The following is a 223,950-nucleotide window of genomic DNA, read 5'->3' as shown; positions in this document are numbered from 1 at the left end:
GGTGGCTTCCAGGTGGTGCAGCAGGCTGTTGAGGTCCACCGGCAGCAGCTGGCTGGTGCGGATGGTCTCCAACCGCATCGGATCGGCCAGCCAGCGGCTGGAATAGTCCCAGCCGCTCTCCGCCCCGGCGCGCAGTTCGCGGTAGACCTCGCGCGGTGGACGCGCGGAAGCGGCCGCGGTGCGCTCGTCCTGCAGGAACGATTCCGGACGCGGAGCATCACGGTCGTCCCAGTAGCGGTTGAGCAGGCTGCCGTCGGTCAGCCGCACCACCCGCCGGTGGGCGCCGCCGGGCGCCAGCCGGTCCGCGCCGTCCATCCAGAACGCATGCTCGCGCCGCAGCTGCGGCAGGTAGCGCACGGCCAGGTCCGGGTCGTGGCGCGATTCCAGCTCGACCATGTGCGAGAAGAACGGCGGCTGCGAGCGGCTGAGGTAATAGCTGCGGCTGCCATTGGGGACATGGCCCCAGGCGTCGATCAGATCGGCGAAGTCCTCCAGCATCTGCCGCGACAAGGCATCCTGGCCGCTCTCGACCAGACCCAGCATGGTGAACCAGGAGTCCCAGTAGTAGAGCTCGCGGAAGCGGCCGCCGGGCACCACGTAGGGCTGCGGCAGCGGCAGCAGGCTGTCGTGCGCGGCCGGCCGCGGGTTGCTTCGGGTCAGCAGCGGCCAGAGCGCGTCGATGTGGGCGCGCAGGCTGGAATGGACGTCGATCCGGGTCTGCGCAGGAGCTGCGGGCAGCACGAATTCGCTCTGGACGAAATGGCGCAGGTCGAACCTTGGGGTGGCGCGCCGGGCAAGGTAGTCCGCCTCGATCGCGGCCGGTGCGCGGCGCGGCACCGCGTCGGCGAAGAACTTCTGGTCCTCGAACAGCTGCGCGCGCTGCACGGCGGCGAACAACTCGGGGCAGGCTTCGTCGAGGGCGACGGGCCGGGCCACTGCCGGCGCCTGGAGCTGTGCCGCGCCGGCCGGAAGCATCGGTGCGCGCGCCGTCGTGCAGGCGCCGAGGGAGAGCAGGCCGCACAACAGCCAGGCCAGGCGCGGACGCAGGGAGAACATGGCGGCCTCCGGACGGTCGAGAGGGGCCCGACCTTAGCAACACCGCGTTCGCGTGCCGTGCAGAAGGTGGTGGGGGAAGGCGCAGTGGAAGCCTGAAGAGCAGAAGCACCGGAAGCGGTGACTCCACGTCCGCAGAGGCCGTCGTGCACCTCAGCCCCGAGGCACGGCCCAGGCCAAGCCCGCGCTTCTACGCCATCCCCTCCGCACGCAGCTCCACCACGTAAGCCTGCAGCTGCGGATAGAACGTATCGAAGCTGGCGGCGATCGCGTCCTCGTGCAGGCGCAGCTGCGGCAGGCAGGCCACCAGCCGCTCGCCGTTGCGCGACAGCCGGCTGGCGATCCGGGTCACCGCGCGGTCGACGCTGTCGCGATGGCGGTAGGAGCCGAGCCAATCATGCGCGGCCATCAGCGGCACAATCCGGCGCAGGCGCTCGGGCAGGGCCTCCGGATCCTGGAGCAGGGCCGCGTAGGCCGCGGCGCTGAATTCCGCAAGCGGTACCTCGCAGTAGCGCGGCCAGTCCCGCGCCAGGCAGTGGTCGTAGTACACATCCAGGGCGATGCCGGCATAGCGGCGCAGGCCGTCCGGGAACAGCGCGCGCGCCGCCTCCACCACCGGGTGGCTGTCGGTGTAGCGGTCCACCCGGCGATGGACCACGATCTCGGTGCGCACCGGCGGCGGCCAGTCCGCCAGCGCCGCCCGGCCGAACACGAAGTCGCCCAGCATCGCCCCGAGCATGGCCTGCGGGCTGTGGCGGGCGAGATGGAGATGGGCCAGATAGTTCATGGGGCGCGAGCGGTGCCGGCGGCCAGTGTGGCACGCCCCCTGCCAGACCGCTGTCGCTTGACGGCACGCTCACCGCCGCGGCCGATACTGCGGGCGTGCCCGAAGGACCTTCCATCGTCATCCTCAAGGAGGAAGCCTCGCGCTTCGTCGGGCGCACCGTGGCGCGCGTGCACGGCAACAGCCGCGAGCCGATCCAGCGCCTGGCCGGGCAGCGCCTGCGCGCCCTGCACAGCTGGGGCAAGCATTTCCTGCCGGAGTTCGACGGCTTCAGCCTGCGCATCCACCTGATGCTGTACGGCAGCTACCGGATCGACGCGCCCAATGAGACGCCGCCGCGCCTGGGGCTGGTGTTCGACGACGGCGGCGAACTGGACTTCTACGCCTGCTCGGCACGCTTCATCGAAGGCCCGCTGGACGCCGTCTACGACTGGAGCGCGGACGTGATGAACGACGCCTGGGATCCGGCCGCCGCCCGGCGCAAGCTGCGCCTGCGGCCGCAGGCCCTGGCCGCCGACGCCCTGCTCGACCAGGATGTGTTCGCCGGGGTCGGCAACATCATCAAGAACGAGGTCCTGCACCGGATCCGGGTGCATCCGGAGAGCCCGGTCGGCGCCCTGCCGCCGCGCAAGCGCGGCGAGCTGGTGAAGCAGGCGCGCGAGTACAGCTTCGACTTCCTGCGCTGGAAGAAGGCCTTCGTCCTGCGCCAGCACTTCCAGGTGCACACCCGCACCCACTGCCCGCGCGACGGCCAGCGCCTGAGCTACCGCAAGCACCTGGGCCGGGCGCAGAGGCGGGCGTTCTTCTGCGAGGCTTGCCAGCGGCTGTACGAATGACCTGGCGGGACGCTGCATGCCGGGTTCCGCGCTTTCCCGGCTTGCTGCATTGCAGCATAATGCCGTCATGTCCAGCGCCCCCCTTCCCGCCAGCCCGGCCGGCACGCCCGTGCCCGCGATCACCCGCGGCCGCTACGTCCTGATCCTGACCGCCCTGACCCTGGGCGGATTCGCCATCGGCACCAGCGAGTTCGCCGGCATGGGCCTGATGCCGAACATGGTCGCCTCGCTGGGGGTGAGCGAACCCCAGGTCGGCCACCTGATCAGCGCCTATGCCCTGGGCGTGGTGGTAGGCGCGCCGCTGCTGGCGATCCTCGGCGGGCGGCTGTCGCGCAAGGCGCTGCTGCTGGCGCTGATGACGTTCTACGCCGCCGGCAACCTGGCCAGCGCGCTGGGCCCGGACTACCACAGCCTGCTGCTGTTCCGATTCATCGCCGGGCTGCCGCACGGCGCCTACTTCGGCGTGGCCGCGCTGACCGCGGTGTCGATCAGCCCGCCGCAGGCCCGCGGCCGCGCGGTCAGCCTGGTGATGCTGGGCCTGACCCTGGCGATCCTGGTCGGCACCCCGCTGGCGACCTGGGCCGGGCAGCTGGCCAGCTGGCGCTGGACCTACGCGGCGGTCTCGCTGATCTCGCTGGTCACCGTGGCCCTGACCGCGCTGTACCTGCCCGCCACGGTCGACGGCCCGCGCGAGACCCCGCTGGCCGAGCTGCGCGCGTTCAACCGCCTGCCGGTGTGGCAGGCCCTGCTGATCGGCGCCATTGGCTTTGCCGGCATGTTCTGCGTCTTCAGCTACCTGGCCCCGACCATGGTCCAGGTCACCGGCGTGGCCCCGGCCTGGATCCCGATGGGCCTGGCCGGCTTCGGCCTGGGCGGGGTGATCGGCAACATCATCGGCGGCTGGCTGTACGACCGGCTCAAGTTCCGCGCCGTGCCGGTGGTGCTGGCCTGGGCGGTGGCGATGCTGCTGCTGTTCCCGCTGGCCGCGCACGCGCCGTGGAGCCTGCTGCTGGCCACGGTGTGCATCGGCATGATGGGCGCGCTCGGCCCGATCCTGCAGTCGCACCTGATGGACGTGGCCGACGGCGCCCAGACCCTGGCCGCCGCCTCCCACCACGCCGCGTTCAACACCGCCAACGCCCTGGGCCCCTGGCTGGGCGGCATGGCGATCGGCGCCGGCTGGGGCTGGACCTCCACCGGTCCGGTGGGCACGGTCACAGCGGTGGCCGGCATCGGCCTGTACGCCTGGGCGATGCGCACGCTGACCGCCCGCCAGGCCTGCGCCGCCATCTCCTGAGGCCATTCCTGCCGGGCCGCGGTCCATACGCCGCGGAAGGGCCGGTTCCACGCCGGACGACTTAGACTGTGCCGCTCCGCCGGCGCCTTCGCGTGCGCCCGCGCCTCCATCCGCTTCCGAGAGAGTCCGCGTGGTCATCCATCCCAAAGTCCGAGGCTTCATCTGCACCACCGCCCACCCCGTGGGCTGCGCGAAGAACGTGTTGGACCAGATCCGCCACGTGCAGGCGCTGGGCGTGCGCCAGGACGGACCCAAGCGGGTGCTGGTGCTGGGCGCGTCCACCGGCTACGGCCTGGCCGCGCGCATCACCGCCGCCTTCGGCTACGGCGCCGCGACCCTGGGCGTGTTCTTCGAGAAGCCCGGCACCGAGAAGAAGACCGGCAACGCCGGCTGGTACAACTCGGCCGCCTTCGACCGCTACGCCAAGGACGCTGGCCTGTGGAGCCGCTCGATCAACGGCGACGCCTTCTCCGACGAGGTCCGGGCCAAGGCCATCGAGATCATCCGCGAGGAGATGGGCGGGCCGATCGACCTGGTGGTCTATTCGCTGGCCTCGCCGGTGCGGCGCCTGCCCGATACCGGCGAACTGAAGCGCTCGGCGCTCAAGCCGATCGGCCAGCCCTACACCGCCACCGCGGTGGACACCAACCGCGACCAGATCATCCAGGCCACGGTCGAGCCGGCCACCGAAGAGGAGATCGCCGACACCGTCAAGGTGATGGGCGGCGAGGACTGGGAGCTGTGGATCGACGCCCTGGCCAAGGCCGGCGTGCTCGCCGCCGACGCCAAGACCGTGGCCTTCAGCTACATCGGCACCGAGATCACCTGGCCGATCTACTGGCACGGCGCCCTGGGCAAGGCCAAGGAGGACCTGGACCGCGCCGCCCACGCCCTCGACGCCAGGCTCAAGCCCGGCGGCGGCCAGGCGAACGTGGCGGTGCTCAAGTCGGTGGTCACCCAGGCCAGCGCCGCGATCCCGGTGATGCCGCTGTACATCGCCATCGTCTACCGGATCATGAAGGACAAGGGCCTGCACGAAGGCACCATCGAGCAGCTCGAGCGCACCTTCCACGAGCACCTGTACGCGGCCGCGCCGCCGCCGCAGGACGATTCCGGGCGCCTGCGCCTGGACGACCGCGAGCTGCGCGACGACGTCCAGCAGGCCTGCCGCGAGCTGTGGCCGCAGGTCACCGCCGAGAACCTGTTCGAGCGCACCGACTACGCCAGCTACAAGCGCGACTTCCTCAACCTGTTCGGGTTCGAGCGCAAGGACGTGGACTACGACGCCGAGGTCGATCCGGTGACCCCGTTCGACGTGGTCGACCTGACCGCGGAGTAGGGCGGACCGGCGCCGTGCGGGCCCTGCATCCGCCTACGCCCGCGCGGTGGCCGCCTCGACGCAGTCGCGCAGCTCCTTGAGCTTGAACGGCTTGCCCAGCAGCACCAGGCCCGGGTCGAGCTCGACGTTGCTGTAGCCGGAGACCACCACCACCGCCGCCTGCGGATGGCGCGCGACCACCGCGCGCGCCAGCTCCGAGCCGGACATGCCGGGCATCAGGTGGTCGGTGACCACCACCGCCGGCACCAGCCCGCCGTCCATGGCGCGCAGGGCGTCCTCGGCCGAACCGGCCTCGACCACCTCGTAGCCCATGTCCAGCAGCACGTCGGCGGTGCACATGCGCACCCCCGGCTCGTCGTCGACGACCAGGGCGATCCTGTTCTGCGGTGGGGCGGCGCTGGCCATGGCGACTCTCCTTCCTTCTTGTTCTTTTTGGTCATTTCCGCGCGCCTGCGGCCGGCAGCCACAGTTCGATCATGGTGCCAGCCCCGGGCGCGCTGTCGATGTGAAGCAGGCCGCCGAGCTGCGAGGCCAGGCCATGGGCCATCGACAGTCCCAGGCCGGTGCCCCGTCCCACGCCCTTGGTCGAGAAGAACGGCTCGATCGCGCGGCTGCGGGTATTGGCGTCCATGCCGGTGCCGGTGTCGGTGACCGCCACCACCAGGTAGCGCCCCGGCGCCAGCGGCGGGCCGATGCCCGCGTCCACCTCGGCCGCGCGCGCCGAGAGGGTCAGGGTGCCGCCCTCGGGCATGGCGTCGCGCGCGTTCACGCCCAGGTTGAGCAGGGCCATCTCCAGCTGGTTGAAGTCCGCGCGCGCCGGCGGCAGGTCCGGCTCGTTCCGGACCACGATCCGGATGCGCGGGTCGAAGCTGCTGCGCATCAGCTGGGCGATGCCCTCCACCAGCGCATCCACGTCCACTTCCACCGCCTGCAAGGGCTGCTTGCGGGCGAAGGCCAACAGCCTCTGCACCAGCACCGCGGCGCGGTCGGCCGACTGCTGCGCCACCGCGATCGTGCGGTCGCGGCGCTCGGGCTTGGTGTCCGGGTCGGCGGCCAGTTCCAGCGCGGCCATGATCGGCGCCAGCAGGTTGTTGAAGTCGTGGGCCACGCCGCCGGTGAGCTGGCCCATCGCCTCCAGCTTCTGCGACTGGCGCAGGGCGTCCTCGGCGATCCTGCGCTCGGTGATGTCGATCGCCTCGGCCACCACCGCGGTCATGCCGCCGCCGGCGTCGTACAGCGGGCGCAGCGCCAGGTCGCAGGTGCGCACGCCGCCGGGCAGCTGCAGGGTCACTTCCTCGCGCACCGCCTGGCCGTCCACCGCGCGGGCGAACGCGGCCCGCACCCGCGCCGGCATCCCCGGGGTGGCGGTGAACCAGGGCGTCTCCCAGAACGGCAGCCCGGCCACCGCGGCCAGCGGCACCCCGACCGCGTCCAGCGCGGTGCGGTTGGCGTCCTGCAGGGCGCCGTCCAGAGCGCACAGCACCTGCAGCTGGTAGCTGCTCTCGAACAGGCTGCGCAGCCGCGCCTGTGAGTCGGCCAGTTCCGCGGCCGCGGCGCGGATCCCGGTGACGTCGCGCGCGCTGCAGTAGAACTTGCCGCCTTCCGGGGTGGCCACCCAGGACAGGATGCGGTAGTCGCCGGCGCGCGTGCGCATCCGGCATTCGAAGCCCAGCAGGGGTTCGCCGGCGTGCAGGCGCCCGCGCGCGGCCGCGGCGGCCTCCACGTCGTCCGGGTGCAGCAGCTCGCGCGCCGGGCGCGCGGCCAGTTCCGCCGCGCTCCAGCCGAGCACGCGCTGCCAGGCCGGGTTGGTGCGCTCCAGCACGCCCTCGCGGTTGAGCACGCCGAGCATGTCCGGGGTCACCTGCCAGGTCAGCGAGCGCTCCTGCGCCTGCGCGTCCACCTGCCGCTCCAGGTCCTCGTTGAGCAGGCGCAGGGCCTGCTCGGCCTGGGTGCGGGTGGTCACGTCCGAGCCGACCACGAAGATCCCGCCGACCTGGCCGTCGGCCTCGACGATCGGCTGGTAGACGAAGTCCAGGTAGCGCAGGCTGACCGGCGCGCCGGGCCCGGGCTGCTCGTGGAACTCGGCGGCGTGGGCGATGAACGGGGTGCCGGAGCGGTAGACCCGGTCGAGCACCTCCACATAGCCCTGCGCGGCCGCGTCCGGCAGCGCCTCGGCCACGGTCCGCCCGACCACGTCGCGCTGGCCCACCACCCGGCGGTAGGCCGGATTGGCGAACTCGAAGCGGTGCTCGGGCCCGCGCAGCATCGCCATGAAGGTCGGCGCCTGCTCGAACATCCGCGCCAGGCGCCCGTTCTCGTCGGCCAGGCGGCGCTCGGACAGGACCCGGCGGGTGGTCTCGTGGGTGATGTTGAGCATCGCCACCACCCGGCCCTCGGGGTCGCGCACCGGGGCGTAGGAGAACGTCCACCAGGTGTCCTCGGGGAAGCCCAAGCGCTCCATCCGCAGGTACATGTCCTCGCGCCAGGTGGCGGTGCCGGACATGGCGGTCTCGGCCAGCGGGCGGATGTCCTCCCACAGCTCCGACCACACCAGCGGGATCGGCTCACCCAGGGCGCCGGCGTCCTTGATCCCCAGGATCGGGATGTAGGCGTCGTTGTAGAACAGCAGCAGGTCCGGTCCCCAGCCCACGCACATGGCGAAACGCGAGCCGAGCATGATCGACAGGGTGGTCTTCAGCTCCGGCGGCCAGTCCTGCGGCGATCCCAGTGGGTGCCGCGACCAGTCGTGGCGGGCGATCCGGCGGGCCATCGCGCCGCCGCCGCGCAGGAACTCGGTGCCGGGGGCGAGGATGTCGTCCATGCAGGCTCGTGCCGGGAGGTAGCCGCATGCTCGCACAACGGCAGGTGAAGGACCGCCGCGCATTCCGCCCGGGCCGGGAACCGCCGCCGCCGCGCGGCGGTCAGGCAGGGGTCGTCCACCGTGCCGGTCCCGCGCTTGAACCCTGCCGTCCGCGATGAAGCCCTGCCGCGCCTGGTCGCCACCACCGCGACCGTGGCCCTGCTGGTGCTGGGCGGGCGCCTGCTGCTGGCGCTGCCCGGCGCGCCGCTGCCCGAGGCGGAGGAGCCGCGGATCCAGCTGCGCTTCAGCAGCCGCCCGCGCACGGCCGGCGCCTTGCCGCCACCGCCGGATGCGACGGTGGCCGCGCCGCACACTGGCGTGCACGCAACGGCCCTCGCCGGGCCGGCCACCGCGGCGCCCGCAGCGTCCGCGTCATCCGCCGCGGCGCCTGCGGCGGCTGCACCACTGGCCCTGTACGACGGACAGGGCCGGATCCAGCTGCCGGTCGGCGCCGTGCCGGAGTCGCCGACCACCCGCCGGGAACGCGATCCGCTCGAGCGCGCCAATCCGGTCGACTACCGCGGCACCCGCTTCGAGGACGCCTGGATCAGCGACGGCGACGCGGCCGACGTCGCCCAGCAGGAGCTGCGGCGGGCGCAGCAGAAGGTGGCCGAGGTCCTGTTCGGCAAGGACGTGCAGCACGCCCGGGCGCGGCCGTCGCCGGAGGTGCGCTTCAATCCCGCCCGCCACGAGCGTCCCTCCGACCTGGGCAGCGAGGCCACCGGCGACGCCTGGCGCGCCGCGCCGATCAGCTACGAGCCGGCGCCGGGCCTGGGCGGCGAGGCCAGCCGCCGGATCCGCGAGCGGGTCGCCGCGCTGGAGCGCGAGTATGCCGGCTGCGACCGCCAGCGCCTGGCCACGCTGGTGGCGCCGGTGCGGCAATCGCTGGACGAACTGCAGCGGGTCGAATACGCCTACGCCCACGGTGCCGACCCGGTGCGCGCCCAGCACCAGCTGCCGGCCACCGCCAACGGCGCCTGGGACCAGGCGCGGCGCGCGCTGTGGTACGCGGAACGGCAGCTTGCGGACTGCCGCAGCTAGCCGTGCGCGGCGCTCAGGCCTGAGCGGCCGGATCGAGGTAGTACGGCTCGACCGTGCCCTTGACCTTGATCGTCATCGGATTGCCGCGGCGGTCACGCGAACGGCCGACCTGGACCCGGATCCAGCCCTCGCTGACCGAATACTCCTCGACGTTGTCGCGCTCCTGGCCGTTGAAGCGCACGCCGACGCCGCGGTCGAGAACGGCCTGGTCGTGGAAGGGGCTGCGCGGATCCAGGGCCAGACGGTCGGGAGGGATTTCGCTCATCGCAATGCATTCGGTCGGCTCGCCGGAGCCGCCGGCGCGGTCGCGCAAGGATACGGCCTGGCCTGCCGCAGCGCAGCCGGGCCGCGCCGCAGGGTGATGACGCGGTGCCGCGGCGCTCACGTCGCGTTCGCCTCCGGCTCACGGCCGTTTGACCGGCATCGCGGCACCATCCGTCGCACAGCAACGAGGCATTCCCCACACGTTGCGGGCGGCGGTCCCGACAGGACGAAGATCCTGGTGCCGCGTTGCCGGACCGCCCCGCCGGAGGACATCCCATGACCGATACCCAGAAGAAGACCGAGCACAGCCTCAACGACCTGATCGCGATCTCGCGCGACGGCCAGGAGTTCTACCAGGAGGCGGCGCAGAAGGTGGAAGACGCCGAACTGGCGACCCTGTTCCGGCGCATGGCCGCGGTGAAGGCCGAAGTGGTGACCGCGCTGGCCCAGGTGGTGCAGGCCAGCGGCGGCACCCCGGAGCAGGAGGGCACCCTGGCCGGCAGCATCCGCCAGGGCTACACCAAGGTGCGCGCCGCCCTGGGCGACCGCCGCTACGCCTACGTCGCCGAACTGGAGGAGACCGAGGACCGCCTTCTGCACGCGTTCGACGAGGTCGTCGCCGACCAGGACACGCCGGCGGTGGCGCGCGACGCCGCTTTGCGCCTGCTGCCGGAGGTGCGCGCCTGCCACGACGTGATGCGCACCCGCAAGCAGGCGCTGAAGTCGGCGGCCTGAGGCACGCGCTTCGGCGGAGCGGCGCCGCTCCGCCCCTGCGGGCTTGCCGGATCGATCCGGCAAGCCCGTTTCTGTTTCCGGCCCGGTAGAGGCCGCGTTCCAGGACGCCGTGTCCGCCGTGCCTGTGCCGCGCCCGGCGTATCATGCGCCTCCCCTCCGCGGCCGGCCTCCACTCGATGGCAGGACGGCCGCACGCACAGGAACGATCCCGGCATGGCGCTCAAGGCCACCGTGGTCCGCGCCGAGCTGCAGCTCAGCGACATGGACCGCCACCACTACGCCCACTATCCGCTGACCCTGGCCCAGCATCCCTCCGAGACCGAGGAGCGGCTGATGGTGCGCCTGCTGGCCTTCGCCCTGCATGCCGACGAACGCCTGGAATTCGGCCGCGGCCTGAGCACCGACGAGGATCCGGACCTGTGGCAGCGCGACTACGGCGGCGAGGTCGAGCGCTGGATCGAACTGGGCCAGCCGGACGAGTCGCGGATCCGCAAGGCCTGCGGCCGTTCCCGCCAGGTGACCGTGGTCAACTACGGCGGCCGCGCCGCCGACCTGTGGTGGGAGAAGAACGCCGGCGCGCTCGCCCGCCACGGCAACCTCACCGTGCTCGACCTGCCGCAGCCCGAGGTCGAGGCGCTGGCCGCGCTGTACGCGCGCGGGATGAAGCTGGACGTGCAGGTCCAGGACGGCGAGGTCCGGGTGCTGGACGAGGCCGGGCGCGAGGCGGTGCTGCAGCCGACGGTGCGCATGGCGCCGGCGGCCTGACCTCCGGCCGGAGGCGCCGGTGTCCACCCACCCGTTCGACGCGATCGTCGTCGGCGCCGGCGCGGCCGGGCTGATGTGCGCGCTGACCGCCGGCGGCCGCGGCCTGCGGGTGGCGGTGCTCGACCATGCCAACAAGGTCGGCAAGAAGATCCTGATGTCCGGCGGCGGCCGCTGCAACTTCACCAACACCGGCACCACTCCGGCCCACTACCTCTCGGCCAACCCGCACTTCTGCAAGTCGGCGCTGGCGCGCTACACCCCGTGGCACTTCATCGACCTGGTCGAGAAGCACCGCATCGCCTGGCACGAGAAAGCGCCAGGGCAGCTGTTCTGCGACGTCTCCTCCAAGCTGATCGTGAAGATGCTGCTGGACGAGTGCGCCGCGGCCGGGGTCGAGGTCCGCAGCCACTGCGCGATCGAACGGGTCGAGCAGGCCGACGGCGGCGGCTTCCGCCTGCGCACCGCGCAGGGCACGTTCGCCGCGCCGGCGCTGGTGGTGGCCAGCGGCGGGCTGTCGATCCCCAGCCTCGGCGCCAGCGGCTTCGGCTACGAGCTGGCGCGGCAGTTCGGCCACGGCGTGCTGCCCACCCGCGCCGGGCTGGTGCCGCTGACCCTCAGCGGCAAGCACCAGGAGCGGCTGGCCGACCTGTCCGGGGTGGCGCTGGAGGTGGAGGCGCGCTGCAACGGGCGCAGTTTCCGCGAGGCCTTGCTGTTCACCCACCGCGGGGTGAGCGGCCCGGCGATCCTGCAGATCTCCTCCTACTGGCAGTCCGGCGACGAGCTGCGCCTGGATCTGCTGCCCGGCCGCGACGCGCACGAGTGGCTGCACGCGCAGCAGAAGCAGCGCCCGGACGCGGAGCTGAAGACGGTGCTGGCCGAGGTACTGCCGCGGCGCTTCGCCCAGCGCCTGTGCGAGGTCTGGCTGCCGAACCGGCCGATGCGCCAATACGACCCGCCGCAGCTGCGCCAGGCCGCGGCCCTGCTGTCCAACTGGCCGCTGGTGGCCAGCGGCACTGAGGGCTACCGCACTGCCGAGGTGACTCTGGGCGGGGTAGACACCGACGGCATTTCTTCCAGCACGATGCAATCGCGCCGGGTGCCGGGCCTGTACTTCATCGGCGAGGTGCTGGACGTGACCGGCTGGCTGGGCGGCTACAACTTCCAGTGGGCCTGGGCGTCGGGCCACGCGGCGGGCGAGGCGCTGCTGGCGTAGCGATCGCCGGCCATCGCCCGCGGCTGAACCTTTCAGTCGCCGCCCGCCGCTTTCACCCGTGCGCGACGCCGCGACTGGGACGCTTGCTTCCACAGGGGTCAGCGCCGCGCAGGAACGCACGGCGGAAGCACGGGATACCGGAACATCATGGAGAATTCACCGCCGACGGCCCGGCCGTCGGTCCTGATCGACATCGAACGCGAGCGGCAGCACTGGAAGGACCAGTACCACGCATTGCCGCGCGCGCGCGCCATGCGCAGCTTCGTGCGCTACTGGCCCGTGCTGTGCGCGGCCTACGACGTCTACCTCAATCATCCGCGCGCGGACGAAGGAGAGGGCCGGCGGCTGTTCCTGGAACGGGACAGCGTGCAGGCCAGCCCGCTGAACGAGACCGAGGCGGGCGAAGTGTTCGAGCGGGGGTGGGGGCGGATCCGCGGCGGGCAGGGGCGGCGGCTGGCGGGGTAGGGCGGCGGGCAAACCGCGCAGGCGAGGCCTTCGCTCCTCTCCGGGCACGGATTCACGCCGTGTAGGCCGTGTTCCATCGCCTCCGGCCCGGTTCCGTCGCCGCGCGGTTGTGCGGGCGCGGCGGCCGGCTATCCTCCGCGGCAATCGAACATCCCGCGGTGCCCCACGTGTCCTCCAGCCTGTTCCTGATCCTGCGCATCCTCTTCGCCTGGGCGGTGGCGGTCCTGCTGGCCGCCTTCGTCTGGGGCGGCGTGTTCGGCGGCCCCGGCGGCTTCTTCGCCCTGCTGGCCGTGGGCGCGATGGTCATGGCCCTGCTCGGCGCGGTCACCCACCTGCGCCGGGTGCGTCTGGTCGCCGGCCGCCTGGACGCGGCGGTGCTGAGCAATCACCAGCAGCGCCGGATCGAGGTGCCGCTGGACACCGGGGCCGCGTTCAACCTGATCGCCGCGGCGATGCGCGAGCTGCCGCGGGTCGAGGACATCGAGCCTTCGCCCGGCAGCCTGCAGCTGCGCGCGCGGGTGCGCCGGATCGATCCGTTCGGCGGCAACCAGCCTTCGCGCTGGAACCTGCTGGCGCGGCTGGCGATCACCCACGACCGGATCCTGGCCACGGTCCAGCCCGGCGACGGCACCAGCGGCCTGACCCTGCTGTGCGAGCCGGACGCGCCGCACTGGGTGGACCTGTTCGCGCTGGACGAGGGCACCAGCTACGAGAACGCCGAGGCGCTGCTGCGCGCGGTCACCCGCCGGGTGGCCGAGCAGCGCCGCGACGAACAGGCCGCCGCCGAGCGCAGCGCCACCGACAACGCCCTGACCGTGGCCCGGCTGAACCTGCTCCAGGCCCAGGTCGAGCCGCACTTCCTCTACAACACCCTGGCCAACGCCCAGGTGCTGGCGCGCACCGATCCGGCGCGCGCCGAGGAGATGCTCGGCCACCTGATCCAGTACCTGCGCCGCTCGCTGCCGCGCGAGCACGACGCCCTGTCCACCCTGGGCGAGGAACTGGAACGCACCCGCGCCTATCTGGAGATCCTGAAGATCCGCATGGGCGCGCGGCTGGAGCTGAAGATCGAGGTGCCCGAGGAGCTGAAGTCCCTGCAGCTGCCGTCGATGATGCTGCAGACCCTGGTCGAGAACGCGATCAAGCACGGCCTGGAACCCAAGCCGGGCGGCGGCACGGTCTGGGTCCTGGCGCGGCGTTTCGACGACCAGGCCACCGTCACCGTGGCCGACGACGGCCAGGGCTTCGGCGGCGCGACCTCAGGCACCGGCATCGGCCTGAAGACCCTGCGCGAGCGCCTGCAGCTGACCTACGGCGAGCGCGCGTCGTTCTCGATCGTGTCCAACTTCCCCAGCGGCGTGGCCGCGCCCCTGACCCTGCCGCTGCCGGCTGCGGCAGGGGCCGCCCCTGCCGCGCCGCCGGCGCCGTCCGCGCCATACATCCCGGCCGAGCACCCGCCCGGCGCGGTGCCGCCGCCGCTGCCCGGAGCCGCCCGCCATGGTTGATTGCGTGATCGCCGAGGACGAGGAACTGCTGCGCACCTCCCTGCTGCTGCAGCTGGGCGAGGTCTGGCCGGGGCTGCGGATCGTGGCCGAGTGCGAGGACGGCGCCGACGCGCTGGAAGCCATCGCCGCGCACAAGCCGGACGTGGCTTTCCTCGACATCCGCATGCCCGGCCTGACCGGGATCGAGGTCGCCGCCGCCCTGGCCGAGGTCAGCCCGCGGACCCAGGTGGTGTTCGTCACCGCCTACGACCAGTATGCGATCGACGCCTTCGAGCAGGGCGCGGTCGACTACCTGCTCAAGCCGGTGGCGCGCGACCGGCTGCAGGCCACGGTGCAAAGGCTGCAGGCGCGCATGGCCGGCGGCCGCCCGGACCCGGCGGCGCTGGACGCCCTGCTGCGGCACCTGGCGCAGCGCCCGGCCGAGCCGCAGGCCGCGCCGCCGCTGGCCTGGCTGACCGCCAACAGCGGCCGCGAGACCCGGCTGATCATGCTCGAGGACGTGGCCTACTTCCGCGCCGACAGCAAGTACACCGTGGTGGTCACCGCCGAGGGCGAGTCGCTGCTGCGCACGCCGCTGAAGGACCTGTTGCCGGCGCTGGATCCGCACAGGTTCCGCCAGATCCACCGCTCCACCATCGTCAACCTGGCCGCGGTCGCCTCGGTGGTGCGCGACGACAGCGGCAAGGGCCAGCTGCGGCTGAAGCAGCGGCCGGAGACGCTGGCGGTGAGCGTGCCGTTCATGGCCCTGTTCCGCGGCATGTGAAGCAGGCGGGCGATCGCCTGCGACCGATCGCCCGCCTGCCGCATCCACAGGAGGTCGCCGCGCTCGCCTGCGCGCGGTCCCCCGCACCGCCGCCGGCCAACGCGCCCGGCCCAGCTAATGCAACGAGGTGTCCGATGAAGCTCCTGACCGGCCTGCTGTCCTGCCTGCTCGCGCTGTTCGGCTGCGATACCCGTCCCAGCGTGACCAGCATCACCCGCGCCAGCGAGAACGGGGTCGATGTCCTCTTCAGCAAGACCACCCTGGCGGAAGGCGCGGCCACTTTCGAGTGCTTCGCCAGCCGCAGCGGCGACTGCCATTACCGGGTCTACGAGGAGGTCTGCGACGCCGGCGCGGACGCGTGCCGGCAGCGCACCCTGGAGGCGTTCGCCCTGGCGCCGGGCAAACGCCATCGGCTCGAAGGCCTGCCCACGGACGTGCGCCACTGCGTGACCGCGAATGCCGACGGCGCCTGTGGCTGAGGAGGCACTCGGCCCCGAGGGCGCGCTGGTTCAGGCGCCCACGCGCACCCGTTCGGCATCCATGTCGGCCACCGGCCGCACCTCCATGCTGCCGTAGCGCGTCCACGGGAACTGCCTGGCCAGTTCCACCGCCTGCTCCAGCGAATCGGCCTCGATCAGGTTGTAGCCGGCCAGCATCTCCTTGGTCTCGGCGAAGGGGCCGTCGAACACCGAGGTGCGACCTTCGCGCGTGCGCACGGTGCGCGCCTGCGCCGGGGCCTCGAGCCGGTTGAAACCCAGCAGGGTGCCCTGCGCCTGCAAGGCGTCGGCCTGGCCGATGCAGTGGCGCATCTGCGCGTCGAATTCCTCGGCCGGCACGGCGTCGAGCAGTTCCTGGTCGATGTAGACCAGCAGCAGGTACTTCATCGCATGGCGTCCTGGCGCGGAGGAACACGCATGGTACGCAACTGCGCGCCGGCGCCAAGCCTCAGGCCGGGCCGGCTTCGGCGCCGCCGCGGCGCAGGGGATCGGGCAGCGCCTCGCCGGCGTCGACGAAGCCCAGCGAGACCGAGTTCAGGCAGTGGCGCTCGTGGGTCGGCGGCGGGCCGTCCGGAAACACGTGGCCGAGGTGGCTGCCGCAGCGGGCGCAGACGATCTCGGTGCGGACCATGCCGTGGCTGGTGTCGCGGATGCGGCCCAGGTGGGCCTCGTCGTAGGGCGCGAAGAAGCTCGGCCAGCCGGTGCCGGAATCGAACTTGGCGCTGGAGCGGAACAGCGGCAGCCCGCACAGCCGGCAGCAGTAGGTGCCTTCGCGCTTGTTGTCGAGGAACACGCCGCAGAACGGCGCCTCGGTGCCGTGCTGCAGCAGGACCCGGCGCTCGTCGGCCGAGAGGGTCGCGGCCAGCGCCTGGAACTGGGCCTCGGTGGGCGGGCTGAGGTCGAAACGGCTCATGCGGGACTCCCTGGGAACGAGGGGACAGGTGAGGGCGCGGCCATCATGCCGCAAGCGGCGGCGGCCGGCGGTGGAGGGCGCTGGTCCGGTGCGCGGACGGAATCCTGACATTCCGTGCGCGGAACGCTAACGCCGTGCCGCCTAGGCTCGGGGTCCATCCCGCAGACAGGAGTGCCCATGCGCAGGATCCCCCGCGAAGCCTTGGTCCTGGTGGCCGACGGCGGTTCGGCCCGGCTGTTCCGCAACCTCGGCGGCGAGAACGGCGCCGTCCGCCTGCATCAGGAGGAAGCGCTGCTCCTGGATCCGGCCGAGGGCGTGATGCCGGCGGTGCTGCCGGCCGACGTGCCCCTGCGCGAGGCCGAGGAGGCCTCGTTCGCCCGCCAGCTGGCGCAAAGGCTCAACCAGGACGCGCTGGAGGGACGCTACGAGCACCTGGTGCTGGCGGCCGATCCGCAGACCCTGGGCCAGATCCGCCCCCTGCTGCACGAGCAGGTGCGCGGCCGGCTGCTGGCCGAGGTGCCGAAGAACTACACCAACGTCCCGCGCGAGGACATCGAGCGGGCGCTGGCGCCGGAGTTCTGATGTGGGTGGGCCGGGTCGACGCCGATGCGGCGTCGACAGGCCTTACGGCGACGCCGCCAGGTTGCGCTGGGCCGGCAGTTCGCGCCGCAGCCAGTCGTCGATCATGCGCTTCTCGTAGCGCAGGGGATCGGTGTTGCTGAGCAGCGAGCTGTTCATCAGGTAGCTGGTGTCGGAGAGCTTGTGCTGGCCCTGCGCCAGCACCTGGCCGTCGGCGCCGGTGATGCGCACGTCCAGGGTCATCCGCGGCGGATAGACGTCGCGCATGATCCGCACGCTGTCCCAGCGGAAGCCCAGGCCCGGCTCGAAGCGGCCGGCGCGCTGGATGTCGGTGATGGTGACCTCCATGGACTGGCCCGGGGCCAGGCGTTCGCCGGCCTCCTTGCGCAGGTATTCGGCCAGCTGGGTCACCCAGTCGCCCTGGGCGGCCTCCCAGCGGTTGCCGCTGAAGCGCAGCTCGGAGAAGGCGGACGGATCGGTCCAGGCGACCGCGACCTGGCCCTCGGCGGGCAGGGCGCGCGGGCGCTCCGGGTCGGTGACGTTGCGGGCCGATGCCAATGCCGGCAGCGCCGCCAGGGCCAGCAACAGGGAAGTGGTACGCAGCAGTTTCATGGTCGGACACTCCAGCGTGACGTGGCCGGAATATGCGCCCGCGCCCGGGGAGCGGCAAGCCTGCAGGACGCGGCCGTTGCGATGGCTTCAGGCGGCGCCCCCGCGGGCGTTCAGCCCCGTGGCCGCAACGCTGCTTTTCGCCCGGCCCGCCGTGGCCGTGACCACCGGCCCGGTCCGCGATTGCGGCGCTGGACTAGAATCGGCGGCCGCACCCGTTGCCTTCGCCCCCATGACTTCCCCCGCACAGGCCCCGGCCCGCGCCGCCGGCCTGGCCGTCGCCTTCGCCCTGGCCATCGTCTACGTGGTCTGGGGCTCGACCTATCTCGGCATCCGCTTCGCCCTGGAGGGCGGTTGGCCGCCGCTGAGCGCGGTGTCCGGCGCGCGCTTCCTGCTGGCGGGCGGAGCGATGTACGCCTTCCTGCGCTGGCGCGGGGTGGCCGCGCCGACCCGGGCGCAGTGGAAGAACCTGTTGGCGATGGGCGCGTTGCTGCTGTTGCTGGGCAACGGCTGCGTGGTCCTGGCCGAGCAGAGCGTGTCCTCGGGCCTGGCCGCGGTGGCGGTGGCCTCGGTGCCTTTGTGGATGGGCCTGTTCGGGGCGATGTTCGGGCAGAAGCCGACCCGCGCCGAATGGCTGGGGATCGCCATCGGCTTCGCCGGCGTGGTCTGGCTCAATGCCGGCAGCAGCCTCAATGCCAGCCCGGCCGGGCTGGTGCTGTTGCTGGTGGCGCCGCTGGGCTGGGCGTTCGGCTCGGTGTGGTCGCGCGGGCGCGACCTGCCGTCGCCGTTCATGGCCGCCGCCGGGCAGATGCTGTGCGGCGGGGCGATGCTGCTGGCCGCCGGCCTGTTGCGCGGCGAGAGCCCGCTGGCGGCGTCGCCGACCCTGCACGGCACCCTGGCCCTGGCCTACCTGGCGGTGTTCGGTTCGGTGGTGGCCTTCAGCACCTACGTCTGGCTGCTGCACCACGTGCGCCCGGCGCTGGTCAGCAGCTACGCCTACGTCAACCCGGCGATCGCGGTGGCCCTGGGCGCGTGGCTGGCCGGCGAGCGCTTCAGCGCCCACGACCTGGGGGCGATGGCGGTGATCCTGGCCGGCGTGGTCATCATCACCCTGGCCCGGGTGTTGCGGCGATGAGCGCGGCCACGGCCATCGACCGTCGCGGGCTGGCGGTCACCGCCGGCACGTTCGTGATCTGGGGCGTGGTGCCGCTCTACTGGCATCTGCTCAAGACCGTGCCGGCGATCCAGATCATGGCCCACCGGGTGCTGTGGAGCGCGCTGCTGGTGGTCGGTTGGCTGGCCCTGCGCGACGGCCTGGGCTGGCTGCGGCGGCTGGCGGCGCAGCCGCGTGCGCTGGGCGCGCTGGCGCTGAGCAGCGTGCTGATCGCGTTCAACTGGGGCCTGTACATCTGGGCGGTGAACGCCGGGCACGTGGTCGAGACCAGCCTGGGCTACTTCATCAATCCGCTGGTCAACGTGGTCCTGGGCGTGCTGGTGCTGCACGAGCGGCTGCGGCGGCTGCAGTGGATCGCGGTCGGCTGCGCGGCGGCCGGCGTGGCCTGGCTGACCTTCAGTGCAGGCTCGCCGCCGTGGATCGCGCTGGGGCTGGCGGCCTCGTTCGGGCTGTACGGGCTGGTGCGCAAGCTGGTGGCGGTGGACCCGGTCGGCGGCCTGGCGCTGGAGAGCCTGTACCTGTTCGTGCCGTCTCTGGCGTGGGTGCTGTGGGCCGAATGGGGCCATGGCGGCGGCTTCGCCGGGGCGTGGCCGCTTGGGATCGACCTGCTGCTGGTGTTCGGCGGGGTGGTCACGGCGGTGCCGCTGATCGGCTTCGCCTACGGGGTGCGGCGGATCCCGCTGAGCGTGGTCGGGCTGCTGCAGTACATCGCGCCGACCCTGCAGCTGCTGCTGGGGGTGTGGTTCTTCCACGAGCCGTTCGACGCCTCGCGCGCGCTGGGCTTCGGCGCGATCTGGCTGGGCCTGGCGATCTACGCCGGCGAGGGCCTGTGGCGCAGCCGGCGCAGGCCGCTCCCCGCGTAGGCAGCCTCACGCCCGCCCCGGCGGCAGCGGCTGCGGACAGGCGCCGCCGCCGTTGCCGGGGGTGCGGGCGAACCAGTCCTCCACCACCGGCGCCAGCCGGTCCAGCCGCATCGGCAGGCTCAGGTGGTCCTCGCCCGGCAGTTCCAGGTAGCGGGCGCGCGGCGCGGCCGCGGCCAGGGCGCGGCCATGCGCCACCGGCACGTGCGCGTCGTCGCGCCCGTGGATCAGCAGCACGCAGGCAGGGGCCTGCGCCAGGGCGGCGCCGACGTCGACCCGGTCCAGGTCCAGCGCCAGCCGGCGGTCGGCATCGGCGATGGCCGCGTCCAGGGTGTGCGGGTCGTACCGCCAGCGCAGCCACTGTGCCGACGCCCATTCGCGCAGGCTGTCGGGTGCGCGCTGCAGCATGTGCGGGACCATGTCGCGGATCGCCCGGCCGGCGTTGTCGAACGATTCCATCGCCACGACCCCGCCAAGCTGCAGGTCGTCGACCTGCGCGCCGAGATCGCGCGCGGTGAAGATCGCGGTGGCCGCGCCGTAGGACACGCCCATCACGTGCAACGGACCGGTGACTTCGCCCTGCGCGCGCAGCTGGCGCAGCACGGCGACCACGTCGGCGGCCTCGCGCGTGCCATAGCCTGAAGGCCCGGCGCCGGAACGGCCGTGGTTGCGCAGGTCGACGGCGATGGTCCGGTAGCCGCGCTCGGCCAGCTCCACCGACCAGGGCAGCAGCGAGCCGCCGTCCATCATCCAGCCGTGCAGCAGGATCACCGTGCCGCGCGCCGCGATCGGGTAGGCCGGCGCTTGCAGGGACAGCGTGTAGTCCATGCGCTGGCGCTGGCCGCCTTGCGCGCCCTGCCACGCGTAGCGCATGCGGTAGTCGCCCGGGTCGAGCGCGCGCCAGAACACGGACACGCCGTCGGGGGTGAGCACGTGGCCGCTGCGGGTCGGAATGGTCGCCAGCAGCGCATCGATCTTCGCGCCGGGCAGCAGCGGCGACACGCCGCCGGGAGCGGCCAGGCGTTCACCGAGCGCGCTGGCCGGATCGGTCAGGCCGCGGGCGCGGGAATGGGTGAAGCCGGCCAGCAGCAGGCAGGCGCACGCCAGCAGGAGCAACCGCGCCGCGAGGCCGCGGGGCCGGGCGATGGCGGACAGGGGAACGACGGACATGGCGGCGCATCGACGACGGCGGCCCACCGTAGCGCGTGACCGCGCCGTGCTTCTACCGCATTACGGTGACAGCGCGATGACAGCGCCGGCTCCGTTCAGCGGAGCCGGCGCCGGTGCGCGTGGATCTCAGAGCGCGCGCAGTGCGGTGGTGATCGGCAGCCGCGCCGCGCGCAGCGCCGGGAACAGCCCGCCGACCAGGCCGATGCCGAGCGCCCACTTCAGCCCCGACCACAGCAGCTCCGGGGTGACCTTGAACTGGAACACCACCGCGCTGAAGTTGCTGCCCATGGTCGAGGCGCTGTAGCCGTTGAAGATCAGCCAGGCCAGCAGGCCGCCGAGCAGGCCGCCGAACAGGGCCAACAGCATCGTCTCCAGCATCACCCCCACGACCACTGGCAGGCCGCGGAAGCCGATCGCGCGCATCGTGGCGATCTCCCGCGCGCGCCCGGCCACCGCCGCGTACATGGTGTTGAGCGCGCCGAACACCGCGCCCACCGCCATGATCGCGCCGATCACGGTGCCGAGGATGGTCAGCAGCTGGTTGAGCTGGCCGCTCTGCTTGGCGAAGTAGGCCTTGGTGGTCTCGACATCGAGCTTGAGCCGCGGATCGGACGCCATCGCCGCCTTGAACTGGTCGAAGCCGGCCTTGCCCTCGGTGCGCGCGCTGACCGACTGCCAGGCGCCGCGGTTGTAGGTGGTGGCCAGGGTCTGCGCGTCGGTCCAGATCTCCGAGTCGTGGACGTCGCCGGAGGCGAACACGCCGACCACGGACCACTGCTGGTTACCGAGGTTGAGCGTGCAGCCGACATCCAGGTCGCGGAACTGCTTCCGCGCGCCCTGGCCGACCACGATCTCGCGCAGGCCAGTGCCGAATTTCCGGCCCTCGACGATCTTCACCTTGTCGTGCACCGCCCAGCCCATCTCGCCCACGCCGCGGAACTGGGCGTTGACGTCGGTGCCGTCCGCGCGCGAGACCAGGTTGACCACCTGCGACAGCTCCGGCGACACCAGCGGCCGGCCTTCGCCGTCGCGGGCGATGCCGGGCAGGCTGGAGATCAGCGGCACCTGGTCGCGCATGACCACCGAGTTGGTCTCGGCCTGCGAACCGCCCCGCAGCACGATCGCCGTGCTCTCGTCGCCGGTGCTGTTCATGGTCGACTGGAAGCCGCGGCCCATCGACAGCATCGCCACCAGCACCGCGACCACGCCGGCGATGCCGACCACGATCACCGAGGACGCGCCCCAGCGCTGCGGCAGGCTGGCGATGCCGATCCCGGTGGCGGCCAGCGCCAGCCGGCCGCTGCGGGTCAGGAACAACCACAGCGCCAGCACCGCCGCCACGGCGAGCACGCCCTGCCACGGCAGCATGATCCACACCCCAAGTCCCACGACGAGCGCCGCGATCGTGAGCAGGTTCCAAAGCCATTGCATCTTCATGATCGGGTCTCCTCAGCGTCCGGCCAGCGCATCGACGATCTTCAGCCGCTTGGCGCGCAGCGCCGGCAGCACGCCCACCACCAGGCCGATCAGCACGATCAGCACCAGCCCCACGATCCAGGTCTGCAGCGGGATGGTCGGGGGCAGCATGCCCTGCGCCCTGCTCGCCAGGCCCGGCAGGATCACCCGCGCCAGTCCCATCCCGACCAGGCCGCCCAGCCCCACCAGCAGCACCGATTCCACCAGCACCAGCCACAGCACCGTGCCGTCCTTGAAGCCCAGCGTCTTCAGGATCGCCAGCTCCGGGACGCGCTCGCGCACCGCCTGGGCCATGGTGTTGCCGGTCAGCAGCAGCAGGGTGAAGAACACCGCGCCCATGATCGAGGTGACGATCAGGCCGATGTCGGCGAACTGCTTGGCGAAGGACTGCTGGAACGCCGACTCGGTCTGGCTCTTGGTCTCGCGGTCGGAGTTGAGCGACAGCGCATCGATGGCCTGGGCCACGCGCGAGGCGTGGTCTGGGTTGTCCAGGGTCACCGTGTACCAGCTCACCTGGCCCTTGATGTAGTCGTTGGACTCGTCGAAGTACTTCCAGTTCATGACCAGCTGGCGCTCCTCGCCCGCGGCCGCGGCGCGGTCCTTGGAGCGGAAGATCCCGACCAGGGTCAGCGGCCAGTCGTTGCTGCCGCCGCGCGGGAAGATCGTGGCCTGCAGCGGGATGGTGTCGCCGATCTTCCAGCCGAATTCCTTGGCCAGGGTCTCGCCGACCACCGCGCCGGTGCGCGTCTCCTGGAACGCCTTGAGCTGCTCGGGGGGAAGTTCGTAGTTGCTGTAGACGTCGAAGAAATTCGGCGCCACCGAGAAGTTGGCGAAGAAGTTCTTCGGATCCTGGTAGATGCCGCCGAACCACATCGCGTAGGTCACGTCCTTGACCCCGGGCACGGTGCGGATCTGTTCCTGCAGGCGCACCGGCAGGCTCTGGGTGATCGACAGGCGCGAGGTCGTGACCAGGCGGTTGGCGCCGTCGACGCTGCCGCCGGAGTTGAACGCCACGCGCACCGAGTCGAGCATGCCGAACAGCAGGAAGGCGGTGACCACCGACAGCAGGGTCAGCAGCGTCCGCGTCCTGCTGCGGAACAGCTGCGCCCATACGAGCGAGAGGTATTTCATCGCGGTGTCCTCCGGTCAGTGCGCGGCGGGCGCGTCGGCCAGCTCGCCCTTGTCCAGGTGGATGGTATGGGTCGCGTACTCGGCCGCCTTCGGGTCGTGGGTGACCATGATGATGGTCTTGCCGTGCTCGCGGTTGAGCATGCGCAGCAGGTCGAGGATCTCCTCGGCCGAATGCCTGTCCAGGTCGCCGGTGGGCTCGTCGCAGATCAGGAAGGTCGGGTCGGACACGATCGCGCGGGCGATCGCCACGCGCTGCTGCTGGCCGCCGGACAGCTCGTTCGGGCGGTGGCTGCGGCGGTCGGCCAGGCCGACCAGGGTCAGCGCGATCTGCGCGCGGCGCGCGCGGTCGGCCGCGCCCAGCTTGGTCAGCAGCAGCGGCAGCTCGACGTTCTTCTGCGCGGTCAGCATCGGCATCAGGTTGTAGAACTGGAACACGAAGCCGACGTGGTGGCTGCGCCAGGCCGAAAGCTGGCCGGCGCTGAGCCGGTCGATGCGCTCGCCCTCGATCTCGATCTCGCCGTCGCTGGGCGTGTCCAGCCCGCCGATCAGGTTCAGCAGGGTGGTCTTGCCCGAGCCCGACGGGCCCATCAGCGCGACGAAGTCGCCGCGGGGGATGTCGAGGTCGATGCCGTGCAGCACCTGCACCTTCTCGGGGCCGCGCTGGTAGGTCTTGGTGATGTTGCGGAGGGTGACCAGGGTGGACATGCGCAATTCCTCGGGATGGCCGGCCGTGGGCCGGCGTGGCGTGTTGCGGGGCGTCGTCGAAAGGATCAGGGCTGGGCGCCGGCGATGCGGACGCGGTCGCCGTCGGCCAGGGTGTCGGGTGCGTCGAGGACGACCGTTTCGCCGGCGGTCAGGCCGGACAGCACCTGGCGGTCGCCACCCATGGCGATGCCGGTCTTGACCGTGCGCTGCTCGACGGCGTCCTCGTCGCCGACCACGAAGGCCACGTCGGCGCCGCCGCGTTGCGCGATCGCCGCGGCCGGCACGCGCACGCCCCGCGGCTTCTCCGTCTCGCCGGCCTTGGGCGCGGTCTCGAGGAAGCTGACCCGCACGCCCATGTCCGGGACGATGCGCGGGTCCTTCTCCTTCAGCGCCACGCGCACCTTGACCGTGGCCTTGCCGCGGTCGGCCGCCGGGATGATCGCGATCACCTCGCCGGGGATGCGCCAGTCGGGATAGGCGTTGAGCGTCGCTTCCAGCGGCATCTTCGGCTGCACCCGGCCGATGTAGGACTCGCCGACCTCGACCTCCACCTCCAGCGAATCCATGTCGACGATGGTGCCGATGCCGGTGCGGGTGTAGCCGCCGGTGGCCAGCGGCGAGACGATCTCGCCAGGCTGGGCGGCCTTGGAGATCACCACGCCGGCGAACGGCGCGCGGACCACGGTGTTGTCCACCCCGTGGTCGGCGATGCGCAGCGAATCGCCGGCGACCTGGGCCTGGCGGCGGGCGGTGACCAGCTGCGCGCGCAGCGAGTCGCGCTGGGCCACGGCCTGGTCGTACTGGGCGCGCGAGACCAGCTGCCGGCCGACCAGCTCGGACAGGCGCCTTGCATTGGCCTCGGCGTCGACCAGCTGCGCCTGCACGCTGTCGGCCTGGCTGCGCGCGGCGGCCACCTGCGAACTGGCCAGGGTGCGCTGGGCGTCGGCGTCGATCGGGTCCAGCCGCGCCAGCACCTGGCCTTCCTCGACCCGCATGCCTTCCTCGATCAGCACTTCCTTGACCCGGCCGGTGACCTTGGCCGAGACCGTGGCCATGCGCCGGGCGACCACATAACCGCTGGCGTCCAGCACCGACGCGCCGGCGCCGCCGCCGGTGGCCAGCGCGGCGGCGGTGGCGGTGCGCACCTCCGGCGCGCGCTCGCGGCCGAACAGGGCCCAGCCGCCGGCGGCGGCCAGCAGCACCGCCGCGGCCACTCCCAGGCCGATCCACAGCCCGCGCCGCGACGGCGGCGGGGCGGGGGTCTTGTTGCGCTCGATGCGCAGTTCCTTGAGCAGTTCGGCGGAGGCGTTCATTGCGTTCTCGGTTCGATCCCGTGCCAGTGTCCGGCGCAAGGGTACAGGCAGGCCAGTTGCCGGAAGTCACTTTGTGGCCGGTGGCCACGCCGGGGCGACGGAGCCCGCCCCGGCCGCGACGGACGGGGGAGGGACCGTCCGCCGCGCACGGCCGGGGCGGGCCGCGACCGTGGTGCATCCTGCTGGCCGCGGCGCCGGCGGCGTAGTGACAGCTGTCATGCGTCTGGCGTGCGGGTGGCGACTGCCGGCGGCGGCGGCGGGCGCGGACACTGGCGGCAGGTTTCCTCCGACGCCACCACTGGGGATGCCGCGCCCGCCGGGTGGTGCGCCACGTGGCCGGCGTAACATCCGCCATCGGCGGCGCCGTTCGGTTCCCGGCGGGGTATTGCCGCGGCCCGCGGTTGCAGCACAAGGAGATCGCGATGTCCCGTTCCTCCACCGGCGCCGTCCGCCGCTTCATGCCGGCATGGCTGCGCGCCGCGCCCGATTCGCTGCTGGTGCAGAGCCGGCGCCGCGGGCTGCCGCCGTGGGCCGAGTTCGTCCACTTGCTGTGGACGATGTGGGTGTTCGTGACCCCGACCTTCACCGCGCAGGGCTACGACCTGCGCTGGCTGTTGCTGACCCTGGTGTCCTATCCGGTGTTCGTTGCCCTGTACGTGGGTACCCTGGCGCTGCCGCAGCGCTGGGTGGCTTCGTGCGCGGCGGGCATGCTGGTGCTGTGCCTGGTGCTGCTGCCGTGGTACCCGAGCGGCATGAGCTATTTCGTGTTCGGCTGCGTGATGCTCGGCGCGCACCACTGGCGCACCGGCTGGCACTATGCGGCGGCGCTGCTGCTGGCCAATCTTGCGCTGATCGTTTCCGCGCGCCTGCTCGGCTACCCATGGTCGGCGCTGGCGTGGATGCCGGTGACGACGCTGGTGGTTGGCCTGGTCGTGCACATCGAGCGCCAGCGCCACCACAAGGACGCCGCGCTGCGCCTGTCGCAGGAGGAGGTTCGCCGCCTGGCTACCACCGCCGAGCGCGAGCGCATCGGCCGCGACCTGCACGACCTGCTTGGCCACACCCTGTCGCTGGTGGCGCTGAAGGCCGACCTGGCGGGCAAGCTGTTGCAGCGCGATCCGGCCGCGGCCGGGCGCGAGATCGGCGAGCTGGGCCAGGTCGCGCGCGACGCGCTGGCGCAGGTGCGGCGCGCGGTGACCGGGATCCGCGCCGCGGGGCTGGCGGCCGAGCTCGCCGCCGCGCGTCTGCTGCTGGAAAGCGATGGCGTGGCGGTGGAGGCCGAGCTGGAGGAGGCCGCGCTGGCGCCGGAGCACGAGACCGTGCTGGCGCTGTGCCTGCGCGAGGCGGCGACCAACATCCAGCGGCATGCGCGCGCGCGCCGGGTGCGGGTCGAGCTGGCGCGCGCCGGCGATCGCTGGCGGCTGGCGGTGGAGGACGACGGCCGCGGCGGTGCGATCCGTCCCGGCAACGGCCTGGACGGCATGCGCGAGCGCCTGCGCACGCTGGGCGGCAGCCTGCGGTTCGAGCCTGCTGGCGCCCGCGGCACCCGCCTGGTGGCCGAGCTGCCGCACTGGCACGCACCGGCGCCCGTCCTCCAGCCTGTGTAGGAGCCGGCACTCTGCTACCGTCCGCGCATGTCCAGGTACCTGCCCCGCATCCCGTGATCCGCGTCCTGCTGGCCGAAGACCAGGCCATGGTCCGCGGCGCGCTGGCCGCTCTGCTGGCGATGGAGCCGGACATCGAGGTCGCCGGGACCGCCGCCGACGGCGAGCAGGCCTGGCGCGAGGTCCAGCGGCTGCAGCCGGACGTGCTGGTCACCGACATCGAGATGCCCGGCCTGACCGGGCTGGAACTGGCCCAGCGGATCCAGCGCCACGCACTGCCGGTGAAGGTGGTGATCGTCACCACCTTCGCCCGCGCCGGTTTCCTGCGCCGAGCGCTGGAGGCCGGCGCCTGCGGCTACCTGCTCAAGGACGCGCCGGCCGAGCGCCTGGCCGAGGCCCTGCGCAAGGTCCGCCACGGCGGCCGCGCGATCGATCCGGAACTGGCGGTGGAGGCCTGGGGCGAGGCCGATCCGCTCAACGACCGCGAGCGCCAGGTGCTGCGCCTGGCCGGCGAAGGCCGTTCCTCCGGCGAGATCGCCGGCCAGCTCAACCTCTCCCAGGGCACGGTGCGCAACTACCTGTCCGAGGCGATCGGCAAGCTCGGCGCCGGCAACCGGATCGAGGCCCACCGCCTGGCGCGGCAGAAGGGCTGGCTGTAGCGGCGCCGGCCACCGCGCGGGACGGACATCCGTCCGCATCCGATGTATGTTCATGGCCCCGGGCCCGGCTCGTCCCGCCAACTCCATGCCGCGTCGTCTGCAACTCGCCAACCGCATCGGCCTGCCGGTCGCGGCCCTGATTTTCACCGCGGTCGGCGTCGGCGTGCTGTTCGGGGCCCAGCGCTTCATCGCCGATGCCAAGCAGGTGGCGCACACCAACGAGGTGATGGCCAGCGTCGACGGGGTGGAGGCGCGCCTGCGCGACGCCGAGGCCGCCCAGCGCGGCTACCTGCTGACGGGCCGGGCCGAGCACCTGGCCGGATACCAAGCCAGCCGCGACCAGACCGGTCCGCAGCTGGAGGCGCTGGCCCACCTGGTCAAGGACAATCCCCTGCAGAGCCGCCGGGTGCGCGATCTGGCCGAACTGTCCGCCCTGCGCCTGGCGCAGATGGAGCAGAACCTGGCCCGCTACCGCGAAGGCGGCCTGGAGTCCGCCCAGGCCGGCATCGACGCCGAGGTCGACCAGACGTCGCACCGGATCCGCGCCAGCGCCCGCCAGCTGCTGGACGAGGAGCGCCGGCTGCTGGCCGAGCGCGACCGCACCAGCCGCCGCAGCGCCGACATCCTGCGCGCGCTGGCCGGGCTCGGCATTCCGCTGGGGATCGCGGTGGTAGGCAGCGTGTACTGGCTGCTGCTGCGCGAGATCCGCCGCCGCGGCCGGGCCGAGCGCGACGGCAGCCAGGCCAACCTGCGCCTGCGCGAATCGGTCGCCCAGCTGGAGCGGCACAGCGCCGACCTGGGCGAGCTGACCCGTTATGGCAGCCTGCTGCAGAACTGCCTCAGCGCCGCCGAGGCGGTGGCGCTGACCACCCAGCTGCTGTCGCGGCTGCTGCCCGGTACCGGCGGCACCCTGTACCGGATCCGCGCATCCAACGACTACGCCGAGGAACTGGCGCACTGGGGCGAGCACGCCGCCGCCAGCGCCGTGCTGCTGACGCCCGACCAGTGCTGGGCCCTGCGCCGCGGCCAGCCGCACCTGCTGCGTGCGCAGGACGGGACCCTGCGCTGCGACCATGTGGAACCGTCCGCCGACGTGGGCGCCTGCAGCAGCGCCTGCCTGCCGCTGGCCGCGCAGGGCGCCCAGCTCGGCCTGCTCTACCTGTCGGCGCCGGATCCGGCCTTCCTCGCGCGCCTGGACCTGGTCCAGGCCGCGGTCGAGCAGCTGTCGATGGCGCTGCACAACCTGGCCCTGCAGGAGCGGCTGCGGATCCAGTCGATCCGCGATCCGCTCACCGGCCTGTTCAACCGCCGCTATCTCGAGGAATCGCTGACCCGCGAGCTGGCGCGCTGCGAGCGCCGCGGCCTGCCGCTGAGCCTGATGATGATCGACCTGGATCACTTCAAGGCGTTCAACGACCTGCACGGCCACGCCGGCGGCGACGCCCTGCTGGCCGCCTTCGGCCAGCTGCTCGGCTCGCTGGCGCGGACGGAGGACATCGCCTGCCGCTACGGCGGCGAGGAGTTCACCCTGATCCTGCCCGAGGCCGGCGCGCAGAGCGCCCTGGATTGCGCCGCGCGGGTGGGCGAGGCGGTGCGCGGGCTGCGCGTGCACCACCTCGGCCAGGAACTGCCGACGGTCACCGCCTCGATCGGACTGGCGGTGTTCCGCCCCGACGCGGACGATGCGTCGCGCCTTTTGCAGCGCGCGGACATGGCGCTGTACCGGGCCAAGCGCGAAGGCCGCGACCGGGTGGTGCAGGCGGAGTGAGCCGCGTATTCGCGGCACAGGCACATCTCCTTTGTAGGAGCCGGTCTTGCCGGCGACCGCCATGGTGGGACGTCTGCGTGAAACCGGCTGCCATTGAAGCGTCCGCCGCCACGGTCGCCGGCAAGACCGGCTCCTACAGGCCCGCGCGCGCCTTGAGCATCGCGTAGGCCGAGCGCAGGCCCATGGCCTCGCCGCCGGCCGGACGGCCGGGACGGCTGCCGTCGTTCCAGGCGTAGGTATCCAGGTGCGCCCAGGGCAGGCCCTCGGGCAGGAAGCGCTCCAGGTACAGGGCCGCGGTGACCGCGCCGGCCATGCGCGAGCCGGCGTTGGCCAGGTCGGCCACGTTCGAGGTCAGGTAGCGCAGGTAGGGCCGCCACAACGGCATCCGCCACAGGGGATCGCGGGTGTCGCGGCCGGCCGCCAGCCAGGCCTCGGCCAGGGCGTCGTCGTTGGCGAACAGCGCCGGCAGGTCCGGGCCGAGCGCGACCCGCGCCGCGCCGGTGAGGGTGGCGAAGTCCAGCACCAGGTCGGGCTTCTGCTCGGCGGCGTAGGCCAGCGCGTCGCACAGGATCACCCGGCCCTCGGCGTCGGTGTTGTCGATCTCCACGCTCACGCCCTTGCGGGTGGCGATCACCTCGCCCGGACGGAAGGCGTCGGGGCCGATCGCATTCTCCACCGCCGGCACCAGCAGGGTCAGGCGCAGCGGCAGCCTGCGCGCCATCACCAGCCCGGCCAGGGCCAGCGCGTGCGCGGCGCCGCCCATGTCCTTCTTCATGTTGCGCATGCCGTCGGCCGGCTTGATGTCCAGCCCGCCGGTGTCGAAGCACACGCCCTTGCCGACGATGGCCACGTGCGGGCGCGCGCCGGCCTCGCCGCCATCGAAGCCCCAGCGCAGGGCGATCAGCCGCGGCTCGCGGTGCGAGGCGCGGCCGACGGCGTGGATCGCCGGGAAGTTCCGGTCGAGCAGGGCCTGCCCGGCGAACACCTCCAGCTGCGCGCCGTGGGCGTCGGCCAGCTCGCGGGCGATCGCTTCCAGGTCCGCCGGACCCATGTCCTGGGTCGGGGTGTTGACCCAGTCGCGCACGCGCATGCAGGCGTCGAGCACGTCCAGCGCCTCGGCGTCGAGTTCGGCCAGGCGCAGCCGCGCCGGCGCCCGCCCGCCGCTCTTGTAGCGGTCGAAGCGGTAGCTGCCCAGGCCCCAGCCCAGCTGCAGGGCGGCCAGTTCGGCCGGCGGCAGGGCGTCGTCGGCCGGAATCCAGGCCGCGTCCGGCAGCATGCCCGGACCGTGGGCGTAGGCGCAGGGATCGAGCCGGTCGCCCACGCCCAGCGCCGCGCCGGCGATGCCGTCCGCGCCTGGCAGCAGCACCGCGGTACCCGGCGACGCGTCGAACGCCTGCGCGTCCAGCCAGGCCGCGACCGCGTCGGGCTGGGCCGCGCGCCAGGCGGCATAGCCGCCGCGGTCGAGCAGGTGCAGGGGCAGGGCGGTGGAGTCCTGGCGGGCGTAGGCGGCGTGGGTCATGCGGGGTTCCGGGGGGTACGGAGGTCGCCGTGCAGGGAGACGGTCGGATCGGAGAACGGGTCGTCGGCAGGCGGGAGGTCGCCCAGGTGCGCGTCCAGCCAGTCGGCCAGTCCGGCGAGGGTGTCGAACTGCAGGTCCGGCTGCAGCTCCGGGTGTTCCCAGGTCGCGCCGGTGCGGTTGATCCAGCAGCTGCGCAGCCCGGCGCGAGCGGCGCCGGCCACGTCCATTTCCGGATGGTCGCCCACGTGCAGCACCTCGCCATGGTCATGGCCGAGGCGGACGCAGGCGGCGTGGAAGATGCTGGCCTCGGGCTTGGCCGCGCCGTGCTCGCGCGAGCCGAGCTGGAAGGCGAAATGACTCATCAGCCCGATCCGTTCCAGGTCGGCGTTGCCGTTGCTGACCGCGGCCACCGGGACGCGGGCGGCGATCCGGGCCAGCGCGTCGATCGCGTCGGGGTAGCACTCGACCTGGTTGCGGGCGGCGTAGAAGGCCTCGTAGGCCGGCTCGAGCAGGTCCAGGCCGGCGCCGCTGGCCTCCAGGGCCTCGCGCAGGGTCAGCCGGCGCAGGGCGGACAGGTCGTGGTGCAGGTGCGGGTTGTCGCGGAAGGAGCGCTCGCGCAGTTCGCGCATCGCCGCCATCGGGTACATCGCGGCGGTGGCGGGACTGTGCTCGAGCATCCACTCGTGCAGCACCCGGTCGATGCGCGCGCCGATGGGCGCGAACGGCCACAGGGTGTCGTCGAGGTCGAGGGTAATGGCGCGGACGGTGAAGCTCACCGGGGCATTGTAGGCCTGTGCCTGCCGGGCTGCGCGGGCGCGGTGGAACAGGGCCGGAGCGGCATGCTCACTCCAGCAGCCGCGCCCAACCCTGCATGCCCTCCACCTGCGCCAGCACCAGCTTGATGCAGACCAGCAGGGGCACCGCCAGCAGCAGGCCGATCAGGCCCCACAGCCAGCCGAACAGCATCAGCGCCAGGATCAGCACCAGCGGCGACAGCGCCATCCGCCGGCCGAGGATGATCGGCGTCACCACCTGGCCCTCGATCGTGTGCAGCAGCAGGTACAGCGCCGCCGGCAGCAGCGAATGCAGGGTGTCGTCGAAGGCCACGAAGCCCACCAGCAGCATCGCGACCATCCCGATCAGCGGACCCACGTAGGGCGCGTAGTTGAGCAGCATCACCATCGTGCCCCACAGCAGGGCCTCCTGCGGCGGGAACTTGAGCAGGTACAGGATCCCGGCGAACACCAGTCCCACCACCGCGTTGATCACGCTGATCGTCAGCACGTAACGCGAGACCTCGCGCTCGATCGAATGCAGGATCTCCACCGTGAACTTCTTCTGCTGCCGCCCCGGCAGCAGGGCGATCGCGTTGCGCTGCAGGTTCTCGCCGTAGACCATGAAGAAGAAGGTCAGCAGCACCACCGCCAGCACCGAGGCGGCCAGCCGCGGCGTCCGGGTCAGCGCCGCGTAGGGATCGTCCACCCGCGTCCGCACCACCTCGACCTTGCGGTTGGCTTCGCCGGCCGCGGCGCGGGCCATGTCCTCGGCGATCCGGTTGGCCTCGTGCATCGGCTTGGTCAGGTCCTGCAGCTGGCGGCCGAGCTTGCGCGCCTCGCGCGGAGCCTGCTCGGCCCAGGCCGTGGCCGGTGCGGCCAGCTGCACCGCCAGCGCGCCGGTGCCGGCCAGGCCGGCGACCAGCACCAGCAGGGCGGCCAGGAAGCGCGGCACCCACAGCTTGCGCAGCAGCCGGATCATCGGGTTGCCGACCAGGGCGAAGAACATCGCCAGCAGGATCGGCAGGATCACTTCCTGCGCCGCCCACAGGGTATAGCCGACCGCCAGGGTCGCCAGCACCACCAGCGCGGCGGCCGAGCGCGGCCGTGGCCGCGGCAGGTTGGCGTCGACCGGGACCGGCAGCGGTGGTGCGGGCGCGCCCGGGAGGGAAGCGGGCTCGGGCGGGACGGGGGGCGTGGCGGACATGCGGCCTCGGGGCGGCAGGCAGGCCGCGGGGCCGGCCGGTCAGGATGGAAGGAAGGGGGTCAACGCTCGGAGACTTCGGTCGCCGCCTCGGCCGGTGCGGGCGCGCGCACCGGTGCCTCGGTGGCCGTGCCCGGTATCCCGTCGCGACGCGCGGCCGCGGCGGACCCGAAGGGATCGGGTCCGCCGGATACTGCACCCTCGCTCGCCGCCTCGGCGGCCACCGAAGCCTGCTGCGCGGCCACGTCGGCGGAATCGCCGGCGTCCTCCGAGGCCGCCGCCGCGCGCAGCGAGGCCAGCATCGAGGACACCGTGCCCAGCATCTGCAGCCAGCGGCTCCCACCAACCTTGGACAGGGGTTCGCTGCGGCCGACCAGGAAACCGGAGAGCAGGCCGGCCACCACGATCCGCGCCGGCGACCAGGCGCGGCGCCAGGCTTCGCCCAAGGCGGCCCGCTCGTCCGCGGCGCGGTCCACGCAGCCTTCCGCCCGGCGCTCGGCGCGGTCGACCCTCTGTCGCAGCAGTTCGAACCTCATGCCGGTGTCCCGCCGGTGGCTGGCACGCCGCTCGCCGCCGCTGTGGATGCAGGTGCCGGAGCCTTCGCATCACCCGTGCCGCGACCGCGATCGTCGCCGTCCTCCGGCCCGTCGCCGTCGTCATCGCCGCCGTGCTCGTCGAACAACCCCATCCGGCTCAACTGGCGCCGGGTCGCATGCAGGCCCATGTAGTCGAAGAAGCGCGACGTGCGCCATGCCGCCAGCCCGGTGATGGCCAGGTTGAACAGCGCGGCCACGCTCAGCGAGGCCAGCCAGGACAGCCCCAGCCGCTGCATCAGGGCGACGCCCGCGGCGGTGGCCAGCAGCCAGGCCGAGGCGCCGAACACCACCGCCACTCCGGCCCAGGCCAGCCCGCGCCCGAGCGCGCTGCGGGCCAGGGCCACGTCGGCCGAGAACAGCGCACGCAGGGCACGCAGGCTGTCACCGTGAGCCGACAGGGTCGCCCGACCAGCGGCGCCGATGGCGCGGATGCTTTCGTCCAGCGGCGGCGTGGCGCCCGTCGGTTCACGGGCGTCGTCGCTGCCGGGATGCTCCCCTTCGCTCACGGCCTGCGCGCGCCGGTCAGCGGTCGCGGCGGCTGAGCGCGGCCACCAGCCAGCCGGCGGCGAAGGCCACGCCGAAGGAGGCCAGCGGGCGCTCGCGGATCAGTTCGGCGGCGCTGTCGATCAGGTCGCGGCCTTTGTCCATGAGCGCGTCCATCTGCTCGCGCGCGGCGTCGCTGCCCAGTTCGGCCGCGGCCAGGCCCGCCAGGCCGCTGTCGGCCAGTTCGGCCTTGACGTTGGCCCGGCCCAGGCGCAGCTCGTCGCCGGCGGCCGAGGCCGCGCCGCGGATCGCCTCGCCGGCGGCGCCGGCGGCGGCCTTCAGGTGCGAGCCGGCTTCGCTCAGGTTGTCCTTCATGTTCTCGGTGGAGGTCGGGCTCATCGGAAGTCTCCTGTGGTGGTGCGAGGGGCGACGCCGTGCTGGCGTGACGCGGCCATGGAACCATGGCCGCGGTGTAGGCGCTGTTACGGGACGGCGGGCGATTGCAGCCGCGATCGGCTCACTGCATCGGCAGCCGGCCCTGCACGTTACCGCGGACGATCAGCAGCACCAACTGCCGCGGCGGCTGGGCCAGGCTGGCGCGCAGCCCCGGCAGATCCTCGACCGCACCGGCGGTGGTGGCGGTGATGATGTCGCCCGCGCGCAGGCCGTTGGCCGCCGCGCGGCTGCCGCTGGCCACGCTTTCCACCAGCACCCCGCGGCCCCTCTGCTGGCGCTGCGCTTCCGGAAGCTCGGCCAGCTTCGCGCCGGCCAGGCGCGGATCGACGCCGCCGCCGTCCAGGCTGCGCGGCTGTTCGCGCAGGGTCGCGGTCAGCGCCACCGTCCTGCCGTCGCGCAGCACCTGCAGTGGCACCTTCGCCCCCACCGGCTGCAGGCCTTCGTAGTTGTGCAGGGCCAGCGGGTTGCCGATGCGCTGGCCGCCGGCCTCGACGATCACGTCGCCGGCGCGCAGCCCGGCCGCGGCCGCGCCGGAGCCTTCGTACACCCGCGCCACCAGCGCGCCCTGCTGGCCTTCCTCCAGGCCCAGCGACCGCGCCAGGCGCGCGTCCAGGGCCTGGGTCTCCACGCCCAGGGTGCCGCGCCGGACCTCGCCGGTGGTCACCAGCTGCTGGACCACGTCGCGCGCCAGGTTGGTCGGGATCGCCAGGCCCAGGCCGATGTTGCCGGCCATGCTGCCCTGCGGGTTGAGCGAGGCGGTGTTGATCCCGACCAGCTCGCCGCGCAGGTTGACCAGGGCGCCGCCGGAGTTGCCCGGGTTGATCGAGGCGTCGGTCTGGATGAAGTTCTGGTAGCCCAGGCCGCGGATGCCGCTGCGGCCCACCGCCGAGACGATTCCGGAGGTCACCGTCTGGCTCAGGCCGAACGGGTTGCCGATCGCCACCACGTAGTCGCCCACCTGCAGCCGGCCGCTGTCGGCCAGCGGCAGCTCGGTCAGGTTCTCGGCCGGGATCCGGATCAGGGCCACGTCGGTGTCGCGGTCCGAGCCGAGGAACTCGGCCTTGAGCGTGCGCCCGTCGGCCAGCGACACCGAGACGTCGTCGGCGCCCTCGATCACGTGATGGTTGGTCAGCACGTAGCCGCGCTGCGCATCGATGATCACGCCCGAGCCCAGCGACTCGTTGATCCGCTCCTGCGGCACCTGCGGGAACATGCGCCGGAAGAACGGGTCGTCGAAGAACGGGTTGCGCACCCGCACCCGCTGCTGGGTGTGGACGCTGACCACCGCCGGCATCGCCCGCTGCAGCATCGGCGCCAGCGAGGGCAGCGGCTGGCCGTCCACCGCCGCGGGCAGGGCGCCGGCCACGGCGGCGGGCAGGGTGGTCGAAGCGGCGGGCGCCGGGGCCACGGCCGCTGACGCGGCCTGGGCGCGGTTGTCCAGCAGCTCGTTCACGGCGGTGGCGGCGAAACCGCCGAACGCGGCGGCGGCGGTCAGGGCGAGCAGGGTGGTCGCGGGGCGCATGCAGCTGGGTTCCTCGCAGGCGTGGGTTCGGGTCCGGTCGGGTCATCGCTTCCGTGCGCGTGGCACCTTTCGTCCATGGGGACGGATGCCATGCTCATCAAGCTGAACGAGTCTGCTGCGCCCGGATTTAACAGCCGGTGAAGTAGCTTTCCGGGGCGCCCGCGGCAACGGTGGCGGACGCCTCCGTCCGCCCGTCGCGGCCGCCCCGCGCGCATGCGGCGCCAAGGTTGACAGCCCCCCGGACCGGGTTTAGCGTGGCGGCCTGTTGTGCCACTAGATATAGCGGTTCGACGGAATCCAGGCCCAAGCGATGGTGTTGGCATGAATACGCATTGCGACGGCCGAATCGCCGGGGGTGGCGAGCGGATGAGGCAGGAAAACGCGGTCTGCAGCGGCTCCGGCCGCCACACACATACCGTCTGACGGCGAGCGGCGCGCACCTGCGCGACCCGCCGGCGTTCCTGTCTTCGCGCTCCCACCGCCCCGGCTTCCAGGAAGCAGACCCAGGTGCGGAAGGAGATCCCATCAGCATGAGCACGGTGCGCCTCGAAGTGGTCCAGGACAACACCAAAGCCGGCGGGGAGATTCCCCTGCAGCCCGCCTCCCAGGATATCTGGGACAAGAAGTACCGGCTGAAGACCAAGCAGGGCGTCGCCCTGGATGCCGACATCGACGGCACCTACCAGCGCGTGGCCCGCGCCCTGGCCGACGCCGAGCAGGCCGAGGACAAGAAGACCTACTGGTACGAGCGCTTCCTGTGGGCCCTGCGCCGCGGCGCGATCCCGGCGGGCCGGATCACCTCCAACGCCGGCGCCCTGGAGCACAAGCCGGCCACCAGCACGATCAACTGCACCGTCTCGGGCACGATCACCGACTCGATGGACGGGATCCTGGAGAAGGTCCACGAGGCCGGCCTGACCCTGAAGGCCGGCTGCGGCATCGGCTATGAGTTCAGCACCCTGCGCCCGCGCGGCGCGTTCGTCGCCGGCGCCGGCGCGTACACCTCCGGCCCGATGTCCTTCATGGATATCTTCGACAAGATGTGCTTCACCGTGTCCAGCGCCGGCGGCCGCCGCGGCGCGCAGATGGGCACCTTCGACGTCAGCCACCCGGACGTGAAGGACTTCATCCGCGCCAAGCGCGAGGACGGCCGCCTGCGCCAGTTCAACCTCTCGCTGCTGATCACCGATGGCTTCATGCAGGCGGTGGAGGACGACGGCGACTGGCCGCTGGTGTTCCCGGTCAACCGCAAGGAAGAGGGCGACATCGACCTGGCCGACGCCGACAAGGTGGTCTGGCGCGACTGGCCCACGCACGAGAACTACCTCGTGCGCGACGACGGCCTGGTGGCCTGCAAGGTGTACGGGCACATCCGCGCCCGCCACCTGTGGGACATGATCATGGTCTCCACCTACGACTACGCCGAGCCGGGCTTCATCCTGATCGACAAGGTCAACGAGATGAACAACAACTGGTGGTGCGAGAACATCCGCGCCACCAACCCCTGCGGCGAGCAGCCGCTGCCGCCCTACGGCGCCTGCCTGCTGGGTTCGGTCAACCTCACCACCTTCGTGCGCGACGCCTTCACCGACAAGGCGCGCTTCGACTGGGAGGAATACAAGGAAGTGGTGCGGGTGTTCACCCGCATGCTCGACAACGTGGTCGAGGTCAACGGCCTGCCCCTGCCGCAGCAGCAGGCCGAGATCATGCGCAAGCGCCGCCACGGCATGGGCTTCCTCGGCCTGGGCAGCACCCTGACCATGCTGCGGATGAAGTACGGCTCGGCCCAGAGCCTGGAGTTCACCGAGCGCGTGGCCCGCGACATGGCCGTGGCCGGCTGGGAAGTGGGCCTGTCGCTGGCCCGTGAGAAGGGCCCGGCGCCGATCATGGAGGAGCGCTTCACCGTCACCGCGCAGATGCTGCGCCAGCGCCCGGAGATGGCCAAGGACGGCTGGCGCGCGGGCCAGGAGATCGAGGGCAAGGTCCTGCACGCCCGCTACAGCCGCTACATGCAGCGGGTCGCCTCGGTGGCCCCGGAACTGGTCGAGGAACTGGCCGAGACCGGCGCCCGCTTCACCCACCACAGCTCGATCGCCCCGACCGGCACCATCTCCCTGTCGCTGGCCAACAACGCCTCCAACGGCATCGAGCCCTCGTTCGCGCACCACTACAGCCGTAATGTCATTCGCGAGGGCAAGAAGTCCAAGGAGAAGGTGGACGTCTACAGCTACGAGCTGCTGGCCTACCGCCACCTGGTCAACCCGAAGGCGATGCCGTTCGCCGAAAGCGCCGACGCCCGGCTGCCGGACTACTTCATCAGCGCCGACGACATCTCGCCCAAGGAGCACGTCGACGTCCAGGCCGCCGCCCAGAAGTGGGTGGACAGCTCCATCTCCAAGACCGCCAACGTGCCCACGGACTACCCCTACGAGGAGTTCAAGGACATCTACCGCTACGCCTACCAGCAGGGGCTGAAGGGCTGCACCACCTTCCGCTTCAATCCCGCCGCCTTCCAGGGCGTGCTGGTCAAGGAGAAGGACCTGGAGAACACCACCTACCGCTTCGAGCTGGAGGACGGCTCGGTGCTGGAGGTCAAGGGCAACGAGGAGATCGAGTACGACGGCGAGCTGCACACCGCCGCCAACCTCTTCGATGCGCTCAAGGAAGGCTACTACGGCAAGTTCTGACCGCCGGCCGGGAGTTTTCCTACCCGAAGCCGGGGCTGGCTCCGACCGATCGAAGGCCGCGGCGCGCGCTGTTTCCGGGCGCCCGCCGTGGCCGGTTCCACCGCAGCATGGCGCCCGGAAAGCAGTGATCGTCCCCGAGTACCACACGGAGAGCGCCCCCAGGAGGGCCCCATGAGCAATGGCAATGGTGTGACGGCGACCCTGTCCGAGGCCGCCGAGACCGTGAAGGAAACCGTCAGCGAAGTCGGCAGCAGTATTGCCGCTACCGCCAGCGGTGCCGTGGCCACCGCCGGCGAGGCGGTGACCCAGGCGAAGAAGGCGGCGACCAGGCGCGTGGCCACGGTGAAGAAGGCCGCGGCCAAGAAGGTCGCCGCGGCGAAGAAGACCGTGACGGCCGACGTGTCCAAGGCGAAGAAGGCGGTGAAGAAGGCCGTCTCCAAGGCGAAGAAGAAGCTGTCGGCCGCCAAGGAGAACGCCTCGGCCGAGGCGGCGGCGCTGCGCAGGAAGCTGGGCAAGAAAGCGCCTGCGAAGAAGGCCGTGGCGAAGAAGGCCGCGACCAAGAAGGTCGCCCCGAAGAAGGCTGCCAAGAAGACCGCCAGCAAGGCGGCGCCGAAGAAGACTGCAACGAAGAAGGCCGCAACGAAGAAAGTCGTCGCAAAGAAGGCGCCGGCCCGCAAGGCCGCCGCGAAGAAGGCAGTGAAGAAGGTCGCCAAGGCCGCGAAGAAGGCCGCACCGAAGAAGGTCGCGAAGAAGACCGCCCCGAAGACCGTCCGCAAGACCGCGAAGAAGAAGTAGGCGTCCGCAACACCGCCCCTCCCCCTATGGCGGGGGAGGGGTGTCGCGGTGGCATCGCCGCACCTCAGGCACAGACAAGAACAACCAAGGATCCGCCGCCATGGCCGTCAAGATCGAGCAGAAAATCAAGGGCTACGCCGTTGTCACCCCCGAGGACAAGGCGCGCGAGGCCGCCCCCCCGGTGCCGGCCGCCCCGGTCGATCGCGCCGTGGCCGAGCAGGCCGAGGCCAAGGACAACATCATCCAGATGCACGAGCGCATCGAGCGCCCGGACGTGCTGATCGGCAGCACCTACAAGATCAAGTCGCCGATGGTCGAGCACGCCATGTACGTGACCATCAACGACATCGTCCTCAACGCCGGCACCGAGCACGAGCTGCGCCGCCCGTTCGAGGTGTTCATCAACTCCAAGTCGATGGACCACTTCCAGTGGATCGTCGGCCTGACCCGGATCATGTCGGCGGTGTTCCGCAAGGGCGGCGACGTGACCTTCCTGGTGGAGGAGATGAAGGCCGTGTTCGACCCGCGCGGCGGCTACTTCAAGGCCGGCGGCGTCTACATGCCCTCCCTGGTCGCCGAGATCGGCGCCGTGGTCGAGGAGCACATGAAGTCCATCGGCCTGATCCACGACCCCGAGCTGAGCGCCCACCAGAAGGCCCTGATCGCCGAGAAGCGCAAGCAGTTCGAGGAGCGCTCAAAAAAAAACAGTGAGCTGACCGCGGCCCCGGCCGTGCCGGCCGCCCAGGCCCGCGACGAGGACGTCGCCGTCACCGGCGACGGCACCAGCTTCCCCCCCAGCGCCACCATGTGCCACAAGTGCAGCACCAAGGCGTTGGTGATCATGGATGGGTGTGCGACCTGCTTGAATTGCGGGTATAGCAAGTGCGGGTGATGCCAAGCGAATAAATCTGTGGAATATGGGCCAGGTCTAGAAGTGAATCTGACCCATTTCTTTTCATGGCAGGTCAAGAGCGCAGTCAAACCTTCGATGGAGGTGAGGCATGGATCGCTTGTATCTGAACGTATTTCTGGTCAAGCCGGGATTCAAGGCTCAAGGAGCCGTAAACGCAAAGGGTCTTAGTAAGTCGATGGATGTGCCCGTCAATGACGGGCAGACCGCAAAGCTCCACTACGGCCTCAGTAAAGGGACGCCTGACTGGTTCGCAGCCCTCGCCGCACAAGCGGTTGGAGGTGTGAGCAAGATGCCTGAAACAAGTTCGCTGTCAGGGTTTGTAATCGTCCCCCTTGGAAAGAGCCATTTCATCGTGACCTTCGGTCATGCTTGGCAGCGAGTCGATCGTGCGATGGTCGAGCCGAACTTCGGCGTCCGTTGCGTTCTCAACCTCGCGGAGCGTAACAAGTTAAAAAGCATAAAGCGCGACCGTATCGCGGATGACTTTATTCAAGCGATTGAGCAGATACCGGACGCGGATGACATTTACAGATTTGATATCGATACCGACAAAGATTTGCTGACGGGAGTCAAGGCGCGGGTCAAGGAGTCAGAGAACTTTGGTCTACAAGTCTCTGGTTCTGATTCATTCAAAGGGTCGATCGATTTATCGAAAGAGACAATTGGCGGATATCTGGCCAGATGCAGTGCGCTGCATAAGAAGACTTCGTATCAGAAGAATTTCCAGTGGGTCGACAATGTCGTTCCAGTTCGGGACGATTCATTGGTTGGGAAGCTTGAGATTGAACTAGCTGCATTGGTTGCCGCAAATAGCGCCGATATAAGCTTGTGTATCCCCGACCTTCTTTCTTGGGACGACTACGACCTCTTCAGCTATAAGACGAAGAGGGGCGGTCATTCGCCAGTCGCTTACGAGTTGTCGCCAAGCGCCTGGCGTGCATTTGCGATTTCAGAGGGCAAGATCATCGACGCGGATGCCCTGCGAGATAGCTCTGTCTATGCGTACCAGCAGGCAAGCAAAGATCTTAAGAAAAAGTGGTCTGTACTTCAGTGTCTGCATGGATCTGTGAGTTATAAGAAGAAAACCTATCTCGCGCATGGGGGTAGGTGGTTTCAAATTGAACAAAGCTTTGTTGCAGAGATTGATGTAAAAGTTGGTGCACTCACAATATCGAAGCTCGTGCTTCCTCAGCTGCAATCCCTCACGGAAACGGAGGGCGTCTACAACGCTCGGGTAGCTGGTGCGTCGAATGGAAAAATTATTCTTTTGGACAAGAAAAACATCCAGCACGGCGGGGGAAGGAGCCGTATTGAGGTGTGCGACCTTCTCACTGATTCTGGTGAACTTGTCTGCGTGAAGCCTTGGGGCGGTGGCTCAGCTTCGCTCAGTCATCTCTTCCAGCAGGCTCAGGTTGCTTGCAGGCTGATCAGTGAAGACGGCGGATTTAACGCCAAGGTCTTGGCTAAGTTGCCGACTTCTCATCATTCGGTATGGGCCAAAGCAAGTGCAAACACCGGCGGCGCTTCAGTTGTTCTTGCAGTCTTGAGGTCGCCGCATCCGACGAAGTTGCCATTCTTTGCTCGCCTTTCGCTTTCGATGTGCGTTACGGCCCTTGCCCGCATGCGATTTCAGCCCTCATATCTGATGGTGACCTAAGCGAAACTGGGGACAAGCGGAAACATGGGAAACAGCGGTCAGAGTGCACTTCTGAGAAGCAGGCAGAGGCAGGGGTTGGAGTGCAAATTAGCTAGGGGAAAGCGAGATCACCGAAACAGGGGTCAGAGTGCACTTTCACGTGCATAGGTGACACTGGGTGGGGCGACGGACTTCTTTGATGCCGCGTGATTGGTGGATTTCAGATCGCAGTGAACAGGGGGTTGTTCTGTGCGCAAGTGGATTCTTCTGTCCGTTCTTCTTCTGGCTGGGGCTGAGGCTTCAGCACATAAGCTTGCTACGCAATCGACGCCGGATGAGAGGCGCCTGGCCGGAATTACTTCTGGAACGCGCGCTTCGGCCGAGCGGCTGATGGCGCAATGGTCGCTGGAGGTCTTCACCGAACCGGTCCATGAGGAAATCACCAACCGCCTGTACGGCTGCAACGGTGATGCCTGCGCGGGCAGTGAGGCCACGACCGCCCCACCCTCGGTTTTGGCGGGCGTGCGCTGGAACGATGATCCGCCTTTCCGTCTTCTCGCCGGGCAGGCAAAGAGCTCCAGCTGCAAGACCCAAGAAACTGTACGTTTCGAGACCCAGCCATGGTGTTGGGTTAGCCTCTTTCGCGATGCAGAGGCGGGCGCGGCGAGCGGGAAGCGGTATGGCCCTGGGGACGCGATGCTCTACCGGTCGCATTTCGGCGACCTTCAGTACCTGCATGCGATGGCGGCTGCGGACGGCGAGCTCGCATCAAAGACCCGGGACAGTCTCTTCGGCTGGTTCGAGTTCGCTTGGCGCGCCTCGCGCGGCGAGTACACGCTGGAGACCCGGCTCAGGGATATCGAGATACCTGCGATCCAGGAGGCCTACGGTCGCACCGAGTGGCGTCTGATGGATCTCTATACGTTGGGTGCCAGCGGTGGCCTGCGGCGTTCGGTTGACGACGTCGCGTTCGGCTCTCTTCTGCATTCGGTACAGGACAGCTTCGCGGCGGGTCATGTACGACGCGAAGAGGCCAGTGGCATGCGGGAATGCACGCTCGCGGGAGATAGCGTGCCAGCGCCCGGCAACATCCTTGAATTCCACTCCTACGCCGGCCAAGACCACGGCCTGCATGCCGATGCAGATTCGCGCGCGGCCTTCATGCGCGGGTTCCAGGAAGAGGGCAACGTGGTGGATGTCGGCCGGCTTCTCGTGCGGGCTCGCAAGCAGTACCTGAATTGGGACGCGGTCCGGCCATATTTCGAGTGCATCTTTACCCTGCAACGGCCAGATGCTCCGGCGACGGCGGGCGATTTTGTTGCCGGAAAGTAACCGGAGAAAAGGGGAAACAGGGGTCAGACCGCACTTTCCCGACCTGCTGTAGTGGGGGCACTGGGCTCAGGCTCGCTTCCTGCAGTTGCCGAGCGAATCGTTGAGTTGAAGTGTGCAAGAGGGGTTTGCATGGATGTGGAGCACAGGCCGGCACTGACCTTTGCGCTGCTGGAAGCAAAGATCGCAGCGCTGCCCGAAGGACCCGTTTCGACGCTGGATACGCCCCGCTGGGCGCGACGCCTGGCGCTGCTCGGCATGGTCGGCATGATCGCCGCCTTCGTGCCGTCGCTGCTGGTGAAGTGGCTGGCGCCACAGACCTGGATGCTGTGGCTAGCGTGGGCAGGCCTCGCACTGGTGGTCGTCGGCTTCGTGCCCGGGTTCGTGCGAAACCTGTGGGTGCTCGTGCAGGACCTGCGCCACCATCGCGCGGGCATGGTCGCGCAGTTCGATCACGATGTGGCCCAGTTCATGGGGCTGGCTGCCTGGCTCTCCAGCTACCCGCGTGATTCACTGGAATCGAGTTTGCGCTATGCGCAGATGGGCCATGAGCGCCTGCAGTCGCGACTGGGCATGCTGATCGGCGGAATCGACCGGCTCGGGCTGCTTCCCGTCCTGGTCTCCCTGTTCGTGCTACTGCGCAACTGGCAGGACCTGCTGCACCTGCCGGGATGGCTGGCCATCCTGGGCCTGCTGGCCCCGTTCCTGTGGCTTATCGCCTGGCGGGGCGCGGAGTTCAGCCGCCGCCTCCAGCTGTATGCCTTCCTGCTCGACGAGGCGCTGCGGATGCGACGAAAGCATGCTGCCCCCGCCTGCGCCGACCCGGAGCCGGGTTCATCGGCGGGAGGCAGCGGGCCGGGCACCGGCTAGACTGGCGGCTCACGGCATTGCCACCCTGCAAGGAAACCCATCATGGCCTTCACCACCACCACTTCCGGCCTGCAGTTCGAAGACACCGTCGTCGGCGCCGGCCCCGAAGCCGCGCCCGGCCGCAACGTCACCGTGCACTACACCGGCTGGCTCTATCAGAACGGCGAGCAGGGCGCCAAGTTCGATTCCAGCAAGGACCGGGACGAGCCCTTCATCTTCCCGCTGGGCGCCGGCATGGTGATCAAGGGCTGGGACGAGGGCGTGCAGGGCATGAAGGTGGGCGGCACGCGCGTGCTGATCATCCCGGCCAGTCTCGGCTATGGCGCGCGCGGCGCCGGTGGCGTGATCCCGCCCAACGCCACGCTCAAGTTCGAGGTGGAGCTGCTGGGCACCTGAGGCCGTGTTCCCGTATCGGCAATCGGTGGTAATGGTGCTCCTGCTGGTCCCCGGTGGAGTCATGGGCTGCGATCCTTCGGGAGCCCACGGCATCGCCTTCGGCGACAAGCCGGGCCGCGATGCGCGCAAGCAGCCGGGCAGCGGCAAGGCATCGACCTGGTACGAGGTGACGCCGCCGCGACCCGACGCGCGCTTCGACCGCTACCTGGTCCGTACCGATACGGCCACGGGACGGATCTATGAGGTCAGTGCCGTCAAGACCATCATCCCCATCGAGCGTTCCGAGGGCCTCACCGCCGGGCAGCGGGAGGACGGCGTGCGACAGGCCACGGCGTTCGCGCGGGACTACGTGGCCACGCTTCCGGCCGATGTCCAGTCGCGCCTGGTCGACGAGTACGGTAATTCGCACTGGGAAGGCGCCATCGCCGACGGCACCTGGATGATGGTGGACGTCGACTTTTCCTGGGACGTCACCGTGGCGTGCCGCGATCTGCGCGGCGAGCGGGTGATGGGCGAGCGCGTCCTGCCGGAAATGTTCGATTCGAAATGAGGGCCGTTCGGGCCGGTGGCCCGACAGGCCTGGGCAAGGGAAGGAGGGAAGGTATGTCGATGAGACGGTGGGTGGGGGCCGCCTTGGTCATGCTGGCGTTGCTGACGCTGGCTCCAGCGGCGCCGGCACAGCAGGCGCTGGCCGCCGGCGAGCGTGTCGCGCTGCTGGAGCGGGAACATGCCCGGGTGCTGGAAGCCTATCGTTGCATGGAGACGTACTACGCTGCTCCGCCCGATCCGAAGGTGCTGGCCAAAATCGCCGCCTCGCGGACGATCTACGACCAGGTGTACGGGCGCGGTCGCAGTGACGACCTGGACGCCGCGGAATGGCGGGCCCTGACCCTGCGCAATGTCGAGGCGATTGCCTCGTTCCCGCCGACGCATGATCCGGCCATGGTCATCTGTGCGGTCGAGCTGGGCTTCCATTTCCAGGACTTGTCCATGCAGGCGGGCAATCCGCCGCAGTAGCGCGGAACAGATCGCCACCTGGCTCGATGATGATCCGGGCGCGCAAGCCGGCGGCCGGTCTGGCTCACTCCTCAGCCCAGGTCCTAAGATGATCCCGACCTTTCTGGTGGACATCGAGTGAGGCCTGCGATGAAGTCCGGATTTCTGCTTTCCTGCCTGCTCGCGTCCACTGCCGCCTGCAGCCAGCCGACGCCGCCCGCGGCCGCCGCGGGTGGCACCGAGACGGTGTCCATCGTGCCGCTGCCGCAGTCGGTGGAGGCCCGCCCTGGTGCGCTGCGCGTCGCCGGCGCCGTCGCGCTGGAAGCACCGGCCGCCGCGCCGAACGCTCGGCGTACGCTGGAGGACGCGCTGGCAAGCCTCGACCTGCGCACCGACGCGAAGGCGACCGCCCGCATCCGCCTGCAGCTGGCCGACGATGCCTCACTGGGCGAGGAGGGCTACCGGCTGGTGGTCGGCGACGGGATCGACCTGGTCGCACGCACCGATGCCGGCCTGCTCCACGCGGTGCAGAGCCTGCGCCAGCTGCTGCCCGCGCAGGCGCAGGCGGAATACCGGCTGCCGCATCTGGCGATCACCGACGTGCCGGCCTACGCCTGGCGCGGCAGTTCGCTGGACGTGGCCCGCAGCTTCCTGCCGGTCGAGTACCTGGAACGGCACATCGACCGGATGGCGTTCTTCAAGCTCAATCGGCTGCACTTGCACCTGAGCGACGATCAGGGTTGGCGCATGGAGATCAAGCGCTATCCAAAGCTGGTGGAGATCGGCGGCGCCAGCGCAGTCAGGGGCGGGCGCTCGGGCTGGTACACGCAGGAGCAGCTCAAGCACCTGGTCGCCTATGCGCAGGCGCGCGGGATCACCATCGTGCCGGAGATCGACATGCCGGGCCACGTGCAGGCGATGCTGGCCTCGTACAACGAGCTGGCCTGCGACGACGTGGAGAACCTGGCGCCCTACGACGGGCTGGAGGTGGGCTTCAGCGTGCTGTGCCTGTCCAAGCCGGAGGTGGTCTACCCCTTCGTCCGCCACGTGCTGGAGGAAGTTCTTGAGGTCTTCCCGTCGCAGGAGATCCACATCGGCGGCGACGAGATCAAGCATCCGCTGTACGCCGACTTCGTCGCCCGCACCGCGGCGGTCGTGCGGGAGATGGGGCGCACCCCCATCGCCTGGGAGGAGGGCTCGGTGGCCGACACCGGCCCGGACATGCTGCTGCAGCTGTGGAACGACGGCTACGCCATCGACGCGGCGGTGGCCAAGGGCCATCCGCTGATCCTGTCGCCGTGCACGTACTTCTACCTCGACCACGGCAACCATGCCGGCCAGCCGCAGACCTACGACTGGTGCCGCAAGGAAGGAGTACCGCTGGAGCGGGTCTACAGCTTCGATCCCACCGAGTTCAAGACCGCGGTCGGCATCGAGGCCGCGCTGTGGTCGGAGCTGGTGCACACCGATGCCGCCGCCGACGACCGCCTGTGGCCTCGGCTGGCGGCGGTGTCCGAAGTGGCCTGGAGCTCCGCCGGCCAGCGCGATTACGCCGGCTTCCTGGAACGCATGGGTGCGCTGCGCGCCCACCTGGACGCGCTGGGCATCCGCTACCACCCCGAGCCGGACCTGGGCTGGGATGGCGGGGAAGCAGAAAAGTAGGGAGCGGACCCGGCCCCGCCCGGTCAGCCCGCCGCGGCGGCGTCCACGATCTCGCACATGTAGCGCATGACCGACTTCTTGCTGGTCATCTGCCCGCCGGCGATGGTGAACTGCAGGGAGACGTTCACGCCGCCGCCGTCCTGCGGGGTGACGTAGACGCGCAACGGGGCGTTGGCGGTGCCGCCTTCCCCGCCGGTCACGGCGTTGGCGGCGCGGATGTAGCCGTTCTTCTCCTGCACGGCCAGTACCACCAGGCCCTGCTCCTGGATCTTGTCGCGGACCCGGTACAGCGCCGGCAGGTAGGTCACGTCCGGCACGCGGGCCTCGGTGGCGTAGGTGCGGCCGCTGCCGAAGGAGCCGTTGACGTTGAAGTTCTGCTCGCATTCGGATGCGGCGGCCAACGACGTCGCGGCGCCCAGGACGACTGCCGCCGCGGTGCGTGCGATCTGATGCTTCATGCGAATCCACTCCCTGGTCGGAAATCCCCGGATGACCGCCTGTGGCAGGCCGGCGCACGGGGATCCCCGGTTCCGCGCGCCTGAGGCGTGGATTCTAGCCGGGGACTCCGCGATGGGTCCGTGCCGTGCGCTGGGTCGCGGTGCGGTGGGAGCGGGTCGCAACGTACCTTCCGGCGTTGGCGGCTGCCGTGGTGCAGGCCCGGCGCCCGTGGTTCAATCGCGTCTCCGATCCGGAGCGGAGAATCCAGGATGGAACCAGGAAGAACCGCAAGCGCCACCAACGCGCGTCCGTGCGGGACGCGGATCGCGGTCGCGTTCGATGCCGCCGCAGGCCGGCTATCGCGTTCTTGGCCGCTCCTGCTCTGGGCGCTGCTGGCATGCGCGCCGTCCGCCGTGCAGGCGCAGGACCTGACCGGTCTGCGCGTCCTGCCCCATGCGGGCGCCGGCTCCACCTTCTCCGGTTGGCAGAGCGAAGGCGAGGTACCGTCCGCGCTCGACGTGCCGCTGGACCTGGGCGACGAGGTCTACGGCGCCACCCTGCAGCTGCAGCCGGCGCACGCGGGCGAAACCTGGCGCGTGCGGGTGCAGTACGAGACCAGCCTGGTCCTGAGCGCCGGGGGTCCGCACCTGGACCTGACCGACTGGAAGCATTGCGTGTCGGAATGGGAGCCGGCCGCGCGCACCGGCCCGGTGTCGTTCGTGCTGCCCACGCCGACTCCCGAGCAGCAGGCCTGCTTCCCGGACTACACCCCGGCCGAGCTCGAGCGTGCCGTGCGCGAAGCCGTGATGGACGATCCGGCGCAGGCCGACCGCTGGCTGCAGGGCCTGCGCGCAGGTCCGGCCGCGAAGGATTCGCCGGTATCGCCGTTCGCCGGCATCAGCGCAGTACGCGCGAGGATCGAGGTGCTGAGGAAGGGCGGGTGGGTGGCAGTGGCCACGCTGACGTTCCTGCCGCCGATGGGCTGCTGAGCCGGCGCAACGATCGAAGGCCGTCATTCCGCGGCACGGTCGAGGGGAGCGGGACCGGTCTTCTCCCTGCCATCGGCGCGCCGTAGACTCGGGACGGTTGCGGCCCGACAGGATCCTGCGATGAGGATCGGTGGGTGTCTTCCGATGGGGATCGGAGCGGGCGCGCGACCGGAAGCCGGACGCCGGCATGGGGACAACAGGGGAATGACATGACAGAACAGAACGTCAAGGAAGCTGCGCACGACCAGGGCGGAAAGGGCGGCGATGCCGCCCCGCAGGTCCGGAAGAAGGAAGGCGGTCTCGCCGGCAAGTTCAAGGAAGCGGCGAAATGGATCGTGCTCGGCGTGGCCGGCTTCTTCCTCAACGAAGGCCTGACCTGGGCCAAGGACAAGCAGCTCGGCGGCGACGACCAGCTGCAGAAGATCGCCGAGCAGCAGAAGACCGAGTTCGCGGCCCTGAAGGAGAGCCTGGGCAAGCTGGGGCAGGACCTGGCCGCCGGCGACCGCGACAACTTCAAGAAGGTGTCCAGTTCGATCGCCAGCATCCAGGCGCAGAACCGCGACCTGATCCGCATGATCGCGCTGGCCCGCGAGGAGAACGAGCGCACCCGCCAGCTGGCGCGCGCGAATTCGGGGATCAACGGCGGCTACGACTTCATCCTGACGGAAGGCAGGGGCCTGCAGCTGGATGCGTACAACGCCATCGGCCTGTACCACGTCACGGGCAGCAGCGTCACGGTGAACATGAGCCGGGCCGGGGAGGAGAACGACGTGCGCCAGAGCCTGAACCCGGGCCAGAGCGTGCGCTATCGCGCCGAGAGCGGCGAGGACTGCCGGATCTCGCTGCTGTCGCTGGCGGGTGACCGGGAGACGGCGAGCTTCTCGCGCCTGTGCACGCAGGCGGGCTAGCGCAGGGACCGGATTGATCGCTGGGGTCGGGCTCCACTTGGCCGGAGTGGACCTGGCCCCATTACCGGACCCACGGGCTCGATCAGGCCAACGTCCCGACCAGTGCGGACGTGCGGGCCATGGCTTCCCCATGTGGCACGGCGGAGCCGAAGACGATTCGGCGCGCCGGACAACGGCCGCCGATCCATCTCCACGCCTCGACGGCGAACCCCGCGGCACGCTGAACGCGTGTGCCGTCCCTGCAACCTCGTGTCGTCATGCGACGGCAGATTCACGCCGCGCGTTCCAACGTGGACGCACCTGCACCGCAGGCGCCCGCACGAGGGACGGGTCCCCATCCCGACGACGACAAGACGAGGAGTCCACGTGGACAAGAACGAGAACAACCAGACCCGCGACCTCAATCGCGATCCGCTCACCGGCACGCCCGGTTCGCACCCGGTCGGCGTGGGTGTCGGAGGCGTGGGCGGTGCAGCCGCCGGCGCGGCGATCGGCGCGATCGGCGGCCCGCTGGGCATGCTGATCGGCGGCGGCATCGGTACCCTGGTCGGCGCGGCCGCGGGCAAGGGCGTGGCCGAACGCATCGATCCGACCGGCGAGGAGCAGTTCTGGCGCGACACCTATGCCAGCCGCCCGTACCACGACGCCCGCTTCGACTACGAGAACGACTACGCCCCGGCCTACACCTACGGCGTCGATGCGCGCACGCGCATGCCCGAACGCGCCTGGGACGAGCGCCTGGAGCAGGAACTGGGCACCGGCTGGGGCCAGGTGCGCGGCCAGTCGAAGCTGGAATGGGACCATGCCCGCGACGCCGTGCGCGATGCCTGGGATCGCAGCGATCGCACCTACCGCGCCTACGGCGCCAGCGACCGCTACTACGCCGGGCAGTTCTCGGGCGTGGACTACCGCGAGCCCGACGCCGGTTTCGACGACTACCTCCCGGCCTATCGCTACGGCACCCAGGCGCGCGGTCGCTATTCCGACCGGCAGTGGGACGAGAGCCTGGAGACCGAGCTGGGCCAGGGCTGGGACAAGGTCAAGGGCAACTCGCGCCTGGGCTGGGAAAAGGCCAAGGCCGCGACCCGCGACGCCTGGCACGGCGTGGAACGCGTCCTGCCGGGCGATGCCGACGGCGACGGCCGCTGACCGGGCGGCTGTTTCGCGATGACTCTGGAAGGCGCCGCTCGCGGCGCCTTTCCTTTTTGCAGGTCGGTGTGGGGAGGCGGACCGGTCGCGGGCGGGTCGTGCAGAATGGGCCCGTCCGAAGAGGGATCGTCATGCTCGAGAACGCCTTGTTCCACATCGTGCGGCGGGCCGCGCCCGCCGCGCTTGCGCTCGCGCTGGCCGCCACCGTGCCGCTGGCCTGGGCGGGTGCGGGCGACGACGTCCACGCCGGTCACGGCACGCACGCCGCGTCCGCGCCTGTCTGGTCGCCGGCTGCCACCGCAGGCGGACCTCACGCCCGCCACGAGAACGCCTTCGTCGCGCTGGATGGCCGCCTGTACCTGCTCGGCGGCCGCGGCCAGCGGCCGCTCGACATCTTCGACCCGGCCAGCGGCCGCTGGCGGGAAGGCGCACCGCCGCCGCTGGAGATCCATCACGTGCAGGCGGTGGCGCATGCCGGGCGGCTGTACGTGGTCGGCGCCTTCACCGGCGATTTTCCCGAGGAATCGCCGCTGGACCACGTGCTGGTCTACGACCCGGCCAGCGACCGCTGGAGCCGGGGGGCGGAAGTGCCGGCGCAGCGGCGCCGCGGCGCGGCCGGTGCGGTGGTGCACGAGGGCCGCCTGTACCTGGTCGGCGGCAACACCCGCGGCCATCTCAGCGGCTACGTGCCGTGGCTGGACGAGCTCGACCTGGCCAGCGGCCAATGGCGCGCGCTGGCCAATGCGCCGCACGCGCGCGACCACTTCCACGCGGTGGTACTCGACGGACGGCTCTACGCCGCCGGCGGACGCCGGACCTCGCACGACACCGGCGACACCCTGGGCCTGACCATCCCGCAGGTGGACGTGTACGACTTCGCCAGCGGCCGCTGGCAGACGCTCGAAGCCCCGTTGCCGACGCCGCGCGCCGGTGCGGCCGCGGTGGCGATGGACGGCCGGCTGCTGGTGCTGGGCGGTGAGAGCGCGCGCCAGGTGCCGGGCCACGCCGAGGTGGAGGCCTACGATCCGGCGGCCGCGCGCTGGACCGCACTGTCGCCGCTGCCGCGGGGCCGCCACGGCACCCAGGCGACGATGCTCGGGGAGGCCCTGCACATCGCCGCCGGCAGCGGCGACCGCGGCGGCGGTCCGGAGCTGGCCGACCATCTGGTGTTCGCCCGGCCGCAGGCGGTGGCCGAATAGCGGCCGCCAGGAAGCGCGCCGCCGGGGTTCCCGGCGGTAACCATTCAAGCCTTCGCCGCGCGGGCCGATATCGAGCCCGATACCCGCACGTTGCGGGATGGCAAGAAGGTGAAGCAGTAATGGACATAGAGCGGTACCACCGCGACCACGCGGCGATCCTGGAGCAGATCGACGCATTGAGGAAATTGTCGCGGGCCGGCGTGCGCGAGAACGCGGAGAAGATCGGCGAGGCCATCGTCAGCACGGCCAGCCACATCAAGTTCCACCTGGCCGCCGAGGACCAGGTGCTGTACCCGATGCTGGCCCGGTCGGGCAGCCCGGACGTGGCCGCGCTGAGCGCGCGCTACCAGGCGGAGATGCAGGGCCTGGCCCAGGCGTTCGCCGGCTTCGTCGGCAAGTGGCGGGTGCCGGCGCGGCTGGCGGCCGATCCGGACGGCTTCCGCCACGATGCCAATACCGTGCTGCGTTCGCTGTTCGAGCGCCTGCAGCGCGAGAACGCCGAACTGTATCCGGCGGCAGAGCGGGTCTGAGCCGGTACCACTGCGCCGGGAAGCGGCAGGGAGCGCGCCGCAGGCGACGCCCGGGACGCCCGCGGACGTGGCACGATGGCGGCCGGTCCGCGCGTCGCGGCACCGGCTATGGTCCAGGGAGGGAAGCATGCAGATCGGATTCGTGGAGGATCCCGCCGCCATCGCCCGCAGCTTCGAGCTGATGTCGAAGCTGCGGCCGCGCCTGTCGCGCGAGGACTACCTGGCGGCGGTGCCGCGGCTCATGGCCGATGGCGGCTACCGGCTGGTGGCGCTGGAGGAAGACGGCATCCTGCGTGCCCTGGCCGGGATCCGCGTCGGCGAATGGCTGCACACAGGCCGCTACCTGGAAGTCGAGGATCTGGTGACCGCCGAGGCCGAGCGCTCGCGCGGCTACGGCGCCGCCCTCCTGCGCTGGATCGCCGAGCATGGCCGGCGGCAGGGCTGCCGGCAGCTGCGCCTGGTCTCCGGCGTGCAGCGCGCCGACGCGCACCGCTTCTACGAGCGCGAGGGCATGAAGCACGAGGCCAGGTATTTCTCGATGGACCTGGCATGAAGGCGCGGCGCGATGTGCTGATCGCCTGGCCCGTTGGCATGAATGGCGAAGCCATAATCCAAGGCATCAGTGGGGCATGCCCGAGTACCTGGGCCGAAGCCTGGCGAGCATCGGGGTTTCATCCTGTCGGCTCCTGCAGGCAGGCTCATACATCAGCGCAGGCTGCCCAGGATCACCGCCGGCCTATGCCGCCAGTCGCCGCTTGATCCGCGACAGCGCGATCGCAGTGATGCCCAGGTAGCGCGCGATGTCGGCCTGGGTGAGGCGCGCGGCCAGCGCCGCATCCCCGTCGAGGAAGCGGCGGTAGCGCTCCTCGGCCGAGCGGCACAGCAGATCGTATTCGCGCCGCTCCTTCTTCAGCCCCAGCCATTCGTTGAAGCGCAGGACCTGCGCCGCCAGCGCCGGATCGGCCAGTACCGTGCCCAAGAACAGCGGATAGGGAAGGGTGGCCAGCTCGCAGTCCTCCAGGCAGGTGGCGGAGAAGGCGCTGCCGGTTCCGGCCATCTGCGCGCTACGCGAGCCGAATACGCCACGGTCGGCGACGAAGCTCTTCACCCATTCCTTGCCCGCGGGCGTGGCGTAGTGCAGCTTCACCAGGCCGGCGCGCAACACGAATATGTCGGCGCACGCCTGGCCCTGGCGTATGACCGAAGTTCCCGCGGGCAGGGAGAACGTCCTGGTCTGCATGCGCAGCCGCGGATGGCTCAGGAGTGCGTCTTCCAGTGCATTGAGGTCGGGGCGGTCTGGCACGGCGGTCTCCTGGACGAGGCTGCGGCGATGAACCCGGGTTAATGCGGCGCACGCGGGCTGGCGCGATCCTGCGCGTCCCCATTCCGGAGTGCGGGCGAATGCTATCCGAAGCGCGGACGATCCTGGTCACCGGCGGCACCAGCGGCATTGGCCTGGAGCTGGTGTACCTGCTGCATGGCATGGGCCATCGCCTGCTGGTGGTGGCGCGTTCGCCGCAGCGGCTGGCGCAACTGCGGCTGCGACTGCCGGGCGTGGACACCTACGCCTGCGACCTGGCCGTGCCGGACGAGCTCGAACGCCTCTGGGGGCAGGTGACCGCGCACCACCCTGGAATTTCGATCGTGATCAACAACGCCGCCGTGCAGTCCACTGCGCGCTTCACCGACCCTGACTTCGACGACGATTCGATCACGCGCGAGATTGCCGTCAACTTCGTCGCGCCCGCCCGGATGGCGCGGCTGGCAATCGCGTTGTTCCAGGCCGACGGGCGGTCCTCGGCGATCGTCAACGTATCCTCGGGATTGGCCCTGTTTCCGAAATCGGACGCGGCGGTGTACTGCGCGACCAAGGCCGCACTGCATTCGCTGTCGCAGGGACTGCGCTACCAGCTCGAAGGCCGTTCCACGGCGGTGGTCGAGGCAATCCTGCCGATGGTCGACACGCCGATGACGGCCGGGCGGGGCACCGGCAAGATCGGTGCGGCGCAGGCGGCCGCCGAGATCGTCGCCGGGATCGCAGCCGGCAAGACGGAGGTCTACGTCGGCAAGGCGCGCTGGCTGCCTTGGCTGGCGCGCATCGCCCCGGCGATCCCGCGCGCGATCCTAAGGCGGGGATGAGCGCGCGCCTGGACCGGGCGTTGCCGCCATTCTTGACGACCCGGGGCGACCGCCATGCTGCAAGGCGGCATGCGTCCGGCCCGCAGCCGGGTATAAAGGACGGCCGGCGTCACTGCCGCAGCCATCCGCTACGAGGTTCCGCATGTCCCTGATGCCGCTGTTCGTGTTCCTGGCCATCGGCCTGGCCGTCGTGATCGGCCTGGGCACCTTCGCCCTGCGGCGCGAGCGCAAGTAACGGCATCCCGGCTCGGGCCGGCGGAGTTCCACGGGACCGCAGACAGGCGAAACGCGCAGTCGCAGCGACGGCGTGGGCCGCGTTATGGCGGCCCTGGCACACACGCTGCGAAGGCACGGACTACGATCGGGCCAGCGTTCACCTGGCCGCTGCCAAGATGAGCCATCGCTCCGACGGCTCCGGAATCCCGACCATGCGCCCGACATCCGTTTTCCCCGGCGTCCTCCTCGGCGCCTGGCTGTGCCTGGCCGCCGCTCCGGCGTTCGCCAGCGATGCCGATGCGCTGGACCTGTCGCTGCCGGATGAGCCGGCATCGACCTATCGCCAGGACCCGCCCGGTACCTGGTACGGCGACACCTCGGGCGTGCCCGTGGCTGCCGCCGGCCAGTCCGCGCCGCGGCGCCAAGCCTGCCCGACCACGCCGGACGGCGAGGAAAGCGCGATCACCGGCAGCGTCACCACCGGCATGGGCTATTCCTCGCGCATGGGCAACAGCACCTTCGACGCCGCCAGCGTGAACTACTGCAAGTCCTACGCGACCGAGGATGGCGGCGAGCGCACCATCAACGTGCAGTTGAACGTGGGCGGCTACGACGGCCCCGGCTACTACTACGAACCGGGCCTGCGCGGTCCGGGCCCGGGCTTCGGCCCCGGGCCGGCCGGCCGCGGCGGCGGCCGCCGCTGAGGCCTCCGCGCGGCGCCAGGCGCGCCGCGCTTCCTGCGACCCGCGAAGCGCTCAGTCGATCGCCAGCACCAGCTTGCCGCGGGTGCGGCCGCTGCGGCTGCGCTCCCAGGCCTGCGCGGCCTGTGCCAGCGGCAGGGTTTCCTCGACGTGGACCCGGTACTTGCCGGCATCGGCCAGCTCGCCGATGCGGGTGAGGATGGTGGCCGTGGACAGCCCGGGCTGGTTCGGCGCCGGGCGCTGCGGGGCGAGGTTGCGCACGCCCGCGGCCTCGGCCTTGGCCGCGTCGGCCGGACCGGTGATCGAGACCAGGGCGCCGTCGCGGCGCAGGGTGCGCAGTGCGCGGCTGGCGGTCTGGCCCTGGTCGTCGACGGTGTTGACCACCACGTCCAGGCCTTCGAGCTTCTCCTCGAACGGCCCGGCGGTGTAGTGCAGGGATGGGAGGGCGATGATCGGCTGGTCGCGGCCGGCCGGCCAATGCGCAAGCGGCATGTGCTCAGAAGCGCCGCGCTGATGCCGAACGGTGATCTGCGCCGCGGCCGGGGTTATTGGCCGCGCCTCCATGCGCGGCGGTATCGTGCCGGCTTTCCCCGTCGTGCGATGCCGATGCCGCTGCCGATCCGATCTTTCCTTCCCGCCGGTGCCCTGTTCCTGCTGGCCGCGTGCTCGCCCGCGCCCGAACCGGCTGCACCGCCTTCCGTCGTCGCGGCGGCCCCGGCTGCGTCGACCGCCGCCGATCCGGCCTACCTGGCCTCGATCGAGCAGTGGCGGCGCGAACGCGAGGACGCGCTGCGCAAGCCCAACGGCTGGCTCAGCTTCACCGGCTCGGGCCAGGTCGCCGTCGGCGCGCACAGAGTGGGCTCGGCGCCCGGCAACGACATCGTCGTGCCCGGCGGACCGGCCGAGTGGGGCGTGCTGCATCTGCAGTCCTCCGGCGCCCTGCGCTTCGAGGCCGCGCCCGGCGCGGGCCTGGAAGTGGACGGCAAACCGATCGGTTCGGTGCCGCTGAAGACCCAGCTCGAGCCGGGTGGACCGACCGGCATCTACGCCGGGCGCCAGCGCTTCTACGTGGTCAGGACCGGCGAGGTGCACGGCTGGCGCTTCCGCGATCCGGAGGCGCCGGCGCTGAAGGCGTTCGCCGGGGTGCCGCATTTCCCGGTGGATCCGTCGTGGCGGATCCGGGCGCAGTGGCAGCCGTTCCCCGAGCCGCGGCAGCTCGACCTGGTGACCAGCAACGGTACCCTGGAGCCGGCGCGGATCCCGGGCCAGGCGGTGTTCGAACGAGACGGCCGCCGCTTTGCCCTTTTGCCGGTCCAGGAGAAGGAGGGCGAGGACCTGTTCTTCATCCTCGCCGACCGCACCAGCGGCCGCGAGACCTACGGCGGCGCGCGCTTCCTGTACGCCGCGCCGGCCATGGACGGCACCGTGGAGCTGGACTTCAACAAGGCCCAGAACCCGCCCTGCGCGCTCAACGGCCACGTCGTCTGCCCGCTCGCGCCGCCGGAGAACCGCCTGGACCTGGTCGTGGCCGCGGGCGAGAAGACTTATCCGCGGGCGCACTGAGGATCGGCGCCGTCAGTCGTCCGCGCCGGGCGCCCAGCGGTAGGCCAGCAGCCGGTCCTCCAGCAGCAGGGGGATCAGCAAAAGCTGCTGCTGCGGCAGGTAGAGGTGGTCGGCGGTGCCCTTGACCAGCTGCAGCAGCACCCGGGTCCGGCCCTCGGCGTCCACGTGCAGCAGCCGGCCGGGGGTGAAGTCGGTGACGGTCCAGCCGCCGGCGCCGTCGGGCTCGATCCCGTCGATGTGCCCGATCGGTGTGGTACCGATGCGCCCGGGCGTGCCGTCGGCCAGGGCGAAGGTGCTCAGGTGGCCGGGCTGCTCGCCGCCGTCCGCGGCGGGCACCTGCCAGCTGCCGGCGAGCAGGCGGTCGCCGTCGGCGCGCAGGCCGTTGAAGCGGCCGCTGGCCTGCACGTCCACCTTCACCCACGGCGCGAAGGTGCCGGCGGACAGCCGGTACACGGTGTCCAGGCGGCGGCTGAAGACGTAGACGTTGCCGGTGGCGTCGGCGGTGGCGTCGTTGAACAGCGCTGGCCCGCCGTCCTCCGGCGCGTGGCGGGCGACGATGGCGCCGGCGTCCGGGTCGATCTCCACCAGCGCGTCGTCGTCGCCGGCGTACAGGCGGCCGTTGGCCAGGGCCAGGCCCTTGGGGTTCTGCAATCCGGTCACCCACTTCAGCTCGGCGATGTTGCCGTGCGCGTCGAGCCGGCTGATGAAGCCGTCGCCCGGGGTGGCGCCCTCACCGCGGCTGGCCATGTTCGAGACGTAGTACGCGTCGCGTGCGGCGTCGAACACCACCGATTCCGGCGCGGAGAAGCCGCGGGTCTGCCAGAGCAGTTGCGGGGCGTTCCCGGCCACGGCGGTGCCGGTGCATGCGGATGAGAGCAGGAGCAGGACGCGGGCGGACAGGCGGGTCATCGGCAATCTCCTGTGGAGGGTGGCGCGGTTCCGGTGGCCCGGATACTAGGCGAAGACGCCGGCTCCGGGTTCCGGGCGCCAGGAAGACCGGCGAGAATGCCGGCGACTCCGCTGCCGGCTTCCGCACTTCATGAATCCACTGCGCATCGCCATCGTCGGTTACGGCAGCGCCGGCCAGGCCGCCGCCGTACAGCTCGGCGAGGACGGCCATGCGGTGACGGTGTTCGAGCGGGTGCCGCGGCCCGGGCCGGTCGGCGCAGGCTTCCTGCTCCAGCCCAGCGGGCTGCAGGTGCTGTGGAAGATGGGCCTGCTGGAGCCGGTGCTGCGCCATGGCGCGCGGGTGGAGCGGCTGTTCGGCGACACGCCCTGCGGGCGGGCGGTGATGGACATGCGCTACGCCGGCCTGGACCGGCGGCTGTACGGCGTCGGCCTGCAGCGCGGGGCGCTGTTCTCGATCCTGGATGCGGCCTGGCGCGGGCGCGGCCACGGCCTGCGCGCCGGCTGCGAGATCGTCGAAGTGGACCACGCGCACGGGCTGCTGCGCGATGCCGAGGGCGAAACGCACGGCCCGTTCGATCTGGTGGTGGTGGCCGATGGCGCCGCCTCGCGGCTGCGCGCGCAGGTGGCGCCGCCGCGGGTGGACGCGCCCTATCCCTGGGGCGCCCTGTGGTGCCTGCTGCCGGCCGGCGACTGGGCCTTCGCCCATGAGCTGCGCCAGCGCTACGTCGCCGCGCGGCGGATGGTCGGCCTGCTGCCGGTGGGCGGCTGTCCCGGCGACCCGACGCCGCGCCTGAGCTTCTTCTGGAGCCTGCGCACCGACGCGTTCGAGGACTGGGAGGTGCAGGGCCTGGCGCCCTGGCGCGAGGAACTGGACCGGCTCTGGCCGGAGGCAGCCGCGGTGTTCGCCGGGATTACCGCCGCGCCGCAGCTGGCGCGGGCGCGCTACCGCGACACGATCATGCGCCGCTGGCATTGCGGGCGCACGGTGCTGGTCGGCGATGCGGCCCACGCGATGAGCCCGCAGCTGGGGCAGGGCGTGAACATGGCGCTGATGGACGCGCAGGCGCTGGCGCGCGCCCTGCGCGAGGGTGGCACCCTCGAAGCGGCGCTGCAGGCCTACCAGCGCGAGCGCCGCGCGCACGTGTGGATCTACCAGCTGTGGAGCCGCTGGCTGACCCCGCTGTTCCAGTCCGACCGCGATGCGGTGGCCCGGCTGCGCGATGCCGGCATGCTGCCGCTGGGGCGGATGCCCGGCGGCCGCGGGCAGATGCTGCGCGTGCTCCCCGGCACCCGCCGCGGCCTGTTCGGCACCCTGGCGCTGGAACCGGCGTTCGTCGAGGCCCTCGCCCGCGGCGCGGAGCTGCCGGCCGGCGCCGGCCTCCAGCTCCAGCAGGCGTCGCCGTAGCGCGGCTCCCGCGGGCAGGCGGGCGCTAGACTGCGGCCTTCATCGGACCAACGGAGGCGAAGGATGGCGCGACGCAAGGGCGGATTCCTGGGGTGCTGGGCGCTCGCGGGCATGGCCTGGTTGGCCTGCGGTGCGGCCGGGGCGGCGGACAAGGCCGGGTCCTTCGCCTGGCCGGATGGAAAGAAGGCCGCGGTCAGCCTGGGCTACGACGATGCCCTGGCCTCGCAGCTGGACAACGCCATCCCGGCGCTGGACCGGCACGGCTTCAAGGCCACCTTCTACGTCCCGCCGGGCATCGGCACACTGGAGTCGCGGATGGAGGAATGGCGCGCGGCCGCGCGCAACGGCCACGAGCTGGGCAACCACAGCCTGTTCCACCAGTGCGACGGCTCGCAGCCCGGCCGCGACTGGGTCCAGGCGCACCGCGACCTGCACACCACCACCGCCGCACAGATGCAGGACCAGGTGCGCGCCACCAACACCCTGCTGCAGGCGCTGGACGGACGCCGGGAGCGCACCTTCACCGCGCCCTGCGGCGACCGCGTCGCCGCCGACGGCGAATACGTCGACGGCCTGCGGGAGCTGTTCGTGGGCATGAAGGTCAGCGCCGGCGCGCACGAGGCGCGCACGATGGCCGACTTCGACCGCTACGCGGCGCCGATCCATGCGCCTTCGGACGTGACCGGGGCGCAGCTGATCGCGCAGGTGGAGGAGGCCGGGCGCCGCGGCACCGTGGCCAACTTCACCTTCCACGGCATCGGCGGCGATCACCTGAGCGTGTCGGTGCAGGCGCACGAGGAACTGCTGGCCTGGCTGGACGCGCACCGCGACCGCTACTGGGTCGCGCCGTTCGTGGACATCGCCCGCTGGGTCCGCGACCACCCGGCGAAGGAGTGAGGGCGACGCCGGGCGGTGGCCCGGCATCGCCTGTCCGGATCCGTTAGCGGGCCGGCTTGCGCGTGCGGGCCGCAGTGGCCTTGCGCGCGCCGGTCTTGCGCGCCGGGGCCGCCTTCTTCGCCGCGGTGCCGGCCGCCGCCTTGCGTGCGGGAGCCGGCTTCGCCGCCGGCCTGCCAGCGGTTGCCACGGTCGGTTTCTTCGCCGTCGGCGCGGCGCCGGCGAGCAGCGGTTCCCAGGCCGAGAACAGCCGCGACCAGTCCGGATCGCCGACCGGGAAGGCCAGGCCGGCGCCGTCCAGGGCTTCGGCGGTCTCGCGCTGCCAGTCCTGCACGGCGTCCTGCAGGCCGCGGGCGAAGGCGGTCTGCGCCGCCACCGCGATCTGGGCGGCGGCCTGCTGGTCGCCGAAGCGCTGCTGCAGCTGGCGCCAGAACGCCTCGGCCGGTAGCGTGGCCAGCTTCTGCCAGTCCTGGGTGCGCAGCAGTTCCTGCAGCTCGGCGCCGCTTTCGACGATGCCGTCGTTGAGCAGGCGCTGGCCGAACTCGAGCCAGTAGCGGCTGCCGTCCTGGATCAGGGCGCCGATCCGCGCCTGCAGCCCGGTGTTGGCGTGGTACAGCGCGAGGGGAAGTCCGGTCGGGTCTTTCATGCGGGAATCCTCGGGGGATGGAGGTAAGGCATGGCCGGACCGGTGGAACGTGTGGCGGGGCCGCGGTCCGGGAGCGGCGCGGCGGGCACGGGGCCGGCAGCGCCACGCTAGCCGCTGGCGTGGCCGCAGGCAACGGCATGGCGGCGAACGGCCGATGGCCACCGGCGGACAGGCGGAAGGCGGGATAGAAGTGCCCGGCGCCGGCCTGGTGCGCGCGGGGCGGCCGGCGCCGCGTGCGCCGCCGCGGTCAGTCGGCGAAGCTCACCCGCACCGAATCGGCGCTGCGCTCGGCCGGGCCGTGGTACACGGCCTCGATGTTGTTGCCGTCCGGATCGAGCACGAAGGCGGCGTAATAGCCGGGGTGGTAGGGCCGCTCGCCCGGCGCGCCGTTGTCCAGGCCGCCGGCGGCCAGGGCCGCGCGGTGGAAGGCCTCGACCGCGGCGCGGTCGCGGGCCTGGAACGCCAGGTGGTGGCGGCCGGTGGGCCGGCCCAGCGCGGCCTCGCTGCCGGTGCTGGAGACGAACAGCTCGTCGGCCCAGAACCAGTCCTCGCCTTCGCCGCCGATCGGCACGCCCAGCACGTCCAGTACGGCCTGGTAGAAGCGGCGGCTGGCGTCCAGGTCGCGGACCACCAACTGCAGGTGATCGATCAGGCGGCCGCGATGCAGTTCTTGGGTTTCCATGTCGGCGCGATTCCGGCGGGGAAGGGGATGCCGAAGCTATCACCGCCGCGGCGGCGGCGGGATCGGCCGCTCGTAGTCCTCCGGGACGGCGTGGTTGCGGTCGCGGTCGGCGTCGGGCATGTCGTGCTCCTTCCAGCGCGCGCGGTCGTTGCGGTAGCGGGCGGGCGTGGCCGGCGCGTCGCGGCCGGCGGGCGGGTTCAGGGTCGGTTCGTCGTGCTTGCGGGGCATCGGTTCGCTCCTGTGCGGTAGGGAGGCGCCATGCGGCGCGGCCGTCACCCGGCCGGCCGTCACCCGGCCAGGGCCAGCGGCAAGGGCTCGGCGCAGGCGTCCAGGCCGGCGCTGGTCGTCTCCTCGGTCCAGATGTGGAAGCGCTCCAGCGCATTGGGGCCGAAGGTGCTGCTGATGGCCACGTCGGCGGCGTCGCGGCCGCGCGCGATCAGTACCCGGCCGATCCGCGGGACGTTGTGGCGGGCATCGAAGGTGTGCCAGTCGCCGTCCAGCCAGACCTCGAACCAGGCCGAGAAATCCATCGGTGCGTCCACCGGCGGCACCCCGATGTCGCCGAGGTAGCCGGTGCAGTAGCGCGCCGGGATGTTCATGCAGCGGCACAGGGCGATCGCGGCGTGGGCGAAGTCGCGGCACACCCCGCGGCCTTCCTCCAGCGCGCGCACCGCGCCGCGGCTGGCGTCGGCGAACGGGTAGCCGAAGCGCAGGCGGGCGTGGACGTGGTCGCAGATCGCCTGCACCCGCGCCCAGCCCGGGGCGACGTGGCCGAACTGGTCCCAGGCGTACTGCATCAGCGCGTCGGTCTCGCAGTAGCGGCTGCCGCGCAGGAACAGCAGGGTGTCGTCCGGCAGCGCCTCCACCGGCAGCTGCATCGCGTCCGCCTGCTGGCGGTCGGGCAGGCCGCTGTCGCGGACGATGGCGTCGGCGCTCAGGGTCAGCAGGCCGGCCGGGGCCAGCAGCCGGGTGCAGGTGTTGCCGAAGCCGTCGCGGTACTGGCGCAAAGGCACGTCCGGCTGGCCGCGCAAGGGCTGCAGGGCGAGGATGTCGTGGTGGCGCGAGCCGTGGATGTCCAGCATCACCACCATCGGCGTGGGCTGGACGAAGCGGTAGGCGATCTCGAAACCGAGGCGGATCAGCATCGGCGTGCCTGCTGGTGGGCGGGGGGAGAACCGATTGAAGCGGGGGCGGGCGCAATCCGGCGTGAAAAATCCCGGTCCGGCTGTCGCCGACGCGACGGACCGCATCCATGCGCGGGCGTGCGTTCACCGCGCGGCGACGTGCGCGCGGCTCTGCTGGCTACGTTTTCCGGCAAGAACTGAGGAGATCCCGCATGCAGCATCGCCGCCTGCGCTTCGGCCGCGGTTTCCGCGTGCTGTGGGACTGCCGCGGGGTCCAGGCCGCGCAGATGGTGATCGCGCCCGGCGGCCGCGAGGGCGGGCCGGACAACCGCCACCGCGGCGCCGAGCAATGGCTGTACGTGGTCTCCGGCAGCGGCCTGGCGATCGTGGACGGCGCGCGCCGGCGGCTGGCGGCCGGCAGCCTGCTGCTGATCGAGCGCGGCGAGGCGCACGAGATCCGCAACACCGGGCGCACGCCCCTGCGGACCGTGAACTTCTATGCGCCGCCGGCCTACACGGACGGCGGGGAGGAACGGCCGGCCGGACGCGCCCCGCGCCGCGGCCGGCGAGCCGCGGCCGGTTCCGGCCAGGCGAGGTGACCGCCGCTCAGCGCGCGGCGACCACCCGGTTGCGGCCGGCGTCCTTGGCTTCGTACATCGCGCGGTCGGCGCGGCGGACCAGGTTCTCACGGTCCTCGCCCAGGTTGCGTACCGCCACCCCGGCGCTGAAGTGCACCGCGACCCGCTTGCCCTCGTGCCGCAGGGGCTGGGCGGCGAGCGCGCGCTGCAGGCGCTGCACCGTCTCCACCGCCTCGGCCAGCGGCGTGTCCGGCAGCAGGAGGACGAACTCCTCGCCGCCGAAGCGGGCCAGCGCATCGGTGGCGCGCAGGCAGGCTGCGACCACCTCGACCACGTGGCGCAGGGCGGCGTCGCCGCCGGCATGGCCGTGGTCGGCGTTGAGCCTGCGGAAGTTGTCCAGGTCCAGCACCGCCAGCGCCAGCGGATGGCCCTCGCGCTCGGCCCGGGCCAGCTCGCGCCCGTACAGGTCCTCGAAGCCGCGGCGGTTGAGGGCGCCGGTCAGCGGGTCGGTGGCGACCAGCTCGCTGACGTCGCGCAGCTGCGATTCCAGCTCACGCACCCGCGCCTCGGCCGCGTCCACCTCCTCGCGTGCGGTGCGCATCTGCTCGAGCGAGCGCAGGGCCTGCTCCTGCAGGCGGGTGGTGTCGTCCAGCACGTCCTCAAGGCGGTGGCCGAGGTCGGCCACGGTGCGCGCCTCGCGGATCGCCTGCATGTGCGCCTCCAGCCGGCTCTGGAACTGGCCGGTGCTGGCGGTCATCCCGTCCAGGCGCTCGACGAAGGAGACCATCATCGTGCGCATCGCGTCCTTGGAGTCGGCGATGCCGCGCTTGAGCAGGCCCTGCTGGTAGACCAGTTCGCGCAGGCCCTGGCGGGTGGCCTCCAGGGTCTGGCGGTCGGGGCTGCCGGCCAGCAGTTCGCGCACCACCGCGACCTGGCCCTGCAGCCAGCTGCCGTCGTCCAGCAGTTCGTCCAGGTTCTCCAGCAGCAGGTCGAACAGGCTCAGCATCAGCGCCTGCTGCTCGACCGCGTCGCCGGCGTGCACGCCGACCTGGTGGCACAGCTCGCGCACCCGGCGCGCCAGCGGCGCCAGGTCCTTGCCGGGCTGCCACTGCTTGAGCGCGGTGCCCAGCGCGGTGGACTCGTCGGCCAGCTGCGGCAGCGGCTGCAACAGCGAGGCCAGGGCCACGCCGACGGCCTGGCGCAGCAGTTCGCGCAGCTGCTCCGACTCGCCGGCGGCCGCGCCCGGGTTGTCCAGGGTGACCGCGAAGCCGACCAGGTACTTCTCCAGGAACTGGCGCAGGACCCGGGCGCCGGTGGTCCAGTCCTCGCCGCGGACGGCCGACTGCAGGCGCTTGCCGAGGTCGCCCAGTTCGCCCGGGAGCAGAGCCATGCCGTCGGCGAAGGCCGGCAGCAGGGCACTCGGGTCGCGGGCGGCGGCCAGCGGGGCGCCGGGATCGGGGGGACTGCCGTGGGGAGAGGAAGGGCCACGGGCGATGGCCATGCGCAAGGCTCCGGTTGCCGTCGGGCGCGCGGAGGCACCGCGCGGCGGGAAGGATGTCCGATTAGCGGCCGTGGCGCACGCGGATTTAGCTCCGGCCTCCGGCGTGCCATCGCGGCCGCGGCATGCGAGGCTGGGCGCCCTTTGATCCCGGCAGGAGCGCAGACGCATGGACATCGGCATGATCGGACTGGGGCGGATGGGCGCGAACATGGCCCGGCGCCTGCACCAGGGCGGACACCGCGTGGTCGGTTTCGATCCGGGCCCGGCGGCGCGCGAGGCGCTCCAGGCCGATGGCCTGGAGACGGCGCAATCGCTGGAGGCGCTGGTGGCCGCTTTGCCGGCGCCGCGGGTGCTGTGGCTGATGGTGCCGGCTGGCGCGCCGGTGGATGCGACCCTGGAGGCCTTGCGGCCCTTGCTGCAGCCCGGCGATGCGGTGGTCGACGGCGGCAATTCGCGCTACCAGGACAGCCAGCGCCGTGCGGCTGCCTGCCGCCAGGACGGGATCGACTTCCTGGACTGCGGCACCAGCGGCGGGATCTGGGGCCTGGCCGAGGGCTACAGCCTGATGGTCGGCGGCGATGCGGCGGCGGCGGCGCGGCTGGCGCCGCTGTTCCAGGCGCTGGCGCCGGCGCCGGACCGCGGCTGGGGCCATGTGGGTCCGAGCGGTGCCGGCCACTTCGCCAAGATGATCCACAACGGGATCGAGTACGGGATGATGCAGGCCTACGCCGAGGGCTTCGCGATCCTGCAGCGCAAGGAGTCGCTGGCGCTGGACGTGGCCCAGCTGGCGGAGATCTGGCGGCACGGCAGCGTGGTCCGTTCGTGGCTGCTGGACCTGGGCGCGGAGGCCTTGCAGGAGAATCCGGGGCTGGAGGGGATCGCGCCGTACGTGGCCGATTCGGGCGAGGGCCGCTGGACGGTGGCCGAGGCGATCGAGCTGGACGTCTCGGCGCCGGTGATCACGCTGTCGTTGCTGGAACGCCTGCGTTCGCGCGAGAAGGATTCATTCGCCGACAAGATGCTGGCGGCCCTGCGCGACCGTTTCGGCGGGCACGGGGTGAAGCGCGGGTGACCTTCACGCGCTGTCCGTAGCAACGGCACAAGCCTCGGGTTTGGCTGGCAACTTCAGGCGAACGGCAGCTCCCGCCGCTGTTCGTGGCTGGCGATGCCGGTTTCGATCAGGCGCATCGTCAGCAGCGCTTCCTCCGGGGTGACCGGGGGCGGGGCGCCGTGCAGGATCGCGTCGCGCAGCTTGGCGTAGTAGGCGGGATAGTCGCCGCGCGGGGTGGGTGACGGGACTTCGCGCACCCTGCCGTCGGGATCGGGCTGCAGCAGGATGCCGGGCCGCGGGTCCAGGCCCCAGCCGGGGCCGACGGGCGCAGCTGCGCCGCGCAGGGCGTCCTCCTGCGGGTCCAGGCCATGCTTGGTCCAGCTGCCGCCACTGCCGTGCACGGCGAAGCGCAGGCCGTGGCCGGGCACCAGCGAGCCGGCATGCAGCAGCACCCGCAGCCGCGGGTAGCGCAGCTGGACGTGGAAGTAGTCGGGAGCCGAGGCGTTCTCGCGCTGGCAGGCCAGGTCGGCCTGCACCGCCAGCGGCGGGCCGAACAGCTGCAGCGCCTGGTCGGCCAGGTGCGGGCCGAGGTCGTACCACAGGCCGGCGCCGGGGCCGGCGCGGTCGCGCCAGCGGTCGGGCACCTGCGGGCGGAAGCGGTCGAAATGGGAGTGCAGCTCGGCCACCTCGCCCAGGGCGCCGGCGTCGAGCAGGGCGCGCAGGGCGAGGAAGTCGGCGTCCCAGCGGCGGTTGTGGAACACCGACAGGACGCGACCGGCGCGGCGGGACGCCTCGGTCATGGCTTCGGCCTCGGCGACGTCGAGGGCGAAGGACTTGTCCACCACCACGTGCTTGCCGGCGGCCAGCGCGGCCAGCGCCAGCGGGGCATGGGTGTGGTTGGGGGTGGCCACCACCACCAGCGCGATCGCCGGATCGGCGAAGGCCTGCGCCGGATCGGCCACGACCCGCGCCCGCGGATGATCGGCAGCGACCTTGCCCGGGTCGCTGGAGACCACGGTGTGCAGGCGCAGGCCTGGCGTGGCGGCGATCAGCGGCGCATGGAACACGCGGCCGGCCAGGCCGTAGCCGAGCAGGGCGACGTCGAGGGTGTCAGTCATGGGCATCTCCTGTGGCCCGGCATTACACGCGGGCCGACGCGTACGGGCAACCGTTGCATGGCGGGCCGTGCATCCGCCGGATGCCGCGCGCGTGAAGCGCCTCTCATCGCGCTGAATCCTGCACAACCTTCACGCCGGCATTCACCGCTGCTGTACGCGCGGCGGCCAACACTGCGCCCACACCCACCGCAAGGAGCACGACCATGCGCAAGAACGTTTCGATCCTCGCCGCCGCCCTGGCCGCCTTCATGTTCTCCGGCGCGGCGCTGGCCAACGAGGACAAGCCGGAGAAGAAGACCGCGGCCGAGGCCGAATCGGCGCAGCCGGTCGGCGATACCTGGATCACCACCAAGGTCAAGTCCAGCCTGCTCGCCGACAACGACGTGTCCGGCACCAAGATCGAGGTCGATACGGTCAACGGCGTGGTGTTCCTGACCGGCACCGCCAGCAGCCAGGCCCAGATCGACAAGGCCAAGCGGATCGCCGCGGCCGTGGAGGGCGTGTCCAAGGTCGACGCCTCCAAGCTGGTCGTGTCGGCCAACTGATCGACGCGGTCGCTTGATGGCGCCCCGGAGTGACGACGGGGCACCGGGCGGCGCGGGGCTTCGGCTCCGCGCCGCTTTCTCGTGCGTGTCCCGCACGCGTCGAACTGGAACGTTACAACCGCATCCACATCCACGGGCGCTGCTGGCCGGGCCATGCCTCCGCTAGAATCGGTGGCCATTCCCCGCCCACGCCACGGAACGATGCCCAACGCCGCGAAGCCCGCCGACCCGCGCGTCGAATCCCTGCTCGCGCGCATGACCGTGGAGGAGAAGGTCGGCCAACTGGGCGTGTTCGCCGACATGGTGCGGCCGTTCGCGCCCGACGTGAATCCCGAGAACAACGTGCGCAACGCCGGCGAAGTGCTGGAGCAGGTGCGCGCCGGGCGCGTGGGTTCGCTGTTCAACGGCGTCGGCGCGGCGCAGGGGCGCGAGATCCAGCGGGTGGCGGTGGAGGAGAGCCGGCTCGGGATCCCGGTGATCCTGGCCGCCGACGTGATCCACGGCATGCGCACGGTGTTCCCGATCCCGCTGGGCGAGGCGGCCAGCTTCGAGCCGGAACTGGCGTACCGCACCGCGCGCGCCACTGCGATCGAGGCCACCGCCGCCGGCATCCACTGGACCTACGCGCCGGCGGTGGACATCGCCCGCGACCAGCGCTGGGGCCGCGGCGCCGAGGGCGCCGGCGAGGACACCTTCCTCGGCTGCGCCTTCGCCGCCGCGCGGGTGCGCGGCTTCCAGGGCGCGGACCTGCGCGCGGCCGATTCCTTGCTGGCCACCCCCAAGCACTTCGTCGGCTACGGCGCGGTGGCCGCGGGCATGGAATACAACTACGTCGAGATCGCCGAGGGCACCCTGCGCGACGTCCATCTGCCGCCGTTCAAGGCCGCGCTCGACGCCGGCGCGCTGGCGGTGATGACCGCGTTCAACGACATCAACGGGGTGCCGGCCAGTGCCAACCACGCGCTGCTGACCGGGCTGCTGCGCGAGCAGTGGGGCTTCCCCGGGGTGGTGGTGTCCGACTACACCGCCGACATGGAACTGGTCGCGCACGGCTACGCCGCCGACGACCGCGACGCGACCCTGCGCGCGTTCTCCGCCGGCATGGACATGAGCATGCAGAGCGGCTTCTACGCCGCGCACCTGCCGGCGCTGGTCGAGTCCGGGCAGGTGCCGATGGCCGCGCTGGACGCGGCGGTGCGGCGGGTGCTGGAGCTGAAGGCGGCGGTCGGCCTGTTCGACGATCCCTACCGGTCGCTTGATCCGGCGCGCGAGTCCGACGTCTCGCAGCTGCCGGCGCACGAAGCGCTGGCGCGCGATGCGGCGCGGCGCTCGATCGTCCTGCTCAGGAACGAGGCCGACGTGCTGCCCCTGCGCGGCGGCCAGCGGATCGCCGCGATCGGCCCGTTCGTGCGCGACCGCGACAACATCGAGGGCTGCTGGACCCTGTTCGGCGACAAGACGCGCTACGTCACCCTGGAAGAAGGCCTGCGCGCCGGCCTGCCCGCCGGCAGCACCCTGGAGGTGGTCGACGGCTGCGGGCTCGAAGCGCCGCTGGAAGGCGGGATCGAAGCGGCGGTGGCGGCCGCGCGCGCGGCCGACGTGGTCCTGCTGGCGGTCGGCGAGCCGCAGCGCTACAGCGGCGAGGCGCAGTCGCGCACCCGGATCGTGATCCCGCCGGCGCAGCAGGCCCTGGCCGAGGCGGTGGCGGCGACCGGCACGCCGGTGGTGGTCCTGTTGCGCAACGGCCGGGCGCTGGCGCTGGAAGGCGCGGTGCGCGATGCGGCGGCGATCCTGGTGACCTGGTTCCTCGGCAGCCAGACCGGGCATGCGGTGGCCGACGTGGTGTACGGCGGCTACAGCCCATCGGCGCGGCTGCCGGTCAGCTTCCCGCACGATTCGGGGCAGCAGCCGTTCTTCTACAACCATCCGCGCACCGGGCGTCCGGAGACGCCGGAGATGTCGGAGTTCAAGGCGCGCTGGCGCGAGCATCCGAACACGGCCTTGTATCCGTTCGGCCATGGCCTGGGCTATGCGCGGATCGAGTACGGACCCACCGCGGTGTCCGCACCGGTGCTGGACTGGGACGGCACCCTGGAGGTGCGGGCGACGGTGCGCAACGCAGGCACGCGTGCGGTCGAGGAGGTGGTGCAGCTGTACCTGCACGACCGGGTCGGCAGCCGCGTGCGGCCGGTGCGGGAGCTGAAGGGCTTCCGCAAGCTGGAGCTGCAGCCGGGGGAATCGCGCGAGGTGGTGTTCGCCCTGTCGCGGGCCCAGCTGGCCTTCACCCGTGCCGACGTCAGCCACGGCGCGGAGCCGGGCGCGTTCGACGTATGGATCGCGCCATCCTCCGTGGCCGGCGCGCCGGCGCGCTTCGAGCTGCTGCCGCCGCAGGATGCCGCCCGCGGCTAAGGCTCGTCCGCGGCCCGCTCCCACGCCCGCAGGGCGGCGTGCCGGGCGCGCTCCCACTGCAGCCGGGACACGCCCTTGGTGGCTTCCCATTCGTGGCGGACGCGCGCTTCCTGGGCGGCGAAATCGCTGTCCGGTCGTCGTCGCCGGGCCAGCCAGCCGGCCTCGTAAGCGGCGGCGTAGTCGTCGTAGTCTTCGCCGTGGCGGTAGTAGGGCTCGCGCGCGAGCCGGTCGCGCCAGTAGTCGCTGTCGGGAAAAGGATCCGCCGGGGCGGAACCGGTCGCGTCGCTGCCGTGCTGTTGACTGCCCATCCTTGCCTCCTCGCTGTCGACTGAGGGGAACTTCGGGTGAAGCCGGTGGCTTGCCTGGCCACCGTAACCAGCCGCTTGCTCAAATCCCGTTAAGACGGCAAGGGCGCAGGGCGACCGCAGTGGCAATCGCCGGCGTGCCCCGGACGCTCAGCTGACCGCGCTGGGCGCCTCGTAGGGCAGTGGCGTGGCGCCGGCGCGCAGGACCGCCGCTTCGGCCGCGTCCAGCGCCGGTTCCTCGGCATCGACCACCAGCAGGATCTGCCCGGCCTGGATCGCATCCTCGAACTGGCGCCGAACCGGGTCGGGCACGGTGGCGCCGACCAGGGCCGAGGACCAGCTGCCGACCAGGGCGCCGACCGCGGCCATCAGGCCGGCACCGGCCAGGGTGATGCCCAGCGGCGGGACGGCGACGGCGACCAGGCCGGCGACCAGGCCGACCGCGCCGCCGCCGGCCGCGCCGCGCAGGGCGGCCGGCACCATGTCGGTGTGGGCTTCGCGCAGGTTGTCGGGGACCGCGTCCATCTCGATGTCCGAGCGGGCGATCAGCGACAGGTCGTCCGGGTCGATCCCGGTGTCGCGGGCGGCGCCGAGCGCGGCCTGGGCGGCGGCGAGGTTGGGGCTGGCGTAGATGCGCCGGTGCTTCATGGTCGGGCTCCTGCCCGCCGGACCGCGGCGGGGACGAGGCCAATCTTCCGCGGCGGCGGTGACCCGGGCGTGAGCGCGCGCGGGCCGCGTTCAGTCGGTGGCGGGCGGGGTGGAAGCGTCGCCGGCGTCGGTGCTGCGCCGGGCCACGATCGCGGTCGCGGCGAGGTCGCCGGTGACGTTGCCGGTGGTGGCGAACACGTCGGGGATGGTGTCCACCGCCAGCAGCAGGCCCAGCGGTTCCACCGGCAGGCCCATCGACTGGGTCACCGGCATGACCGTGGCCATGAAGCTGACCTGGCCGGGCAGGCCGATCGAGCCCAGGCTGATCACCACCGCCAGCGCCGCGCCCGCGGCCAGCTGCACCGCGGTCAGCTCGATCCCGTAGGCCCAGGCCACGAACGCGGCGGCGACCACGTACTGCACCGGGCTGGTGATCCGGAACAGGGTCACCGCCATCGGCAGCACCAGCGCGGCCACCGGCCGCGGCAGGTGCAGGCGGTCGCGCGCGGCCTCCAGCATCGCCGGCAGGGTGGCCAGCGAGGACTGGGTGCTAGCCGCCACCACCTGCACCGGCAGTACGGCCTTGGCGAAAGCCAGCGGCGAGCGCCCGGCGAATACCGCCACCAGCGCGTAGCACAGCGCGGTCGCGCCCAGGTACATCCCGCACTGCAGGACGATGTAGCCGGCCAGGGCGCCGACCACGCCCAGCCCGGCCTGGGCGCACACCGCCAGCATCAGCGCGAACACGCCCAGAGGGGCGGCCAGCAGCACCCAGCGCACGATCACGATCATGGTGTCGGCCACGGCGTGGCACAGGCCGATCACCTGGGCGCGGCGCTCGGCCTCGACCCGGGTCAGGGCGAAGCCGAAGAACAGGGCGAACACCACCAGCGGCAGCATCGCGCCCTGGGCGGCGGCCATCACCGCGTTGGACGGGATCGCGCCGCCGATCCACTGCGCCAGCGAGGGCGCGGCGCCGGCCTCGACCGCGGCCTGGCTGCCCTGCAGGGTCGCGGCCAGTTGCGGATCGCGCGGCACCAGCGACAGCAGGGCCGGCGCCACCAGCGCGGCGTAGCCGGCGAACAGCGACAGCATCGCCACGAACACCAGCATCGCCCGCCGCGCCACCCGGCCGGAGGCGGCGGCGTCGGAGGCGTTTGCCACGCCCAGCACCACCAGCGCCAGCACCAGCGGGACCACAGTCATCTGCAGGGCGCTCAGCCACAGCCGGCCGATCGGCTGGGCGATGCCGGCGGCGGTCGCGGCGGCCTGCGGATGCCAGTGGGCCAGGGCCAGGCCGAGGACCGCGCCGGCGGTCAGCGCCAGCAATACGCGCGCGGTGGCGCCGGGCCACCTCATGGCGCCGGCTCCGCGGCGGCGGTGTCGGCGGCCGGCAGCAGCGGCGGCAGGCCCCAGGCACCGGCCAGGCGCCGGTACTGGGCTTCCGGCAGCAGCACGAAGCGCGGCTGCCGCGCCGGATCCAGCCAGGCCAGCAGGGCCTGCATGTCGGCCTCGTCCATCGCGGTGCAGCCGGCGGTGGTCTCGCCGGGCCGGCGCCGCAGGTGGGCGAAGATGCAGCTGCCGTCCCCGGCCACGTTGCCGGGGTTGTGCTCGATCACGAAGCCCAGGCGATAGCGCGGGTCGCCGTCCTTGTGCAGGTCCAGGCGCATCGGCTCGCTGGAACCGGCCACCGCCGCCGCGCCGACCTCGCGCGCATCGACGATCCGGTTGTAGAGCGGCGAGGCGGGCACGTCCATGCACCAGTGGCTGGCCTGCATCGGCAGGTAGGGCAGGCCGCTGTCGGCCTGCGCGGCATAGCCGAAGGCCGGGCCGAGCGCGAACACCCCGGCCGGGCTGCGGCCGTCGCCCTCGCGCTTGCGCGGGCCGCGGTCCTCATCGCCGGCCGGATGCAGGCCGCTGCCCCAGGCGCTGCCCTGGCGGCCGATGCCGACCTCGAAGGACGCCAGCTCGATCCACGGCGCGGTCTCGCCCGAGCGCTGCAGCCGGTGCAGGCGTCCCTGGCTGGCGTCCCAGTCGGACGTGACCACGACCACCAGCTGCCGGGCATCGTGCAAGGGGCCGGTGGCCGGGGCCGCGGCCAGGGTGCCGGCGAGCGTGGCGGTGGCGGCCAGCGAAAGCCGGGCGGCGAGCCGCAGCCACCGCGGTCGCGGCGCGTGCAGGCCATGGCGGGAAAGGCGGTGGTGCGGCGACGCCATCGGCAGGCTCCGGTCAGCTGTCCAGCAGGTGCCGGATGCGTTCGAGGTTGACGCCCAGCTGCCGGTGCCTTTCCGGGTTGGCCTGGCACAGCAGCACGAACAGGAAGTCGAGCAGGTACTGCAGGGAGGAGCGGTACAGCAGCTGCTCGATGTGCGGCGCCGGGTCGTGCGCCGACACCACCAGGGCCGCGTCGGCGTGCGCGCGCAGCGGGTTGGCGGTGTGCCGGGTGATCGACACCACCTTGCCTTCGCAGGCCTGGAACTGGCGGCTGATCTGCGACAGCTCCGGCAGCTGGCCGAACTCGGAGAACACCAGCAGGACGTCGCCGGGGCGCGCGGCCGAGAGGTTGGCCATCATCAGGATCGGGTCGGCGTGGTGCACGGTGAGCACGCCCAGCAGCGACAGGCGCATGGCGAACTCGCGCGCGAACAGGCCATCGTCGCCCAGGCCGCAGACGAACACCTTGCCGGCGCCGTCGACCAGGCCGACGATCGCCTCGATCCGCTCGCGCGGGTTGAGCAGGCGGGTCTCCTCCTCGGCCGCGGCCTTGCTCCGGCGCAGGCCGTCCTCCAGCCGGCTGTAGGCGTCGCCGCCGGCCTCGGGCAGGGCCTGGGCCGGGGCGTCGGCGCCGTTGCGCGCCACCGCCTGGCCGATGCTGTACTTCAGGTCCGGGTAGCCGCGGAAGCCGAACTTCTGGCTGAACTTGACCACCGAGGACTGGCTGATGCCCAGCGCGCTGGCCAGCTGCTGCGAGGAGTAGTCGCGCAGCAGGTGGGCGTTGTCGAGGATGAAATCGGCGATGCGGCGTTCGATCGCCGACATCTGGTCGCGTTCGGAGCGGATCTTCACCAGGGGCGGCATGGGCGCGATCTTCATCCGGACGGCGGCGCGCTGGCAACCGGCGCTCAGCGCGCCAGCGGCTCCAGCCCCCGGATCTCGCGGATGCCGAGGCCCGGCGCATCGGTGATGGTGATCTCCGATTCGTCGAAGATCACCCCGCCCTCGACCGGGTTGAACGCGCCCAGCGACGGACCGTCCAGGTCGACCTTGGTGATCGCGTCGGCCTTGGCCACCGCCACGTGGACCGCGGCGGCCACCGAGATCGCCGACTCGATCATGCAGCCGATCATGCACTGCACCCCGTAGATCGAGGCGATGTCGGCGATCCGGATGGCGTTGGAGATGCCGCCGGTCTTCATCAGCTTGATGTTGATGATGTCGGCGGCGCGGCGCTCGATCAGGTCGAATACCTGGCTGGGCCCGAACACGCTTTCGTCGGCCATCACCGGGGTGTGGACCCGCTCGGTGACGTACTTCAGGCCCTCGATGTCGGCGGCCTTGACCGGCTGCTCGAGCAGTTCCAGCAAAACCCCGGCGTCCTCCAGGGTGTTCATCGCGTAGACCGCCTGCTTGGCGGTCCAGCCCTGGTTGGCGTCCAGCCGCAAAAGGGCGCGGCCCTCGACCGCGGCGTGGATCGCCTTGACCCGCTCGATGTCCAGGCCGATGTCCTTGCCGACCTTGATCTTGAGCGAGTCGAAGCCGCGTTCGACCGCGGCGATCGAGTCGGCCACCATCTTGTCGATGTGGTCCACCGAGATGGTGATGTCGGTGGTGATCACCGGGTCGCCGCCGCCGAGCATCTGGTACAGCGGCGCGCCGTACAGCTGCGCCCACAGGTCGTAGACCGCGATCTCCACCGCCGCCTTGGCGCTGGTGTTGCGCTCCATCGCGCCCTGGATCAGGCCGCAGATGCGGTTGAGGTTGGCGATCTCCTGGCCGATCAGCCGCGGCTTGATGAAGCGCTCGATCGCCTCGACGATCGAACCGTGGGTGTCGCCGGTGATGACCGCGGTCGCCGGCGCCTCGCCGTGGCCGGTGTGGCCGGTGTCGGTGCGGACCAGGACCACGATGTCCTCGACCGTGTCCACGGTGCGCAGGGCGGTCTTGAACGGGGTCTTCAGCGGCACGCGCAGCATGCGCAGTTCGATGTCGGTGATCTTCATGGGGTGCTGGCCCTTCCTTGCTGGGGCACGGTCCGGATCCTCTGGATGCTGGTGATGCGGTCGACGTAGGTCTCTTCGTCGTTGAACAGCATCGGTTCGAGCGGGGTGACCGACACGCCGTTGAGCCCGGCGCGCACCCGGCCGCCGTCCGCGTCGCGCCAGCTGCCGCCGTTGGTGTCGTGGATCATGTACGCCATCCCGTCCTGGTGGCCGATGGCCATCATCACGTGGCCGGGGATGTAGACCAGGTCGCCGGGCTGCAGTTCGCGCACCGCGGCCGCGCGCCGCGCGGCGTCGCCGCCGGCCTGGAACGCGATCCGGTCCAGGGCCGGGCTGACCGCCTGGTCGCGGGTGTTGCGCGGAACCAGCACGCCGAAGCTGCGGTAGACCTCGGAGACGAAGCCGCTGCAGTCGCGGGCGTCGTAGGAGTGGCCCCAGCCGTAGCGCTCGCCGAGGAACTTGAACGCCTGCCGGATCAGGTAGGCCGGAGTCAGCGGCAGGTAGTCGGCGGACACGTCGGCCGAGCGCGCGAGCAGGGCCGGGGCGAATTCCAGGCTGCCGTCGGCGCGACGCACCGGCAGGTCGAGCACGTGCGAGGCGTAGGGATGCTGGCCGTTGACCGGGCGGTCGGGCGCCAGCCCGGTGCGCAGCGGCAGGCGCAGGCCCATGTCCAGCTGCAGGGCCGAGACCCGCGGCTCCTCGGGTGTGTACGTGGTGCGCACGGTGGCGCCGGTGACCACCACGTAGGGCGCGCGCTGGGCGTAGCCGAGCACCGCATCGCGGTCGCCAAGGGCGACGTGTTTCGCCTCGATCCAGGCCGCATAGCGCTCGCTGGCCACGAACAGCCACTGCCGGTCGGCGCTCTCGTGCAGCACCGCCACCGCATCGCCCGGGAACAGCGCCGATTCCTGGAAACGGTCGATGTCGGTGTCGCCGGCGGTGCTGAACACCCGCAGCGCGGTCGGGAAGGCGCGCAGCGCGGCGCGGTGCACGACCAGGCCGTAGCGCAAAGGGCGCTGGGCGGGAACGGCGTCCAGAGCCAGCGCGCCTTGCAGGGCGGCCAGCTCGCGCGCGGCGACCGCCTGGCCGTCGACGCCGTACAGGGTCCGCGTCGGCGGCGCCGACAGCGCCTGGATCCGTTCGCGCACGAACGCCGCCGGCAAAGGATCGGGGAGGGCGGCGATGTCGTGGATCGAGGGGTCTTCGGCGCGCATGCGCGCGTTCTGCGCGGCGATGCCGGCACGGTCGAGGATCACCCGGTCCGGGTCGGGCAGGCGCGCGATCCAGTGCTGCGGCGCCAGATCGGACAGGCGCACGCCGACCACGGCGGTGGGCGCGTCGACCTCGGCTGCGTGCGGCGTTTCGGCGGCAGCCGGCAGCCAGGCCGCCGCGGCAAGCAGGCCGGCCAGCCAGCAGGCGCGCCGGCCTGCGCGGAAGGCGCCGGCGCTCGCGGCCGGCGGCAGGTGCAGGGCCTTCATGTGGTGGCGTCCTTCCCCTTGGTGATGCCTAAGAATAGTTATTCCGAATATTTGCACAGTCAAGAATAAATTATTGACCACGTCCTGCACCCGTGTTACACCGGCATCGACACCGCGCCGGGGAAGTGTGGTCGTGCAAGCCGTTCATCGCCAGCCAGCCGCATCGCGATCCAGGTCGGCCACCGCGTTCCGCGCGGCGGCCACCGGCTTTCGCGCGTGGCCGGTCGCTGCGGCGATGATCGCCGCCCTGGCCGGGTGGCTCGCCGCTCCGTCGCCGACGCTGGCGGCGGTGCCCGCACCCGCGCCGGCGGCGATCGTGGCCGAGGTCGATGCCGGCCAGTTCACCCGGGCCACCGCGGCGATCGACCGGGCCCTCGCCGCTCCGGACCTGTCGACTGCGCAGCGCCAGGCGCTGGAGTTCGAACGCGAGCGCATGCGCCGCATCCGCCTGGACTTCAGCCTGGACCGCGCCGCCGCCCTGGCCCAGCTGCGCAAGGCCGTGCCCGACCTGGACGAGGCGCAGTTCGATGCCTGGGACGCGGCCGGCCTGATCGAGCACATGGACATCGATGGCGAGCGCCGCTACTTCAAGCGCGCCGTCTCCAACCTGTTCCGGCTCAGCCCCGAGGCGGCCGCGCGCCGGGCGCCGCCGGTGCGGCCCTTCAGCGAGGGTCCGTTCGAACGCCTGCATCCGCACCATGCCGAAGTGCTGGCGGCCGCGGCCGGCGGCGCCACCAGCGTGGCCCCGCGCCGGCTGCAGGTGACCCAGTCGCTGGTGGTGGACGCCGACGCGGTGCCGGCCGGCGAGACCGTGCGCGCCTGGATCCCGTACCCGCGCGCGATCCCCGGCCAGCAGGAGGACATCCACCTGCTCGGCAGCGTGCCGGAAGGCGCGGCGGTCGCGCCGGAAGCGGCGGTCCAGCGCACCGCCTACCTCGAACGCACCGCGGTGGCCGGCGCGCCCACCGAGTTCTCGGTCAGCTACGAGCTGACGGTGTACGCACGCCGTTTCGACATCGATCCGGCGAAGGTGCGGCCCACCCCGGACGACCCGGCGCTGGCGCCGTACCTGGGCGAGCGCCCGCCGCACATCGTGTTCACCCCGGCCCTGCGCGCGTTCTCGGCCCAGGTGGTGGGCACCGAGACGAACCCGTACCGGATCGCGCAGAAGTTGTTCGTCGCGGTCGACCGCATCCCCTGGGCCGGCGCGCGCGAGTACTCGACCCTCTCCAACCTCAGCGACTACGCCCTGCATGCCGGCCACGCCGACTGCGGCCAGCAGACCCTTCTGCTGATGGCCCTGCTGCGGCTCAACGGCATCCCGGCGCGCTGGCAGTCCGGCTGGGTGTACTCCGACGACGCGGTCGGCTACGACAACATGCACGACTGGGGCTGGCTGTACCTGGCGCCCTACGGCTGGGTGCCCATGGACGTGACCACCGGCCGGCTCGACAGCGCCGACCCGGCCCTGGCCGGCTTCTACCTCGGCGGCCTGGACGCCTACCGGATCGCCTTCAACGACGACTACGCGCGCGACTTCGTCCCGGCCAAGGCGCACGCCCGCTCCGAGACCGTGGACTCGCAGCGCGGCGAGGCCGAATGGCGCGGCGGCAACCTGTACTTCGACCAGTGGGACTACCGGTTCGAATGGCGAATGCTGCCACCCGGCGACGGCGCCGACAGCAGGGGCGGGAACACCTTCAACACCACTGTGGGAGAGACACAGCGATGAACAGCAGGATCCTTAGGAAGGCGGCTTTGTGCGTGGCGCTGGGCGCGTGCCTGGGCACGATGGCGCCGCTGGCGATTGCCCAGAGCGCTACCGGCGCGGTCGCCGGCCGGGCCACCGCCGGCGACCAGCTGGTGCTGACCAGCAAGCAGACCGGCCTGAGCCGCACCGTCACCGCCAGCAGCGACGGCGGCTACCGCCTGACCCAGCTGCCGGTGGGCGACTACAGCCTGCAGGTGATGCGCGATGGCCAGCCAGTGGGCGCACCGGTCTCGGTCGCCGTGGCCCTGGGCGGCACCACCGCGGTGAACCTGGGCAGCGATGGCGGCGTCTCCAACCTCGATGCCATCGAGGTGGTGGGCTCGCGCGTGGTCAACCGGGTGGACGTGTACTCGATCGAAACGGCGACCAACGTCAGCCGCGAGGACATCGCGCGCCTGCCGGTGCCCCAGGACCTGAGTTCGGTGGCCCTGCTTGCCCCGGGCGTGATCGGCGGCAACTCCTCGCTGGGCGGCATTTCCTTCGGCGGATCGTCCATCGCCGAGAACTCGGTCTACATCAACGGCCTGAACGTCACCGACTTCTACCGCCGGCAGAGCTTCTCGGCCGCGCCGTTCGCCTTCTTCGACCAGTTCCAGATCAAGACCGGCGGCTACTCGGTGGAGTTCGGCCGCAGCACCGGCGGCGTGATCAACGCGGTCACCCGCCGCGGCAGCAATGAGTTCCACGGCGGCATCGAGATGACCTTCGAGCCGGAGGCCTTCAGCTCCAGCGCGGAGGACCACCGCTTCTACGACACCGACAGCAACGGCGACCCCGTGCCGGTGGACTACCGTTCCAGCCGTGACAGCAGCAGCTTTCTAAAGACCAACGTCTGGGCCTCCGGCCCGGTGATCGAGGACAAGCTGTTCCTGTTCGCCATGTACGAGCAGCGCGAGAGCGACTCGGCGTACTACACCAGTACTTCCGGCGAGCGCTGGAACAACGCCGAATCCGGCGACGGGTTCTGGGGCGCGAAGCTGGACTGGAACATCACCGACAATCACCTGCTGGAGCTGCTGGCCTTCTCCGACGAAGGTGAATCGGAAACCACTACATATGCCTACAACTGGGATGCGGCCGAGCTGGGCGGACTGAGTGGCGTCAGCACCAACGAGAGTGGCGGCAAGAGCGGGTCGATCACCTACACCGGACGCTTCGGCGAGAACTTCACCGCCAAGGCGATGTACGGCACCAACCGCAGCAAATCCATCATCAGGGCTCCTGTGGCGGATGAGCTGTGCGCGCAGGTCCTTATCAATTCAAGCTACAACGCCGTGTACGCATCGATGGGCCGGCCGGCGGTGAGCTGTCACCCGTCTGCTAATGCGGTCGTCCACCACGAGGACGAGCGCGAAGTCGGCCGCCTGGACTTCGAGTGGGCGCTGGGCGACCACCTGCTGCGTTTCGGCATCGACACCGAAACCATGACCACCGACCGCACCACCTGGTATCCGGGCCCGACCGCGCAGCGCTACACGGTCTACTCGTACGCGCCGGGCGCCACCCTGGGCAACGACGCCATCGTGCCGGCAGGCGTGAACGCGGTGGTGATGGGCCGCGAGCGCCGCGATGGCGGCGTGTTCGATACCGAGGCCAGCGCCTGGTACATCGAGGACAACTGGAGCATCACCCCGACCCTGCTGCTGAACCTGGGCGTGCGCGTGGACAGCCTGGACTACAAGACGGCGACCGGTTCGAGCTTCATCAAGATGGACGACCTGGTCTCCCCGCGCCTGGGCTTCTCCTGGGACATGCGCGGTGACGGCAGCACCAAGCTGTTCGGCAACGCCGGCCGCTACTACCTGCCGGTCAACAACATCATCAACTACACCTTCGCCGGCGGCCTCACCGACGAGTACACCTACTACGTGCTCGACGGCTGGTCCGCGCAGACCAATCCGGTGACCGGCACGGCCTACATGGCGCCGGTGCTGGGCGCGCAGATCGGCCCAGTGGACGACGACATGAACGTCAGCGTCGGCGACCTGCGCCAGAGCGTGGACCGCGACCTGGAAGCGATGTACCAGGACGAGTTCATCCTCGGCTTCCAGAGCGAGATCAACCAGGCCTGGTCGTGGGGCGTCAACGCGACCTATCGCGACATGACCCACGCGGTCGATGACATGCGCATCAACGCCCTGTGCGGCGTGCGCCACAGCAACCTGTGGCCGATCGCCAACCCGGGCGAAGAGGTGACCGTGTGGGGCACCACCGCGATGGGCTGCGCCCAGGATGGCTGGGTCACCATCGACACCTCCAAGGAGGGCTACATGATGGCCGGCAGCAACCAGGTCATCGGCTACAAGAAGCCCGAGCGCACCTACAAGGGCGTGGAGATCCAGATCGACCGCGCCTGGGACGACAAGTGGGCGTTCAATGCCTCCTACCTGTGGTCCAAGCTCGAGGGCAACCACGAAGGTCCGGTCAACTCGGACACCAACTACGGCGACACCGGCATGGTCCAGCACTGGGACCATCCGGCCAACAACGAGCGCTCCGGCGACCTGTTCAACGACCATCGCCACCAGATCAAGCTGCGTGGCAGCTACAAGCTCAACGAGCAGTGGCTGTTCGGCGGTACGGTCACCGCGCTGTCCGGTGGCCCGATCACCGCCTTCGGGACCTCCTGGCCGGGCGAGAACTCGGTGGCCAGCTACACCAGCGAGGGCAGCGGCGGCGGCACCGGCTGGATCTGCGTGTCCAACTGCAATGCGGACAATGCCGACCGCGTCTACGAGTACTCGCCGCGTGGGGCCTACGGGCGCATGCCCTGGATCTACAACGTCGGCGCCAATGTCACCTGGACCCTGCCGGTGGAGGACGTGGACCTGAAGGTGCGCCTGTCGGTCTACAACCTGCTCAACGACCAGGAAGTGATCAACGTGCGCGGCCGCTACGAGCGGCAGCCCGGCGACTACCGGACCACCTTCGGTACCGGCACCCGCTGGCAGTCGCCGCGCTATGCGCAGCTGGTCCTGACCTGGAACTTCTGAACCCGCGCCGGCGTGCCGCCTCCTGGCGGCATGCCGGCCGGCGCAGGAGCACACGATGTCCCCGACCCTCCCATTCGCGGCCGCCCTGGCGGCCGCTTTTCTTTCATTGGCCGCTGCCGCTCCGGTGGAGTCGGCAGAGGTTCCTTCCAGTGCTCGGTCTCCCGCGCCAGGCATCGCCGCGGCGGTCGACGCCGCCGTGGCCCGCTACGACCTGCCCGGGATCGCGGTGGGCGTGGTCGAGGACGGCGAGGTCGTGGCGGTGGAGACCCGCGGCGAGCTGGCGGCCGGCGGCGGCGAGCCGGTCACGCCGCGGACGCTGTTCAAGATCGCCTCCAACACCAAGGCCATGACCGCCGCGGTGCTGGCGCGGCTGGTCGACCAGGGCCGGCTGCGCTGGGACGATCCGGTGACGAAATACCTGCCGCGGTTCCGCATGCACGATCCGTGGGTGACCGCGCACATGCAGGTGCGCGACCTGCTGATCCACAACAGCGGCCTGGGCCTGGGCGCCGGCGACCTGATGCTGTGGCCCGAGCCCAACGACTTCGGCCGCGCCGACATCGTCGCCGGCCTGCGGCACCTGAAGCCGGTGACCAGCTTCCGCTCCGGCTACGCCTACGACAACCTGCTGTACGTAGTCGCCGGCGAGGTCGCCGCGGCGGCCGCGGGCCAGCCCTACGATGCCCTGGTCCGGCGCGAGGTGTTCGCACCGCTGGGCATGGACGGCTGCCGGGTCGGCGGATGGCGGCTGGACCAGGCCGGCAGCGTCGCTCGTCCGCACCGGCGGGTGGATGGACGCAACCTGCCGGCCGACGCCGATCCCGCATTGGTCCCGGACATCACCTCGATGGCCGCCGGCGGCATCCGCTGCGGCGTGGACGACATGCTGCGCTGGATGCGGGCCTGGCTGGATCCGGCCGATCCCTGGCTCTCGCCCGTGCAAAGGCGCGCGGTGTGGACCGCGCACATGCCGATGCCGGTGGGCGAGCGCCAGCGGCAGTGGGACGGCACGCATTTCAGCGCCTACGGCTACGGCTGGCGCCTGTCGGACGTGCGCGGGCAGTGGAAGGTCGCCCACACCGGCACCCTGTCGGGCATGTATTCCTCGCTGGTGCTGCTGCCGGACCGGCGCAGCGGCTTCGTGATCCTGGTCAACGGCGAGGCCGAGGCCGCGCGCACCGCGCTCGGCCAGGCGCTGCAGGAGCGCTGGACCGATCCTCAGGCCGGGCGTGGCGTGGACCACTACGCCGACCTGCTGGACCGCGAGCGTGCCGTGCGTGCGGCGGCGCAGCCCTTGCCGGATACTTCCGCGCGGCGGCCGGCCACCGCCGCCGAGGCGGCGTCGCTGCTCGGCACCTGGCGCGATCCCTGGTTCGGCGAGGTCGCGCTGTGCCCGCGCGGCGCCGGGGTCGGTTTCGCCTCGGCGCGCTCGCCGCTGATGCACGGACGGCTGATGCGGGTGGACGCGCGCTGGCTGCTGGACTGGGACGACGACGGGATCGACGCCGAGGCCTGGCTGCACCCGCCTTCCGCCGCCTCCGGCGATGGCGCTACCCTGACCCTGTCACATGTCGACCCGGATGCGGACTTCAGCTACGACTATGCCGACCTGGCCTTCACCCGGATCCGCGACTGTCCCTGACCGCCGCCTGTGGGCGTTCGCGGCGTTCGCGTCACTGCTGGCCTCCGCGGCATGGGCCGGCGAAGGGCCGCGCATTTCCGCGGCCACCGACCCGGCCGCCGCCGGCATGGTCGATATCCGCGAACTGGCACCTGATATCGACGTGGAGATGCGCTACGCCGGCGAGGACAACTTCACCGGCGCGCCCGTGCCCGGCTACGAGGCCAACCGCTGCTGGCTGCTGCGCCCGGTCGCCGAGGCGCTGGCGCGGGTCCAGGCCGGGCTGCGCGCCCAGGGCTATGGACTGCGCATCTACGACTGCTACCGTCCGGCGCATTCGGTGCGCAGCTTCGTGCGCTGGGTGGCCGCGCCCGACGACCCGGTGCAGAAGGCGCGCTGGTATCCGGGCGTGGACAAGCGCGCGCTGATGCCCGGCTACATCGCCGAGACTTCCGGCCACAGCCGCGGTGCCACCGTCGACCTGACCCTGCAAAGCTGCACCGCCGGCGGCTGCATGCCGCTGGACATGGGCACGCCGTTCGACTTCTTCGATCCGCGTGCGCATACCGACGCGCCGGGCCTGGACCCGGCGCAGCGCGCCAACCGCGACCGCCTGCGCGCGGCCATGGCCGAGCAGGGGCTGGCCAATTATCCGCAGGAGTGGTGGCACTACAGCCTCAAGCCGGAGCCCGATCCGGGCACCGCCTACGATTTCCCGGTGCGCTGATGCTGGACTGGATGGATATCGCATGCCCGTACTGCGGCGAGCGCATCGAGCTGGCGGTGGACGCCAGCGCCGGCGACCAGCAGTACGTGGAGGACTGCCAGGTCTGCTGCCGCCCGATCTCGATCCTGGTCCGGGTGGAGGAGGGCGACCTGCAACTGCTCGCCCGCCGCGACGACGAGGCCTGAGGCGGCGGACGGTACCCGCGCGGGTTGCGCCGGCACCGCGTTTAGACTGTGCGCCTTTCCGCCCACACCACGCCCATGAACCTGCCCCTGCACACCGGCCTGCTCGGCGCCCTCGAAGCCGGCCTGATCGCCTTCCTGATCGGGGTGCTGGTCTATGCCGGCTGGGCCTGGATCTGCCGCCGCACCGGGCTGAAGGTCGGCCACGCGATCGGCTGGGGCGCGGCGATCGCCGTGGCCATCGCCGCCGGCATCGATGCCTGGAGCCTGTTCTACATCGGCATGGTCAAGCTGGAGTCGCCGCTGTATGCGCGGCTTGCACTGGCCGGCATCCACGACGCCGACAACCTCGGCACCCGGGTGCTGCTGGAGGTAGTGGGCGCGATGTCGGGCACGGTGCTGGGCTGGTGGCTGTTCAGCGGGCACTTGGCCGCCGCGCACGCGTCGAACGACGTCGACGGACCCGCCTGACCGCCCGCCGGACCGGTGGTTGAACCGGCCGCTAACGCCACGCTCACCCGATGCCAACAAGCGGCTAGCGGCTTCGCGCACCCTGGTGGTTAAGCGTGCGTTTCCCGCACGATCGCAGCGCAAATCCGGTTCATCCGCCCGGGTGCAAGGTCGGCGCCGTGTACTGCCATGCCTGATTCCATGGACACGTCCACGCTCGATTCCACCCGATAGGAGCACATCATGAAGAATTCCATCCGCCTCACTTCCGGTCTCCTGGTCCTGGGCATGCTGGCCGCCGCGCCGCTGGCCTTCGCGCAGAGCACGACCGCGCAGGAAGAGGCCGCCGCGCAGCAGACCCAGCCGACTTCGCCGCCCGCCACCGGCGCGGCCGAGCAGCAGCCGCGCCAGGCCGGCGCCAGCGGCCAGGGCCTGAGCTGGGCCGATCTGGACGCCGATGGCAACGGTAACCTGAGCCTGCAGGAAGCCACCCGCCACCAGGGCCTGTCCAGCGTGTTCACCCAGGCCGACACCGACGGTGACGGCGAGCTGACCGCCGACGAATACCGCGGCTACATCCAGAAGCAGCAGGCCGGCGGCGCCGCGCAGGAATAATCTGCTCCAGGCTGCAGGGTCGTACGGAGCGGGCCGAGAGGCCCGCTCCTTTTCATCCATCGTGGGGACGCGCGCTGTCCTGCAAAACAGGGGAGGTTGGGTCGTGGCGGAGCGGCAGCAGGCCACAAAGCGCCGCAGCCGGATCCCGGTATCCTGCACATCCCATCTTGCGCGGCGCTCCTCCCATGCACGACATCCGCCTGGTCGGCTTCGACGGCGACGACACCCTCTGGCGCAGCGAGGACTACTACCGCAGCGCCGAGAAGCAGTACGAGGAGATCATCGGTCGTTACATCGACCTGCACGACGCCGGCACCCTGCGTCACCTGCTGGAAGTGGAGCGCCGCAACCTCGATGTGTTCGGCTACGGGGTCAAGGGCATGACCCTGTCGATGATCGAGGCGGCGATCGAGCTGACCGAAGGCCGGATCGCCGCGCGCGACCTGCAGAAGGTGGTGGAGATCGGCCGCGCCACCCTGCAGCACCCGGTGGAACTGCTCGACGGCATTCGCGAGGCGGTGGCGGAGATCGCCTCGCAGTGGCCGGTGGTGCTGGTGACCAAGGGCGACCTGTTCCACCAGGAGGCCAAGATCGCCGCCTCCGGCCTGGCCGACCTGTTCCCGCGGATCGAGATCGTCTCGGAAAAGGATCCGCCGACCTACGCGCGGGTACTTTCCGAGTTCGGGATCGACGCCTCGCAGTTCGTGATGGTCGGCAACTCGCTGCGCTCGGACATCGAGCCGGTGGTGCGGCTGGGCGGCTGGGGCGTGCACGTGCCCTACGCCATCACCTGGGCGCACGAGGCCGAGCACGGCCTGGCCGAGGCGCATCCGCGGGTGCTGGCGGTGGAGGCGGCGCCGCAGCTGCCGGAAGCGGTGCGCCGGATCGCGGCAGGCGCCGCGGGCTGACGCGAAATGGCGGATGAATGCGCCGGAATCGGCGCATGTGCCGGTAACGTTTTCAGCCGGCGCGGTTAAATCCACGTTCACCCGTTTCACTGCAACGTCACTCCCACACCCCGGCTGGAGAGCGTTGCCATGAACACCCGATCGATCCACCGCTGGCCGATGACCCGCTGGCTGCCCGCCGCGTTGCTGGCGCTGGGCCTGGGCGGCGGTGCGCTGGCGCTGCCGGCGCGCGCCGAAGCCGCCGACGTGCAGGTGCGCGTGCTGGTGGACGTGGCCGACCTGATCTTCCGCAGCGGCCGGCCGTACTACTACGACCAGGGCTACTACCAGCCGGTGGTGATCGAGTACGACCGCTGGCATCGCCCGGTCTACTACCGCTACTCCCCGCGCCCGGTGGTGGTGCATGCGCCGCCGCGCTACTACGCCCCGCCGCCGCCGCGTCATTACGCCCCGCCGCCGCATTACCGCGCCGGCTACCGCTACAGCGACCGCCGCGATTGGCGCGACGACCGCGGCCGCAACGACTGGCGCCACGACCGCGGTCGCGGGCATGACGACCACCGTGGCCGCGGCCGGGGCCACGGCCGCGACTGAGACGTTCCGCTACCACTGCCACACCGATCGGGGCCCCGCACTGCGGGGCTCCGTCGCATCCAGCATCCGTGCGTCCTGACAGCGTCGCCGTACCTGGGGCAGAATCGGGGCATGGTTCCGCCGCGCTTTCGCCATCCATCGCATGGCCACCGCCTTCGCTCGCGGCCGTGGTTCGCCGCGATGGCGCTGGCGTCCTGGCTGCTGTTGGCGATGCCCGTGGCGATGGCGGTGCAGGAACCGGAAGGCACCGCGACGCCGGCGCCCTACGCCAGTGGCGATGCCTGGCTCGACGGACGCCTGGCCGACATCGACGTCTACGCCGCGCGCCATCCGGAGGCCTTCCTCGCCGAGATCGAACGCTACGCCGGCGTCCCGCGCGCCTACGTCCGCAGCCTGCTGCAGCAGCCGGGTTGGCGTGCCGGCGACGCGTGGTTCGCCTGTTTCCTGGCGCGCGAGATCGAGGCCGGCTGCCGCGACGTGGTCCGCGCGCGCAGCCATGCAGGCGCCGACGCGGACTGGGCGCGGGTGGCGGAAGAGGCCGGGGCCGATGCCGCCGCCTTCGCCCGGCTGCGCCTGGCGCTGGCCGACAGCTACCGGCGCTGGGCGCGGCCTTTGCGGCCCGATGCCGCGCTGGTGCGTGCGCTGCGCGAACGCGAGCGCGAGGCCGGACCGTGAGCGCCCGGCGCCAATGCACGAACCGCATCCGAGGGAGGTGCCACGCATGATCACCGTCATCCTGCTCTACGACGACCAGCGCTGGGAGCGTGCCGAGTGGAGAGAGGCGCCGCTGGTGCTCGACTGGAACGGCCGCAGCGTGTCCCTGCGCGCCGGGCCGCGCACGCCCTTGCCGCAGGCCGGCCGCGACTGGCCGCCGGTGGCGGTGTACGCGCCCGACGAGCTGGCCGAGGAGGAATTCCAGGAGCTGTACGCGGTCCATCGCCCGCACGTGGCGGAACTGGGCCTGCACTACTAAGTAGCGGCCGCGACCGCCTCGCGGGCAGGCGCCTGCCCACGGGCCGGGCCTTGACGTGAACGGACGCGGGCCGGAGAGGCCGCGATGGGGCGAGGGCCGTGTAACCTAGCGGCCCCTTCCGCATGCCGGCGTGCATGGGCACCGGACCGCAGCATCCCGGGTTCCGGTGCGCTGCCGGCCGTGGCGGAATCCGCACCGCTGGAGCCAGTCCCCGCATGGGCGTCGCCGACACCCCGGAACATCCGTCGAACCCGCAGGCCGCTGCCCGCTACGCGGCCTCCGCGCGCCTGTCCGTGGCGCCGATGATGGACTGGACCGACCGCCACTGCCGGGCGTTCCACCGCCTGCTGGCGCCGCATGCGCGGCTGTACACCGAGATGGTCCACGCCAACGCGGTGGTCCTGGGCGACCGCGAGCGCCTGCTCGGTTTCGATCCGGTCGAGCATCCCGTCGCCCTGCAGCTGGGCGGCAGCGAGCCGGAGGTGCTGGCACAGGCGGCGCGGATCGGCGCGCAATGGGGCTATGACGAGATCAACCTCAACTGCGGCTGCCCGTCAGACCGGGTCCAGGCCGGGCGCTTCGGCGCCTGCCTGATGCGCGAGCCGGCGCTGGTGGCCGAATGCGTGGCGGCGATGTCCGCCGCCGCCAGCAACGTACCGGTGACGGTGAAGTGCCGCCTGGGCGTGGACCAGGACCACGAGTACGAACGCTTCGCCGCCTTCGTCGATGCGATCGCCGCCGCCGGCTGCCGGACCTTCGTGGTCCACGCCCGCAACGCCTGGCTGCAGGGGCTTTCACCGAAGGAGAACCGCGAGGTGCCGCCGCTGCGCTACGACTGGGCCTGGCGGCTCAAGCGCGAGCGCCCCGACCTGCAGGTGCTGGTCAACGGCGGTATCGCCACCCTGGAGCAGGCGCAGGCGCAGCTGGCCCACGTCGACGGGGTGATGGTCGGCCGTGCCGCCTACCACGATCCCTACGAGCTGCACCGGATGGACGCGGCCCTCTACGGCGGGCCCCTGCGCGAACGCGGCGAGCTGCTGCGCGCCCTGCAGCCCTACGTCGAGGCCCAACTCGCGCGCGGGGTGGCGCTCAAGCACGTCACCCGGCACGTGCTTGGCCTGTTCCACGGCCAGCCGGGCGGGCGCGCGTTCCGCCAGGTGCTGAGCGAGGGCGCGCACCGCGCCGGCGTCGGCTGGGAACTGGTGGAGCAGGCACTGGACGCCACCACCGCGCGGCGCGCGGCGGCATGATCAGCCGCGATCCGGACGCCTTCCGGGCCTTCGCCGCTGGCTGCGCAACCGACTTCGGCCCGGCCGTACCGCGCGCCGCGTTCCTGATCGCGCCGGAGGGGTTCGCCCGCGCCGAAGAGTCGGCCTCGGACAACCGCTACATGGCCGCCGCCGACGGCTTCGACCCGGACGCGGCCCTGGCCGAGCACCGTGCTTTGCAGAAGGCGCTGGCCGACGACCTGCCGGTGATCCTGTTCCCGGGCGATCCGGCCAGCCCGGACGCGCTGTTCCCGAACAACGTCTTCGCCACCGCGCGTGGACCGGACGGACCGCGGCTGCTGGTCGGGCGCATGCGCCATCCGGTGCGCCAGCGCGAGGCGGCACGGGCCGACATCCGCGGCTTCTTCACCGGCGTGCTCGGCTGCCGGGAACTGGACCTGTCGCAGCAGCCGCACCCGTGCGAGCTGACCGGCTCGCTGGTGATCGACCGCGCCCGCGGCCTGGGCTACTGCGGCCTGTCCGAGCGTTGCGACGAGGCCGGCGCCCGGCTGATGCACGAAGCCTTCGGCCTGCGCGCGACCCTGCTGTTCGACCTGGCCCCCGGCGAGTACCACGCCAACGTGGTCCTGGCCGTGCTGGCCGGGCGCGCCGTCCTGGTCAGCCCGGCCGGCTTCGCCGATCCGGCGGTGGCCGCGGCCATCGCCGGCCTGTACGCGCCGCACGCGGTGGTCCTGGACCGCGGCCAGCAGGCCGCGTTCGCCGCCAACGCGATCGCCCTGTCGCCGCGGCGGGCATGGATGAGTGCGGTGGCGGCCGCCAGCCTGCGCCCGGAGCAGCGGGCGGTGCTGGCCGCGGCCGGCTTCGAGGTCGCGGCGGTGCCGCTGGCGGCGATCGAGGCGGCCGGCGGATCGCTGCGCTGCTGCGTGGCGGAGATCTGGTGAGCGCCGGTGAGAATGGGGACGGGACTGAACGGCGGGCGCCGGGATGTGGATAAGTTCAGACCGGATTCACTGGTTTCTAACGAACATTTCCATCCAGCAGCGCCTGCCACCGGTTCCCTTCCGGGTTCCCGCAACAGGCGTCCTGTCCGTTTCCGGATGAGATCGATGTCCCGCCTGCTTCGCCGCTTCGCCATCGTCGCGCTGTCGCTCGCCCTGCCGCTGGTGGCCGGCGCGCAGCAGGGCGTGGACGATCCGGGCGCGCGGCTGGCCGCCCCGCGCGGCGCCGAGCGCGGCCCGCCGATGCGTGGACTGGAGCCGCGGGCGATGGACCCGCGCGAGGCCCGGGAGCGGGCGATGGAGCGTCAGGCCCAGGGCGATCCGCGCCGCTCGCTGTCGGAGGCCGTGCGCCGGGTCCAGCGCCGCACCGGCGGCCAGATCCTGGGCGCCGAGCTGGTCCCGTTCGAGGGCCGCAACATCAGCCGCATCAAGTACATGGACGATCGCGGCCGGGTCCGCTATATGGATGACCCGGGGCCGGGGGAACGGCTGCGGCACGTGCCGGCGGTCCCGCGACGCGACGATAACGACGAACCCTAGACCATGGGCCGCCGGTCCGGCATCGTCCGGACTCCACGAACACTGCAACTCAGGGAGAGTGCATGCGAATCCTTCTGGTCGAAGACGAAGCGCCGCTGCGCGAAACGCTGGCCGCGCGCCTGAAGCGCGAGGGCTTCGCGGTCGACGCCGCGCAGGACGGCGAAGAAGGCCTGTACATGGGCCGCGAGGTGCCCTTCGACGTGGCCATTATCGACCTCGGCCTGCCGAAGATGTCGGGCATGGAACTGGTCAAGGCCCTGCGCGACGAGGGCAAGAACTTCCCGGTGCTGATCCTGACCGCGCGCTCGAGCTGGCAGGACAAGGTCGAGGGCCTGAAGCAGGGCGCCGACGACTACCTGGTCAAGCCCTTCCACGTCGAGGAATTGCTGGCCCGGCTCAACGCCCTGGTCCGCCGCGCCGCCGGCTGGAGCAAGCCGGTGCTCGAGTGCGGCCCGGTGGCCCTGGACCTGGCCGCGCAGACGGTCAGCGTCAACGGCAGCAACGTCGACCTCACCAGCTACGAGTACAAGGTGCTCGAGTACCTGATGATGCATGCCGGCGAACTGGTCTCCAAGGCCGACCTGACCGAGCACATCTACCAGCAGGACTTCGACCGCGACTCCAACGTGCTGGAGGTCTTCATCGGCCGCCTGCGCAAGAAGCTGGATCCGGACGGCGAGCTGAAGCCGATCGAGACCGTGCGCGGCCGCGGCTACCGCTTCGCGATTGCGCGCACCGACGGCTGAGCCACCGGCCGAAGGCGTCCGCCAGGTGAAGGGCAGTCCCCGGTTCCGGCCTTGGCGGTCGCGTTCGCTCAAGGCGCGGCAGCTCACCGCCGCCAGCCTGGGCCTGCTGGCGTTCCTGATGCTGGCCGGCTTCGCCCTGGACCGGGCGTTCGCCGAGACCGCCGAGAACAACCTGCGCCAGCGGCTGAAGAGTTACGCCATGGCGTACGCGGACAGCATCGACTTCGGCCGCGACGGTTCGCTCTACACCCCCGAGCTGGGCCCGGACCCGCGCTTCCACCGCCCCGGCAGCGGCCTCTACGCCGAGGTGGTGCTGCCCAGCGGGCATTGGGCCTCGCTCTCGGCCGAGGGCCCGTTGCTGCCCGAGGTGAGCGGGATGCTGACCGCGCGCGAGGAGCGCTTCGAGGGGCCGCTGGCGATCACCCAGATCGACGGCAGCGAGGGCGAGGTCTACCGCTACGGCATCGGCCTGATCTGGGCCGAGCGCGAGCCGGAAGCTGAATTCCCCTACACCATCTACGTGATGGAGGACGCCCAGACCCTGGCGGCGCAGGTGCGGGTGTTCCGCGGCGCGCTGTGGATCTACCTGGGCGGCGCCGGGCTGATCCTGCTGCTGCTGCAGGCGGTGATCCTGCAGTGGAGCCTGCGCCCCCTGCAGCGGGTGATCGCCGAGCTGGTGCGGGTCCAGCGCGGCCAGCTGCAGCGGATGAGCGAACGCCATCCGCGCGAACTGGAGCCGCTGACCGAGAGCATCAACGCGCTGATCGATTCCGAGCGCGAGCACCTGGAGCGCCAGCGCAACACCCTGGCCGACTTGGCCCACAGCCTGAAGACGCCGCTGGCGGTGCTGCGCACGCAGCTGGACGCCGGCGCCGGCGAGGGGCCGCGCGAGGCGGTCCTGCGCGAGGAGCTGGACATCCAGCTCAAGCGCATGAACGACCTGGTCTCCTACCAGCTGGCGCGGGCGGCCTCCGGCGGCCACAAGCTGTTCTCGGCGCCGGTGCCGATCGAGTCCACCGCCGAGGAGATCGTGCGCGGGCTGGAGAAGGTGTACGCGGGCAAGGGGGTGCTGTGCGAGTTCGAGGTGGCGCCGGGAGTGCAGTTCTACGGCGAGGCCGGCGACCTGCAGGAACTGCTGGGCAACCTGCTGGAGAACGCCTTCAAGTGGGCGCGCAAGCGGGTCCTGCTGACCGCCAGCCCGGGACCGGCGGCGCCCAACCGTCGGGCGGGCCTGCTGCTGGCGGTGGACGACGACGGTCCGGGGATCGCGCCGGAGGACGTGGCCAAGGTGCTGCAGCGCGGGGTGCGCGGCGACGAGCGGGTGCAGGGCCACGGGATCGGCCTGTCGATCGTGCAGGACCTGGTCCGCGACTACCGCGGCGAGCTGCAGGTGACGCGTTCGCAGGAGCTGGGCGGGGCGCGGTTCGAGGTGACCCTGCCGCCGGGGCTGTGAGCGGCCCTACAGCAGCGGCGACGGCCCGTAGAACCGCGCCAGGTGCGCGGCCACCGCCGGCATCCGTTCCCGCAGCAGGGCCGGCGCGGTGAAGTGGTATTCGCTGGCCACGGCGAAGAACTCCTCCGGCGCCTCGGCCGCGTACGGGTCGATCGCGGTCTCGCGGCCGGCGTCCACCTCGGCGCAGAACGCGTCGTAGGCCTGCTGGAAGTCGCGCGCCCATTCGCGCTGCCAGCGCGCCGGCAGCAAAGGGGTGCCGTCCAGTTCGCCGTCGAGCACGTCGAGCTTGTGCGCCATCTCGTGCACGGCCACGCAGTAGCCGGCGTCGGGCTCTTCCAGGTCGGCCTGGACGTCGGCCCAGGACAGGATCAGCGGGCCGTGGTCCCAGGCTTCGCCGATCAGCTCGTCGTCCCATTCGTGCAGCACGCCGGCGGCGTCGACGTGGCTGCGCCGCACCCGGAACGCTTCGGGATAGACCAGCAGCTGCGACCAGCCGTGCAGGCCGTTCCCGCCGAATTCCAGCAGGGGCAGGCAGCACAGGGCGGCCAGCAGCACGCTCTCGCCGGCGGCCAGTTCCAGGCCGTCCAGCGGGGTGATGGTCTTCTCGTGCAGGAAGCGGGCGGCCAGCGGGCGCAGACGTTCGCGGCGGGCGGGATCGAGCGCGGCGACCCAGGGCAGGCGCGCGCAGGCCGCGTCCCAGAGGGCGTCGTCGATGGCGGGTGGGCGCGGCCGCAGCCGGCGGAGGAGCGAACCGATCAGCGGAACATGCCCGGCAGGAAGCTGTGCCAGCGAGGGCCGCGCGGACGGACCTGGACGGTGTCGGCGGCATCGCCGCCGCCGCTGCTGGCGGCCGGCCGCGGGGTGCTGCGCGCCACCGGCGGGGTAGCCGGGCGCGCCTGCGGGACGTCGCCTTCGCTGGAGGCGTTGCCGGTGGCGGCCGGGCGCACGTAGACGCAGGCGCCCTTCTTCGGGGCGGCGTCGGATTCGGTGTCGGCTGCCTGGCACACCGGGGCAGCGAGCAGCAGCACGAGCGGGGCCAGGGCCAGGCGGCGCATCGTCGGGTCCATCGACCGGAGCGGAGCGCCGACTATAGCGCGGCCGGCGGTCGCCGGCATGTGGCTGGGCCGGGTCCGCCGCGGCGGGCGATAATCGGCGCCTGCCGCGGGCCGCCGGACCGGCCGCCCCGCCCCGAGGAGTGCAATGGACGATCGCGATCTGCTGCTGCGGCTGGGGGCCGGCGGCCTGTCCGGCGACGCGCTGGCGCGCGAGGCGGGGGTCACCCGCGCCGCGGGCTGGAAGCGGATCCGGGCGTTGCGCGCGGCCGGGGTCGAGATCGAGGCCCGCCCGGGCCGTGGCTATGCGCTGGCGCGGACGCCGGACCTGCTGGACGCCCAGGCCCTGCGCGCCGCCCTGCCGGCTGCGGTGGCGGCCTCGCTGGCGTCGCTGGAGGTGGCCTGGAGCCTGGACTCGACCAACAGCGAACTGCTGCGCCGGCCGCCGCCCGCGACCGGGGTGGCGGTGCTGCTGGCCGAGCGCCAGACCGCCGGCCGCGGCCGCCTGGGCCGGGCCTGGGCCTCGCCGCTGGGGGCGCAGGTGTGCCTGTCGCTGCGCCGGGGTTTCGCCGGCGGCCTGGCCCGGCTGGGCGGGCTGAGCCTGGTGGCCGGGGTGGCGGTGGCCGAAGCCCTGCGCGGGCTGGGATTCGCCCAGGCCGGGCTGAAATGGCCGAACGACCTGGTCGCCGATGGCCGCAAGCTGGCCGGGCTCCTGGTCGAGGGCGGCGGCGAGCACGGCGGGCCGGTGCAGGCTGTGATCGGGATCGGCATCAACGTACGCCTGCCGGCCACCACGGCCGCGGCCATCGACCAGCCCTGGACCGACCTGGCGACCCTGGCCGGCGCGGACCCGCCGCCGGCGCGCACCGCGGTGGCCACCGCGGTGCTGGCGGCGCTGGTTCCGGCGCTGGACGCATTCGACCGCGACGGGCTGGCGCCGTTCCTGCCGCGCTACGCGGCGCTGGACGTGCTGGCCGGACGCGAGGTGCGGGTCACCTCAGCCGGCAACGAGGTCGCCTCGGGCCGCGCCGCCGGCCTGGCGGCCGATGGCGGGCTGCGGGTGGCGACCGCGGCCGGCGAACGGATCTTCCATGCCGGCGAAGTGAGCGTGAGGACGCGATGAGCGACTGGCTGTTCGACCTGGGCAATTCCCGCTTCAAGGCCGCGCCCTGGCATCCGGGCGGCGGCATCGGCGAGGTCCTGGCCTGGCCGCACGGCGCCGACGCTTTGGCCGCAGGCGATGCCAGCCACGGCCCCCTGCCGCGCGGGCGCCGCGCCTGGCTGGCCAGCGTCGCCGCGCCGGCCCTGACCACCCAGGTGCTGACCCTGCTGCGCCAACGCTTCGAGCAGGTGCAGGTGGCGCAGACCCGGGCCGAGTGCGCCGGCGTGCGGGTGGCCTACGCCGAACCGGCGAAGCTGGGCGTGGATCGCTTCCTGGCCCTGCTGGGGGCGCGCGCGGCCGGCGGCGACGCCCTGGTGGCCGGGGTCGGCACCGCCCTGACCATCGACCTGCTCGACGCCGACGGCGTCCACCACGGCGGCCGCATCGCCGCCTCGCCGACCCTGATGCGGCAGGCCCTGTACCAGCGCGCGGCGCAGCTGCCGGCCGGCGGCGGCCGCTACCGCGAGTTCGCCGACGACACCGAAGACGCGCTGGCCTCCGGCTGCGACGGCGCGGCGGTGGCGCTGATCGAGCGTTCCCTGCGCGAGGCCGCCGCGCGCCTGGGCCGGACTCCGGCCTTGCTGCTGCACGGCGGCGGTGCGCCGGCGTTGCAGCCCTGGCTGCCGCAGGCGCGCCCGCATCCGGCGCTGGTGCTCGAGGGCCTGGCGCTGTGGGCGCACGCGAACGGCGACGACAGGCCCTAGAATCCGGCGACCCCGCCACGCCGCCGCCCATGCTCGTACGCGCCCTGATCGTCGTCCTGCTGGCCCTGAACCTCGGCGTGGCCGCGTGGTGGCTTTCGCGTCCGCCGCCGCCGCCCTACCAGGTGCTGGCGTCGACGGCCGGCGGGGCACCGCTGGAACTGGTGGGGGCCAGGCCGGTGGCGACCGCACCCGCTGCGCCCGTGGCCGCGGAAGGTCCCGTGCAGTGCCTGCGCGCCGGCCCCTTCGCCGACCGCGATGCCGCCGTCGCCGCGCAGGCGGCGCTGGAGGGCCTGCTGCGCGCCGGCACGCTCGAGGAAGTCCCCGGAGCCGCCGCCGGCTACCGGGTGCTGCTGCCGCCCGCCGCCGATCGCGACGCCGCCCAGGCCACGGCCGCGCGCCTGGCCGCGGCCGGGTTCCAGGATCTGCTGGTGCTCGGGCCCGGCGCGGAGGCCAACGCCATCGCCCTGGGCGCCTATCGCAGCCGGCAGGGCGCCGAGCAGCGGCTGCAGGCATTGCGCGCGGCCGGCTTCGCCGTCCAACTGCGCCCCCAGGGCCGGACCGAACCTTCGCAGTGGTGGCTGGAACTGCAGACCACGCGTGCCGAAGCGGTGCGCGCGCGCCTGCCGGACGTCGGCACCGGCGAATGCCAGCTGCCGCAGCCGGCGGCCGGCGCCGCGGGCGCGCTGCGCTAGAATTCCCGCGCCTTTGCCGTCGCCGCTTTAGCTCAGCTGGTAGAGCAACCGCCTTGTAAGCGGTAGGTCATCCGTTCGAATCGGATAAGCGGCACCATCCCTGCGGCGTCCCCGTGCCCGTTACGGCAGCGAGGGGCATACCGGCACCAGCATCGCCGGCATGTCCAGGCGCACGCCGGCCGGCAGGGTCGGCGGGCACGGCCCGAACCCCCGCTGCCACGCCAGTACCTGCCAGCCGGCGCCGGAGGCGGGCAGGTCGTAGGCGTACCAGGTCTCGCCGTCGTGGAAACCGTGGAACAGGTCGACCGCGCCGAACGGGCCGGCCTGCGCCAGCAGGGTCAGTGGCACGTTGAACGGCGGCGGTGCCGCCTCGCCAGGACAGATATCCAGGGCCGCCGCGGCGGCGGACGGCAGCGGAGTCGGCGAGGCGAGGGTCGAGGCGGGCAGTGCGTCCATGCGCCAGGAATATCAGCGCGACCGTGAAACCGGCGTCGGAAAACCGGCCCCTGTTGCGATGCGGCGCGTACCGGTCATGGGCGCTGGCTAGACTTGCCGCCTCACTTCGCTGGAGCAGTACCGCATGGCCCGCAGCTATCCACCCGTTTCCCTGATCGGCGTCCCCACCGACATCGGCGCCGGCCACCGCGGCGCGTCGATGGGGCCGGAGGCCCTGCGCATCGCCGGCATCGGCGACGCGTTGGCCGCGCGCGGGGTGGAGGTGCGCGATTGCGGCAACCTGGCCGGCCCGGCCAATCCCTGGCAGCCGCCAGACGCCGGCTACCGCCACCTCGACCAGGTGGTGGAATGGAACCGCGCGCTGATGCTGGCCAGCCTGCGCGAACTACGCGACGGGCGCATGCCGGTGATGCTCGGCGGCGACCACTGCCTGGCGGTCGGCTCGATCACCGCGGTGGCGCGCCATTGCCGCGACACCGGCCGCAAGCTGCGGGTGCTGTGGCTGGACGCGCATTCGGACTTCAACACCAGCGCGGTCACGCCTTCGGGCAATGTCCACGGCATGCCGGTGGCCTGCCTGTGCGGGCTGGGACCGCAGGCGCTGACACACCTGGGCGGCTACGCGCCGGCGATGCGCCCGGACCAGATCCGCCAGATCGGCATCCGCTCGGTCGATCCGGAGGAGAAGCGCCTGGTCAAGCAGCATGGCCTGGACATCTACGACATGCGCTACATCGACGAGATCGGGATGAAGCGGGTGATGGAGCAGGCCCTGGACGGGGTTGACGCCGACACCCACCTGCACGTGAGCTTCGACGTCGACTTCCTCGACCCGGGCATCGCCCCCGGCGTGGGAACCACCGTGCCCGGCGGCCCCAACTACCGCGAGGCGCAGCTGGTGATGGAGATGATCGCCGACTGCGGGCGGATGGGCTCGCTGGACATCGTCGAGCTCAATCCGGCGCTGGACCATTGCAACCGCACCGCGCAGCTGGCGGTGGACCTGGTGGAGAGCCTGTTTGGCAAATCCACGCTGATGCGCGACTGAACCGTTGCGGCACGGCCGGCGGCGGATTCACGCCGGTTCGACGGAGGCGCGGCGAGATTGGCGCCACCGCCGCACCCGGTGCGTGCGGCCCAACCGTCACGAGGAGTTCACCATGAAGCGCATCATCGCCCTGGCCCTGCTGAGCCTGTTCTCCGTGTCCATGCTGTCGGCCTGCAACACCATGGCCGGCGCCGGCAAGGACGTGCAGAAGGCCGGCGAGAAGATCGAGGACAAGGCCCAGGACTGCAAGGACGGCAAGTGCTGATCCTGCGCTCCGGTCCAGTGCCGGAAGCCGACGGGGCCGGGTCATTCCCGGCCCCGTCCGTTTATGGGGATGGGCCGCCGGCCGCCTAACTTCGACTTGACGCCCGCTGGACCCGCCCGCAACACGCGCTCCGGCAATCTGGACCTGCGGCGGGAAGACCCGCCGCTTCTTTCCTCCGACCAGACAGAAGGAGCAGCACATGAACCGCGACATCATCGCCGGCAACTGGAAGCAGCTGAAGGGCCAGATGCAGGCCAAGTGGGGGGACCTCACCAACGACGATTTCGACGTCGCCGAGGGCAACGCCAACTACCTGGCCGGCAAGCTGCAGGAGCGCTATGGTTGGGAGAAGGACCGCGCCGAAACCGAAGTGCGCGACTTCGAGCGTAGCCTGGACGAGCGCTATCGCCACTGATGCTCGCCTGCATCACCAAGGAAGGCGGCGGAGGTTTCTCTGCCGCCTTCCTCATTTCCCGGAGCTGATGCAGGACAGCTGACGTGCGTCAGTCGCGCCAGTCCGGCGGATCGGGGACGAAGCCGCCGGGGAAGGCCCGCGGCGCATCCGCCAGCGGATGGCCGTGATCGAGCCGGATGCCGCGGGCCAGCAAGCCCAGGCGGCTCTCGTAGCGCAATTCGGTCACCTGCAACGGACCGGCCTCGCGCTGGAAGCGCGCCTGCAGGGCGGGCGCGTGCTCGATCGAGCCATGTCCGGTGCCCAGGCGGGTGGAGGGCAGCGTGCGCTGCGAGTAGCCGCCAGCCTCCGGCCTGACCGCGTCCTCGGCTTCCATGCCTGCCTGGGCGCTGACCGGGGCGGGCGCCGCCGCACGTTCCCTGGGTGCATCGCCGGACGTCGCGACACGCGCGATCCCGCCATGGGGCGCGCGTTCGGCGAACACCGCGATCCCGATCACGCCGAGGTTGTCCGGCCGGCCGGTGCGCGCGGCGTAGCTGGCGCCGGGATCGACGAACATGAACTGCGCCACCGCATCCAGCGACTTGCGCCAGCCCGCCACTTCCAGGGTCTGCCACGGTTCGAGCACGTAGCCGGCCTGGTGGACGTCGGCGGTGCGGCCATCGATCGCGTTGATCCCGTCCACCGACAGCACCACCAGCAGCCGTTGCGGACGGGTGTTGCGCAGGCGCAGGGCGTAGGCGTGGCCGGGCTCGCCCGGCAGCCAGGTGCGGCCGGCATGGCGGTATTGCGGCAGCACCGTTCCGCTGTGGCGGTCGACCACGTCCAGCTCGACCGCGGGCGCAGGGCGGCGCAGGGTGCCGGCACGGGCCGCAGGCAGGCACAGCAAGGAGGCCAGCACGAGCAGGGTCGGCAGCAGGACGGCGCGGGAAGAGAGGCGGAGCGGTTGCATGGCGGCGGTCCGGGAGGGCGTTGCCGGAACCAACGCACGGGCGCGGCGGATGGGGTTGCGGGCATCGGCACGCAGGCCCGCCGCAGGCGGCGGGGTAGAATCGGCCGGTCTTTCCCGCCGCAATCGCCATGACCGTCCGCGTCCTCACCGGCATCACCACTACCGGCACCCCGCACCTGGGCAACTACGCCGGCGCCATCCGCCCGGCGATCGCCGCCTCGCGCGCGCCCGGGGTGGAGAGCTTCTTCTTCCTGGCCGACTACCACGCCCTGATCAAGGCCGACGACCCGGCGCGGGTGGCCCGCTCGCGCCTGGAGATCGCCGCGACCTGGCTGGCCTGCGGCCTGGACCCGGAGAAGGTGACCTTCTACCGCCAGTCGGACATCGTCGAGATCCCGCAGCTGACCTGGCTGCTGACCTGCGTGGCGGCCAAGGGCCTGCTCAATCGCGCCCACGCCTACAAGGCCGCGGTGGACAAGAACGCGGCCGCGGGCGAGGACCCGGATGCGGGGGTCAACGCCGGCCTGTACATGTACCCGGTACTTATGGCCGCCGACATCCTGGCCTTCGGCGCGCACAAGGTGCCGGTGGGCCGCGACCAGATCCAGCACATCGAGATGGCGCGCGACATCGGCCAGCGCTTCAACCACCTCTACGGCGACGCCTGGCGCGCGGCCACCGGGCAGGGCGGCGAGCCGCTGGTGCTGCCGGAAGTGCAGATCGACGAGAACGTGGCGACTCTGCCCGGCCTGGACGGGCGCAAGATGTCCAAGAGCTACGACAACACCATCCCGCTGTTCGCGCCACCGGCCGAGCTGAAGAAGCTGGTGATGTCGATCGTCACCGACTCGCGCGCGCCGGGCGAGCCGAAGGAGACCGAGGGCTCGGCCCTGTTCCAGCTGTACCAGGCCTTCGCCACCGTGCACCAGGCCGAGGAGATGCGCCACGCCTTCGCCGAGGGCATCGGCTGGGGCGACGCCAAACAGCGGCTGTTCGCCCTGGTGGACGAGGCCGTGGCGCCGATGCGCGAGCAGTACGCGCAGCTGATCGCCCGGCCGGCGCAGCTGGAGGAGATCCTGCTGGAAGGCGCGCGCAAGGCCCGCGACGTCACCGTGCCCCTGCTCGATGGATTGCAGCGCGCGGTCGGGCTGGGGCCGTTCTCGGTCCCGTTGCGGCAGGACGGCGGCAAGGCCAGGGCCGCGGCGAAGCTGCCGCAGATCAAGCAGTACCGCGAGGCCGACGGCCGCTTCCACTTCAAGCTGGTCGACGGCGACGGCCGCCTGCTGCTGCAGGGCGATGGCCACGCCTCGCCGCGCGAAGCGGGACAGGTGATCGCCCGGCTCAGGCGCGAGGGGCTGGACGCGCTGCACGAGCTGGAGCAGCGCGCGGTCGGCCTGCTGGGCGAACGTATCGGCGTGCTCGGCGAGGACTTGGCCGGAGTGGACGAGCTGCTGGCCGCCCTGCGGGCATTGGCCGATGCCGAAGCGGCGCAGGACTGAGCGCCGTGGCCTGGCTGTCCCTGCTGCTGTTCCTGCCCTGGTTCGCGGTGCTCGGCGGACTGTACTGGCTGTTCCCGCGGCAGCCGCGGCCGGCGGCGCGGCGGCTGTTCGACGCGACGGTGCTGGTGCTGTCTTTGCTGCTGAGCGTGGCCAGCATGCACTGGGGCTACCGCATCGGCCTGGCGGACACGCATGCCGGTCCGATCTGGCGCCAGGTGCTGGCGGTGCTGTACGCCTACGGCGCCTTCCTGGCGGTGCTGTCGCTGGCGATCCCGCTGCGCATGCGCCTGCTGCCGAACTGGTCGGGGAGACAGCGGGTGGGATGAGGCGGTGCGCGCGTGCGCACGGGCGAGTGGCCATCGAACGGCAACCGCAGAAGCGCTGGGGTTGCGCCGGCTCCGGAGGGGGTCCGCCGTCACATGGGGGATGGACCACCCTTCGGGACGACATCCTGTCTTTACTCAGGGCCGTGGCACATCCCTGTGCCACTTGGTCCATCCCCCATGCGACGGCGGACGCTCGCGCGTTAGGAATCGTGCCTTCGGATGCCGGTTTTGCTTCACCTGTAGGAGCCGGTCTTGCCGGCGACCGTGGAGGTGGATGGATCGCTGGCACCCGGTTTCACGCAGACGTATCCGCCATGGCGGTCGCCGGCAAGACCGGCTCCTACAAGCAAGGGGAGCAAAGACGCTGGGTCCCGGCGTTCGCCGGGACGACGGTAGAGCCCTGAAGAGCGGAAGCACCCGAAGCGGTGCTCCGAATACCCAAGGCACGGCGGCCCCGCCCGAAGCCAGCGCTTTCGCGCCATTCCCCGGGCACGGGCTGCTCCGGCTCCGTCGTTACCCGCGCTGCCATTGATCGCACGGCTCTACGACCAAAGCCGGATCGCTGCCACGCGAACGCCTGACTAGGATGTTCCCAGCTGCCTTTCCGGAGCCAGGACGCATGGACGGTCGCCATTCCCACGAACACCCGCGGCGGGAGCCGGACGGCGGCGGCGAGGGTGCGCCGATGCATGGCATCCACACCATCGACACCGGCTACGTGCGGCCGCGCTTCGACGCCGCCTACCTGGTGGTCGAGCGCGGGCGGGCGGCCTTCATCGACTGCGGCACCAACCACAGTGTGCCGGCGCTGCTGGAGGCGCTCGCGGGCGCCGGCCTGCAGCCGGCGGACGTGGACTGGCTGATCCTGACCCACGCCCACCTCGACCACGCCGGTGGCGCCGGCACCCTGATCGGCCAGTTGCCCAACGCGCGCCTGGTCGCGCATCCGCGCGCGGCGCCGCACATGATCGATCCGGCCCGGCTGGTCGCCGGCGCCACCGCGGTCTATGGCGAGGCCGCGTTCGCCGAGCACTACGGCGAACTTTCGCCGGTGCCTGCCGAACGCGTGGTGGTCGCCGCCGATGGCCACGTGGTCGACCTGGCGGGGCGGCCTTTGCTGTGCATCGACACGCCGGGGCATGCGCGCCACCATCTGTGCGTGTGGGACGCGCGCAGCCGCAGCTGGTTTACCGGCGACACCTTCGGCCTGTCCTACCGCGAACTGGTCAGCGGGCGCGGCGCCTTCATCCTGCCAACCTCATCGCCGGTGCAGTTCGAGCCGGAAGCGATGCAGGCCTCGATCGCGCGGATGCTGGCGCAGTCGCCGCAGGCGATGTACCTGACCCACTACGGCCGGGTCACCGGCGTGGACCGGCTGGCGGGCGAACTGCACGAGCAGATCGATGCGATGGTCTCGCTGGCCCAGGCCTGCGACGGTGGCCCGGACCGGCACCGGGCGCTGGTCGCCGCCTTGTCGGGCTACTACCTGGAGCGGGCCCAGGCGCACGCCTGCCCGCTGGACGACGCGGCGGTGCTGCGGCTGCTGGAGATGGACATCGAACTCAATGCCCAGGGCCTGGAGGTCTGGCTGGACCGGGCGCGCGGCACCGGCCGGCCGTGACCGCGACGGCGTGCGGCCCGGATCGTCAGCGGGCGGGGAAATCCCGGCGGCTCATTCCCAGCGGTTGAGGTGCGGGCCGAACGGCTCGCGCTGCTGGCGGACCACGCAGAAGCGGTGCCCGGTCGGCGCCTCCATCACCCACCAGCGCTTGACGAAGGCGATCTTCCTGGCGCCCAGCGCTTCCAGCCGCGCCGCCTCGGCCTCGATGTCGTCGGTCTCGATGTCCAGGTGCACGCGCGAGTCGTGCCCGACCTTCTGCAAGAGGATCACCGGCTCGTCGGCCGCGGTTTCCAGTTCGGCGTACCTGCCGTCGCCGTCCTGGTCGAGGCTGGCGACCGGCTTGCCCAGGGCTTTGCTCCAGAATTCGGCGCCCTCGCGCAGGTCGTCGACCCTGCAGTCCAGGACCAGGGTGCTGAGGCGGCTGTGGTGCGGCATGGCGGCGCTCCTTGGGGGGAAGGCACCGACGATACGCGCCGTGGTCGCACGGCGTGCGAACGCAAGGCCGCTCGCTGGGCCATGGTCCACCGCGGCGCGGCCATCAGTGCGGCAGCGCCAGGTCGTCCAGCAGGGCGCGCAGGAAGCGCGCGGCCTCGCCGCCGGTGGCGGCGCGGTGGTCGAAGGTCAGCGAGATCGGCAGCCGGCGGTGCACCTCGATCCCGCCCATCACCGCGACCACGTCGTGGCTCAGGCGGCCGGCTCCCACTATCGCCACGCACGGCGGCACCACCACCGGCGTGGCGTAGCGGCCGGCGAACATGCCGAAGTTGGACAGGGAGATGGTGTAGCCGGACAGCTCGCCGGCGGCGATGCTGCGGTCGGCCACCTGCGCGCGCAGGCGCTCGATCCCGGCGCGGATGCCGGCGGCGTCGAGCATGTCGGCGTTGCGCAGGGCCGGCACGAACAGGCCGTCGTCGGTATCCACGGCGATGCCGATGTCCACGTGCGGATGGCGGGTGACGGCCAGCGCCTCGCCGTCGAACCAGGCGTTGAGCGCCGGCACCGCGCGCGCGGCGGCGACGATCGCGCGGACCAGGCGCGCGGTGATGTCCTGGCGGCCGATCCAGGCATGCAGGTCGGCATCGTCGACCAGGGTGGTGGGCACGACCTTGCTGTGGGCATCGGCCATCACCCGGGCCATGTTCCGGCGCACGCCCTTGAGCTGCTCGGGCTGGCCGCTGGCGGCGGCGTCGCCGGCGCCCGGCGGACGGGTGCGCATCGGCTTGCCGGCGGCAGACAGCGGGGTGCGCGAGTCAAAGCCCCTCTCCCCGTGGGGCGAAGGGGACTGCTCGCGAACCACTGGTTCGCAGTCCACGGAGCGCCCTCGCGCTGGCGCGAGGGCCGGGGCGCGGAGCGGGGGTTGGGGAGAGGGTGTGGTAGCCGGCGAAGCAACCGGTCCCAGGATTGCCTCCGTCGGACCCTCTCCCCCGACCCCTCTCCCCGTGGGAGAGGGGAGCAGGGCCGAAGGCGAGGCGGCGGCCTGCTTCACATCGGCCAGGGTGACGGTGCCGTCGGCGCCGGTCGCGCGCACGCGCGCCAGGTCCACGCCCAGCTTCTTCGCCAGTGCGCGCACGGCGGGCATCGCCTTCACTCCGCCGACGGAGATCGCCTGTTCGTGGCGCACGGCGTTGGAGCTCTGCATCGCGCCGACCACGGTGCCGGCGTCGTCGCGTTCGCCCTCGTCCGCGGCCAAGGCCGCGGACGGCGCTGCGGACGCCGGTGCGCCCGCCGCATGGCCACCACCGTGGCGGTGGCCGGTGTCCTGGCCTTCGGCGCGCTGCGGCTGCGAGGCGTCCAGTTCGAACTGCGCCAGCATCGCGCCGGTGGCGATCACCGCGCCGGCGTCGCCGGCCAGCTTCAGCACCTTGCCCGAGACCGGCGAGGGCACCTCGACCACGGCCTTGGCGGTCTCCATCGACACCAGCGGCTCGTCCAGGCGGATGCTGTCGCCTTCCTTGACGAACCACTCGACGATGGTCGCGTCCGGCAGGCCTTCGCCCAGGTCGGGCAGGTGGAAGGTCTTGTGTTCGCTCATGCGGATGTCCCTGGCAGGTCGTTGCAGGCGCGGCCGGGCCGCGCCGGGAAGAGGGTAGGCGGTGGCGGGTGTACGGCGCGCGGCTCAGCCGTGCGCCAGCGCGCGCCGGGCCGCGGCCACGATCCGCTCCACGCTGGGCAGGTACTTCATCTCCAGCCGGAACAGCGGGATGTGGGTGTCCCAGCCGGTCACGCGCTCCACCGGGGCGAGCAGGTCGTACATCGAATGCTCGGCCAGGCGGGCGGCGATCTCGGCGCCGAAGCCGGCGCTGCGCGGGGCCTCCTGCACGATCACGCAGCGGCCGGTGCGCGAGACCGACTCGGCGATGGTGCCGAAGTCCAGCGGGCGCAGGGTGGCCACGTCGATTACCTCGGCGCTGATGCCTTCGGCGGCCAGGGCGTCGGCCGCCTCCAGCGCTTCCTTCACCTGCGCGCCCCAGGCCACCAGGGTCACGTCGGTGCCGTCGCGCAGGACGAAGCACACGTCCAGCGGCAGGGCCTCGCCGTCGTCGGCGACCTGCTCCTTGTACTGGCGGTAGATCCGCTTGGGCTCCAGGTAGATCACCGGGTCGGCATCGCGGATCGCGGCCAGCAAAAGTCCGTAGGCGCGCTGCGGCGAGGACGGCATCACCACCCGCAGGCCGGGCACGTTGGTGAACATCGCCTCGTTGGCCTCGCTGTGGTGCTCGGGGGCGCGGATGCCGCCGCCCCAGGGCACGCGCAGGACCATCGGGCAGTGCAGGCGGCCACGGGTGCGGTTGCGCAGGCGCGCGGCGTGGCAGATGAGGTGGTCGAGCATCGGGTAGACGAAGCCGTCGAACTGGGCCTCGGCCACCGGCTTCATCCCCTGCGCGGCCAGGCCGACCGACAGGCCGGCGATGGTGGTCTCGTCCAGCGGGGTGTCGAGCACCCTTTGCGGGCCAAACCTGCGCTGCAGGCCGGCGGTGGCGCGGAACACGCCGCCGTTCACGCCCACGTCCTCGCCCAGTACCAGCACCGAGGGATCGTGTTCCAGTTCCCAGGCCAGGGCCTGGGTGATGGCCTCGATCAGGGTGATCGGAGTGGCGGTCGGGGTCATCGGCTGTCCTCCGCCGCGGGTGGCATGGGCCGGGGCGGCATCGCCGCCGTGGTCGGTCGCGGCGGCGCCGGCATGGGCGCCCTCGGGCCGGGCGTTGCGGATGTCATCCATGGCGGGCCTCCGCCTGCGCGTCCAGGGCGATGGCGGCCGCGCGCTGGGCCAGCAGCTCCGGCGGCGGATCGGCATAGAGGTGGTCGAACATCGCTTCCACCGGCTGCACCGGGGTGGCCAGGTAGGCGTCGACCTCGGCGGCGATCGTGCGCTCGCATTCGGCCTTCCACGCCGCTTCCTCGGCCTCGCTCCAGGCGCCCTGCGCGGTCAGCCAGGTGCGCAGGCGCGCAACCGGCTCGCGCTGCCAGGCGTCCTTGACCTGCGCCTCGTCGCGGTAGCGGCGGGCGTCGTCGGCGGTGGTGTGGTCGGACAGGCGGTAGGTCATGAACTCGATCACGCTGCCGCCCTCGCCGCTGCGGGCGCGGTCGGTGGCGATGCGCATCGCCTCCAGCACCGCGACCAGGTCGTTGCCGTCCACCTGCAGGCAGTACAGGCCACCCGCAATACCCTTCTGCGCCAGGGTCGCCGCGCCGGTCTGGGCCTCGCGCGGCACCGAGATCGCCCAGCCGTTGTTGATCACGGCCAGCACCAGCGGCAGGGTGTAGGCGCCGGCGGAATTGAGCGCGGCGTAGAAGTCGCTCTTGGAGGTGCCGCCGTCGCCGCAGGTAGCCACCGCGACCTGCGGCAGGCCGCGCAGCTTGAACGACAGCGCCGAGCCGGCCGCGTGCAGGCACTGGGTCGAGATCGGCACGCAGATCGGGAAGTCGATCGCCGCATCGCTGTCGCGCAGGTAGTCGTTGCCGCGCTCGTCGCCGCCCCAGTACAGCAGCACGTCGCGCGGGCGCACGCCGCGCTCGAACATGGTGCCGATCTCGCGGTAGCTGGGCGCGAACACGTCGCCGCTGCGCATCGCCGCGCCGATCCCGACCTGGGCGGCCTCATGCCCGAGCGCGGACGGATAGGTGCCGAGCTTGCCGGTGCGCTGCAGGGCCACGGCCTTGGCGTCGAAGCTGCGCATGAACAGCATGCGCTTGAACAGCGGCAGCAAGGCGGCCGGGTCGCGCAGGTGCGGCGGGAACTCGCGGACCGCGACGCCGTCGGCGCCGAGGTACTGCAGGTACTCGATCTGGAAGCTGGCAGCGAGGGTCATCGTGGTATTCACCATGCGCTGTGTAACGCAAGCGGGAAAGTTGCACATGGTACGGAGTGGACCGTTAAAACCCGCCGTGCAGCGCAACAAGGCTTGCAATCCATGGACTTGCCGCGCGGGCGGACAGTTCCCCGGGACGATGACAGCGGTGGGCATCCGGCCCGCGATGGGCGCCTGCGTTACCCTTGCCGGCCCGCGCACGCCCCACGCTGCGCCCGCGACCACGCCGATGACCCTCGACAAGAACCAGCGTCCGCTCGAACCGGGCATCCACACCGACCTGCAGGGCCGCATGACCTATGCCGGCTACCTGCACCTGGACCGGCTGCTCTCGGCCCAGCAGCCTTTGTCGGATCCGCCGCACCACGACGAGATGCTGTTCATCGTCCAGCACCAGGTCTCGGAGCTGTGGCTGAAGCTGCTGATGCACGAGCTGCAGGCCGCGCGCGGTTTCCTGCGCGCCGACCAGGTGTGGCAGTGCCGCAAGGTACTGGCGCGGAGCAAGCAGGTGCTGCGCCAGCTGACCGAGCAGTGGTCGGTGCTGGAAACCCTGACCCCGTCCGAGTACATGGGCTTCCGCCACCTGCTCGGGCCGTCCTCCGGTTTCCAGTCGCTGCAGTACCGCGCCATCGAGTTCCTGCTGGGCAACAAGAACGCGGGCATGGTCCGGGTGTTCGCCCACGACCCGCAGGGCCAGGAAGGGCTGCGCAGCGAACTGGAGCTGCCCAGCCTGTACGAGGAATTCCTGCGCTACCTGGCCCGCTTCGGCCATGCGGTGCCGGACCGGTACCTGGAGCCGGACCGCGACTGGACCGCGCCGCACGTGTCCGACCCGGCCCTGCTGCCGGTGTTCGAGCGGATCTACGAGGACACCGACCGCTACTGGCGCGAGTACTCGCTGTGCGAGGACCTGGTGGACCTGGAGACCCAGTTCCAGACCTGGCGCTTCCGGCACATGCGCACGGTGATGCGGATCATCGGCTTCAAGCGCGGCACCGGCGGTTCCAGCGGCGTGGGCTTCCTGCGCGAGGCGCTGGAGCTGACCTTCTTCCCGGAGCTGTTCGAGGTGCGGACCAGCATCGGGCCGGGGTAGGGCGGCGGTCGTCGCATCCGGTTTCGAAGGCAACTCACTGATCCGGCAGGGGAAATCCGGGTCCAGGGCGGTCCGGCCGTGGCCCGCTCGCATTGACGCCCGGCGCCGTCGTCGGTGATTCTCGGCCCACTCCGGGGGCCGGTCGTCCCTGCAAACCTCTTCAGATTCCAAGGATTTCCATGAGCGCCGACGTCGTCGAGCCCAAGGTCGCGGCCCCGCCGCAGTCGCCTTCGCCCCCTGAATTCGCCCAGATCCTCGGCCATCCCAAGCCTTTGTGGATGCTGTTCATGTCCGAGTTCTGGGAGCGGTTCGCCTTCTACGGCATCCGCTGGGCGATGGTGCTGTACATCGTGGCCCAGTTCCACGGCGGCGATGCGGCCGGCGAGAAGCCGGCCAGCGAGCTGTACGGCGCCTACCTGGCCCTGGTCTACGCCGGCGCGATCTTCGGCGGCTACGTGGCCGACAAGCTGATCGGCTTCCAGCGCTCGATCCTGGTCGGCGCGGTGTTCATGTCGGTGGGCCTGTTCCTGCTGGCGCTGCCCAGCGAGCCGCTGTTCAAGCTCGGCCTGGCCACGATCATCGTCGGCAACGGCCTGTTCAAGCCGATCATCTCGACCATGGTCGGCAAGCTCTACGCCCAGGGCGACGCCCGCCGCGATTCGGGCTTCACCATCTTCTACATGGGCATCAACATCGGCGCGCTGCTGGCGCCGCTGGTGACCCAGTTCCTGGCCAAGAAGGTGTTCGGCATCGAGGACATGCCGGCCTACAAGGTGGTGTTCATCGCCGCCGGCATCGGCATGATCCTGAGCCTGGTCTGGTTCTGGTTCGGCCGCCAGCAGCTCAAGGGCATCGGCCTGCCGGCGCCGCACCAGGCGGGGATGCGCAACGTCGGCCTGGTGCTGGTGGCCGGCGCGGCGATCGGCATCCCGCTGTTCTATGCGCTGCTGACCATCGACGCCAACCTGCTGCAGGCGATCCTGATGGCGCTGTTCGTGATCCCGGCGATCATGCTGGTGCGGGAAGGGATGGTCGAGGGCCACGTCGCGCGCGACAAGGTGTTCGCGATGCTGGTGATCTTCGTGTTCAACGTCCTGTTCTGGATGTTCTTCGAGCAGGCCGGCAGCTCGTTCAACTTCCTGGCCGACCGCATCGTCAACCGCGACATCGGCATGGAGGGGATGTTCCAGGCCCTGGCCGGCACCAACGACTTCCCGGTGTCCTGGTTCCAGTCGGTGAACTCGGTGGCGATCATCGCCCTGGCGCCGGTGCTGGCCTGGCTGTGGGTGAAGATGGGCCGCAACAACCCGATCATCCCGCGCAAGTTCGGCCTGGGCCTGATCTTCAACGGCCTGGCCTTCCTGCTGCTGATGGTGGCCCTGTCGAGCATGGTCGACGGCAACGGCAAGATCCCGTTCTGGACCCTGTTCATGGTCTACGTAATCCAGTCGGTGGGCGAGCTTTGCCTGTCGCCGATCGGCCTGTCGATGACCACCAAGCTGGCGCCGAGCCGGCTGGCCGGCATGGCCATGGGCTGCTGGTTCCTGTCGATCGCCATCGGCAACAACCTGGCGGGCATCTTCGCCGGGCGGGTCAGCGGCGAGGGCGGTATGACCGTGGAGTCGGCCCACGCCGGCTACACCTTCGGCTTCTGGGCGCTGGTCGGTTCGGGCGTGCTGCTGTTCGTGGTCGCGCCGCTGGTGAACCGGCTGATGCACGGAGTGAAGTGACGATGGCGGGCGGACGGCGCGGCATGATCCCGATGGCTTCCCTGCTCGCCGGCCTTTGGCTGGCGGCCTGCGGCCAGGCACCGGAGCCCGCCTCCGGCCCGCCGCAGCCGGTGGACACCACCCCGCAGAAGCCGCCGGTGGCCGACGTCCAGGCCCCGGTGGCCTCGGGCAACACCCCGGCCGCCGCCGACATCGCCGCGATCGCCGCGCTGGGCGCGGCCTTCGACCCCAACCGCGACGCCGCCGCCGACCTGGAGACGGCCAAGGTCGAGGCCAAGCGCGGCGGCAAGCGCATCGTCCTGGAAATGGGCGATGCCGGCTGCGGCGAGTGCGCGGCGCTGGACGAGAAGATCGAGGGCGACGGCGCGTTGCGCCGCCCGCGCGACGCCGGCTTCGTCTGGGTCAAGATCGACCGCAGTGCGGCGGGCAACGCCGCGGTGCTGGCCAGCCTGCCGGGCGGCACCGACGCGCCGGCGCCGCACCTGCTGGTGCTCGACGCCGACGGCCAGGTCCTGCATGCGCAGCCGGGCACGGACCTGATGCGCAATGGCAGGCCCGATACGCGCCGCATCCGCGGTTTCCTCGAACAGTGGGCGCCGCCGGCGACGCCGCAGGCCCCCTGATCCCCAGGATTTCCCCGAACTCCCCGGCATCGCCGGGTCCCCGTCTTTTCCCGCGCTTCGCGGCCACCCCTGGCCGCGAAACGGCTTCAGGCGCCGTCGCGCAAGGCCGCCAGGCCCGGCCCGGCCAGCTTGTGCATCAGCCGGTCCAGGGTCGTGCGCTCCTGTTCGTCCAGGGTGGCGATCAGCCGCTGTTCGGCGGCCAGGGCCATCGGCGCGATCTCGTCGTACACGGTGTAGCCCACTTCCGACAAAGCCAGCACCGAGCGGCGGCGGTCGTCGCTGTGGATCTCGCGCTTGATCAGGCTACGCTCTAGCAGCTTGGCGACCGCGCGGCTGACCGCGACCTTGTCCATCGCGGTGCGCTCGGCGACCTCGTTGGCCGACAGGTCGGGGAAGCGGCCGAGCACGGCCATCACCCGCCACTCGGTGATCGCCAGGCCGAAACGCTTCTGGTACATGTCGGCGATGGTCTGGCTGACCCGGTTGGACAGCACGCTCAGGCGGTAGGGCAGGAAGTGTTCGAGGTCGAGCTGGGCATGCCCGGCGTCCGCGGCGGGACCGGAACCAGGCACTTCATGGCTGGGAGAAACGCTCATTGCGGCAGGGCACCTTGCATGTGGTTGCAATCGTAACTATAAAGGGCCTTTCCAGACCCGATCCCCTTCGGGGGTGCTCAGGAAGCCATCATGAGCGTGCAACCGCAAGTACTTTCGTCCAATTCCCCGTCCGCTGCCGGCATGGCAGTGACCACCTTCGACAACCCGATGGGCATCGACGGCTTCGAGTTCGTCGAGTTCGCCGCCCCGGCCGGGCAGGGCGAGGCGCTGAAGGACTACTTTCGCAAGCTGGGCTTCGTCCAGGTCGCCCGCCACCGCAGCCGCCCGATCACCACCTGGCGCCAGGGCGACTGCACCTTCCTGGTCAACGAGGATCCGGACGGTTTCGCCGCCCGCTTCGCCGCCCAGCACGGCCCCAGCGCCTGCGGCTTCGCGATCCGGGTCAGGAAACTGGCCGACTGGGCCCGCACCCAGGCGCTGAAGAACGGCGCGCAGGCCTTCGACGCGCGCGACGAACTGAGCAAGGCGGTGGCCGCGCCGGTGATCAAGGGTATTGGTGATTGCATGCTCTACATCGTCGACCGCTACGACGACAGGGGCACCATCCACGATCCGGACTACGAATACCTGCCGGGCGTGGAGCTGAAGCCGGAAGGCTTCGGCCTGACCTTCATCGACCACCTGACCCACAACCTCTACCACGGCAACATGGCCAAGTGGGCGGACTACTACGAGCGGCTGTTCAACTTCCGCGAGATCCGCTACTTCGACATCAAGGGCGCCAAGACCGGACTGCTGTCCAAGGCGATGACCGCGCCGGACGGCATGGTCCGGATCCCGCTCAATGAATCCTCCGATCCCAAGTCGCAGATCAACGAGTACCTCGATGCCTACCAGGGCGAGGGCATCCAGCACATCGCCTGCTTCACCGACGACATCTACGCCACGGTGGAGAAGATGCGCGCGGCCGGGGTGGAGTTCCTGGACACCCCGGACACCTACTTCGACGTGATCGACCAGCGCATCCCCGAGCACGGCGAGGACGTCGAGCGGCTGCGCCGCAACAGGATCCTGATCGACGCCGATCCGGAGACCAAGCAGCGCAAGCTGCTGCAGATCTTCACCCAGAACGCGGTCGGCCCGATCTTCTTCGAGATCATCCAGCGCAAGGGCAACGAAGGCTTCGGCGAGGGCAACTTCCAGGCCCTGTTCGAGAGCATCGAGCGCGACCAGATGCGCCGCGGGGTTCTCTGACGGGAGCACGGGAGAAGCCCCTCTCCCTCGGGGAGAGGGGTTGGGGAGAGGGTAGGCGGCATGCCCTGCGCCAAGCCCCCGCTCCCCACTACCACCCTCCGCCAGGCCCGCCAGCTGCGCAGCAGGCAGACCGAAGCGGAGGCAAGACTCTGGTACCACTTGCGTGCCGGCCGCTTCAACGGCCTCAAGTTCCGGCGCCAGCATCCGCTTCCGCCGTACATCGCCGATTTCTGCTGCGTGGAGGGAAGGTTGGTGATCGAATTGGACGGTTCGCAGCACTCGCCGGAAGGCGACGCCGCCAGGACGCGATACCTGCAATCGCAAGGCTGGCAGGTGTTGCGGTTCTGGGACAACGATGTGCTGGGCAGGACCGATGCGGTGCTCGAGGCGATCTGGAACTCGGTCTTGGCGGCGGACCCTCTCCCCAACCCCTCTCCCGGTGGGAGAGGGGCTTAGAAGGCATGGAGCGATGACGACGAACGCACTGCGCTACATGACCGGCTTTGGCAACGAGTTCGCCAGCGAGGCGGTGCCGGGCGCCCTGCCGCAAGGGCAGAACTCGCCGCAGACGGTCGCCCACGGCCTGTACGCCGAGCAGCTGTCCGGCACCGCCTTCACCGCCCCGCGCGGGCAGAACCGGCGCAGTTGGCTGTACCGGATCCGCCCGGCGGCGATGCACGGCAGCTTCTCGCCGTTCGCGCAGGCGCCGGGTTTCCACAACGACTTCGGCCACGGCCCGGTCACGCCCGACCAGCTGCGCTGGGACCCGTTGCCTTTGCCCGCCGCGCCGGCCGACTTCGTCGAAGGTCTGTACACCGTGGCCGGCAACGGCTCGCCCGCCGCGCAGCAGGGCGTGGGCATCCACCTGTACGCCGCCGACCGCGACATGGCCGGGCGCTTCTTCTACGACGCCGATGGCGAGCTCTTGCTGGTGCCGCAGCAGGGTCGGCTGCGGATCGCCACCGAGCTGGGCGTGCTGGAAGTCGAGCCGCAGCAGGTCGCGGTGGTCCCGCGCGGTGTGCGCTTCCGGGTGGAGCTGCCGGACGGCGCCTCGCGCGGCTACGTGCTGGAGAACTTCGGCGCCCACCTGCGGCTGCCGGAGCTGGGGCCGATCGGCGCCAACGGCCTGGCCAACCCGCGCGACTTCGAGACGCCGGTCGCTGCTTACGAAGATATGGAAGGCGACTTCGAACTGGTCGCCAAGTTCCAGGGCCACCTGTGGCGCGCCGGCATCGGCCACAGCCCGCTGGACGTGGTCGCCTGGCACGGCAGCCATGCCCCGTATCGCTACGACCTGCGCCGGTTCAACACGATCGGCTCGATCAGCTTCGACCACCCGGACCCGTCGATCTTCACAGTGCTCACCGCGCCCAGCGACACCCCGGGCACGGCGAACGTCGATTTCGCGATCTTCCCGCCGCGCTGGCTGGTGGCGCAGCACACCTTCCGCCCGCCGTGGTTCCACCGCAACGTGGCCAGCGAGTTCATGGGCCTGGTCCATGGCGCCTACGACGCCAAGGCGGAGGGCTTCCTGCCCGGCGGCTGCTCGCTGCACAACTGCATGAGCGGGCACGGGCCGGACGCGGCCACCTTCGAGAAGGCCTCGGCCGCCGACCTGTCGCGGCCGGACGTGATCGCCGACACCATGGCCTTCATGTTCGAGACCCGCGCGGTGCTGCGCCCGACCGCGCAGGCGCTGGACGCCGCGCACCGGCAGCGCGGCTACCAGCAGTGCTGGGCCGGCCTGCGCCGCACCTCCCGCCCGCCGGGCCGCTGATCCTCTGGGGAGCGGCGCCTTCGCCTGCCGTTGACGGGGGCTTTGCCAGCCTCGGTGCGTCGCACAACGTGCACCGCACAGGGGATCCCATGTCGTCCAGGACGCTCGATGCCTGCCTGCTGACCCTCGCGCTCTCGCTGGCCGCCTGCACCCGGCCGCCGGCGGACGCGACCGACGTCGCGCCCCACGCGGCGGCCGACGACGCCGTCGATCCCGCCCTGGACGCGCCCGCCGAGGACGTGCCGCCGGCCACCGCGCCGGGCGCCGCGGCCGCGCTGGCGCCGCTGGCGGCCGACTTCTCCGGCTTCGGCCCGGTGCCGTTCGGCGCCGACGCCGAGGCCCTGCGCCTGGCCTGGGGCGGGCCTTTGCAGGGCGATCCGGATGCGCAGGATCCGGCGGCCTGCCATTACCTGTTCCCGCAGCCGCGTCCCGAGCACGGCTACGGCACCGCCTTCATGGTCGAGGGCGGTCGCTTCGTGCGGGTGGACGTGGACGATGCCTCGGCCGTGGCCCCGGGCGGCGGCCGCATCGGCATGCCGGCCAGCGGGATCGCCGGCCTGTATCCGGGCCGGATCGAGGAGCGCCCGCACAAGTACGTGGACGGCGCGAAGTACCTGCGCGTCATCCGCGACGGCAGCGAGGCGGTGCTGCTGTTCGAGACCGACGCCGCCGGGCAGGTCCAGGAATGGCGGATCGGCCTGCCGCCGCAGGTGGACTACGTCGAGGGCTGCAGCTGAGGTCGCCTGCGCCTTGCTGGCCGTAGAATCGTCCCGGTCCGGGCACAGGTAAGGGGAAGCGGCGATGGCCGAAGCACTGGGTTGGTTCGCACTGGGACTGCTGCTGCTGGCGCTGGGCGGCGATTCGGTGGTCAAGGGCGTGTCCGGGCTGGCGCAGAAGCTGGGCCTGCGCCCGTTCGCGGCCGGCCTTCTGCTGCTGGCGTTCGGCACCTCCTTGCCGGAGCTGGCGGTGAACCTGCGTGCGATCTGGCTGGAGCAGACCCACCTGGCCCTGGGCAACGCGGTCGGCAGCAACCTGGTCAACCTCGGCCTGACCCTCGGCCTGGCGGCGCTGGCCGCGCCCTTGCTGCAAAGGGCGCGGATGCACGTGCCCCTGCTGGTCCTGCTGGCGGTGGCCTCGCTGGCGCTGATGGTGTTCGGCCTGGACGGCTACGTCGGCCGGATCGAGGGCGCGGTTTTGCTGGCCGGCTTCGCCGCGCTGGCGGTCTTCCTGCTGCGCCAGGGCCGGCGCGAATCCGCCGAGCTGCAGGGCGAGATCGCCGCGTTCGCCGCGACCCGGACCGATCTCCTGCTCAACCTGGTCCGGCTGGCGATCGCCATCGCCCTGCTGTACTACGGCGCGCGCTGGGTGGTGCAGGGTGGCCTGGCACTGGGCGAGGCCTGGGGCCTGAGCCCCTTGCTGGTCGGTTTGCTGCCGGTGGCCATCGGCACGGCGCTGCCGGAGGTCGCGGCGGCGGTGATGGCGGCGCGGCGCGGGCAGGGCGACATGGTCGCCGGGCACGTGCTGGGCTCGAGCCTGTTCAACCTGCTGGCGATCGTCGGCGGCATGGCGGTGTTCCAGCCGATCGCCCTGCCGGCTTCGTTCGTGAAGCTGGAGCTGCCGGCGGCGGTGGTTCTTGCGCTGGTGCTCTATCCGATGCTGCGCAGCGATCACAGGGTCAGCCGCGGCGAGGGCGCGGTCCTGCTGGCGGTGTTCGCTGCCTGGGTGGCGTTGGAGCTGCTGCTGGTGTGAGCGGACGGCAACTACAGCTGCTCTTGGAGCCAGCTGGACGCCTCAGCTCGCCGCCGGATTGTCCTCGTCCGCTTCCGGGGTGTGGCCCGGCTGCGGCGGCCGCTCGGCCATGTGCAGCGACAGCGCCGCCTTGGCCATCAGGTGCGCGCTGATCGGTGCGGTGATGAACAGGAACGCGGTGATCAGCAGCTCGCGCGGCTGCGGGTCGCTGCCGGTCAGCCAGTGGTAGCCCAGCGAGGCCAGCAGAACGCAGCCCACGCCCAGCGTGCTGGCCTTGGTCGGTCCGTGCAGCCGCTTGAAGAACTCCGACAGCTTCACCAGGCTGAAGGAGCCGACCACGATGAAGAAGCACCCGGCCGCGAGCAGCAGCACCAGCGCGATGGCCATGACCCAGCTCATTCGACGATGTCCCGGCGCAGCACGTACTTGCTCAGCACCACCGTGCCGACGAAGCCGAGCATCGCGATCACCAGCGCCGCCTCGAAGTAGACCGCGGTGTTCAGGTGCATGCCGAACAGCATCAGCTGCGCGATCGCCGCCACGAACAGCGTGTCCAGCGCCAGGATCCGGTCTGGCACCGACGGCCCGCGCAGCAGCCGGTACAGCGCCAGCAGCATGGCGACGCCGACCACGTGCATCGACGCCACGACCGCCCAGCCGACCAGCATCTGCGGGGTCACGGGAAGATCTCCATCAGCGGGGCCTCGTAGCGGGTCTTGATGTGGGCGATCAGCGCGTCCGCGTCCTCCAGGTGCAGCACGTGCACCAGCAGGTAGCGGCGGTCGTCGGACAGCGCCGAGGACACCGTGCCCGGGGTCAGGGTGATGATGCTGGTCAGCGCGGCGATGCCGTGGATGTTGGCGATGTCCAGCGGCAGCCAGATGAAGCCGGGGGTGATCCTGCGCTCCGGTCCCAGCACCTGCAGGGCCACGGTGATGTTGGAGCGGACGATGTCCAGGACCAGCACCGCGGCCATCTTCGGGATCCCGCGCAGGCGGCCGATCCGGGCGAACTCGCGGTCCAGGCGCGCGGCGAACAGCGGGATCAGCAGGGCCAGCACCAGCGCCAGGACCACGTGCCCGGCGCTGACCTGGTCGTTCATCAGCAGCCAGAAGCAGAACACCGCCGTGCTCAGCGGCAGCGACGGCAGCCAGCGCCGGCGCCAGACCCTCAGGCGCGCGCGCAGCCGGCTCATGGCGCCCTCGTCACGGTTTCGGCCGCACGCACCTGCTCGACGTAGCCGGCCGGCGACAGCAGCTGCGAGGCGGTGGCATCCACGTAGTCGAGCAGGGGCGCGGCGGCCACGACCATGGCCAGGCCGTAGCCGACCAGCAGCACCGTGGCGGCGGTTTCCAGCGGCCGGCCGGGCGTGTGCGGCAAGGCCTCGGCCGGGGTGTAGGCGGCGATCCGCTCCGGCGAGGCGTCCGGCCACGGCTCCACCCGCCAGAACAGGCGGGTGCCGGCGCGCGCCAGGCCGACCAGCATCAGGAAGCTGCTGCCCAGCACCAGGGTCCACACCCACGGCGTGGCGCCGGCCGGCACCGCGCCCAGCAGCAGCAGCTTGCCGATGAAGCCCGACAAGGGTGGCAGCCCAGCCAGCGACACCGCCGCCAGCAGGAACAGCACCCCGGGCACCCTGCGCTCCGGCAACGCGGCGATGACGTCCTTGCGGTCACCGGCGCGGCCGCGGCGGCGGCGGATCAGGTCGGCCAGCAGGAACAGCGCCGCGCCGGCGAAGGTGCTGTGCACCAGGTAGTAGAGGCCGGCGCCGATCGTGCCGGACGTGGCCAGGGCGAAGGCAATGAACAGGGTCGCGGCCGAGGCCAGCACCAGGTAGGCGGCCAGCGCGCGCAACTGGCGTGCGGCCAGCACGCCCAGCGCGGCCAGCGCCAGGGTGATTCCGCCCAGCACCTGCAACGCCGGCCAGGCGAAGCCGTCCAGCGGCCCGGCGGCGCCGAAGGCCAGGGTGCCGGCGCGCAGCACCGCGTACAGGCCGACCTTGGTCATGATCGCGAACAGCGCGGCCACCGCCGCCGGCGCGTGGGTGTAGGTCTGCGGCAGCCACAGGTACATCGGCAGCAGGGCCGCCTTGGCGCAGAACACCACCAGCAGCAGCCCGGCGGCGGCCTGGACCAGGGCCAGGTCCTGCGCCGGGACTTCGGCCACCCGCACCGCGATCTCGGCCATGTTGAGCGTGCCCAGCAGGCCGTACAGCAGGCCCAGGGCGATCAGGAACAGGGTCGAGGCGGTGATGTTGAAGGCCACGTAGTGCAGGCCGGCGCGCATCCGCTCGCCGCGGCCGCCGCTGAGCAGCAGGCCGTAGGAGGAGATCAGCAGGACCTCGAAGAACACGAACAGGTTGAACACGTCGCCGGTGAGGAAGGCGCCGTTCAGGCCCATCATCTGGAACTGGAACAGGGCGTGGAAGTGCGGCGCGCGCCGGTCCCAGCCGGCGCAGGCGTGCAGCAGGCAGGCCGCGCCCAGCAGCTGGCCGGTCACCAGCATCAGCGCCGACAGGCGGTCGACCATCAGCGCGATGCCCAGCCGCGCCGGCCAGTCGCCCAGCAGGTAGACCTCGATCCGGCCCGATGCGGCCTCGCGCGCCAGCGAGACCGACACCGCCAGCATCGCCGCCAGCGAGATCCAGGCCACCAGCCTCTGCGGCAGCATGCCGAAGCGACGGTGCTCGAACATCAGCGCCAGTGCGCCGGCGAACAGCGGGACCAGGATCGGCCAGAGGGGCAGGTGGTTCATGCGCCGCGCCCCTGCGAAGTGTCGTCTTCGCCGGTGCCGGCATCGGCCACCGGCAGCCGGGCGTCGCGGACCACGTCGGGCTGGGCCACGCGTTCGGCCAGCAGGGCGGCCAGCGCGGCCTCGCGCGCCTCGTCGTGGCGGCGCTGCTCGCTGTGCAGGAACTCGCGCTCGGCGGCGCTGCCGTCGACGTGGTCGCTGCCGTTGTCGGCGCGGCTGCGGATCGCCAACACGATACTGACCGCGGTCATGGCGAAGGCGATCACGATCGCGGTCAGCACCAGTGCCTGCGGCAGGGGGTCGGTGTGATGCAGCAGGTCGGCGGGCACGCCGTCGCGCAGCACCGGCGGCTTGCCGGCCACCAGCCGGCCGCCGGCGAAGATCAGCAGGTTGGTCGCGTACGAGAGCAGGGTCAGGCCCAGGATCACGTCGAAGCTGCGCGCGCGCAGCAGCAGGTACACGCCCGCGGCGGTGAGGATGCCGATCGCGCTCGCCATCGCCAGTTCCATCAGTGGCCGCCTCCCGCGCTCGCCATCAGCCCAGCTCCCCGGTGCGGGTCGAGCGGCTGCCCGGCTCGATCACCCCCAGCTGCGCCACCCGGGTGCGCGAGGGTTTGATCGTGCCCAGCATCGACAGGATCAGCATCGCCCCGCCGAACACCACCAGGTACACGCCGGTGTCGAACACCATCGCACTGGCCAAGGGCACCTCGCCGATCCAGGGCAGCACCGGCTCGGCGTGGCCACTGGTCAGGAACGGCAGGTCGAACAGCAAAGCCGCCGCGCCGCCGGTGCCGGCCACCACCAGGCCGACACCAATACAGCGGACGTAGTCGAAGCCGAAGCGCGATTCCACCGAGGCCGCGCCCTGGATCACGTACTGGATCAGCAGAGGCACCGCCAGCACCAGGCCGGCGATGAAGCCGCCGCCGGGCGCGTTGTGGCCGCGCAGGAACAGGAACACCGACACCGTCAGGGTCAGCGGGAACATCAGCTGGGCCAGGTCGGCCGGCACCGGCAGCTTGATCGGCGGACCGGACATGACCTTCTCCGGCGCCAACCGCGCCCGCCGCAAAAGCGCGTGCACGATCAGCGCGGCGATCGCGAACACCGTGATCTCGCCGAAGGTGTCGAAGCCGCGGAAGTCGACCAGGATCACGTTGACCACGTTGCGGCCGTAGGCCTCCGGCAGCGAGCGCGCCAGCATCTCCACGCTGGCCGGATCGCCCTGGGCGCGGGTCATCACCGCGTAGGCCAGCAGCCCGGTGCCCAGGCCGGCGGCGGCGGCCACCAGCACGTCGCGGATGCGCCGGCGCGGCCGCCGCTCGGGCGGCGAGCGCGCCGGCAGGTAGTGCAGGCCGAGCAGCAGCAGGGCCAGGCTGACCATCTCCACCAGCAGCTGGGTCAGGGCCAGGTCCGGCGCGGACAGGAACACGAACGCCAGGCTCACCACCAGGCCGGCGCCGCCGAGCACGATCAACGCCAGCAGCCTTTGCCGGTACAGGCGGATGGTGAACACCGTGCAGGCCACCAGCACCAGCCACAGCAACCAGCCCAGCAGGGGCATCGACTGCGGCGCGCGCAGCTGCAGGGGCGCGTGCTGGCCGGACAGGAACGGCCAGGCGCCGGCCGCCAGCGCCGCCAGCACCAGCCACAGGAGGCTGCGCTGCAGGCGGCCGTTGGCGACCTTGGCGGTGAAGCGCTCGGCCAGCGCGTACAGCGCCTCCATGTTCCAGCGGAACAGGTACCGGCCCAGCGACTGGCGCGCGATCGCGTGCAGATCCAGCAGCCGGCGCAGGCCGAAGTACAGGGCGATGCCGCCGGCGATGCCGCACAGGCTCATCAGCAGCGGCAGATTGAAGCCGTGCCAGACCGAGAGGCTGTATTCGGGCAGGGCCGGGCCCAGGATCGCCCCGGCTGCGGCGTGCAGCACGGGCGCCACGGTCCAGGCCGGCGCGGTGCCGACGGCCACGCACAGCAGCACCAGCAGGGCCACCGGTGCGCGCATCCAGCGCGGCGGCTCGTGCGGAGCGCGCTCGATCGCGCGCGGTCCCTCGCCCAGGAAGGTCTCGTGGACGAAGCGCAGGCTGTAGGCCACGCCGAAGATGCCGTACAGAAGCGCCGCCAGCGCCACCGCCAGACGCATGAAGCCGTGCCCCGGCACGTCCAGCGCCTCGGTGAAGAACATCTCCTTGGACAGGAAGCCGTTGAGCAGCGGGATCCCCGCCATGGCCAGCGAGGCGATGATCGCCAGCGCGCTGGTGGCCGGCATCAGCCGGCGCAGGCCGCCCAGGCGGCGCATGTCGCGGGTGCCGGTCTCGTGGTCGATGATGCCCGCGGCCATGAACAGCGAGGCCTTGAAGGTGGCGTGGTTGAGGATGTGGAACACGCCGGCCACCACCGCCATCGGCGTGGACAGGCCGAACAGCACCGTGATCAGGCCCAGGTGCGAGATCGTGGAGTAGGCCAGCAGGCCCTTGAGGTCGTGCTGGAAGATCGCGTGCCAGGCGCCCAGCAGCAGGGTGATCGCGCCCACGCTGGTGACCACGTAGAAGAACAGGTCGGTGCCGGCCAGCGCCGGATGCAGCCGCGCCAGCAGGAACACCCCGGCCTTGACCATCGTCGCCGAGTGCAGGTAGGCCGAAACGGGGGTCGGGGCCGCCATCGCGTGCGGCAGCCAGAAGTGCAGGGGGAACTGCGCGCTCTTGGTGAACACGCCGGCCAGGACCAGGCCCAGCACCCACGGATAGAGGTGGCTGGCGCGGATCGCCTGGCCCGAGGCCAGCACCGTGTCCAGGTCGTAGCTGCCGACGATGCGGCCGATCAGCAGGACCCCGCCGAGCAGCGCCAGGCCGCCGCCGCCGGTGATCGCCAGGGCCATGCGCGCGCCTTCGCGCGCGTCCTGGCGCCTGTACCAGAAGCCGATCAGCAAAAATGAGCTAATACTGGTCAGTTCCCAGAACACCAGCATCAGCAGCAGGTTGCCGGCGATCACCACGCCCAGCATCGAGCCCATGAACAGCATGAGGAAGCCGAAAAAGCGCGGCGCGCTGTCCTCCTCGGCCAGGTAGTAGTGCGCGTACAAAACCACCAGCGCGCCGATCGCCAGGACCATGCCGGCGAACATCCAGGCCAGCCCGTCCAGGCGCAGGGTGAAGTCCAGCCCCAGCTGCGGAATCCAGGCGTGCTCGGCGCGCAGCGGCCAGCCCTGCAGCACCGCCGGCGTCATCCACGCCAGCAGCGCCAGCCCCAGCAACGGCGCGGCCGCGGCCAGCCACGCCGCGGTCGCGCGCGAACGCGGGCGCAGCAGGGCCAGCGCCGCCGCGGCCGCGAACGGCAGGGCGAGCAGGATTTCCAGGAAGGGGATCATCCGGAAGCGGAAGCGATCGGCGTGGAACAGGTTCGAGTGTAACAGCCGGTTCCACGGCTTCGGCAACGCCGGATTCATGTCCGCGGGACTGTCCTTGCGACAGCGCGTCGGCATCGCATGGGCGCGGCAACCGGATGCGTATTCTGTGTCCATGCCCGTCCTGCCGTCATCGTCCCCCACAGCCGCGACCTCGCCGCCGCATGCGTTGCTGTTCGGCGCCAGCGGCCAGATCGGTCGCCGCGTGCTCGTCCGCCTGCTCGCCGCCGGCTGGCGGGTCACCGCACTGTCGCGGCAGCCGCAGCCGGAACAGCCCGGCGTGGTCTGGCGCCAGGCCGGACTGCCGGACGCCGGGCCAGGCGAAGGCTTCGACGCGATCCTCAGCTGCGGTCCGCTGGACCTGTTCTCGCAGTGGTACGCGGCCACGCCCATCGGCCAGGCCCGCGTGGTCGCGTTCGGTTCCACCAGCGTGCACGTCAAGGGTGATTCGTCCGACCCGCACGAACGCGACCTGGCCCGGCGCCTGCGCGAGGCCGAGGCACGGCTGGCGCAGGCCGCCGCGGCACGCGGCGCCGCCGGCGCGCTGCTGCGGCCGACCCTGGTCTACGGCGCCGGCATGGACCGCAACCTCAGCCGGATCGCGGCCCTGGCCCGGCGCTGGCACGGCTTCGTCCTGCCGCACGATGCGCGCGGCCTGCGCCAGCCGGTGCACGTGGACGACCTGGCCGATGCGGCGCTGGCGGCACTGGCGATGTCAGGCGCGGAGACGCCCGTTGGCGCCGCTGCCGCGGCAGGGCCGGACGGTACCGGCCTGCGCGCCTACGACCTGCCTGGCGGCGAAACCCTCGGCTACCGCGAGATGGTGGCCAGGGTGCTGGCGGTGCAGCGGCCGCCTTCGCGGCTGTGGCGCCTGCCCGGCCCGCTGTTCGATCTGGCCGCGGCCCTGGCGCGCATGCTGGGTGTGCACGATGCCGGCGCCGCCGTGCTGGCGCGGATGCGCCAGGACCTGGTGTTCGACGATGCGGCCGCGCGCCGCGCGCTGGGCTACGCGCCGCGCCCGTTCCGTCCCGACTCCGCGATGTTCGAGCCGCCGCTGCAGGAACGCGCCGCTGCGGTCGCGCCTCAGTAGCGCCAGCCCATCACCCGGTAGAACTTCGCCAGCACCCAGGCCGGGCCGATCAGCAGGTAGACCAGGTCGGTGAGGAAGCTGGGCTTGCGGCCCTCGAACTTGTGGCCGATGAACTGGGCGATCCACGCCACCACGAACACCGCCACCGCCGTCCACAGAAGTACGGCCAGGCCCAGGCGCGCTTCCAGCAGCCGGCACAGGCAGCCGCAGACGAAGAACACCGCCAGCATTCCCAGCCCCAGCGGCCGCGACATCCGGTAATAGAACATCCAGGCGAAGAACATCGCCAGCGCGGCCCACACCCCGGTCTTCATCCAGGTGCCGACCACCGGGATGCACCACACCAGCGCCACCACCGACCACAGGATCGCCGGCACCGCGATCACGTGGATGCGCTGGTTGAGGCGGTTGCGGTGGTCGTCGGAGTAGCTGGCGAAATAGCGGTCGATCGGCCGCTGCACGGTGGCGTCCATTCATCCCTCCCGAGGATGCGCATGCGCTCGGGTACGGAGCATAGCGCGGGCGGTGGGGGCGGCGCCCGACCTGGGTTCAAGCCTGTGGCAAAGGCAGAAGCATCGGGTTTGGCTGGCTTCGTGCTGAGCCGCGGCGAACCGGCCGTGTCGTGGCCGCTCGGGCGCACCTCCGTGTGCGCACTCGCTACCGCGGACATCCATGTCCGCTGCCCCGACACAACCGGCCCGCCGCGTCTTCTGCGCGCTGGAGGTTCAGGACTTCTATCCACCCACTACCGTCGTCCCGGCGAAAGCCGGGACCCAGCGACTTTGCTCTGCTCCACCCTGTAGGAGCCGGTCTTGCCGGCGACCGTGGGGGCGGACGGATCATTGGTACCCGGTTTCACGCAGACGCATCCACCATGGCGGTCGCCGGCAAGACCGGCTCCTACAAGGGAAGCAAAGACACTGGGTCCCGGCTTTCGCCGGGACGACGGGAGTGGGGAAGGCGCACAGAAGCCTGAAGAGCAGAAGCACCAGAAGCGGTGAACTTCACGCCCGCAGAGGCCGTCGTGCCTTGGGTCTGCGGGGCAAGTGGCACAGGGACGTGCCACGGCCGCGCGTTGCGGGCAGGACGCCCGCCCGAGCGGTGCACCGCAGACCCAAGGCACGGCGGCCCCGCCCGAAGCCAGCGCTTTTGCTTCCGAGGCCAGGCGGACCCTACGAAGCCAGCGCTTTGCTTCGCTTTCAGCCCGCCGCTCAGTCGACCGAAATCTCTGCCAGCTTCTGCAAGGCCTCGGCATAGCGCGCGCGGGTGCGCTCGATCACCTCGGCCGGCAGCTTCGGGCCCGGGGGAGTCTTGTCCCAGTCCAGCGTCTCCAGGTGGTCGCGCACGATCTGCTTGTCGTAGCTCGGCGGGCTGGTGCCGACCTGGTACTCGTCGGCCGGCCAGTAGCGCGAGGAATCCGGCGTGAGCATCTCGTCCATGATGTACAGCCGGCCGTCGGCGTCGGTGCCGAACTCGAACTTGGTGTCGGCCAGCAGGATCCCGCGCTCGGCCGCGTAGGCGGCGGCGTAGCGGTACAGGCGCAGGGTCGCGTCGCGCACCCGCTCGGCCAGCTCGCCGCCGACCGCGCGCACCATCGCGTCGAAATCGATGTTCTCGTCGTGGTCGCCGACCGCGGCCTTGGTCGAGGGGGTGAAGATCGGCTCGGGCAGCTGCTCGGCCTGGCGCAGTCCGTCGGGCAGGGCGATTCCGCTGACCTGGCCGGTGCGCTGGTAGTCCTTCCAGCCGCTGCCGATCAGGTAGCCGCGGGCGATCGCCTCCACCGGCACCGGCTTGAGCTTGCGGGTCACCACCGCGCGCTTGGCATACAGCGCCGGGTCCACGCCTTCCGGCAGCACCGCGGCTACGTCGATCCCGGTCAGGTGGTTGGGCATCAGGTGCGCGGTCTTGCCGAACCAGAAGTTGGAGATCTGGCACAGCATCTCGCCCTTGCCCGGAATCGGATCGGGCAGGACCACGTCGAACGCGGAGAGGCGGTCGCTGGCGACCATCAATAGATAGCCGTCGGGCGAAGCGGCATCGGTGCCGGCAGCGGCCAGGGCCGCGTCGGGGATGCGCTCGCGCGGCAGGTCGAACACGTCGCGCACCTTGCCGCGGTGGCGCAAGGGCAGGCCGGGGAGGTCGGACTGGAGCAGGGTCGTGGACACGCGGTCTCCGGGCAGGACAGGACTCGGGGCGGGACGCATCCCGGGGCCGCGCCGGCAGGGCCGCGCGGCGGCGGGCCGCACAGTGTACGGCGAGCCGGGGCGGCTGTGCCGTAGAATGCGCGCTCCCACGCCACCCGGCCCCGCGGGGCCCGCCGGATGAACCGCTGGTACGGAAAACTGCTCGGCCTGGTCGCCGGCGCGCTGCTGTTCCGCCCCAATCCCCTGTTCGGCGCGGTGGTCGGCCTGCTGCTCGGCCACGCCTTCGACAGCGACTGGTTCCGCCTGCGCCGGCACGACGATCCCTGGGCCGAGCTGGGCCTGACCGACGAGGCCAGCGATGCCGAGGTCGAGCAGGCCTACCGCCGGCTGATCTCGCAGTACCACCCCGACCGGCTCGCCGGCGCCGCGCCCGAACTGCGCGCCCAGGCCGAGCAGCGATCGCGCGCGATCAACGCCGCCTACGACCGCATCCGCACGCTGCGCGGCCGCTGACCGGCGCCGCCCGGATTCCCTCCCCTTATTCCCCTCACACCCTTCATCCCCGGCCTCCCGCCATGCAGCCCACCGTCATCGCCCCCTCGATCCTCTCGGCCGACTTCGCCCGCCTCGGCGAGGAGGTCGACAACGTCCTGGCCGCCGGCGCCGACTGGGTCCACTTCGACGTGATGGACAACCATTACGTGCCCAACCTGACGATCGGCCCGCTGGTCTGCCAGGCCCTGCGCAAGCACGGCGTGGGCGCCTTCATCGACGTGCACCTGATGGTCGAGCCGGTCGACCGGATCGTGCCGGACTTCGCGCAGGCCGGCGCCAACCTGATCAGCTTCCATCCCGAGGCCAGCCGCCACGTCCACCGCACCATCCAGCTGATCCGGTCGCACGGCTGCCAGGCCGGGCTGGTGCTCAACCCGGCCACTCCGGTGGAAGTGCTGGACTGGGTGCTGGAGGACATCGACCTGGTGATGCTGATGTCGGTCAACCCCGGCTTCGGCGGCCAGGCCTTCATCCCTTCCACCCTAGACAAGCTGCGGGCGGTGCGGGCGATGATCGACAAGAGCGGCAGGTCGATCCGGCTGGAGATCGACGGCGGGGTCAAGGCCGACAACATCGGTGAGATCGCCGCCGCCGGTGCCGACACCTTCGTCGCCGGCTCGGCGATCTTCAACGCGCCGCGCACCCGCGAGCACTACGCCGACGTGGTCGGGAAGATGAAGGCCGCGGTGGCCGCCGTGCGCGGCTGAAGGCGACCCGCCCCCGGGGGAGCCGCCGCCGCTCCATCGCGGCGGCGGCTCCCGGAAAGATTGGAGGCAATCCCGCCTCCGCCCGTCGTCCCTGCTATGGCCTCCTATGCTGGCGGTCGACGATGACAGGCCGATGACCGCCGCTGTACCCGTGATCCATGCGTCCGGCGATGCGTCGCCGTTCGCGGGACCGCCGGCGAGGAGCCATTCGCTCTCTCCGCACCGATCGCCCCGGTTCACGCGTGCACGCGGCGGCGCTTGCTAGCGTGCGCCATCGTCCCCGCCCATGTCCGCCCCGGAATCCTCCCCATGCCGCCCAACCCCGAAGCCGCGCCTTCGACCTGGCTCATCCTCAACGGCAAGTCGGCCGGCGACGACGCCGTGCGCGAAGCGGTGGGGATCCTGCGCGAACGCGGCCTGGCGCTGGCCGTACGCGTCACCTGGGAAGACGGCGACGCCGCGCGCTGCGTGGACGAAGCGCTGGCCGCCGGCGTCGCCCGCGTGGTCGCCGGCGGTGGCGACGGCACCCTGAGCGAGGTCGCCGCCGCCCTGGCCGCCAGCGACCGCAGCGCGGACGCACTGCCGACCCTGGGCCTGCTGCCGCTGGGCACCGCCAACGATTTCGCCGCCGCCGCCGGCCTGCCGCTCGAGCCGCTGCCGGCGCTGGAACTGGTCGCCGCCGAACCGGCACGAGCGTTGGACCTCTTGCGGATCGAGGCCGATGGCCGCGAGCGCTGGTGCGCCAACCTGGCCAGCGGCGGCTTCGGTACCGAGGTCACGGTGGAGACCGACGAAGGCCTGAAGAAGCTGCTCGGCGGCCTGGCCTACCTGGTCACCGGGATCGCAAAGCTGGGGAAGATCGAGCCTGTGCCGGTGCGTTTGCGCGGCCCCGAGTTCACCTGGGAAGGCGGCCTGATCGCGCTGGGCGTGGGCAACGGCCGCCAGGCGGGCGGTGGCCAGGTGCTGTGCCCGGATGCGCACGTGGACGATGGCCTGCTCGAGCTGACGGTGATCCCGGAGCTGTCCGGCGAACTGCTGGCCACCCTCGGCACCCTGGTCAAGGACGGCCAGCGCGCCGCACTGGAGCGCAGCGCGGTGCGTGCGCGCCTGCCCTGGGTCGAACTGGAATCGGCCGACGGCCCGCTCGCCCTCAACCTCGACGGCGAACCGGTGCAGGCCCGCCGCTTCCGGATCGAATGCGTGCCCGGCCGCCTGCGCATGCACCTGCCGGCGGACAGCCCGTTGCTGTCGCAACCGTCCTGAGGTTTCCGGCCTCGCACCGCGGCGGCCGGCTGCGCATCGCCTCCGATCCGGTTAAAGTTGGCCGCATGTTCGGCCAGACGATCAGGCTTTCCCGTTCTTCCGCGCGCCAGGGTTGGCGATGGCGGCCCGTCGCCGTCGTTTGCCACGCCCCGTTCCGCCGGAAGGAAGCCTGTCTTGATCACGCCCGAACAGTTCCAGCGCCACGCCGCTGAACACCGCGGTTCCGACCGCCACGCCCGCGTCCCCGTCGTCCGCGAGGTGCTGTCCGACCTGGACACGCCGCTGTCGGTCTACCTGAAGCTGGCCGACGCCCCGCACACCTACCTGCTCGAGTCGGTCGAGGGCGGCGAGCGCTTCGGCCGCTATTCGATCATCGGCCTGCCAGCCAAGCGCACCGTCGCCTTCCGCGGCCACAGCATGGAGGTGCGCGAAGGCGGGCAGGTGGTGGAGACGCGCGAGGTCGCCGATCCCTTCACCGAGGTCGAGGCCCTGCGCGCCGCCTACGCGGTGCCCAAGCTCGACGGCCTGCCCGGCTTCACCGGCGGCCTGGTCGGCTGGTTCGGCTTCGAGTGCATCGGCTACATCGAGCCGCGCCTGGCCGGCGGCGACAAGCGCGATGAGCTGGACACCCCGGACATCTACCTGATGCTGTCCGAAGAGCTGGCGGTGTTCGACAACCTCAAGGGCCGGCTGTACCTGATCGTGCACGCCGACCCGCGCGAGCCCGGCGCCTGGGACCGTGCCCAGCTGCGCCTGGACGCGCTCACCGACAAGCTGCGCTGCCCCGGCAGCTACCCGCCGCCGTTGAGCCGCCAGGTGCTGGACGAGAGCCACTTCGTCTCCGGCTTCACCCGCGAGGGTTTCATCGAGGCGGTGGAGAAATCCAAGGAATACATCCGCTCCGGCGACGTGTTCCAGGTGGTGCTGAGCCAGCGCCTGAGCGTGCCGTTCAATGCCCGCCCGGTGGACGTGTACCGCGCCCTGCGCGCGCTGAACCCGTCGCCGTACATGTACTTCCTCGACACCGGGCAGGTGCAGGTGGTCGGCTCCTCGCCGGAGATCCTGGTGCGCCAGCAGGACGGGGAAGTGACCGTGCGCCCGATCGCCGGCACCCGCCCGCGCGGCGCCACCCCGGCCGAGGACCTGGCCCTGGAGCAGGACCTGCTGGCCGACCCCAAGGAACTGGCCGAGCACGTCATGCTGATCGACCTGGGCCGCAATGACGTCGGCCGGGTGGCCGAGGCCGGCAGCGTGCAGGTCGGCGAGCGCTTCGTGATCGAGCGCTACAGCCACGTCATGCACATCGTCAGCGAGGTCACCGGCAAGCTCCTGCCGGGCCTGAGCTACGCCGACGTGCTGCGCGCCACCTTCCCGGCCGGCACCGTCAGCGGCGCGCCGAAGATCCGCGCGCTGGAGGTGATCCGGGAACTGGAACCGATCAAGCGCAATGTCTATGCCGGCAGCATCGGCTACATCGGCTGGCACGGCGACGCCGACACCGCCATCGCCATCCGCACCGCGGTGATCAAGGACGGCCGCCTGCACGTCCAGGCCGGCGCCGGCATCGTCTACGACTCCGACCCGCAGAAGGAGTGGGACGAGACCATGAACAAGGGTCGCGCCCTGTTCCGCGCGGTGGCGCAGGCGGCCAAGGGCCTGTGAGGGAAACGACATGCTGCTGATGATCGACAATTACGACAGCTTCACCTTCAACCTCGTGCAGTACCTGCAGGCGCTGGGGGCGGAGGTGAAGGTGGTGCGCAACGACGCGCTGACGGTGGAGCAGATCCGCCGGCTGGCGCCGGAGCGGATCGTGGTCTCGCCGGGGCCGTGCACGCCGAACGAGGCGGGCGTGTCGCTGGAGGTGATCCGCGAGCTGGGGGCGACCACGCCGATCCTGGGCGTGTGCCTGGGCCACCAGAGCATCGGCCAGGCCTACGGCGGCAAGGTGGTGCGCGCCGGCAACATCATGCACGGCAAGACCTCGCACATCCGCCACGCGGGCAGGGGCGTGTTCGCCGGGCTGCCGGACCGCTACGAGGCCACCCGCTACCACTCGCTGGTGGTCGAGCGCGGCTCGCTGCCGGAGGAGCTGGAGATCACCGCCTGGACCGAGAACCCGGACGGTTCGTTCGAGGAGATCATGGGCCTGCGCCACCGCGAACATCCGGTGGAGGGCGTGCAGTTCCATCCCGAGTCGATCCTGACCGAACACGGCCACGCCCTGCTGAAGAACTTCCTGGAGCGCTGAGCGAGGAGCGCGCCTTCGCGCCCGCGCGGTGCCGGATCAGCCGATCCGGCGCACACGCACCATCGCCGGGTCGTCGGCATGCTCCAGCAGCATCCGCCGCACGCGGTCCTGCCACGCTTCGCCGAAGCGGCGGCGGGCGTCGGCATCGGCCTCGCCGCGTATCACACGCTGCAGCAGCTCGCGTTGCGCCGGATCACCGGGCACCACCGAGGTGTCCAGCGCCACTTCGACCGCATCCCCGGTGTCCAGCCGGCGCAGCCGGAGCGCGTCGATCCCAGGCTCGCCGTAGCGCAGCAGGCCGTTGCGGGCATGCTGCCCGCCCAGGCCCTTGAAGCCACCGGCGCCGGCCGCGCCGGTGACCAGGGTCAGCACCTGGCCGATCACCCCGGCCACCCCGGCGTCCTCGGCCTCGGGCAGGGCCACCGCGATGCCGCCGCGCTCGGGCAACGCTTCGCCGTAGAGCGCGCGCAGCCCGGCGCGGGCGCACAGCCAGGCGCCGGCCACGGTCGGGCAGGAATGGCCGGCCAGGCGCACCGCGTCGGCGTAGCGGTACTCGATCACGCCGTCGGGGGTGGCGCCCAGCAGCTGCGCCAGGCCGTCGTGCAGGCGCAGCACCGGCGCCTGGTCGAAGAAGGCGGGAAAGGCCATGGCTCAGGCCCGGACCACGAAGTCGATCACGATCGCGCCCGGCTCGCGCTGGCGGTAGACGATGCCGACGCGCTCGCCGAAGCGCTCGGCGATCTGGTCGAGCAGGGGCAGCGGGTCGTGGTCGTTGACAAAGCGCATGGCCTCGCCCGGTTCCAGCACGGACAGCGCGCCGAAGATCGCCGAATGGCGGAAGCGGCGGGCGATGCCGCGGGCGTCGAAGGGATGGGCGGTGTAGTCGGGGGCGGATTCGCTCATGGCGGGCTCCTGGTGGAAGGAGCGTCCAGCCTGCGGCCGCCGGGGTGCGCTCGCCCTGATCCAGGTCAGGTGGCGGGCGATCGGCGGCCTCAGCGGTACACCAGCCGCCGCATCAGGAAGAAGTTGGCCATCGCCAGCCCGCCCTCGACCACCGGCTTGGCCAGCCAGGCCCAGCGCAGGCCCAGGCGCGCCTCGACCGTGGCCATCAGCAGGGTGCTCAGCGCGGTCATCGCCAGCCACAGCAGCCAGAAGCGGCCGAAGCGGCGCCAGCCCAGGCGGCTGCCCTCGTCGCCGGCGAAGGTGTAGCGGCCGTTGAGCCAGAAACCGAGCATCGCGCCGCTGGTGCGGCCGGCCAGGTTGGCCGGCGCCGTCGGCATGCCCAGGGCGGTGGCGACGACGAACACCGCCCAGTCCAGCAGCAGCTGCAGCAGGCCGATGGCGAGGTACTGGCTGCCCTGGCGGAGGAGGAGCATCGGCGGGTTCCGCGGTCGCGAGCGAAGGGGCGCAGTCTAAACCGGCCGGCGGTGAAGGCCGGCTCTCCTGCGAAGGGCGGCATGCCCGGACCGGGCCGGCCTTAGAATCGTCGCCATCGCATTCCACGGACGCTCCGCATGACCCAGCCCCTGCACGTCGTGATCCTCGCCGCCGGCGAGGGCAAGCGGATGAAGTCGGACCTGCCCAAGGTGCTGCAGCCGGTTGGCGCGCGGCCGATGCTGGCGCACGTGATCGACACCGCGCGCGCGTTGCGGCCGGCCGGGATCCACGTGGTCTACGGCCACGGCGGCGAGGCGGTGCGCGAAGCCTTCGCCGGCCAGGACGACCTGCAGTGGGCCGAGCAGGCGCAGCGCCTGGGCACCGGCCACGCGCTGCAGCAGGCCCTGCCGCGGATTCCCGAGGCGGTGGACGTGCTGGTGCTTTACGGCGACGTGCCGCTGACCGCGCCGGAAACCCTGCGCCGGCTGCTCGACGCGCCCGGCCTTTTGCGGGTGCTGGTGGCCGAGCCGGAGGACCCCAGCGGCTACGGCCGGATCGTCCGCGACCTGCAGGGCAAGGTCGCGGCGATCGTCGAGCACCGCGATGCCGACGAGGAGCAGCGCCGGATCCGCACCATCAACACCGGCATCGTTGCGGTCGAGGCCGACCCGCTCAAGCGCTGGCTGGCGCGCCTGTCCAACGACAACAGCCAGGGCGAGTACTACCTGACCGACGTGTTCGCCATGGCCGCCGAGGAATACAACCCGGCCGAGATGGTGCTGGTGGCCGATCCGCTGGAGGCCGAGGGCGCCAACGATCCCTGGCAGCTGGCCCAGCTCGAGCGTGCCTTCCAGCTGCGCTGCGCCCGCGCCCTGTGCGCGCAGGGAGCGCGCCTGCTGGACCCAGCGCGCTTCGACCAGCGCGGCACCGTGCGGGTGGGACGCGACGTGGAGATCGACGCCAACGTGGTGCTCGAGGGCGAGGTGGAGCTGGGCGATGGCGTGCGCATCGGCCCGTTCACCCGGCTGAAGGACGTGCGCCTGGGCCCGGGCACGCAGGTGCGCGCGCACTGCGACCTGGACGGCGTGGTCACCGAGGGCGCGGCCCAGATAGGCCCGTACGCGCGCCTGCGCCCGGGCACGGTGCTGGCCGACGGCGTGCACGTGGGCAATTTCGTCGAGACCAAGAAGGTGGTGCTGGGCGTGGGCAGCAAGGCCAACCACCTGACCTACCTGGGCGATGCGCAGGTGGGCGCGGGGGTGAACATCGGCGCCGGGACCATCACCTGCAACTACGACGGGGTGAACAAGTCCACGACCGTGATCGGCGATGGAGCCTTCATCGGTTCCAACTCGGCGCTGGTGGCGCCGGTGGAGATCGGGGCGAAGGCGACCATCGGCGCCGGATCGGTGATCACCCGCAACGCGCCGGCCGATACCCTCACGGTGTCGCGCGTGCGCCAGAGCAGCGTAGAGGGCTGGAAGCGGCCGGAGAAGAAGCCGAAGGGCTGATGTCGGCCCCTCTCCCTGTAACCCGCCCTCATCCGCCCTTCGGGCACCTTCTCCCACGGGGAGAAGGGAGAGCCAGTCATCCTTCCGGCAGCATCACCGCCACGCACAGGCCGCCGTCGGTGCGGTTCTGCAGCGACAGGCGGCCGCCGTGGGCTTCGACGATCTCGCGGGTCAATGCCAGGCCCAGGCCGGTGCCATTGCGCTTGGTGGAGTAGAACGGCAGCAAGGCGTTCTGCAGCACCGCCTCGTTCATGCCCGGGCCGCGGTCGAGCACCTCGATACGGGTCCAGCCGGGCAGCCGCAAAAGGCGTACGGTGACCTCGCCGCTGGGCGGCTGCGATTCGGCACCGGCCTCGTGCGCGTTCTTGAGCAGGTTGAGCAGGGCCTGCTCCATCTGCGCGGTGTCGACCCGCCCGGCCAGCTGCGGGGTCGAGGTGTCCAGGGCGAAGCCGATCTGCCGTTGCAGGCGGCCGAGGAAATCGCCCCACACCACCGGGTCGAGCCGCGGCTGCGGCAGCTTGGCGAAGCGCGCGTAGCCGCGGATGAAGCCTTCCAGGTGGCGGGCGCGGTCCTCGATGGTGGCGAACACCTCGCCCAGCCGCTCGGGCCGGCCGCGCCGGACCAGCTCGGCACCGGAATGGGCCAGCGAGGCGATCGGCGCCAGCGAGTTGTTCAGTTCGTGGCTGATCACCCGGATCACCTTCTTCCAGGTCTGCACTTCCTGGCGGCGCAGCTCGGGCGTGAGCAGGCGCACCAGCAGCAGTTCGTGGCTGCGGCCGTTGAGGGTGAACGTCCGGCGCGAGAGGTGGTAGACCTGTTCGTCCTCGCCATCCTCGTCGGCGATCGCGAACAGGCTGTCGCCGCCGCGGGCCACCGCCTCGCGCAGTTCGGCCGGCAACGCCTCCAGCAGCTCGTCCAGGTGTTGGCCCTCGAGCTTGCGCCCGTCGAACAGCAGCTTGCGCGCGGCCAGGTTGGCGTAGACCACGCGGCGGATGCGGTCGCCGCCGGCGGCCGAGAGCAGCATCGCCACCGGGGTGTTCTGGACCATGGTGTCCAGCAGCAGTTCGCGCTGGACCAGGTCCTGCCTCTGCCGGCGCAGGACCTCGCCCAGTTCGCCGTGGGCGCGGACCAGTTCGCCCAGCTCGTCGTCGCCGCGCCAGTGCACGCCGAAGTTGAACTCGCCGTCGCGGTAGGTGTTGACGCTGCCGGCCAGGGCCCGGAACAGCGCGCGCAGGGGCGCCAGCGCACGCTGCAGGCTCAGCCACATCAGGCCCAGCAGGAGTGCGCTGGCGACCACGGCCAGGATCCAGCCGCGGTCGATCCAGTAGGCGAAGGTCCACGGCAGCGCAGCGGCCAGCGCCAGCACCGGCAGCAGGCGCAGGAACAGGCGCAGGGTCACGGTGCGGCGGATGCGGATCATGCCGGGCTCACGACGCCTTCAGGCCGTGGCGCTCCATGCGCCGGTACAGCGCCTGGCGGCTCATGCCCAGCTCGCTCGCGGCCTGGGCGATCACGCCGCCGGCGCGCTCAAGGGCCGCCTCGATCTGTTCGCGCTCGGGCTCGCGCGCCGGGGCCTGGCGCACCGGCGCGGTCTTCGGCAGGCCCAGGTCGGCGACCTCGATCCGCGGCCCGGCGGCCAGCAGTTGCGCGCGCTGGATCACGTTGCGCAGTTCGCGCACGTTGCCCGGCCACGGGTGCCTTTGCAGGGCCGAGGCGGCTGCGGCCGACAGCGGTGGGCCGCCGGCGCCGAAGCGCTCGGCCAGCGGCAGGATGTCGCCGGGGCGCTCGGCCAGCGGCGGCATCGCCAGCTCCAGGGTGTTGAGGCGGTAGTACAGGTCCTCGCGGAACGCGCCCTCGCGGATCATCGCCGGCAGGTCGGCGTTGGTCGCGCTGACCACCCGCACCTTGACCTGACGCTCGCGGTTGGAGCCCAGGCGGGCGAAGCGCCCGGTCTCCAGCACCCGCAGAAGCTTCATCTGCCCGGCCGGCGGCAGGTTGCCGATCTCGTCCAGGAACAGGGTGCCGCCGTCGGCGGCCTCGAACTTGCCCTCGCGCGCCTTGTTGGCGCCGGTGTAGGCGCCGGCCTCGGCGCCGAACAGCTCGGCCTCGATCAGCTCGGCCGGCAGCGCGCCGCAGTTGACGGTCACGAACGGGCCCTCGCGCACCGCCGAGTTGGCCTGGATGATCTCGGCGATCTTCTCCTTGCCTGAACCATTCGGGCCGGTGACCAGCACCGGCAGCTCGGAGCGCGCGACCTGGCAGGCCAGGGCGACCACCCGCTCGCTGGCCGCGTCGGCGAACACCGCCCCGCGCAGGTCGTAGCGGCGGGCGAGGTCGTCGCGGCGGCGGCGTTCGCCGTCGCGGCGCTGGTCCAGCTCGCGCCGGGCCTCGGCCAGCTCCAGCAGGTTGTTGACCGTGGCCAGCAGCTTGGCGTCCTGCCAGGGCTTGGCCACGTAGTCGGCGGCGCCGGCCTTGATCAGCTCCACCGCGCTCTCCAGGTGGGTCCAGGCGGTGAGCAGGATCACCGGCAGGTCCGGGTGGCGGGCGCGGATCGCGGCGAACAGCTCGCGGCCCTCGTCGCCGGAGGTGGTGTCGGCGCTGAAGTTCATGTCCTGGACCACCAGGTCCACGTCCTCGGCGTCGAGCAGGGCCAGGCCGGCGGCCGGCGACGGCGCGTGCCGGGTCTCCAGGTCGTGCAGCGAGAACAGCACCTCCAGCGCGGTGGCGACGGCGGGGTTGTCGTCGATGACCAGGATCGTGGGCATGCGGGGCGTCGTGAGTCCGGGAACGGAATCGTAATGGCTGGCGGTCGCCTGCGGTGACCGCCGCCGCATCCGCGGCGGCGGCCGTCGCCGGCCTCAGGCGCTGCGGGTGGCGGTCGCAGGTGGGATCGAGGCCGCGCGCCGGGCCGGCGCGAATACCGCCACCTGGCCGATCGTCCACAGCAGCACCGCGCCGGCCGGCAGGTAGTACAACGGCAGCCGGCCCAGGTCGCTGCGGCCCATCAGCAGCTGGTTGATGGCGAAGGCCAGCAGCATGCCCAGGGCGATGCCGATGCTCGCCAGCAGGAAGTTCTCGGTCTGGAAGTAGCGCAGGATCTGGCCGCGGGTGGCGCCCAGGGCGCGGCGCACGCCGATCTGCTTGGTCCTTTGCTGCACCCAGAAGCTGGCCAGGCCGACGATCCCCAGCGCGGTGATCAGCAGCAGGGCCACGCACACGATCCCCAGCAGCCAGGCCATCGAGCGCGGGCCCTGGTAGAACTCCCGGCGCAGCTGCTCGACGGTCTTGCTGTTCTCGTCCAGGATGATGCGGTCGGCGCCGTTGCCCAGCAGGACCTTCTTGGCCGCCGCCAGCACTTCCTCGCGGCGGTCCGGCTCGGTGCGGACCAGGTAGTTGCCGCCGAGGTTGTAGTGCGGGCGCAGCGGGTAGGCGATCGAATACTCGCGCGCGGTCGGGCCGCCCATCTGGCTCGGCCGGACCAGGTGCTCGACCACGCCGACCACGCGGGTGGGCTGCTCGCTCCAGCTGTAGAACGACTTGCCGATCGGGTCCTCACCCGGGAACAGCTTGTCGGCCAGCGCGCGGGTGATGATCGCCGCCGGCACGGAGGCGTCGCCGGTCAGGCCGTCCAGCAGGGAGGAGGCGTCGCGGTACTCCTCCGGGTTGAAGTCGCGCCCGGCCACCAGCTTCAGGCTCAGGGTCTCGACGAACCGGTCCTCGGCCATGTAGGTGGTGGCGCTGAGGGTGGACTGCTGCTGGTCGGCGGTCAGGCGCACGCCGCTGTTCCAGGACGAGTTCACGAACGGCACCTGGTTGAGCACGGTGGCGTCCTTGACCCCGGGGATGGCGCGCAGCGCCAGCAGGTCGCTGCGGGTGCGCGCGGCCTGCTCGGCGTCGTTGCCGATGCTCAGGATCTGCACGCGCACCAGTTCGTCCTCGACCAGGCCGCTGACCTCGCGGATCTGGGTCAGGCGGTCGCTGATGACGAACAGGGCGTTGCAGATGATGGCGCAGGCCAGGGCGATCTCGAGCACGATCAGCGCCGCGGCGGTCTTGTGCCGCATCAGGGTGGAGAGGATGGGGCGGATGTCCATGGTGGGTCTCCGTTATTGGCTCTTGAGCTGGATCGCCGGGGTCACCTGCATCGCCCGCCAGGCCGGCAAGAGTCCGGCCAGCACGCTGGCCACGATCGACAGGGCGAAGGTCAGCAGCAGCATGCCCAGGTCCAGGTGCGCCAGCTGGGCGTAGCTGGACGGTTGCTGCCGCACCGCCCACAGCCCGAGCAGGGACAGGCCCAGGCCGAGGATGCCGCCGGCCAGGCCGACCGCGCCGGCCTCGACCAGGCACTGGGTGAAGATCGCCCGGCGCGAGGCGCCCAGCGCCCGGCGCACGCCGATCTCGCTGCCGCGGCGCAGGAACTTGGCCAGCAGCAGGCCGACGGTGTTGACCAGGCACACCAGCAGGAAGCCGATGCCCAGCCACAGCTGCATCACCACGTCGGTGGGCACCACCCGGTTGAACTCCAGCCACTCCATCACGTTGCGCAGGCGCACGTTGGTCGGGCGCTTGTAGCGGCCGGCGGCGCGCTGCTGGTCCGAGTAGTTGACCAGGTAGTCCTTGTAGGCCGCGGCCTCGGCCGGGCTGTCCAGCTCCACCCAGTACTGGATCCACACGCACGGCGCGTTGGGGCCGGTGGCGTCGCCGTCGCTGTCGCCCCAGCAGTCCATGCTGCCGTTGCGGCCCATTTCCAGGTCGCGCGAGGTGGTGAACGGCAGGAACACGTCTTCCAGGGCGCCGTAGCGGTCGCTATTCATGTCGTAGAAGCGCGGGGTCGGCCGCCATTCGTCGACCACGCCGACCACGGTGAAGTCGGTCTGGTCGATCCGCAGCTGCTTGCCGGTGCTGTCGCCGCCGCCGAACACCTTGTCGTTGAGCGACCGGGAGATCACCGCGACCCGGGCATGGGCCTCGTCTTCCTTCGCGCTCCAGCCCTGGCCGTAGAGCAAAGGCACCTCGAACATCGGGAAGAAGTCGGCCGAGGTGTAGCGCGCGTCGGCGACGAAGGGCACCACGCCCTCGCGCCCGGGCGAGACCGACACCCCGCCGCCGGTCATCAGCGCCTGGCGGTCGCCGCGCTTCTCGCGCAGCAGGGCCTCGGCGTCGTAGCGGGTGACCTGCTGCGACGGCTCCTCGTCCGGGGTGTAGTCGTTCATCTCCGCCGGGTCCAGCTGCACGTAGTACAGGTTGGAGCTCTTGGTCGGGATCGGGTCGCCGGACAGCACGTAGAAGGTGGTCAGCGTGGTCATGCATGCGCCGATGCCCAAGGCGATGGCCAGCACCATCAGCACGGTCAATGCCTTGTCGCGGCGGAAGCTGCGCAGGGCCAGGTTGCAGTAGTAGGCGAACATGGGCAGGCCCTCAGGCGGAAGCGTCTTCGCGGGCCAGCCGTGCCAGGCTCGGCTCCACCGACAGGTCGGTGGCCACGCCGTCGACGATGTGCACGTTGCGCTGGGCGCGCGCGGCCAGTTCCGGGTCGTGGGTGACCATGACGATGGTGGTGCCGGCGGCGTTGATCTGCTCCAGCAGCTCCATCACCCCGCGCGCCATCTGCGAGTCGAGGTTGCCGGTCGGTTCGTCGGCCAGCAGGAGCTTCGGCTCGCCGGCCAGGGCGCGGGCGATCGCCACCCGTTGCTGCTGGCCGCCGGACAGCTCGGCCGGATAGTGCTTCATCCGCGAGGACAGGCCGACCTGGGTCAGCGCCTTCTCGATCCGCGCCTTGCGGTCGGACGCCGGCAGGCCGCGGTAGCGCAAGGGCACGTCGACGTTGTCGAACAGGTTCAGGTCCGGGATCAGGTTGAAGCCCTGGAAGATGAAGCCGATCTTGTGGTTGCGCAGGCGGCTGCGCTCGTCGTCGGACAGGCCCCGCACGTTCTGCCCGTCGAGCAGGTAGTCGCCCTCGCTGAAGGTCTCCAGCAGGCCGGCGATGTTGAGGAAGGTGGTCTTGCCCGAGCCCGACGGGCCGGTGACGGCGACGAACTCGCCGTCGCGCACGTGCAGGTCGAGCGAGCGAAGGGCGTGGGTTTCGACCATCGCGGTCCGGTAGATCTTGGAGACCTGGCGCATTTCCAGCATGGCGGGATCCTCTGCGGTGAAGGGAATGGGAGTTGAAGCGGGGAGGAATGGATCAGCGGATGGAGACGCGCTGGGCGTCGCCGAACTGGTCGCTGCCGGAGACGACGATGCGGTCGCCCTCCTTCAGGCCGGAGACGATCTCGACATGGCCCAGGCTGCTGGCGCCCAGCTGCACCGGCTGGCGGCCGGCGCTGCGGCCGTCCACCACCCAGGCCCAGCGGCCGCCGTCCTGCTCGACGAACGGGCCGCGTTCGACCATCAGCACGTTCTGGCGGGTGTCGAGCACGATCCGCGCCGACAGCCGCTGGTTCTGGCGCAGGCCCGGCGGCTGCTGGCCGTCGTCGAAGCGCAGGCGGGCGTTGACCTCGCCGTTGACCACTTCCGGCGACACCGCCGAGACCTTGGCCGGGAACTGCCTGCCCTGGCTGGTGACCTGCGCCGGCACGCCGATCGCCAGGTCGCGGGCGAAGCTCTCCGGCACCCGGATCTCGACCTCGAACTCGCTCAGGTCGACCACGCTCAGGATCGGCGCGTTGATCGCCACGTTGGTGCCCTGGGCGATCTGGACCTGGCCGACCTGGCCGTCGAACGGCGCGCGCAGGGTCAGCGCAGCCACCTGGCGCTGCAGCTCGGCCACCACCGCCTGCTGGCGGTCGGCGAGCAGGCGCTTGTTGCGCGCGTCCAGGGTCGCGCCCTGGTCCTGCAGGCCGGCATCGCTGCGCGCGGTCTGCAGGCCGATCCGGGCCTTCTCCAGCTCGTCGCGGGCGCGGGCCAGTTCGTTGTTGGAGACCGCGCCGCCGGCGTGGGCGCGCTCGTAGCGCTCCAGGTCGCGGCCGGCGGCGGTGTGCTCGATCCGGGCCTGGTCCAGCGCCTTGCGCGCGTTCAGGCGGGCGATGCGCGCGTCCAGCTGCGCGCGGCTGGCCTCGGCCTCCATGCTGGCCAGGGTCGATTCCTCCTGGACCAGCTTGCTGCGCAATTCGGGGCTGTCGATCACCGCCAGTTCCTGGCCCTTCTTCACCGCGTCGCCGGCCACCACCTTCAGGGTCACGGTGCCGCCGGCGATGGCGTACAGGGTGGGGCTGTTGGCGGTGATGACCTTGCCGTCGGCGGAGATGTCGCGGACCAGGTCGCCACGCTTGACCTCGGCGATGCGGATGCGCGCGCCGTCGTAGGAGCGCGAGCCGGCGCCCCAGCCGGCGACCACCCAGGCCAGCAGGGCCAGGACCAGGGCCGCGCCGACCGCCGGCCACAGCCAGCGGCGCCAGGCGGGGCGGGCCGCGGCGGCGGAGAGCGGGCGGTCCTGGGCGGAGGTGTCGGGGATCATCGGGGCGGGTCGTCCGTGGTTGTGCGGTCGGCAAAGGCATAGCAGGCCGCGTGCCAACTTCAAGCCTTTGATCGGAAAGGAAATCGACGGCCGTTCGAAGTGTCCGCAGTGTCCGCCGGACGGCCCGCGGACACCGTGTCGGCGGGCGGACACGGACAGGACAGCCGCTGTCCGCTGCCTGTCCTGGATGCCGCCCCCACAGACCGGGGCCTGTCCGCGCTCCGGTAGAATCGCGGCCTTGTCCCTGCGGGAAGACGGCATGTGCGGCATCGTCGGCGCGATCGCGGATCGCGATGTGGTTCCGGTCCTGGTCGAGGGCTTGAAGCGGCTCGAGTACCGCGGCTATGACTCCTCCGGGATCGCGGTGGCCGACGCGGCCGGGGTGCGGCGGGTGCGCCGCACCGGGCGGGTGGCGGAGATGGAGCAGGCCGCGGTCGCCGAGGGCTTCCGCGGCGCACTGGGCATCGGCCACACCCGCTGGGCGACCCATGGCGGAGTGACCGAGGCCAACGCCCACCCGCACATCAGCCACGGCGACCTGGCCCTGGTCCACAACGGCATCATCGAAAACCACGAGGCCCAGCGCGAGCGCCTGGCCGCGCTGGGCTACGCATTCGAATCGCAGACCGACACAGAGGTCATCGCCCACCTGATCCACCACCACATGACCGACGGCCGTGATCTGCTCGCCGCCTTGCAGGCGGCGGTGAAGGAGCTGACCGGCGCCTACGCGCTGGCGGTGCTCAGCCGCTCCGAGCCCGAGCGCCTGGTCTGCGCGCGGATGGGCTGCCCCCTGCTGGTCGGCCTGGGCGAGGGGGAGAACTTCGTCGCCTCCGACGTCTCGGCCATTGTTTCGGCGACCCGGCGGGTGATCTTCCTGGAGGAGGGCGACACCGCCGAGCTGACCCGCGCCGGGGTGCGGGTGTTCGATGCCGGCGACCGCGAGGCGGCGCGCGAGGTGCACGTCTCCGACGTCTCGCTGGCCTCGCTGGAGCTGGGCCCGTACCGGCACTTCATGCAGAAGGAGATCCACGAGCAGCCGCGCGCCATCGCCGACACCATCGAGGCGGCGATCGACGCCGGCGGCTTCGAGCCGGCCCTGTTCGGCGCCAACGCCGAGGCCGTGCTGCGCCAGGTCACCGGGGTGCAGATCCTGGCCTGCGGCACCAGCTACTACGCCGGCCTGACCGCGCGCTACTGGATCGAGGCCATCGCCGGCCTGCCGTGCAGCGTGGAGATCGCCAGCGAGTACCGCTACCGCGACGCCTGGGCCGACCCGGACCACCTGGTCGTCACCATCTCCCAGTCCGGCGAAACCCTGGACACGATGGAGGCGCTCAAGTACGCCAAGTCGCTCGGCCACCGCCACACCCTGTCGATCTGCAACGTGCCCGAGAGCGCGATCCCGCGCGCCAGCGGCCTGGTCTGCTACACCCGCGCCGGCGCCGAGATCGGGGTGGCCTCGACCAAGGCCTTCACCACCCAGCTGGCCGCGCTGTTCCAGCTGACCGTGGTCCTGGGCAAGCTGCGCGGACGGGTCGATGCCGCGCAGGAAGCCGACTATCTGGAACAGCTGCGGATGCTGCCGGGCAGCGTCCAGCACGCGCTGAACCTGGAGCCGCAGATCCAGGCCTGGGCCGAGCGCTTCGCCGGCAAGCACAACGCCCTGTTCCTCGGCCGCGGCCTGCACTACCCGATCGCCCTGGAAGGCGCGCTCAAGCTCAAGGAGATCTCCTACATCCACGCCGAGGCCTACCCGGCCGGCGAGCTCAAGCACGGCCCGCTGGCCCTGGTGGACGCGGCCATGCCGGTGGTGGTGATCGCGCCCAACGACCGCCTGCTGGAGAAGGTCAAGTCGAACATGCAGGAAGTGCGCGCCCGCGGCGGCGAACTCTTCGTGTTCGCCGACCAGGACAGCCACTTCAGCGAGTCCGAGGGCGTGCACGTGATCCGCACCCCGCGCCACACCGGCGTGCTCAGCCCGGTGGTCCACACCATCCCGGTGCAGCTGCTGGCGTACCACACCGCCCTGGCCCGCGGCACCGACGTGGACAAGCCGCGGAACCTGGCCAAGTCGGTGACGGTGGAGTGACCCGCGGCCGGGCGCTCCCCGGCCCGGCCGCGAGCCGTTTCGGCCCGATATCTGGGAAAATGCCGGTCGATCCGGGCGCCGTGCCCGGCAGGGACCGCGCTTGACGAGCACCTCCATCCCGCCACTGTTCTCGGCCGTGCCTGCCGGCGTGTTCGGGCCGCTGGCCTCGCCCAACCGCGACCGCTACTGGCGCCTGCTGTGCCGGCTGTTCGACGAGTACTTCGGCCCGGACGCGCCGCTGCCGCCGAGCCACGGCTACCCGCGGCGCGAGATCGTGGCCGCCCTGGAGCGCTACCTGCTGGCCGAGGAGGCCTGGGAGGACGAGGACGGCCACGTCGCCGACGCCGCCCTGGCCGCCCGCGCCGGCGCGGTGTACGAGCGCCTGCGCGACGCCGGCTGGCTGCGCCAGGACAAGCTGGGCGTGCGCGAGATGGTGCTGATGCCGCCGGGCATGGCGCAGCTGCTGGCGACCCTGCTGGAGTTCGCCGAGCGCGGCCCGACCTTCGTCTCGGCCAAGATCCGCTCGATCGAGCTGCAGCTGCAGCAGGTGGTCGACGGCCACGCCGGCGGCGAGGCCCTGGACGAGGCCGCCGACCAGGCGCGCCGGCTGCTGTCCTCCCTGTCCTCGATGAGCCTGCAGGTGCGCGACCTGATGCCCGAGCTGGTGCGCTCGGAGACCACCGCCCAGTTCGCCCGGCAGTGGTTCGAGCGCTACGTCGCCCAGTTCTTCATCCGCGACTACGCCGACCTGCACCGTGCCGACCACCCGCTGGCGCGGCGCGCGCAGATCCTGCTGATGGTCCAGGAGATCGAGGCCGGCGGACGCCGCGAGGGCATCCTCGCCTGGTATCTGGAGCACGTCGCCGAGGGCGATCCGGCCCGCGCCGGGCAGCGCCTGCAGCGCAGCGTGTCGCGCCTGCGCGAACTGGAACGGATCGATGAGTACCTGGCGCGGCTGGACGAGGACATGCGCCAAGCCAACCGCCGCGCGCTCGCCTTCCTCGACTACCGCCTGCGCGCGCCCGACCGCCTGGACGTGCTGCTGCACCGCGCCGCCCGCGGCGCCCTGGCCGCGCCGGAGGCCACCCTGCGCATGCCGGTGGCGCCGGGCGCGCTGATGGACGAGGCCCAGCTGCGTCCGCCGCGGCGGCGGCCGCAGGCGATCCCGCGCAGCGCCAACAGCGCCCAGCAGCCCAGCGCCGAGCAGCTGGCGCGGCTGTCGTTGCTGCGGCGGATCAAGCGCGCCCGCCTGGTCACCGCCGAGGACATGGCCCGCTACGTCGGCCGCCAGCTGCCGGCCGGCGGCAGCCTCGATTCGGCCCGGCTGGAGATCACCTCGATCGAGGACCTGCGCGCCTACCAGACCCTGCTGACCCTGGCCCTGCGCAGCCACCGCGACGGCGGCCTGCGCCGCGACGACCCGCTCGGCCGGCTGCTGCGCGGCTTCCAGGTCGAGCTGCTCGACGCCGGCGAGCCGGCCGACAACGGCTGGCTGCGCGCGCCACGCTTCGTCCTGCGCCACGCGACCGCGCCCGCCGCCGCATCCGCCCCGGCCGCCCCCGCATGGCCCTCGAAGACCGCCGCCGCGCCCCGGCGCGCGCGGTCCGCACGGAATCCCGCATGAAACGCACCTGGAACACCCTGAGCCAGCAGTCCAACGGCCTCTACGTCGTGGCCGACTTCGAGCGCGCCGCCTACCGCCTGGTCACCGAGCAGGTGCTGTACGCGGCCGACGCGCGCTCGCGCAGCGCCTACCACCTGGTCGAGGCCTACCTGGAGGATTTCGCCGGCGCACTCGACCCGCTCGGCATCCGCCTGGAGCGCAACGCCCACCACCGCTACGTGGTGGCCTTGCCCAAGCACGGCGAGGGCACCCCGGTGCGGCTGGACGAGACCCTGTTGCTGCTGGTCCTGCGCCAGCGCTACGACGAGGGCATGAAGCAGGGCCTGGTCGAGGACCAGGGCGAGGTGGCGGTGGAACTGCCCGACCTGCAGGAGGCCTGGCCGGCGCTGACCGGGCGGCCGATGCCCGAGGTCGGCAGCCTGCGCGCGCTGGTCGCCAGCGCGCGCCGCTGGGGCGTGTGCCGGCTGGTCGAGGGCGAGGCCGATGCGCTGCAGCCGTTCCACCTGATGGTGCGCCCGGCGATCGTCGAGATCGTCGGCGAGCAGTGGCTGCACCGCCTGGACCAGCACAACCTCGGCGACGGGGAAGAAGACACCGTCGACGCCGAGCCGGCGGACGAGGAGGACGACCATGCAGCTGCTTGAGCGCATGCACCTGGTGCAGTACTTCCTGTTCGAGGCCAAGACCCTGCAGCTGGACGCCACCAGTGCGATCATCGCCCCCAACGGCGCCGGCAAGAGCGCCCTGCTCGACGCCCTGCAGCTGGTCCTGCTCGGCGGCGACCGCCGCCACATCCACTTCAACGCCCAGGCTGGCGGCAAGGCCCGCGCGCGCAGCATCCGCGACTACTGCCTGGGCGTGTACCGCAGTGGCGAGGACGGCCGCAAGCGGCGCACCGCCACCACCTACGTCTCGCTGGTGTTCCGCGACCAGGAGACCGGCACGCCGCTGACCGCCGGTATCGCGCTTGGCGCCTCGGTCGAGGAACCCGAGCACCGCCAGCACGGCCTGTACCTGCTGCCGGGCGTGGCCCTGGAACTGGACGAGCACCTGGAGCGGGTCAAGGGCAAGGACCTGCCGCTGGAATGGAGCCGCTTCCGCGAGCTGGCCGTGCGCCGCTGCCGCCAGGCCGGCAGCGCGCCGGAGTTCCACGCCAGTGGCGAGCGCTTCGTCAAGGACCTGCTCTCGCGCCTGCGCGCCAGCCCCGGCAGCGCGCCGGACTTCAACGCCTACCGCAAGGCCTTCCAGAACGCGCTCAACCTGCAGCGCGTGGAAGACGTGGACCTGTTCGTGCGCACCCTGGTGGCCGAGGACCGGCCCACCGACATCGCCCGCTTCCGCGCCCTGCTGGACAGCTTCCGCCAGATCAAGGAGCGGATCGAGCAGCTGGAGCGCCGGATCGCCGAGGCCGAGGCGGTGGACGCGCAATACGAGAAGGTCGCCGCGCAGGCGGTGCGCGCCGGCTCCTACCGCGCGCTGGCCGCCGAGTACGCCCGCGACCTGCTCGGCGAGCAGGTCGAGCAGGCCGGGCAGGACTGCGAGGCGTCCGAACAGGAATTGGCGGCCGCCGGCCTGGCCCTGGAGCAGGCCCGCAGCGAGCGCCGCAGCCTGCAGGAGGAATACGAGCGCGTCCGCGAGCAGTTGCAGGGCAGCCAAGGCTACGGCGACCAGGCCTCGTTCCGCGAATTGGCCGGCCGCGACCGCGAGCAGCTGGCGCGGCTGCAGGCCGAGCTGCTGCGGCGCCTGGAGCAGCTGCGCGAGCCGGTGCGGGAACTGGCCGCGCTCGACCTGCCGGGCGTGGATGCCGCGGCCCTGGCCGGGACGCAGGCGCCGCTGGAGGCGCTGCATGGGCAGCTGTCGGCGCTGGCCGATGCCGAAGCCGGGCCGTCGCCGGAGGGATTCCATGCCCGGCTGCGCGAGGCGCTGGCCGCGGCCGCACCCCTGCAGACCACGGTCTCGGCCTGGTCGCGGCACGCCCACGAGGCCTGGCAGCTGGCGCGCGCGCGACGCGATGCGGCAAGGGGCAACCAGCAGCGCCTGGATGCCGGCCAGGCCGGCCTGCGCGACGAGGTCATGCGCCTGCTCAACTACCTGCGCGAGGCCGGGGTCGAGGCCCGGCCGGTCTGCGACCTGGTCAGCGTGTCGGACAAGCGCTGGCAGCCGGCGATCGAGGCCTACCTGCGCAGCCACGTCGAGGCCCTGCTGGTGCCGGCCGGGCAGGAGGAGCAGGCGGTGCGCGTGTACCGCTCGCTGCAGGGCGCGCGCGCGGTGTACGGGGTCAAGCTGGCCCTGCCCAGCCAGGCGCGCAGCGGCCGCCAGGACCGCCCGGCCGAGGGCAGCGTCGCCGCCCTGATCGAAGGCGACGAGCCCGATGCGGTCGCCTACCTGCGCCGCCAGCTCGGCGAGCTGCGCTGCGTGGAGACCGAGGCCGAGGTGGTGCGCAGCCGCCAGGGCCTGACCCGCGACGGCCTGGTCGCCAAGGGCGGCGGGATCGAGCGCCGCCGGCTGCCGGCCAGCGGCGAGCTGAAGATCGGCGTGGCCCACGACGGCGAGCGCCTGCGCCTGTTGCGCGCCGAACTGGAAAGCGCCGAGCGCGAGCTGCGCGAGCGCGAGCCGGAAGCGCGCCGGGCCGAGGCCCTGCGCCAGAAGCTGGCGCGCCTCGAAGGCGATGACGCCGCCCGCGGCCTGCACGAGCTGCTGCTGCAGCACCGCCAGGTGCAGGCCCGCTACCGCGCGCTGGAGCGCAGCCATGCCGACGCGGCCGACCCGGACCTGCTGCGCCTGGGCGAACGCGCCGGCGCGCTCAAGGCCGAAGTCGACGCCAGCGAAGGCCGGATCGAATCCCAGGTCCGTGCCGAAGCCATGGCCCAGGGCGAGCTCGAGCGCCGTCGCGCCCTGCTGCGCGCGCTGCAGGCACAGGAGGAGATCGTCGCCCGCAATGCGGTCGAAGCCTTCCGCGATCCGCACGTGGACCCGAACCGGGTCGAGCGCCTGCGCGAGGAGTTCGAGGACAAGGGCGTGGCCCTGGAGGAGGCGCGCAACCTGTGCGAGCGCCGCGCCCAGGACAACGACCGCCAGCTCTCCGCGCTGCTGCCCGAGGCCTGGAGCCAGCTGCAGCGCTACGCCGGCAGCCACGGCCTGGACCTGGATTTCGCCGCCGACCAGTGGAAGCCGGCGCGCGCGCTGATGCAGCGCGAGCTTTCCCAGTTGCGCGGGACCGAACTGGTCGAGTACCGGGCGCAGGCCGAGCGCGCCTACGACACCGCGGTGGAGACCTTCCGCTCCAACGTCGCCAACACCCTGCACGACAACTTCGTGCGGCTGAAGTCGCAGATCGACGCGCTCAACCGCACCCTGCGCAACAGCCCGGCGTTCTCCAACAACGAGCGCTACCGCTTCCACTACGAGGTGGTGGCCGAGTTCCGCGAGCTGCACCGCTTCATCCAGCGGGTGGCCGACCTGGGCGCCGACGACGGCCTGTTCGGCACCGCCGGCGAGGTGCCCGAGGCGTTCCGCGCGCTGATCGAGGACAGCGCCGGCGCCAGGCTGGCGGCCTCGCCGCTGGACGACTACCGCCGCTTCTTCCACTTCGGGGTGGAGATCCGCCAGGACGACCGGGTGATCGGCACCCTGAGCGAGCGCATGCGCTCGGGTTCCGGCGGCGAGCATCGCGCGCCGCTGTACGTGATCGCCGGCGCTGCGCTGGCGGCGGCCTACGGCAAGAGCGAGGCGCACCCGGGCGGGCTGGGGGTGATCCTGCTGGACGAGTTCGGCGACAAGATCGACGCCCAGAACGCGCGCGCCACCAGCAACTACCTACGCTCGCTCGGGCTGCAGCTGGTGCTGGCCGCGCCGGACACCGCGCAAGGCACGCTCAGCGGCGTGCTCGACAGCTACATCGAGCTGTTCCGCGACGGCGACCTGCTCCAGGCCGAACGGATCGAGCTCAAGGCGGCGGCGCGCGAGCTGCTGCTGTCGGACCAGTTCGACCTGCATCCGGAACTGCTGGCCGAGGAACTGGAGCGGATGGCGCGCGAGAGCGGGGTGGCCTGACGCCGCCGGGCACGATCCGGCCTAGAATGCGGCTTTCCGCACGCCCGCACCCGCCATGTCGCAGCGCGACTGGGTGGCCGCCGCCATCCGCAAGATCGAGGCCGACTTCAACCGCTCGGCCGACACCCACCTGATCCCGGTGCCGCTGCCCGGCTGGCCGGGGATCGATGTCTACCTCAAGGACGAGTCCAGCCATCCCACCGGCAGCCTCAAGCATCGCCTGGCGCGCTCGCTGTTCCTGTACGCGCTGGCCAACGGCTGGCTGCGCGAGGGCAGCACGGTGGTCGAGGCCTCCAGCGGCTCGACCGCGGTCTCGGAGGCGTACTTCGCCCGGCTGCTGGGGCTGCCGTTCATCGCGGTGATGCCGGCTGCGACCTCGCCGGAGAAGATCGCGGCGATCGAGTTCCAGGGCGGGCGCTGCCACCTGATCGAGAGCGCCTGCAGCATCAACGCCGAGTCGGCGCGGCTGGCGCGCGAGACCGGCGGCCACTTCATGGACCAGTTCACCTACGCCGAGCGAGCCACGGACTGGCGCGCCAACAACAACATCGCCGAGTCGATCTTCAAGCAGATGGCCGAGGAGCCGCACCCGGTGCCGGCGTGGATCGTCTGCGGGCCGGGCACCGGCGGCACCAGCGCCACCCTCGGCCGCTACGTGCGCTACCGCCGGCACGACACCCGGGTGCTGTGCGCCGATCCGGAGACCTCGGTGTTCTTCGACTACTACGTCGGTGCGCGCGAGGGGCGGGCGGATGCGTCGCTGGCTTTGCCGGGCGGGTCGCGGATCGAGGGCATCGGCCGGCCGCGGGTGGAGCCGAGCTTCATCGCCAGCTGCGTGGACGCGATGGTCAAGGTGCCCGACGCGCTGTCGCTGGCGGCGATGCGCCACGTGAGCGCGGTGCTGGGGCGGCGGGTGGGCGGTTCCACCGGAACCAACTTCGTCGGCGTGCTGCGCGCGGCGCAGGCGATGCGCGCGGCGGGGCAGGGCGGTTCGATCGTCAGCATCCTGTGCGACAGCGGCGAGCGCTACGCGCACAGCTACTACGACCCGGCATGGTACGGGCGCCACGGGATCGAGGTGGAGGCGGCGGACCGGGCGGTCGCCGAGGCGGTGGCGGGCGGCGCGTTGCCCGGGCTGGATGTCTGCGGTCCCTTGTAGGAGCCGGTCTTGCCGGCGACCGCCATGCTGGCGGCGCCGGCGTGCGACCGGTTGCCAATGATCCCTCCGCCCCCATGGTCGCCGGCAAGACCGGCTCCTACAGGAAGAGCGGCTTGATTTCCGCCGGATGCGCGCGCATCTGTAACCGATACGCGGCCACCGCCGCACCGATCCACGTTCCCGAGGCTTCCATGGACAACCCCCTGCTCGACTTCTCCGGCCTGCCCCGCTTCGATGCGATCCGTCCCGACCACGTCGGCCCGGCCATCGACGCCCTGCTGGAACAGGCCGGGGCGGCGGTGAAGGCCGCCGAGACCGTGGCGCCGGTGACCTGGGAGAACTTCGTCATCCCGCTGGAGGACGCCACCGAGCGCCTGTGGCGGGCCTGGGGCCAGGGCGGCCACCTGCAGGCGGTGGTCAACACGCCCGAGCTGCGCGAGGCCTACAACGCCAACCTGCCCAAGGTGACCCGCTTCGGCAGCGCGCTGGGCCAGAACCTGACGCTGTTCGCGCAATACAGGGCGCTGGCCGCCTCGGCCGAATACGCCGGCTACGACGCGGTGCGGCGCAAGGTGGTGGACAACGCCCTGCGCGACTTCCGCCTCGGCGGCGCCGAACTGGCCGAGGCCGACAAGGCGCGCTTCTCGGCTTTGCAGGAGGAACTGGCGGCGCTGGCGGCGAAGTTCTCGCAGAACGTGCTCGATGCCACCGATGCGTTCGCGCTGTACGTGGAGGACGAGGCGCGGCTCGCAGGGCTGCCGGCCGAGGTGGTCGCCGCCGCGCGTGCGGCCGCCGAAAAGGATGGCAAGGCGGGCTGGAAGCTGACCCTGCAGATGCCCTGCTACCTGCCGGTCCAGGCCTACGCCGAGGATCGCGGCCTGCGCGAGGCGCTGTACCGTGCCAACGGCGTGCGCGCCTCGGAGAGCGGCCCTGCCGAGCTGGACAACAGCGGCAACATCGAGCGCATCGTCGCCCTGCGCGCCGAGCTGGCCGCCTTGCTGGGCTACGCCAGCTACGCCGAGTATTCGCTGGCGACCAAGATGGCGCAGTCGCCGGGCGAGGTGCTCGGCTTCCTGCGCGACCTGGCCGGCCGTGCCCTGCCATTCGCGCGCCGCGACCGCGCCGAACTGGAAGCCTTTGCCCGCGAGGAGCTGGGCCTGGACGAGCTGCAGCCTTGGGACCTGGGCTGGGCCAGCGAGAAGCTCAAGCAGGCCCGCTACAGCTATTCCGAGCAGGAGGTGAAGCGCTACTTCACCGAGCCGAAGGTGCTGGCCGGCCTGTTCGGGGTGATCGAATCGCTGTACGGCGTCCAGGTGAAGCCGGACCAGGCGCCGGTGTGGCACGAGGACGTGCGCTTCTTCCGGGTCGAGGACGCTGGCGGCCGCCTGCTCGGCCAGTTCTACCTGGACCTGTACGCGCGCGAGGGCAAGCGCGGCGGCGCCTGGATGGACGACTGCCGCAACCGCCGGGTGGGCGCGTCCGGGACCCAGACGCCCCCCGCCGTTCAAACCCCGCTCGTATACCTGGTCTGCAACTTCGGCAAGGGCGTCGACGGCCGGCCGGCCACCTTCAGCCACAACGAGGTGACCACTCTGTTCCACGAGATGGGCCACGGCCTGCACCAGCTGCTGACCGCGATCGGCGAGCTGCCGGTGGCCGGGATCAACGGCGTGGAATGGGATGCGGTTGAGCTGCCCAGCCAGTTCATGGAGAACTTCTGCTGGGAATGGGAGCGGGTGCGGGCGATGACCACGCACGTGGACACGGGCGAGCCTTTGCCGCGCGAGCTGTTCGAGAAGATGCTGGCGGCGAAGAACTTCCAGAGCGGCATGTTCACCGTGCGCCAGCTGGAGTTCGCCCTGTTCGACATGGAGCTGCACAGCCGCTTCGACCCGACCCAGGACGGCGTTTTGCAGCTGCTGGAGCGGGTGCGCGACGAGGTCGCGGTCAACCGCGCGCCGGCCTGGCACCGCTTCCCGCACCAGTTCAGCCACATCTTCGCCGGCGGCTACGCGGCCGGCTACTACAGCTACAAGTGGGCCGAGGTGCTCAGCGCCGACGCCTATGCCGCGTTCGAGGAGGCGCCGGACCAGCTTGCGCAGACCGGCGCCCGCTTCCTGGCCGAGGTGCTCTCGCGCGGCGGCAGCCGCAGCGCGCTGGAGAACTTCACCGCTTTCCGCGGCCGCGCGCCCAGCATCGACGCTTTACTGCGTCACAACGGCATGGGGGAAGGTCAGTACCGCGATGCGGATCTGACCCCCGAAGTTCGCTGAGCGAACTTCGGTCCCCGCGCATCGGCTTCCGAATCCCCGCGGCTTCGCCGCGCCCCCTTTACCAAAGGGAGCTCCTCCTGCGGATGGGCCCGCTCAGGCCCGCGCGAACACCAGTGTGCCGTTGGTGCCGCCGAAGCCGAAGCTGTTGGACATCACCAGGTCCAGCTGCGCCTCACGGCTCTCGCGCATGATCGGGAAGCCCTCGGCGCCCGGGTCCAGGCGGTCGATGTTGGCCGAGCCGGCGATGAAGCCGTCGCGCATCATCAGCAGGCAGTAGATCGCCTCGTGCACGCTGGCCGCGCCGAGCGAATGGCCCGACAGCGCCTTGGTCGAGGACAGCGGCGGCACGTCGGCGCCGAACACCTCGCGCACCGCCTTCAGCTCGGTGATGTCGCCCAGCGGGGTCGAAGTGCCGTGGGTGTTGAGGTAGTCGACCTTGCGCTGCCCCAACCCGGCTCCGTCCAGGCCTTCCAGCGCCATGCGCATGCAGCGCACCGCGCCCTCGCCGGACGGCGCGACCATGTCGGCGCCGTCGGAGGTCACGCCGTAGCCGACCAGCTCGGCATGGATGCGCGCGCCGCGCGCGACCGCATGGTCCCAGTCCTCCAGCACCAGCATGCCGCCACCGCCGGCGATGACGAAGCCGTCGCGGTCGGCGTCGTACGGGCGCGAGGCCGCTTCCGGCCGGTCGTTGAACGCCGACGACAGCGCGCCCATCGCGTCGAACATCACCGTCATGGTCCAGTCCAGGTCCTCGCCGCCGCCGGCGAAGACGATGTCCTGGGCGCCGTGGCGGATCAGGTCGGCGGCCGCGCCGATGCAGTGCGCCGAGGTCGCGCAGGCCGCGCCGATCGAATACGACAGGCCCTTGATCTTGAACGCGGTGGCGAGATTGGCCGACACGGTCGAGCACATCGTGCGCGGGACCATGTACGGGCCGACCTTGCGCACGCCGCGCTCGCGCAGCAGGTCGGCCGCCTCCACCTGCCAATGGCTTGAGCCGCCGCCGGAGCCGGCGATCAGGCCGGTGCGCGGGTGGCTGACCCGGGCCTCATCCAGGCCGGCGTCGGCGATCGCGTCGCGCAGGGAAACGTAGCTGTAGGCGGCCGCGTCGCTCATGAAGCGCTTGAGCTTGCGGTCGATGGCCGCGTCCAGGTCCAGGTCGACCGGGCCGCCGACCTGGCTGCGCAGGCCGCGCTCGACCGAGTCGGGCAGGGTGCGGATGCCGGGACGGCTCTCGCGCAGGGCGGCGGAGACGGTGTCGAGGTCGTTGCCCAGGCAGGAGGCGATGCCCATGCCGGTGATGGCGATGCGACGTGCCATGTCAGAAGTTCTCGGTGGAGGTGAACAGGCCCACGCGCAGGTCCTTGGCGGTGTAGATCTCGCGGCCGTCGACCGACATGCGGGCGTCGCCCTGGGCCATCACCAGCTTGCGGTTGATGACCCGGCTGATGTCGATCTCGTAGGTGACCTTCTTCGCGCTCGGCAGCACCTGGCCGGTGAACTTGACCTCGCCGCAGCCCAAGGCGCGGCCGCGGCCGGGGGCGCCCAGCCAGGTCAGGTAGAAGCCGATCAGCTGCCACATCGCGTCCAGGCCGAGGCAGCCGGGCATCACCGGGTCGCCGATGAAGTGGCACTGGAAGAACCACAGGCCCGGATGGATGTCGAGTTCGGCGCGGATGTAGCCCTTGCCGTGGGCGCCGCCGTCGTCGTTGATCTCGACGATGCGGTCGAACATCAGCATCGGGTCGGCGGGCAGGCGGGCGTCGCTCGATTCGAACAGTTCGCCGCGGCTGCTGGCCAGCAACTGGTCGCGGGTGAACGAGGAGGCGCGGTTCATGCGAAGTCCGGGGGAGAAAACGCCACAGCGTGCCCGAGGGATGGCGTTTCAATCAAATGTTTTACATACGCAGGCGTTTGTTCGACGGGCGGGGCCATGCGGTTTTCGTCTGTATTCCGGGGTGCAGGGTACCCGTCCTCCTGTCCTCGCCGCCTTCACGTCCACGGCACAATGGACGGGTCATGCCGTCCCAACCCCTGCCGCCATCGCCGCGCAAGATCATCCACATCGACATGGATGCCTTCTACGCGTCGGTGGAGCAGCGCGACGATCCGTCGCTGCGCGGCCGGCCGGTGGTGGTGGCGTGGCGCGGGGCGCGCTCGGTGGTGTGCGCGGCCTCGTACGAGGCGCGCAAGTTCGGCGTGCGCTCGGCGATGCCGGCGCTGCGGGCCGAGCGGCTGTGCCCGCAGGCGGTGTTCGTGCCGCCGGACTTCGTCCGCTACAAGGCGGCCTCGCGCCAGGTGCGGGCGATCATGCTCGAGCACACCGAGCTGGTCGAGCCGCTGTCGCTGGACGAGGCCTACCTCGACGTCACCGCGGCCAGGACCGGCCTGCCCAGCGCCACCGCGGTGGCCGAGGCGATCCGGGCGAAGATTCGCGAGGAGACCTCGCTCACCGCCTCGGCCGGAGTCGCGCCGAACAAGTTCCTGGCCAAGATCGCCTCGGACTGGAACAAGCCCGACGGCCTGTTCGTGATCCGCCCGCAGCAGGTCGAGCGCTTCCTCACGCCCTTGCCGGTCGGCCGGATCCCGGGGGTGGGCAAGGTGATGCAGACCAAGCTGGAGGCGCTGGGCATCGCCACCGTCGGCGACCTGCGCGCGCGTGCGCTGGAGGACCTGCAGCAGCGCTTCGGCAGCTTCGGCGCGGCCCTTTACCGGCGCGCGCGCGGGATCGACGAGCGCCCGGTGGAGCCGGACCAGCCGGTGCAGTCGGTGTCGTCCGAGGACACCTTCGCCGAGGACCTGCCGCTGGAAGCGCTGGAGCCGGCGATCCGGGAACTGGCGGAGAAGACCTGGACCGCCTCGCGCAAGGCCGGGCGGGTGGCGCACACGGTGGTGCTCAAGCTCAAGACCGCGCAGTTCCGGATCCTGACCCGCAGCCTGACCACGGACCCGCCGCCGTCCTCGGCGCAGGCGCTGGCGGACATCGCGGTGGCGTTGCGCGAGCGGGTCGCGTTGCCGGCCGATACCCGCTACCGGCTTGTCGGCGTGGGGCTGTCGGGCTTCCGCGAAGCGAAGGAGACTGTGCCGCAGGGCGACCTGTTCGCGCCGCCGTTGTAGGAACCGGTACTCGTAGCCGCGCTCAGTCCCGCCAGTCGAATGCCAGGGTTTCGTCGCGGGCGAAGCGCTGCAGGTGGGATTCGATCACCTGCTGCAGCCGGGCCATGCCGGCGCCATCGTCGTGGACCAGGCGGATGACCAGGGCATCGCCCTCGACGTCGAAGTCGGCGCCGACGGCCTCGGCGAACGGGATGTGGGCGTGGGTGTCGCTGTCGCGGCGCAGCTCGAACTTGTGCCGCCAGTGGTTGCAGAGGGTGCGCAGCAGGCGCGGCGCGTCGTTCGAGGTCACCCGGGTGCGGCTGACGGGCATGCGTGCCTCCGTGGGGGGAGAAGGGCCGCGCCGAGTATAGGCAGCGGCCCGCCCGTGGCAGGCGCCGCCCGCGGGACGCTGTGTCGCATCCCTCCTGTCGCGGGCGGCTCCGTGGAAATGGAAGCCGCGTGCGCCCGCCTCGCCGGCGGACGCACGCAGCCGCAGGTCAGCGCGCCGGCTGCCAGCGCACGCTCAGGCCGAACTCGCGGCCGGGCTGGTTGTACCAGTCGACCAGCTGATAATCGCGGTCGAACAGGTTGGTCACTCGGGCCTGCAGGGTCCAGTCCGGGTGCAGGGCGTATTCCAGGCGCAGGTCGGCGGTGGCATGGCCGCCGACTTCGACCGTGTTGGCGGCATCGTCGTAGCGGCGGCCGGCGGCATTGACGCTGGCGCCGAGGGCGAGGTCGCCGAAGCGGCGGTCCAGGTCGATCCGGCCGGTGTTGCGTGCGCGGCGCGGCAGCAGCTTGCCGCGGTTGGCGCCTTCGGAGCGGTTGCGCGGGTCGACGTGGCTGTACTCGGCCGACAGGTCCCAGCCGGCGAGGGTGGTGGCCACGGTCAGTTCGCCGCCGCGCAGGCGCGCGGTGTCGACGTTGCCCGGCAGGAAGATCGACGCGTCGTAGCTGATCAGGTCGTCGACCCGGTTCTCGAACACGTCCACGCTCCAGCGCCAGGCGTCGCCGCCGCCGGACAGGCCGAGGTTGAGGTTCTTCGACTCCTCCGGACGCAGGGCGGGGTTGCCGTAGTACGGGTAGTACAGGTCGTTGAAGCTCGGCGCGCGGAAGCCGGTGGAGTAGCGCGCGGCCAGCTTCAGGCCGTCGCCGAAGTGCCAGCCCCAGCCCAGGTCGCCGGTGGTGTGGCTGCCGAACTGCTCGTTGTCGTCGTTGCGCAGGCCGGCCTGCAGCTGCTGGGCGCCGAAGCGGCCCTGGTACTCGGCGAACACGCCGGTGTTGTCGCGGGCGGTGACGTCGTAGGCGGTGGTGCCGGTGATGCGGTCGTCCAGCCAGTCCAGGCCGGCGGTCAGCCGCTGGCCCTCGGCCAGGACGAAGTCGCCCTGCAGCGAGGCCTGGTCGCGGCGGGTGTCCAGGCCGCCGACGAAGCCGGCGGCGCCGTAGTCGTCGGTCTGGTCGTCGCTGCGGCCCACCGTGGCCTGCCAGGACAGGCGCGCGGAAGGCGCGTAGCGCACCTGGCCGGACAGCACCTGCTGCACGGTTTCGGAGTAGTTGGCCCAGCTGCCGTCGTAATGGTTGTAGCCCTCCACCCGCAGGGCGCTGCCTTCCACGGTCCAGGCCTCGGCCGGCTTGCCGCCGGCGCGCAGGCTGGCGGAGCGGTTGCGGTAGCCGTCGCGGTCCGGCTCGTCGGCGTAGCAGCCGGCGCCCCAGCCGGCCGCGGTGCCGTCGCAGGCGTTGATGCCGTCGGTGCGCAGCAGGGCCACGTCGGCGCCGAACCAGGCGCGCTCGCCGCCCTGGCCGATGCCGGCGCTGGCTTCGCGCAGGCCGTGGCTGCCCACGCCCGCCGACGCGCGCGGCTGCAGGGCGCCGCGCTCGCGACGGGTGAAGATCTGGATCACGCCGCCGATCGCGTCGGCGCCGTACAGGCTCGAATGCGGGCCGCGCACGATCTCGATCCGCTCGATCTGCGCCACTGGCAGGTCCTGCAGGGCCGGCAGGCCGGCGGTGGCCGAACCGATGCGCACGCCGTCGACCAGCACCAACAGCTGGTTGGAACCGGCGCCGCGCAGGAACAGCGAGGTCTGCTTGCCCAGGCCGCCGGTGTTGGTGAGGTTGATGCCGGCGCGGCCGGCCAGCAGCTGCTGCAGCGAGCTGGCCTGGCTGCGCTCGATCTGCGCGCGGTCGATCACCTGCGCCGGCGACAGGCTGTCGCGCAGGGCGATCGGGGTCCGGGTGGCGGTGACCAGGATCTCGTCCAGGTCGGTGGCGTCCTCGGCGAAGGCGACGGAAGGCAGGACCAGCGCCAGGGCGACGGCGGCGGTCAGCGGGCGGAACGTCATCGGGCAACTCCATGCGTGCGTGGCGCCGCACCCGGCGCCAGATCGGGGAGTCGCGAGGCGGGACGGCACGCAGCGGACGGGCGCACGCGGCGCCGGCACGCCGCGATGCCCACCGCATCGCAACCTGGTTCCGCAAGGCCGGTCTCCGGGCTGGCGATCGGATGCCGGGCCCTGGAGGGCGCGGACACCGGCGGCGACGCCTTCCCGTGCCGGGCACAGTGGCGGATGTCGCAGCGTTGCGGTCGCTTACCGTTGCGGGGGCAGCGCCGGCCTTGTCGCGAGGACGCACCGGCTTCCCGTTTCAACCCGGTCGGCGGAGGCCGGCGGGTCACCTTGCAGCGGCGCGATTGTATGCGATCGGCGATCCGCTCAGTCGAAACGGTTGCCCGTGCCGCCTTCTTCCTTTCCGGTACCGCGCTCGTCGTCTTCCGCGGGCGCGCCGGACGCTTCGCCGTCGTCGCCGTAGAAGGAGGTGGTCACCGGCCCGCCCACCGGCCGGCCGCGCGGCGGGGGCAGGGCGGCGCTGGCGGTTTCCAGTTCGGCCAGCAGCTGCTGCCGGCGTGCCTCGGGCACGTCGTGCCAGTGGCAGTCCCGCAGCGCGCCTTCCAGCGCGTACAGCAGGTTGAGGCTAGGTTTGAAGCCTGCGCGCCTGACCTTGACGAAAGCCTGCACCGCGCCGGCCGCGACCAGGTCCTCGGCGCTGCGCAGGCCGACCTGGCGCAGCCAGGCCGCGCTCTTGGGGCCGATGTTGCGAAGCTGGGCGGTGCTCACCGCAAGGATTCCACGAAGGCGGCGGCCAGCGCCTCCAGACCGGCCTGGTCGTCGGCGTCGAAGCGGTCCGGCTCCGGGCTGTCCAGGTCGAACACGCCGACCAGCTCGCCCCCGCGCACCAGCGGCACCACCAGTTCCGAGCGCGAGGCCGAATCGCAGGCGATGTGGCCAGGGAAGGCATGCACATCGGCCACGCGCTGGGTCTGGCGGGTACGCGCGGCCGCGCCGCACACGCCCTTGTCCAGCGGGATGCGCACGCAGGCCGGCAGACCCTGGAACGGGCCGACCACCAGCTCGGTGCCGTCGTAGAGGTAGAAACCGACCCAGTTCAGCGCGGGCAGGGCGTGGTAGACCAGCGCCGAGAGGTTGGCGGCGTTGGCGATCCGGTCGTGCTCGCCGTGCAGCAGGCCGCGGGCCTGCGCCAGCAGCTGCGCGTACTGCTCCGGCTTGCTGCCGGTGAGGGGAATGGAGGCGAAGGACATGCGGGCATGGTAACCGTTCGCGCGCGGCGTGCCGGCCGGTGCCGGCCGCGCACGCTTATGATGCCGGCCCTCGCCCACGCCTTCGCCGCACCACGATGCAGACCCATTGCCCCGCCGTCACCGATCGCCTCTACGTCACCGGCACCGACACCGGCGCCGGCAAGACCGTGGCCAGCTGCGCCCTCCTGCATGCGTTCCGCGCGCGCGGCCTGCGGGCGGTGGGCATGAAGCCGGTGGCCAGCGGCTGCACCCGGGCTGACGAGGGCTGGCGCAACGAGGATGCGCTGGCGCTGCAGGCGGCCAGCGATCCGCGGCCGGCCTACGACGACCTCAATCCGTTCGCGATGCCCGAGCCGCTGGCGCCGGAACTGGCCGCGCGTGCGGCCGGCGTGGAGATCGCGTTGCCGCCGTTGCAGGCGGCGTTCGCGCGCCTGCGGGCGCAGTCCGACATCGTCGTGGTCGAGGGCGTGGGCGGCTGGGCCGCGCCGCTGACCGCGACCCTGGACCAGCGCGACCTGGTGCATGCCCTGCGCCTGCCGGTGGTGCTGGTGATCGGAATGCGCCTGGGCTGCCTCAACCACGCGCGGCTGAGCGCGGCGGCGATCGCGGCCGACGGCTGCGACCTGGTCGGCTGGATCGCCAGCGAGGTCGATCCGGACATGGCCTGCCGCGAGGAGAACCTGCAGTTGCTGGCCGCGCGCCTGCCGGCGCCGTTCCTCGGACGCATGCCATACGCGCCTGATCCGCAGCCGGCGCGTATGGCCGCGCAGCTGACGCTGCCGTTGTAGGCGCCGCAGACAAAAAAAGGCCCGACAGCGGGAGGGGATGCTGTCGGGCCTGGGTTTGCGCGGAGGGAGGGGAGCCGCGCAAATGCTTTGAATCGTTTCGAATCGGGTATCGCACCCGGCGTTTCCGCCGGTCCGGCGCGTCAGGCGATGCCTGCGCGCCGGGACGCCGCAAGGCTCAGCGCTTGGCAGCCTTGGCGACCTTGGCCACGGTGGCCTGGGCCTGCTCGGTGGCGGACTCGAACTGGCTCTTGGCCAGCTGGCCCAGCGCTTCGGTGGTCTTCAGGGTCAGGCCGAAGACTTCCTGGCCGGCCGCGGCGAAGCGCTCGGCGTTGTCGCGGGCGATCTGCAGGCCCTTCGGCCACAGGGTCTTGTACGACTCCAGGTCGCGGGCCTCGGCGAGCTCGCCGAAGAAGCCGGTGGTCGCGTCGACGCTCTTCTCGAACGTGCGCAGCTGCACGCCGAAGACGGTCTCTGCGTTTTCCAGGGCCAGGCGGTTCACGCGCGCGGCGACGGCGGCGAACTGGTGGGTGTAGGCGCTGAGCTGATCGTTGAACTGGTACGACATGGCGGACTCCTGCGACGGATTGCCTTGATGGTGCGACGCAGCATACGAGGTCTTTTGTTGCGATGCAACAACTTTCGGCGGGATTTTTGAAGAATCTTTGATTTTTCTCAAAAATCAATGGCTTGAGATGGCTCTGGCGTGCCCCGGGGCGGCCGGAAGCCCTCCCCGCAACGGCACCTGCGCGTTCCCGTCATCCCCCGCCGCTTGGCGCAGCTGCCCCTCAGCCGCGGTAGCGGCAGCCCGAGGTGCAGGTCTCGTGGACCACGACTTCGCTCAGCAGCGGCAGGGTGGGCTTGAGCCGGGCCCAGATCCACGCCGCCAGCCGTTCGCTGGTCGGGTTGTCCAGACCTTCGATGTCGTTGAGGTAGTGGTGGTCGAGCTGGTCGTGGATCGGCGCGAACGCGGCCTTGATCTCGGAGAAGTCCATCACCCAGCCGGTGTACGGGTCCGGTTCGCCGGACACGTGGATCTCCACCCGGAAGGAGTGTCCGTGCAGGCGCGCGCACTTGTGGCCCGCGGGCACGTGGGGCAGGCGGTGCGCCGCCTCGAGGGTGAAAACCTTGAAGATGTCCATGCCGGCATTGTCCGCGCGGCCGCCGGCAGCGGCAATCGCCGGCTAGCGTGATTGTTGCAAATCGTTCTCAACAAGGCATAGACTGCGCGCCGTTCGCCAGCCCGTCCGGACCTCGAGTTCCGAAGCGCCAGCCTCCACGTCTGCCGCCCGGAAGGTTCCGATGAAGCTGTTCTCCCTGCTGGCGCTGGCCGCCGCCGCGTTGTTGCCCGCCGCCGCGCACGCCCACACCCCGTACCTGGCCCCGTCCGAGTTCGCCCCCGGCGAACGCGCCACGGTGACCCTGGACGCGTCCTTCGCCGAAACCTTATTCGTGCCCGAGGTGGCGTTCGACGACAGTCGCTTCGAGGTCACCGGTCCGGACGGGCGCACGGTCGCGGCCGACACCGTGCAGGTGCTGAAGACGCGCACCGTGGCCGAGCACGCGCTGGCCGGCAAGGGTACCTACCGCTTCAGCACTGGCCATCGCCTGGGCGCGGTGTTCCGCACCTGGGAACTGGACGGCAAGACCCAGGGCAGCCGCGACCCGTCGCAGCCGCTGCCGGCCGGGGCCAAGCTGCTGAGCCACTTCCAGTCGCTCACCCGCGCCGAGACCTACGTCACCGCCGGCGCGCCCGACACCGCCGCGCTTAAGCCGCACGGCGAGGGCCTGGAACTGGTGCCGCTGACCCACCCGGGCGACCTGTACGCCGGCGAGCGCTTCGAGTTCGAGGTGCACTTCGACGGCAAGCCGCTGGCCGACCAGAAGATCGAGATCACCGAGGCGGTGTGGACCTCCGACCGCAAGCCGGCCGAGGTCTCGCTGCTCAGCGATGCGCAGGGACGCGCGGTCTTCAACCTGGCCCAGCCGGGCACCTACCTGGCTCTGGTCCGGCACCGTGCGCCGGCCCCCGCCGGCGCGGCCGCGCCCGAGTACAGCCACAGCTACACCCTGAGCTTCCGCGTGCTCGAGCAGTAACCGCGCCCTCCACTCCAACCACAGGACACACCGCCATGCATCCGACCGCTTCCGGACTGCTCGCCCTGGCGCTGGCCGCGTCGATCGCGCCGGCCGCCGCCCAGGCCGCCGCCCATGCCGCCCATGGCGCCGCGCCGCCGGCCGCCAATGCCGCGCGCGCCGCCACCGGCCACCGCCAGGCGCCGGCCTCGTTCCTGGCCCAGTTCGACGAGGACAAGGTCGGCAAGGTCGACGCCGCCGCATTCGAGGCCTTCCGCCGCGCCCGCTACGCCCAGACCGACGAGAACGGCGACGGCAGCGTCGACGTGGAGGAGTACGTGGCCGAGTACGCCGGTCGCCTGGACCGCGAACTGGAGGCCGCGCGCGAGGCGCAGGTGAAGCAGACCCACACCCGCTTCGGCGCCCTGGACAAGGACGGCGACGGCTTCGTCAGCCGCGCCGAGTACGACGCGTCCGGCGAGCGCGCCTACGCCTTCTACCTGGAGAACGCCGACAAGCCGGAGCCGGCCGGCCGCCAAGGCGCGCCGCGCGATCCGATCGGCATGCCCACCACCCACAGCCGCGCCGGCATGCTGGCCATGTACGACCGCGACGGCGACGGCAAGGTCGCCCGTGGCGAATACGACACCGCCCGCGGCGAGGCCTTCGCCCGCACCGACGGCAACGGCGACGGCCGCCTGGACAAGGACGAGTACCTGGCCGAGTACGAGGACCGCCTCGACCGCAAGATCGCCAGCCGCCGCGACGGTTCGCTGCAGCAGGCGCGGGTGCGCTTCGGCGCGCTGGACCAGGGCAAGGACGGGCGGGTGTCGTGGGACGAATACGCGGCCTCCGGCAAGCGCATGTTCGAGGGCGCCGACCGCGACGGCAACGGCGTGGTCGATGCCGCCGACACCGCCGCCGCGGCGTCCGCACCTGCGGCGGCATCGGCCGCGCGCTGAGCGCGCCACCAGGGGCCAGGGGAGACAGGGGGCGATGCGCGCGCACAGGGGAAGGGCCTGGCCGCTGGCGTTGGCCGCGGCGCTGGCCTGTGTGTCGCCGGCCGCGGTCGCGGTCGAGCGCCACCACCGCGAACCGGTGCTGGGGACCTCGCTCGACCTGCAGCTGGCCGGGGTCGACGCGGCCACCGGCGAGCGCATGCTGGCCGCGGCCCTGGACGAGATCGCCGCGCACGAGGCCGTGCTCAGCGGCTGGCGCGGCGACAGCGCGCTGTCGCGCCTGAATGCCGGCACGCCCGTCGCCGGACCGCCGCCCGCCCTGCGCGAGGTGCTGCGTGCCTGCGAGCAGTGGCGCGCGCGCACCGCGGGCGCCTTCAGCTGCCGCCTGGGTTCGCTGGCGCAGGCCTGGCGCCAGGCCGACGCCGACGGGGTCCTGCCTTCGCGTCCGGAACTGCGCCGGCAGGCGCGCGAACTGGCGAAGGCGCCGTTCGATCCGCAGGCGCCGGTGCTGGCGGCGCCGCCCGGGCGGCGCTTCGACGTGGACGGGATCGCCAAGGGTTGGATCCTCGACCGGGTGCTGCTGCGGCTGCGCACGGAGTTACCGCAGGCGCGCGGGATCGCCATGGACATCGGCGGCGACGGCGCCTACTGGGGCCGCGACGACGACGGCCGGCCCTGGCAGGTCGCGGTGGCCGACCCGCTCGCGCCGCGGGACAACCATGACGTGCGCGGGATCGCCCGCCTGCGCCTGGACGATGCCGCGATGGCTTCCAGTGGCCATGCCAGCCGTGGCTATGCGGTCGGCCGCCGGCAGTTCAGCCACATCCTCGATCCGCTCGAAGGCTGGCCGGTGGCATACGCGCCCTCGGCCACGGTGGTCGCCGCCGACGCGGCCACGGCCGACGCCTTGGCCACCGCACTGACGGTGATGCCGATCCGCGAGGGCCTGGCCCTGGTCGACAGCCTGCCGGGTACGGCGGCGCTGGTGGTCGGCGAGCAGGGCGTGGCCTTCGCCTCGGCGGCATGGCCGGCACGGCTGGAACCGGACGAAGCCGGGCGGGTGCCGCAAAGGGACGGCCAGGCCTGCACCCTGCAGGTCGATTACACCATCCCGCAGAGGCCCGCCGACCGCTACCGCAATCCCTACCTGGCGCTGTGGATCGCGCGCCCGGACGGCACCCCCGTGCGCCAGCTGCTGGTGCTGGGCGACCGCAGCCGCTGGCTGGGCGAACTGCCGGCCTGGTGGCGCCATTACGGCCGCAACGACAACGCCGCCGCGCTGGGCATCGCCCGGCCCACCCGCCGGCCGGGCGCCTACAGCGTCGGCTGGGATGGCCGCGACGACTTCGGCCGCGCCGTGGCGCAGGGCGACTACCTGCTGCAGGCCGAAGCCGCGCGCGAGCACGGCGGCCACGAAACCCTGTCGCTGCCGTTCGCCTGGCGTGCCCGCACCCGTGCGGCGAATGCGCAAGGCGGCAGCGAGATCGGCCGGATCGAACTGCGCCAGGCCTGTCGACCCGGCTAGCGGGCCCGGACGCCCACTCATCTCCCAGCAACGCTGTCGCCGCCGGTCCGCGGCGCCCATCGCAGCCAGGAAGCGCCCGCCCCGTGGCTTGCGCGCAATCCCTTTCCCGACTGCGGAGTTTTCCGAAATGACCACCCCACGATCCCTGCTCGCCCTCGCCATTGGCGCCTGCCTGGCGGCCACCGCCCACGCCGAACCCGCCGCGCCCTCGGCCGCCGACGGCGCCAGCACCCTCGACACCGTCCAGGTGGAGGGCGAACGCGGCAAGAAGTCCGCCAACCAGAACGTCACCGTGCTCGGCGCCGCCCAGCTGGAAGGGGAGCAGGCCGAGAACATGGAGGACCTGGTCCGCTACATCCCCGGCGTGAGCATCGCCGACATGGGCCGCTTCGGCGACAACGGCTTCAACATCCGCGGCATGGAGGGCGACCGCGTCTCGCTGGTGGTCGACGGCCTGAGCCTGGCCGAGGGCCTGGAGACCGCGCGCAGCTACGAGTTCTTCCGCGCCGGCCGCGGCGGCGTGGACGTGGATACCCTCAAGCAGGTGGAAGTGATCAAGGGCGCCGACGCGATCGCCGCCGGCAGCGGCGCACTGGGCGGCGCGGTGGTGTTCACCACCAAGGACCCGGCCGACTACCTGCGCCCGAACGGCAACGACACCTACGGCAGCATCAAGCTCGGCTACACCGGCTACAACAGCGAGAAGCTGGGTTCCTTCACCGTGGCCAACCGCACCGGCATGGTCGAGTCGATGCTGGTCTACACCCGGCGCGAGGGCCACGAGGCCGAGGGCTGGTACGACAGCACCGGGATCGAGACCGGCAGCGCCCGCCGCACCCCCGACCCGATCGACCACGAGAGCACCAACGTCCTGGCCAAGGTCGACTTCGTCCTCTCCGAGGCCCACCGCCTGGGCCTGGTGTACGAGCGCAACCGGGTCGAGAACGTGGTCGACAACCTCAGCCGCGTGTCCTCGCCCGGCTACCTGGAGCGGGTCGGCGACGACAGCAACGACCGCGACCGCTACGGCCTGAACTACACCTGGAACGCCGGCAACGCCGCCTTCGACACTCTGTACGCCCAGGTCGACCGCCAGGAGACCGCCAGCTACGGCGTCACCCGCATCATTGCCGGCAGCGGCACCTCGGCCAACCCGACCGCCACCGCCAACACCACCCCCTGCACCCTGGCGCTGCCCTGCCGCCGCGCCGAGGACCGCAACACCGAACAGGTGCTGGACCGTGCGGCGGTCGACTTCGCCAAGGCCCTGGGCGAGGGCGGCGTGACCCAGTCGCTGCTGTACGGCGCGGCCTGGCAGAAGCGTGAGGTGGACTTCACCGCGATCGATTACCGCTGGAACAACGCCGGAGTGCTGGACACCGCCACCGTCGACCCGGCGCAGGTGCCGCAGACCGACGTCACCGCCTGGAACCTGTACCTGCGCGACCGCATCGGCCTGCTCGACGACCGCCTGGAGCTGACCCTGGGCGCGCGCTACGACCGCTACGACTACTCGCCGCAGCTGGACGCCCAGTTCCAGGACCGCACCGGCACCGTGCGCGACGTCAGCTTCGCCTCGCCGACCTGGCAGGCCGGCCTGGCGTTCGAGTTCGTGCCGCGAAACACCCTGTGGCTGCAGGCCGGCCGCGGCTTCCGCGCCCCGACCACCGGCGAGATGTACGCGCCGACCAGCACCGCCACCATCACCGAAGTCGGGACCGGCAACACCCTGGTCGTGCCGACCTCCGCGGCCAATCCGGACCTGGAGGCGGAAACCAGCCTCAACCTGGAGGCCGGCTGGCGCTGGGAGGGCGAGAACGCACGGGTCGGCATCTCGGTGTTCCGCGACCGCTACGACGACTTCATCGACACCCTGCGGGTGACCGAGAACCCCGGCACCCAGTACCAGACCTGCACCGGCACCCGCTGCACCACCGCGATGGGCTACAGCTACAGCACCGTGGACAACGTCGGCGAGGTCACGGTCAAGGGCGCCGAGGCCGAGGCCCTGTGGCGCCTGGGCGATGCCTGGCTGCTGCGCGCGGCCTACTCGCACAACGAGGGCGAGCAGGCCGACGGCGCTCCGCTGAACAGCATCAACCCCGACCGCGGCGTGCTCGGCCTGGGCTGGCAGGGCGTGGACGGCCGCGCCCGGATCAACGCCAGCGTGACCCATGCCCTGGCCAAGAAGCTCAGTGACGTGGATCCGGAGGGCGACGTGTTCGGCGCCGCCCCCGCGCCGTTCCTGAGCGACGCCTACACCGTGGTCGACCTGTACGGCAGCTTCCGCTTCAACGACCACCTGCGGATCAACGCCGGCGTGTACAACCTGTTCGACGAGGAGTACTACCAGTGGGCGCGGATCCGCAACGTGACCCGCGGCGACTTCTACCTGTACGGCTACGCCACCGACGACGGCATCGGCCGCTACAGCGAACCGGGCCGCAACGTCCGGGTCTCGCTGACCTGGGTGTTCTGAGCCGACGGCCGCCGCACGCCTTCGTGCGGCGGCCGCATCCGCCTGTCCCGCAAACGCGAACGGCAGCCCTGGGGCTGCCGTTCGCATGTCTGCCGGTGTCCTGCGCGGGGATCAGCGCGTGGCGTCCCGGCGCGGCCCGCCGCCGTTGCCGCCGCCGCGGCGACGACCACGGCCGGCCTCGGCCGGCTTGCGCGCGGCCTCGCGCGGCGCGCCGTGCGACTTGGCCCCGGCATGCGCGTGGCGCTGGCCGTCGCCGGCACCGCCGTGCGGACGCCGGCCGCGGCCGCCGGCCGGCTTGCGCGGCGGGCGCTGCCCGCCCGGCACCTCGGCCTTGCCCGGGGCGCTGTTGCCCCAGCGAATCGGCACCTGCGGCTCGAACCCGGCCAGGTCGCGGATCTCCATGTCGCGCTCGAGCAGGCGCACGATCTGGCGCAGGTACTTGGCGTCGTCCTGCGACACCAGCGAGATCGCCTCGCCGCTGGAACCGTTGCGGCCGGTGCGGCCGATCCGGTGGACGTAGTCCTCGGCCACCATCGGCAGGTCGAAGTTGATCACCCGCGGCAGCTGGTCGATGTCGATCCCGCGCGCGGCGATGTCGGTGGCCACCAGGACCTTGACCTTGCCGGCCTTGAAGTCGCCGAGCGCGCGCAGGCGCTGGCCCTGGCTCTTGTTGCCGTGGATCGCCGCGGCCTGGATCCCGGACTTCTCCAGGAAGGTGGCCAGCTTGTCGCTGCCGTGCTTGGTCTTGGCGAACACCAGGGTCTGCACCCGCGCGTCCTGGGCCAGCAGGTGCAGCAGCAGCTCGCGCTTGCGAGCGGTGTCGACCGGGTGGACGCGGTGGGCGATGGTCTCGGCCACGGTGTTCTGCGGGGTCACCTGGACCTCGCGCGGGTGGCGCATGAACTCCATCGCCAGCTGCTTGATGCTCTCGGGGAAGGTGGCCGAGAACAGCAGGGTCTGGCGGTTCTGCTTCGGCAGCTTGGCCAGGATCCGCTTGATCGAGGGCAGGAAGCCCATGTCGAGCATGCGGTCGGCCTCGTCCAGGACCAGGATCTCGATCCCGGACAGGTCCACGCTGCGGCGCTCGATGTGGTCGATCAGCCGGCCCGGGCAGGCGATCACCAGGTCCACGCCGCGGCGCAGGGTGTCGAGCTGGTTGCCCATGCCCACGCCGCCGTAGATCACCGCGCTGGGGATGCGCAGGTACTTGCTGTAGCCGCGCAGGCTGTCGTGGACCTGGGTGGCCAGCTCGCGGGTCGGGGCCAGGACCAGGGCGCGCGGCCTGCGCGGGCCGTTGACCGCCTGCGGCGAGGTGCCCAGGTGCTGTAGCAGGGGTAGGCCGAAGGCGGCGGTCTTGCCGGTGCCGGTCTGGGCGCCGGCCAGCAGGTCGTGGCCGTCCAGGGCCAGGGGGATGGCCTGCTGCTGGATCGGGGTGGGGGTTTCGTATCCCTGCTCGGCCAGCGCGCGCAGCAGGAAGGGCGCAAGGCCCAGGGATTCGAACGACATTCGGGAAGCTCCATGGCAACGCCCGCGGGCGCATGCCTGCGGGCTGATCGGTTTCGATCGGTGGCTCGGAGCGTTCCCGTGAACCGCGCTGCGAGAGGGGATGTGGCCGGGGACCGGCCCGAATGCCAGGCGGAAGGCGTCGGAGTGGGGCGGACGCCGGATCGTCTGTCCGGCGCTGCCGATCCCGGAGGGAAACGGACGGCCGCTGGCAGTCAGGGCGCGGATTCTACGCGAAGACGGGGGATTTCGCCCGGAGGGGCGTGGCCGGTATTCAGCCGGGATCTGGGAGGAATGTTTCCAGTGAAACAATAGGCCTGGAGTCGCTACAATCCCGCTCCCAGCCCGCAGGAGTCAGCCGGATGAAGCTCGGAACCCTCAAGGAAGGCGGCCGCGACGGCACCCTGGTGGTGGTCGCCCGCGACCTGTCCCGCGCCGTGCGCGCCACCGGCATCGCCGCGACCCTGCAGCAGGCCCTGGACGACTGGCACGCCGCCGCCCCGCGCCTGCAGGCCCTGGCCGCGGCGCTCGAGGCCGGCCGGGCCGACGGTGCCTTCGCCCTGGACATGGCCGCACTGGCCGCGCCCCTGCCGCGCGCCTATGAATTCGTCGACGGCAGCGCCTACCTGCCGCACGTGGAGCGGGTCCGCCGCGCCCGCGGCGCCGAGGTCCCGGAGAGCTTCTACACCGACCCGCTGATGTACCAGGCCACCAGCGCCGGCTTCTACGGCCCGCGCGACCCGGTGCGGGTGCCGAGCGAGGACTTCGGCATCGACCTGGAGGCCGAGATCGTGGTGGTCACCGACGACGTGCCGATGGCGGCCACGCCGGAACAGGCCGCCGGCCACATCCAGCTGGTCGGCCTGGTCAACGACGTGTCCCTGCGCAACCTGATCCCGGGCGAGCTGGCCAAGGGCTTCGGCTTCCTCCAGTCCAAGCCGCGCTCGGCGCTGTCGCCGGTGTTCGTGACCCCGGACGAGCTGGGCCCGGCCTGGCACGGCCACAAGCTGCACCTGCCCCTGCTGACCCACGTCAACGGCCGCTGGTTCGGCGCCCCGGAGGCGGGCGAGGACATGCAGTTCGACTTCGCCCAGCTGGTCGCGCACGCCGCCCGGACCCGGCCGCTGGTGGCCGGCACGATCGTCGGCTCGGGCACCATCGCCAACCAGGACGTGTCCCGCGGCGCCTCCTGCTTCGCCGAACAGCGTGTGGTCGAGACCCTGCGCGACGGCCAGCCGTCCACGCCGTTCATGGCCTTCGGCGACACCGTGCGGATCGAGATGCTGGACGGCGAGGGCCGCAGCATCTTCGGCGCGATCGAGCAGAGGATCGAACGGCCGTAGGGGGCGCTTGCCGGCGCGATATGTCCGGCGCACTCTGCCCGCACCGGACAAGCGAGGAACGCGATGTCGAGCACCGAACTGGAGCTGTACACCTACTGGCGGTCCAGCGCCGCCTGGCGGGTGCGCATCGGCCTGGAACTCAAGGGCCTGGCCTACGTCCCGCGGCCGGTGCACCTGCTGCGCGACGGCGGCCAGCAGCACGCGACCGACTACGCCACCCTCAACCCGCAGCAGCTGGTGCCGGTGCTGATGCACGGCCGTCGCGCGGTGCGGCAGTCGCTGGCGATCCTGGAATACCTCGACGAGGCCTGGCCGGACAGCGTGCCCCTGCTGCCGGGCAGCGCCCGCGAGCGGGCGCGGGTGCGCGCGCTGGCCCTGCTGGTGGCCTGCGACGTGCATCCGCTGAACAACCTGAGGGTGCTGCAGTTCTTCGAGCAGCAGTGGAACGTGCCCCAGCCCGAGCGCGAGGAGTGGGTGCGGCACTGGATTGCCGAGGGCCTGGACGCGCTGGAGGCGCTGGTGGCCGAGGATCCGTCCACCGGCGCGTTCTGCCACGGCGACCTGCCGGGTCTGGCCGACTGCTGCCTGGTGCCGCAGCTGTACAACGCCCGGCGGTTCGGCATGGACGTCGGCGCGTGGCCGGTCCTGGCCCGGATCGAGCGGGCCTGCCAGGCCCTGCCGGCCTTCCAGGCCGCGGTGCCGGAAGCGCAGCCGGACGCGCCGGCGAAAAACGCCTGATCCCGGACGGCGAGGGTCAGAGGAAGCCGTGGCTGATGGTCGGGGTCGGCGGGGCGTTGAGGTCGGCGTAGGGATCGTGCTCGCCGTCGGCGCCTTCGGACAGGCGGAACTTCAGCGCCAGGCCATCGCGCGAGTCGGCCGCGCGTAGCGCCTCCTCCTGCTCGATCTGGCCCTGCTTGACCATCCGGAACAGGCACTGGTCGAAGGTCTGCATGCCTTCCTCCAGCGAGCCTTCCATCGCCTGCTTGATCTCGTGCACCTGGCCGCGGCGCAGGAGGTCGCGGATCATCGGGGTGTTGATCAGCACCTCGGTGGCCGGCAGCCGGCGCTCGTCCACGCCCTTGACCAGGCGCAGCGAGACCACCGCGCGCAGGTTCAGCGCCAGGTTCATCAGCACGTTCTTGTGCGCGCTCTCGGGGAAGAAATTGAGGATGCGCTCGATGGTCTGGTCGGCGTTGTTGGAGTGCAGCGTGGCCAGGCACAGGTGGCCGGTCTCGGCGAAGGCGATCGCCGCCTCCATCGTGGTCGCGTCCAGGATCTCGCCGATCAGGATCACGTCGGGCGCCTCGCGCATCGCGTTCTTCAGCGCGTTGTGGAAGGCGTGGGTGTCCAGGCCGACCTCGCGCTGGTTGACGATCGACTTCTTGTGCCGGTGCAGGTACTCGATCGGGTCCTCGATGGTGAGGATGTGCCCGGTGGTGTTGCTGTTGCGGTAGTCGATCATCGACGCCAGCGAGGTCGACTTGCCCGAGCCGGTCGAGCCGACCAGCAGGACCAGGCCGCGCGGGGTCATGATGATGTCCTTCAGCACCTCCGGCAGGTTCAGGTCCTCGATCGAGGGGATCACGCTGCGGATGGCGCGGATCACCATGCCGACCTCGCCGCGCTGCTTGAACACGTTGACCCGGAAGCGGCCGGCGTCGGACAGGGCGATGGCCATGTTCAGCTCCAGGTCGCGCTCGAACTGCGGCACCTGGCCCTCGTCCATCAGCGAGTAGGCGATCTTCTTGACCATGCCCGGCGGCAGGCCGGTGTTGCCCAGCGGGTACAGCTTGCCTTCGATCTTGATGTAGACCGGCGCCCCGGTGGTCAGGAACATGTCCGAGGCGTTCTTCTCGTTCATCAACTTCAGGAAGTAGCCGATATCCATAGCGCCTTCGATCCCTGCCCCGTTTGCTGTTCGGCGGCGGCCATTTGCAAGCGCGCCGCAGGCTTCCGACAATGGCCGCGACCCGAACCGGACGCGACGCTCCCCAATGAACGACCCTAGCTTCGCACACTTCCGCAAACGCCTGTACGCGCTCCTGGCCGCTTTCGGGCTGGCGGTCACGGCCCACGCCCAAGCGCCGCTGCCGGACCTGCAGCGCGCCGAGCAGGCGGTGATGCAGGCCCAGGACGCCGATGCCGACCACTACGCCCCGGACCTGATCGCCACCGCCCGCCAGGCGCTGGTCCAGGCCCAGGCCGCGGCGGCCTCGCGCAGCCGCGCCGATCAGCGCCAGGCCGTCGCGGTGGCCCAGCGGGCGGCGGCCGATGCCGACCTGGCCCGGATGCGCAGCGAACAGGCCAAGGCCGATGCCGACCTGCAGCAAAGGCGCGACGAGATCGCCGCCCTGCGCCAGCGCCTGGGCATGGCCGCGGAGGCGACCCCATGAGCGCGACGATGAAGAAAGGACTGGCGGTCGGCTTCTGCCTGGCCGTCTTCGCCGCGGTCCCGGCGCTGGCTGCGCCCGATGCGGACGTGGCCCGGTTGCAGGCGCAACTGGCGGCCCTGCAGGGCGATCCTTCGCTGGGCCGGCTGGCGGTCTACGAGCAGATGGAAGCGCAGCAGGCCATCGCCGCGCTGGACAAGGCCCGCCGTGCCGAGCGCGCCGATGCCCTGTACCTGGCCGGGCGCCGGGTGGAGATCGCCGAGCTGACCGCCCGGGTCCAGGCCGCGCGCAGCGAGCTTTCGCGGCTGGACCTGCAGCGCAGTGAACTTCTGCTGGAAGCCAGCCGCCGCGACGCCGCGCGCGCGCGGCAGGAGAACGAGCGCCTGCGCCTGCAGGCCCAGATCCAGGCCGAGGAAGCCGAGCGCCTGCGCCTGGCCGCGGAGGCCGAAGCCCAGCTGCGGACCGAGGTCGAGGAGGCGCTGGGCAAGGCCACCGGCCGCCAGGCCTCGCAGCTGAGCGCGGCGCGGCGCAAGGAGGCCGAACTGGCCCGCCAGGAGGCCGAGCTGGTGAGCGGCAAGAAGCTGCCGGCCGCGCGTTTCGAGGGACAGGGGGAGGTGTTCACCCTGCCGGGCAACGCCTATGCCTCGGGCAAGTCCGGCCTGAGCGGCAGCGGCGGGGATGCGGCCGCCGCACTGGCGGCCTACCTGCAGATCGCCAAGGGCGGGGTGCGGATCAGTGCCTGGGGCGACGACGGCAAGCTCGCCCAGGCTCGCGCCGCCGCCCTGCGCGAAGCGCTGGTCGCCGGTGGCGTGGCGGCCTCGCGGATCCGGGTCGAGGCCAAGCGTGGGGCCGCCACCGGCACCCGTGCGGCCGAGGTGGTGGTGGGTCCCTGAACCACCACGGTGGCGTGCCCTGGTGAAGCCGGCTTGCCGGCTTTCTTGCGGATTTTTCATGCAGATCAAATATTTGTCCTGGAAATCCGCCTCGTCTCGCCCTGTCATGTGACATCCACGACCGCCGGTCGCAATTCCTGCACGTCGTGGTTGCCGGCCCCGGGAGGGAGGAGTAGGGTCAATCATCCGGGAGGTGCTTCCGCCCCCGGATGACCGGAGATCCTGCCGATGCAGCCATCCGCCGAGTCCAAGGAGATCGCCGCCGGGATACCCGTCCCGGTGGCCGGATCCGGTGACCGGGTGGCGTGCCCGGACGACTCCGAAACCCGACGCCCCGGCCGCAAGGTCCGGGGCGTTCGTTTTTCCGCCGGCCGAAGGCGGCCGGCCCACGCCGCACGGATGCGCGACTCCCAGGAGGTGCAGACATGTTCGAAGGGCAACCGCAGGCCGAGATCGATGCGCTGATGAAGCGCGACCCCGAGTTCAAGCAGCTCTACCAGCGACACCGGCTGCTGGACAAGAAGGTCATGGACGCCGAACTGGGCGTGCTGCCGATCGACGACCTCACGCTCGGGCAGATGAAGCGCGAGAAGCTCATCGCCAAACAGCGCCTGCTGCGCATCTACGACCGGGCGCACTGACCCGGTCCACCGCTCCACGCCGCGGGCGGTGGCGGCCCTCCTCGTCGGGAACCGCCACCGCCCGCGCATTCCTCTTCCGGCACCAGGCTCCTACAACGGCACGATCCGGCGGATAATCCCGGTTCCGCCGCGCCCGCGCGGCCCCCGATACCGGACAACCGATGGCCCCGCACGCTTCCGTGCTCGAACTGATCGGGCGCACGCCCATGGTCAAGGCCCGGCACCTGGACACCGGCCCTTGCGAGCTCTACCTCAAGCTCGAGAACACCAACCCCGGCGGCTCCAGCAAGGACCGCATCGGCCTGTCGATGATCGAGGCCGCCGAGCGGCGCGGCGACCTGAAGCCCGGCGCCACCCTGGTCGAGGGCACCGCCGGCAACACCGGCATCGGCCTGGCCCTGGTCGCCCAGCAGAAAGGCTACCGCCTGGTCCTGGTGGTCCCGGACAAGATGAGCCGGGAGAAGATCTTCAACCTCAAGGCGATGGGCGCCGAGGTGGTGCTGACCCGCTCGGACGTGGGCAAGGGCCATCCGGAGTACTACCAGGACCTGGCCGCGAAGATCGCCGCCGACACCCCCGGCGCCTACTTCGTCAACCAGTTCGGCAACCCGGACAACCCGGTCGCGCACGAGACCGGCACCGGCCCGGAGATCATCGAGCAGATGGCCGGCGTGGGCGGTTTCGACGCGATCGTGTTCGGCTGCGGCAGCTCCGGCACCATGACCGGCCTGTCGCGCTGCTTCGCGCAGAAGGCGCCGCAGGTGGAACTGGTGCTGGCCGACCCCGTGGGCTCGATCCTGGCCCAGTACATCAACGAAGGCGTGCTCAGCGACAAGTCCGGCAGCTGGCTGGTGGAGGGCATCGGCGAGGACTTCCTGCCCTCGATCGCCGATTTCAGCCGGGTGAAGAAGGCCTACGCGATCAGCGACGGCGAGAGCTTCCACACCGCGCGCGAATTGCTGGCCAAGGAGGGCATCCTCGGCGGCTCCTCGACCGGCACCCTGCTGGCCGCCGCGCTGAAGTACTGCCGCGAACAGACCTCGCCGAAGAAGGTGGTGGTGCTGGTCCCGGACACCGGCAACAAGTACCTGTCGAAGATGTACAACGACTACTGGATGCTGGACAACGGTTTCCTGGAGCGCCCACGCCACGGCGACCTGCGCGACCTGATCCTGCGCCCTTACAGCCAGAAGGACACCGTGGTGGTCGGCCCCAACGACCTGCTGACCACCGCCTACCAGCGGATGAAGCTTTACGACGTCTCCCAGCTGCCGGTGATGGAAGGCGAGCAGCTGGTCGGCATCGTCGACGAGAGCGACGTCCTGCTGCACGTCTACGGCGACGAAGCCCGATTCCGCGACCCGGTCCACACCGCCATGGTCAGCAAGCTGGACCGGCTGGACGTGAAGTCGCCGATCGAGGCCCTTTTGCCGATGTTCGACCGCGGCCAGGTGGCGATCGTGATGGACGGCGAGCGTTTCCTCGGCCTGGTGACCCGGATCGACTTGCTGAACTACCTGCGGCGAAGGGTGCAGTAGGGCGGCCGCCGGCAAGACCGGCTCCTACAATGGGGCCGCACGTACCTGACTACAGAGATATCCATGGCCGAACACGTCCCCGGCGGTGAACGCCCGCTCTCCCTGGCCACCCTGGCCATCCACGGTGGCCAGGCGCCGGACCCCTCCACCGGCGCGGTGATGCCACCGATCTACGCCACCTCCACCTACGCCCAGAGCAGCCCCGGCGAGCACCAGGGTTTCGAGTATTCGCGTACCCACAACCCGACCCGCTTCGCCTGGGAACGCTGCGTGGCCGCGCTCGAGGGCGGCAGCCGCGGCTTCGCGTTCGCCTCCGGCCTGGCCGCCACATCCACCGTGCTGGAGCTGCTGGACAGCGGCGACCACGTCATCGCCATGGACGACCTGTACGGCGGCAGCTACCGCCTGTTCGAGCGGGTGCGCCGACGCAGCGCGGCGCTGGATTTCAGCTTCGTGGACCTGGCCGACCTGGCCGCGTTCGAGGCCGCGATCACGCCGAAGACACGGATGGTGTGGATCGAGACCCCGACCAACCCGATGCTCAAGATCGTCGACATCGCCGCGGTGGCCGGGATCGCGCGCCGGCGCGGGCTGCTGGTGGCGGTCGACAACACCTTCGCCTCGCCGGCCCTGCAGCGCCCACTGGAACTGGGCGCGCATCTGGTGGTGCATTCGGCGACCAAGTACCTCAACGGCCACTCGGACATGGTCGGCGGCATCGTCGTGACCGGCGACGGGGAGCTCGGCGAGCGCATGGCCTTCCTGCAGAACTCGGTCGGCGCCGTGCAGGGACCGTTCGACAGCTTCCTGGCCCTGCGCGGCGCCAAGACCCTGCCCTTGCGCATGCGCGCCCACTGCGACAACGCCCTGGCCCTGGCGCAATGGCTGGAAACCCACCCGGGCGTGGAGAAGGTGATCTACCCGGGCCTGGACTCGCACCCGCAGAAGGCGCTGGCCTCGCGCCAGATGCATGGCTTCGGCGGCATCGTCTCGGTCGTGCTGAAGGGCGGCTTCGAGGGCGCCAGGCGTTTCTGCGAGCGCACCCGCCTGTTCACCCTGGCCGAGTCGCTGGGCGGGGTGGAAAGCCTGCTCAACCATCCGGCGGTGATGACCCACGCCTCGGTGCCGCCGGAGCGGCGCGCGCGGCTGGGGATCAGCGATGCGCTGGTGCGGTTGAGCGTGGGGATCGAGGGGGTGGAGGACCTGCGCGAGGACCTGGCGGCCGCCTTGGGCGCTTGACGCAGCCCGACCGGCAAGGCGCCGCGGTCCATGCGGACCGCGGCGCGAGTCATGCAGCCGTGATCGCGTCCGGCGTTAGCCGCCGGTTTCGGTCAGCAACTTGCACGGTACCTTGACGCCGTCGCGCCCGGCGGTGCTCAGGGTGTCCCAGTAGAACTCGCAGGCCAGCAGGTTCTGCGGGGTCGACTTGCGCCCGGAGGTGGTGTTCACCATCACCTGCGGCTGGCCGACGATCTGGTCCAGGCGGCTGCGGTCCACTTCCGATTCGGCGAGCTCGACCGAGCCCGAGCCTGGCAGTTCCAGGGTCTTTTTGCCCAGCTCGATCATGCCCAGTTCGTTCGGCTGCAGGGTGGCGTCGGGGGCCGGATCGCCGCCGTAGACGACCTCGACCCGGACGGTTTCGCCGGTGGCCTTGAGCTTCTGCTCCGCCTGAGGCGAGAGCGACACGTCGATCTTCAGCGCGGCGACCTCCTTGGGCGGCGGCGGAGGCTCGGGTGCGGCTTCGGGCGCCGACTGTGCGGTGGCGGTGTCGTCCTCCGCTTCGCGACGGGCGCATCCTGCGGCGGCGAATGCGGCAAGCAGGCAGAGGACGAGGGTTCCGGGGATCGAGGTGTTCATGTCAGCGCGGGTCGTTGCGGGCGGGGAAGGTGGTGGCCGGAGGCGGCAGGCGGGCCGGCAGCGGCGCGCCGGGCGCCGGCGCCGGTTGCGGTCCCAGTGCACGGTCCAGGTCCAGCAGGTCGAAGCGGTCCAGGACGGCGCGGCTGACGTCGGTCGCACGCTCGTCCGATTCGACGATGTACGGCACGATCAGCAGCACCAGTTCGGTCCGGTTCTTCTTGACGGACTTGTTCTTGAACAGGTTGCCCAGCACCGGGATGTCCTTGAGCCCCGGGATGCCGGAGTCGGTGTCGGTGCTGCGGTCGGAGATGAGGCCGGCCATGACCACCGATCCGCCATCGCGCAGGCTGAGCGAGGTGTTGAGCGCGCGGTTGAAGATCGAGGGCGAATTGGCGGTTTCGCCGCCCTCCAGTGGAAGCGCCTCGCTGACTTCCTGGCTGATGTCCAGGTCGATGCGGTCGTCCGAATACACGGTCGGCTTGATCTTTAGGATGATGCCGGTCTTGCGGTACTGGATCGATTGCAGCAGGTTGGTGTCGCCGTTGCTCTGCTGGTTGGAGGTGGTGGTCATGGTGACCGTCGGGACCTCGGTGCCGACGTCGATGTTGGCCTCGCTGCCGCTCTTCACCAGCAGCCGCGGTGTGGACAGGATGCTGACCCGGTTGTCGTTGGCGAACGCGGTCAGCGCGACCCGGTTCTGGCCGGCCACGTCCAAAAGGTAGGTCAGGCCGTTGCCACCGGCGCCCGGCGATTCGCCGCCGGAGCCGGTGCCCTTGTAGATGCTGCCGTCGAAGCGCCCGAATCCGGCCTTGGCGAACCAGCTCAGGCCGAACTCGTTGTCGTCGTTGAGGGTGACCTCGGCGATGGTGACCTCGATCATGACCTGGCGCGGGGCGCGATCCATCTGCTTGATCAGGGTCAGCATCCGCTCCCATTGCGCCGGATCGCCCTGGTAGATCAGCGCGTTCCTGGGTTCGTCGACCAGGATGCCCGAGTTGCCCACGGTGCGGGCACCGGTCGAGACGCGGTTGTTGGCGGGCGCCGAGGCGGCGTCGGAGCCGGCCACGGCTGCCGCGTTGGCCGCGTTGGTTGCCTGCTGCTGGCTGCGGATGCTGGAGGTCAGCACGTCGGCGATGTCGGTGGCCTTGGTGTTGCGCACCTGGTAATAGAACATCGACTGCGTGCCCGCGTGCTGGCTCGGACGGTCCAGCTCCCGGGCCCAGGACACGGCGTAGTCCATGGTCTGCTGGGTGGTGGCGAACACGATCACCGAGTTGGCCGCCGCGATCGGCAGGACGATCACCGCGGCTGGCGCGCCGGCGCTGCGGTTGGCGCTGTAACCCTGCAGGTTGAGCACTTCCGTCAGCCGCGCCGACAGTTCCTCGGCAGTGAGGAAGGCAGGCTCGAGGCGGGTGCTGACCCGGCCGCGCATCATCGGGCGGTCGAACACCCGCAGCGCCTCCATCGCCTGCCGGACCTGGGCCGGCCGGCCGCTGATGAGCACCGCATTGCGCGCCGACTCCTCGGTGACCTTCAGTTCCTGGCCGAACAGGGTGTCGAGCCAGCGCACCGCGTCGCCGGCCCGGATCACCTCCATCTCCACCAGCTGGAACACGGGCCGGTGGCTGATCGGGACGCTGGGCAGGGCCTTGCCGCTGACCACCAGCGGCGGCACGGCCGAACTGCCCTTGGGCGCCAGCCGCAGGTTGACCAGCCGGCCCTCGGCCTCGACCGCCACGCCGTATTCCGACAGAACCTGGCGGGTGAGGCGGAACAGTTCGGCCGGCGGCAGGTTGTCGGCGGTGTTCAGGGTCACCAGCTCCTGCAGCGAAGCGACTTCCGGCGCCAGGGTGACGCTCAGGCCGAGGATGTTGCCGAAGACTTCGTTGGCCAGCACCGGTACCGGCAGGTCCTGCACGTTCACACTGACCGGCGTGCTGCCCAGCGGCGGCAGGGCCTCGTCGCCGCCGAGGCTGGCGCTGGCGGAACTGGAAATGTCCACGCGGGGCGTGGGGGTCTGGGCCAGGGCCGTGGGCGCTTCCTGGTTGCCGACGGGAGAGGCATCCAATGAGGCGACCGGCTTGGGCGGAAGCGCCAGCGGCGGATCGACCGGCATTTTCGGCGGGGTTGCGCAGCCGGCGAGGACGGTGGCGGCGAAAACGGCCAGGCCGATCGCACTGCGGGGCAGGGTCATTGGGACTTCCTTTGCTCCGGGGCTGGAGTATCGGCGCAGGCGCCGGAGGTGCTGACGGGTTGTGGACGATACAGCTTGTAGGTGCGGCGGCAGCCGTCGCGCTCGACGGTGACGCTGTCGCGCTCGATGGCGGCCAGCAGGCTGCCGTCCGGCAGCGCGGCGCCGGGTTCCAGGCGCAGGTTCTGGCCGCGCGCGGCCTTCTGCTTCTGGCGCCCTCCCTGGGCAGGGGCCTGCGTGCCCGCGACCATGACCAGCGCCACCGGCTGCGGCGCCTGCAGGATCCCGACCAGCCGCCACTCCTGGACCTGGCTGTCGCCACCGCCATCGCCCAGCCAGCGGATCGAGCCGGCCTGGTCCATGGCCTCGGGCGACAGTCGCTGCAGCCCGTGCTCCGGCAAGGCCCAGCCGTCGGTGCCTTCCTGGCTCTTGGGAATCGGTGGAGGCGGCCAGGCGGCGCCGGCCGCCAGGCCGGCCGCCGCGGTCAGCGCCGCGATCAGATAGGCGCGCTTGGAGGGCGTCACGGTGCGACCTCCGCCGCCGGTGCGGCGGCGACGCGGTAGTAGGCGCTCATGCGGATCGTGGCGCTGCCGTTGGGATCGCTGCGCAGGTCGAAGGCATCGATCACCACCAGGTTTTCCGCCGACTCGATGCTGCGGGCGACGTTGAGCGCCTGGCGCGGCGACAGCGATCCCTGCAGGCTACCGCGGATCCGCAGGACGCCGGGCATGGCCTCGACCGGCGAGGCGCCGTCCACCGCGATACGGACCCGCTGCGGATCGGGCGTGCCGTTGGCCAGGCTCTGCAGCCAGGCCTGCACGGCGGCCTGCGCGGCGCCCTGGGTATTGACCTGGGGCAGCTGGGCCAGCAGTCCCCGATGCAGTTCGGAAGCCTGCCTGGCCCGTGCGAGCCACACGTCCTGTCCCTGCAGCGCCTTGATCCTGCGCAGCTTGGTTTCTTCCTCGATGGAATCCTTCTGCCACTGCGTCCGCGTGGCCTCCAGGGCCTGCAGCACGAACAGCGCCAGCAGCAGCCCGATCCCCAGCAGTGCCCAGCGCAGCCAGGGGGCCGCATCGAGCTGCTGGCGCAGTCGGATGACCTGCGGGTGGCGGGCCAGGCTCATGGGGCGACAGGTGCGGCGTCGCCGCTGATGTCGGCGCGCAGGACGATCTCGCCGCTGCGCGGCTGCAGTGCGGTGCTGACATTGGTGAACATGGGCGACTCCTCCCAGGCGGCGACCAGCTTCTGCGGGTCCGGTTCGGACATGACCAGGGTCACTTCGAGGGTCTCGGGAGTCGTTTGGTTCCACTGCCTGACCTGGGCCTCCGCAGCCGGCAGCAGACGGGCGGTTTCGGCCAGCAGCGCAATCGTGCCGCGTCGTGGCTGCAGGGCCAGCAGCTGCCGGCTGGCGGCCATGTCGCGGTCGGCGTTCTCGCGGGCGGTGAGGATCCGCTTGAGCGGCTCGTCCAGGTCCTGTGCGGCCTGTCGCGCGCGCCAGATGTCGATGCCACTGCGCAGCATGCTGCCGGCCTGCATGGCCGCGATCGCCACCACCAGCAGGCCGATCCCGGCAGCGACCCGGGGCAGATGGCTGTCGAGGCCGGACAGGCCGGTCAATGTCCCGGACGCGCGCTTGCGCGCGCTCCAGGGACGGGGCGCGATCGGGGCGGGCCCGGTCGGGGTCGGCGGCACGGGCTGCGCCCCCGTGGGCGGGCCGGCGGCACGCAGGAAGGCTGGCCATTCGTCAGGGCCGGGGGCCTGCGGCCACCAGCGGTCGGCAACCAGGCGCCCCTGCTGCCAGGCCCGGGCCACGAAGCCCTCCTGCAGCTGCAGCAACTCCACCCGGGACTCGTCGCCCGCGGCGGGGGTGCCGACCAGCAGGGCCTCGGGGACGAAGTCGACCCTGCGTGCCTGCACGTGGCGCTCGGCCAGCAGATCCATGACCCGGCTGCGCGACCAGTACCAGGCGGCGCCATGCCCGCCCGGCAGCCAGGCCACGCCGAACTCCGGGTCCGGGAAGGGAGAGGCCCGCCGGATCGCCAGCGCCGCGAGGCTGCGGCGCTCCTTCTCCGGGGCCTTGCTCGCGTCCACCGGCAGGAACAGGCACAGGCCCCGCGAGACCACGCAAGCCAGCGCGTCGCCGTCGCCGCCCTCAAGGGGCTGGCTGGATTCCTTTCCCAGCAGCATCCTGCGGGGCGAGAAGCGGCGTTGCAGGCGCTTCAGCCACGGCATCATCGGATTGGTTGTCACGCGGGAGGATGGCCTCGTAGTCGATCTGCCAGGGCGGGCCGCCGCTGGCGAGCGGGGTAAGTCGCCAGTGCATAAGCTTTTTTCCGCCGAAACGACGATCCCACAGGATAAGATTCCCGGATTGGTTTGGAAAGAGGGTCAGGGCCTCCAGCATGAAGGGGGCGATCGGGAAGGCTCCCTGCAGCGCCCAGGTCGAGACGAACGGCGCCTGCCGGCGCAGCGCAGCCATACGTTCGGCCTCGGCGCGGGTCATGCCCGGGATCAGCGCCAACGCTTCCACCGGGGCGGTGTTGACGTTGAGGGTGGCGCTGCGCCCGGTCGTCAGCAGGCCGAGCAGCGCCGCATCATCCAGGCCGGCCAACATGCTGTCCCAGTCCATGATCCGGCGGAACTCGAGCGGGGTGGCCACCGGTCGGTTGCTTGGAGCCGTGCGCCCGCTCTTTTCGTACTGGTCCTTTTCCGCACCGCCCAGCCGGTGCAGGGTGTCGGGATCCTGGTAGTCCAGGCGCTTGGCATCCAGGTCGGCCCAGGCGCCGGCAGCGACGCCCCGCGAGGCGTAGAACGCATGCAGCATGCTTTCCGGGGCCCAGTTCGGGCTGAGCAGGCCACGGTCGTCCTGCAGGGCGAAGCGGGCATCGCCGAGGCCGGCGTAGGGCGATCCGTCGAGCCGGATCTCGCCGCCGCGGGGGAGCGCGTAGGTGCCGCCATCGTCGTCGTCCAGCAGGGCCTGGTTGAGCGGCGGCGAAGGCAGCGCGGCCAGCCCGCCGATGTTGCGCTGCTGGGTGCCGAGCATGAACAGCACCGTCTCCCCGGTCGAGCGCATGTCCAGCTCGCCCTGGAAGCGGTCGATCTCCTCCTGGGCCTCGGCCACCGCGCGGCTGCCGGAGGCGGCCACTGCGGACGCCAGCAGGGTCAGCACCACCAGCAAGGCCAGCACGATCACCAGGACGAAGCCGTCCTGGCGCTGCGGGCGGGACGGTTCAGTAGTCCTGGTCGCGCTCATAGAACACCGGTACCGGGTTGCGGATGCCCACGATGCGCGCGCCCCACAGCCGCGTGCGGCCGTCCGGCTCGTTCATGCGCAGGAGGATGGCGGCAGGCAGGTGGTCCTGTTGGCCCAGGGCGGGCGGCCATCGGTCATGGGACTTGCCTTCGGCGTCCAGGTAGGCGAACTCGGCCGTCGCTGCCGCCGGCAGCGGCAGCGGCACGGGCGATCCGCCGGCTTCGCCCAGGTCCAGGTGCAGGCCGTCGCCGTCCCTGACGATCCTCCAGTCGATGGGGGTGGCGCCGCCCTGTGGGGCGAACACCGGTTGCAGGGTGGTGCCGTGCAGGGTGTCCGCGGTGCCCGAGAACGGATCGGCCTCCACGGGGGTCAGGGCGCGCAGGGAAGACTGGAGCCAGTCGCGGGCGAGCGCCTGCTGCCTGACCTGCGAGCCCAGGGCGCTAATGGCGGCCTCGGCGCGGCGCCACTGTCCCAGCGATTGGAAGCCCAGCGCCAGGGCCATGCCGGCGATCATCAGCACCACCATCATTTCCAGCAGGGTCAGGCCGTGCTGACGCGTGGGGGCCATCAGAAGTCCTCCAGGTTCACCGGGCGGGCGGCCTCCCAGCCCGCCTTGCGGAAGCTGAACTGCCGCACCTGCGTGCCGTTCCTCAGGACCTCGACGTCCATCTCATAAAGTATGAAGTCGAACTGGGTCGGCAGCCCGGCACGGCTCACGCCGGCGCGGCGGTCGGTGAGCGCACGGGACTGCCAGCGTACGGTCAGGGGGGGGGCGTCGCGCTGCCCCTGAGGGTCCTGCATCGGATTGACGTTCTCGACCAGGGACAGCGCCGTGCGGGCGTCCTCCAGCGCCTGGGCCTGGGCCTGGGCGCGGCGCAGGCCCAGGGTCGAGGTGGACAGCCAGCTGTACAGCGCCAGCAGCGCGGTGGCCATCACCACCATCGCCACGATCGCCTCCAGCAGGGTGAAGCCACGCTGCCGCCTGGGTCCGCCCGGTCGCGTCACGCTCACCCCCCGCTGGCGGCGATCCGGCGGACCCGGCAGAACGGTGCCTGGACCTGGAACGGGATGGATTGGCGCTCGGTCTGCAAGGTGCCCTCGGCTCCGGAGCACGCGCCGTTGGCGCTGACGGTGAGCGGGGTGTCCATCCGCAGCTGCCAGCCTTCCGGCAGGTCCACGATCCGGCCGGCCTGCGGTTGTGGCGGCCCGGAGGCATCGGCCAAGGGCCGCTCCTCGGCGGGAGTGGAGTCCAGCTGCAGCGTGCGCCCCTGGTTGCGTGCGAGCAGGGGCAGGGCGGCAATGGCGTGCATGACCTGCTCCACTTCGCTGGCCTCGCGCCAGGTCGTGATCATCCGGTACCCGGCGGGCGCGACCATGCCCGTGGCCAGTGCCAGCAGGGCCACCACCACCATCATCTCAAGCAGGGTGTAGCCCCGGACGGGGGTCATTGCTGGGGCAGCTGGCCGATGTCGGCGTCGAAGCCTTCGCCGCCGGACTGGCCGTCGGCGCCGAACGAATAAAGGGTGAAGCTGTGGTTGCCGGACGGGCGGGGCGAGTACTGGTAGGGATTGCCCCAGGGGTCCTGCGGCACGCCATCCTCGATGTAAGGTCCCTGCCAGCGCTGGGCCACGGCCGGGTCGGCGGGCTTGGCGGCGAGCAGCTGCAGTCCTTCCTCCTGGGTGGGGAAGCGGCCCAGGTCCAGGCGCATCGTCTCCAGCGAGCCGCGCAGCATCCGGACCTGGGTCTCGGCGGTCTGGACCTTGGCCTTGTCGGCCTGGCTGAACAGCCGCGGGCCGACCAGGCCCATGATCAGGCCGATAATCACCAGGACCACGATCATCTCCAGCAGGGTGAAGCCACCGGCGGAGCGACGGGGGGCGGAAGGGAAGCGCTTGCGCATTGCAATGGGTCCGGAAAGGCGCGATCCGGCGATTCTAGCGCCTTGCCGTTGCCCGCTGGCTGTACGGCGGCTGCCCCCGGAGCGCCGCAGCCGTCGTCGGAGCAGGTCGGGGCCGGGGACGGGCCTGTTACCCTTTCACCCTTTGCCCGTCCCCTTGGAAATGTCGATCCCCACGCCCCGGCGCCTGGCCGAACTCGCATCCCTCTGGCGCACCCTGGTCGCCCAGGAGCTGGCCGTGCGCTACCGGGGCACCCTGCTGGGCAGGATCTGGCCGCTGGTGATGCCGCTGCTGATGTTGGCCCTGTTCGGCTTCATGTTCGGGGTGATCTTCCGCTCGCGCTGGCCGGGCCTGGCCGAGGACGACCATCTGGGGTTCACCCTGAACCTCTTCACCGGCCTGCTGGTCCATGGCGTGTTGGCCGAGGCGGTGGGACAGGCGCCGACCCTCATGCAGCGCCACAGCAATTTCGTGCGCAAGATGGTCTTCCCGCTGCCCGTGCTGGTGGCCGTGCCCTTGGGCGTGGCGCTGGTGCATGCGTCCATCGGCTTCCTGCTGCTGCTGGCGATCAACGGCCTGTTTGGCAGCGGCTGGCACCCTTCGGTGCTGGCGGCGCCGTTGGTGCTGGTGCCGTACATGGCCATGCTCTACGGCCTGGCCCTGGTGTTCGCTGCCCTGGGCGTCTACATCCGCGACCTTGGCCAGGTCGTGGGGGTCATGGTCACGGCGGTGCTGTTCACCGGTGCGGTGTTCTTCCCCGCCGACAGGGTGCCCGGTGCCCTGGCGGTCCTGGTCCGATTCAATCCGATCGCCTGGCCCACCGATGCCATCCGCGGCGCCCTGCTGCGCGGAGACTGGCCGGATCCGGCGCCCATGGCCGGCTATTCGCTGGTGGCGCTGGCGGTCCTGGCGGCCGGCCTGTGGCTGTTCTCGCTGCTGCGGCGCGGTTTCGCCGACCTGCTGTGAGGCAGACAGGGCACTTCCCATCCCCGACAATGCCGCCACAGAACCCCGAGGCCGCCTTCCCGCGATGAATGCCATTCCTGTGCCGCCGGCCGCCGTACCCCTGCTGGGCGAACTGCTGCTGGAACGCGGCGCGATCCGCCCGGCCGACCTGGAGCGCGCCCTGGAGCTGCAACGCGGGGTGGGCGGCCGCATCGGCAGCCTCCTGATCCGCATCGGTGCTTTGTCCGAGGACCAATTGATCGACGCGCTCTCGGTCCAGCTGGGGCTGCCAGTGGCCGGCCGCGACCTGCCATTGCCGACAGGCCTGGCCGAGTGGCGCCTGCCCACCGGAACCGAGGTGCCGCTGGACTGGATGCAGGACCGCGAGATCCTGCTCTGGGAGGACGAGGACGGGCAGGCCTGGTGCGCCAGCCGCGATCCGCTCGATGCGGCCCTGCAGGAGGCGCTGGCCTACCTGTGGCCGCAGCGGGAGATCCGCGCGGCCCTGGCACCGGCGCAGCTGCTCGAGCGCACCCTCGATACCTTGGCCCAGGAGCAGCGCGGCGGCGATGCATGGGGCAGCGACGACGTGCGCCACCTGCGCGAGCTGGCCGAGGAAGCCCCGGTGGTCGAGCTGGTCAACAGCCTGCTCGCCCAGGCCGTCGAGCAGCGGGCCTCCGACATCCACCTGGAGCCGGAGGAGAACCAGTTCGTCGTGCGCTTCCGCATCGACGGCGTGCTCTATTCTCGCCTGCGCCTGCCGCGGGAGCGCTTCAACGCGGTCGCCTCGCGCCTGAAACTGATCTCGGGCATGGACATCGCCGAGCGTCGCCTGCCCCAGGACGGGCGGATGAGCGTACGCGCCAGCGGCCAGGCCATGGACATCCGTGCCTCGGCCCTGCCCGGCGTGCACGGCGAGTCCATCGTCTTGCGCCTGCTGCCCAAGGAGCGCAAGGACCTCGGCCTGGAGCGCCTGGGCATGGCCCCGGACCACTTGCGGCTGCTGCAGGGCTGGAGCCGGGAAGCGCACGGCATCGTCTTGGTCACAGGCCCCACCGGCTCGGGCAAGTCCACCACGCTTTACGCGACCCTGGCGGCCAGCAACGACGGGATGAAGAAGATCATCACGGTCGAGGATCCGGTCGAGTTTCAGTTGCCCGGCATCACCCAGATCCAGACCCAGGCCGACATCGGCCTGACCTTCGCCAGCGTGCTGCGCTCGATCCTGCGCCAGGACCCGGACGTGATCATGGTCGGCGAGATCCGCGACCGCGAGACCGCCGAGATCGCGATCCAGTCCGCGCTGACCGGCCACCTGGTGCTGTCCACCGTCCATACCAACGACGCCCTGGGCGCCTTCACCCGCCTGATCGACATGGGCGTGGAGCCGTTCCTGGTGGCCACCCCGCTGAAGGGCGTGCAGGCCCAGCGCCTGGTGCGCCGGCTGTGCCCGCATTGCGCGCGGCCCGCCCAGGTGGTCGACGAGGCGCTGGCGGCCGAGACGGCGCAGTGGACCGCCCGCGTGTTCGGCGCGGAAGCGCCGGCCGCGCGCTGGATGGAGGCGGTCGGCTGCCCGCGCTGCCAGAACACCGGCTACCAGGGCCGGATCGGCATCTACGAACTGGTCCCGGTGGACGAGGCCATGCAGCAGGCGGTGGTGTCCGGCGCCACCCACCAGCAGCTGCGGCAGATGGCCCGCGAAAGGGGGTTCCGGTTCCTGCGCGAGGACGGCCTGCTCAAGGCCTGGCAGGGCGTGACCACGGTGGATGAAGTGCTGCGGGTCACGGCGGTCTGATGGCGAGCTTCCGGTTCAAGGCGGTCAACGCCGAGGGCGCGCGCCTGGACGGCGAGATCGCCGCGGACGGGGAGCGCGAGGCCGCGCGCCTGCTGGAGCGGCGTGGCCTGTCGGTCCTGTCGCTGGAGGTGGCCAGCGGTGCCGCCACGCCTTCGCGCCTGGCCCGCGGCCGGCGCCTGCAGGACCGCGACATCGTCCTGGCCCTGCACGAGCTGGCCACCCTGCTGGCCTCCGGTGTGGCCCTGGCCGAGGCCGTGGCCGCGCAATCGCGCTCGGCCCACCATCCGCGGCTGCTGGCTGCGTTCGAGGCGGTGTCCACGGCGCTGCGCCAGGGCCAGCCGTTCTCCCAGGCGCTGCTGGACACCGGCCTGCCGCTGCCGGCCTACGTCGGCACCCTGGTGCGCAGCGGCGAAAAGGCGGGGCAGCTGGGCAAGGCGCTGCAGGATGCGGTCTCGCAGATGGAGTACGACCTCCAGGTGCGCAGCGAGATCCGCCAGGCGCTGACCTATCCGGCGGTGCTGGTCTGCGCCGGGCTGGGTGCGGTGGTGATGATGTTCACCTTCGTCGTGCCCAAGTTCGCGGCCCTGCTGGACCGTGCCGAAACCCTGCCGTGGCTGGGCTGGGCCGTGCTCAGCACCGGCATGTTCGCGCGCCAGTACTGGTGGCTGGTGCTGGTCGCGCTCGCCGGCCTGGCCGCGGTGGCCTACCGGCTGTTGCGGAACCCGGCTGCGCGCGCGCGCGGCTTCGAACGCCTGGAGCGGTTGCCCGTGATCGGCGCCTGGCGGGTGGAATCGGAAACCGCCTCCTGGGCGCGGATCCTGGCCACCCTGCTGGGCAACCGGGTGCCCCTGCTGGACGCGCTGTCGCTGGCCCAGGCCGGCGTGCGTGCCCCCGGCCGCCGCGCGCGGCTGGAGGAGGTGTCCCGCAATGTCCGCGCCGGCGCGACCCTGGCCGATTCCCTCGAGGAGCAGGCCACCCTGACCGCCACCGGCTACAACCTGGTCCGGGTGGGCGAGCGCTCCGGCGAGTTACCGGCGATGCTGCGCTCCCTGGCGAAGCTGTGCGAGGAATCGGGCCGGACCCGGATGAAGCAGTTCCTGGCCCTGCTCGAACCGGTGGCGATCCTGCTGATCGGCTCGGTGATCGGCGTGATCATGATCGGAATCATCCTGGCGATCACCAGCGCCAACGACATCGTGATGTAGCGCCCTGGATGAACGACGCCGGCGCGGGGCTGAACGACGGCTTGCGCAAGTTCCCCGCCCATGTATTCTTGGGCCACGTTTGGCGACATGAACGCTTCACAGGGGGCATGGATGCCACGTCCGCCCCGCTCGAGCCCTGCCGTTCCCGGCGATATTCCACCGGGAGTGGAGCAGTGCGCACAGAATTGGTTGCGAGCGGGGTCGGTTGTACTTGACGGTCTGGTAAGGCCCGGTTAACGTTCCGATGTAGTTCTGCGGTCGGGGGATCTGGGGAGATGGGGTATTCGTCTTGAAGGGTTCACGGAAGCGACCGGTTGCCAGAGGGCTAGCCCGACGGTACCGGGGATAGCAGGTAACCGGTAAAGAGCTACTTGCAGTAACTAATTAGTTGCCCAAAACCTCAACGGAGTTGATTCATATGACGAAGTTCAACAAGAGCCTGCTGACCGCTGCGGTCGTCGGCGCTCTGGCCCTGCCGGGTCTGGCCTCCGCGGCCAGCCTGGCCTACCCGGCCGGCAAGCAGATCACGTTCGCCAAGGACCTGATCGTCAACGACGGCACCACCATCTACACCTCCGACGAGCTGCGTCTGACCGCTGCCGCTTCGGACGCTGCCCGCATCGCCACTGTTGCTGCCGGCGAGACCGTCACCGTCAAGGTCACCCTGACCAATGGCGCCAAGTTCGACACCACCGCCGATGCCCCGACCTTGGTCGCCGGCTTCATGGAAGGTGCCCAGACCGGTGGCGCCCCGACCGCGCTGGCCGTCGTCGGCACCCCGTACTACTCCACCAGCGGCCAGGAGCTGAACTTCACCTACACCGCTACCGGTGCGGGCGTGATCGGTGGCGCGGGCGCTTACTTCCTCGAACTGAACAGCATGCAGATCACCAACCTGGTGGCCGGCCTGTTCACCGGTTCGAGCGTCGGCGCGGAAATCACTGCGCAGAACTCCGATGGCCAGCAGATCCTGGCTTCGTCGGCCACCATCGCCCTGTCCAAGTGGGGCCTGGCTGTCGACGACGACACCACCCTGGGTGACGTGAACAAGACCATCGACGTCGCTGCCGATCCGCGCAAGACCCTGTTCTCCTCGACCGGCGCCGTTGGTCTGGCTGACAGCGACCTGTTCAACGCGGGCGCGCTGATCGTCGACATCGCCAAGGCCGCTCCGGTCGGCGGCGGTGCCGAGACCTACATCAACAACTACAGCGCCGTGGCTGCCCTGCCGCAGTACAACATCGTCGCTACCGCCGACATCATCGTGACCGTCACCGGTACCGATCTGGAAGCGTTCGACGGCGGCCACGTGTGGCTGGACGCCAGCCCGGCCTGCGCCGGCGCCACCGCGGTGGCCGGTACGGTTGACGGTGCGGTTGCCACCTTCAAGAGCGCTGCTAACCACGCTCTGTGGGCCAACGTCACCAACGCCCCGCCGACCGCCACGACCGCCTACGTGTGCTTCGAGGCCCACGACGACGTCGAGCTGAACGCTCAGGATCTGGCTGGTGCTGTCTCGGTCGATTACAAGCTGCCGACCCAGCGCGTCAACCCGCCGGCCGCTCCGTTCGAGCTGCTGCCGCTGCGCCTGAACGGTTCGACCCTGTACTTCCAGAACGTCAACCCGGGTGACAACCCGACTGCCCAGTCGTTCCTGCGTCTGTCCAACCACAACTCGCAGGTCTGCCCGGTCACCATCGACGCCAAGGATGATGCCGGTCGCCTGAGCGACGTGGTCTCGCTGACCCTGAAGCCGCACGCTTCGGCCCAGCTGAACACCTCGTTCCTGGAGAGCGGTTCCTACCCGACCGGCCTGACCACCGAGACCGGCGCTGCTGGCTCGCTGGGCAACGGCACCGGCAAGTGGTACGTTCGCGTCACCGCCGAGTGCTCGAACTTCACCGCTTCGGCGCTGAACCGCAACAACGACAGCGGCACCGTGACCGACCTGACCGCCGAGAAGGGTGTGGCCAGCCAGTGGTCGACCCCGACCACCAAGGTCAACCCGTAAGGGCGTAAGAGGTCTCTAGCCTGCGGCAACGCAGGTGAAAGCACCGGAAGACGGGTGGCGCAAGCCACCCGTCTTTTTTTGTTGGTCCAGAACAGGGGGCTGTAGTGCGGGCAAAAAAAGAGAGCCCGTATTCGCGGGCCCTCGGAGGGGATGCGCCTCAGCGAGGCGTGGCGTCGGGTGGGCTTCCCACCTTGTCCTCGGCCCTCAACAGCGCCGCCGCATAGGTCTCCGCCTGCTTGAGCCATTGGTCGGCGTAACTGCGGAATGCCGGGGAGTCCTCTTCCGGATGGCAGTTTGCATCCGAAGCGGTGCAACGCACCGCCAGCATCCTCGACGCTTCCTGCTGGATGCCCGTCTTTGCATTGACGATCGAGGTTCCATATCGGAACTCCAGGCCGGACACGGCTTCCTGCAAGGCGGCGCGCTGCCCGGCCACGCTGCTCTTGCCCTTGAACCAGGCCGGACGACCAGGGGCATCCAGCAGCGCTTCGCCACGCAGAGCCCAGGTAACCCGCATCTGCCAGGCGGCATGGCGCACGCCCTCTGCGAGGCTGTTGGCCCGGCCACTCTTGCAGTCCAGCGAGGCCTCGCTGGCGATGGCCTGCTCGGCCGCGGCCTGCGCGTGCCCTGCCGTACCCCCATGGCTGTCGAACCAGGCCAGGCGTTCCTGCGCGGTGGCCTCCATCGCCGCGCGCGCGATCGGTTCCAGCCATTGGCAGCGCTTGTCCAGCGCCAGCATCTGCTGGAGTTCCGCGTACTGGCGCGAGGCCAGCTGCAGCTGCTGCGCCGGATCGGACGCAGCCGGAGCGGCGGCAGGCTGGGACGCCGGAGCTGCCGGGGGCGCGGCGAGCGCCGTGCCGCAGGCCAGGGCGAGCAGGCCCAGGGCGGGAAGAATATGTCGTGGTGATGCGTGGGACATGCGACTTCCTGTGAGGGTCGAACGGGGAGGCAATGATGCCGCAACGCCATGCGGCCGGCACGGTCCCGGTAAATGCGCGCTCAGGCTGGCCCCGGTATCCTTGCCGGCTCAATGACGCCCGCCGACGCCGCCAACGACCCCCTTCCCGCGCTGCGCGTCCGCGACGTCGGCAAGACCTACCGTCTCTGGTCCACGCCGGCCAGCCGCCTGTGGGTGCCGCTGATGTACCGCGCGGCCGGCTGGTTGCGCCCGCTCGGGCCCCTGTCGCGCTGGCTCGGCCGCCATGCCGCCGCACGCGTGCATTACCACCAGGCCTTGGCCGGGGTGGATTTCGAGCTCGGCCGCGGCGAGGCGCTGGGCATCATCGGCCACAACGGCAGCGGCAAGAGCACGCTGCTGCAGATCGTGGCCGGGGTGCTGGAGCCGACTGCCGGCAGCGTCTCGGTCAACGGCCGGGTCGCGGCCTTGCTGGAGCTGGGCTCGGGCTTCAACCCGGAATTAACCGGACGCGAGAACGTGCGGGTCAACGCCGCCATCCTCGGCCTTACGCCGGTCCAGGTCCGGGAGAGGATGGACGATATCGTCGCCTTCGCCGACATCGGCGACTACATCGACGAACCGGTGAAGACCTACAGCTCGGGCATGGCCCTGCGGCTGGCGTTCGCGGTGCAGGTGCATACCGATCCGGACATCCTGATCGTGGACGAAGCCCTGGCGGTGGGCGATGCCGCCTTCCAGGCCAAGGCCATGGCCCGGATCGACGAGATCCTGGCGCGGGGCACCACCCTGCTGTTCGTCGGGCACGACCTGAACGCGGTCAAGGCCTTCTGCCACAGGGCGATGCTGCTGGAGAAGGGGCGCATCGTGCTGCAGGGCCTGCCGGATGAGGTCATCACCGAGTACCTGCATCGTACCCACAGGCGGGCGCTGCAGGCACAGCAGGACAAGCGGGCTTCCGCCCTGGCCAGGATCGATGGCGGTTATGGGCTGGAAGATGCCTGCGTGGTGAATGCCGAGATCAACGGTGCCCGCCATGCGGGGGTAAAGCATGGCGATCGCCTGGAACTGGCCATCGATGTGCGCCGCAATGCTGCCATCGGGCATCCCTGCCTGATCTTCGACGTGCTCGACGGACGCGGCCTGCAGCTGACCGGCCGGCGGGTGGTGCTGCCGGCCGGGGAGGGGGCCGTCCGGGTACGGATCGGCCTGGACGCGTCCTTCCAGCAGGGTGTCTACCGCATCCGTACACGCGTGGTCGATTCGCCCGCACTGGAACGCACCACCGTGCTGGCGCGCCAGGAGGGCTGGCTCTCCTTCGAGGTGGTCGACGACAGCCGCGAGCGCTTCACCGGCCTGTTTCCGGTGCCGATGGATATCCGCGTCGGCGAAGCCACGCCGGACGCGCCCGTGGCCGGGCCGGGCGGCGGCGCATGAATCGCGGTCGGATCCTGTTCCACCGCGACTTCCGGGGCTATACCGGGGGCCACGGCAAGGTCTGGGACTACTTCAACCATGCCCTGGCCCTGGGCTGGGACGCGCGGGTGTACCTGACACCGGAATCCCTGCGCGATCCTTCCAATCCGTGGATGGCCGTGCCTTCCCGGATCGAGCCGGAGTGGCGGCCCGGGACCGCCGATCTGCTGTTCCTGGCGGGAATGGACTGGCAGGCCCTGCCGCGCGTCCTCGATGGTCGCAGCCGGGTGCTGAACCTGGTGCAGGGTCTGCGACACGCCGATCCGGTGCAGCCGCTGCACGCCTTCCTTGACCGTCCTGCCACCAGGATCTGCGTCAGTGGCGCGGTGGCCACCGCGATCACCGCGACCGGTCGGGTCAATGGCAGCGTGCGTATCATCCCCGCCGCGCTGGATCTGGGTGCGGTCATGGCGGCCGCCACCGGGGCGCACGGCGATGCGGTGTTCATCGGGGCCGCAAAGACGCCGCGGCTGGGGAACGAACTCGCGCAGCGATTGCGTGCGCGCGGTCACGCCGTGGAACTGGCCACGGATTGGCTGCCGCGAGGGGAGTATCTGGCGGCGATCGCGGCCGCCGCGGTGGCGGTGCCTTTGCCTGCGGCGGCGGAGGGCTTCTTCCTGCCCGGGCTGGAGGTGATGGCGCTGGGCCGCCCGCTGGTGATGCCCGCCTGCGGCGGCAATGCAGAGTACGCACGCGATGGGATGAACTGCCTGATGCCGGAGGCCGAAGCCGATGCGCTGGTCCAGGCCGTGGAGCGTCTGCTGGCCGGTCCCGGTTTGGCACAGGAACTGGTCGTCGCCGGGCGCGCCACCGCGGCCCGGCACGATCTGCCGGCCGAGCGCGAGGCGTTCGCCTCGCTGATCGGGGAGATCATCCATTGAATGCCGCGCGTCATCTTGCCCTGACCGGGGTCCCGCGTTCGGGCACGACCCTGTGCTGCCACCTGCTGGGCCAGGCGGCCGGGACCGTGGCCCTGTTCGAACCGATGGAGGTGCAGAAGCTGCCGCGCGGGCGCGAAGCCGCTCTGGAGGCGGTCGCGGCGTTCTACGCCCAGTCGCGCGTCTCGCTGGAAGGCGACGGCAGCGCCTGGAGTCAGCAGGTGGACGGTCGCGTGCCCGACAATCCCTTTTCCAGCCAACGCGGCAGCGACGGCCAGCGCCGGCACGAGGCCACCCGCGGGCGCATCCGCTTCGATGCGCCGCTGCCACGCGGCTTCACCCTGGCGATCAAGCACAATGCGGCATTCACCGCGCTCCTGCCGGAGCTGGCCGGGTGCTTCGATACCTGCGCCATCGTCCGCAATCCGCTCGCGGTGCTGGCTTCATGGCACTCCGTGGACCTGCCGGTCTCGCATGGGCGCCTGCCCGCGGGCGAGCACTTCGATCCGGACCTGGCCAGGCGCCTGGATGCGGAAACCGACCGGGTTTCGCGTCAGCTCCTGATCCTGGACTGGCTGTTCGATCGCTATGCGCGCCACCTGCCGCCGTCGCGGGTACTGGCCTACGAGGCAGTTGTCGCCACCGGCGGTGCCTCGCTCGCGGCTGCGTTCGGACTGGAACTCGCGGCCCAACCCCTGGCCGAGCGCAACGCGAGCCGGCTGTACTCGGCGCAGGTGTGCGAGGAACTGGCCCTGCGCCTGCAGAAGGACCGCGGCGCGTGGCGTTCGCTTTATGGCGACAACGACCTGGCCGCGCTGCTGCAGCGGATGCAAGGCGGGGCGCGGTGATGGCCCCGCGGATCGGATTCCTCATTGGCGGGGTACAGAAGGGCGGTACCAGCGCCCTGGCCAGTTTCGTCCGCCAGCACCCGCAGGTCAGGCTGCCGCGCGACAAGGAAGCGCACGTCTTCGATGCACCGTCGTTCGACGATGGCTGGGATGCGCCGGCGGTGGACCTGTGCTACCAGGCCCACTTCGATGCCGATGGCGCGGGCGCCGGCCTGCTCCACGGCGATGCCACGCCGATCTACTGCTTCCATCCGACCCTGGTGCGGCGGATCGCCCGCTACAACCCGGACATGCGCTGGATCATCATCCTGCGCGATCCGGTGGATCGCGCGGTGTCGCACTACCGGATGGAGCGCGCGCGCGGGCATGAAACCTGGCCGCTGTGGCGCGCCGCGCTGCTGGAGCGCTGGCGGCTGGCCGGACACGCTGACGATTTCTCGCTCGACTCGCCGCTGCGCCGGCACAGTTACCTGGCCCGCGGCGACTACGCCCGCCAGCTGGACGTGCTGTTCGCGTCCTTCCCTCGCGCGCAGGTGCTGCTGCTGCGCAATGACGAGCTGGCGGCCAAGCCGGCGCAGGTGCTCGGACAGGTCTGGGATTTCCTCGGGATCCCTCCGCCGGAGGTGGCTCCGGTATTCGGCCGCGTATTCGACGGCGGGCACCGGCCATTGCCGGAGTCGGCGCCAGTCCGCCGCCTGCTCGCGACCTTGCTCCGCGGCCGGATCCGGCGGGCCCGGCTACGGCATGACATCCACTGGTAGGTTGCAGGCGGAAGCCAAGCAAGAGGCGGTTATGACAGCGCAAAACACGGCCCGAGTGATCATCGTCCTGGGCATGCACCGCAGCGGCACCTCGGCGCTGGCGGGGACCTTCGACGCGCTCGGCTTCAGCCTGGGCGACGAGTTGCTGCCGGCCAACGCGCAGGCCAATCCCAAGGGCTATTTCGAACACGCGCAGGTCGTGCAGGTGCACGAGCGCCTGCTGGACGCGCTGGGCATGGATTGGGCCGATCCGCGGCCGTTGCCCGACGGCTGGCTGCGGCACCCGGCTGCGCGCGAAGCGCGGACGCGGGTGCAGGCGCTGGTCGGCGAGTTGACCGCCGACGGCGCGGTGGCGGTGCTCAAGGATCCGCGCATGTGCCGGTTCCTGCCCTTGTGGCTGGAGGTCCTCGACACGATGGGGGTGGCGGCCCACTTCGCCTTCATCGCCCGCCATCCGCTCGAGGTGGCCGCGTCCCTGCGCCGGCGCGACGACATGTCCGGCTACCGCGCCGGGTTGCTGACCCTGGCCCACCAGCTGGAGGCCGAGCGGGCCACGCGCGGCCGCAGCCGGTTGTTCCTGACCTATGAGGACCTGGTGGCCGACTGGCGCGCGCAGCTGTCGCGCTGCTACGCGGCCTTCGATCTGGGTGCCGTGCCGCTGGGCGGGCCCGAGGCGGAGGCGGTCGATGGCTTCCTCGATGCGGGCCTGCGCAACCATCGGGCCGGCGACGAGTACACGCTGGATCCGATGGTCGCCGAGGTCTATGGCGCCGTGCGCGCCGCCGCGGCCGGTGCCGCGCCGGCCGCCGTGGAGCCGGCCTTCGACGCGGTGTGGCCGCGCTTCGAGGCCAGCCGCCGCGACTACGCCGCCTCGGTGGAGGCGGCCCTGAGCGCGCTGGCGATCGACCAGCAGCGGCAGGGCGCGGACGGCCAGGCCCTGGGCCTGGCCTGGAACGCGGTGCCGGTGGACGACGCCCGCCTGTTGTCGCCCCTGCTGTACCTGCGCCGGGCGGATGGCGAATACAGCGAGGGCGCACGCCTGCAGGGGCGGGCGACGGCGCGGCCGGAGGGCGACTACGAGGCGGTATTCGAGGTCGCTGCGGAGCTGCCGCTGGAGCGCCTGCGCTTCGATCCGGACAGCCGCGCCGGCGTCTATGCCGTCGATGCGATCCGGATCGACGGCCGGCCGGTGCCGGACCTGCGCGCGCGTCTGCGGGCGATGCACGAATCGCCGCTGTGCCTGCCGCACGAGGGCATCGGCTGGGTGGCGCAGGGCGATGATCCCTGGGTCGAGTTCGATCTCCAGGGCTTCGGCGATGCGCCCGTGCCGGGCCAGGTCCGCCGGGTGGAGATCCGTTTCCGGCGGCCGACTTCGCATGCGCTGGCCGAAGAGGCGGCCGTGCGCAGGCATGCGCAGCAGGGCGAGCGGATCGAGGCACTGGCGCAGAGGATCGACGGTGTCGACCGGACCGTGGCGGCCGTGCGTGAATCGAATGCCGGCGATTTCCAACGTCTGGAAACGCAGGCGCGGACGATGGAGCGGACGGTCCAGGCCCTGGGCGGAACACTCGCCGCCCTCGGCGGCACGCTTGCTGCCCAAGGGCAGATGATCGAAGCCCTCTCGGCCACCCTTACTGAGCTCAAGCACCGCTCCGACCGGCCGTTCCTCTACCGCCTGCAGCGCAAGCTGGCCGAACGCAGGCAGCGCGGCCAGGCCGCGCGCCAGGGCTGGGCGCTGGCGTTCGAGCCGCTGGCCAACGTTACTGCCGGCGCGTCGGGCTGGACCAGCCGCAACGCCGACCCGCAGCTGTCGGTCCGGCTCGCCGGAATCGCTGCGGGTGCGCCATCCGGTATCCGCGCCGGCTGGCACCTGCTGACCCTGGAGAGCCAGGTGTTCGACGGCCATCTGGGCAATCCCTGCCTGTATCCGGCCTTCGGCCTGGGCACCAGCGAGGAGGACCGGATCGACCTGCCCGAGTTCGACGCCGACGGGCGGATGCAGGCGCTGATCCATCTGCGCGGTCCGGTCGCCGCATTGCGCCTGGATCCCAGCAACCAGGATGCGCACTTCTCGCTGCAGGGCAGCCTGCGGCCGATCGGCCGGCCGGCGGCGCTGCTGCGCATGGCCCGCCATGTGTGGCGCACCCAGGGGGGCACGGCCGGCGAGCGCGCCGGACTGCTCAGGGAGGCGGCCGGGCACCTGTTCTCCGGCGGCCCGAGGCGGATGCGCAAGGCGATCTTCGAGCGCTACGCCGCCCTGCAGCGCTCGGCCGGTTCGGACTACGCGTCGTGGCTGGAGCGGTTCGAACCGCGGATGAGCGACGAGAACGTCGCCCGGCGCCTGGACGCGCTCGCGCGCCGGCCGCTGCTGTCGGTGGTCATGCCGGTCTACCAGGCGCCCGAGCGCTGGCTGCGCCAGGCCCTGGACAGCGTGATCGCGCAGGCCTATCCGGACTGGGAGCTGTGCATCGCCGACGACGCTTCGCCGTCGCCGCACGTGCGCAAGGTGCTGGAGGAGTACCGCCAGCGCGACTCGCGGATCAGGGTGGTCTACCGCGAAAGGAACGGCCATATCTCCGAGTCCTCGAACTCGGCCCTGGAACTGGCCACCGGCGAATTCGCCGTGCTCCTGGACCACGACGACGAACTGCACCCGGAGGCCTTGCTGCTGGTCGCCGAGGCCGTGGTCGCCGACCCCGAGGTGAAGCTGGTCTACAGCGACGAGGACAAGCTGGACGAGAGCGGCAACCGCTACGATCCATACTTCAAGCCGGACTGGAACCACGACCTCCTGCTCGGCCAGAACTGCATCTCGCACCTGGGCGTGTATTCGCTGCCGCTGCTGCGCGAGGTGGGCGGCTTCCGCAAGGGCTACGAAGGCTCGCAGGACTGGGACCTGGCCCTGCGCTGCGCGGAGAAGCTGCGGCCGGAGCAGATCCACCACATCCCGCGCGTGCTCTACCACTGGCGCGCGATCCAGGGCTCGACCGCGCTGGGCGTGGACCAGAAGAGCTACACCGTGATCGCCGCGCAGAAGGCGGTGCAGTCGCACCTGGACCGCACTGGCGTGGACGCGCAGGTGGAGTTCGGCCCGATGAACGTGCTGCGCGTGCGCCGCGCGCTGCCCTCGCCACTGCCGATGGTCAGCCTGGTCATTCCCACCCGCGACCACGTCGGCCTTTTGCGGATGTGCGTGGAGAGCATCCTGGCGCGCAGCACCTACGGCAACTACGAAATCCTGGTGGTGGACAACGGCTCGGTCGAGCCGGAGACCCTGGCCTACTTCGCGGAACTGGCCGGCAAGCCGAACGTACGCGTCCTGCCGTACCCGCATCCGTTCAACTACTCGGCGATCAACAACTTCGCCGTGGCCCAGGCGCGCGGCGAGATCATCGGCCTGGTCAACAACGACATCGAGGTGATCACTCCGGGCTGGATGGAGGAGATGGTGGCGCAGGCCCTGCGCCCGGAGATCGGCGCGGTCGGGGCGATGCTCTACTACCCGGACGACACCATCCAGCATGCCGGCGTGCTGGTCGGCGTGGGCGGGGTGGCCGCGCACATCGGCAGCCGCCAGCCGCGCGGCAGCAGCGGCTACTTCAGCCGCCAGCTGATCGCCCAGCAGCTCTCGGCGGTGACCGCCGCCTGCCTGCTGGTGCGCCGGCAGGTGTACGAGGAGGTCGGCGGGCTGGACGAGCGGTTGAAGGTCGCCTTCAACGACATCGACTTCTGCCTGCGCCTGGTCGAGCGCGGCTACCGCAACCTGTGGACGCCGGACGCCGAGCTGTACCACCACGAGTCGGCCTCGCGCGGGCTGGAGGACAACCCGGAGAAGCTGGCCCGGTTCATGTCCGAGATCCGGCACATGCAGCAGCGCTGGGGCGCGGCCCTGGCGCGCGACCCGGCGTACAACCCGAACCTGTCGCTGGAAGGCACGCCGTTCACGCTGGCCTGGTCGCGCGCGCGCGCGCCGTCCGTCGCAGGGCCATGAGATGCGCCGCGCAGACCTGCCGGCGTCCATCCAGGAGCCTGCGGTGAGGTGTCCGGTCCGGGTGGCGATCGCCCTGGCCTGCCTGTTCCTGCTGGCGTCCTGCATCGACCATGACGCCGCCGGGCAGGCGACGGCGCGTCCGCCCGCGGGTGCGGTAGCGGCCGTGGCCTATGCGGCTCCGGCCGATCCGCTGCCGGCCGGGGGCGCCTGCGCGGTCGATGCGGTCGCCGGGGTGGCGGCCGATGGCGCCGTGGTGCGTGCCTCGTCATCGGCCAGCTTCGGCGGCTGGGTCGCCGATGCACGCGGGCGGGTGCCGGCCGACGCCCGGCTGGTGCTCGTCGGCGAGGGGCCAAGCTATGCCCTTGCGATCACCGCCGGCGGCAGCCGTCCGGACGTGGCCGAGGCCCTGGGTAATCCCGCGCTGGGGTCGTCCGGCTTCAACCTCGATGCCTATCTTGCCGGTGTCGTCCCGGGCCGTTACCGGCTGTCGGTGGTGTACCCGGGCCACATGCCGACGGTCTGCGCGCTGGACGCCACCATCACGGTGCAGTAGTCGCGCCGGCCTCTTGGCCCTGGCAGGGCACGATGTCGCAGCGCACGAGCAGCTTCCGGATGGTGGGATCATCGAGCAGGTGCTGCAGCCGGACCGGATCGGGATAGGGGATCTGGAAGTGGCCGGCCTGCAGGCAGGCCGGCGCCCCGCTGTCGAGGTAGCAGGCGACGTTGCGGGCCTGGATCACGCTGTGGGCGTGGCGGTCGCGCATCGCGGCCAGGTCGCCGGGCAGGCGTATCGCCTGGGCGCAGGCATACACCGTGAAGAACGCGGCGCACAACGCCAGCGCGGCCGCGCGCACCTTCGCGGGTTTCTCCATCGCTTCGGCGAGCAGGCGCAACGCGAACCAGGCATTGGCGACCAGGCCCGGAATGAGCGCATCGGTGTAGCGCGAGGGCACTTCCATCAACCCGTTGCCGCGGCTGTAGCCGATCGCCAGCGCCTGCAGCAGCGACCAGGCCAGGCAGGCGAGCATGAACAGGTCCGAGGTCGCGGCCCTGCGCCGCACCAGGATCAGGACGATGCCGGCCACTCCGGGGGCCCACAGCACGAATGGTGCCCAGTGCCGCACCTTGAGCGGCCATCCGAGCACGTGGTTGATCGCATCCAGCAGCCAGGCGGCATCCTGGGCGCGCAGCCCCTGGTGGCCGGGAACGACCGGGGTGGTCGCATAGGCGATGGCGGCACCGGCCACGAGCGCGACGGCCAGCGCGAGCGCGCGGACCGGATGTTCGCGCGGCAGCAGCCACAGCCGCAGCAGGTACAGGCCGGCGCAGGCCAGCAGCGCCAGCAGCCCGGATGCGCTGGTCAGGCAGGCCAGCACGGCCAGCACGAACATGGCGATGTTGGCTGCGAGGCCCCACGGGCGTGTCGCCGCCAGCGCCATCGCGCCCAAAGCGGCCAGCAGCAGGAAGTAGAACTGGCTCTGGAAGCCGACCAGGAAGTTCTCCCAGGAAAACGGCAGCACGGATACGGACAGGACCATCACGGCCATCGCGATCCTCAACCAGGATTGGCGCGTTGCCAGCGCGAACCGGAACATCAGCGCCGGGACCAAGGCGAACAGGAAAACGTTGACCTGTGCTTCCAGATGGTTGTCCCAGTGGCCGACGGTCCCGAACACGGCCAGGCCCAGCAGCCGGGTCGGCAGGATGCGGTGCTCGTTGTGCGCGCTCCACAGGTCGGACAGGGACAGGGTGCCTTCCACCCAGGGCTTGAACAGGTGGGCGGCGCCGGCGTCCCACTCGTCCCAGAACGGGACCGTGCCGCCGTAGCGGTCCACGTATTGCCAGCGGACCGCGCACACCACCAGGTACAGCGCCAGGCACGCGAGCCAGGTTCCATGTGCCCGCGTGGTCGCAGTGCGGTTCATGGGATGCGGGTCCTGAAGGTGAACCGGCGATGCCCCAGGTAGCTGGTGATCACCGGCACCGCCACGCCGACCGCATGGGCCAGGGTCTCGGGGTGGAACTCCATGCCGATGGCGGGGAACAGCACGCGCGCCAGTAGCAGGCTGATGAGCAGGGTCTGCAGTACCGCGGCCAAGTTGATGGCGATGAACCACGACACCTGGCTGCCGAGGGTGTTCTCGACCTGGGTGAACACGAACGCGCGGTTGAGCACGAACGCGGTGAGCATGCCGATCAGGTAGGCGACGACGATCGCGGCCTCGTACGGCAACCAGAGGCTCAGCAGGATCCGCGAGCCGAAGTTGGCCGCGGCGGCAGTGCCACCGGCAAGGATGAACTTGACGAGCTGGACATGAATCATGGCGTCGGGAACGTGCGCAGCGAGGGCTGGTCCACCGTCAGCGCGTATCCTGCCGCGCCGGGATCGGGATGACCCAAGGCGTGGGGTGGGTGGGGATGTCGACCTTTTCGCCACGGTCGAGTGCGGGCGCGTAGGTCCGCCACTGCTTGTCCTCCAACGGTGCGCGGCGCAGGTACCCGGGGTGGTTGAGGGCGACGAAGCCGATGGCGGCCAGGGAGATGGCCAGCACCTGCGATCGCGAACGGAACAACCCCTGCAACAGCATGGCGACCGCGGTCCAGAAGAACAGCTTGAATACGAACACGTAGCGGTCGGAAACGGCGACCTCCAGCGGGATGCCCATCTTCGCCATTCCGGCCGCGACCTGCAGCACGCCCAGCCCCGCCATGGCCAGCAGCAGGAAACGATCGTCCGCTAGGGAATCGTGGCGCGCCTGGCGCAGGAGGGCCACCAGCATGGCCGCCAGCAGCAGCAGGAACATCAACGTAGGCAGCACGACCGAACCGAACGTGTGGGCCTGGAGCACGTCGCCGATGCCCTTCGCCACGTCCCGCACCCCCATGGCGGTCGATCCCGGGATGCGGTGGACGAGGTACACCCGTACCTGTGCGCATGCGCCGATCGCCAGCATGAGCAGGCGCCAGCGATCCAGCCCGCGCAGCCAGGCACGCAGGCGTGCGGTGGGCAGCCACGCGCCGGGCAACAGGCTCAGGCCCACCGCCGCGGCCAACACCAGGAGCAGCAGCACCGAGAACGGTCCGGTGAGCGAGGCGACCAGGACCAGTGCGAGCATGGCTGGCGTGCGCAAGGGGCCGCGCGGCCCGGCGGGCGCGAAGCAGGCGCCGAGCAGGAACAGCTGCAGGAACCACTGCAGGTTGGTCAGGGTGCCGAAGATCTCGCCATTGGTCAGCGACAGCAGCACGGCGAGGAGGAACACGATTCCCGGTACCCGGTCGTGCAGGCGGGTGCACAGGAATGCGAGCGAGGCCGCACCCCCGGCGATGGCGGCGGCGTTGTAGGCGAGGGGCACGAGCCAGGCCGGGAGCGGCGCCGCCAGCTGGGCGACCAGCCGCGGCGCCAGGTGCAGGTAGGCCACCATCTGTTCGAACAGGCTGCCCAGGCCCATGGTGCGCTGCTGCAGGAAGAAGATGATCCCGTCCTCGGCCCAGAACTGCGGGTTGGACAGCGCGTCCGGAGCCTTCAGCACCAGCACGCCCAGGGCGATGCCGAACCAGGGCAGGAACGCGCGGGAATCATTGAAGCCGTTCTGGCGGCGGATGTCGGTCGTCACCCCGGGCGGCCCTCAGCGCTCGAGCACGATCGAGGCGTAGCGCGGGTCGGTATAGCTCTCCCGGATCGCATCCTCGAACGGTGTCTGGCGCACGCCGAACACCTGCTCGGTGTCCACGCCCTTGAAGTCGTCGCCGGCCGACAGCGCCTTGAGCTGGTCGGCGGTGAACGGCGGTTTGCGGCTGAACAGCGCATAGGTCCGCAGCAGGGCGGCGAACAGTCCGATCGGGATGTGCACGATCAGGGTGCGCAGCCGCTTCACCCGCTTGATCGTGCGGATGATGTCCACGTAGTCGACCCGGGTGTCGCCGACGATGTCGTAGACCTGCCCGTCCGGCTGGCGCTCGATGCAGCGGACGATGCAGCGGCAGAAGTCGCGCTCGTACAGCGGCTGGCGCATGAACCGGCCATCGCCCGGGATCGGGAACACGGGAGTGCGGGCCATGAACCGCGACAGCCAACCCAGGTGCTTGGGATCGAACCAGCCGAACATCAGGGTCGGCCGCAGCACGCAGTGGGCCAGCCCGCTTTCGACGACCATGCGTTCCTGCTCGCGCTTGGTCCGGGTGTAGTCGTCGTCGGCCACCGAGTTGACCACCGACGAGCTGATGTGGACCAGCCAGGGCACCGAGGCCGCCTTGCACGCATCGAGCACGTGGCCGGTGGCGACCAGATTGTTGCGCACGAACGGCTCGGAGGTCTTGCCGGTGATCTGGGCGTGGAGCAGGGCCACGCAGCCGGCGCCGGCGAACTCGCCGGCCCAGTCGCCGGGCTCGGCCAGGTCCGCGTGCACGGTGCGCACCTGCGGGTGCAGCTGCTTGAGGATGGCGAGGTTGCGGGCGTGCTTGTCGATGGCCACGAGGTTGCCGTAGCCCTGCTGCAACAGTTCGACGACCAGGTTCTGGCCGACCAGCCCGGCCGCGCCGGTGATGACGATCTTGTCCTGCTTGCCTGGCATGCTCGGGTCCGGAGGATGTGGCGGTGGTCGCGATCAGCCGCGCGACGGGGCGAGCGCCTCGGCGGCCAGGCGCCTGCCCACCTCGACGCTCTCGGAGATGGAGCGGTCCTCGGGATAGTAATAGGCGGTATCGGCCATGAAGAAGCCTTCCACCGGCGTGCGCATCGGCGGCAGCATGTCCTGGAACCCGGGTGGGCAGATGGTCTGGGCGAACTCGTAGCGGTGGCAGTGGCTGGCCAGCACCCAGTCCGGGCGGAAGGCCGGGTTGAGCCGCGGCAGGTAGCCGATCACCTCGTCGATCAGCTGCTGGTTGGAATGCGCCCACTTCGGATGGGTCTTGGGCATGTAGAAGGGCGCGTACAGGATCTTCTGGCCCGGATCCCGGCCCGGGTTGAGGTTGCTGTACTCGATCACGCCCGGGATGCCGATGCCCGGGTCGCTGATGTTCATCCAGAAATTCTCGCTGACCGCGTGCTTCAGCTTCAGGATCACGCAGGCCACGGGGATGTTCTCGATTGCCGCGATCCGGGCGCGGAAATCCGCCGGCAGGCCCGGGACCATACCCGGCACATACTGGATCGGGGCGGTGGAGAGCACGCCGTCGCAGGCCTGGAACCGGTCCTGCACGCGGATGCCGGTGACCTTGCCGCCTTCGGAGACGACCTCGTCGATGCCCTGCGACAGGTGGATGCGGCCGCCGCGCTCGACGATGTCCTGCGCCATCCGGTCCAGCAGGACCATCGAGCCGCCCTGCAGGTAGCCCAGGCTTTCGTGCATCAGGCTGCGCCGCGACAGGGCGATGCGCTTGATCCGGGTGCCGATCCAGCTCGCCGAGAGGTTGTCCTTGTACTCGAAGAACTTCAGGCGGAAAGCCTCGCGCCACATCACGTCGTAGGCCTTGTCGCCGATCCAGCGGCGGATCCAGGCGCCGGCTTCTTCCTTGTCCAGCGCGCTCCAGTCCTGGATGCCCTTGGTGTACATCACGTGCAGGGCGTAGCGCAGTTTGTCGATCGGGCCCAGGTGCGGGAATGCCAGCAGCGCGAACGGCGAGCCCCACTTGTACAGCTTGCCGCCGTAGTAATAGCCCATCCTGGTGTCGGTCCACTTCAGCCGGTCGCCCAGGCCGTAGCGGTCCAGCAAAGCGAACAGCGGATCGTCGGTCTTGCAGACGAAGTGGTAGTAGCGCTCGATCGACAGGCCGTCGAAGTCGAACGCGGCCGACATGCCGCCGATGCGGTCGTCGCGCTCGTAGATGTCGACCTGGTGGCCGGCGTCTAGCAGGTGCACCGCGGCGGCCAGGCCCATCGGGCCGGCGCCGACGATGGCATAGCGCAGGGAGGTGCTGGATTCCATGTCGTCGGGGTGTCCTCGGGCGGGGCTCGGCCGCCGGCCGGCTATGGTAGCGGAGGCGGCCGGCATGAAGCCTTCCCGCAGCTGTCTGCCGGAGGGGCTTACTCCTGCTTGCGCGGAGCGAAGGTCCAGTACTTGTAGAGCAGGAAGCTGGTGACGGCCAGGGTGGACAGCGCGGCCACGTGGGCCAGGGTCTCGCTCACGGTTTCCGGCAGCGACAGACGGCCCTTCAGCAGCCCGGCCAGCACGCTGCTGATCGCGATCGTCTGCAGCAGGCCGATCACGTTGACGATGTAGAACTTGGCGATCTCGACGTGGTAGCGCTTGCCGGTGGCCTTGAATACCAGGAACCGGTTGAGCAGGTAGGCGGTCAGGGTGCTGAGGACGTAGGCGGCCACGATCGAGGGCACGTAGTCCATGAACAGCCCGAACAGGAGCCTGAGCACGATCCCGACCGCCGACGCGGTCCCGCCCGAGAACAGGAACAGCAGGTAGCGCCGGGAGAGGAAGTCGCCGATCAGGTTCATGCGGCAGGTCCGTGGCTGTTCATCGGGATGGCGGATGCAGTGCGATCGCGCCGGGGCAGGCGGCCGGCTCGTAGAACAGCCGGATGCCCGGGCTGTGATAGGGCTGCAGGGTACTCACGGGCAGGTCGTCGAAGTCCGAGGCGATCCTGTCGTACACGCGGAAGGTGGCCGGCAGGTGGCGATAGTAGCGCCGGGACCAGTCGTCGTTGTACGCGATCCCGGCATGCAGCACGCATTCGCTGGACGTGGGTGGATACTTCTGCTGGAAGACTTGTTCGAATCGCAGCGTTTCGGTCCGCACCGCGCCCAGTGCGTGCGCCGCCCAGCGCTGCCGGCCTTCGACTTCCGCGGCCTTGGCGGCCAGGTCGTCCTCGCGGAAATGCCCGGAAAGCCGGTCGGTCACTCCCAGCGGCGCGGCCAGCCCGAGCACGAAAAACGCTCCCAGGGCGCCGCCGAGCACGAGCGCCGGTCCAGCCGCAAGCCGCGTCTGTAGCCAGTGCCGCAGGTTGGCCATGCCGACCACCGACAGCATGACGAAGGCCGGCAGGTACGGGCTGAAGTTGCGCTCGAAGAACGCGTTCTGCATCACGAACGCGAGCAGGGTCAGACCCAGGATCGCGCCGTAGGCGGCCTTGCCCGGCGAGAACGCCTGGCGGAAGTAGCCCAGCCCGTGCAGCAGGATCAGCGGCAGTCCCAGGGTGGCGAAGTAGTAGCCGGCGATCAGGGTCAGCTGCTTGCCCATGCCAGGCTCGATAAAGCCGTGCGGCGGATGGCCGCCGCCGTACTGGCGGTTGAGCGCTTCGATCCCGGCCAGGTAGCCGGGCAGGTCGGCGACGATCGCCGGTGCGCCGGCGCAGAACCCGGCGATGAAGCCGGCCAGCGAGATCGCGCCGGCGGCGGCCAGCAGGCGCAGCCGCTCCGCGCGCCCGGGCCGGGCCAGGACCGCCGGCAAGGCCGCGCCGACGCAGAACAGGGTGCAGATTGCGTAGGTGAACTTGATCGTGGACAGCAGGCCGGCGACCAGCCCGATCGCGGCCAGCAGGACCATCCGCCAGGCGGCGCCGCGCGGCCTCAGGGTGGCCAGGGCGAAGCAGGCGGTGAACAGCAGCGTGCTCAACGATTCCAGGCGCACGTAGTGGGCATCCTGGTAGAGCTGCGGGACCACGGCGATGGCGGCGGTGCCCAGCACTGCGTGAACGATCCCGGCATGCCGGGCCAGCAGGAGCAGGCACAATGCCAGGGTGGCGGCCGCGCACCAGCGCGAGATGTCGAGCAGGCGGTCGCGCAGGTCCTCGTCGCTGGCGAACGCCTCCGGCGCGGTCGCCCGGATCGCCAGGTAGGACAGCAGGATGTAGCCGGAGAAGTTGTAGCGGTATTCGTGGAAGTACCCGGGGATGTCGGCGCGGGCGAAATCGGTGTTGAGGTCGTCGTGGGCATGCATGGCCTGCATGACCTTGATCGGGATCTCCTGGTCGGGATGGATCCAGTCCTCGGCGGCGTCGTTGCGGTACCAGGCGTCGCCCAGCAGCAGGGCGGCGGCGGCCAGGCCGGCGATGGCCAGTGCGCGGCCGCCGCGCCAGAGCACGCCAGGGGCTCCGGCGGGATACGGCTGGCGGCGCGAAGGCGAAGCCGCCAGCAGGCAGAACGCGGCCGCCGCGGCCAGCCAGAGGATCGCGTCCAGGCGTTCGATCGCCAGTGGCGGGGCGATGGCCGCCAGTCCCAGTCCGCCCCATTGCGCATGGCCTTCGCCGGCATCGACCAGTTCGACCTCGAGCGGGACCGAACGCCAGGCCTCGGGAATGGCGACCTCGGCCGGGGTCCAGGTCTCCGCCGCGCGCTGGACGATCGCCAGCGGAGGTGCGCCCTCGCGCCGCACATGCGCGCGCACGGCTTCGCCGTCGAGGTAGCCGGCCACGACCAGCCGATGGCGGTCCAGCGTGCCTGCGGGCAGGTACAGGGACATCCGTCCGGTGGCGGCATCGCCGCCGGCGCAGAAGCTGATCGCGGCATGCCGCACGGCCGCGTCGGCTTCCAGGTACGGAGAGGTCGTCGGCGCGCATCCGCCAGCCAGTGCGGGCGTGCCGGTACGCGGCGACGGCGCCTGCGCGAGCAGCGCGCAGGCCAGGGCGAGGAAGACCAGGCCGGCGACGAAGACCACCATCCGCAGCCCGGATTCGACCGACTGTGCGCCGGTCCATGGACGGACCGGCGGCGCGGATGGAGTCGGACCGTTCCCGGCCGCGGCCGCCTCCATCTCAGAGCCTGATCCGGCGGAACACGGGCTCGGGAATGGCCTTGATCACCTGCATGATCCCCCACCAGAACCACGGCAGGTAGGCCACCGCGCGACGGCGGTCGATGGCACGGACGATCCCGGCCGCGACTTGGTCGGGCTTGGCCCACAGTGCGCCCTTCTTGAACGTGGCGGTCATCGGCGTGTCGACGAAGCCGGGCTTGATCGTGAGCACGTTGATCCCGGCCGGGCGCAGGCGCTGGCCGAGGCCGCTGAGGAAGGCGCTCACGGCGGCCTTGGCGCTACCGTAGAGGTGGTTGCTGGCGCGGCCGCGATCGCCGGCGACCGAGGAGATCACCGCGAGGGTGGCGCCGGCCTGCAGGCGCTGGGCCAGGGCCACGCACAGGGCGATGGTGGAGGTGCCGTTGGTGGCGAACTCGTGCATCGCCACTTCGACCGAGGCATCGCAGGCGGCCTGGTCGGGCAGGGTGCCGTGCGCGACCAGGACCGCGTCCACCCCGCCGAGCGCGCTCCACGCCGCGTCCAGCGCGGCGGCGTGCGCGGCCAGGTCGTTGACGTCGAGCACGGCGGTGCTGGCCTTCGCACCGCGGGTGGCCAGGTCGGCGGCGATCGTCTCCAGGCGCGCGGCCTGGCGGCCGACCAGGTGCAGGGCTGCGCCGCGCGCGGCGTAGCGGCGGGCGGTGGCCTCGGCGATCGCCGAGGTGGCACCGATGATCAGGATGCGTTGCATGGGGACTCCGTGACCCGGCGCCAGAAGCCGGAGGAAAGCCGGGGGTCGAAATAGGATGAAAACGCCTGCCAGCGCGGGTAGGCACGCTGGAAGGAGGCGGCGGACATGCGCGCGTCCTTGGCCGGGTACAGGGCGCCGCCGGCTTCGTCCACGATCCGGTCGAGCCGGTCGAGCAGACGGAAGACCCGCTCGCCGGTGTTGGGGAAATCCAGCGCCAGGGTGGTGCCGGGCCGCGGGAACGACAGCATGCCCGGCGAGGGCAGGTCGCCGAACTCCTTCAGCACCGCCAGGAACGAGCCCTGACCGCTGCGCGCGATCTCCGCCAGCAGGGCGTCGATGCCGGCGCGCGCCTCGCGCGGCGGCAGCACGCACTGGTACTGCAGGAAACCGGCCGGGCCGTACATCCGGTTCCAGTCGCGGATTCCGTCCAGCGGATAGAAGAACGGCAGCAGGTGGCTGGCAAAGCGCCGGCTGCGCGCGGGCTGGCGCCAGTAGTAGAGCGCGTTGAACGGCCGCAGCGAGAGCTTGTTGACCAGCGAGAACGGCGGCGTCAGCGGCATCGCCAGGCCCTTTCCGGGCGCGTGCGGGCGCTCGGCGGCCAGTGCCGGCGCATGGTCGGCGCGGGTGAAGTGGCCGCGGCCGCGGCGGCGGCCGCCGGCCAGGCAGTCGATCCAGGCCACGCCGTACTCGTGACTGGCCGCCGAGCGCGCCGACAGGTCGAAGAATTCGTCCAGCGAGCCGAAGCGGAGGTTCTCCACCTCCAGCGCGGGGCCGGGCACGCGGCGCAGCTGCAGCTCGGCCCAGGTGACCAGGCCGGTCAGGCCCAGGCCGCCGACCGTGGCGGCGAACCAGCCCTCGCCATCGTCGCCGGGCGTGCACAGGCGGCGGCTGCCGTCGCTGCGCAGCAGTTCGAACGCGCGCACATGGTGGCCGAAGCTGCCGGTGCGGTGGTGGTTCTTGCCGTGCACGTCATTGGCGATCGCGCCGCCCACGGTCACGAAGCGGGTGCCAGGCGTGACCGGCAGGAACCAGCCGCGCGGCAGCGCCAGATCGATGATCTGGTCCAGGGTGACGCCGGCCTCGCAGTGCAGCACCCCGCTGGCCGGGTCGAAATGGATGAAGCGGTCCAGGCCGAGCGTGCACAGCAGGGTGCCGTCGGGGTTCAGGCAGCTGTCGCCATAGCTGCGGCCGTTGCCGCGCGGCAGCGCGGTGCCCTCGAAGGCCGGCAGCGGCCGGTCGCGGTCGTGCAGGCCCAGCAGTGCCTGGCGGACCTTCGGATAGCGTCCCCAGGAGCGCCCGGCGTCGCGCATCAGATCGCGCCCAGGACGAACAGGATGCACAGCGCCACCACGACCTGGCTGGTGCGGTCGGTGGCGGCGAACACGATCGGGTCGTCGTGCATGTCGCCGCGGTGGGCGATCACCCAGACCCGGCTGATCCAGTACAGCAGCACCGGGCAGATCAGCCACAGCAGCTTGGGATTGCGGTACAGCTCCAGGCTCTCGGGACTGTTGATGTACAGCGCCAGCACCAGGATGCCGATGTAGCCGGAGGCCGCGCCCAGCGACTGCAGCAAAGGCAGGTCGTCCACCCCGTAGCCGCGCCCGCTGGCGGCGGTCTTGCCGAGGCTGGAGGCGGAGACCAGCTCGGTGTAGCGCTTGACCAGGGCCAGCGAGAGGAAGATGAACATCGAGAACGCCAGCAGCCAGAACGACATCTCCGTGCCGATGGCCACGGTCCCGCCGATGATCCTGACCGTGTAGAGCGCAGCCAGCAGGACCACGTCGATCATCACGATCCGCTTGAGCCGCAGCGAGTAGGCCAGGGTCATCGCGTAGTAGGCCAGCAGCACCAGGGCGAAGCTAGGACTGCACAGCCAGGCCAGGGCCAGGCCGGCCAGGGCCAGCAATGGCGCCACGAACAGCCCGTGCAGCAGCGGGATGCGCCCGGCGGCGAAGGGGCGGTTGCGCTTGCGCGGGTGCAGTCGGTCGGGGGTCAGGTCGAGCAGGTCGTTGAGGACGTAGACCCCGGAAGCGCACAGGCCGAAAGCCAGGAACGCCAGCACCGCATCGCCGACCACTGCCGGCTCGAGGAAACGGTGCGATGCCAGCAGCGGCACGAACACCAGCAGGTTCTTCAGCCACTGGTGCAGTCGCAGGGCCTTCAGCCACGGGCGCAGCCGCGGTTCGGCCGGCCAGTGCGCGTGCACCTGCGTGCAGCGACCGGCGCGCCGCGCCAGGGCCGCGCCGTTGTTGACCACCCAGGCGCCCCCGGCCTGTTCCCATACGGCCACATCGATGCTGCCGTTGCCCGCGTACTCGAAGCCGCGGCTGCCGAAGGCCTCGACCAGGGCCTGGGCCTTGTTGCGCCCGGACAGGTTGCGCCGGCCGTCGCTGGCGATCACCTGTTCGAACAGGCCCAGGTGTTCGGCGATCGGCGCGACCAGGCCGATGTCCGAGGCCGTGCACAGCACCCGCGGCCTCTGTGCGGTGGTCCGCAGCAGCTCCAGCACGCGCGGGTTGTAGGGCAGCGTCTCGGCCGGAATCGACACCCGGCTGGCCAGCTCGCGCTTGAGCGCGGCCTTGCCCCGCAGCAGCCACAACGGCAGCAGGAACAGGTACAGCGGATTGCGCGCCAGCAGCGCCAGCACCGACTCGTACAGCAGGTCGGAGTTGAGCAGGGTGCCGTCGAGGTCGACGCACAGCGCCGGTCCCTTCGGCTCGGCCGGGCGATTGGGGGTGTCCAGCATCCGGAGGTCTGGCCGTCGGGGTTGGCGGCAGATTATACGAGCAGTGTTGAGCCGGTCCTTGAGCCGCTCCTTGCGCCGGCGGGCGCCGGGCCGCGCTACTGCAGGGTGTCGATGACCAGGTCCAGTGCCTTGAAGCCCTCCACGGCCTCCTTGCCCTGCTCGAATGCGGCACGCAGCTCCCCGGGTATCTCGGCCTCCGTATAGACCTGGTCTTCCCGGGTGAGGTAGTAGTCGCTGCCGATGTTGGAGATCCGGTCCAGCCCGCACTCCTCGAAGAAGGTGCAACCCAGGAACAGGTTGTGCACGCGCTGGCCCAGGCCAAGCAGGCTCAGGAGCGAGGGGGCGAAGTCCAGTGAATTCTTGCCGTGCACGTCGACGCTGCGGGGCTGGATTCCCTTCCAGTAGATCATCAGGGGGATGGTGTCCACGAAGTGCATCGGCGTGGCCGGATCGGCGCGCGAGGCATGCGGATCGGGCAGAGTGGAGTGGTCGCTGGTGAACACCAGTACAGTGTTCTCGTGCAGCGGGCTGGACTGGAACCGTTCCAGGAAGACCCCCATGTCGCGGTCGAAGGTATGGAAGCGGTTGAGCAGCTCGTTGCCACCGTCGGCATAGGTGGCGTGGCCATCCAGGAAGGCGTGGGTCTCGAAGTTGTACACGGCCGCGAAGAAGGGTTGCTCGGCGGGCATGGCCTCGAGCTCGTCCAGGGTGGCCTGGAACAGGTGGGCATCGGACAGGTAGGCCGGAAGATGGGTGACCCCGGGCTTGCCTGCCAGGTGGGCCTCGTACAGCGCTTCGCGACCCAGGGTGCGGTCGAAACCCAGGGTCTGGATCATGTTGTTGAGGAATGAATCCTGGGACAGGAAGAACACGCTCTGGTAGCCGTGCGCGCGCAGGATCTCGGCCAGGCTCAGGCGTGAGCCGGCCACCACCTCGGTGCTCACGTCACGCTGCCCGACGCCGTCGCCGGCCTCGGTGAAGCCGCCCCGCTCCTGGTGCCCGGAGGTGAGCTGGCCGCGCAGTCCGCGGAAGGTCGCCGCTGTGTGGTTGAAGTAGTTGTTGAACACCAGCGACTGCGAAGCCAGGCGGTCCAGGTTGGGGGTCAGGCCGGGATTGACCCCGCCATGGGCATTGATCCAGCGCGCCGACATGCCCTCGGAGAAAACCACGATGATGTTCGGCCGAGGCGGCAGGCCGCGGACCAGTTCGGCCGGGAAGGGGGCCTGGTAGGTGGTCTGGCGGCGGAAACGCGCGCGCACCGCGCTGGCCTGGGCCGAATCGAGCCGCGCGCGGGTTCCCAGCTGGCTGTACTTGGCCAGGGAGTGGACAAAGGAAGAGAGCGGCGATTCGCCGCGCTCGACCACGATGCCCCGAGACAGCGACTGGTCGTGGATGAGCAGTGCGTAGGGCGCGGCCACCATGGCCAGGCCCAGGGGCAGGACCCAGGCGCGCATCCGGCCCGGTTGCGCGGCGCGCCAGTGCCAGGCCGCATAGGCGACGAAGGCCACCGTGTAGCCGCCCAGGGTCAGGTAGGCGCCGCGGAAGCTGACCAGGCCTGCGGTTTCGGTGTTGGCGAAGGCGATGGGCGGGATGAAGCCGCCGCTGAGCCAGATGGAATAGAGCTGGGCGGTGTAGACCAGGCCCAGTCCCAGCGGCAGCACCAGGACCAGCAGGCGCAGGAGCCGGAAGCCGATGCCCACGGCGGCGCGGGTAAGCAGTTCCAGCGCGATCAGCTCGCACAGGCACAGGGCGGCCAGGTACATCAGGTCGGCGTGGATCGAGTGGTCCCGCAGACGGACCAGCAGCCCTGCGGTGAAGATGGCGGCGGCGAGCGTGCCCCAGGACGGGAGCCGGGACAGATGGCGCTGTGCGACGTTGATCATGGGGGGTGAGCAGGTTCGCGGGCGAACCCTCCAGCCTCCAGGGAATCCGGTTCCGGGCCGGCAATGTGACACCTGCTGCTGCCATGCTCAACTTTGGTGCCAGCAGAAATCGTTGCATCCGCTCTCTGCAACCGGCCTGCGGAAATGAAAGAACCCGGCTCTGGCGAGCCGGGTTCCGGGTCCTGCGCAAGGCCTGGCGCGGGCCTACAGCGCCGCTTCCAGCTCCGGCAGGATCTGGAACAGGTCGCCCACCAGGCCGATGTCGGCGACCTCGAAGATCGCCGCCTCCGGGTCCTTGTTGATCGCCACGATCGTCCCGGCGTCCTTGATCCCGGTCAGGTGCTGGATCGCGCCGGAGATGCCGATCGCTAGGTACAGTTCCGGGGCGATGATCTTGCCGGTCTGGCCGACCTGCATCTCGTTGGGGCAGTAGCCGGCGTCGACCGCGGCGCGCGAGGCGCCCACCGCCGCGCCGAGCTTGTCGGCCAGGCCGTAGACGATCCGGAAGTTCTCCTCCGAGCCGACCCCGCGGCCGCCGGAAACCACCCGGCGGGCGCTCTGCAGGTCCGGGCGGTCGGAGCTGCCCGCGGCCAGGCCGAGGTAACGGGTGTGCGCTGGCAGGGCGGCCTCGACCGCGACCGTCTCGACCGCGGCGTTGCCACCGCCGGCGGCCTGCGGCCAGGAGGCGGTGCGCACGGTGGCGACCACGGTCTGGCCCGCCGGGGCCTGCACGGTGACGATGGCGTTGCCGGCGTAGATCGGGCGCTGGAAGGTGTATTCGCCCTGCACCGCCATCAGGTCGGAGACCTGGTTCACACCCAGCAGGGCGGCGACCACCGGCATCAGGTCCTTGCCGAAGGTGGTGGAGGGGCCGAACACGTGGCTGTAGCCGGCGGCCAGCCGTGCCACCTGCGGGCCCAGCACCTGGGCCACGGCATGGGCGTTGGCGGGATTGGCGACGGCGAGCACGCGGCCCACGCCGGCGATGTGCGCGGCCTGCGCCGCGACCGCGGCCGGATCGGCGGCGAGCACGGCCACGTCGACGGCTTCGGGCGACAACGCCAGCGCGGCGCTGATGGTGCGGGCGGTGGAGGCGTTGAGCGTGCCGTCCAGGTGTTCGGCGATGACGAGGATCTTGGACATGTTCGATTCCTTGTTCAGAGCAGGCCCTTGGCCTTCAGCGCGGCGACCAGTTCGGCCGCGTCCTTGACCATCACGCCCTTGCTGCGCTTGGCGGGCGGGGCATAGGCGGTGGTCGCCAGCTCCGGGCCGGCGTCCACGCCCAGGTCGGCCAGCGGCAGGGTCTCCAGCGGCTTGCTCTTGGCCTTCATGATGTCCGGCAGCTTGATGAAGCGCGGCTCGTTCAGGCGCAGGTCGGTGGTGACCACCGCCGGCAGGTCCACTTCCAGGGTCTCCAGGCCGGCGTCGACCTCGCGGGTCACGGTGGCCTTGCCGTCGCTCACTTCGACCTTCGAGGCGAAGGTGGCCTGCGGCCGGCCCCAGAGCGTGGCCAGCATCTGCCCGGTCTGGTTGGCGTCGTCGTCGATCGCCTGCTTGCCCAGGATCACCAGGTCCGGCTGCTCCTTCTCCACCAGCTTGAGCAGGGTGCGGGCGGCGGCCAGCGGCTGCACCGGCTGGTCGGTGACCACGTGGATGGCGCGGTTGGCACCCATGGCCAGGCCGTTGCGCAGGTGCGGCTGGGCGTCGGCCGGGGCGATCGTGGCGACCACCACCTCGGTGGCGATGCCCTTGTCGCGCAGGCGCAGGGCCTCTTCCAGGGCGATCTCGTCGAACGGGTTGGGCGAGAGCTTGACGCCCTCGGTGACCACGCCGGAGCCGTCCGGCTTGACCTGGATGCGGACGTTGTAGTCCACGACGCGCTTGTAGGCGACCAGGATCTTCATCGTGCGGGGGTTCCTTCGGAATTCAGGCTGACGGCCCGGCCGCGGCGGCTGGCACGGGGCGGATTGCGGATTTGCCGGGCGATTCTACCGGCCGGCCCCGGTCCGGCGCGACCTGCGGCAGGGCCGGACCGGCCGCCCATGACCCGTCGCCGGCCGGCCATTGCCCGAAGGTACGTGGGGTGGCGCAGCCTGCTGCGGCTAGAATCCGGGGCAAGAGTGACCCCACGAGGACCGCATGGCCGCTTCCAAACTCTACCCGGACGCCGCGTCCGCCCTGGCCGACCTGGTGGCCGACGGCCAGACCCTGGCGGTCGGCGGCTTCGGCTTGTGCGGTATCCCCGAGGCCCTGATCGCCGCCCTGCGCGACTCGGGCGCCAAGGACCTGACCGCGATCTCCAACAACGCCGGCGTGGACGGCTTCGGCCTGGGCCAGCTGCTGGAGACCCGGCAGATCCGCAGGATGATCTCGTCCTACGTGGGCGAGAACAAGGAGTTCGAGCGCCAGTTCCTGGCCGGCGAGCTGGAGCTGGAGTTCAACCCGCAGGGCACCCTGGCCGAGCGCCTGCGCGCCGGCGGCGCGGGCATCCCGGCGTTCTTCACCGCCACCGGCTACGGCACGGTGGTGGCCGAGGGCAAGGAGACCCGCGAGTTCGGCGGCAAGCACTACGTGCTGGAGACCGCTTTGGTGGCCGACGTCTCCCTGGTCAAGGCATGGAAGGCCGACAAGGCCGGCAACCTGGTGTTCCGCAAGACCGCGCGCAACTTCAACCCGGCCTGCGCGATGGCCGGCAAGGTCTGCGTGGCCGAGGTCGAGGAAGTGGTGGAGGTCGGCGCGATCGACCCGGACCAGGTCCACCTGCCGGGCATCTACGTCGACCGCATCGTCCACAACCCGAGCCCCGAGAAGCGCATCGAGCAGCGCACCGTCCGTCAGGAGAACAAGTGATGGCCTGGACCCGCGACGAGATGGCGCAGCGCGCCGCCGCCGAGCTGAGCGACGGCGCCTACGTGAACCTGGGCATCGGCCTGCCGACCCTGGTGGCCAACCACATCCCGGCAGGGGTGGACGTGTGGCTGCAGTCGGAGAACGGCCTGCTCGGCATCGGCCCGTTCCCGACCGAGGACGAGGTCGACGCCGACCTGATCAACGCCGGCAAGCAGACCGTGACCGCGCGCGCCGGCGCCAGCTACTTCGGCAGCCACGATTCTTTCGCGATGATCCGCGGCGGCCACATCGACCTGGCGATCCTCGGCGCGATGCAGGTCACCGCCCGCGGCGACCTGGCCAACTGGATGGTGCCCGGCAAGATGGTCAAGGGCATGGGCGGGGCGATGGACCTGGTGGCCGGGGTCAAGCGCGTGGTAGTGCTGATGGAGCACACCGCCAAGAACGGCGAGCACAAGATCCTGCCCGAGTGCACCCTGCCGCTGACCGGCGTCGGCGTGGTCGACCGGATCATCACCGACCTGGCGGTGTTCGACGTGACCGAGGCCGGGCTGAAGCTGATCGAGGCGGCGCCGGGGGTGAGCGTCGAGGAGCTGAAGGAAAAGACCGGGGTGCCGTTCGCGGGCTGACGGGTTCCGCCACCTTGGCCCGCGCTTACCCGCGGCGTCTTCCCGGGGGACTTAATTCCCCGCGTACGGGTAGCGTGCCGTCGCCGGCGGTTCCGGCTCGCCACACAGGCTGGCCACGCTGGCCACGGTGCTCCCGGCGTCGAGCGCGCACAGCGCGAACACGCGCTCAACGGCGTGGGCCAGGGTGCCGTCGATCTGGCCCTGTTCCGGTTCGAATTCCCATTCGTCCAGGTGCGCGTCCAGCAGCGGGCGCAGCGCTTCCAGCCGCACCCAGAACATGCTGCCGGAGACGAAGCGCGCATCTGTTGGCGGTTCATGCAGGCCCAGGCGGCGCGTCAGGTATTCCACGCCGGCGCGGTTGCCGCCCATGTAGGCGTCCAGCCCGAGGAGGTGCCCTTCCGGGGCGACGATGCCCAGCTGCGGCCGTTCGCGCATGGCCTGCAGGATCCGCGGCGCGCGTGCCGGCGCCAGCAAGCGCTCCAGCAGTTCGCGCCGCCAGCGGTCGCCGTCGTCGCGGTGGCGGGACTTCTTGGTGTGCAGCTTGAGCACGATCCCGGTCCCCGCATCCAGCAGTTCGCCGGCCGCGCGCAGGAAGGGCAGGATGTCGCGGCCGTGGTTGGCGCCGGTGAGGATCCGTGCCTGGAGTCCGTGGGCGCCGAGGGTGGCCTGGACTTGGGGCCGCAACTCGTCCGTGGTGGTGATCCACAGGTCGAACTCCACGCGACTGGCGCCGATCGCCACCAGGATCTCGTCCAGCGCGTCCAGGTCCCAGGCGTGGACCAGGCAGGCCGGGCGACCGGAAACCGGCGCGGCCGGGACCAGCGCGTCGCGGGTGGCCTGCAGCCAGGCATGGCCGAGCCGCGTATCCGGTTCCAGCACCGCGCCTTCGGCCCATTCGTTCCAGGCGTTGATGAACACCAGGCGGTCGCTGGCCGGAACCTGCGCCAGTCGCGTGTGGACGGTCCCGCGCAGCCAGTCGCGGTAGCGGCGCGGCGAAGCGTGCAGGTAGGTGCGCCCCCGGCCGGGGCGCCGCGGTTCGTTGTCCCAGCCGCAGTTCACGCCCGGGAACAGGCGATGGCCGGGCAGGGGGCGGTGCAGGTAATCGGCGGCCAGTTCGCGCCAGTCCAGGACCTGGCCGCGGTAGCCATCGTCCAGCAGGCGCTGGTGCGCGGTGATGGTGCCGGGGCTGGACAGGTTCGGCGGGAATTCGACTGCGGCATCGAAGCCGATCTGGCCCGGATCGGGGCGTTCGAAGCCCTGCACGTAGGCCAGCACGATCTCGCCGATGCCGTTGTCCAGGCACCACTGCCGCCAGCGCGCGGCCGTGGCCTTCGCATCGGGCAGCAGGCCCGGCCGGTAGACCAGCAGCAAGGGCTTGCCGTCCACCCGCAGGTAGCGTGGATCGCGCAGGTAGCGGGCGGCATGGGCGATGAAGGCCAGGTCGTCCCCGGCGCTGTGCCGCTGGGCGATCAGCACGTCCTGTTCGCGGCCGTCCCAGCGCCGCGACCAGTTCTCGTTGGCCCAGCACAGGCAGAACGGCAGCTCGATCGAGGCGTCGGCCAGCCACTGTTCCAGCGGCGATTCCAGCAGGGTCTTGCCGCCGAACCAGTAGAAATAGAAGCAGAACGCGCCGATCCCGTATTCGCCGGCCAGCCGGGCCTGGTCGCGCATCACCTGCGGGTTGCGCAGGTCGTAGAAGCCCAGGTCGGCCGGCAGGCGCGGCTGGGCGTGGCCTTCGAACTGCGGCAGGGCGCGGACCACGTTGCGCCATTCGGTGAAGCCCTTGCCCCACCAGGCGTCGTTCTCCGGGATCGGGTGGAACTGCGGCAGGTAGAACGCGACCAGCTTCGCCGGCAGCGGATCGGGCAGGGGTTCGCGGCGGTACGGGACGTGTCCCAGCGCGGGCAGGTCGCTGCGCACCCGCGCCCGCCGCGTAGATCCGCCCGCGGAAGCCTGCCCGCGCGGGCCCTCCGGCACCAGGCCGGGGAACCGGCCGAGGACGCGCTGGCGCCAGCGATCGCGGGCGCCTTCGTCCAGCGGCAGCAAGCGGAAGCCGGTCCGCAGGAGGCCGAAGGCGGCGTGTTTCAGGCGTTCCCGCAGCGTCCGGCTCATGCGCTGGATCGGCTCACAGATTCTGGTAGTTGGGCCCGGCGCCGCCTTCCGGCGTCACCCAGGTGATGATCTCGTACGGATCCTTGATGTCGCAGGTCTTGCAGTGCACGCAGTTGGCGGCGTTGATCTGCAGGCGGCGGCCCGTGCTGCCGTCGGCCGCGGTCTCCTCGACCATCTCGTAGACCCCGGCCGGGCAGAAGCGGGTGCAGGGATTTGCGTATTCGACCGTGCAGCGCTCCACGCAGATCGAGGTGTCGGCCACCTTCAGGTGCACCGGCTGGTCCTCGTCGTGCTCGGTGGCGGCGTAGTACACGCCTTGCAGGCGGTCGCGCGGGGCCAGGCTGCGCTCGAGGTAGTCGCGCCTGGGCTGCTCGTGCTCGCCGACCTTGTCCAGGCTGGACCAGTCGGCCTTGCCTTTCAGCGTCCACGGCGAGGCACCCTTGAGCGCGGTCTCCCAGGCGGCGTTGGCCAGGCCGAACCACAGGCCCTTCTTGAAGCCAGGCTTGATGTTGCGCACCTGCTTCAGCTCGGCCACCGCCTCGGAGCCGCGCAGCTTCGCATCGAAGCCGGAAGGCCGCAGCGCATTGCCGGCCAGGTGCTCGGCGGCGAGCATGCCGCTGCGGATCGCCTGGTGGGTGCCCTTGATCTTGGGCACGTTGAGCAGGCCGGCGGTGTCGCCGATCAGCAGGGCGCCGGGCATCTCCACCTTCGGCAGGGCCTGCCAGCCGCCGGTGACGATCGCGCGGGCGCCGGCCGAGAGGATGCTGCCGCCTTCGAGCAACGGCTTGACCGTCGGATGGTTTTTCCACTGCTGGAACGCTTCCCACGGCTTGTACTGCGGGTCGCGGTAGTCCAGGCCGCTGACGTAGCCCAGTGCGAGCTGGTTGTTCGGCAGGTGATAGAGGAAGCTGCCGCCGTAGGTATGGCTGTCGGCCGGCCAGCCCAGGCTGTGCACGATCTTGCCCGGCACGACCCGGCCTTCGGGCACCTGCCACAGCTCCTTGATTCCGATCGAATAGCTCTGCGGGTCGCTGTCGGCGTCCAGGCCGAAGCGCTTGACCAGGCGCTTGGTCAGGTGCCCGCGCGCGCCCTCGGCCAGCACGGTGACCTTGGCGTGGATGTCGATGCCGGCGGTGTAGCCGGGCTTGTGGCTGCCGTCCCGGGCGATGCCCATGTCGCCGATGCGCACACCCAGCACGGTGCCGTCCTCGGCGTGCAGGGTCTCGGCGGCGGCGAAGCCGGCGTAGATCTCCACGCCCAGGGCTTCGGCCTGCGGCGCCAGCCAGGCGCACATCGCGCCGAGGCTGACGATGAAGTTGCCGTGGTTGCGCATGCCCGGCGGCACCACCGGGAACCTGCGGCCGCCATCCTTGGTCAGGAACCAGAACTCGTCCTCGCCGGCCGGCACGCACACCGGCGGCGGATTGTCGCGCCAGCCGGGCAGCAGCGTGTCCAGGGGGCCGGGCTCGATCACCGCGCCGGACAGGATGTGGGCGCCGACGGTGCTGGCCTTCTCGATCACGCAGACCGAGATCGCCGGATCGAGCTGCTTGAGCCGGATGGCGAAGGCCAGGCCGGCCGGGCCGGCGCCGACGGTGACGACGTCGTACTCCATCACGTCGCGTTCGATCGCGTCGGCACTGGCTTGGTACTGCGACATCCCTGGCTCCGGCTGGCTGCGATGGCTGGCCGGGCATTTTCGGGGTTCGGCGCGGGCGGGGCAAATCGGCCGGAAACCGTACGCATCGCCGGCTCCTACAATGGGACGCCATGGAATGGACCGATTTCCCGCTGCCCGATGCCGAACTGCGCTTGGCCCGCGGCTGGCTGGCGCCGGAGGCCGCGGCCACGCTGATGGAGGCCCTGCTGCGCGAGGTGCCGTGGGAGGTCCACCACGTCCGCCTGTTCGGGCGGCAACTGCCGTCGCCGCGGCTGAGTTGCTGGATCGGCGATCCGGAGGCCAGCTACCGCTACTCGGGCAGCCGCTTCCAGCCGCGGCCCTGGATCCCGGCGCTGGCCGCCCTGCGCGGGCGCCTTCAGGACGAACTGGGCCAGCCGTTCAACAGCGTGCTCGCCAACCGCTACCGCAGCGGGGCCGATGCGATGGGCTGGCACAGCGACGACGAGCCGGAACTGGGTCCGCGGCCGCTGATCGCCTCGCTGAGCCTGGGTGCGACCCGGCGTTTCCTGCTGCGCCGGCGCGACGATCCGGGGCAGCGGCTGGCGCTGGACCTGGAACCAGGCAGCCTTCTGCTGATGGGCGGCGACACCCAGCGCCACTGGAAGCACGCCTTGCCGCGCACCGCGCGCCCGGTGGGCGAGCGCATCAACCTCACCTTCCGCCAGATCTTTCCCGTCTAGGCGCGGGCAGCTAGCGCCGCGGATGCGCCTGCGCGTCGGCCTGGCCCTGGACCAGGGTCCAGCCGGCGACCTCGCCGCTGATCGCCGACAGCGCCTGGCCGAAGGCCGCGGCGACACTGGCGGTGGCGGTGTCCGCGGCCGGCCGGACCTGGGTGAAGGTGCGGCTGGCGACGATCCGCTGGTCGCGGCTGTCCAGCAGCTTGGCGCTGATCTCGATGGCCGCCGCCGGCGAAGCGCCGCCGGCGTAGTCGGCCTCGAAGCGGCGGATGTCCATGGCCAGGCGGTAGTCCGAGCGCAGCCCGGTGGACAGGCGCCCGACCGCGGCGATCCTGCCCGAGTCCTCCAGCGCCCGCAGCACGGCGGTCTCGACCTGGTCGGTCGGCGGCTGCGCCCAGGCGGCGCCACGGTAGACCTGCAGTTCGCCCGGCACCGGGCGCACGCCGATGCGCGGGCTGTCGACCAGACGCGAGGCATTGGGCCGGGCGATGGCCAGCTGCCAGTCCACCTGCGGCCAGGCCGGGTCGGGCGTGACGTTGACCTGCGGCGAGTAGATCGTCACCGGATCGCGCTGCTTGCCGCCGAGGATCGAACAGCCGGCCAGCAAAACGGCCGCGGCCACGGGCAGGCAGGCGCGCAGCAGGCCGGGCGCAGCCGGCAGGGAAAGGGGCGTCGGCTTCATTCCGGCTGGAACTCCTTGGGGGCATCGCGGCCGAGCAGGTAGCGCGTGGGGTTGTTCTCCAGGCGGTCGCTGATCTGGCGCAGGTCGCGGATCAGGCCGCGCAGTTCGGTCAGGGTCGGGCCGAGCTGGCCCAGGCCTTCGTTGGCGAAGCTGTTGATGGCCGCGCGGTTCTCGCCGAGGATCGCATCGGCATTGCCGGCGGCCGAATCCAGCCGCGCCAGGGTCGAGTCCAGCTTCTCCACGATCCCGGGCAGCTCGCGCACCAGGTTCCGGTCGAGCCTCTGCATGGTGCCGTTGGTGGTCTGCAGGGTGGCGTCCAGGCTGCGCGCGGCGTCGCGCGCGCTGACCAGCAAGGCCTCCATGCCCTGGTCCTGGTTGGCCAGGCTGCCGCTGATCTTCTCGATGTTCTCCAGGGTGCGGCCGATGTGGGCCACGTTCTGGTCGCTGAGCACCTGGTCCAGGCGCTCGACGATGCGGTTGGCGGTGTCGGTGATGTTCTGCAGGGCCGAGGGCGAGGTGGCGATCACCGGGGTCTCGCGGTGGTCCACCGCGGTCAGCATCGGCGCGCCCGGGGTGCCGCCGGTGAGCTGGATGATGGCCGGGCCGGTGAGGCTGGTGATGGCCAGCTTGGCCCGGGTGTCGGTCTTGATCGGGGTGGTCGCATCGGCGCGGATGACCGCCACCACCCGCCGCGGGTCGTTCGGGTCCAGCGACAGCTTGTCGATCGAGCCGACCGCGATGCCGTTGTACTGCACCGGGCTGCCGGTGGACAGGCCGGTGACCGCCTCGTCGAACACGATCTGGTAACGCTGCCAGCTGCGTTCGGAGGAGTACTTGGCGGCCCACAGGCCGAACAGCAGAAGCGCCACCGACACCACCAGGGTGAAGGCGCCGATCAGGACGTAGTTGGCCTTGGTTTCCATGGATCAGTCCGTCTCCGGGGCGATGTCCGGCCTGGCGTGCGCCTGGCGCGCGTCGCGCGCGGCGCGGGCGCGCGGGCCGTGGAAATACTCCTGCACCCACGGGTGGTCGAAGCGCTCGACCTCCTCCAGCGGTGCGTTGATCACCACCTTGCGGTCGGCCAGCACCGCCACCCGGTCGCAGATAGCGTACAGGGTGTCCAGGTCGTGGGTGATGAGGAACACGGTCAGGCCCAGCGCCTCCTGCAGGGTCGCCAGCAGGCGGTCGAAGGCGGCCGCGCCGATCGGGTCCAGGCCGGCGGTGGGCTCGTCCAGGAACAGCAGGGGCGGGTCCAGGGCCAGCGCCCGGGCCAGGCCGGCGCGCTTGCGCATGCCGCCGGACAGCTGCGAAGGCAGCTTGTCGATCGCCTCGGCCGGCAGGCCGGCGAGCTTGACCTTGAGCAGGGCCAGTTCGTAGCGCCAGCTGTCGGGCAGTTCCGGATGGTGCTCCTTGAGCGGGACCTGCACGTTCTCGCCCACGGTCAGCGAGGAGAACAGGGCCCCGTCCTGGAACAGCACCCCGGTGTTGCGCTCGATGTGGCGGCGGGCCTGGACGTCGCCGTCCAGCGCATCGGCGCCGAGCACCCGGATGCTGCCGCCGGCCGGTCTCTGCAGGCCCAGGATCGAGCGCATCAGCACCGACTTGCCGGTGCCCGAGCCGCCGACCACGCCCAGGATCTCGCCGCGGCGCACGTCCAGGTCCAGGTCCTCGTGCACGGTCTGGCTGCCGAAGCGGTTGGCCAGCCCGCGGACGCAGATGGCGGCTTCGCGGCCATCAGCGTCGTGATTGGAGATTCGTGATTGGTGATTCGTAAAAGCAACAGCTGGGTCTCCAGCGGCCTGGTCGTTGTCTTTTCGCTTTTTCGAATCACCAATCACCAATCACCAATCCATGTGCATGAACCACAACGCGGCCAGCGCGTCGATGATGATCACCAGCGAGATCGTCTGGACCACGCTGGAGGTGGTGCGTTCGCCCACCGACTGCGCCGTGCCCTCCACCCGCAGCCCCTCCAGGCAGCCGATCAGGCCGATCACCATGGCGAACACCGGCGCCTTGGACAGGCCGACCAGGAAGTGCCGCACCTCCATGGTCTCGTGCATCCGCGCCAGGTACATCTGCGGCGGGATCTCCAGGTCGAACGCGCCCACGGTCACGCCGCCGGCCAGGCCGGCCATCATCGCCACGAAGGTCAGCAAGGGCAGCATCACCAGCAGCGCGACCAGGCGCGGGATCACCAGCAGGTCGACCGGGTCCAGGCCCAGGGTGCGGATCGCGTCGATCTCCTCGCGCGCCTTCATCGCCCCGATCTGGGCGGTGAAGGCCGAAGCGGTGCGGCCGGCCAGCACGATCGCGGTCAGCAGCACCGCGAACTCGCGCAGGAAGGCGATGCTGACCAGCTCGACCACGAAGATCTCGGCGCCGAAATCGCGCAGGATGGTCGAGCCGAGGAAGGCGATCACCGCGCCCACCAGGTAGGACAGCAGCGCCACCAGCGGCACCGCGTCCAGGCCGGTCTGCTCCATGTGCGAGACGGTGGCGGTCAGGCGGAAGCGGCGCGGCTCCTTCAGGGTGCGTGCCAGCTTGACCAGGTTCTCGCCGGTGAAACCGACCAGCTGGACGATGTCGCGCACCACCGCGTGGGTGGCCCGGCCCATGCGCTCGAGCGCGGCGGCGAAGCCATAGTCGCGCTTGCGCCGCGGGCGGTCGTCGGCCACGTCCTCGATCACCTGGACCAGGGCCGCGTGCTCGTCGCTGAAGTGCAGGGCCTCGCCGTCCAGGGCGCGGCGGCGGGCGTAGCGGGTGATCTGCATCACCCCGGCCGAATCGAGCCGGTCCACGCCGCTGGCGTCGATCCAGCCCACGTCCTCGGGCAGCTCGCGCAGGCGCTCGCCGACGGCGAGGGCGTGGGCCAGGGTCCAGTCGCCGGACAGGCGAATGCGGCCGGGGGCGTCCGGGGCCTGCTGCCAGCGGGGCGGGGTCGGGTTCGGGGCGCGCCAGGGGCGGGGCGGAGCGGACCGGGCAGCGCCGGGGGGGGTGGGGGGGGGGGGGGGCGGCGCGGGCCCGGCGTTTGTACCCAGACGGCGCGGGGCG

Annotated in this window: 216 protein-coding genes, 1 tRNA gene, 1 pseudogene and 1 riboswitch (1 of these 219 only partly in view); of the genes and pseudogenes, 115 read left to right on the top strand and 103 right to left on the bottom strand. The window is 71.2% G+C overall.

Translation table 11 applies throughout. The features are described from left to right. On the bottom strand, positions 1-1,056 hold the 5' portion of the coding sequence (treA, locus tag CSC62_RS01090; RefSeq protein WP_162404311.1) for an alpha,alpha-trehalase TreA. 684 nt of this gene lie to the left of the window's left edge; 1,056 of the gene's 1,740 nt are visible here — the first part of the coding sequence; it begins with the start codon at positions 1,054-1,056; its stop codon lies beyond the left edge, outside the window. Between the two features lie 187 nt (positions 1,057-1,243). Further along, the gene (locus tag CSC62_RS01085) at positions 1,244-1,840 is read right to left on the bottom strand and encodes an acyl carrier protein phosphodiesterase (protein ID WP_162404310.1); all 597 of its coding nucleotides are present in this window, start codon (positions 1,838-1,840) and stop codon (positions 1,244-1,246) included. A 95-nt stretch (positions 1,841-1,935) separates the two neighbouring features. Here CSC62_RS01085 and CSC62_RS01080 point away from each other — a divergent pair, with 95 nt between their 5' ends. From CSC62_RS01080 to fabV, 3 genes are all read left to right on the top strand, one after another. Continuing rightward, positions 1,936-2,673, top strand: coding sequence for a DNA-formamidopyrimidine glycosylase family protein (locus tag CSC62_RS01080; protein ID WP_162404309.1), 738 nt, complete (start codon positions 1,936-1,938; stop codon positions 2,671-2,673). Between the two features lie 67 nt (positions 2,674-2,740). Further along, the gene (locus CSC62_RS01075) at positions 2,741-3,970 is read left to right on the top strand and encodes an MFS transporter (RefSeq protein WP_162404308.1); all 1,230 of its coding nucleotides are present in this window, start codon (positions 2,741-2,743) and stop codon (positions 3,968-3,970) included. A gap of 130 nt (positions 3,971-4,100) precedes the next feature. Beyond that, positions 4,101-5,309 carry an enoyl-ACP reductase FabV gene (gene fabV, locus CSC62_RS01070; protein ID WP_162404307.1) on the top strand — a complete coding sequence of 403 codons (1,209 nt, stop codon included), beginning with the start codon at positions 4,101-4,103 and terminating at the stop codon, positions 5,307-5,309. Positions 5,310-5,342: 33 nt separating this feature from the next. Here the strand turns inward: fabV and CSC62_RS01065 are convergent, their stop codons facing one another. Together CSC62_RS01065 and CSC62_RS01060 are read right to left on the bottom strand one after the other, a co-directional pair. Further along, positions 5,343-5,714, bottom strand: coding sequence for a response regulator (locus tag CSC62_RS01065; protein ID WP_162404306.1), 372 nt, complete (start codon positions 5,712-5,714; stop codon positions 5,343-5,345). 31 nt (positions 5,715-5,745) lie between these two features. Next, positions 5,746-8,130 (bottom strand): PAS domain-containing protein, encoded by a 2,385-nt coding sequence (locus CSC62_RS01060; RefSeq protein WP_162404305.1) that lies wholly within the window; start codon positions 8,128-8,130, stop codon positions 5,746-5,748. Between the two features lie 135 nt (positions 8,131-8,265). Here CSC62_RS01060 and CSC62_RS01055 point away from each other — a divergent pair, with 135 nt between their 5' ends. Further along, positions 8,266-9,210 (top strand): hypothetical protein, encoded by a 945-nt coding sequence (locus tag CSC62_RS01055; protein WP_162404304.1) that lies wholly within the window; start codon positions 8,266-8,268, stop codon positions 9,208-9,210. 13 nt (positions 9,211-9,223) lie between these two features. Here the strand turns inward: CSC62_RS01055 and CSC62_RS01050 are convergent, their stop codons facing one another. Continuing rightward, entirely contained in the window at positions 9,224-9,475 is a 252-nt protein-coding gene (locus CSC62_RS01050) for a DUF3297 family protein (RefSeq protein WP_162404303.1), read from the bottom strand. A gap of 275 nt (positions 9,476-9,750) precedes the next feature. Here CSC62_RS01050 and CSC62_RS01045 point away from each other — a divergent pair, with 275 nt between their 5' ends. The 7 genes from CSC62_RS01045 to CSC62_RS01015 all read left to right on the top strand — a co-directional run bounded on the left by CSC62_RS01045 (position 9,751) and on the right by CSC62_RS01015 (position 15,399). Continuing rightward, positions 9,751-10,209, top strand: a complete 459-nt coding sequence (locus CSC62_RS01045) for a PA2169 family four-helix-bundle protein (protein WP_162404302.1) — start codon at positions 9,751-9,753, stop codon at positions 10,207-10,209. Positions 10,210-10,422: 213 nt separating this feature from the next. After that, positions 10,423-10,974 carry a YaeQ family protein gene (locus CSC62_RS01040; RefSeq protein WP_162404301.1) on the top strand — a complete coding sequence of 184 codons (552 nt, stop codon included), beginning with the start codon at positions 10,423-10,425 and terminating at the stop codon, positions 10,972-10,974. A gap of 73 nt (positions 10,975-11,047) precedes the next feature. After that, the gene (locus tag CSC62_RS01035) at positions 11,048-12,187 is read left to right on the top strand and encodes a BaiN/RdsA family NAD(P)/FAD-dependent oxidoreductase (RefSeq protein WP_425501974.1); all 1,140 of its coding nucleotides are present in this window, start codon (positions 11,048-11,050) and stop codon (positions 12,185-12,187) included. A 147-nt stretch (positions 12,188-12,334) separates the two neighbouring features. Beyond that, positions 12,335-12,652 (top strand): hypothetical protein, encoded by a 318-nt coding sequence (locus CSC62_RS01030; RefSeq protein ID WP_162404299.1) that lies wholly within the window; start codon positions 12,335-12,337, stop codon positions 12,650-12,652. Positions 12,653-12,819: 167 nt separating this feature from the next. Next, a complete protein-coding gene (locus CSC62_RS01025) occupies positions 12,820-14,157 on the top strand; it encodes a sensor histidine kinase (RefSeq protein ID WP_162404298.1) in 1,338 nt (445 codons plus the stop codon). Continuing rightward, the gene (locus CSC62_RS01020; protein ID WP_162404297.1) at positions 14,150-14,920 is read left to right on the top strand and encodes a LytR/AlgR family response regulator transcription factor; all 771 of its coding nucleotides are present in this window, start codon (positions 14,150-14,152) and stop codon (positions 14,918-14,920) included. Before CSC62_RS01025 ends, CSC62_RS01020 begins: the two co-directional genes overlap by 8 nt. Before the next feature lie 134 nt (positions 14,921-15,054). After that, positions 15,055-15,399, top strand: coding sequence for a hypothetical protein (locus tag CSC62_RS01015; RefSeq protein WP_162404296.1), 345 nt, complete (start codon positions 15,055-15,057; stop codon positions 15,397-15,399). Between the two features lie 30 nt (positions 15,400-15,429). Here CSC62_RS01015 and CSC62_RS01010 read toward each other — a convergent pair whose 3' ends face one another. Together CSC62_RS01010 and msrB are read right to left on the bottom strand one after the other, a co-directional pair. Next, positions 15,430-15,804 carry a YciI family protein gene (locus CSC62_RS01010; RefSeq protein ID WP_162404295.1) on the bottom strand — a complete coding sequence of 125 codons (375 nt, stop codon included), beginning with the start codon at positions 15,802-15,804 and terminating at the stop codon, positions 15,430-15,432. Between the two features lie 61 nt (positions 15,805-15,865). Continuing rightward, positions 15,866-16,330, bottom strand: coding sequence for a peptide-methionine (R)-S-oxide reductase MsrB (gene msrB, locus CSC62_RS01005; protein WP_162404294.1), 465 nt, complete (start codon positions 16,328-16,330; stop codon positions 15,866-15,868). A gap of 177 nt (positions 16,331-16,507) precedes the next feature. Here msrB and CSC62_RS01000 point away from each other — a divergent pair, with 177 nt between their 5' ends. Next, entirely contained in the window at positions 16,508-16,912 is a 405-nt protein-coding gene (locus tag CSC62_RS01000) for a host attachment family protein (protein ID WP_162404293.1), read from the top strand. Between the two features lie 42 nt (positions 16,913-16,954). Here the strand turns inward: CSC62_RS01000 and CSC62_RS00995 are convergent, their stop codons facing one another. Then, the gene (locus tag CSC62_RS00995; RefSeq protein ID WP_162404292.1) at positions 16,955-17,521 is read right to left on the bottom strand and encodes a DUF3016 domain-containing protein; all 567 of its coding nucleotides are present in this window, start codon (positions 17,519-17,521) and stop codon (positions 16,955-16,957) included. A gap of 229 nt (positions 17,522-17,750) precedes the next feature. Here CSC62_RS00995 and yedA point away from each other — a divergent pair, with 229 nt between their 5' ends. Together yedA and rarD are read left to right on the top strand one after the other, a co-directional pair. Further along, the gene (yedA, locus tag CSC62_RS00990) at positions 17,751-18,653 is read left to right on the top strand and encodes a drug/metabolite exporter YedA (protein WP_162404291.1); all 903 of its coding nucleotides are present in this window, start codon (positions 17,751-17,753) and stop codon (positions 18,651-18,653) included. Then, positions 18,650-19,555, top strand: a complete 906-nt coding sequence (gene rarD / locus CSC62_RS00985) for an EamA family transporter RarD (RefSeq protein ID WP_162404290.1) — start codon at positions 18,650-18,652, stop codon at positions 19,553-19,555. Before yedA ends, rarD begins: the two co-directional genes overlap by 4 nt. A gap of 6 nt (positions 19,556-19,561) precedes the next feature. On the opposite strand, the gene CSC62_RS00980 is transcribed toward rarD, so the two are convergent. The 5 genes from CSC62_RS00980 to CSC62_RS00960 form a co-directional block, all read right to left on the bottom strand. Next, complete coding sequence (locus CSC62_RS00980; RefSeq protein ID WP_162404289.1) at positions 19,562-20,722, bottom strand: alpha/beta fold hydrolase; 1,161 nt, start codon at positions 20,720-20,722, stop codon at positions 19,562-19,564. Positions 20,723-20,848: 126 nt separating this feature from the next. Then, positions 20,849-22,159 (bottom strand): ABC transporter permease, encoded by a 1,311-nt coding sequence (locus tag CSC62_RS00975; RefSeq protein WP_162404288.1) that lies wholly within the window; start codon positions 22,157-22,159, stop codon positions 20,849-20,851. A 12-nt stretch (positions 22,160-22,171) separates the two neighbouring features. Further along, on the bottom strand, positions 22,172-23,329 hold the full coding sequence (locus CSC62_RS00970) for an ABC transporter permease (protein WP_162404287.1): 1,158 nt from the start codon (positions 23,327-23,329) through the stop codon (positions 22,172-22,174). A 15-nt stretch (positions 23,330-23,344) separates the two neighbouring features. After that, positions 23,345-24,034, bottom strand: coding sequence for an ABC transporter ATP-binding protein (locus CSC62_RS00965; protein ID WP_162404286.1), 690 nt, complete (start codon positions 24,032-24,034; stop codon positions 23,345-23,347). Positions 24,035-24,099: 65 nt separating this feature from the next. Then, the gene (locus tag CSC62_RS00960) at positions 24,100-25,347 is read right to left on the bottom strand and encodes an efflux RND transporter periplasmic adaptor subunit (protein ID WP_162404285.1); all 1,248 of its coding nucleotides are present in this window, start codon (positions 25,345-25,347) and stop codon (positions 24,100-24,102) included. Between the two features lie 422 nt (positions 25,348-25,769). Between CSC62_RS00960 and CSC62_RS00955 the strand changes: the two genes are divergently transcribed. From CSC62_RS00955 to CSC62_RS00945, 3 genes are all read left to right on the top strand, one after another. Beyond that, on the top strand, positions 25,770-26,954 hold the full coding sequence (locus CSC62_RS00955; protein ID WP_162404284.1) for a sensor histidine kinase: 1,185 nt from the start codon (positions 25,770-25,772) through the stop codon (positions 26,952-26,954). A 53-nt stretch (positions 26,955-27,007) separates the two neighbouring features. Further along, positions 27,008-27,610: a response regulator transcription factor gene (locus CSC62_RS00950; protein WP_162404283.1), complete on the top strand. Its 603-nt coding sequence runs from the start codon at positions 27,008-27,010 to the stop codon at positions 27,608-27,610. Positions 27,611-27,695: 85 nt separating this feature from the next. Then, a complete protein-coding gene (locus CSC62_RS00945) occupies positions 27,696-29,378 on the top strand; it encodes a diguanylate cyclase (protein WP_162404282.1) in 1,683 nt (560 codons plus the stop codon). A 133-nt stretch (positions 29,379-29,511) separates the two neighbouring features. On the opposite strand, the gene CSC62_RS00940 is transcribed toward CSC62_RS00945, so the two are convergent. The 7 genes from CSC62_RS00940 to CSC62_RS00910 all read right to left on the bottom strand — a co-directional run bounded on the left by CSC62_RS00940 (position 29,512) and on the right by CSC62_RS00910 (position 35,931). Continuing rightward, on the bottom strand, positions 29,512-30,897 hold the full coding sequence (locus CSC62_RS00940; protein ID WP_162404281.1) for a leucyl aminopeptidase family protein: 1,386 nt from the start codon (positions 30,895-30,897) through the stop codon (positions 29,512-29,514). Next, positions 30,894-31,673, bottom strand: a complete 780-nt coding sequence (locus tag CSC62_RS00935) for an HAD family hydrolase (protein WP_162404280.1) — start codon at positions 31,671-31,673, stop codon at positions 30,894-30,896. The genes CSC62_RS00940 and CSC62_RS00935 overlap by 4 nt, the downstream gene beginning before the upstream one ends. Positions 31,674-31,740: 67 nt before the next feature. Further along, positions 31,741-32,877 carry an AI-2E family transporter gene (locus CSC62_RS00930; RefSeq protein ID WP_162404279.1) on the bottom strand — a complete coding sequence of 379 codons (1,137 nt, stop codon included), beginning with the start codon at positions 32,875-32,877 and terminating at the stop codon, positions 31,741-31,743. Between the two features lie 59 nt (positions 32,878-32,936). Further along, on the bottom strand, positions 32,937-33,410 hold the full coding sequence (locus tag CSC62_RS00925) for a protein sip-5 (protein WP_162404278.1): 474 nt from the start codon (positions 33,408-33,410) through the stop codon (positions 32,937-32,939). Next, positions 33,407-33,976 (bottom strand): phage holin family protein, encoded by a 570-nt coding sequence (locus CSC62_RS00920; protein ID WP_246194093.1) that lies wholly within the window; start codon positions 33,974-33,976, stop codon positions 33,407-33,409. Before CSC62_RS00920 ends, CSC62_RS00925 begins: the two co-directional genes overlap by 4 nt. Before the next feature lie 16 nt (positions 33,977-33,992). Further along, entirely contained in the window at positions 33,993-34,352 is a 360-nt protein-coding gene (locus CSC62_RS00915) for a hypothetical protein (protein ID WP_162404277.1), read from the bottom strand. Positions 34,353-34,470: 118 nt separating this feature from the next. After that, positions 34,471-35,931: a Do family serine endopeptidase gene (locus tag CSC62_RS00910; protein WP_162404276.1), complete on the bottom strand. Its 1,461-nt coding sequence runs from the start codon at positions 35,929-35,931 to the stop codon at positions 34,471-34,473. Positions 35,932-36,461: 530 nt separating this feature from the next. Between CSC62_RS00910 and CSC62_RS00905 the strand changes: the two genes are divergently transcribed. The 10 genes from CSC62_RS00905 to CSC62_RS00860 all read left to right on the top strand — a co-directional run bounded on the left by CSC62_RS00905 (position 36,462) and on the right by CSC62_RS00860 (position 47,215). Next, complete coding sequence (locus tag CSC62_RS00905) at positions 36,462-38,618, top strand: adenosylcobalamin-dependent ribonucleoside-diphosphate reductase (RefSeq protein WP_162404275.1); 2,157 nt, start codon at positions 36,462-36,464, stop codon at positions 38,616-38,618. 171 nt (positions 38,619-38,789) lie between these two features. Then, positions 38,790-39,413 carry a hypothetical protein gene (locus CSC62_RS00900; protein ID WP_162404274.1) on the top strand — a complete coding sequence of 208 codons (624 nt, stop codon included), beginning with the start codon at positions 38,790-38,792 and terminating at the stop codon, positions 39,411-39,413. A 100-nt stretch (positions 39,414-39,513) separates the two neighbouring features. Continuing rightward, a complete protein-coding gene (locus CSC62_RS00895; RefSeq protein ID WP_162404273.1) occupies positions 39,514-40,305 on the top strand; it encodes a TSCPD domain-containing protein in 792 nt (263 codons plus the stop codon). A gap of 109 nt (positions 40,306-40,414) precedes the next feature. Then, positions 40,415-41,983, top strand: a complete 1,569-nt coding sequence (locus CSC62_RS00890) for a TIGR04141 family sporadically distributed protein (RefSeq protein ID WP_162404272.1) — start codon at positions 40,415-40,417, stop codon at positions 41,981-41,983. 228 nt (positions 41,984-42,211) lie between these two features. Then, positions 42,212-43,294 (top strand): hypothetical protein, encoded by a 1,083-nt coding sequence (locus CSC62_RS00885; protein ID WP_162404271.1) that lies wholly within the window; start codon positions 42,212-42,214, stop codon positions 43,292-43,294. Between the two features lie 129 nt (positions 43,295-43,423). Beyond that, positions 43,424-44,161, top strand: a complete 738-nt coding sequence (locus CSC62_RS00880; RefSeq protein WP_162404270.1) for a hypothetical protein — start codon at positions 43,424-43,426, stop codon at positions 44,159-44,161. A gap of 42 nt (positions 44,162-44,203) precedes the next feature. Further along, the gene (locus tag CSC62_RS00875) at positions 44,204-44,557 is read left to right on the top strand and encodes an FKBP-type peptidyl-prolyl cis-trans isomerase (RefSeq protein WP_162404269.1); all 354 of its coding nucleotides are present in this window, start codon (positions 44,204-44,206) and stop codon (positions 44,555-44,557) included. A 31-nt stretch (positions 44,558-44,588) separates the two neighbouring features. Beyond that, entirely contained in the window at positions 44,589-45,107 is a 519-nt protein-coding gene (locus CSC62_RS00870) for a hypothetical protein (RefSeq protein WP_162404268.1), read from the top strand. Between the two features lie 89 nt (positions 45,108-45,196). Next, a complete protein-coding gene (locus tag CSC62_RS00865; RefSeq protein WP_162404267.1) occupies positions 45,197-45,574 on the top strand; it encodes a hypothetical protein in 378 nt (125 codons plus the stop codon). Between the two features lie 129 nt (positions 45,575-45,703). Further along, the gene (locus tag CSC62_RS00860) at positions 45,704-47,215 is read left to right on the top strand and encodes a beta-N-acetylhexosaminidase (RefSeq protein ID WP_162404266.1); all 1,512 of its coding nucleotides are present in this window, start codon (positions 45,704-45,706) and stop codon (positions 47,213-47,215) included. A 23-nt stretch (positions 47,216-47,238) separates the two neighbouring features. Here the strand turns inward: CSC62_RS00860 and CSC62_RS00855 are convergent, their stop codons facing one another. Beyond that, positions 47,239-47,673 carry a hypothetical protein gene (locus CSC62_RS00855; RefSeq protein WP_162404265.1) on the bottom strand — a complete coding sequence of 145 codons (435 nt, stop codon included), beginning with the start codon at positions 47,671-47,673 and terminating at the stop codon, positions 47,239-47,241. Positions 47,674-48,066: 393 nt separating this feature from the next. Between CSC62_RS00855 and CSC62_RS00850 the strand changes: the two genes are divergently transcribed. From CSC62_RS00850 to CSC62_RS00825, 6 genes are all read left to right on the top strand, one after another. Further along, entirely contained in the window at positions 48,067-48,642 is a 576-nt protein-coding gene (locus CSC62_RS00850) for a hypothetical protein (RefSeq protein ID WP_162404264.1), read from the top strand. Between the two features lie 209 nt (positions 48,643-48,851). Continuing rightward, positions 48,852-49,550 carry a hypothetical protein gene (locus CSC62_RS00845; protein ID WP_162404263.1) on the top strand — a complete coding sequence of 233 codons (699 nt, stop codon included), beginning with the start codon at positions 48,852-48,854 and terminating at the stop codon, positions 49,548-49,550. Positions 49,551-49,916: 366 nt separating this feature from the next. Next, positions 49,917-50,699 carry a hypothetical protein gene (locus CSC62_RS00840; RefSeq protein ID WP_162404262.1) on the top strand — a complete coding sequence of 261 codons (783 nt, stop codon included), beginning with the start codon at positions 49,917-49,919 and terminating at the stop codon, positions 50,697-50,699. A gap of 131 nt (positions 50,700-50,830) precedes the next feature. Beyond that, a complete protein-coding gene (locus tag CSC62_RS00835) occupies positions 50,831-51,898 on the top strand; it encodes a Kelch repeat-containing protein (protein WP_162404261.1) in 1,068 nt (355 codons plus the stop codon). A gap of 119 nt (positions 51,899-52,017) precedes the next feature. Continuing rightward, positions 52,018-52,428, top strand: coding sequence for a hemerythrin domain-containing protein (locus tag CSC62_RS00830; protein ID WP_162404260.1), 411 nt, complete (start codon positions 52,018-52,020; stop codon positions 52,426-52,428). A 127-nt stretch (positions 52,429-52,555) separates the two neighbouring features. After that, complete coding sequence (locus tag CSC62_RS00825; protein WP_162404259.1) at positions 52,556-52,981, top strand: GNAT family N-acetyltransferase; 426 nt, start codon at positions 52,556-52,558, stop codon at positions 52,979-52,981. 183 nt (positions 52,982-53,164) lie between these two features. Here the strand turns inward: CSC62_RS00825 and CSC62_RS00820 are convergent, their stop codons facing one another. Next, positions 53,165-53,731, bottom strand: a complete 567-nt coding sequence (locus CSC62_RS00820; protein WP_162404258.1) for a Crp/Fnr family transcriptional regulator — start codon at positions 53,729-53,731, stop codon at positions 53,165-53,167. 41 nt (positions 53,732-53,772) lie between these two features. Between CSC62_RS00820 and CSC62_RS00815 the strand changes: the two genes are divergently transcribed. Both CSC62_RS00815 and CSC62_RS00810 read left to right on the top strand, forming a co-directional pair. Next, complete coding sequence (locus tag CSC62_RS00815) at positions 53,773-54,567, top strand: SDR family oxidoreductase (protein WP_162404257.1); 795 nt, start codon at positions 53,773-53,775, stop codon at positions 54,565-54,567. A gap of 428 nt (positions 54,568-54,995) precedes the next feature. Then, positions 54,996-55,487: a hypothetical protein gene (locus CSC62_RS00810; RefSeq protein ID WP_162404256.1), complete on the top strand. Its 492-nt coding sequence runs from the start codon at positions 54,996-54,998 to the stop codon at positions 55,485-55,487. Between the two features lie 51 nt (positions 55,488-55,538). On the opposite strand, the gene CSC62_RS00805 is transcribed toward CSC62_RS00810, so the two are convergent. Continuing rightward, positions 55,539-55,976, bottom strand: a complete 438-nt coding sequence (locus CSC62_RS00805; protein ID WP_162404255.1) for a zinc-binding dehydrogenase — start codon at positions 55,974-55,976, stop codon at positions 55,539-55,541. A 114-nt stretch (positions 55,977-56,090) separates the two neighbouring features. Here CSC62_RS00805 and CSC62_RS00800 point away from each other — a divergent pair, with 114 nt between their 5' ends. Continuing rightward, positions 56,091-57,047, top strand: coding sequence for a DUF1684 domain-containing protein (locus CSC62_RS00800; RefSeq protein WP_162404254.1), 957 nt, complete (start codon positions 56,091-56,093; stop codon positions 57,045-57,047). Between the two features lie 12 nt (positions 57,048-57,059). Here CSC62_RS00800 and CSC62_RS00795 read toward each other — a convergent pair whose 3' ends face one another. Beyond that, positions 57,060-57,956 (bottom strand): SMP-30/gluconolactonase/LRE family protein, encoded by an 897-nt coding sequence (locus CSC62_RS00795; RefSeq protein WP_162404253.1) that lies wholly within the window; start codon positions 57,954-57,956, stop codon positions 57,060-57,062. A gap of 130 nt (positions 57,957-58,086) precedes the next feature. On the opposite strand from CSC62_RS00795, the gene CSC62_RS00790 reads away from it, so the two are divergent. Together CSC62_RS00790 and CSC62_RS00785 are read left to right on the top strand one after the other, a co-directional pair. Further along, on the top strand, positions 58,087-59,361 hold the full coding sequence (locus CSC62_RS00790; RefSeq protein WP_162404252.1) for an FAD-dependent oxidoreductase: 1,275 nt from the start codon (positions 58,087-58,089) through the stop codon (positions 59,359-59,361). Between the two features lie 63 nt (positions 59,362-59,424). Then, the gene (locus CSC62_RS00785) at positions 59,425-60,258 is read left to right on the top strand and encodes a polysaccharide deacetylase family protein (protein ID WP_162404251.1); all 834 of its coding nucleotides are present in this window, start codon (positions 59,425-59,427) and stop codon (positions 60,256-60,258) included. 43 nt (positions 60,259-60,301) lie between these two features. On the opposite strand, the gene CSC62_RS00780 is transcribed toward CSC62_RS00785, so the two are convergent. From CSC62_RS00780 to CSC62_RS00765, 4 genes are all read right to left on the bottom strand, one after another. Continuing rightward, entirely contained in the window at positions 60,302-60,901 is a 600-nt protein-coding gene (locus tag CSC62_RS00780) for a phasin family protein (protein ID WP_162404250.1), read from the bottom strand. A 247-nt stretch (positions 60,902-61,148) separates the two neighbouring features. Further along, positions 61,149-61,583, bottom strand: coding sequence for a VOC family protein (locus tag CSC62_RS00775; RefSeq protein WP_162404249.1), 435 nt, complete (start codon positions 61,581-61,583; stop codon positions 61,149-61,151). A 39-nt stretch (positions 61,584-61,622) separates the two neighbouring features. Then, on the bottom strand, positions 61,623-61,811 hold the full coding sequence (locus CSC62_RS00770) for a hypothetical protein (protein WP_162404248.1): 189 nt from the start codon (positions 61,809-61,811) through the stop codon (positions 61,623-61,625). A 59-nt stretch (positions 61,812-61,870) separates the two neighbouring features. Then, complete coding sequence (locus CSC62_RS00765) at positions 61,871-62,728, bottom strand: transglutaminase-like domain-containing protein (protein WP_162404247.1); 858 nt, start codon at positions 62,726-62,728, stop codon at positions 61,871-61,873. 191 nt (positions 62,729-62,919) lie between these two features. Between CSC62_RS00765 and CSC62_RS00760 the strand changes: the two genes are divergently transcribed. Next, positions 62,920-63,306: a cupin domain-containing protein gene (locus CSC62_RS00760; RefSeq protein ID WP_162404246.1), complete on the top strand. Its 387-nt coding sequence runs from the start codon at positions 62,920-62,922 to the stop codon at positions 63,304-63,306. A gap of 7 nt (positions 63,307-63,313) precedes the next feature. Here the strand turns inward: CSC62_RS00760 and CSC62_RS00755 are convergent, their stop codons facing one another. Beyond that, positions 63,314-64,786, bottom strand: a complete 1,473-nt coding sequence (locus CSC62_RS00755) for a GGDEF domain-containing protein (protein ID WP_162404245.1) — start codon at positions 64,784-64,786, stop codon at positions 63,314-63,316. 166 nt (positions 64,787-64,952) lie between these two features. Here CSC62_RS00755 and gnd point away from each other — a divergent pair, with 166 nt between their 5' ends. Continuing rightward, positions 64,953-65,858, top strand: a complete 906-nt coding sequence (gene gnd, locus CSC62_RS00750) for a phosphogluconate dehydrogenase (NAD(+)-dependent, decarboxylating) (RefSeq protein WP_162404244.1) — start codon at positions 64,953-64,955, stop codon at positions 65,856-65,858. Between the two features lie 53 nt (positions 65,859-65,911). Here gnd and CSC62_RS00745 read toward each other — a convergent pair whose 3' ends face one another. Further along, complete coding sequence (locus CSC62_RS00745) at positions 65,912-66,955, bottom strand: oxidoreductase (RefSeq protein WP_162404243.1); 1,044 nt, start codon at positions 66,953-66,955, stop codon at positions 65,912-65,914. Positions 66,956-67,158: 203 nt separating this feature from the next. Here CSC62_RS00745 and CSC62_RS00740 point away from each other — a divergent pair, with 203 nt between their 5' ends. Further along, the gene (locus CSC62_RS00740) at positions 67,159-67,500 is read left to right on the top strand and encodes a BON domain-containing protein (protein ID WP_162404242.1); all 342 of its coding nucleotides are present in this window, start codon (positions 67,159-67,161) and stop codon (positions 67,498-67,500) included. Positions 67,501-67,701: 201 nt separating this feature from the next. Continuing rightward, positions 67,702-69,909: a glycoside hydrolase family 3 N-terminal domain-containing protein gene (locus CSC62_RS00735; RefSeq protein WP_162404241.1), complete on the top strand. Its 2,208-nt coding sequence runs from the start codon at positions 67,702-67,704 to the stop codon at positions 69,907-69,909. Here CSC62_RS00735 and CSC62_RS00730 read toward each other — a convergent pair. The 7 genes from CSC62_RS00730 to CSC62_RS00700 form a co-directional block, all read right to left on the bottom strand. Beyond that, complete coding sequence (locus CSC62_RS00730) at positions 69,906-70,217, bottom strand: hypothetical protein (protein ID WP_162404240.1); 312 nt, start codon at positions 70,215-70,217, stop codon at positions 69,906-69,908. The genes CSC62_RS00735 and CSC62_RS00730 overlap by 4 nt on opposite strands. A 147-nt stretch (positions 70,218-70,364) precedes the next feature. Further along, positions 70,365-70,862, bottom strand: coding sequence for a hypothetical protein (locus CSC62_RS00725; RefSeq protein WP_162404239.1), 498 nt, complete (start codon positions 70,860-70,862; stop codon positions 70,365-70,367). A 90-nt stretch (positions 70,863-70,952) separates the two neighbouring features. After that, positions 70,953-72,221, bottom strand: coding sequence for a dicarboxylate/amino acid:cation symporter (locus tag CSC62_RS00720; RefSeq protein ID WP_162404238.1), 1,269 nt, complete (start codon positions 72,219-72,221; stop codon positions 70,953-70,955). Beyond that, positions 72,218-73,078, bottom strand: coding sequence for a L,D-transpeptidase family protein (locus CSC62_RS00715; protein WP_425501969.1), 861 nt, complete (start codon positions 73,076-73,078; stop codon positions 72,218-72,220). The genes CSC62_RS00720 and CSC62_RS00715 overlap by 4 nt, the downstream gene beginning before the upstream one ends. A 13-nt stretch (positions 73,079-73,091) precedes the next feature. Next, a complete protein-coding gene (locus CSC62_RS00710; RefSeq protein ID WP_162404381.1) occupies positions 73,092-73,940 on the bottom strand; it encodes a MurR/RpiR family transcriptional regulator in 849 nt (282 codons plus the stop codon). 44 nt (positions 73,941-73,984) lie between these two features. Continuing rightward, positions 73,985-75,082 carry a dipeptide epimerase gene (locus tag CSC62_RS00705; RefSeq protein WP_162404237.1) on the bottom strand — a complete coding sequence of 366 codons (1,098 nt, stop codon included), beginning with the start codon at positions 75,080-75,082 and terminating at the stop codon, positions 73,985-73,987. Beyond that, complete coding sequence (locus tag CSC62_RS00700) at positions 75,079-76,560, bottom strand: C40 family peptidase (RefSeq protein ID WP_162404236.1); 1,482 nt, start codon at positions 76,558-76,560, stop codon at positions 75,079-75,081. The genes CSC62_RS00705 and CSC62_RS00700 overlap by 4 nt, the downstream gene beginning before the upstream one ends. 235 nt (positions 76,561-76,795) lie before the next feature. Between CSC62_RS00700 and CSC62_RS00695 the strand changes: the two genes are divergently transcribed. The 16 genes from CSC62_RS00695 to CSC62_RS00620 all read left to right on the top strand — a co-directional run bounded on the left by CSC62_RS00695 (position 76,796) and on the right by CSC62_RS00620 (position 92,360). Then, positions 76,796-78,292: a transglutaminase-like domain-containing protein gene (locus tag CSC62_RS00695; RefSeq protein ID WP_162404235.1), complete on the top strand. Its 1,497-nt coding sequence runs from the start codon at positions 76,796-76,798 to the stop codon at positions 78,290-78,292. Continuing rightward, a complete protein-coding gene (locus tag CSC62_RS00690) occupies positions 78,289-81,324 on the top strand; it encodes a TonB-dependent receptor (protein WP_162404234.1) in 3,036 nt (1,011 codons plus the stop codon). The genes CSC62_RS00695 and CSC62_RS00690 overlap by 4 nt, the downstream gene beginning before the upstream one ends. Before the next feature lie 55 nt (positions 81,325-81,379). Next, positions 81,380-82,966, top strand: a complete 1,587-nt coding sequence (locus tag CSC62_RS00685) for a serine hydrolase domain-containing protein (protein ID WP_162404233.1) — start codon at positions 81,380-81,382, stop codon at positions 82,964-82,966. Next, a complete protein-coding gene (locus CSC62_RS00680; protein WP_162404232.1) occupies positions 82,926-83,672 on the top strand; it encodes a M15 family metallopeptidase in 747 nt (248 codons plus the stop codon). The genes CSC62_RS00685 and CSC62_RS00680 overlap by 41 nt, the downstream gene beginning before the upstream one ends. Then, positions 83,672-83,857, top strand: a complete 186-nt coding sequence (locus CSC62_RS00675) for a CPXCG motif-containing cysteine-rich protein (protein ID WP_162404231.1) — start codon at positions 83,672-83,674, stop codon at positions 83,855-83,857. Before CSC62_RS00680 ends, CSC62_RS00675 begins: the two co-directional genes overlap by 1 nt. Positions 83,858-83,932: 75 nt before the next feature. Further along, entirely contained in the window at positions 83,933-84,325 is a 393-nt protein-coding gene (locus CSC62_RS00670) for a hypothetical protein (protein WP_162404230.1), read from the top strand. Between the two features lie 222 nt (positions 84,326-84,547). Continuing rightward, positions 84,548-84,919: an EF-hand domain-containing protein gene (locus CSC62_RS00665; RefSeq protein WP_162404229.1), complete on the top strand. Its 372-nt coding sequence runs from the start codon at positions 84,548-84,550 to the stop codon at positions 84,917-84,919. Between the two features lie 185 nt (positions 84,920-85,104). Beyond that, a complete protein-coding gene (locus tag CSC62_RS00660) occupies positions 85,105-85,827 on the top strand; it encodes an HAD family hydrolase (RefSeq protein ID WP_162404228.1) in 723 nt (240 codons plus the stop codon). A 129-nt stretch (positions 85,828-85,956) separates the two neighbouring features. Next, positions 85,957-86,421: a hypothetical protein gene (locus CSC62_RS00655; protein ID WP_162404227.1), complete on the top strand. Its 465-nt coding sequence runs from the start codon at positions 85,957-85,959 to the stop codon at positions 86,419-86,421. Positions 86,422-86,601: 180 nt separating this feature from the next. Further along, the gene (locus tag CSC62_RS00650; RefSeq protein ID WP_162404226.1) at positions 86,602-87,096 is read left to right on the top strand and encodes a hypothetical protein; all 495 of its coding nucleotides are present in this window, start codon (positions 86,602-86,604) and stop codon (positions 87,094-87,096) included. Positions 87,097-87,142: 46 nt separating this feature from the next. Continuing rightward, complete coding sequence (locus CSC62_RS00645; RefSeq protein ID WP_162404225.1) at positions 87,143-87,394, top strand: hypothetical protein; 252 nt, start codon at positions 87,143-87,145, stop codon at positions 87,392-87,394. A gap of 215 nt (positions 87,395-87,609) precedes the next feature. Beyond that, complete coding sequence (gene dusA, locus CSC62_RS00640; protein ID WP_162404224.1) at positions 87,610-88,644, top strand: tRNA dihydrouridine(20/20a) synthase DusA; 1,035 nt, start codon at positions 87,610-87,612, stop codon at positions 88,642-88,644. Further along, positions 88,641-89,564: an arginine deiminase-related protein gene (locus CSC62_RS00635; RefSeq protein WP_162404223.1), complete on the top strand. Its 924-nt coding sequence runs from the start codon at positions 88,641-88,643 to the stop codon at positions 89,562-89,564. Before dusA ends, CSC62_RS00635 begins: the two co-directional genes overlap by 4 nt. 300 nt (positions 89,565-89,864) lie before the next feature. Then, complete coding sequence (locus CSC62_RS17910; RefSeq protein WP_425501973.1) at positions 89,865-90,161, top strand: hypothetical protein; 297 nt, start codon at positions 89,865-89,867, stop codon at positions 90,159-90,161. A gap of 62 nt (positions 90,162-90,223) precedes the next feature. Beyond that, the gene (locus CSC62_RS00625) at positions 90,224-90,907 is read left to right on the top strand and encodes a response regulator transcription factor (RefSeq protein ID WP_162404222.1); all 684 of its coding nucleotides are present in this window, start codon (positions 90,224-90,226) and stop codon (positions 90,905-90,907) included. 118 nt (positions 90,908-91,025) lie between these two features. Then, positions 91,026-92,360 (top strand): ATP-binding protein, encoded by a 1,335-nt coding sequence (locus tag CSC62_RS00620; RefSeq protein ID WP_211368898.1) that lies wholly within the window; start codon positions 91,026-91,028, stop codon positions 92,358-92,360. 6 nt (positions 92,361-92,366) lie between these two features. Here CSC62_RS00620 and CSC62_RS00615 read toward each other — a convergent pair whose 3' ends face one another. Continuing rightward, positions 92,367-93,149 carry a M90 family metallopeptidase gene (locus tag CSC62_RS00615; protein ID WP_162404379.1) on the bottom strand — a complete coding sequence of 261 codons (783 nt, stop codon included), beginning with the start codon at positions 93,147-93,149 and terminating at the stop codon, positions 92,367-92,369. Next, entirely contained in the window at positions 93,116-93,415 is a 300-nt protein-coding gene (locus tag CSC62_RS00610) for a hypothetical protein (RefSeq protein ID WP_162404220.1), read from the bottom strand. Before CSC62_RS00610 ends, CSC62_RS00615 begins: the two co-directional genes overlap by 34 nt. Positions 93,416-93,560: 145 nt before the next feature. Here CSC62_RS00610 and birA point away from each other — a divergent pair, with 145 nt between their 5' ends. The 4 genes from birA (at position 93,561) to CSC62_RS00590 (ending at position 96,067) form a co-directional block, all read left to right on the top strand. Then, positions 93,561-94,535, top strand: a complete 975-nt coding sequence (gene birA, locus CSC62_RS00605; protein WP_162404219.1) for a bifunctional biotin--[acetyl-CoA-carboxylase] ligase/biotin operon repressor BirA — start codon at positions 93,561-93,563, stop codon at positions 94,533-94,535. Next, positions 94,532-95,278, top strand: a complete 747-nt coding sequence (locus tag CSC62_RS00600; RefSeq protein ID WP_162404218.1) for a type III pantothenate kinase — start codon at positions 94,532-94,534, stop codon at positions 95,276-95,278. Before birA ends, CSC62_RS00600 begins: the two co-directional genes overlap by 4 nt. A 29-nt stretch (positions 95,279-95,307) precedes the next feature. Next, positions 95,308-95,970, top strand: coding sequence for an SPOR domain-containing protein (locus CSC62_RS00595; protein WP_162404217.1), 663 nt, complete (start codon positions 95,308-95,310; stop codon positions 95,968-95,970). Between the two features lie 21 nt (positions 95,971-95,991). After that, positions 95,992-96,067: transfer RNA gene (locus tag CSC62_RS00590), tRNA-Thr, on the top strand. A gap of 23 nt (positions 96,068-96,090) precedes the next feature. Here the strand turns inward: CSC62_RS00590 and CSC62_RS00585 are convergent. Next, complete coding sequence (locus CSC62_RS00585) at positions 96,091-96,426, bottom strand: hypothetical protein (RefSeq protein WP_246194088.1); 336 nt, start codon at positions 96,424-96,426, stop codon at positions 96,091-96,093. 124 nt (positions 96,427-96,550) lie between these two features. Here CSC62_RS00585 and rocF point away from each other — a divergent pair, with 124 nt between their 5' ends. From rocF to CSC62_RS00570, 3 genes are all read left to right on the top strand, one after another. Continuing rightward, a complete protein-coding gene (rocF, locus tag CSC62_RS00580) occupies positions 96,551-97,474 on the top strand; it encodes an arginase (protein WP_162404216.1) in 924 nt (307 codons plus the stop codon). 112 nt (positions 97,475-97,586) lie between these two features. Then, positions 97,587-97,739: an entericidin A/B family lipoprotein gene (locus CSC62_RS00575; protein WP_162404215.1), complete on the top strand. Its 153-nt coding sequence runs from the start codon at positions 97,587-97,589 to the stop codon at positions 97,737-97,739. 199 nt (positions 97,740-97,938) lie between these two features. Beyond that, complete coding sequence (locus CSC62_RS00570) at positions 97,939-98,154, top strand: CsbD family protein (RefSeq protein WP_162404214.1); 216 nt, start codon at positions 97,939-97,941, stop codon at positions 98,152-98,154. An 88-nt stretch (positions 98,155-98,242) separates the two neighbouring features. Here CSC62_RS00570 and CSC62_RS00565 read toward each other — a convergent pair whose 3' ends face one another. Further along, positions 98,243-99,103: a hypothetical protein gene (locus CSC62_RS00565; protein WP_162404213.1), complete on the bottom strand. Its 861-nt coding sequence runs from the start codon at positions 99,101-99,103 to the stop codon at positions 98,243-98,245. 128 nt (positions 99,104-99,231) lie between these two features. Here CSC62_RS00565 and CSC62_RS00560 point away from each other — a divergent pair, with 128 nt between their 5' ends. The 3 genes from CSC62_RS00560 to CSC62_RS00550 all read left to right on the top strand — a co-directional run bounded on the left by CSC62_RS00560 (position 99,232) and on the right by CSC62_RS00550 (position 102,549). Further along, a complete protein-coding gene (locus CSC62_RS00560; RefSeq protein WP_162404212.1) occupies positions 99,232-100,602 on the top strand; it encodes a tryptophan--tRNA ligase in 1,371 nt (456 codons plus the stop codon). A gap of 5 nt (positions 100,603-100,607) precedes the next feature. Next, positions 100,608-100,928 carry a hypothetical protein gene (locus tag CSC62_RS00555; protein ID WP_162404211.1) on the top strand — a complete coding sequence of 107 codons (321 nt, stop codon included), beginning with the start codon at positions 100,608-100,610 and terminating at the stop codon, positions 100,926-100,928. A gap of 685 nt (positions 100,929-101,613) precedes the next feature. After that, a complete protein-coding gene (locus tag CSC62_RS00550) occupies positions 101,614-102,549 on the top strand; it encodes an MBL fold metallo-hydrolase (protein ID WP_162404377.1) in 936 nt (311 codons plus the stop codon). Positions 102,550-102,600: 51 nt separating this feature from the next. On the opposite strand, the gene CSC62_RS00545 is transcribed toward CSC62_RS00550, so the two are convergent. The 4 genes from CSC62_RS00545 to pdhA all read right to left on the bottom strand — a co-directional run bounded on the left by CSC62_RS00545 (position 102,601) and on the right by pdhA (position 106,859). Then, positions 102,601-102,984 carry a VOC family protein gene (locus CSC62_RS00545; protein WP_162404210.1) on the bottom strand — a complete coding sequence of 128 codons (384 nt, stop codon included), beginning with the start codon at positions 102,982-102,984 and terminating at the stop codon, positions 102,601-102,603. Positions 102,985-103,087: 103 nt separating this feature from the next. After that, positions 103,088-104,581, bottom strand: a complete 1,494-nt coding sequence (locus CSC62_RS00540; protein ID WP_162404209.1) for a dihydrolipoamide acetyltransferase family protein — start codon at positions 104,579-104,581, stop codon at positions 103,088-103,090. A gap of 84 nt (positions 104,582-104,665) precedes the next feature. Then, the gene (locus CSC62_RS00535) at positions 104,666-105,658 is read right to left on the bottom strand and encodes an alpha-ketoacid dehydrogenase subunit beta (RefSeq protein ID WP_246194104.1); all 993 of its coding nucleotides are present in this window, start codon (positions 105,656-105,658) and stop codon (positions 104,666-104,668) included. A 103-nt stretch (positions 105,659-105,761) separates the two neighbouring features. Then, a complete protein-coding gene (gene pdhA / locus CSC62_RS00530) occupies positions 105,762-106,859 on the bottom strand; it encodes a pyruvate dehydrogenase (acetyl-transferring) E1 component subunit alpha (RefSeq protein ID WP_162404207.1) in 1,098 nt (365 codons plus the stop codon). Positions 106,860-107,088: 229 nt separating this feature from the next. On the opposite strand from pdhA, the gene CSC62_RS00525 reads away from it, so the two are divergent. The 3 genes from CSC62_RS00525 to CSC62_RS00515 all read left to right on the top strand — a co-directional run bounded on the left by CSC62_RS00525 (position 107,089) and on the right by CSC62_RS00515 (position 110,305). Beyond that, positions 107,089-107,952 carry a tryptophan 2,3-dioxygenase gene (locus tag CSC62_RS00525; RefSeq protein ID WP_162404206.1) on the top strand — a complete coding sequence of 288 codons (864 nt, stop codon included), beginning with the start codon at positions 107,089-107,091 and terminating at the stop codon, positions 107,950-107,952. Between the two features lie 179 nt (positions 107,953-108,131). Next, positions 108,132-109,682 carry a peptide MFS transporter gene (locus CSC62_RS00520; RefSeq protein WP_162404205.1) on the top strand — a complete coding sequence of 517 codons (1,551 nt, stop codon included), beginning with the start codon at positions 108,132-108,134 and terminating at the stop codon, positions 109,680-109,682. Positions 109,683-109,708: 26 nt separating this feature from the next. Then, on the top strand, positions 109,709-110,305 hold the full coding sequence (locus CSC62_RS00515) for a hypothetical protein (protein ID WP_425501972.1): 597 nt from the start codon (positions 109,709-109,711) through the stop codon (positions 110,303-110,305). 86 nt (positions 110,306-110,391) lie between these two features. Here the strand turns inward: CSC62_RS00515 and CSC62_RS00510 are convergent, their stop codons facing one another. After that, the gene (locus tag CSC62_RS00510; RefSeq protein WP_162404203.1) at positions 110,392-110,901 is read right to left on the bottom strand and encodes a MarR family winged helix-turn-helix transcriptional regulator; all 510 of its coding nucleotides are present in this window, start codon (positions 110,899-110,901) and stop codon (positions 110,392-110,394) included. A gap of 90 nt (positions 110,902-110,991) precedes the next feature. Between CSC62_RS00510 and hppD the strand changes: the two genes are divergently transcribed. The 5 genes from hppD (at position 110,992) to CSC62_RS00485 (ending at position 115,642) form a co-directional block, all read left to right on the top strand. Continuing rightward, entirely contained in the window at positions 110,992-112,116 is a 1,125-nt protein-coding gene (gene hppD, locus CSC62_RS00505) for a 4-hydroxyphenylpyruvate dioxygenase (protein WP_162404202.1), read from the top strand. Between the two features lie 60 nt (positions 112,117-112,176). Then, positions 112,177-112,572 carry an endonuclease domain-containing protein gene (locus tag CSC62_RS00500; RefSeq protein WP_162404201.1) on the top strand — a complete coding sequence of 132 codons (396 nt, stop codon included), beginning with the start codon at positions 112,177-112,179 and terminating at the stop codon, positions 112,570-112,572. Positions 112,573-112,585: 13 nt separating this feature from the next. After that, positions 112,586-113,893: a homogentisate 1,2-dioxygenase gene (gene hmgA / locus CSC62_RS00495; protein WP_162404200.1), complete on the top strand. Its 1,308-nt coding sequence runs from the start codon at positions 112,586-112,588 to the stop codon at positions 113,891-113,893. Between the two features lie 89 nt (positions 113,894-113,982). Then, a complete protein-coding gene (locus tag CSC62_RS00490) occupies positions 113,983-114,630 on the top strand; it encodes a hypothetical protein (protein ID WP_162404199.1) in 648 nt (215 codons plus the stop codon). Positions 114,631-114,694: 64 nt separating this feature from the next. Continuing rightward, on the top strand, positions 114,695-115,642 hold the full coding sequence (locus tag CSC62_RS00485; protein ID WP_162404198.1) for a calcium/sodium antiporter: 948 nt from the start codon (positions 114,695-114,697) through the stop codon (positions 115,640-115,642). Between the two features lie 42 nt (positions 115,643-115,684). On the opposite strand, the gene CSC62_RS00480 is transcribed toward CSC62_RS00485, so the two are convergent. The 6 genes and pseudogenes from CSC62_RS00480 to CSC62_RS00455 form a co-directional block, all read right to left on the bottom strand. Next, a complete protein-coding gene (locus CSC62_RS00480) occupies positions 115,685-116,041 on the bottom strand; it encodes a Na+/H+ antiporter subunit G (RefSeq protein ID WP_162404197.1) in 357 nt (118 codons plus the stop codon). Then, a complete protein-coding gene (locus CSC62_RS00475) occupies positions 116,038-116,310 on the bottom strand; it encodes a K+/H+ antiporter subunit F (RefSeq protein WP_162404376.1) in 273 nt (90 codons plus the stop codon). Before CSC62_RS00475 ends, CSC62_RS00480 begins: the two co-directional genes overlap by 4 nt. A gap of 8 nt (positions 116,311-116,318) precedes the next feature. Beyond that, on the bottom strand, positions 116,319-116,828 hold the full coding sequence (locus tag CSC62_RS00470) for a Na+/H+ antiporter subunit E (protein ID WP_211368896.1): 510 nt from the start codon (positions 116,826-116,828) through the stop codon (positions 116,319-116,321). Between the two features lie 5 nt (positions 116,829-116,833). Further along, entirely contained in the window at positions 116,834-118,396 is a 1,563-nt protein-coding gene (locus tag CSC62_RS00465) for a monovalent cation/H+ antiporter subunit D (RefSeq protein WP_162404195.1), read from the bottom strand. A 182-nt stretch (positions 118,397-118,578) separates the two neighbouring features. Beyond that, positions 118,579-118,902, bottom strand: a pseudogene (locus CSC62_RS17905) (Na+/H+ antiporter subunit C); the annotation flags it as partial. 25 nt (positions 118,903-118,927) lie between these two features. Then, positions 118,928-121,762, bottom strand: coding sequence for a monovalent cation/H+ antiporter subunit A (locus CSC62_RS00455; protein ID WP_162404375.1), 2,835 nt, complete (start codon positions 121,760-121,762; stop codon positions 118,928-118,930). Between the two features lie 151 nt (positions 121,763-121,913). Between CSC62_RS00455 and CSC62_RS00450 the strand changes: the two genes are divergently transcribed. Next, entirely contained in the window at positions 121,914-122,888 is a 975-nt protein-coding gene (locus CSC62_RS00450) for an NAD-dependent epimerase/dehydratase family protein (RefSeq protein ID WP_162404374.1), read from the top strand. On the opposite strand, the gene CSC62_RS00445 is transcribed toward CSC62_RS00450, so the two are convergent. Then, positions 122,882-123,361: an Mpo1 family 2-hydroxy fatty acid dioxygenase gene (locus CSC62_RS00445; RefSeq protein WP_162404193.1), complete on the bottom strand. Its 480-nt coding sequence runs from the start codon at positions 123,359-123,361 to the stop codon at positions 122,882-122,884. The two genes, CSC62_RS00450 and CSC62_RS00445, sit on opposite strands and share 7 nt — an antisense overlap. Before the next feature lie 738 nt (positions 123,362-124,099). Next, positions 124,100-125,053, bottom strand: coding sequence for a phosphoribosylaminoimidazolesuccinocarboxamide synthase (locus CSC62_RS00440; protein WP_162404192.1), 954 nt, complete (start codon positions 125,051-125,053; stop codon positions 124,100-124,102). Positions 125,054-125,209: 156 nt separating this feature from the next. Here CSC62_RS00440 and CSC62_RS00435 point away from each other — a divergent pair, with 156 nt between their 5' ends. The 5 genes from CSC62_RS00435 to CSC62_RS00415 all read left to right on the top strand — a co-directional run bounded on the left by CSC62_RS00435 (position 125,210) and on the right by CSC62_RS00415 (position 129,808). Further along, complete coding sequence (locus CSC62_RS00435; RefSeq protein ID WP_162404191.1) at positions 125,210-125,545, top strand: J domain-containing protein; 336 nt, start codon at positions 125,210-125,212, stop codon at positions 125,543-125,545. Between the two features lie 62 nt (positions 125,546-125,607). Next, entirely contained in the window at positions 125,608-126,294 is a 687-nt protein-coding gene (gene rpe, locus CSC62_RS00430) for a ribulose-phosphate 3-epimerase (protein WP_162404190.1), read from the top strand. A gap of 309 nt (positions 126,295-126,603) precedes the next feature. Then, positions 126,604-127,557 carry a lipid kinase YegS gene (gene yegS / locus CSC62_RS00425; RefSeq protein WP_162404189.1) on the top strand — a complete coding sequence of 318 codons (954 nt, stop codon included), beginning with the start codon at positions 126,604-126,606 and terminating at the stop codon, positions 127,555-127,557. A 174-nt stretch (positions 127,558-127,731) separates the two neighbouring features. Next, entirely contained in the window at positions 127,732-129,219 is a 1,488-nt protein-coding gene (gene trpE, locus CSC62_RS00420) for an anthranilate synthase component I (protein WP_162404188.1), read from the top strand. Positions 129,220-129,229: 10 nt separating this feature from the next. Next, positions 129,230-129,808 carry an anthranilate synthase component II gene (locus CSC62_RS00415; protein ID WP_162404187.1) on the top strand — a complete coding sequence of 193 codons (579 nt, stop codon included), beginning with the start codon at positions 129,230-129,232 and terminating at the stop codon, positions 129,806-129,808. Positions 129,809-129,844: 36 nt separating this feature from the next. Here CSC62_RS00415 and CSC62_RS00410 read toward each other — a convergent pair whose 3' ends face one another. The 3 genes from CSC62_RS00410 to CSC62_RS00400 all read right to left on the bottom strand — a co-directional run bounded on the left by CSC62_RS00410 (position 129,845) and on the right by CSC62_RS00400 (position 131,184). Further along, entirely contained in the window at positions 129,845-130,456 is a 612-nt protein-coding gene (locus CSC62_RS00410; RefSeq protein WP_162404186.1) for an FmdE family protein, read from the bottom strand. A gap of 3 nt (positions 130,457-130,459) precedes the next feature. Continuing rightward, a complete protein-coding gene (locus CSC62_RS00405; RefSeq protein WP_162404185.1) occupies positions 130,460-130,711 on the bottom strand; it encodes a DUF2249 domain-containing protein in 252 nt (83 codons plus the stop codon). Between the two features lie 89 nt (positions 130,712-130,800). Beyond that, positions 130,801-131,184 (bottom strand): GtrA family protein, encoded by a 384-nt coding sequence (locus CSC62_RS00400; RefSeq protein WP_162404184.1) that lies wholly within the window; start codon positions 131,182-131,184, stop codon positions 130,801-130,803. Positions 131,185-131,322: 138 nt separating this feature from the next. On the opposite strand from CSC62_RS00400, the gene glmU reads away from it, so the two are divergent. Beyond that, on the top strand, positions 131,323-132,696 hold the full coding sequence (gene glmU, locus CSC62_RS00395) for a bifunctional UDP-N-acetylglucosamine diphosphorylase/glucosamine-1-phosphate N-acetyltransferase GlmU (protein ID WP_162404183.1): 1,374 nt from the start codon (positions 131,323-131,325) through the stop codon (positions 132,694-132,696). Positions 132,697-132,772: 76 nt separating this feature from the next. Here the strand turns inward: glmU and CSC62_RS00390 are convergent, their stop codons facing one another. From CSC62_RS00390 to CSC62_RS00365, 6 genes are all read right to left on the bottom strand, one after another. Beyond that, positions 132,773-134,116 carry a sensor histidine kinase gene (locus CSC62_RS00390; RefSeq protein ID WP_162404182.1) on the bottom strand — a complete coding sequence of 448 codons (1,344 nt, stop codon included), beginning with the start codon at positions 134,114-134,116 and terminating at the stop codon, positions 132,773-132,775. Between the two features lie 7 nt (positions 134,117-134,123). Next, entirely contained in the window at positions 134,124-135,461 is a 1,338-nt protein-coding gene (locus CSC62_RS00385) for a sigma-54-dependent transcriptional regulator (RefSeq protein WP_162404181.1), read from the bottom strand. A gap of 93 nt (positions 135,462-135,554) precedes the next feature. Continuing rightward, complete coding sequence (locus CSC62_RS00380; protein ID WP_162404180.1) at positions 135,555-136,790, bottom strand: ABC transporter permease; 1,236 nt, start codon at positions 136,788-136,790, stop codon at positions 135,555-135,557. 12 nt (positions 136,791-136,802) lie between these two features. Further along, positions 136,803-138,104, bottom strand: coding sequence for an ABC transporter permease (locus CSC62_RS00375; protein ID WP_162404179.1), 1,302 nt, complete (start codon positions 138,102-138,104; stop codon positions 136,803-136,805). A 10-nt stretch (positions 138,105-138,114) separates the two neighbouring features. Continuing rightward, on the bottom strand, positions 138,115-138,828 hold the full coding sequence (locus CSC62_RS00370; protein WP_162404178.1) for an ABC transporter ATP-binding protein: 714 nt from the start codon (positions 138,826-138,828) through the stop codon (positions 138,115-138,117). A 52-nt stretch (positions 138,829-138,880) separates the two neighbouring features. Then, positions 138,881-140,152 (bottom strand): efflux RND transporter periplasmic adaptor subunit, encoded by a 1,272-nt coding sequence (locus CSC62_RS00365; protein WP_162404177.1) that lies wholly within the window; start codon positions 140,150-140,152, stop codon positions 138,881-138,883. A gap of 259 nt (positions 140,153-140,411) precedes the next feature. Here CSC62_RS00365 and glmS point away from each other — a divergent pair, with 259 nt between their 5' ends. The 6 genes from glmS (at position 140,412) to CSC62_RS00335 (ending at position 151,353) form a co-directional block, all read left to right on the top strand. Next, positions 140,412-142,244, top strand: coding sequence for a glutamine--fructose-6-phosphate transaminase (isomerizing) (gene glmS / locus CSC62_RS00360; RefSeq protein WP_162404373.1), 1,833 nt, complete (start codon positions 140,412-140,414; stop codon positions 142,242-142,244). 100 nt (positions 142,245-142,344) lie between these two features. Further along, the gene (locus CSC62_RS00355) at positions 142,345-143,868 is read left to right on the top strand and encodes a Wadjet anti-phage system protein JetA family protein (protein WP_162404176.1); all 1,524 of its coding nucleotides are present in this window, start codon (positions 142,345-142,347) and stop codon (positions 143,866-143,868) included. Beyond that, positions 143,865-144,512 carry a DUF4194 domain-containing protein gene (locus CSC62_RS00350; protein WP_162404175.1) on the top strand — a complete coding sequence of 216 codons (648 nt, stop codon included), beginning with the start codon at positions 143,865-143,867 and terminating at the stop codon, positions 144,510-144,512. The genes CSC62_RS00355 and CSC62_RS00350 overlap by 4 nt, the downstream gene beginning before the upstream one ends. Further along, complete coding sequence (locus CSC62_RS00345; protein ID WP_162404174.1) at positions 144,499-147,921, top strand: SbcC/MukB-like Walker B domain-containing protein; 3,423 nt, start codon at positions 144,499-144,501, stop codon at positions 147,919-147,921. Before CSC62_RS00350 ends, CSC62_RS00345 begins: the two co-directional genes overlap by 14 nt. 55 nt (positions 147,922-147,976) lie before the next feature. Next, entirely contained in the window at positions 147,977-149,080 is a 1,104-nt protein-coding gene (locus CSC62_RS00340) for a PLP-dependent cysteine synthase family protein (protein ID WP_162404173.1), read from the top strand. Between the two features lie 191 nt (positions 149,081-149,271). Continuing rightward, complete coding sequence (locus CSC62_RS00335; RefSeq protein WP_162404172.1) at positions 149,272-151,353, top strand: M3 family metallopeptidase; 2,082 nt, start codon at positions 149,272-149,274, stop codon at positions 151,351-151,353. Positions 151,354-151,446: 93 nt separating this feature from the next. On the opposite strand, the gene fabB is transcribed toward CSC62_RS00335, so the two are convergent. Both fabB and fabA read right to left on the bottom strand, forming a co-directional pair. After that, positions 151,447-152,676, bottom strand: coding sequence for a beta-ketoacyl-ACP synthase I (fabB, locus tag CSC62_RS00330; RefSeq protein WP_162404171.1), 1,230 nt, complete (start codon positions 152,674-152,676; stop codon positions 151,447-151,449). A 1-nt stretch (position 152,677) separates the two neighbouring features. Further along, complete coding sequence (gene fabA / locus CSC62_RS00325; RefSeq protein WP_162404170.1) at positions 152,678-153,193, bottom strand: 3-hydroxyacyl-[acyl-carrier-protein] dehydratase FabA; 516 nt, start codon at positions 153,191-153,193, stop codon at positions 152,678-152,680. A 182-nt stretch (positions 153,194-153,375) separates the two neighbouring features. Between fabA and dinB the strand changes: the two genes are divergently transcribed. Next, entirely contained in the window at positions 153,376-154,473 is a 1,098-nt protein-coding gene (gene dinB, locus CSC62_RS00320; RefSeq protein ID WP_162404169.1) for a DNA polymerase IV, read from the top strand. 22 nt (positions 154,474-154,495) lie between these two features. Here dinB and CSC62_RS00315 read toward each other — a convergent pair whose 3' ends face one another. The 4 genes from CSC62_RS00315 to CSC62_RS00300 form a co-directional block, all read right to left on the bottom strand. Further along, entirely contained in the window at positions 154,496-154,783 is a 288-nt protein-coding gene (locus tag CSC62_RS00315; protein WP_162404168.1) for a DUF2218 domain-containing protein, read from the bottom strand. A gap of 166 nt (positions 154,784-154,949) precedes the next feature. Further along, complete coding sequence (btuB, locus tag CSC62_RS00310) at positions 154,950-156,791, bottom strand: TonB-dependent vitamin B12 receptor (protein WP_162404167.1); 1,842 nt, start codon at positions 156,789-156,791, stop codon at positions 154,950-154,952. A 119-nt stretch (positions 156,792-156,910) separates the two neighbouring features. Beyond that, positions 156,911-157,142: riboswitch (cobalamin riboswitch) on the bottom strand. Between the two features lie 18 nt (positions 157,143-157,160). Further along, positions 157,161-157,562, bottom strand: a complete 402-nt coding sequence (locus CSC62_RS00305; RefSeq protein WP_162404166.1) for a TfoX/Sxy family protein — start codon at positions 157,560-157,562, stop codon at positions 157,161-157,163. Further along, positions 157,559-158,044 (bottom strand): GAF domain-containing protein, encoded by a 486-nt coding sequence (locus tag CSC62_RS00300; RefSeq protein WP_162404165.1) that lies wholly within the window; start codon positions 158,042-158,044, stop codon positions 157,559-157,561. Before CSC62_RS00300 ends, CSC62_RS00305 begins: the two co-directional genes overlap by 4 nt. A 95-nt stretch (positions 158,045-158,139) precedes the next feature. Between CSC62_RS00300 and bioD the strand changes: the two genes are divergently transcribed. Further along, on the top strand, positions 158,140-158,832 hold the full coding sequence (gene bioD, locus CSC62_RS00295; RefSeq protein ID WP_162404164.1) for a dethiobiotin synthase: 693 nt from the start codon (positions 158,140-158,142) through the stop codon (positions 158,830-158,832). 175 nt (positions 158,833-159,007) lie between these two features. Here the strand turns inward: bioD and CSC62_RS00290 are convergent, their stop codons facing one another. Both CSC62_RS00290 and queD read right to left on the bottom strand, forming a co-directional pair. Then, complete coding sequence (locus CSC62_RS00290; RefSeq protein WP_162404163.1) at positions 159,008-159,397, bottom strand: phasin family protein; 390 nt, start codon at positions 159,395-159,397, stop codon at positions 159,008-159,010. Positions 159,398-159,617: 220 nt separating this feature from the next. Continuing rightward, positions 159,618-159,971 carry a 6-carboxytetrahydropterin synthase QueD gene (queD, locus tag CSC62_RS00285; protein ID WP_162404162.1) on the bottom strand — a complete coding sequence of 118 codons (354 nt, stop codon included), beginning with the start codon at positions 159,969-159,971 and terminating at the stop codon, positions 159,618-159,620. A 160-nt stretch (positions 159,972-160,131) separates the two neighbouring features. Here queD and CSC62_RS00280 point away from each other — a divergent pair, with 160 nt between their 5' ends. From CSC62_RS00280 to CSC62_RS00265, 4 genes are all read left to right on the top strand, one after another. After that, positions 160,132-160,926, top strand: coding sequence for a DUF4198 domain-containing protein (locus CSC62_RS00280; protein ID WP_162404161.1), 795 nt, complete (start codon positions 160,132-160,134; stop codon positions 160,924-160,926). 35 nt (positions 160,927-160,961) lie between these two features. Further along, positions 160,962-161,867, top strand: coding sequence for an EF-hand domain-containing protein (locus tag CSC62_RS00275; protein ID WP_162404160.1), 906 nt, complete (start codon positions 160,962-160,964; stop codon positions 161,865-161,867). Between the two features lie 34 nt (positions 161,868-161,901). Then, positions 161,902-163,389, top strand: a complete 1,488-nt coding sequence (locus tag CSC62_RS00270; protein ID WP_162404159.1) for a DUF2271 domain-containing protein — start codon at positions 161,902-161,904, stop codon at positions 163,387-163,389. A 127-nt stretch (positions 163,390-163,516) separates the two neighbouring features. Next, positions 163,517-165,868, top strand: coding sequence for a TonB-dependent hemoglobin/transferrin/lactoferrin family receptor (locus CSC62_RS00265; protein WP_162404158.1), 2,352 nt, complete (start codon positions 163,517-163,519; stop codon positions 165,866-165,868). Between the two features lie 111 nt (positions 165,869-165,979). Here CSC62_RS00265 and CSC62_RS00260 read toward each other — a convergent pair whose 3' ends face one another. After that, a complete protein-coding gene (locus tag CSC62_RS00260) occupies positions 165,980-167,374 on the bottom strand; it encodes a DEAD/DEAH box helicase (RefSeq protein ID WP_162404157.1) in 1,395 nt (464 codons plus the stop codon). 359 nt (positions 167,375-167,733) lie between these two features. On the opposite strand from CSC62_RS00260, the gene CSC62_RS00255 reads away from it, so the two are divergent. Both CSC62_RS00255 and maiA read left to right on the top strand, forming a co-directional pair. Continuing rightward, positions 167,734-168,714 (top strand): fumarylacetoacetate hydrolase family protein, encoded by a 981-nt coding sequence (locus tag CSC62_RS00255; RefSeq protein ID WP_162404156.1) that lies wholly within the window; start codon positions 167,734-167,736, stop codon positions 168,712-168,714. A 63-nt stretch (positions 168,715-168,777) separates the two neighbouring features. Next, a complete protein-coding gene (gene maiA / locus CSC62_RS00250; protein WP_162404155.1) occupies positions 168,778-169,452 on the top strand; it encodes a maleylacetoacetate isomerase in 675 nt (224 codons plus the stop codon). Positions 169,453-169,468: 16 nt separating this feature from the next. On the opposite strand, the gene CSC62_RS00245 is transcribed toward maiA, so the two are convergent. After that, a complete protein-coding gene (locus CSC62_RS00245) occupies positions 169,469-170,602 on the bottom strand; it encodes a PilT/PilU family type 4a pilus ATPase (protein ID WP_162404154.1) in 1,134 nt (377 codons plus the stop codon). A 106-nt stretch (positions 170,603-170,708) separates the two neighbouring features. On the opposite strand from CSC62_RS00245, the gene CSC62_RS00240 reads away from it, so the two are divergent. From CSC62_RS00240 to CSC62_RS00220, 5 genes are all read left to right on the top strand, one after another. Next, a complete protein-coding gene (locus CSC62_RS00240; RefSeq protein ID WP_162404153.1) occupies positions 170,709-171,107 on the top strand; it encodes a DUF4398 domain-containing protein in 399 nt (132 codons plus the stop codon). After that, positions 171,104-171,997, top strand: coding sequence for a hypothetical protein (locus CSC62_RS00235; protein ID WP_246194083.1), 894 nt, complete (start codon positions 171,104-171,106; stop codon positions 171,995-171,997). Before CSC62_RS00240 ends, CSC62_RS00235 begins: the two co-directional genes overlap by 4 nt. Positions 171,998-172,422: 425 nt before the next feature. Beyond that, positions 172,423-172,638, top strand: a complete 216-nt coding sequence (locus tag CSC62_RS00230) for an HP1242/YdcH family protein (protein WP_162404152.1) — start codon at positions 172,423-172,425, stop codon at positions 172,636-172,638. A 161-nt stretch (positions 172,639-172,799) separates the two neighbouring features. Continuing rightward, a complete protein-coding gene (locus CSC62_RS00225) occupies positions 172,800-174,176 on the top strand; it encodes a pyridoxal-phosphate dependent enzyme (protein ID WP_162404151.1) in 1,377 nt (458 codons plus the stop codon). A 63-nt stretch (positions 174,177-174,239) separates the two neighbouring features. Continuing rightward, positions 174,240-175,415: a cystathionine gamma-synthase gene (locus CSC62_RS00220; protein WP_162404150.1), complete on the top strand. Its 1,176-nt coding sequence runs from the start codon at positions 174,240-174,242 to the stop codon at positions 175,413-175,415. A 75-nt stretch (positions 175,416-175,490) separates the two neighbouring features. Here the strand turns inward: CSC62_RS00220 and CSC62_RS00215 are convergent, their stop codons facing one another. From CSC62_RS00215 to gspG, 10 genes are read right to left on the bottom strand one after another with little or no spacing between them, the layout of a single operon-like run. After that, the gene (locus tag CSC62_RS00215) at positions 175,491-176,033 is read right to left on the bottom strand and encodes a hypothetical protein (RefSeq protein WP_162404149.1); all 543 of its coding nucleotides are present in this window, start codon (positions 176,031-176,033) and stop codon (positions 175,491-175,493) included. Position 176,034: 1 nt separating this feature from the next. Then, positions 176,035-178,227: a type II secretion system protein GspD gene (locus tag CSC62_RS00210; RefSeq protein WP_162404148.1), complete on the bottom strand. Its 2,193-nt coding sequence runs from the start codon at positions 178,225-178,227 to the stop codon at positions 176,035-176,037. Next, the gene (locus CSC62_RS00205) at positions 178,224-178,748 is read right to left on the bottom strand and encodes a hypothetical protein (RefSeq protein ID WP_162404147.1); all 525 of its coding nucleotides are present in this window, start codon (positions 178,746-178,748) and stop codon (positions 178,224-178,226) included. The genes CSC62_RS00210 and CSC62_RS00205 overlap by 4 nt, the downstream gene beginning before the upstream one ends. Next, positions 178,745-179,347, bottom strand: coding sequence for a hypothetical protein (locus tag CSC62_RS00200; protein WP_162404146.1), 603 nt, complete (start codon positions 179,345-179,347; stop codon positions 178,745-178,747). The genes CSC62_RS00205 and CSC62_RS00200 overlap by 4 nt, the downstream gene beginning before the upstream one ends. Then, positions 179,344-180,456 carry a hypothetical protein gene (locus CSC62_RS00195; RefSeq protein ID WP_162404145.1) on the bottom strand — a complete coding sequence of 371 codons (1,113 nt, stop codon included), beginning with the start codon at positions 180,454-180,456 and terminating at the stop codon, positions 179,344-179,346. Before CSC62_RS00195 ends, CSC62_RS00200 begins: the two co-directional genes overlap by 4 nt. Beyond that, positions 180,377-181,477, bottom strand: coding sequence for a type II secretion system protein GspK (locus tag CSC62_RS00190; protein WP_162404144.1), 1,101 nt, complete (start codon positions 181,475-181,477; stop codon positions 180,377-180,379). Before CSC62_RS00190 ends, CSC62_RS00195 begins: the two co-directional genes overlap by 80 nt. Further along, the gene (locus CSC62_RS00185) at positions 181,455-182,045 is read right to left on the bottom strand and encodes a pilus assembly FimT family protein (RefSeq protein WP_162404143.1); all 591 of its coding nucleotides are present in this window, start codon (positions 182,043-182,045) and stop codon (positions 181,455-181,457) included. Before CSC62_RS00185 ends, CSC62_RS00190 begins: the two co-directional genes overlap by 23 nt. Further along, a complete protein-coding gene (locus CSC62_RS00180; protein WP_162404142.1) occupies positions 182,045-182,488 on the bottom strand; it encodes a PulJ/GspJ family protein in 444 nt (147 codons plus the stop codon). Before CSC62_RS00180 ends, CSC62_RS00185 begins: the two co-directional genes overlap by 1 nt. After that, positions 182,485-182,925 (bottom strand): pilus assembly FimT family protein, encoded by a 441-nt coding sequence (locus CSC62_RS00175; protein WP_162404141.1) that lies wholly within the window; start codon positions 182,923-182,925, stop codon positions 182,485-182,487. Before CSC62_RS00175 ends, CSC62_RS00180 begins: the two co-directional genes overlap by 4 nt. Continuing rightward, entirely contained in the window at positions 182,922-183,377 is a 456-nt protein-coding gene (gspG, locus tag CSC62_RS00170) for a type II secretion system major pseudopilin GspG (RefSeq protein ID WP_162404140.1), read from the bottom strand. Before gspG ends, CSC62_RS00175 begins: the two co-directional genes overlap by 4 nt. Positions 183,378-183,537: 160 nt before the next feature. Between gspG and CSC62_RS00165 the strand changes: the two genes are divergently transcribed. The 4 genes from CSC62_RS00165 to CSC62_RS00150 all read left to right on the top strand — a co-directional run bounded on the left by CSC62_RS00165 (position 183,538) and on the right by CSC62_RS00150 (position 189,331). After that, on the top strand, positions 183,538-184,341 hold the full coding sequence (locus CSC62_RS00165) for an ABC transporter permease (protein WP_162404139.1): 804 nt from the start codon (positions 183,538-183,540) through the stop codon (positions 184,339-184,341). A 64-nt stretch (positions 184,342-184,405) separates the two neighbouring features. Continuing rightward, entirely contained in the window at positions 184,406-186,115 is a 1,710-nt protein-coding gene (locus tag CSC62_RS00160; RefSeq protein ID WP_162404138.1) for a GspE/PulE family protein, read from the top strand. Beyond that, the gene (locus tag CSC62_RS00155; protein ID WP_162404137.1) at positions 186,115-187,320 is read left to right on the top strand and encodes a type II secretion system F family protein; all 1,206 of its coding nucleotides are present in this window, start codon (positions 186,115-186,117) and stop codon (positions 187,318-187,320) included. Before CSC62_RS00160 ends, CSC62_RS00155 begins: the two co-directional genes overlap by 1 nt. A gap of 418 nt (positions 187,321-187,738) precedes the next feature. Continuing rightward, complete coding sequence (locus CSC62_RS00150) at positions 187,739-189,331, top strand: hypothetical protein (RefSeq protein WP_162404136.1); 1,593 nt, start codon at positions 187,739-187,741, stop codon at positions 189,329-189,331. A 157-nt stretch (positions 189,332-189,488) separates the two neighbouring features. On the opposite strand, the gene CSC62_RS00145 is transcribed toward CSC62_RS00150, so the two are convergent. Beyond that, positions 189,489-190,250, bottom strand: a complete 762-nt coding sequence (locus CSC62_RS00145; protein ID WP_162404135.1) for a hypothetical protein — start codon at positions 190,248-190,250, stop codon at positions 189,489-189,491. A 111-nt stretch (positions 190,251-190,361) separates the two neighbouring features. Here CSC62_RS00145 and CSC62_RS00140 point away from each other — a divergent pair, with 111 nt between their 5' ends. The 6 genes from CSC62_RS00140 (at position 190,362) to CSC62_RS00115 (ending at position 198,754) form a co-directional block, all read left to right on the top strand. Beyond that, positions 190,362-191,684 carry an ABC transporter ATP-binding protein gene (locus CSC62_RS00140; protein ID WP_162404134.1) on the top strand — a complete coding sequence of 441 codons (1,323 nt, stop codon included), beginning with the start codon at positions 190,362-190,364 and terminating at the stop codon, positions 191,682-191,684. Positions 191,685-191,791: 107 nt separating this feature from the next. Continuing rightward, a complete protein-coding gene (locus CSC62_RS00135) occupies positions 191,792-192,604 on the top strand; it encodes a glycosyltransferase (RefSeq protein ID WP_162404133.1) in 813 nt (270 codons plus the stop codon). Next, positions 192,601-193,449 (top strand): hypothetical protein, encoded by an 849-nt coding sequence (locus CSC62_RS00130; RefSeq protein ID WP_162404132.1) that lies wholly within the window; start codon positions 192,601-192,603, stop codon positions 193,447-193,449. Before CSC62_RS00135 ends, CSC62_RS00130 begins: the two co-directional genes overlap by 4 nt. After that, complete coding sequence (locus CSC62_RS00125; RefSeq protein ID WP_162404131.1) at positions 193,449-194,210, top strand: sulfotransferase family protein; 762 nt, start codon at positions 193,449-193,451, stop codon at positions 194,208-194,210. Before CSC62_RS00130 ends, CSC62_RS00125 begins: the two co-directional genes overlap by 1 nt. A 31-nt stretch (positions 194,211-194,241) precedes the next feature. Further along, on the top strand, positions 194,242-198,201 hold the full coding sequence (locus tag CSC62_RS00120; RefSeq protein WP_162404130.1) for a glycosyltransferase: 3,960 nt from the start codon (positions 194,242-194,244) through the stop codon (positions 198,199-198,201). A 43-nt stretch (positions 198,202-198,244) separates the two neighbouring features. Next, complete coding sequence (locus tag CSC62_RS00115) at positions 198,245-198,754, top strand: hypothetical protein (RefSeq protein WP_162404129.1); 510 nt, start codon at positions 198,245-198,247, stop codon at positions 198,752-198,754. Here the strand turns inward: CSC62_RS00115 and CSC62_RS00110 are convergent. From CSC62_RS00110 to CSC62_RS00050, 13 genes are all read right to left on the bottom strand, one after another. Then, positions 198,741-200,126 carry a hypothetical protein gene (locus CSC62_RS00110; RefSeq protein ID WP_162404128.1) on the bottom strand — a complete coding sequence of 462 codons (1,386 nt, stop codon included), beginning with the start codon at positions 200,124-200,126 and terminating at the stop codon, positions 198,741-198,743. The two genes, CSC62_RS00115 and CSC62_RS00110, sit on opposite strands and share 14 nt — an antisense overlap. Continuing rightward, positions 200,123-200,524 (bottom strand): GtrA family protein, encoded by a 402-nt coding sequence (locus CSC62_RS00105; RefSeq protein WP_162404127.1) that lies wholly within the window; start codon positions 200,522-200,524, stop codon positions 200,123-200,125. The genes CSC62_RS00110 and CSC62_RS00105 overlap by 4 nt, the downstream gene beginning before the upstream one ends. Before the next feature lie 37 nt (positions 200,525-200,561). Then, positions 200,562-201,815, bottom strand: a complete 1,254-nt coding sequence (locus tag CSC62_RS00100) for a hypothetical protein (protein WP_162404126.1) — start codon at positions 201,813-201,815, stop codon at positions 200,562-200,564. Between the two features lie 12 nt (positions 201,816-201,827). Next, a complete protein-coding gene (locus CSC62_RS00095; RefSeq protein ID WP_162404125.1) occupies positions 201,828-202,772 on the bottom strand; it encodes an NAD-dependent epimerase/dehydratase family protein in 945 nt (314 codons plus the stop codon). 33 nt (positions 202,773-202,805) lie between these two features. Next, entirely contained in the window at positions 202,806-204,125 is a 1,320-nt protein-coding gene (locus CSC62_RS00090) for an NAD(P)/FAD-dependent oxidoreductase (protein WP_162404124.1), read from the bottom strand. Positions 204,126-204,223: 98 nt separating this feature from the next. Further along, positions 204,224-204,649 (bottom strand): GtrA family protein, encoded by a 426-nt coding sequence (locus CSC62_RS00085; protein WP_162404123.1) that lies wholly within the window; start codon positions 204,647-204,649, stop codon positions 204,224-204,226. Between the two features lie 19 nt (positions 204,650-204,668). Next, positions 204,669-206,810 carry a DUF418 domain-containing protein gene (locus CSC62_RS00080; protein WP_162404122.1) on the bottom strand — a complete coding sequence of 714 codons (2,142 nt, stop codon included), beginning with the start codon at positions 206,808-206,810 and terminating at the stop codon, positions 204,669-204,671. Between the two features lie 94 nt (positions 206,811-206,904). Beyond that, a complete protein-coding gene (locus CSC62_RS00075; RefSeq protein WP_162404121.1) occupies positions 206,905-207,633 on the bottom strand; it encodes an SDR family oxidoreductase in 729 nt (242 codons plus the stop codon). Further along, positions 207,618-208,943, bottom strand: a complete 1,326-nt coding sequence (locus CSC62_RS00070) for an FAD-binding oxidoreductase (RefSeq protein WP_162404120.1) — start codon at positions 208,941-208,943, stop codon at positions 207,618-207,620. Before CSC62_RS00070 ends, CSC62_RS00075 begins: the two co-directional genes overlap by 16 nt. After that, positions 208,943-210,382, bottom strand: a complete 1,440-nt coding sequence (locus tag CSC62_RS00065) for a UbiA family prenyltransferase (protein WP_162404119.1) — start codon at positions 210,380-210,382, stop codon at positions 208,943-208,945. The genes CSC62_RS00070 and CSC62_RS00065 overlap by 1 nt, the downstream gene beginning before the upstream one ends. Positions 210,383-210,477: 95 nt before the next feature. Beyond that, complete coding sequence (locus CSC62_RS00060) at positions 210,478-212,265, bottom strand: LTA synthase family protein (protein WP_162404118.1); 1,788 nt, start codon at positions 212,263-212,265, stop codon at positions 210,478-210,480. 204 nt (positions 212,266-212,469) lie between these two features. Then, entirely contained in the window at positions 212,470-213,408 is a 939-nt protein-coding gene (locus CSC62_RS00055; RefSeq protein WP_162404117.1) for an electron transfer flavoprotein subunit alpha/FixB family protein, read from the bottom strand. Positions 213,409-213,422: 14 nt separating this feature from the next. After that, entirely contained in the window at positions 213,423-214,169 is a 747-nt protein-coding gene (locus tag CSC62_RS00050; protein WP_162404116.1) for an electron transfer flavoprotein subunit beta/FixA family protein, read from the bottom strand. A 235-nt stretch (positions 214,170-214,404) separates the two neighbouring features. Between CSC62_RS00050 and CSC62_RS00045 the strand changes: the two genes are divergently transcribed. Further along, positions 214,405-215,115 carry a CoA transferase subunit A gene (locus tag CSC62_RS00045; protein WP_162404115.1) on the top strand — a complete coding sequence of 237 codons (711 nt, stop codon included), beginning with the start codon at positions 214,405-214,407 and terminating at the stop codon, positions 215,113-215,115. Then, a complete protein-coding gene (locus CSC62_RS00040; protein ID WP_162404114.1) occupies positions 215,115-215,744 on the top strand; it encodes a CoA transferase subunit B in 630 nt (209 codons plus the stop codon). Before CSC62_RS00045 ends, CSC62_RS00040 begins: the two co-directional genes overlap by 1 nt. Before the next feature lie 51 nt (positions 215,745-215,795). Here CSC62_RS00040 and CSC62_RS00035 read toward each other — a convergent pair whose 3' ends face one another. Beyond that, entirely contained in the window at positions 215,796-217,856 is a 2,061-nt protein-coding gene (locus tag CSC62_RS00035; RefSeq protein ID WP_162404113.1) for a glycoside hydrolase family 99-like domain-containing protein, read from the bottom strand. 13 nt (positions 217,857-217,869) lie between these two features. Then, entirely contained in the window at positions 217,870-219,516 is a 1,647-nt protein-coding gene (locus CSC62_RS00030) for an electron transfer flavoprotein-ubiquinone oxidoreductase (protein ID WP_162404112.1), read from the bottom strand. A gap of 110 nt (positions 219,517-219,626) precedes the next feature. On the opposite strand from CSC62_RS00030, the gene CSC62_RS00025 reads away from it, so the two are divergent. Beyond that, positions 219,627-220,217, top strand: a complete 591-nt coding sequence (locus CSC62_RS00025; RefSeq protein WP_162404111.1) for an alpha-ketoglutarate-dependent dioxygenase AlkB family protein — start codon at positions 219,627-219,629, stop codon at positions 220,215-220,217. A gap of 10 nt (positions 220,218-220,227) precedes the next feature. On the opposite strand, the gene CSC62_RS00020 is transcribed toward CSC62_RS00025, so the two are convergent. From CSC62_RS00020 to CSC62_RS00005, 4 genes are all read right to left on the bottom strand, one after another. Beyond that, positions 220,228-220,896 (bottom strand): ABC-type transport auxiliary lipoprotein family protein, encoded by a 669-nt coding sequence (locus CSC62_RS00020; protein WP_162404110.1) that lies wholly within the window; start codon positions 220,894-220,896, stop codon positions 220,228-220,230. After that, positions 220,893-221,819: an MlaD family protein gene (locus CSC62_RS00015; protein ID WP_162404109.1), complete on the bottom strand. Its 927-nt coding sequence runs from the start codon at positions 221,817-221,819 to the stop codon at positions 220,893-220,895. Before CSC62_RS00015 ends, CSC62_RS00020 begins: the two co-directional genes overlap by 4 nt. 3 nt (positions 221,820-221,822) lie before the next feature. Continuing rightward, positions 221,823-222,650, bottom strand: coding sequence for an ABC transporter ATP-binding protein (locus CSC62_RS00010; protein ID WP_162404371.1), 828 nt, complete (start codon positions 222,648-222,650; stop codon positions 221,823-221,825). A gap of 87 nt (positions 222,651-222,737) precedes the next feature. Next, positions 222,738-223,796: an ABC transporter permease gene (locus CSC62_RS00005; protein WP_246194102.1), complete on the bottom strand. Its 1,059-nt coding sequence runs from the start codon at positions 223,794-223,796 to the stop codon at positions 222,738-222,740. Positions 223,797-223,950 lie beyond the last annotated feature (154 nt).

The organism is Pseudoxanthomonas jiangsuensis, from assembly GCF_010093185.1.
Lineage (GTDB): Bacteria > Pseudomonadota > Gammaproteobacteria > Xanthomonadales > Xanthomonadaceae > Pseudoxanthomonas > Pseudoxanthomonas jiangsuensis.
The sequence above is the reverse complement of the archived record's forward strand: the minus strand, read 5'-3'. Positions and strand labels throughout refer to the sequence as shown.

Coding starts and splice junctions, on each gene's coding strand:
- CSC62_RS01085 (WP_162404310.1), bottom strand. CDS start 1,840: ATGAACTATCTGGCCCATCTCCATCTCGCCCGCCACAGCCCGCAGGCC.
- CSC62_RS01075 (WP_162404308.1), top strand. CDS start 2,741: ATGTCCAGCGCCCCCCTTCCCGCCAGCCCGGCCGGCACGCCCGTGCCC.
- CSC62_RS01065 (WP_162404306.1), bottom strand. CDS start 5,714: ATGGCCAGCGCCGCCCCACCGCAGAACAGGATCGCCCTGGTCGTCGAC.
- CSC62_RS01060 (WP_162404305.1), bottom strand. CDS start 8,130: ATGGACGACATCCTCGCCCCCGGCACCGAGTTCCTGCGCGGCGGCGGC.
- CSC62_RS01050 (WP_162404303.1), bottom strand. CDS start 9,475: ATGAGCGAAATCCCTCCCGACCGTCTGGCCCTGGATCCGCGCAGCCCC.
- CSC62_RS01045 (WP_162404302.1), top strand. CDS start 9,751: ATGACCGATACCCAGAAGAAGACCGAGCACAGCCTCAACGACCTGATC.
- CSC62_RS01040 (WP_162404301.1), top strand. CDS start 10,423: ATGGCGCTCAAGGCCACCGTGGTCCGCGCCGAGCTGCAGCTCAGCGAC.
- CSC62_RS01035 (WP_425501974.1), top strand. CDS start 11,048: ATGTGCGCGCTGACCGCCGGCGGCCGCGGCCTGCGGGTGGCGGTGCTC.
- CSC62_RS01030 (WP_162404299.1), top strand. CDS start 12,335: ATGGAGAATTCACCGCCGACGGCCCGGCCGTCGGTCCTGATCGACATC.
- CSC62_RS01020 (WP_162404297.1), top strand. CDS start 14,150: ATGGTTGATTGCGTGATCGCCGAGGACGAGGAACTGCTGCGCACCTCC.
- CSC62_RS01015 (WP_162404296.1), top strand. CDS start 15,055: ATGAAGCTCCTGACCGGCCTGCTGTCCTGCCTGCTCGCGCTGTTCGGC.
- CSC62_RS01010 (WP_162404295.1), bottom strand. CDS start 15,804: ATGAAGTACCTGCTGCTGGTCTACATCGACCAGGAACTGCTCGACGCC.
- msrB (WP_162404294.1), bottom strand. CDS start 16,330: ATGAGCCGTTTCGACCTCAGCCCGCCCACCGAGGCCCAGTTCCAGGCG.
- CSC62_RS01000 (WP_162404293.1), top strand. CDS start 16,508: ATGCGCAGGATCCCCCGCGAAGCCTTGGTCCTGGTGGCCGACGGCGGT.
- CSC62_RS00995 (WP_162404292.1), bottom strand. CDS start 17,521: ATGAAACTGCTGCGTACCACTTCCCTGTTGCTGGCCCTGGCGGCGCTG.
- yedA (WP_162404291.1), top strand. CDS start 17,751: ATGACTTCCCCCGCACAGGCCCCGGCCCGCGCCGCCGGCCTGGCCGTC.
- rarD (WP_162404290.1), top strand. CDS start 18,650: ATGAGCGCGGCCACGGCCATCGACCGTCGCGGGCTGGCGGTCACCGCC.
- CSC62_RS00980 (WP_162404289.1), bottom strand. CDS start 20,722: ATGTCCGTCGTTCCCCTGTCCGCCATCGCCCGGCCCCGCGGCCTCGCG.
- CSC62_RS00975 (WP_162404288.1), bottom strand. CDS start 22,159: ATGAAGATGCAATGGCTTTGGAACCTGCTCACGATCGCGGCGCTCGTC.
- CSC62_RS00970 (WP_162404287.1), bottom strand. CDS start 23,329: ATGAAATACCTCTCGCTCGTATGGGCGCAGCTGTTCCGCAGCAGGACG.
- CSC62_RS00965 (WP_162404286.1), bottom strand. CDS start 24,034: ATGTCCACCCTGGTCACCCTCCGCAACATCACCAAGACCTACCAGCGC.
- CSC62_RS00960 (WP_162404285.1), bottom strand. CDS start 25,347: ATGAACGCCTCCGCCGAACTGCTCAAGGAACTGCGCATCGAGCGCAAC.
- CSC62_RS00955 (WP_162404284.1), top strand. CDS start 25,770: ATGTCCCGTTCCTCCACCGGCGCCGTCCGCCGCTTCATGCCGGCATGG.
- CSC62_RS00945 (WP_162404282.1), top strand. CDS start 27,696: ATGCCGCGTCGTCTGCAACTCGCCAACCGCATCGGCCTGCCGGTCGCG.
- CSC62_RS00940 (WP_162404281.1), bottom strand. CDS start 30,897: ATGACCCACGCCGCCTACGCCCGCCAGGACTCCACCGCCCTGCCCCTG.
- CSC62_RS00930 (WP_162404279.1), bottom strand. CDS start 32,877: ATGTCCGCCACGCCCCCCGTCCCGCCCGAGCCCGCTTCCCTCCCGGGC.
- CSC62_RS00925 (WP_162404278.1), bottom strand. CDS start 33,410: ATGAGGTTCGAACTGCTGCGACAGAGGGTCGACCGCGCCGAGCGCCGG.
- CSC62_RS00915 (WP_162404277.1), bottom strand. CDS start 34,352: ATGAGCCCGACCTCCACCGAGAACATGAAGGACAACCTGAGCGAAGCC.
- CSC62_RS00910 (WP_162404276.1), bottom strand. CDS start 35,931: ATGCGCCCCGCGACCACCCTGCTCGCCCTGACCGCCGCCGCCGCGTTC.
- CSC62_RS00905 (WP_162404275.1), top strand. CDS start 36,462: ATGAGCACGGTGCGCCTCGAAGTGGTCCAGGACAACACCAAAGCCGGC.
- CSC62_RS00900 (WP_162404274.1), top strand. CDS start 38,790: ATGAGCAATGGCAATGGTGTGACGGCGACCCTGTCCGAGGCCGCCGAG.
- CSC62_RS00895 (WP_162404273.1), top strand. CDS start 39,514: ATGGCCGTCAAGATCGAGCAGAAAATCAAGGGCTACGCCGTTGTCACC.
- CSC62_RS00890 (WP_162404272.1), top strand. CDS start 40,415: ATGGATCGCTTGTATCTGAACGTATTTCTGGTCAAGCCGGGATTCAAG.
- CSC62_RS00880 (WP_162404270.1), top strand. CDS start 43,424: ATGGATGTGGAGCACAGGCCGGCACTGACCTTTGCGCTGCTGGAAGCA.
- CSC62_RS00875 (WP_162404269.1), top strand. CDS start 44,204: ATGGCCTTCACCACCACCACTTCCGGCCTGCAGTTCGAAGACACCGTC.
- CSC62_RS00870 (WP_162404268.1), top strand. CDS start 44,589: ATGGTGCTCCTGCTGGTCCCCGGTGGAGTCATGGGCTGCGATCCTTCG.
- CSC62_RS00865 (WP_162404267.1), top strand. CDS start 45,197: ATGCTGGCGTTGCTGACGCTGGCTCCAGCGGCGCCGGCACAGCAGGCG.
- CSC62_RS00860 (WP_162404266.1), top strand. CDS start 45,704: ATGAAGTCCGGATTTCTGCTTTCCTGCCTGCTCGCGTCCACTGCCGCC.
- CSC62_RS00855 (WP_162404265.1), bottom strand. CDS start 47,673: ATGAAGCATCAGATCGCACGCACCGCGGCGGCAGTCGTCCTGGGCGCC.
- CSC62_RS00845 (WP_162404263.1), top strand. CDS start 48,852: ATGACAGAACAGAACGTCAAGGAAGCTGCGCACGACCAGGGCGGAAAG.
- CSC62_RS00835 (WP_162404261.1), top strand. CDS start 50,831: ATGCTCGAGAACGCCTTGTTCCACATCGTGCGGCGGGCCGCGCCCGCC.
- CSC62_RS00830 (WP_162404260.1), top strand. CDS start 52,018: ATGGACATAGAGCGGTACCACCGCGACCACGCGGCGATCCTGGAGCAG.
- CSC62_RS00825 (WP_162404259.1), top strand. CDS start 52,556: ATGCAGATCGGATTCGTGGAGGATCCCGCCGCCATCGCCCGCAGCTTC.
- CSC62_RS00815 (WP_162404257.1), top strand. CDS start 53,773: ATGCGGCGCACGCGGGCTGGCGCGATCCTGCGCGTCCCCATTCCGGAG.
- CSC62_RS00810 (WP_162404256.1), top strand. CDS start 54,996: ATGCGCCCGACATCCGTTTTCCCCGGCGTCCTCCTCGGCGCCTGGCTG.
- CSC62_RS00805 (WP_162404255.1), bottom strand. CDS start 55,976: ATGCCGCTTGCGCATTGGCCGGCCGGCCGCGACCAGCCGATCATCGCC.
- CSC62_RS00800 (WP_162404254.1), top strand. CDS start 56,091: ATGCCGCTGCCGATCCGATCTTTCCTTCCCGCCGGTGCCCTGTTCCTG.
- CSC62_RS00795 (WP_162404253.1), bottom strand. CDS start 57,956: ATGACCCGCCTGTCCGCCCGCGTCCTGCTCCTGCTCTCATCCGCATGC.
- CSC62_RS00790 (WP_162404252.1), top strand. CDS start 58,087: ATGAATCCACTGCGCATCGCCATCGTCGGTTACGGCAGCGCCGGCCAG.
- CSC62_RS00785 (WP_162404251.1), top strand. CDS start 59,425: ATGGCGCGACGCAAGGGCGGATTCCTGGGGTGCTGGGCGCTCGCGGGC.
- CSC62_RS00780 (WP_162404250.1), bottom strand. CDS start 60,901: ATGAAAGACCCGACCGGACTTCCCCTCGCGCTGTACCACGCCAACACC.
- CSC62_RS00775 (WP_162404249.1), bottom strand. CDS start 61,583: ATGGAAACCCAAGAACTGCATCGCGGCCGCCTGATCGATCACCTGCAG.
- CSC62_RS00770 (WP_162404248.1), bottom strand. CDS start 61,811: ATGCCCCGCAAGCACGACGAACCGACCCTGAACCCGCCCGCCGGCCGC.
- CSC62_RS00765 (WP_162404247.1), bottom strand. CDS start 62,728: ATGCTGATCCGCCTCGGTTTCGAGATCGCCTACCGCTTCGTCCAGCCC.
- CSC62_RS00760 (WP_162404246.1), top strand. CDS start 62,920: ATGCAGCATCGCCGCCTGCGCTTCGGCCGCGGTTTCCGCGTGCTGTGG.
- CSC62_RS00755 (WP_162404245.1), bottom strand. CDS start 64,786: ATGGCCATCGCCCGTGGCCCTTCCTCTCCCCACGGCAGTCCCCCCGAT.
- gnd (WP_162404244.1), top strand. CDS start 64,953: ATGGACATCGGCATGATCGGACTGGGGCGGATGGGCGCGAACATGGCC.
- CSC62_RS00745 (WP_162404243.1), bottom strand. CDS start 66,955: ATGACTGACACCCTCGACGTCGCCCTGCTCGGCTACGGCCTGGCCGGC.
- CSC62_RS00740 (WP_162404242.1), top strand. CDS start 67,159: ATGCGCAAGAACGTTTCGATCCTCGCCGCCGCCCTGGCCGCCTTCATG.
- CSC62_RS00735 (WP_162404241.1), top strand. CDS start 67,702: ATGCCCAACGCCGCGAAGCCCGCCGACCCGCGCGTCGAATCCCTGCTC.
- CSC62_RS00730 (WP_162404240.1), bottom strand. CDS start 70,217: ATGGGCAGTCAACAGCACGGCAGCGACGCGACCGGTTCCGCCCCGGCG.
- CSC62_RS00725 (WP_162404239.1), bottom strand. CDS start 70,862: ATGAAGCACCGGCGCATCTACGCCAGCCCCAACCTCGCCGCCGCCCAG.
- CSC62_RS00720 (WP_162404238.1), bottom strand. CDS start 72,221: ATGAGGTGGCCCGGCGCCACCGCGCGCGTATTGCTGGCGCTGACCGCC.
- CSC62_RS00715 (WP_425501969.1), bottom strand. CDS start 73,078: ATGGCGTCGCCGCACCACCGCCTTTCCCGCCATGGCCTGCACGCGCCG.
- CSC62_RS00710 (WP_162404381.1), bottom strand. CDS start 73,940: ATGCCGCCCCTGGTGAAGATCCGCTCCGAACGCGACCAGATGTCGGCG.
- CSC62_RS00705 (WP_162404237.1), bottom strand. CDS start 75,082: ATGAAGATCACCGACATCGAACTGCGCATGCTGCGCGTGCCGCTGAAG.
- CSC62_RS00700 (WP_162404236.1), bottom strand. CDS start 76,560: ATGAAGGCCCTGCACCTGCCGCCGGCCGCGAGCGCCGGCGCCTTCCGC.
- CSC62_RS00695 (WP_162404235.1), top strand. CDS start 76,796: ATGATCGCCGCCCTGGCCGGGTGGCTCGCCGCTCCGTCGCCGACGCTG.
- CSC62_RS00690 (WP_162404234.1), top strand. CDS start 78,289: ATGAACAGCAGGATCCTTAGGAAGGCGGCTTTGTGCGTGGCGCTGGGC.
- CSC62_RS00685 (WP_162404233.1), top strand. CDS start 81,380: ATGTCCCCGACCCTCCCATTCGCGGCCGCCCTGGCGGCCGCTTTTCTT.
- CSC62_RS00680 (WP_162404232.1), top strand. CDS start 82,926: ATGCCGACCTGGCCTTCACCCGGATCCGCGACTGTCCCTGACCGCCGC.
- CSC62_RS00675 (WP_162404231.1), top strand. CDS start 83,672: ATGCTGGACTGGATGGATATCGCATGCCCGTACTGCGGCGAGCGCATC.
- CSC62_RS00670 (WP_162404230.1), top strand. CDS start 83,933: ATGAACCTGCCCCTGCACACCGGCCTGCTCGGCGCCCTCGAAGCCGGC.
- CSC62_RS00665 (WP_162404229.1), top strand. CDS start 84,548: ATGAAGAATTCCATCCGCCTCACTTCCGGTCTCCTGGTCCTGGGCATG.
- CSC62_RS00660 (WP_162404228.1), top strand. CDS start 85,105: ATGCACGACATCCGCCTGGTCGGCTTCGACGGCGACGACACCCTCTGG.
- CSC62_RS00655 (WP_162404227.1), top strand. CDS start 85,957: ATGAACACCCGATCGATCCACCGCTGGCCGATGACCCGCTGGCTGCCC.
- CSC62_RS00650 (WP_162404226.1), top strand. CDS start 86,602: ATGGCGCTGGCGTCCTGGCTGCTGTTGGCGATGCCCGTGGCGATGGCG.
- CSC62_RS00645 (WP_162404225.1), top strand. CDS start 87,143: ATGATCACCGTCATCCTGCTCTACGACGACCAGCGCTGGGAGCGTGCC.
- dusA (WP_162404224.1), top strand. CDS start 87,610: ATGGGCGTCGCCGACACCCCGGAACATCCGTCGAACCCGCAGGCCGCT.
- CSC62_RS00635 (WP_162404223.1), top strand. CDS start 88,641: ATGATCAGCCGCGATCCGGACGCCTTCCGGGCCTTCGCCGCTGGCTGC.
- CSC62_RS17910 (WP_425501973.1), top strand. CDS start 89,865: ATGCGTGGACTGGAGCCGCGGGCGATGGACCCGCGCGAGGCCCGGGAG.
- CSC62_RS00625 (WP_162404222.1), top strand. CDS start 90,224: ATGCGAATCCTTCTGGTCGAAGACGAAGCGCCGCTGCGCGAAACGCTG.
- CSC62_RS00620 (WP_211368898.1), top strand. CDS start 91,026: ATGCTGGCCGGCTTCGCCCTGGACCGGGCGTTCGCCGAGACCGCCGAG.
- CSC62_RS00610 (WP_162404220.1), bottom strand. CDS start 93,415: ATGCGCCGCCTGGCCCTGGCCCCGCTCGTGCTGCTGCTCGCTGCCCCG.
- birA (WP_162404219.1), top strand. CDS start 93,561: ATGGACGATCGCGATCTGCTGCTGCGGCTGGGGGCCGGCGGCCTGTCC.
- CSC62_RS00600 (WP_162404218.1), top strand. CDS start 94,532: ATGAGCGACTGGCTGTTCGACCTGGGCAATTCCCGCTTCAAGGCCGCG.
- CSC62_RS00595 (WP_162404217.1), top strand. CDS start 95,308: ATGCTCGTACGCGCCCTGATCGTCGTCCTGCTGGCCCTGAACCTCGGC.
- CSC62_RS00585 (WP_246194088.1), bottom strand. CDS start 96,426: ATGGACGCACTGCCCGCCTCGACCCTCGCCTCGCCGACTCCGCTGCCG.
- rocF (WP_162404216.1), top strand. CDS start 96,551: ATGGCCCGCAGCTATCCACCCGTTTCCCTGATCGGCGTCCCCACCGAC.
- CSC62_RS00575 (WP_162404215.1), top strand. CDS start 97,587: ATGAAGCGCATCATCGCCCTGGCCCTGCTGAGCCTGTTCTCCGTGTCC.
- CSC62_RS00570 (WP_162404214.1), top strand. CDS start 97,939: ATGAACCGCGACATCATCGCCGGCAACTGGAAGCAGCTGAAGGGCCAG.
- CSC62_RS00565 (WP_162404213.1), bottom strand. CDS start 99,103: ATGCAACCGCTCCGCCTCTCTTCCCGCGCCGTCCTGCTGCCGACCCTG.
- CSC62_RS00560 (WP_162404212.1), top strand. CDS start 99,232: ATGACCGTCCGCGTCCTCACCGGCATCACCACTACCGGCACCCCGCAC.
- CSC62_RS00550 (WP_162404377.1), top strand. CDS start 101,614: ATGCATGGCATCCACACCATCGACACCGGCTACGTGCGGCCGCGCTTC.
- CSC62_RS00545 (WP_162404210.1), bottom strand. CDS start 102,984: ATGCCGCACCACAGCCGCCTCAGCACCCTGGTCCTGGACTGCAGGGTC.
- CSC62_RS00540 (WP_162404209.1), bottom strand. CDS start 104,581: ATGAGCGAACACAAGACCTTCCACCTGCCCGACCTGGGCGAAGGCCTG.
- CSC62_RS00535 (WP_246194104.1), bottom strand. CDS start 105,658: ATGACCCCGACCGCCACTCCGATCACCCTGATCGAGGCCATCACCCAG.
- pdhA (WP_162404207.1), bottom strand. CDS start 106,859: ATGACCCTCGCTGCCAGCTTCCAGATCGAGTACCTGCAGTACCTCGGC.
- CSC62_RS00525 (WP_162404206.1), top strand. CDS start 107,089: ATGACCCTCGACAAGAACCAGCGTCCGCTCGAACCGGGCATCCACACC.
- CSC62_RS00520 (WP_162404205.1), top strand. CDS start 108,132: ATGAGCGCCGACGTCGTCGAGCCCAAGGTCGCGGCCCCGCCGCAGTCG.
- CSC62_RS00510 (WP_162404203.1), bottom strand. CDS start 110,901: ATGAGCGTTTCTCCCAGCCATGAAGTGCCTGGTTCCGGTCCCGCCGCG.
- hppD (WP_162404202.1), top strand. CDS start 110,992: ATGAGCGTGCAACCGCAAGTACTTTCGTCCAATTCCCCGTCCGCTGCC.
- CSC62_RS00500 (WP_162404201.1), top strand. CDS start 112,177: ATGCCCTGCGCCAAGCCCCCGCTCCCCACTACCACCCTCCGCCAGGCC.
- hmgA (WP_162404200.1), top strand. CDS start 112,586: ATGACGACGAACGCACTGCGCTACATGACCGGCTTTGGCAACGAGTTC.
- CSC62_RS00490 (WP_162404199.1), top strand. CDS start 113,983: ATGTCGTCCAGGACGCTCGATGCCTGCCTGCTGACCCTCGCGCTCTCG.
- CSC62_RS00485 (WP_162404198.1), top strand. CDS start 114,695: ATGGCCGAAGCACTGGGTTGGTTCGCACTGGGACTGCTGCTGCTGGCG.
- CSC62_RS00480 (WP_162404197.1), bottom strand. CDS start 116,041: ATGAGCTGGGTCATGGCCATCGCGCTGGTGCTGCTGCTCGCGGCCGGG.
- CSC62_RS00475 (WP_162404376.1), bottom strand. CDS start 116,310: ATGCTGGTCGGCTGGGCGGTCGTGGCGTCGATGCACGTGGTCGGCGTC.
- CSC62_RS00465 (WP_162404195.1), bottom strand. CDS start 118,396: ATGAACCACCTGCCCCTCTGGCCGATCCTGGTCCCGCTGTTCGCCGGC.
- CSC62_RS00455 (WP_162404375.1), bottom strand. CDS start 121,762: ATGATCCCCTTCCTGGAAATCCTGCTCGCCCTGCCGTTCGCGGCCGCG.
- CSC62_RS00450 (WP_162404374.1), top strand. CDS start 121,914: ATGCCCGTCCTGCCGTCATCGTCCCCCACAGCCGCGACCTCGCCGCCG.
- CSC62_RS00445 (WP_162404193.1), bottom strand. CDS start 123,361: ATGGACGCCACCGTGCAGCGGCCGATCGACCGCTATTTCGCCAGCTAC.
- CSC62_RS00435 (WP_162404191.1), top strand. CDS start 125,210: ATGAACCGCTGGTACGGAAAACTGCTCGGCCTGGTCGCCGGCGCGCTG.
- rpe (WP_162404190.1), top strand. CDS start 125,608: ATGCAGCCCACCGTCATCGCCCCCTCGATCCTCTCGGCCGACTTCGCC.
- yegS (WP_162404189.1), top strand. CDS start 126,604: ATGCCGCCCAACCCCGAAGCCGCGCCTTCGACCTGGCTCATCCTCAAC.
- CSC62_RS00415 (WP_162404187.1), top strand. CDS start 129,230: ATGCTGCTGATGATCGACAATTACGACAGCTTCACCTTCAACCTCGTG.
- CSC62_RS00410 (WP_162404186.1), bottom strand. CDS start 130,456: ATGGCCTTTCCCGCCTTCTTCGACCAGGCGCCGGTGCTGCGCCTGCAC.
- CSC62_RS00405 (WP_162404185.1), bottom strand. CDS start 130,711: ATGAGCGAATCCGCCCCCGACTACACCGCCCATCCCTTCGACGCCCGC.
- CSC62_RS00400 (WP_162404184.1), bottom strand. CDS start 131,184: ATGCTCCTCCTCCGCCAGGGCAGCCAGTACCTCGCCATCGGCCTGCTG.
- glmU (WP_162404183.1), top strand. CDS start 131,323: ATGACCCAGCCCCTGCACGTCGTGATCCTCGCCGCCGGCGAGGGCAAG.
- CSC62_RS00390 (WP_162404182.1), bottom strand. CDS start 134,116: ATGATCCGCATCCGCCGCACCGTGACCCTGCGCCTGTTCCTGCGCCTG.
- CSC62_RS00385 (WP_162404181.1), bottom strand. CDS start 135,461: ATGCCCACGATCCTGGTCATCGACGACAACCCCGCCGTCGCCACCGCG.
- CSC62_RS00380 (WP_162404180.1), bottom strand. CDS start 136,790: ATGGACATCCGCCCCATCCTCTCCACCCTGATGCGGCACAAGACCGCC.
- CSC62_RS00375 (WP_162404179.1), bottom strand. CDS start 138,104: ATGTTCGCCTACTACTGCAACCTGGCCCTGCGCAGCTTCCGCCGCGAC.
- CSC62_RS00370 (WP_162404178.1), bottom strand. CDS start 138,828: ATGCTGGAAATGCGCCAGGTCTCCAAGATCTACCGGACCGCGATGGTC.
- CSC62_RS00365 (WP_162404177.1), bottom strand. CDS start 140,152: ATGATCCCCGACACCTCCGCCCAGGACCGCCCGCTCTCCGCCGCCGCG.
- glmS (WP_162404373.1), top strand. CDS start 140,412: ATGTGCGGCATCGTCGGCGCGATCGCGGATCGCGATGTGGTTCCGGTC.
- CSC62_RS00350 (WP_162404175.1), top strand. CDS start 143,865: ATGAAACGCACCTGGAACACCCTGAGCCAGCAGTCCAACGGCCTCTAC.
- CSC62_RS00345 (WP_162404174.1), top strand. CDS start 144,499: ATGCAGCTGCTTGAGCGCATGCACCTGGTGCAGTACTTCCTGTTCGAG.
- CSC62_RS00340 (WP_162404173.1), top strand. CDS start 147,977: ATGTCGCAGCGCGACTGGGTGGCCGCCGCCATCCGCAAGATCGAGGCC.
- CSC62_RS00335 (WP_162404172.1), top strand. CDS start 149,272: ATGGACAACCCCCTGCTCGACTTCTCCGGCCTGCCCCGCTTCGATGCG.
- fabB (WP_162404171.1), bottom strand. CDS start 152,676: ATGGCACGTCGCATCGCCATCACCGGCATGGGCATCGCCTCCTGCCTG.
- fabA (WP_162404170.1), bottom strand. CDS start 153,193: ATGAACCGCGCCTCCTCGTTCACCCGCGACCAGTTGCTGGCCAGCAGC.
- dinB (WP_162404169.1), top strand. CDS start 153,376: ATGCCGTCCCAACCCCTGCCGCCATCGCCGCGCAAGATCATCCACATC.
- CSC62_RS00315 (WP_162404168.1), bottom strand. CDS start 154,783: ATGCCCGTCAGCCGCACCCGGGTGACCTCGAACGACGCGCCGCGCCTG.
- btuB (WP_162404167.1), bottom strand. CDS start 156,791: ATGACGTTCCGCCCGCTGACCGCCGCCGTCGCCCTGGCGCTGGTCCTG.
- CSC62_RS00300 (WP_162404165.1), bottom strand. CDS start 158,044: ATGTCCTTCGCCTCCATTCCCCTCACCGGCAGCAAGCCGGAGCAGTAC.
- bioD (WP_162404164.1), top strand. CDS start 158,140: ATGCAGACCCATTGCCCCGCCGTCACCGATCGCCTCTACGTCACCGGC.
- CSC62_RS00290 (WP_162404163.1), bottom strand. CDS start 159,397: ATGTCGTACCAGTTCAACGATCAGCTCAGCGCCTACACCCACCAGTTC.
- queD (WP_162404162.1), bottom strand. CDS start 159,971: ATGGACATCTTCAAGGTTTTCACCCTCGAGGCGGCGCACCGCCTGCCC.
- CSC62_RS00280 (WP_162404161.1), top strand. CDS start 160,132: ATGAAGCTGTTCTCCCTGCTGGCGCTGGCCGCCGCCGCGTTGTTGCCC.
- CSC62_RS00275 (WP_162404160.1), top strand. CDS start 160,962: ATGCATCCGACCGCTTCCGGACTGCTCGCCCTGGCGCTGGCCGCGTCG.
- CSC62_RS00270 (WP_162404159.1), top strand. CDS start 161,902: ATGCGCGCGCACAGGGGAAGGGCCTGGCCGCTGGCGTTGGCCGCGGCG.
- CSC62_RS00265 (WP_162404158.1), top strand. CDS start 163,517: ATGACCACCCCACGATCCCTGCTCGCCCTCGCCATTGGCGCCTGCCTG.
- CSC62_RS00260 (WP_162404157.1), bottom strand. CDS start 167,374: ATGTCGTTCGAATCCCTGGGCCTTGCGCCCTTCCTGCTGCGCGCGCTG.
- CSC62_RS00255 (WP_162404156.1), top strand. CDS start 167,734: ATGAAGCTCGGAACCCTCAAGGAAGGCGGCCGCGACGGCACCCTGGTG.
- maiA (WP_162404155.1), top strand. CDS start 168,778: ATGTCGAGCACCGAACTGGAGCTGTACACCTACTGGCGGTCCAGCGCC.
- CSC62_RS00245 (WP_162404154.1), bottom strand. CDS start 170,602: ATGGATATCGGCTACTTCCTGAAGTTGATGAACGAGAAGAACGCCTCG.
- CSC62_RS00240 (WP_162404153.1), top strand. CDS start 170,709: ATGAACGACCCTAGCTTCGCACACTTCCGCAAACGCCTGTACGCGCTC.
- CSC62_RS00235 (WP_246194083.1), top strand. CDS start 171,104: ATGAGCGCGACGATGAAGAAAGGACTGGCGGTCGGCTTCTGCCTGGCC.
- CSC62_RS00230 (WP_162404152.1), top strand. CDS start 172,423: ATGTTCGAAGGGCAACCGCAGGCCGAGATCGATGCGCTGATGAAGCGC.
- CSC62_RS00225 (WP_162404151.1), top strand. CDS start 172,800: ATGGCCCCGCACGCTTCCGTGCTCGAACTGATCGGGCGCACGCCCATG.
- CSC62_RS00220 (WP_162404150.1), top strand. CDS start 174,240: ATGGCCGAACACGTCCCCGGCGGTGAACGCCCGCTCTCCCTGGCCACC.
- CSC62_RS00215 (WP_162404149.1), bottom strand. CDS start 176,033: ATGAACACCTCGATCCCCGGAACCCTCGTCCTCTGCCTGCTTGCCGCA.
- CSC62_RS00210 (WP_162404148.1), bottom strand. CDS start 178,227: ATGACCCTGCCCCGCAGTGCGATCGGCCTGGCCGTTTTCGCCGCCACC.
- CSC62_RS00200 (WP_162404146.1), bottom strand. CDS start 179,347: ATGAGCCTGGCCCGCCACCCGCAGGTCATCCGACTGCGCCAGCAGCTC.
- CSC62_RS00195 (WP_162404145.1), bottom strand. CDS start 180,456: ATGCCGTGGCTGAAGCGCCTGCAACGCCGCTTCTCGCCCCGCAGGATG.
- CSC62_RS00190 (WP_162404144.1), bottom strand. CDS start 181,477: ATGAGCGCGACCAGGACTACTGAACCGTCCCGCCCGCAGCGCCAGGAC.
- CSC62_RS00185 (WP_162404143.1), bottom strand. CDS start 182,045: ATGGCCCCCACGCGTCAGCACGGCCTGACCCTGCTGGAAATGATGGTG.
- CSC62_RS00175 (WP_162404141.1), bottom strand. CDS start 182,925: ATGACCCCCGTCCGGGGCTACACCCTGCTTGAGATGATGGTGGTGGTG.
- gspG (WP_162404140.1), bottom strand. CDS start 183,377: ATGCGCAAGCGCTTCCCTTCCGCCCCCCGTCGCTCCGCCGGTGGCTTC.
- CSC62_RS00165 (WP_162404139.1), top strand. CDS start 183,538: ATGTCGATCCCCACGCCCCGGCGCCTGGCCGAACTCGCATCCCTCTGG.
- CSC62_RS00160 (WP_162404138.1), top strand. CDS start 184,406: ATGAATGCCATTCCTGTGCCGCCGGCCGCCGTACCCCTGCTGGGCGAA.
- CSC62_RS00155 (WP_162404137.1), top strand. CDS start 186,115: ATGGCGAGCTTCCGGTTCAAGGCGGTCAACGCCGAGGGCGCGCGCCTG.
- CSC62_RS00150 (WP_162404136.1), top strand. CDS start 187,739: ATGACGAAGTTCAACAAGAGCCTGCTGACCGCTGCGGTCGTCGGCGCT.
- CSC62_RS00145 (WP_162404135.1), bottom strand. CDS start 190,250: ATGTCCCACGCATCACCACGACATATTCTTCCCGCCCTGGGCCTGCTC.
- CSC62_RS00140 (WP_162404134.1), top strand. CDS start 190,362: ATGACGCCCGCCGACGCCGCCAACGACCCCCTTCCCGCGCTGCGCGTC.
- CSC62_RS00125 (WP_162404131.1), top strand. CDS start 193,449: ATGGCCCCGCGGATCGGATTCCTCATTGGCGGGGTACAGAAGGGCGGT.
- CSC62_RS00120 (WP_162404130.1), top strand. CDS start 194,242: ATGACAGCGCAAAACACGGCCCGAGTGATCATCGTCCTGGGCATGCAC.
- CSC62_RS00110 (WP_162404128.1), bottom strand. CDS start 200,126: ATGAACCGCACTGCGACCACGCGGGCACATGGAACCTGGCTCGCGTGC.
- CSC62_RS00105 (WP_162404127.1), bottom strand. CDS start 200,524: ATGATTCATGTCCAGCTCGTCAAGTTCATCCTTGCCGGTGGCACTGCC.
- CSC62_RS00095 (WP_162404125.1), bottom strand. CDS start 202,772: ATGCCAGGCAAGCAGGACAAGATCGTCATCACCGGCGCGGCCGGGCTG.
- CSC62_RS00090 (WP_162404124.1), bottom strand. CDS start 204,125: ATGGAATCCAGCACCTCCCTGCGCTATGCCATCGTCGGCGCCGGCCCG.
- CSC62_RS00085 (WP_162404123.1), bottom strand. CDS start 204,649: ATGAACCTGATCGGCGACTTCCTCTCCCGGCGCTACCTGCTGTTCCTG.
- CSC62_RS00080 (WP_162404122.1), bottom strand. CDS start 206,810: ATGGTGGTCTTCGTCGCCGGCCTGGTCTTCCTCGCCCTGGCCTGCGCG.
- CSC62_RS00075 (WP_162404121.1), bottom strand. CDS start 207,633: ATGCAACGCATCCTGATCATCGGTGCCACCTCGGCGATCGCCGAGGCC.
- CSC62_RS00070 (WP_162404120.1), bottom strand. CDS start 208,943: ATGCGCGACGCCGGGCGCTCCTGGGGACGCTATCCGAAGGTCCGCCAG.
- CSC62_RS00065 (WP_162404119.1), bottom strand. CDS start 210,382: ATGCTGGACACCCCCAATCGCCCGGCCGAGCCGAAGGGACCGGCGCTG.
- CSC62_RS00060 (WP_162404118.1), bottom strand. CDS start 212,265: ATGATCAACGTCGCACAGCGCCATCTGTCCCGGCTCCCGTCCTGGGGC.
- CSC62_RS00055 (WP_162404117.1), bottom strand. CDS start 213,408: ATGTCCAAGATCCTCGTCATCGCCGAACACCTGGACGGCACGCTCAAC.
- CSC62_RS00050 (WP_162404116.1), bottom strand. CDS start 214,169: ATGAAGATCCTGGTCGCCTACAAGCGCGTCGTGGACTACAACGTCCGC.
- CSC62_RS00045 (WP_162404115.1), top strand. CDS start 214,405: ATGGCCGCTTCCAAACTCTACCCGGACGCCGCGTCCGCCCTGGCCGAC.
- CSC62_RS00040 (WP_162404114.1), top strand. CDS start 215,115: ATGGCCTGGACCCGCGACGAGATGGCGCAGCGCGCCGCCGCCGAGCTG.
- CSC62_RS00035 (WP_162404113.1), bottom strand. CDS start 217,856: ATGAGCCGGACGCTGCGGGAACGCCTGAAACACGCCGCCTTCGGCCTC.
- CSC62_RS00030 (WP_162404112.1), bottom strand. CDS start 219,516: ATGTCGCAGTACCAAGCCAGTGCCGACGCGATCGAACGCGACGTGATG.
- CSC62_RS00025 (WP_162404111.1), top strand. CDS start 219,627: ATGGAATGGACCGATTTCCCGCTGCCCGATGCCGAACTGCGCTTGGCC.
- CSC62_RS00020 (WP_162404110.1), bottom strand. CDS start 220,896: ATGAAGCCGACGCCCCTTTCCCTGCCGGCTGCGCCCGGCCTGCTGCGC.
- CSC62_RS00015 (WP_162404109.1), bottom strand. CDS start 221,819: ATGGAAACCAAGGCCAACTACGTCCTGATCGGCGCCTTCACCCTGGTG.